At 42.1% G+C, this 229,937-nt stretch carries 235 protein-coding genes, 1 pseudogene and 3 riboswitches (2 of these 239 cut by a window edge); of the genes and pseudogenes, 66 read left to right on the forward strand and 170 right to left on the reverse strand.

Annotated features, from left to right (window positions below):
- The 4 genes from M3196_RS08260 to M3196_RS08275 all read right to left on the reverse strand — a co-directional run.
- Window positions 1–647, reverse strand: the 5' portion of a protein-coding gene (locus tag M3196_RS08260) for an ABC transporter permease (protein WP_251321808.1). 517 nt of this gene lie to the left of the window's left edge; only the first 647 of its 1,164 coding nucleotides appear in the window; the start codon lies at window positions 645–647; the stop codon falls past the left edge of the window.
- Window positions 617–1,846, reverse strand: coding sequence for an ABC transporter permease (locus M3196_RS08265; protein ID WP_251321809.1), 1,230 nt, complete (start codon window positions 1,844–1,846; stop codon window positions 617–619). The genes M3196_RS08260 and M3196_RS08265 overlap by 31 nt, the downstream gene beginning before the upstream one ends.
- A 413-nt stretch (window positions 1,847–2,259) precedes the next feature.
- Window positions 2,260–3,885 (reverse strand): DUF6583 family protein, encoded by a 1,626-nt coding sequence (locus M3196_RS08270; protein ID WP_251321810.1) that lies wholly within the window; start codon window positions 3,883–3,885, stop codon window positions 2,260–2,262.
- A 194-nt stretch (window positions 3,886–4,079) separates the two neighbouring features.
- Window positions 4,080–4,571 carry a sigma-70 family RNA polymerase sigma factor gene (locus M3196_RS08275; protein ID WP_251322153.1) on the reverse strand — a complete coding sequence of 164 codons (492 nt, stop codon included), beginning with the start codon at window positions 4,569–4,571 and terminating at the stop codon, window positions 4,080–4,082.
- A 360-nt stretch (window positions 4,572–4,931) separates the two neighbouring features.
- Here M3196_RS08275 and M3196_RS08280 point away from each other — a divergent pair, with 360 nt between their 5' ends.
- Complete coding sequence (locus tag M3196_RS08280) at window positions 4,932–5,150, forward strand: DUF1659 domain-containing protein (protein WP_251321811.1); 219 nt, start codon at window positions 4,932–4,934, stop codon at window positions 5,148–5,150.
- Between the two features lie 44 nt (window positions 5,151–5,194).
- Window positions 5,195–5,413, forward strand: a complete 219-nt coding sequence (locus tag M3196_RS08285; protein ID WP_251321812.1) for a DUF2922 domain-containing protein — start codon at window positions 5,195–5,197, stop codon at window positions 5,411–5,413.
- A 114-nt stretch (window positions 5,414–5,527) separates the two neighbouring features.
- Here the strand turns inward: M3196_RS08285 and M3196_RS08290 are convergent, their stop codons facing one another.
- Genes M3196_RS08290 through M3196_RS08310 form a run of 5 tightly spaced genes read right to left on the reverse strand, consistent with a single transcriptional unit; the run spans window position 5,528 to window position 9,500 of the window.
- A complete protein-coding gene (locus M3196_RS08290) occupies window positions 5,528–5,929 on the reverse strand; it encodes a MaoC family dehydratase (protein ID WP_251321813.1) in 402 nt (133 codons plus the stop codon).
- 2 nt (window positions 5,930–5,931) lie between these two features.
- The gene (locus M3196_RS08295; protein WP_251321814.1) at window positions 5,932–6,309 is read right to left on the reverse strand and encodes a MaoC family dehydratase; all 378 of its coding nucleotides are present in this window, start codon (window positions 6,307–6,309) and stop codon (window positions 5,932–5,934) included.
- Window positions 6,299–7,411: an acetyl-CoA C-acyltransferase gene (locus M3196_RS08300; RefSeq protein WP_251321815.1), complete on the reverse strand. Its 1,113-nt coding sequence runs from the start codon at window positions 7,409–7,411 to the stop codon at window positions 6,299–6,301. Before M3196_RS08300 ends, M3196_RS08295 begins: the two co-directional genes overlap by 11 nt.
- A complete protein-coding gene (locus M3196_RS08305) occupies window positions 7,408–8,886 on the reverse strand; it encodes an AMP-binding protein (RefSeq protein WP_251321816.1) in 1,479 nt (492 codons plus the stop codon). The genes M3196_RS08300 and M3196_RS08305 overlap by 4 nt, the downstream gene beginning before the upstream one ends.
- A 41-nt stretch (window positions 8,887–8,927) precedes the next feature.
- Window positions 8,928–9,500 carry a biotin transporter BioY gene (locus M3196_RS08310; RefSeq protein WP_251321817.1) on the reverse strand — a complete coding sequence of 191 codons (573 nt, stop codon included), beginning with the start codon at window positions 9,498–9,500 and terminating at the stop codon, window positions 8,928–8,930.
- 190 nt (window positions 9,501–9,690) lie between these two features.
- On the opposite strand from M3196_RS08310, the gene M3196_RS08315 reads away from it, so the two are divergent.
- Window positions 9,691–9,870, forward strand: a complete 180-nt coding sequence (locus M3196_RS08315) for a DUF2187 domain-containing protein (protein ID WP_251321818.1) — start codon at window positions 9,691–9,693, stop codon at window positions 9,868–9,870.
- 61 nt (window positions 9,871–9,931) lie between these two features.
- On the opposite strand, the gene M3196_RS08320 is transcribed toward M3196_RS08315, so the two are convergent.
- A complete protein-coding gene (locus M3196_RS08320; protein ID WP_251321819.1) occupies window positions 9,932–10,528 on the reverse strand; it encodes a hypothetical protein in 597 nt (198 codons plus the stop codon).
- A gap of 169 nt (window positions 10,529–10,697) precedes the next feature.
- Here M3196_RS08320 and M3196_RS08325 point away from each other — a divergent pair, with 169 nt between their 5' ends.
- Window positions 10,698–10,838: a YpzI family protein gene (locus M3196_RS08325; RefSeq protein ID WP_251321820.1), complete on the forward strand. Its 141-nt coding sequence runs from the start codon at window positions 10,698–10,700 to the stop codon at window positions 10,836–10,838.
- Between the two features lie 40 nt (window positions 10,839–10,878).
- Here the strand turns inward: M3196_RS08325 and M3196_RS08330 are convergent, their stop codons facing one another.
- The 3 genes from M3196_RS08330 to M3196_RS08340 form a co-directional block, all read right to left on the reverse strand.
- Window positions 10,879–11,379 carry a DUF1648 domain-containing protein gene (locus tag M3196_RS08330; RefSeq protein WP_251321821.1) on the reverse strand — a complete coding sequence of 167 codons (501 nt, stop codon included), beginning with the start codon at window positions 11,377–11,379 and terminating at the stop codon, window positions 10,879–10,881.
- Window positions 11,380–11,755: 376 nt separating this feature from the next.
- A complete protein-coding gene (locus M3196_RS08335) occupies window positions 11,756–12,013 on the reverse strand; it encodes a carboxymuconolactone decarboxylase family protein (protein WP_251321822.1) in 258 nt (85 codons plus the stop codon).
- Between the two features lie 6 nt (window positions 12,014–12,019).
- Complete coding sequence (locus M3196_RS08340; RefSeq protein WP_077360450.1) at window positions 12,020–12,199, reverse strand: hypothetical protein; 180 nt, start codon at window positions 12,197–12,199, stop codon at window positions 12,020–12,022.
- A gap of 326 nt (window positions 12,200–12,525) precedes the next feature.
- Here M3196_RS08340 and M3196_RS08345 point away from each other — a divergent pair, with 326 nt between their 5' ends.
- From M3196_RS08345 to M3196_RS08355, 3 genes are all read left to right on the forward strand, one after another.
- The gene (locus M3196_RS08345; RefSeq protein ID WP_251321823.1) at window positions 12,526–13,698 is read left to right on the forward strand and encodes a S8 family peptidase; all 1,173 of its coding nucleotides are present in this window, start codon (window positions 12,526–12,528) and stop codon (window positions 13,696–13,698) included.
- Window positions 13,699–13,790: 92 nt separating this feature from the next.
- The gene (locus M3196_RS08350; protein WP_251321824.1) at window positions 13,791–14,000 is read left to right on the forward strand and encodes a hypothetical protein; all 210 of its coding nucleotides are present in this window, start codon (window positions 13,791–13,793) and stop codon (window positions 13,998–14,000) included.
- Window positions 14,001–14,080: 80 nt separating this feature from the next.
- Window positions 14,081–14,184: riboswitch (SAM riboswitch) on the forward strand.
- Window positions 14,185–14,492: 308 nt separating this feature from the next.
- Window positions 14,493–15,161, forward strand: a complete 669-nt coding sequence (locus M3196_RS08355) for a sulfite oxidase-like oxidoreductase (protein WP_251321825.1) — start codon at window positions 14,493–14,495, stop codon at window positions 15,159–15,161.
- 33 nt (window positions 15,162–15,194) lie between these two features.
- Here M3196_RS08355 and M3196_RS08360 read toward each other — a convergent pair whose 3' ends face one another.
- A complete protein-coding gene (locus M3196_RS08360) occupies window positions 15,195–15,485 on the reverse strand; it encodes a hypothetical protein (RefSeq protein ID WP_251321826.1) in 291 nt (96 codons plus the stop codon).
- A gap of 178 nt (window positions 15,486–15,663) precedes the next feature.
- Here M3196_RS08360 and M3196_RS08365 point away from each other — a divergent pair, with 178 nt between their 5' ends.
- Window positions 15,664–15,855 carry a hypothetical protein gene (locus tag M3196_RS08365; protein WP_251321827.1) on the forward strand — a complete coding sequence of 64 codons (192 nt, stop codon included), beginning with the start codon at window positions 15,664–15,666 and terminating at the stop codon, window positions 15,853–15,855.
- 44 nt (window positions 15,856–15,899) lie between these two features.
- On the opposite strand, the gene M3196_RS08370 is transcribed toward M3196_RS08365, so the two are convergent.
- The 7 genes from M3196_RS08370 to M3196_RS08405 form a co-directional block, all read right to left on the reverse strand.
- Complete coding sequence (locus M3196_RS08370) at window positions 15,900–17,828, reverse strand: nitric oxide reductase activation protein NorD (RefSeq protein WP_251321828.1); 1,929 nt, start codon at window positions 17,826–17,828, stop codon at window positions 15,900–15,902.
- A gap of 65 nt (window positions 17,829–17,893) precedes the next feature.
- Window positions 17,894–18,778 (reverse strand): ATP-binding protein, encoded by an 885-nt coding sequence (locus M3196_RS08375; RefSeq protein ID WP_251321829.1) that lies wholly within the window; start codon window positions 18,776–18,778, stop codon window positions 17,894–17,896.
- Between the two features lie 339 nt (window positions 18,779–19,117).
- Window positions 19,118–19,852, reverse strand: a complete 735-nt coding sequence (locus M3196_RS08385) for a YdcF family protein (RefSeq protein WP_251321831.1) — start codon at window positions 19,850–19,852, stop codon at window positions 19,118–19,120.
- 83 nt (window positions 19,853–19,935) lie between these two features.
- Complete coding sequence (locus M3196_RS08390) at window positions 19,936–20,427, reverse strand: hypothetical protein (protein WP_251321832.1); 492 nt, start codon at window positions 20,425–20,427, stop codon at window positions 19,936–19,938.
- A gap of 34 nt (window positions 20,428–20,461) precedes the next feature.
- Window positions 20,462–20,544, reverse strand: a riboswitch (cyclic di-GMP riboswitch).
- A gap of 143 nt (window positions 20,545–20,687) precedes the next feature.
- Window positions 20,688–22,127, reverse strand: coding sequence for a sodium/pantothenate symporter (gene panF, locus M3196_RS08395; protein ID WP_251321833.1), 1,440 nt, complete (start codon window positions 22,125–22,127; stop codon window positions 20,688–20,690).
- Window positions 22,124–22,411 (reverse strand): YhdT family protein, encoded by a 288-nt coding sequence (locus tag M3196_RS08400; RefSeq protein ID WP_251321834.1) that lies wholly within the window; start codon window positions 22,409–22,411, stop codon window positions 22,124–22,126. The genes panF and M3196_RS08400 overlap by 4 nt, the downstream gene beginning before the upstream one ends.
- 188 nt (window positions 22,412–22,599) lie before the next feature.
- The gene (locus M3196_RS08405) at window positions 22,600–23,250 is read right to left on the reverse strand and encodes a spore coat protein (RefSeq protein WP_251322154.1); all 651 of its coding nucleotides are present in this window, start codon (window positions 23,248–23,250) and stop codon (window positions 22,600–22,602) included.
- 389 nt (window positions 23,251–23,639) lie between these two features.
- Between M3196_RS08405 and M3196_RS08410 the strand changes: the two genes are divergently transcribed.
- A complete protein-coding gene (locus M3196_RS08410) occupies window positions 23,640–24,146 on the forward strand; it encodes a transposase (RefSeq protein ID WP_251321835.1) in 507 nt (168 codons plus the stop codon).
- Between the two features lie 125 nt (window positions 24,147–24,271).
- Here the strand turns inward: M3196_RS08410 and M3196_RS08415 are convergent, their stop codons facing one another.
- Window positions 24,272–26,245, reverse strand: coding sequence for a methyl-accepting chemotaxis protein (locus tag M3196_RS08415; RefSeq protein ID WP_251321836.1), 1,974 nt, complete (start codon window positions 26,243–26,245; stop codon window positions 24,272–24,274).
- A 254-nt stretch (window positions 26,246–26,499) separates the two neighbouring features.
- On the opposite strand from M3196_RS08415, the gene M3196_RS08420 reads away from it, so the two are divergent.
- Window positions 26,500–26,670 carry an aspartyl-phosphate phosphatase Spo0E family protein gene (locus tag M3196_RS08420; RefSeq protein ID WP_251321837.1) on the forward strand — a complete coding sequence of 57 codons (171 nt, stop codon included), beginning with the start codon at window positions 26,500–26,502 and terminating at the stop codon, window positions 26,668–26,670.
- A gap of 99 nt (window positions 26,671–26,769) precedes the next feature.
- Here M3196_RS08420 and M3196_RS08425 read toward each other — a convergent pair whose 3' ends face one another.
- Together M3196_RS08425 and M3196_RS08430 are read right to left on the reverse strand one after the other, a co-directional pair.
- On the reverse strand, window positions 26,770–27,717 hold the full coding sequence (locus M3196_RS08425) for a nucleoside hydrolase (protein ID WP_251321838.1): 948 nt from the start codon (window positions 27,715–27,717) through the stop codon (window positions 26,770–26,772).
- 73 nt (window positions 27,718–27,790) lie between these two features.
- Window positions 27,791–28,207, reverse strand: coding sequence for a thiol-disulfide oxidoreductase DCC family protein (locus M3196_RS08430; protein ID WP_251321839.1), 417 nt, complete (start codon window positions 28,205–28,207; stop codon window positions 27,791–27,793).
- Window positions 28,208–28,361: 154 nt separating this feature from the next.
- Here M3196_RS08430 and M3196_RS08435 point away from each other — a divergent pair, with 154 nt between their 5' ends.
- The 3 genes from M3196_RS08435 to M3196_RS08445 all read left to right on the forward strand — a co-directional run bounded on the left by M3196_RS08435 (window position 28,362) and on the right by M3196_RS08445 (window position 31,534).
- Entirely contained in the window at window positions 28,362–29,030 is a 669-nt protein-coding gene (locus tag M3196_RS08435) for a DUF975 family protein (RefSeq protein WP_251321840.1), read from the forward strand.
- Between the two features lie 183 nt (window positions 29,031–29,213).
- Complete coding sequence (locus tag M3196_RS08440) at window positions 29,214–30,833, forward strand: hypothetical protein (RefSeq protein WP_251321841.1); 1,620 nt, start codon at window positions 29,214–29,216, stop codon at window positions 30,831–30,833.
- A gap of 5 nt (window positions 30,834–30,838) precedes the next feature.
- On the forward strand, window positions 30,839–31,534 hold the full coding sequence (locus M3196_RS08445) for an OmpA/MotB family protein (RefSeq protein WP_251321842.1): 696 nt from the start codon (window positions 30,839–30,841) through the stop codon (window positions 31,532–31,534).
- 50 nt (window positions 31,535–31,584) lie between these two features.
- Here the strand turns inward: M3196_RS08445 and M3196_RS08450 are convergent, their stop codons facing one another.
- The 12 genes from M3196_RS08450 to M3196_RS08505 form a co-directional block, all read right to left on the reverse strand.
- Window positions 31,585–32,454: an AraC family transcriptional regulator gene (locus M3196_RS08450; protein ID WP_251321843.1), complete on the reverse strand. Its 870-nt coding sequence runs from the start codon at window positions 32,452–32,454 to the stop codon at window positions 31,585–31,587.
- A gap of 191 nt (window positions 32,455–32,645) precedes the next feature.
- Window positions 32,646–33,608, reverse strand: coding sequence for a DMT family transporter (locus tag M3196_RS08455; RefSeq protein ID WP_251321844.1), 963 nt, complete (start codon window positions 33,606–33,608; stop codon window positions 32,646–32,648).
- Window positions 33,609–33,862: 254 nt separating this feature from the next.
- Window positions 33,863–34,342 carry a hypothetical protein gene (locus tag M3196_RS08460; protein ID WP_251321845.1) on the reverse strand — a complete coding sequence of 160 codons (480 nt, stop codon included), beginning with the start codon at window positions 34,340–34,342 and terminating at the stop codon, window positions 33,863–33,865.
- Between the two features lie 478 nt (window positions 34,343–34,820).
- Entirely contained in the window at window positions 34,821–35,351 is a 531-nt protein-coding gene (locus M3196_RS08465) for a chromate transporter (RefSeq protein ID WP_251321846.1), read from the reverse strand.
- Window positions 35,348–35,929: a chromate transporter gene (locus tag M3196_RS08470; protein WP_251321847.1), complete on the reverse strand. Its 582-nt coding sequence runs from the start codon at window positions 35,927–35,929 to the stop codon at window positions 35,348–35,350. The genes M3196_RS08465 and M3196_RS08470 overlap by 4 nt, the downstream gene beginning before the upstream one ends.
- 41 nt (window positions 35,930–35,970) lie before the next feature.
- Window positions 35,971–37,614 (reverse strand): gamma-glutamyltransferase family protein, encoded by a 1,644-nt coding sequence (locus M3196_RS08475; protein WP_251321848.1) that lies wholly within the window; start codon window positions 37,612–37,614, stop codon window positions 35,971–35,973.
- A 5-nt stretch (window positions 37,615–37,619) separates the two neighbouring features.
- Complete coding sequence (locus M3196_RS08480) at window positions 37,620–38,594, reverse strand: ABC transporter ATP-binding protein (RefSeq protein ID WP_251321849.1); 975 nt, start codon at window positions 38,592–38,594, stop codon at window positions 37,620–37,622.
- A complete protein-coding gene (locus M3196_RS08485) occupies window positions 38,566–39,570 on the reverse strand; it encodes an ABC transporter ATP-binding protein (protein WP_251321850.1) in 1,005 nt (334 codons plus the stop codon). Before M3196_RS08485 ends, M3196_RS08480 begins: the two co-directional genes overlap by 29 nt.
- Before the next feature lie 8 nt (window positions 39,571–39,578).
- The gene (locus M3196_RS08490) at window positions 39,579–41,108 is read right to left on the reverse strand and encodes a glutathione ABC transporter substrate-binding protein (RefSeq protein ID WP_251321851.1); all 1,530 of its coding nucleotides are present in this window, start codon (window positions 41,106–41,108) and stop codon (window positions 39,579–39,581) included.
- 16 nt (window positions 41,109–41,124) lie between these two features.
- Window positions 41,125–42,021, reverse strand: a complete 897-nt coding sequence (locus tag M3196_RS08495; protein WP_251321852.1) for an ABC transporter permease — start codon at window positions 42,019–42,021, stop codon at window positions 41,125–41,127.
- Between the two features lie 18 nt (window positions 42,022–42,039).
- Window positions 42,040–42,981: a nickel ABC transporter permease gene (nikB, locus tag M3196_RS08500; RefSeq protein WP_251321853.1), complete on the reverse strand. Its 942-nt coding sequence runs from the start codon at window positions 42,979–42,981 to the stop codon at window positions 42,040–42,042.
- 462 nt (window positions 42,982–43,443) lie between these two features.
- Window positions 43,444–43,893, reverse strand: a complete 450-nt coding sequence (locus M3196_RS08505) for an Lrp/AsnC family transcriptional regulator (protein ID WP_066293718.1) — start codon at window positions 43,891–43,893, stop codon at window positions 43,444–43,446.
- 277 nt (window positions 43,894–44,170) lie between these two features.
- On the opposite strand from M3196_RS08505, the gene yhfH reads away from it, so the two are divergent.
- The 3 genes from yhfH to aceA all read left to right on the forward strand — a co-directional run bounded on the left by yhfH (window position 44,171) and on the right by aceA (window position 47,472).
- The gene (gene yhfH / locus M3196_RS08510) at window positions 44,171–44,302 is read left to right on the forward strand and encodes a protein YhfH (protein WP_251321854.1); all 132 of its coding nucleotides are present in this window, start codon (window positions 44,171–44,173) and stop codon (window positions 44,300–44,302) included.
- A 72-nt stretch (window positions 44,303–44,374) separates the two neighbouring features.
- Window positions 44,375–45,976 carry a malate synthase A gene (gene aceB / locus M3196_RS08515; protein WP_251321855.1) on the forward strand — a complete coding sequence of 534 codons (1,602 nt, stop codon included), beginning with the start codon at window positions 44,375–44,377 and terminating at the stop codon, window positions 45,974–45,976.
- Between the two features lie 209 nt (window positions 45,977–46,185).
- Window positions 46,186–47,472 (forward strand): isocitrate lyase, encoded by a 1,287-nt coding sequence (gene aceA / locus M3196_RS08520; protein WP_251321856.1) that lies wholly within the window; start codon window positions 46,186–46,188, stop codon window positions 47,470–47,472.
- 287 nt (window positions 47,473–47,759) lie between these two features.
- On the opposite strand, the gene M3196_RS08525 is transcribed toward aceA, so the two are convergent.
- The 3 genes from M3196_RS08525 to M3196_RS08535 form a co-directional block, all read right to left on the reverse strand.
- On the reverse strand, window positions 47,760–48,719 hold the full coding sequence (locus tag M3196_RS08525) for an ABC transporter permease (protein WP_251321857.1): 960 nt from the start codon (window positions 48,717–48,719) through the stop codon (window positions 47,760–47,762).
- Window positions 48,691–49,641 carry an ABC transporter ATP-binding protein gene (locus M3196_RS08530; RefSeq protein ID WP_251321858.1) on the reverse strand — a complete coding sequence of 317 codons (951 nt, stop codon included), beginning with the start codon at window positions 49,639–49,641 and terminating at the stop codon, window positions 48,691–48,693. The genes M3196_RS08525 and M3196_RS08530 overlap by 29 nt, the downstream gene beginning before the upstream one ends.
- A gap of 139 nt (window positions 49,642–49,780) precedes the next feature.
- On the reverse strand, window positions 49,781–50,689 hold the full coding sequence (locus M3196_RS08535; protein ID WP_251321859.1) for a DMT family transporter: 909 nt from the start codon (window positions 50,687–50,689) through the stop codon (window positions 49,781–49,783).
- Between the two features lie 330 nt (window positions 50,690–51,019).
- Here M3196_RS08535 and M3196_RS08540 point away from each other — a divergent pair, with 330 nt between their 5' ends.
- Window positions 51,020–51,937, forward strand: coding sequence for a DMT family transporter (locus M3196_RS08540; protein ID WP_251321860.1), 918 nt, complete (start codon window positions 51,020–51,022; stop codon window positions 51,935–51,937).
- 20 nt (window positions 51,938–51,957) lie between these two features.
- On the opposite strand, the gene M3196_RS08545 is transcribed toward M3196_RS08540, so the two are convergent.
- The 6 genes from M3196_RS08545 to M3196_RS08570 form a co-directional block, all read right to left on the reverse strand.
- Complete coding sequence (locus M3196_RS08545; RefSeq protein ID WP_251321861.1) at window positions 51,958–52,974, reverse strand: MoeB/ThiF family adenylyltransferase; 1,017 nt, start codon at window positions 52,972–52,974, stop codon at window positions 51,958–51,960.
- Complete coding sequence (locus M3196_RS08550; protein ID WP_251321862.1) at window positions 52,971–53,738, reverse strand: thiazole synthase; 768 nt, start codon at window positions 53,736–53,738, stop codon at window positions 52,971–52,973. The genes M3196_RS08545 and M3196_RS08550 overlap by 4 nt, the downstream gene beginning before the upstream one ends.
- A gap of 1 nt (window position 53,739) precedes the next feature.
- Window positions 53,740–53,943, reverse strand: a complete 204-nt coding sequence (gene thiS / locus M3196_RS08555) for a sulfur carrier protein ThiS (RefSeq protein WP_251321863.1) — start codon at window positions 53,941–53,943, stop codon at window positions 53,740–53,742.
- Window positions 53,927–55,015 carry a glycine oxidase ThiO gene (thiO, locus tag M3196_RS08560; RefSeq protein ID WP_251321864.1) on the reverse strand — a complete coding sequence of 363 codons (1,089 nt, stop codon included), beginning with the start codon at window positions 55,013–55,015 and terminating at the stop codon, window positions 53,927–53,929. The genes thiS and thiO overlap by 17 nt, the downstream gene beginning before the upstream one ends.
- Entirely contained in the window at window positions 54,999–55,625 is a 627-nt protein-coding gene (locus tag M3196_RS08565; RefSeq protein ID WP_251321865.1) for a thiamine phosphate synthase, read from the reverse strand. The genes thiO and M3196_RS08565 overlap by 17 nt, the downstream gene beginning before the upstream one ends.
- A 65-nt stretch (window positions 55,626–55,690) precedes the next feature.
- Window positions 55,691–55,796, reverse strand: a riboswitch (TPP riboswitch).
- A 66-nt stretch (window positions 55,797–55,862) separates the two neighbouring features.
- On the reverse strand, window positions 55,863–57,119 hold the full coding sequence (locus M3196_RS08570; RefSeq protein ID WP_251321866.1) for a helix-turn-helix domain-containing protein: 1,257 nt from the start codon (window positions 57,117–57,119) through the stop codon (window positions 55,863–55,865).
- Between the two features lie 362 nt (window positions 57,120–57,481).
- Between M3196_RS08570 and M3196_RS08575 the strand changes: the two genes are divergently transcribed.
- The 3 genes from M3196_RS08575 to M3196_RS08585 are packed head-to-tail and all read left to right on the forward strand — an operon-like array spanning window position 57,482 to window position 60,906.
- Window positions 57,482–59,572, forward strand: coding sequence for a S8 family serine peptidase (locus M3196_RS08575; RefSeq protein WP_251321867.1), 2,091 nt, complete (start codon window positions 57,482–57,484; stop codon window positions 59,570–59,572).
- 16 nt (window positions 59,573–59,588) lie between these two features.
- Window positions 59,589–60,629: an Fn3-like domain-containing protein gene (locus M3196_RS08580; protein ID WP_251322155.1), complete on the forward strand. Its 1,041-nt coding sequence runs from the start codon at window positions 59,589–59,591 to the stop codon at window positions 60,627–60,629.
- Window positions 60,604–60,906 carry a hypothetical protein gene (locus M3196_RS08585; RefSeq protein WP_251321868.1) on the forward strand — a complete coding sequence of 101 codons (303 nt, stop codon included), beginning with the start codon at window positions 60,604–60,606 and terminating at the stop codon, window positions 60,904–60,906. Before M3196_RS08580 ends, M3196_RS08585 begins: the two co-directional genes overlap by 26 nt.
- A 557-nt stretch (window positions 60,907–61,463) precedes the next feature.
- Here M3196_RS08585 and M3196_RS08590 read toward each other — a convergent pair.
- A complete protein-coding gene (locus M3196_RS08590; protein ID WP_251321869.1) occupies window positions 61,464–62,765 on the reverse strand; it encodes a YjiH family protein in 1,302 nt (433 codons plus the stop codon).
- A gap of 205 nt (window positions 62,766–62,970) precedes the next feature.
- Between M3196_RS08590 and M3196_RS08595 the strand changes: the two genes are divergently transcribed.
- On the forward strand, window positions 62,971–63,240 hold the full coding sequence (locus M3196_RS08595; RefSeq protein ID WP_251321870.1) for a hypothetical protein: 270 nt from the start codon (window positions 62,971–62,973) through the stop codon (window positions 63,238–63,240).
- A gap of 30 nt (window positions 63,241–63,270) precedes the next feature.
- On the opposite strand, the gene M3196_RS08600 is transcribed toward M3196_RS08595, so the two are convergent.
- The 22 genes and pseudogenes from M3196_RS08600 to M3196_RS08705 form a co-directional block, all read right to left on the reverse strand.
- Window positions 63,271–64,560, reverse strand: coding sequence for a serine hydrolase (locus tag M3196_RS08600; protein ID WP_251321871.1), 1,290 nt, complete (start codon window positions 64,558–64,560; stop codon window positions 63,271–63,273).
- A 31-nt stretch (window positions 64,561–64,591) separates the two neighbouring features.
- Window positions 64,592–65,785 (reverse strand): phosphopentomutase, encoded by a 1,194-nt coding sequence (locus M3196_RS08605; protein ID WP_251321872.1) that lies wholly within the window; start codon window positions 65,783–65,785, stop codon window positions 64,592–64,594.
- A 3-nt stretch (window positions 65,786–65,788) separates the two neighbouring features.
- Window positions 65,789–66,952: a YhfX family PLP-dependent enzyme gene (locus tag M3196_RS08610; protein ID WP_251321873.1), complete on the reverse strand. Its 1,164-nt coding sequence runs from the start codon at window positions 66,950–66,952 to the stop codon at window positions 65,789–65,791.
- Window positions 66,953–66,959: 7 nt separating this feature from the next.
- On the reverse strand, window positions 66,960–68,072 hold the full coding sequence (locus tag M3196_RS08615; protein ID WP_251321874.1) for an aminotransferase class V-fold PLP-dependent enzyme: 1,113 nt from the start codon (window positions 68,070–68,072) through the stop codon (window positions 66,960–66,962).
- A gap of 7 nt (window positions 68,073–68,079) precedes the next feature.
- Window positions 68,080–69,000, reverse strand: coding sequence for a phosphotriesterase family protein (locus M3196_RS08620; RefSeq protein WP_251321875.1), 921 nt, complete (start codon window positions 68,998–69,000; stop codon window positions 68,080–68,082).
- A 12-nt stretch (window positions 69,001–69,012) separates the two neighbouring features.
- On the reverse strand, window positions 69,013–70,311 hold the full coding sequence (locus tag M3196_RS08625) for a YhfT family protein (RefSeq protein ID WP_251321876.1): 1,299 nt from the start codon (window positions 70,309–70,311) through the stop codon (window positions 69,013–69,015).
- Window positions 70,312–70,343: 32 nt separating this feature from the next.
- On the reverse strand, window positions 70,344–70,709 hold the full coding sequence (locus M3196_RS08630; RefSeq protein WP_251321877.1) for a DUF2620 domain-containing protein: 366 nt from the start codon (window positions 70,707–70,709) through the stop codon (window positions 70,344–70,346).
- Window positions 70,710–70,731: 22 nt separating this feature from the next.
- Window positions 70,732–71,076 (reverse strand): PRD domain-containing protein, encoded by a 345-nt coding sequence (locus M3196_RS08635; RefSeq protein WP_251321878.1) that lies wholly within the window; start codon window positions 71,074–71,076, stop codon window positions 70,732–70,734.
- A 53-nt stretch (window positions 71,077–71,129) separates the two neighbouring features.
- Window positions 71,130–72,056 carry a GntR family transcriptional regulator YhfZ gene (gene yhfZ / locus M3196_RS08640; RefSeq protein ID WP_251321879.1) on the reverse strand — a complete coding sequence of 309 codons (927 nt, stop codon included), beginning with the start codon at window positions 72,054–72,056 and terminating at the stop codon, window positions 71,130–71,132.
- A gap of 177 nt (window positions 72,057–72,233) precedes the next feature.
- Window positions 72,234–76,580 (reverse strand): alpha-amylase family glycosyl hydrolase, encoded by a 4,347-nt coding sequence (locus M3196_RS08645; RefSeq protein WP_251321880.1) that lies wholly within the window; start codon window positions 76,578–76,580, stop codon window positions 72,234–72,236.
- A 564-nt stretch (window positions 76,581–77,144) separates the two neighbouring features.
- Window positions 77,145–77,366 carry a hypothetical protein gene (locus M3196_RS08650; protein WP_251321881.1) on the reverse strand — a complete coding sequence of 74 codons (222 nt, stop codon included), beginning with the start codon at window positions 77,364–77,366 and terminating at the stop codon, window positions 77,145–77,147.
- A gap of 171 nt (window positions 77,367–77,537) precedes the next feature.
- On the reverse strand, window positions 77,538–78,833 hold the full coding sequence (locus M3196_RS08655) for an extracellular solute-binding protein (RefSeq protein ID WP_251321882.1): 1,296 nt from the start codon (window positions 78,831–78,833) through the stop codon (window positions 77,538–77,540).
- A gap of 22 nt (window positions 78,834–78,855) precedes the next feature.
- A complete protein-coding gene (locus M3196_RS08660; protein ID WP_251321883.1) occupies window positions 78,856–80,397 on the reverse strand; it encodes a response regulator transcription factor in 1,542 nt (513 codons plus the stop codon).
- Window positions 80,390–82,195 carry a sensor histidine kinase gene (locus M3196_RS08665; protein WP_251321884.1) on the reverse strand — a complete coding sequence of 602 codons (1,806 nt, stop codon included), beginning with the start codon at window positions 82,193–82,195 and terminating at the stop codon, window positions 80,390–80,392. The genes M3196_RS08660 and M3196_RS08665 overlap by 8 nt, the downstream gene beginning before the upstream one ends.
- A gap of 40 nt (window positions 82,196–82,235) precedes the next feature.
- Window positions 82,236–84,026 (reverse strand): annotated as a pseudogene (locus M3196_RS08670) (glycoside hydrolase family 66 protein).
- On the reverse strand, window positions 84,023–84,865 hold the full coding sequence (locus tag M3196_RS08675; RefSeq protein ID WP_251321885.1) for a carbohydrate ABC transporter permease: 843 nt from the start codon (window positions 84,863–84,865) through the stop codon (window positions 84,023–84,025). Before M3196_RS08675 ends, M3196_RS08670 begins: the two are co-directional and overlap by 4 nt.
- Before the next feature lie 151 nt (window positions 84,866–85,016).
- Window positions 85,017–85,994 carry a carbohydrate ABC transporter permease gene (locus tag M3196_RS08680; protein WP_066293782.1) on the reverse strand — a complete coding sequence of 326 codons (978 nt, stop codon included), beginning with the start codon at window positions 85,992–85,994 and terminating at the stop codon, window positions 85,017–85,019.
- A 71-nt stretch (window positions 85,995–86,065) separates the two neighbouring features.
- The gene (locus M3196_RS08685) at window positions 86,066–87,343 is read right to left on the reverse strand and encodes an extracellular solute-binding protein (protein ID WP_251321886.1); all 1,278 of its coding nucleotides are present in this window, start codon (window positions 87,341–87,343) and stop codon (window positions 86,066–86,068) included.
- A 174-nt stretch (window positions 87,344–87,517) separates the two neighbouring features.
- Window positions 87,518–88,573 (reverse strand): Gfo/Idh/MocA family protein, encoded by a 1,056-nt coding sequence (locus M3196_RS08690; RefSeq protein ID WP_251321887.1) that lies wholly within the window; start codon window positions 88,571–88,573, stop codon window positions 87,518–87,520.
- The gene (locus tag M3196_RS08695) at window positions 88,570–89,634 is read right to left on the reverse strand and encodes a Gfo/Idh/MocA family protein (RefSeq protein WP_251321888.1); all 1,065 of its coding nucleotides are present in this window, start codon (window positions 89,632–89,634) and stop codon (window positions 88,570–88,572) included. Before M3196_RS08695 ends, M3196_RS08690 begins: the two co-directional genes overlap by 4 nt.
- Before the next feature lie 117 nt (window positions 89,635–89,751).
- Entirely contained in the window at window positions 89,752–90,228 is a 477-nt protein-coding gene (locus M3196_RS08700) for a GNAT family N-acetyltransferase (protein ID WP_251321889.1), read from the reverse strand.
- A gap of 21 nt (window positions 90,229–90,249) precedes the next feature.
- Complete coding sequence (locus M3196_RS08705; protein ID WP_338082941.1) at window positions 90,250–90,726, reverse strand: SGNH/GDSL hydrolase family protein; 477 nt, start codon at window positions 90,724–90,726, stop codon at window positions 90,250–90,252.
- Window positions 90,727–90,887: 161 nt separating this feature from the next.
- Here M3196_RS08705 and M3196_RS08710 point away from each other — a divergent pair, with 161 nt between their 5' ends.
- Genes M3196_RS08710 through M3196_RS08725 form a run of 4 tightly spaced genes read left to right on the forward strand, consistent with a single transcriptional unit; the run spans window position 90,888 to window position 93,529 of the window.
- Complete coding sequence (locus tag M3196_RS08710; protein ID WP_251321890.1) at window positions 90,888–91,919, forward strand: class I SAM-dependent methyltransferase; 1,032 nt, start codon at window positions 90,888–90,890, stop codon at window positions 91,917–91,919.
- Window positions 91,920–91,944: 25 nt separating this feature from the next.
- A complete protein-coding gene (locus tag M3196_RS08715; RefSeq protein WP_251321891.1) occupies window positions 91,945–92,991 on the forward strand; it encodes a hypothetical protein in 1,047 nt (348 codons plus the stop codon).
- 26 nt (window positions 92,992–93,017) lie between these two features.
- Window positions 93,018–93,197 carry a hypothetical protein gene (locus tag M3196_RS08720; protein ID WP_251321892.1) on the forward strand — a complete coding sequence of 60 codons (180 nt, stop codon included), beginning with the start codon at window positions 93,018–93,020 and terminating at the stop codon, window positions 93,195–93,197.
- Window positions 93,185–93,529, forward strand: a complete 345-nt coding sequence (locus M3196_RS08725; RefSeq protein ID WP_251321893.1) for a GNAT family N-acetyltransferase — start codon at window positions 93,185–93,187, stop codon at window positions 93,527–93,529. The genes M3196_RS08720 and M3196_RS08725 overlap by 13 nt, the downstream gene beginning before the upstream one ends.
- Before the next feature lie 137 nt (window positions 93,530–93,666).
- Here the strand turns inward: M3196_RS08725 and fabZ are convergent, their stop codons facing one another.
- The 4 genes from fabZ to M3196_RS08745 form a co-directional block, all read right to left on the reverse strand.
- Complete coding sequence (fabZ, locus tag M3196_RS08730) at window positions 93,667–94,092, reverse strand: 3-hydroxyacyl-ACP dehydratase FabZ (RefSeq protein ID WP_066244840.1); 426 nt, start codon at window positions 94,090–94,092, stop codon at window positions 93,667–93,669.
- A gap of 131 nt (window positions 94,093–94,223) precedes the next feature.
- On the reverse strand, window positions 94,224–94,514 hold the full coding sequence (locus M3196_RS08735; protein ID WP_251321894.1) for a DNA-directed RNA polymerase subunit beta: 291 nt from the start codon (window positions 94,512–94,514) through the stop codon (window positions 94,224–94,226).
- Between the two features lie 16 nt (window positions 94,515–94,530).
- Entirely contained in the window at window positions 94,531–95,358 is an 828-nt protein-coding gene (locus M3196_RS08740; RefSeq protein WP_251321895.1) for a flagellar hook-basal body protein, read from the reverse strand.
- 11 nt (window positions 95,359–95,369) lie between these two features.
- Window positions 95,370–96,191 carry a flagellar hook-basal body protein gene (locus tag M3196_RS08745; protein ID WP_251321896.1) on the reverse strand — a complete coding sequence of 274 codons (822 nt, stop codon included), beginning with the start codon at window positions 96,189–96,191 and terminating at the stop codon, window positions 95,370–95,372.
- Window positions 96,192–96,575: 384 nt separating this feature from the next.
- Here M3196_RS08745 and M3196_RS08750 point away from each other — a divergent pair, with 384 nt between their 5' ends.
- Window positions 96,576–97,181: a hypothetical protein gene (locus tag M3196_RS08750; RefSeq protein WP_251321897.1), complete on the forward strand. Its 606-nt coding sequence runs from the start codon at window positions 96,576–96,578 to the stop codon at window positions 97,179–97,181.
- 34 nt (window positions 97,182–97,215) lie between these two features.
- On the opposite strand, the gene M3196_RS08755 is transcribed toward M3196_RS08750, so the two are convergent.
- The 4 genes from M3196_RS08755 to spoIID form a co-directional block, all read right to left on the reverse strand.
- A complete protein-coding gene (locus M3196_RS08755) occupies window positions 97,216–98,217 on the reverse strand; it encodes a rod shape-determining protein (protein WP_251321898.1) in 1,002 nt (333 codons plus the stop codon).
- A 194-nt stretch (window positions 98,218–98,411) separates the two neighbouring features.
- A complete protein-coding gene (gene spoIIID / locus M3196_RS08760) occupies window positions 98,412–98,678 on the reverse strand; it encodes a sporulation transcriptional regulator SpoIIID (RefSeq protein ID WP_007203593.1) in 267 nt (88 codons plus the stop codon).
- 574 nt (window positions 98,679–99,252) lie between these two features.
- Window positions 99,253–100,203 (reverse strand): M23 family metallopeptidase, encoded by a 951-nt coding sequence (locus M3196_RS08765; RefSeq protein ID WP_251321899.1) that lies wholly within the window; start codon window positions 100,201–100,203, stop codon window positions 99,253–99,255.
- Window positions 100,204–100,382: 179 nt separating this feature from the next.
- On the reverse strand, window positions 100,383–101,414 hold the full coding sequence (gene spoIID / locus M3196_RS08770) for a stage II sporulation protein D (protein WP_251321900.1): 1,032 nt from the start codon (window positions 101,412–101,414) through the stop codon (window positions 100,383–100,385).
- Window positions 101,415–101,609: 195 nt separating this feature from the next.
- Here spoIID and M3196_RS08775 point away from each other — a divergent pair, with 195 nt between their 5' ends.
- A complete protein-coding gene (locus tag M3196_RS08775) occupies window positions 101,610–101,837 on the forward strand; it encodes a hypothetical protein (RefSeq protein WP_251321901.1) in 228 nt (75 codons plus the stop codon).
- Window positions 101,838–101,884: 47 nt separating this feature from the next.
- Window positions 101,885–102,223, forward strand: a complete 339-nt coding sequence (locus M3196_RS08780) for an RsiV family protein (protein WP_251321902.1) — start codon at window positions 101,885–101,887, stop codon at window positions 102,221–102,223.
- Window positions 102,224–102,305: 82 nt separating this feature from the next.
- On the opposite strand, the gene M3196_RS08785 is transcribed toward M3196_RS08780, so the two are convergent.
- The 16 genes from M3196_RS08785 to M3196_RS08860 form a co-directional block, all read right to left on the reverse strand.
- The gene (locus M3196_RS08785) at window positions 102,306–103,976 is read right to left on the reverse strand and encodes a M4 family metallopeptidase (RefSeq protein ID WP_251321903.1); all 1,671 of its coding nucleotides are present in this window, start codon (window positions 103,974–103,976) and stop codon (window positions 102,306–102,308) included.
- A 273-nt stretch (window positions 103,977–104,249) separates the two neighbouring features.
- Complete coding sequence (locus M3196_RS08790) at window positions 104,250–104,396, reverse strand: lmo0937 family membrane protein (protein WP_251321904.1); 147 nt, start codon at window positions 104,394–104,396, stop codon at window positions 104,250–104,252.
- A 131-nt stretch (window positions 104,397–104,527) separates the two neighbouring features.
- A complete protein-coding gene (gene murA, locus M3196_RS08795; protein ID WP_251321905.1) occupies window positions 104,528–105,838 on the reverse strand; it encodes a UDP-N-acetylglucosamine 1-carboxyvinyltransferase in 1,311 nt (436 codons plus the stop codon).
- Window positions 105,839–105,868: 30 nt separating this feature from the next.
- Window positions 105,869–106,609 carry a YwmB family TATA-box binding protein gene (locus M3196_RS08800; RefSeq protein WP_251321906.1) on the reverse strand — a complete coding sequence of 247 codons (741 nt, stop codon included), beginning with the start codon at window positions 106,607–106,609 and terminating at the stop codon, window positions 105,869–105,871.
- Window positions 106,610–106,715: 106 nt separating this feature from the next.
- Window positions 106,716–106,949: a DUF1146 family protein gene (locus M3196_RS08805; RefSeq protein WP_251321907.1), complete on the reverse strand. Its 234-nt coding sequence runs from the start codon at window positions 106,947–106,949 to the stop codon at window positions 106,716–106,718.
- 486 nt (window positions 106,950–107,435) lie between these two features.
- Window positions 107,436–108,965 carry an NADH-quinone oxidoreductase subunit NuoN gene (gene nuoN / locus M3196_RS08810; protein WP_251321908.1) on the reverse strand — a complete coding sequence of 510 codons (1,530 nt, stop codon included), beginning with the start codon at window positions 108,963–108,965 and terminating at the stop codon, window positions 107,436–107,438.
- A gap of 3 nt (window positions 108,966–108,968) precedes the next feature.
- A complete protein-coding gene (locus M3196_RS08815; RefSeq protein ID WP_251321909.1) occupies window positions 108,969–110,486 on the reverse strand; it encodes a complex I subunit 4 family protein in 1,518 nt (505 codons plus the stop codon).
- Window positions 110,483–112,363 (reverse strand): NADH-quinone oxidoreductase subunit L, encoded by a 1,881-nt coding sequence (nuoL, locus tag M3196_RS08820; RefSeq protein ID WP_251321910.1) that lies wholly within the window; start codon window positions 112,361–112,363, stop codon window positions 110,483–110,485. The genes M3196_RS08815 and nuoL overlap by 4 nt, the downstream gene beginning before the upstream one ends.
- 20 nt (window positions 112,364–112,383) lie before the next feature.
- Window positions 112,384–112,698 (reverse strand): NADH-quinone oxidoreductase subunit NuoK, encoded by a 315-nt coding sequence (gene nuoK / locus M3196_RS08825; protein WP_251321911.1) that lies wholly within the window; start codon window positions 112,696–112,698, stop codon window positions 112,384–112,386.
- Window positions 112,695–113,207: an NADH-quinone oxidoreductase subunit J gene (locus M3196_RS08830; RefSeq protein WP_251321912.1), complete on the reverse strand. Its 513-nt coding sequence runs from the start codon at window positions 113,205–113,207 to the stop codon at window positions 112,695–112,697. The genes nuoK and M3196_RS08830 overlap by 4 nt, the downstream gene beginning before the upstream one ends.
- Complete coding sequence (gene nuoI, locus M3196_RS08835) at window positions 113,204–113,623, reverse strand: NADH-quinone oxidoreductase subunit NuoI (protein ID WP_077360573.1); 420 nt, start codon at window positions 113,621–113,623, stop codon at window positions 113,204–113,206. The genes M3196_RS08830 and nuoI overlap by 4 nt, the downstream gene beginning before the upstream one ends.
- 365 nt (window positions 113,624–113,988) lie before the next feature.
- The gene (nuoH, locus tag M3196_RS08840) at window positions 113,989–114,990 is read right to left on the reverse strand and encodes an NADH-quinone oxidoreductase subunit NuoH (RefSeq protein ID WP_251321913.1); all 1,002 of its coding nucleotides are present in this window, start codon (window positions 114,988–114,990) and stop codon (window positions 113,989–113,991) included.
- Window positions 114,990–116,090 carry an NADH-quinone oxidoreductase subunit D gene (locus M3196_RS08845; RefSeq protein ID WP_251321914.1) on the reverse strand — a complete coding sequence of 367 codons (1,101 nt, stop codon included), beginning with the start codon at window positions 116,088–116,090 and terminating at the stop codon, window positions 114,990–114,992. The genes nuoH and M3196_RS08845 overlap by 1 nt, the downstream gene beginning before the upstream one ends.
- A 3-nt stretch (window positions 116,091–116,093) precedes the next feature.
- Window positions 116,094–117,446: an NADH-quinone oxidoreductase subunit C gene (locus M3196_RS08850; RefSeq protein WP_251321915.1), complete on the reverse strand. Its 1,353-nt coding sequence runs from the start codon at window positions 117,444–117,446 to the stop codon at window positions 116,094–116,096.
- Window positions 117,443–117,958, reverse strand: coding sequence for a NuoB/complex I 20 kDa subunit family protein (locus tag M3196_RS08855; protein ID WP_066293864.1), 516 nt, complete (start codon window positions 117,956–117,958; stop codon window positions 117,443–117,445). Before M3196_RS08855 ends, M3196_RS08850 begins: the two co-directional genes overlap by 4 nt.
- Window positions 117,949–118,323: an NADH-quinone oxidoreductase subunit A gene (locus M3196_RS08860; protein ID WP_066293866.1), complete on the reverse strand. Its 375-nt coding sequence runs from the start codon at window positions 118,321–118,323 to the stop codon at window positions 117,949–117,951. Before M3196_RS08860 ends, M3196_RS08855 begins: the two co-directional genes overlap by 10 nt.
- Before the next feature lie 229 nt (window positions 118,324–118,552).
- Here M3196_RS08860 and M3196_RS08865 point away from each other — a divergent pair, with 229 nt between their 5' ends.
- Both M3196_RS08865 and M3196_RS08870 read left to right on the forward strand, forming a co-directional pair.
- Window positions 118,553–118,750 carry a hypothetical protein gene (locus tag M3196_RS08865; RefSeq protein WP_066293868.1) on the forward strand — a complete coding sequence of 66 codons (198 nt, stop codon included), beginning with the start codon at window positions 118,553–118,555 and terminating at the stop codon, window positions 118,748–118,750.
- A 21-nt stretch (window positions 118,751–118,771) separates the two neighbouring features.
- Window positions 118,772–119,170 carry a DUF1722 domain-containing protein gene (locus M3196_RS08870; protein WP_251321916.1) on the forward strand — a complete coding sequence of 133 codons (399 nt, stop codon included), beginning with the start codon at window positions 118,772–118,774 and terminating at the stop codon, window positions 119,168–119,170.
- Window positions 119,171–119,462: 292 nt separating this feature from the next.
- On the opposite strand, the gene M3196_RS08875 is transcribed toward M3196_RS08870, so the two are convergent.
- From M3196_RS08875 to M3196_RS08890, 4 genes are all read right to left on the reverse strand, one after another.
- Window positions 119,463–121,127 (reverse strand): glycerol-3-phosphate dehydrogenase/oxidase, encoded by a 1,665-nt coding sequence (locus M3196_RS08875; RefSeq protein WP_251321917.1) that lies wholly within the window; start codon window positions 121,125–121,127, stop codon window positions 119,463–119,465.
- A gap of 208 nt (window positions 121,128–121,335) precedes the next feature.
- Window positions 121,336–122,865, reverse strand: coding sequence for a glycerol kinase GlpK (glpK, locus tag M3196_RS08880; protein WP_251321918.1), 1,530 nt, complete (start codon window positions 122,863–122,865; stop codon window positions 121,336–121,338).
- Between the two features lie 21 nt (window positions 122,866–122,886).
- Window positions 122,887–123,714 carry an MIP/aquaporin family protein gene (locus M3196_RS08885; RefSeq protein ID WP_251321919.1) on the reverse strand — a complete coding sequence of 276 codons (828 nt, stop codon included), beginning with the start codon at window positions 123,712–123,714 and terminating at the stop codon, window positions 122,887–122,889.
- Window positions 123,715–123,926: 212 nt separating this feature from the next.
- Window positions 123,927–124,472 (reverse strand): glycerol-3-phosphate responsive antiterminator, encoded by a 546-nt coding sequence (locus M3196_RS08890; protein ID WP_251321920.1) that lies wholly within the window; start codon window positions 124,470–124,472, stop codon window positions 123,927–123,929.
- A gap of 177 nt (window positions 124,473–124,649) precedes the next feature.
- On the opposite strand from M3196_RS08890, the gene M3196_RS08895 reads away from it, so the two are divergent.
- Window positions 124,650–124,829, forward strand: coding sequence for a hypothetical protein (locus M3196_RS08895; RefSeq protein ID WP_251321921.1), 180 nt, complete (start codon window positions 124,650–124,652; stop codon window positions 124,827–124,829).
- 462 nt (window positions 124,830–125,291) lie between these two features.
- On the opposite strand, the gene M3196_RS08900 is transcribed toward M3196_RS08895, so the two are convergent.
- From M3196_RS08900 to M3196_RS08945, 10 genes are all read right to left on the reverse strand, one after another.
- A complete protein-coding gene (locus M3196_RS08900; RefSeq protein WP_251321922.1) occupies window positions 125,292–125,699 on the reverse strand; it encodes a F0F1 ATP synthase subunit epsilon in 408 nt (135 codons plus the stop codon).
- Window positions 125,700–125,721: 22 nt separating this feature from the next.
- Window positions 125,722–127,110 (reverse strand): F0F1 ATP synthase subunit beta, encoded by a 1,389-nt coding sequence (atpD, locus tag M3196_RS08905; RefSeq protein WP_251321923.1) that lies wholly within the window; start codon window positions 127,108–127,110, stop codon window positions 125,722–125,724.
- A gap of 58 nt (window positions 127,111–127,168) precedes the next feature.
- On the reverse strand, window positions 127,169–128,023 hold the full coding sequence (gene atpG / locus M3196_RS08910; protein WP_251321924.1) for an ATP synthase F1 subunit gamma: 855 nt from the start codon (window positions 128,021–128,023) through the stop codon (window positions 127,169–127,171).
- A gap of 355 nt (window positions 128,024–128,378) precedes the next feature.
- Window positions 128,379–129,878, reverse strand: a complete 1,500-nt coding sequence (atpA, locus tag M3196_RS08915; RefSeq protein ID WP_251321925.1) for a F0F1 ATP synthase subunit alpha — start codon at window positions 129,876–129,878, stop codon at window positions 128,379–128,381.
- A gap of 19 nt (window positions 129,879–129,897) precedes the next feature.
- Window positions 129,898–130,449 carry a F0F1 ATP synthase subunit delta gene (locus M3196_RS08920; protein ID WP_251321926.1) on the reverse strand — a complete coding sequence of 184 codons (552 nt, stop codon included), beginning with the start codon at window positions 130,447–130,449 and terminating at the stop codon, window positions 129,898–129,900.
- A complete protein-coding gene (gene atpF / locus M3196_RS08925) occupies window positions 130,446–130,961 on the reverse strand; it encodes a F0F1 ATP synthase subunit B (RefSeq protein WP_251321927.1) in 516 nt (171 codons plus the stop codon). Before atpF ends, M3196_RS08920 begins: the two co-directional genes overlap by 4 nt.
- A 109-nt stretch (window positions 130,962–131,070) precedes the next feature.
- Window positions 131,071–131,286 carry a F0F1 ATP synthase subunit C gene (atpE, locus tag M3196_RS08930; RefSeq protein ID WP_130293109.1) on the reverse strand — a complete coding sequence of 72 codons (216 nt, stop codon included), beginning with the start codon at window positions 131,284–131,286 and terminating at the stop codon, window positions 131,071–131,073.
- 83 nt (window positions 131,287–131,369) lie between these two features.
- Window positions 131,370–132,080: a F0F1 ATP synthase subunit A gene (gene atpB, locus M3196_RS08935; RefSeq protein ID WP_251321928.1), complete on the reverse strand. Its 711-nt coding sequence runs from the start codon at window positions 132,078–132,080 to the stop codon at window positions 131,370–131,372.
- A 6-nt stretch (window positions 132,081–132,086) separates the two neighbouring features.
- Complete coding sequence (locus M3196_RS08940) at window positions 132,087–132,473, reverse strand: ATP synthase subunit I (protein WP_251321929.1); 387 nt, start codon at window positions 132,471–132,473, stop codon at window positions 132,087–132,089.
- Complete coding sequence (locus M3196_RS08945) at window positions 132,470–132,694, reverse strand: AtpZ/AtpI family protein (protein ID WP_251321930.1); 225 nt, start codon at window positions 132,692–132,694, stop codon at window positions 132,470–132,472. The genes M3196_RS08940 and M3196_RS08945 overlap by 4 nt, the downstream gene beginning before the upstream one ends.
- Before the next feature lie 288 nt (window positions 132,695–132,982).
- On the opposite strand from M3196_RS08945, the gene M3196_RS08950 reads away from it, so the two are divergent.
- Window positions 132,983–133,390 carry a DUF3889 domain-containing protein gene (locus M3196_RS08950; RefSeq protein ID WP_251321931.1) on the forward strand — a complete coding sequence of 136 codons (408 nt, stop codon included), beginning with the start codon at window positions 132,983–132,985 and terminating at the stop codon, window positions 133,388–133,390.
- Between the two features lie 312 nt (window positions 133,391–133,702).
- On the opposite strand, the gene upp is transcribed toward M3196_RS08950, so the two are convergent.
- Both upp and glyA read right to left on the reverse strand, forming a co-directional pair.
- A complete protein-coding gene (gene upp / locus M3196_RS08955; protein ID WP_251321932.1) occupies window positions 133,703–134,332 on the reverse strand; it encodes a uracil phosphoribosyltransferase in 630 nt (209 codons plus the stop codon).
- A gap of 265 nt (window positions 134,333–134,597) precedes the next feature.
- Window positions 134,598–135,833 carry a serine hydroxymethyltransferase gene (glyA, locus tag M3196_RS08960; protein WP_276531311.1) on the reverse strand — a complete coding sequence of 412 codons (1,236 nt, stop codon included), beginning with the start codon at window positions 135,831–135,833 and terminating at the stop codon, window positions 134,598–134,600.
- Window positions 135,834–136,033: 200 nt separating this feature from the next.
- Here glyA and M3196_RS08965 point away from each other — a divergent pair, with 200 nt between their 5' ends.
- The gene (locus tag M3196_RS08965; RefSeq protein WP_251321933.1) at window positions 136,034–136,480 is read left to right on the forward strand and encodes a hypothetical protein; all 447 of its coding nucleotides are present in this window, start codon (window positions 136,034–136,036) and stop codon (window positions 136,478–136,480) included.
- A gap of 461 nt (window positions 136,481–136,941) precedes the next feature.
- On the opposite strand, the gene M3196_RS08970 is transcribed toward M3196_RS08965, so the two are convergent.
- Both M3196_RS08970 and M3196_RS08975 read right to left on the reverse strand, forming a co-directional pair.
- Window positions 136,942–138,465 (reverse strand): gluconokinase, encoded by a 1,524-nt coding sequence (locus M3196_RS08970; RefSeq protein WP_251321934.1) that lies wholly within the window; start codon window positions 138,463–138,465, stop codon window positions 136,942–136,944.
- Window positions 138,466–138,541: 76 nt separating this feature from the next.
- Entirely contained in the window at window positions 138,542–139,885 is a 1,344-nt protein-coding gene (locus M3196_RS08975) for a GntP family permease (RefSeq protein WP_251321935.1), read from the reverse strand.
- A 157-nt stretch (window positions 139,886–140,042) separates the two neighbouring features.
- Here M3196_RS08975 and M3196_RS08980 point away from each other — a divergent pair, with 157 nt between their 5' ends.
- Window positions 140,043–140,891: a MurR/RpiR family transcriptional regulator gene (locus M3196_RS08980; protein WP_251321936.1), complete on the forward strand. Its 849-nt coding sequence runs from the start codon at window positions 140,043–140,045 to the stop codon at window positions 140,889–140,891.
- Window positions 140,892–140,906: 15 nt separating this feature from the next.
- Window positions 140,907–141,374 (forward strand): GNAT family N-acetyltransferase, encoded by a 468-nt coding sequence (locus tag M3196_RS08985; protein WP_251321937.1) that lies wholly within the window; start codon window positions 140,907–140,909, stop codon window positions 141,372–141,374.
- 263 nt (window positions 141,375–141,637) lie between these two features.
- Here the strand turns inward: M3196_RS08985 and M3196_RS08990 are convergent, their stop codons facing one another.
- The 4 genes from M3196_RS08990 to M3196_RS09005 all read right to left on the reverse strand — a co-directional run bounded on the left by M3196_RS08990 (window position 141,638) and on the right by M3196_RS09005 (window position 144,171).
- On the reverse strand, window positions 141,638–142,210 hold the full coding sequence (locus M3196_RS08990) for a TIGR01440 family protein (RefSeq protein WP_251321938.1): 573 nt from the start codon (window positions 142,208–142,210) through the stop codon (window positions 141,638–141,640).
- A gap of 33 nt (window positions 142,211–142,243) precedes the next feature.
- Window positions 142,244–142,684 (reverse strand): ribose 5-phosphate isomerase B, encoded by a 441-nt coding sequence (rpiB, locus tag M3196_RS08995; RefSeq protein WP_251321939.1) that lies wholly within the window; start codon window positions 142,682–142,684, stop codon window positions 142,244–142,246.
- A 105-nt stretch (window positions 142,685–142,789) separates the two neighbouring features.
- A complete protein-coding gene (locus tag M3196_RS09000) occupies window positions 142,790–143,401 on the reverse strand; it encodes a low molecular weight protein arginine phosphatase (protein ID WP_251321940.1) in 612 nt (203 codons plus the stop codon).
- A 227-nt stretch (window positions 143,402–143,628) separates the two neighbouring features.
- Window positions 143,629–144,171, reverse strand: a complete 543-nt coding sequence (locus tag M3196_RS09005) for a manganese efflux pump MntP family protein (RefSeq protein ID WP_251322157.1) — start codon at window positions 144,169–144,171, stop codon at window positions 143,629–143,631.
- Between the two features lie 197 nt (window positions 144,172–144,368).
- Here M3196_RS09005 and M3196_RS09010 point away from each other — a divergent pair, with 197 nt between their 5' ends.
- Entirely contained in the window at window positions 144,369–146,591 is a 2,223-nt protein-coding gene (locus M3196_RS09010) for a PAS domain S-box protein (protein WP_251321941.1), read from the forward strand.
- A 17-nt stretch (window positions 146,592–146,608) separates the two neighbouring features.
- On the opposite strand, the gene M3196_RS09015 is transcribed toward M3196_RS09010, so the two are convergent.
- The 3 genes from M3196_RS09015 to spoIIR form a co-directional block, all read right to left on the reverse strand.
- On the reverse strand, window positions 146,609–147,664 hold the full coding sequence (locus tag M3196_RS09015) for an L-threonylcarbamoyladenylate synthase (protein WP_251321942.1): 1,056 nt from the start codon (window positions 147,662–147,664) through the stop codon (window positions 146,609–146,611).
- Window positions 147,665–147,787: 123 nt separating this feature from the next.
- Entirely contained in the window at window positions 147,788–148,228 is a 441-nt protein-coding gene (locus tag M3196_RS09020; RefSeq protein ID WP_251321943.1) for a hypothetical protein, read from the reverse strand.
- A gap of 500 nt (window positions 148,229–148,728) precedes the next feature.
- The gene (gene spoIIR / locus M3196_RS09025) at window positions 148,729–149,385 is read right to left on the reverse strand and encodes a stage II sporulation protein R (RefSeq protein WP_251321944.1); all 657 of its coding nucleotides are present in this window, start codon (window positions 149,383–149,385) and stop codon (window positions 148,729–148,731) included.
- 451 nt (window positions 149,386–149,836) lie between these two features.
- Between spoIIR and M3196_RS09030 the strand changes: the two genes are divergently transcribed.
- From M3196_RS09030 to rbsB, 6 genes are read left to right on the forward strand one after another with little or no spacing between them, the layout of a single operon-like run.
- On the forward strand, window positions 149,837–150,826 hold the full coding sequence (locus M3196_RS09030; protein ID WP_251321945.1) for a LacI family DNA-binding transcriptional regulator: 990 nt from the start codon (window positions 149,837–149,839) through the stop codon (window positions 150,824–150,826).
- A complete protein-coding gene (rbsK, locus tag M3196_RS09035; protein ID WP_251321946.1) occupies window positions 150,819–151,697 on the forward strand; it encodes a ribokinase in 879 nt (292 codons plus the stop codon). The genes M3196_RS09030 and rbsK overlap by 8 nt, the downstream gene beginning before the upstream one ends.
- The gene (gene rbsD, locus M3196_RS09040; RefSeq protein ID WP_251321947.1) at window positions 151,694–152,089 is read left to right on the forward strand and encodes a D-ribose pyranase; all 396 of its coding nucleotides are present in this window, start codon (window positions 151,694–151,696) and stop codon (window positions 152,087–152,089) included. Before rbsK ends, rbsD begins: the two co-directional genes overlap by 4 nt.
- A 15-nt stretch (window positions 152,090–152,104) precedes the next feature.
- Window positions 152,105–153,586: a sugar ABC transporter ATP-binding protein gene (locus M3196_RS09045; RefSeq protein WP_251321948.1), complete on the forward strand. Its 1,482-nt coding sequence runs from the start codon at window positions 152,105–152,107 to the stop codon at window positions 153,584–153,586.
- A gap of 1 nt (window position 153,587) precedes the next feature.
- Window positions 153,588–154,544: a ribose ABC transporter permease RbsC gene (gene rbsC / locus M3196_RS09050; RefSeq protein ID WP_251321949.1), complete on the forward strand. Its 957-nt coding sequence runs from the start codon at window positions 153,588–153,590 to the stop codon at window positions 154,542–154,544.
- Window positions 154,545–154,555: 11 nt separating this feature from the next.
- On the forward strand, window positions 154,556–155,473 hold the full coding sequence (gene rbsB, locus M3196_RS09055; RefSeq protein ID WP_251321950.1) for a ribose ABC transporter substrate-binding protein RbsB: 918 nt from the start codon (window positions 154,556–154,558) through the stop codon (window positions 155,471–155,473).
- A 155-nt stretch (window positions 155,474–155,628) separates the two neighbouring features.
- Here rbsB and prmC read toward each other — a convergent pair whose 3' ends face one another.
- From prmC to M3196_RS09070, 3 genes are all read right to left on the reverse strand, one after another.
- On the reverse strand, window positions 155,629–156,495 hold the full coding sequence (gene prmC, locus M3196_RS09060; protein ID WP_251321951.1) for a peptide chain release factor N(5)-glutamine methyltransferase: 867 nt from the start codon (window positions 156,493–156,495) through the stop codon (window positions 155,629–155,631).
- A gap of 1 nt (window position 156,496) precedes the next feature.
- Window positions 156,497–157,570, reverse strand: a complete 1,074-nt coding sequence (gene prfA / locus M3196_RS09065) for a peptide chain release factor 1 (RefSeq protein WP_251321952.1) — start codon at window positions 157,568–157,570, stop codon at window positions 156,497–156,499.
- 106 nt (window positions 157,571–157,676) lie between these two features.
- On the reverse strand, window positions 157,677–157,970 hold the full coding sequence (locus M3196_RS09070) for a winged helix-turn-helix transcriptional regulator (RefSeq protein WP_251322158.1): 294 nt from the start codon (window positions 157,968–157,970) through the stop codon (window positions 157,677–157,679).
- Between the two features lie 163 nt (window positions 157,971–158,133).
- Between M3196_RS09070 and M3196_RS09075 the strand changes: the two genes are divergently transcribed.
- Window positions 158,134–158,421: a hypothetical protein gene (locus M3196_RS09075; RefSeq protein WP_251321953.1), complete on the forward strand. Its 288-nt coding sequence runs from the start codon at window positions 158,134–158,136 to the stop codon at window positions 158,419–158,421.
- Between the two features lie 61 nt (window positions 158,422–158,482).
- Here M3196_RS09075 and M3196_RS09080 read toward each other — a convergent pair whose 3' ends face one another.
- From M3196_RS09080 to M3196_RS09090, 3 genes are all read right to left on the reverse strand, one after another.
- The gene (locus M3196_RS09080; RefSeq protein ID WP_251321954.1) at window positions 158,483–159,625 is read right to left on the reverse strand and encodes a S8 family peptidase; all 1,143 of its coding nucleotides are present in this window, start codon (window positions 159,623–159,625) and stop codon (window positions 158,483–158,485) included.
- Window positions 159,626–159,857: 232 nt separating this feature from the next.
- The gene (locus tag M3196_RS09085) at window positions 159,858–160,499 is read right to left on the reverse strand and encodes an MOSC domain-containing protein (RefSeq protein ID WP_251321955.1); all 642 of its coding nucleotides are present in this window, start codon (window positions 160,497–160,499) and stop codon (window positions 159,858–159,860) included.
- Between the two features lie 42 nt (window positions 160,500–160,541).
- Window positions 160,542–160,868 carry a hypothetical protein gene (locus M3196_RS09090; protein WP_251321956.1) on the reverse strand — a complete coding sequence of 109 codons (327 nt, stop codon included), beginning with the start codon at window positions 160,866–160,868 and terminating at the stop codon, window positions 160,542–160,544.
- Window positions 160,869–161,116: 248 nt separating this feature from the next.
- Here M3196_RS09090 and M3196_RS09095 point away from each other — a divergent pair, with 248 nt between their 5' ends.
- Window positions 161,117–162,448 carry an FAD-dependent oxidoreductase gene (locus tag M3196_RS09095; RefSeq protein ID WP_251321957.1) on the forward strand — a complete coding sequence of 444 codons (1,332 nt, stop codon included), beginning with the start codon at window positions 161,117–161,119 and terminating at the stop codon, window positions 162,446–162,448.
- A gap of 41 nt (window positions 162,449–162,489) precedes the next feature.
- Here the strand turns inward: M3196_RS09095 and M3196_RS09100 are convergent, their stop codons facing one another.
- The 10 genes from M3196_RS09100 to M3196_RS09145 form a co-directional block, all read right to left on the reverse strand.
- A complete protein-coding gene (locus M3196_RS09100) occupies window positions 162,490–162,621 on the reverse strand; it encodes a 3-methyladenine DNA glycosylase (RefSeq protein WP_251321958.1) in 132 nt (43 codons plus the stop codon).
- Between the two features lie 78 nt (window positions 162,622–162,699).
- Window positions 162,700–163,167: a hypothetical protein gene (locus M3196_RS09105; RefSeq protein WP_251321959.1), complete on the reverse strand. Its 468-nt coding sequence runs from the start codon at window positions 163,165–163,167 to the stop codon at window positions 162,700–162,702.
- 311 nt (window positions 163,168–163,478) lie between these two features.
- Window positions 163,479–164,105 carry a thymidine kinase gene (locus M3196_RS09110; protein ID WP_251321960.1) on the reverse strand — a complete coding sequence of 209 codons (627 nt, stop codon included), beginning with the start codon at window positions 164,103–164,105 and terminating at the stop codon, window positions 163,479–163,481.
- Window positions 164,106–164,329: 224 nt separating this feature from the next.
- The gene (locus tag M3196_RS09115; protein ID WP_188400680.1) at window positions 164,330–164,575 is read right to left on the reverse strand and encodes a type B 50S ribosomal protein L31; all 246 of its coding nucleotides are present in this window, start codon (window positions 164,573–164,575) and stop codon (window positions 164,330–164,332) included.
- Window positions 164,576–164,679: 104 nt separating this feature from the next.
- Window positions 164,680–165,966: a transcription termination factor Rho gene (gene rho, locus M3196_RS09120; RefSeq protein ID WP_251321961.1), complete on the reverse strand. Its 1,287-nt coding sequence runs from the start codon at window positions 165,964–165,966 to the stop codon at window positions 164,680–164,682.
- 633 nt (window positions 165,967–166,599) lie between these two features.
- Entirely contained in the window at window positions 166,600–167,568 is a 969-nt protein-coding gene (glpX, locus tag M3196_RS09125; RefSeq protein WP_251321962.1) for a class II fructose-bisphosphatase, read from the reverse strand.
- Between the two features lie 269 nt (window positions 167,569–167,837).
- On the reverse strand, window positions 167,838–169,130 hold the full coding sequence (locus M3196_RS09130; protein WP_251321963.1) for a UDP-N-acetylglucosamine 1-carboxyvinyltransferase: 1,293 nt from the start codon (window positions 169,128–169,130) through the stop codon (window positions 167,838–167,840).
- A 327-nt stretch (window positions 169,131–169,457) separates the two neighbouring features.
- Window positions 169,458–170,108 carry a fructose-6-phosphate aldolase gene (gene fsa, locus M3196_RS09135; RefSeq protein WP_251321964.1) on the reverse strand — a complete coding sequence of 217 codons (651 nt, stop codon included), beginning with the start codon at window positions 170,106–170,108 and terminating at the stop codon, window positions 169,458–169,460.
- Between the two features lie 339 nt (window positions 170,109–170,447).
- The gene (gene fba, locus M3196_RS09140) at window positions 170,448–171,311 is read right to left on the reverse strand and encodes a class II fructose-1,6-bisphosphate aldolase (RefSeq protein WP_251321965.1); all 864 of its coding nucleotides are present in this window, start codon (window positions 171,309–171,311) and stop codon (window positions 170,448–170,450) included.
- A 251-nt stretch (window positions 171,312–171,562) separates the two neighbouring features.
- Window positions 171,563–171,937, reverse strand: a complete 375-nt coding sequence (locus M3196_RS09145; RefSeq protein WP_066293985.1) for a response regulator — start codon at window positions 171,935–171,937, stop codon at window positions 171,563–171,565.
- A gap of 164 nt (window positions 171,938–172,101) precedes the next feature.
- On the opposite strand from M3196_RS09145, the gene M3196_RS09150 reads away from it, so the two are divergent.
- Window positions 172,102–172,632 carry a DUF2529 family protein gene (locus M3196_RS09150; RefSeq protein WP_251321966.1) on the forward strand — a complete coding sequence of 177 codons (531 nt, stop codon included), beginning with the start codon at window positions 172,102–172,104 and terminating at the stop codon, window positions 172,630–172,632.
- 261 nt (window positions 172,633–172,893) lie between these two features.
- On the opposite strand, the gene M3196_RS09155 is transcribed toward M3196_RS09150, so the two are convergent.
- The 15 genes from M3196_RS09155 to M3196_RS09225 all read right to left on the reverse strand — a co-directional run bounded on the left by M3196_RS09155 (window position 172,894) and on the right by M3196_RS09225 (window position 193,273).
- A complete protein-coding gene (locus tag M3196_RS09155; protein ID WP_251321967.1) occupies window positions 172,894–174,495 on the reverse strand; it encodes a CTP synthase in 1,602 nt (533 codons plus the stop codon).
- A gap of 302 nt (window positions 174,496–174,797) precedes the next feature.
- The gene (gene rpoE / locus M3196_RS09160; protein WP_251322159.1) at window positions 174,798–175,319 is read right to left on the reverse strand and encodes a DNA-directed RNA polymerase subunit delta; all 522 of its coding nucleotides are present in this window, start codon (window positions 175,317–175,319) and stop codon (window positions 174,798–174,800) included.
- A gap of 180 nt (window positions 175,320–175,499) precedes the next feature.
- A complete protein-coding gene (locus M3196_RS09165; protein WP_251321968.1) occupies window positions 175,500–176,009 on the reverse strand; it encodes a CBO0543 family protein in 510 nt (169 codons plus the stop codon).
- 215 nt (window positions 176,010–176,224) lie between these two features.
- Window positions 176,225–177,313, reverse strand: a complete 1,089-nt coding sequence (locus M3196_RS09170; RefSeq protein WP_251321969.1) for a Ger(x)C family spore germination protein — start codon at window positions 177,311–177,313, stop codon at window positions 176,225–176,227.
- Window positions 177,310–178,401 (reverse strand): GerAB/ArcD/ProY family transporter, encoded by a 1,092-nt coding sequence (locus M3196_RS09175; protein WP_251321970.1) that lies wholly within the window; start codon window positions 178,399–178,401, stop codon window positions 177,310–177,312. The genes M3196_RS09170 and M3196_RS09175 overlap by 4 nt, the downstream gene beginning before the upstream one ends.
- 23 nt (window positions 178,402–178,424) lie before the next feature.
- Complete coding sequence (locus M3196_RS09180) at window positions 178,425–179,909, reverse strand: spore germination protein (protein ID WP_251321971.1); 1,485 nt, start codon at window positions 179,907–179,909, stop codon at window positions 178,425–178,427.
- Window positions 179,910–180,071: 162 nt separating this feature from the next.
- Entirely contained in the window at window positions 180,072–180,584 is a 513-nt protein-coding gene (locus M3196_RS09185) for a hypothetical protein (protein WP_251321972.1), read from the reverse strand.
- A gap of 611 nt (window positions 180,585–181,195) precedes the next feature.
- A complete protein-coding gene (gene icmF / locus M3196_RS09190) occupies window positions 181,196–184,459 on the reverse strand; it encodes a fused isobutyryl-CoA mutase/GTPase IcmF (protein ID WP_251321973.1) in 3,264 nt (1,087 codons plus the stop codon).
- Window positions 184,460–184,475: 16 nt separating this feature from the next.
- A complete protein-coding gene (locus tag M3196_RS09195) occupies window positions 184,476–185,099 on the reverse strand; it encodes a TetR/AcrR family transcriptional regulator (protein WP_251321974.1) in 624 nt (207 codons plus the stop codon).
- 20 nt (window positions 185,100–185,119) lie between these two features.
- Window positions 185,120–186,076 carry a methylmalonyl Co-A mutase-associated GTPase MeaB gene (gene meaB, locus M3196_RS09200; protein WP_251321975.1) on the reverse strand — a complete coding sequence of 319 codons (957 nt, stop codon included), beginning with the start codon at window positions 186,074–186,076 and terminating at the stop codon, window positions 185,120–185,122.
- A 331-nt stretch (window positions 186,077–186,407) separates the two neighbouring features.
- Entirely contained in the window at window positions 186,408–187,550 is a 1,143-nt protein-coding gene (locus M3196_RS09205; RefSeq protein ID WP_251321976.1) for an acyl-CoA dehydrogenase, read from the reverse strand.
- A gap of 16 nt (window positions 187,551–187,566) precedes the next feature.
- Window positions 187,567–188,706, reverse strand: coding sequence for an acyl-CoA dehydrogenase (locus tag M3196_RS09210; protein WP_251321977.1), 1,140 nt, complete (start codon window positions 188,704–188,706; stop codon window positions 187,567–187,569).
- Window positions 188,707–188,949: 243 nt separating this feature from the next.
- On the reverse strand, window positions 188,950–189,801 hold the full coding sequence (locus M3196_RS09215; protein ID WP_251321979.1) for a 3-hydroxybutyryl-CoA dehydrogenase: 852 nt from the start codon (window positions 189,799–189,801) through the stop codon (window positions 188,950–188,952).
- A gap of 15 nt (window positions 189,802–189,816) precedes the next feature.
- Complete coding sequence (locus M3196_RS09220) at window positions 189,817–191,001, reverse strand: acetyl-CoA C-acetyltransferase (protein ID WP_251321980.1); 1,185 nt, start codon at window positions 190,999–191,001, stop codon at window positions 189,817–189,819.
- Window positions 191,002–191,140: 139 nt separating this feature from the next.
- Complete coding sequence (locus tag M3196_RS09225) at window positions 191,141–193,273, reverse strand: 4Fe-4S dicluster domain-containing protein (protein WP_251321981.1); 2,133 nt, start codon at window positions 193,271–193,273, stop codon at window positions 191,141–191,143.
- A gap of 202 nt (window positions 193,274–193,475) precedes the next feature.
- Between M3196_RS09225 and cls the strand changes: the two genes are divergently transcribed.
- Entirely contained in the window at window positions 193,476–194,660 is a 1,185-nt protein-coding gene (cls, locus tag M3196_RS09230; protein WP_251321983.1) for a cardiolipin synthase, read from the forward strand.
- Window positions 194,661–194,682: 22 nt separating this feature from the next.
- Window positions 194,683–195,636 (forward strand): UV DNA damage repair endonuclease UvsE, encoded by a 954-nt coding sequence (gene uvsE / locus M3196_RS09235; protein WP_251321984.1) that lies wholly within the window; start codon window positions 194,683–194,685, stop codon window positions 195,634–195,636.
- On the opposite strand, the gene M3196_RS09240 is transcribed toward uvsE, so the two are convergent.
- The 5 genes from M3196_RS09240 to M3196_RS09260 all read right to left on the reverse strand — a co-directional run bounded on the left by M3196_RS09240 (window position 195,629) and on the right by M3196_RS09260 (window position 199,305).
- Complete coding sequence (locus M3196_RS09240; RefSeq protein WP_251321985.1) at window positions 195,629–196,402, reverse strand: alpha/beta fold hydrolase; 774 nt, start codon at window positions 196,400–196,402, stop codon at window positions 195,629–195,631. The genes uvsE and M3196_RS09240 overlap by 8 nt on opposite strands.
- Window positions 196,403–196,409: 7 nt before the next feature.
- The gene (locus M3196_RS09245) at window positions 196,410–196,580 is read right to left on the reverse strand and encodes a XapX domain-containing protein (protein WP_066294023.1); all 171 of its coding nucleotides are present in this window, start codon (window positions 196,578–196,580) and stop codon (window positions 196,410–196,412) included.
- Between the two features lie 220 nt (window positions 196,581–196,800).
- Window positions 196,801–197,163 (reverse strand): hypothetical protein, encoded by a 363-nt coding sequence (locus M3196_RS09250; protein WP_251321986.1) that lies wholly within the window; start codon window positions 197,161–197,163, stop codon window positions 196,801–196,803.
- 34 nt (window positions 197,164–197,197) lie between these two features.
- On the reverse strand, window positions 197,198–198,868 hold the full coding sequence (gene argS / locus M3196_RS09255; RefSeq protein ID WP_251321987.1) for an arginine--tRNA ligase: 1,671 nt from the start codon (window positions 198,866–198,868) through the stop codon (window positions 197,198–197,200).
- Window positions 198,865–199,305 (reverse strand): DUF1934 domain-containing protein, encoded by a 441-nt coding sequence (locus tag M3196_RS09260; protein ID WP_066294028.1) that lies wholly within the window; start codon window positions 199,303–199,305, stop codon window positions 198,865–198,867. Before M3196_RS09260 ends, argS begins: the two co-directional genes overlap by 4 nt.
- A gap of 223 nt (window positions 199,306–199,528) precedes the next feature.
- On the opposite strand from M3196_RS09260, the gene M3196_RS09265 reads away from it, so the two are divergent.
- Window positions 199,529–200,545, forward strand: coding sequence for an NADP-dependent oxidoreductase (locus M3196_RS09265; protein ID WP_251322160.1), 1,017 nt, complete (start codon window positions 199,529–199,531; stop codon window positions 200,543–200,545).
- A 104-nt stretch (window positions 200,546–200,649) separates the two neighbouring features.
- On the opposite strand, the gene M3196_RS09270 is transcribed toward M3196_RS09265, so the two are convergent.
- Both M3196_RS09270 and M3196_RS09275 read right to left on the reverse strand, forming a co-directional pair.
- The gene (locus tag M3196_RS09270; protein ID WP_251321988.1) at window positions 200,650–201,504 is read right to left on the reverse strand and encodes a GAF domain-containing protein; all 855 of its coding nucleotides are present in this window, start codon (window positions 201,502–201,504) and stop codon (window positions 200,650–200,652) included.
- 111 nt (window positions 201,505–201,615) lie between these two features.
- Window positions 201,616–203,355: a PAS domain-containing sensor histidine kinase gene (locus tag M3196_RS09275; RefSeq protein WP_251321989.1), complete on the reverse strand. Its 1,740-nt coding sequence runs from the start codon at window positions 203,353–203,355 to the stop codon at window positions 201,616–201,618.
- 234 nt (window positions 203,356–203,589) lie between these two features.
- Between M3196_RS09275 and M3196_RS09280 the strand changes: the two genes are divergently transcribed.
- Window positions 203,590–204,210, forward strand: a complete 621-nt coding sequence (locus M3196_RS09280) for an AmiS/UreI family transporter (protein ID WP_251321990.1) — start codon at window positions 203,590–203,592, stop codon at window positions 204,208–204,210.
- A gap of 51 nt (window positions 204,211–204,261) precedes the next feature.
- Here M3196_RS09280 and speB read toward each other — a convergent pair whose 3' ends face one another.
- The 4 genes from speB to M3196_RS09300 all read right to left on the reverse strand — a co-directional run bounded on the left by speB (window position 204,262) and on the right by M3196_RS09300 (window position 208,287).
- On the reverse strand, window positions 204,262–205,134 hold the full coding sequence (speB, locus tag M3196_RS09285; RefSeq protein WP_251321991.1) for an agmatinase: 873 nt from the start codon (window positions 205,132–205,134) through the stop codon (window positions 204,262–204,264).
- Between the two features lie 61 nt (window positions 205,135–205,195).
- A complete protein-coding gene (gene speE / locus M3196_RS09290; RefSeq protein ID WP_251321992.1) occupies window positions 205,196–206,023 on the reverse strand; it encodes a polyamine aminopropyltransferase in 828 nt (275 codons plus the stop codon).
- Between the two features lie 319 nt (window positions 206,024–206,342).
- The gene (locus tag M3196_RS09295) at window positions 206,343–206,582 is read right to left on the reverse strand and encodes a hypothetical protein (RefSeq protein ID WP_251321993.1); all 240 of its coding nucleotides are present in this window, start codon (window positions 206,580–206,582) and stop codon (window positions 206,343–206,345) included.
- Between the two features lie 418 nt (window positions 206,583–207,000).
- Window positions 207,001–208,287 (reverse strand): amidohydrolase, encoded by a 1,287-nt coding sequence (locus tag M3196_RS09300; protein ID WP_251321994.1) that lies wholly within the window; start codon window positions 208,285–208,287, stop codon window positions 207,001–207,003.
- A 115-nt stretch (window positions 208,288–208,402) separates the two neighbouring features.
- On the opposite strand from M3196_RS09300, the gene M3196_RS09305 reads away from it, so the two are divergent.
- The gene (locus tag M3196_RS09305; RefSeq protein ID WP_251321995.1) at window positions 208,403–210,466 is read left to right on the forward strand and encodes a transglycosylase domain-containing protein; all 2,064 of its coding nucleotides are present in this window, start codon (window positions 208,403–208,405) and stop codon (window positions 210,464–210,466) included.
- A gap of 391 nt (window positions 210,467–210,857) precedes the next feature.
- Here the strand turns inward: M3196_RS09305 and M3196_RS09310 are convergent, their stop codons facing one another.
- A complete protein-coding gene (locus tag M3196_RS09310) occupies window positions 210,858–211,397 on the reverse strand; it encodes a YwhD family protein (RefSeq protein WP_251321996.1) in 540 nt (179 codons plus the stop codon).
- Window positions 211,398–211,561: 164 nt separating this feature from the next.
- Between M3196_RS09310 and M3196_RS09315 the strand changes: the two genes are divergently transcribed.
- The 4 genes from M3196_RS09315 to M3196_RS09330 all read left to right on the forward strand — a co-directional run bounded on the left by M3196_RS09315 (window position 211,562) and on the right by M3196_RS09330 (window position 214,144).
- Window positions 211,562–212,875, forward strand: coding sequence for an NCS2 family permease (locus tag M3196_RS09315; RefSeq protein WP_251321998.1), 1,314 nt, complete (start codon window positions 211,562–211,564; stop codon window positions 212,873–212,875).
- Window positions 212,876–212,977: 102 nt separating this feature from the next.
- Complete coding sequence (locus tag M3196_RS09320) at window positions 212,978–213,295, forward strand: ArsR/SmtB family transcription factor (protein WP_276531312.1); 318 nt, start codon at window positions 212,978–212,980, stop codon at window positions 213,293–213,295.
- The gene (locus tag M3196_RS09325; RefSeq protein WP_251322000.1) at window positions 213,285–213,734 is read left to right on the forward strand and encodes an SRPBCC family protein; all 450 of its coding nucleotides are present in this window, start codon (window positions 213,285–213,287) and stop codon (window positions 213,732–213,734) included. Before M3196_RS09320 ends, M3196_RS09325 begins: the two co-directional genes overlap by 11 nt.
- A 17-nt stretch (window positions 213,735–213,751) precedes the next feature.
- Window positions 213,752–214,144, forward strand: coding sequence for an SRPBCC domain-containing protein (locus tag M3196_RS09330; protein ID WP_251322001.1), 393 nt, complete (start codon window positions 213,752–213,754; stop codon window positions 214,142–214,144).
- Between the two features lie 52 nt (window positions 214,145–214,196).
- On the opposite strand, the gene M3196_RS09335 is transcribed toward M3196_RS09330, so the two are convergent.
- Entirely contained in the window at window positions 214,197–214,637 is a 441-nt protein-coding gene (locus tag M3196_RS09335) for an immunoglobulin-like domain-containing protein (RefSeq protein ID WP_251322002.1), read from the reverse strand.
- A gap of 211 nt (window positions 214,638–214,848) precedes the next feature.
- On the opposite strand from M3196_RS09335, the gene M3196_RS09340 reads away from it, so the two are divergent.
- A complete protein-coding gene (locus tag M3196_RS09340) occupies window positions 214,849–215,058 on the forward strand; it encodes a hypothetical protein (protein WP_251322003.1) in 210 nt (69 codons plus the stop codon).
- A gap of 53 nt (window positions 215,059–215,111) precedes the next feature.
- On the opposite strand, the gene M3196_RS09345 is transcribed toward M3196_RS09340, so the two are convergent.
- Both M3196_RS09345 and M3196_RS09350 read right to left on the reverse strand, forming a co-directional pair.
- Entirely contained in the window at window positions 215,112–215,615 is a 504-nt protein-coding gene (locus M3196_RS09345; RefSeq protein WP_251322005.1) for a YwgA family protein, read from the reverse strand.
- A gap of 30 nt (window positions 215,616–215,645) precedes the next feature.
- Entirely contained in the window at window positions 215,646–216,929 is a 1,284-nt protein-coding gene (locus M3196_RS09350) for an HD domain-containing protein (RefSeq protein ID WP_251322006.1), read from the reverse strand.
- 571 nt (window positions 216,930–217,500) lie between these two features.
- On the opposite strand from M3196_RS09350, the gene M3196_RS09355 reads away from it, so the two are divergent.
- Window positions 217,501–218,301 (forward strand): class I SAM-dependent methyltransferase, encoded by an 801-nt coding sequence (locus tag M3196_RS09355; RefSeq protein WP_251322007.1) that lies wholly within the window; start codon window positions 217,501–217,503, stop codon window positions 218,299–218,301.
- Entirely contained in the window at window positions 218,301–219,134 is an 834-nt protein-coding gene (locus M3196_RS09360) for a lipoate--protein ligase family protein (RefSeq protein ID WP_251322008.1), read from the forward strand. The genes M3196_RS09355 and M3196_RS09360 overlap by 1 nt, the downstream gene beginning before the upstream one ends.
- A 154-nt stretch (window positions 219,135–219,288) precedes the next feature.
- Here M3196_RS09360 and pta read toward each other — a convergent pair whose 3' ends face one another.
- Window positions 219,289–220,263: a phosphate acetyltransferase gene (pta, locus tag M3196_RS09365; RefSeq protein ID WP_251322009.1), complete on the reverse strand. Its 975-nt coding sequence runs from the start codon at window positions 220,261–220,263 to the stop codon at window positions 219,289–219,291.
- A gap of 224 nt (window positions 220,264–220,487) precedes the next feature.
- Between pta and M3196_RS09370 the strand changes: the two genes are divergently transcribed.
- From M3196_RS09370 to gerQ, 5 genes are all read left to right on the forward strand, one after another.
- A complete protein-coding gene (locus tag M3196_RS09370; protein ID WP_251322010.1) occupies window positions 220,488–220,814 on the forward strand; it encodes a four-helix bundle copper-binding protein in 327 nt (108 codons plus the stop codon).
- Between the two features lie 109 nt (window positions 220,815–220,923).
- Entirely contained in the window at window positions 220,924–221,700 is a 777-nt protein-coding gene (locus tag M3196_RS09375) for a sporulation protein (protein WP_251322011.1), read from the forward strand.
- 75 nt (window positions 221,701–221,775) lie between these two features.
- On the forward strand, window positions 221,776–222,519 hold the full coding sequence (gene hemQ / locus M3196_RS09380; protein WP_251322013.1) for a hydrogen peroxide-dependent heme synthase: 744 nt from the start codon (window positions 221,776–221,778) through the stop codon (window positions 222,517–222,519).
- A gap of 150 nt (window positions 222,520–222,669) precedes the next feature.
- Complete coding sequence (locus tag M3196_RS09385) at window positions 222,670–223,101, forward strand: cell wall hydrolase (RefSeq protein ID WP_251322014.1); 432 nt, start codon at window positions 222,670–222,672, stop codon at window positions 223,099–223,101.
- 12 nt (window positions 223,102–223,113) lie between these two features.
- Window positions 223,114–223,590, forward strand: coding sequence for a spore coat protein GerQ (gene gerQ / locus M3196_RS09390; protein ID WP_251322016.1), 477 nt, complete (start codon window positions 223,114–223,116; stop codon window positions 223,588–223,590).
- 66 nt (window positions 223,591–223,656) lie between these two features.
- On the opposite strand, the gene M3196_RS09395 is transcribed toward gerQ, so the two are convergent.
- Window positions 223,657–224,028, reverse strand: coding sequence for a DUF423 domain-containing protein (locus tag M3196_RS09395; RefSeq protein WP_251322017.1), 372 nt, complete (start codon window positions 224,026–224,028; stop codon window positions 223,657–223,659).
- Window positions 224,029–224,142: 114 nt separating this feature from the next.
- Window positions 224,143–224,370, reverse strand: a complete 228-nt coding sequence (locus M3196_RS09400) for a YvrJ family protein (protein WP_251322018.1) — start codon at window positions 224,368–224,370, stop codon at window positions 224,143–224,145.
- Between the two features lie 205 nt (window positions 224,371–224,575).
- Between M3196_RS09400 and M3196_RS09405 the strand changes: the two genes are divergently transcribed.
- On the forward strand, window positions 224,576–224,746 hold the full coding sequence (locus M3196_RS09405) for a hypothetical protein (protein ID WP_251322019.1): 171 nt from the start codon (window positions 224,576–224,578) through the stop codon (window positions 224,744–224,746).
- A 117-nt stretch (window positions 224,747–224,863) separates the two neighbouring features.
- Here M3196_RS09405 and M3196_RS09410 read toward each other — a convergent pair whose 3' ends face one another.
- Complete coding sequence (locus M3196_RS09410; protein WP_251322021.1) at window positions 224,864–225,187, reverse strand: YwdI family protein; 324 nt, start codon at window positions 225,185–225,187, stop codon at window positions 224,864–224,866.
- Between the two features lie 366 nt (window positions 225,188–225,553).
- Window positions 225,554–225,781, reverse strand: a complete 228-nt coding sequence (locus M3196_RS09415; protein WP_251322022.1) for a hypothetical protein — start codon at window positions 225,779–225,781, stop codon at window positions 225,554–225,556.
- Between the two features lie 355 nt (window positions 225,782–226,136).
- Between M3196_RS09415 and M3196_RS09420 the strand changes: the two genes are divergently transcribed.
- Window positions 226,137–226,694, forward strand: a complete 558-nt coding sequence (locus M3196_RS09420) for a beta-class carbonic anhydrase (protein ID WP_251322023.1) — start codon at window positions 226,137–226,139, stop codon at window positions 226,692–226,694.
- Between the two features lie 250 nt (window positions 226,695–226,944).
- Window positions 226,945–227,295 (forward strand): general stress protein, encoded by a 351-nt coding sequence (locus M3196_RS09425; RefSeq protein WP_251322024.1) that lies wholly within the window; start codon window positions 226,945–226,947, stop codon window positions 227,293–227,295.
- A 52-nt stretch (window positions 227,296–227,347) separates the two neighbouring features.
- On the opposite strand, the gene M3196_RS09430 is transcribed toward M3196_RS09425, so the two are convergent.
- A complete protein-coding gene (locus M3196_RS09430) occupies window positions 227,348–227,881 on the reverse strand; it encodes a hypothetical protein (RefSeq protein ID WP_251322025.1) in 534 nt (177 codons plus the stop codon).
- A gap of 101 nt (window positions 227,882–227,982) precedes the next feature.
- Between M3196_RS09430 and M3196_RS09435 the strand changes: the two genes are divergently transcribed.
- A complete protein-coding gene (locus tag M3196_RS09435) occupies window positions 227,983–229,197 on the forward strand; it encodes an NAD(P)/FAD-dependent oxidoreductase (protein ID WP_251322026.1) in 1,215 nt (404 codons plus the stop codon).
- Between the two features lie 235 nt (window positions 229,198–229,432).
- Here M3196_RS09435 and M3196_RS09440 read toward each other — a convergent pair whose 3' ends face one another.
- On the reverse strand, window positions 229,433–229,937 hold the 3' portion of the coding sequence (locus M3196_RS09440; protein ID WP_251322027.1) for an alpha/beta fold hydrolase. Its footprint extends 293 nt past the window's final position; the window shows 505 of its 798 coding nt (coding positions 294–798); its start codon lies off the right edge, out of view; the stop codon is at window positions 229,433–229,435.

Consider the following 229,937-nt stretch of genomic DNA (forward strand, 5'->3'; position numbering starts at 1 on the left):
AGGACAAGCATTCCAGGTACATAAATGGAAGCCGAGCTATCCTCACTAGCTACTGCTTTTTCTTTTGTAGCACCGACTTTGTAATCGACGGTCATGAGCGGCACCGGATTCCAGTGTTTGTCACTGTATGCCCAAGCATCTTTCCAAACGGCAGCCTGCTCTTTCCCGTCCAGCTTTTCACTTTTTCCATATGTTTTTAAAACGGTGTTCGCACCATAAGAATTACTCGATAAACGCTTCACTTCACTCGCAAAAATCTCGCGTACGAGCCCGTGTGACAAGGTACTGGTTGAAAGCCACATCGTAACGAGTTCGTCCTCATCATTTTCTTGAATGTGTTCCATAAATCCTTCTGGTATTAAAAATCCGATCGCTGCTTTTTGGGTCTCGATTTCGTTACGTGCCTTATCCTGATTAACGATTCTAACCGCAATCGCAGGATTCTTGCTTACTCTTTCGATAACCGTTTTTGAATACTCCGATGTATCTTCATCTACGATTACAACCGGGATTTTCGTTGCATTTGCTGTTTTTTCAACAGACAGATCTAAGAAGCCGAGCAATAGCACAGGAATCACAAGCCCTGCCCAGCTCCAAGGACTTTGAAGCAATAGTTTTATACGTGTAAAGGCGATTGTCCAGACCATAGCAACCTCTTCTTTATTGTGATAATAAGGATTCCGAGAATCCAAAAAGCTATAGAAAATCCGATTAATATGCCGGCGAGACGCCAAGAACCTGTTCCTGAAAAGAGAGCTTCAACCAAACCGGTATGAGTGTGATGCATGAAATTTAAAAAACTTACGCTGCGCCATATTTCCGGCAAATATGATAACGGCAGTACACTCCCGCTTGTTGCTGTCACACCGACCACCAGCAAGATCCCCGCTCCCCACTTAGCACCGTTACGCTCAAAAAGCTCCTGACAAAGAGCAAATAATGAAGAAACCGCTAAACAGTAGGTTAGTAGAATTCCTGTTGCGAGCAAACTCCACGTGTTCGTTACTCTATAAAAAAGCAGAATCAACAGTGCGCTTTGAATGACAAGCAAAACAAATACAGACAAGATGTTGCCAAAAAAGAATACAGACGATCGAACACCTTGCAACGAAAGCCGTTCCCTCAATACCGTTTGTTCTCCTCTCGCCGTTAAGCTCATACCAAATAAGCCGCCGATTAAAAGCAGAATCAGCACACCTGACAAGCTGTAAAACTCAACAGGTGTGATTCCGCTGAACGCACTCAACGTCTCTGTTTCATAGATCTTGTTCCGGTTTAGGGCCTGCAGTGTAAAATCAGTAATAATCGCGTCACGGTAAGTCGCGAATTCCTCTGAACTCAGTCCCATTTTACGAAGATAATGGAAAGCTGCGTTTGCTCCGCTTTGCGCCGCAGAAATCAAATTGGCGTTTGACACCATCACTTGCTGCAGCAGTTCAGCTTGAAATGGGCGTTCCGGATTACCGATAACGGTGACGGGGATGTTTTTGCCGCGACGAATGCCGTTCGTAAAACCTTCAGGAACGATCACCATTCCTGCAATTTCGTTATCCGCCAGCATCTCACTCGCTGTTTTCCCGTCTGTTTTTTGAAAAGTAAGGACAGCTTGCAGCTCTTCTGATTCTTCGTATTGTTTCATTAATAATTTCGTTTCGAAGGTGTTATCTTCATCCACGATTGCAACGGCAAAGGGCTCCACCCATTGTTTATCTTCAATCAGCGGTTTCAGTCCCAAATACGTGATGCCTAGCAGCAAAAGAGGAAAAAGCATCATGGCAAACAGCGGAACCGGCTGCTTCAGCCAGCATTTTACCGTTAGATGGGCAATGAGTAACGTTTGCCTCATAAAATAATTCCTTTCGCTTAAGAGGTTTTGAGTATTCGTGAAGATTTCCGCTCCAGGCTGCTCGCTTTCCGCGGGGTGTGCGGTGAGCCACACCGGCGCTTTGCGCCAACAGGTGTCTCACCTGTCACACTAATCCCGCTGGAGTCTCACACCTTACGCTCCAATCTTCTATTCAACGAAGCATACCCACTAAATGTTCGGGAATAACAATCTTTTAGAAATAATAGTTTTAAAAAAGGACAAAGATCAACTTTATCTTAAGTTATCTCTGTCCTTCTTATTATATATGTTCTTTCACTATGTTTACTATTACTTGTCAACTAGGTGCTTTTAGACGTAGTTGCCAATTTTAGGTCCATAGTATAGGTGCAACTAAGGCCGACATAACAAACCTGGTGTCAGCCAAGTTTTCTTTACATGCCTTGAAGGAATTGTGCGTTTTCACCGATAAATTGCTCGATGTTGCGCTGAATTTCGGACATCATGCCCATCATTTCAGCGTCGCTCATTTCTGCAACGTTAACCGCTTTTCCTTCTGATAACTCAGGGAACTTAAGCTTTTCACCAAATGTTGTTTTTGTCTTGATGTTTAATCCAACATTGATATCGCCAATTGCTGGGTCGTTTCCGATCAATGTTACTTTGTAGTCGTGGTTCGCGTAATCTTTATCAAGATTTTGATCACCTTTATGTTCAATTTCAATCGTCATATCTGGCAGTTCCATTGGTGCTTCACCTGCTGGAACAAGTTGTACTGTCCAGTTCGACTTTTTACTTGTGCCTTCACCTTTTACATGGAATCCGATACCTTCTGTCGTTCCATTTTCGTTCACTTCGAATTTCGCTTTAATGTCACGCTTCTTGCCATCGTCGCCTTTTGGCTCGCTTTCCATTTTCACATCAACTAGCAATGTTTCGCCTTCAGGGCCTGCGTTAAGAACCCATGATGAGTTTGATACATCACCCTTCGCCCAGCTTTCAGACTTGTAGTTCACTGGAACAGCGTCCTGCCCGTTAGCCCCAATTTTCATGGTAAGATCACGGCTTACTACTTTATCATCACCGTCAACAATCACGACTTGCTTCATGCCGCCAGGGATTTCTAAATCTTCGTTAATTGCCTTTTTACCATCAGCTAAAACTTTTTTTAATTCCTTTTTAACTTCTTCTTTTGAAGTTGCTGGTGCCATATTTGTTGTTGGGAATCCACCTTGCAATGCTACTTGCTCCGCGAATGCATCCATAATCTCTTCGTCTTTCTCGATTTTTTCAATAAAATGGATCAAAAGTGTTTTCGTTTCTTTTTCAGAAAGAGAAACCGTTAACTGACGAAGCTTCTCGCCTTTGAAATCAACGTCGTCTTTCAATGTTACGTTTTCATCTTTAATGCTGTCCGCGTAAACTTTCGCAAATTCTTGGAACGTTTCTTCACGCGCTTCTTCACTTAAGTCACCATCAACGGCTTTAAAGAAGTTTTGAAGTTTTTCCATGCCAACGTACGCTGGATCAAACTTGCGCATTACATCTCCAAACTTATTGTTCGGGAAGTATACATGCTTATCGTAAGCTGCAGGTACGCTTAATGCTGTCTCTTTATTGTTTTGATAAACTTCCGCCTTTACAAGATCTGTGTTGTTCAAAACGAGAGCGAAGTCAGCAGATCCTTCTCCTTTTTTAGGGTCTTGCTGTGTTGTCATTTTAATTTCGCTGTTCGATAGAACAGAGCCGATCATGGCCGCTTCCATTCCGCCCGCTCCCAGCATGGACGGATCCATTTCCACACCAACGCGTGCTTCGGACTTATATGCTTCATCCATTTGCTTTTCTGAAAGTGCTAGTGCATCTTCAAAGCTCTCTTCAAATGATTCGTTCATTGCTTTGAACGTGTTCATTTCTGATTTCAAATACAGTTCACGCGGTGATAGATCGATGAACATCGCATAAGCCGTTGCGCCGATCGCTAGGATCGCAATTACAGCAAGCCCAATGATCAACGGACGTTTCTTATTGCCTGTGCTCTGATTAACTTGAGTTTCCATCGTTTGGTTGTCCCCCTCTTAATAAATATATAAGCTTTGCCCTACCAACTTATTACACTGTTATTCTAAAAAAATATCAGATTATTTCTTTACTGGCAAAGTTGGTTAAATAAGGAATTAATTGCCCGCAGTTTTCTACTATACCCTAAATCTGTATTTAATTCCATCAAATCACGTAGTAAGAAAGGCTGATTTTAATTGGTAAATAAAACCGACCGAAGTCTCTTGATTGCTGATTTTCTCCACGATTTTACCGCATAGACGGTGACTCCAAACATCTCCGCTATTTCCGCTTCACTCCTCATATGGAAAACTTTTTGCGTCACCCACCTTTGTTGATTTTCTGTAAGGTGCATCAAATATAGATTCATTGTTTCATCCTCTAAAAGCGGGATGGTGTCTTCAAAGGAAAGCGTGCGGAATGCTTTTGATTCATGGGGATCATGGTTTTCTTCCTTTTGTTGTTTTCGCGCTTCTCCTCTTAGCTCCTGCAGAATTCGTCCTCTTACATGCAGAAAGGCATAGGAGGAGAACTGTCCTTTTTTGGGATCGAATGTTTCGTAAGCTTTCCAGAGTCCTAGTAAGCCAGCTTGATAGTATTGGTCAAAGTGTGTTGTTAAGTGGTAGAGCCTGATCTGGGATTTGATAAGCGGATCATACATGGAAGCAATTTGTTCAAAGGGCATTTCTTTCAAGGGAATACATCCTTTTGGAATGTGCGCACATTCGGAAATTCCGCGGTACCCTCACTATAAAATTTGGATTTGATATGAAGCAAAGCAGCGTTTTAAAAGAGTTATCCATTGGTAATGAGCAGAACAAAAAAATTATTGTGGGATCGTTTGAAAAGTTATCCACAGAATAAAGATCAGCTGACAAATTACGACATATTTTAGGCGTGATATTCTCGAAAACGGAAATTTAAATGCTGATTATTGAGTAAAACAGCATGGATTGTGGATAAATCAATAAGAAAAATTTTTTTAGGACACGTGGCTCTTTTCTCACCTTCACTGGAACTTATGAAGTGAAAGGAGGTGAGGCACATGGCAACAGCAGCTTTGATTGATTCCGCAATGCGTTTAGAGCTTGACGGCGGTTTAGACGCAGATAACAAGCCGGTGATGAAGTACAAAAACTTCGCACATGTAAAAACAACATCGACTCCTGACCAGCTAGAAGCAGTTGCGAATGCACTTGCAGGACTACAGGTGTACCCGCTCGTCATGATCAAACGAAATGATTCCTTCGCCATTCAGTCTTAATGAGTGAACAGTAAGGAAAATATAGAGGAAAGGAGGGAAATCGAATGGCCCGAGTGCTTGAATTGCAGTTTCTTAACCAGGAGAACAAAACGGTGACCATCCGTCTGGATGCACCTATCGAACCGGTTGATCCAGCTGCTGTTAACGCAGCTATGGACACGGTAATTGCCCAAAACATCTTCACTTCTTCAGGCGGAAATTATACGAGCAAAAAAGGTGCACGTATCGTTGACCGTGCAGTAAGTGACATCGATTTAGGTTAATCACATAAAAATAAGCGACTTTAGCGACCGTAAAAAAACCGTCTTTAGCCGATTGTGGCAAGAGACGGTTTATTTTTATTCTGTGGATAATGTTGATAATGTGGATAACTTTAGCTATTTATACACATGGAGCAGAATTCTACCTTTCGCTACTTGTGGATAAGTGGGGTTGGAAACGAGTAGATCGATTGTTACGGTGTCAGTTTCTAAAGCTAAAATTGTCCCTGTTATAGTGATCGTCTCCCCAACCAAAACGGGGGCACGAAACTTCATATCATACGTCTTAACCCAATAGTCTCGTTGTGTGAGGGGCTCCACAATGGTTGAAGCGATGGCCATGGATAGCATGCCATGAATGATTTTTCCCGGGAATCCTTTTTCTTGAGCAGCTGAATCGTCAAAATGAATCGGATTAAAATCTCCAGACACGTCCCCATATTTTTTTACCATTTGCTCTGTAACTTCTATATGTAAAGGATCTAGCACTGCACCTTCTTTGAATGTCTTCGGAAGCATCTTTATTCTGCCTCCTTCAAAAGAGTCGATTTTGCGGAAAAAACAATATCTTTATGTTTGTTTTTACCGATAAGCTCTTGGTTCAAAACGAGAAATCGACGTCTTTTTTCTACCGAAATTAAGGAAACGGTGCATTGAAGTGTTTCTCCGATCGAGATAGGATGTTCGTAATGAAACACTTGGTCTTTATGAGTAAAAGATTGCTCCTGAAACCACGGGACATTAATAGACTGATAAAAAATCATAGGCAGCGCTGGCGGAACTTGCTGTGAAGCTTTTTTGGAACTGCCAGAAGCTTCATAATAAGTATTCACGAGTTCTTCTGTAACCGTTATTGAAACGGGAAGTGTCTTTGCTCCTTCCCACTGTTTAAAGTTCATCTAGGTCACACCTTTCAAAGAGTGTGGCGATTCCAAGTCCTCCGCCAATGCCTAATGTAGCTATACCAAACCGGTCTTGACCAGTCATTTCCCTGAGAAGCGATGTAACTAAAATCGCTCCAGATGCACCATATGGATGACCGAACGCGATCGCACCGCCACCCTTATTGAGCTTGTCCCACGGTATACCAAGCTCTTGAGCGGACGCGACGACTTGAGACGAGAACGCTTCATTCAGCTCAAATAGATCAATATCGTTTATTGAAAGATTTGTTCGTTGAAATAGAGATTTTACAGCTGGAACAGGTCCGATTCCCGGCAAGTTAGGATCAACCCCTGCTGTTACAGCGTCGATGAACTTTAATTTTGGAACAAGCTGCAGCTCTTTAGCTTTTTCTTCACTCATGACGAGGACTATAGATGCCCCGTCGTTTAAGCCGCAGGAATTTGCTGCTGTAACGGTTCCGTCTACTTTGAATGCAGGTTTTGCTCTTTTAATGATTCTTTCGATACTAGAAAGCCTCTTGATTCCTTCGTCCACAAGAGGTACATCATTTAAGGGAACTAGTTCATTTTCAAAGCGGTTTTCTTCTGCCGATTCAACGGTTCGTTTGTAGCTTAGAAGTGCATATTCATCCTGCTGTTCACGGGAGATGTTATAAGCTTCAGCAACGTTCTCGGCGCCAACACCCATATCAGGATCACCGATAGCGTCAGGAGAAAAACGGGCTCTTTTTGGAAAGGTAGAAGTACTCACAGATTCCGCACCGCCTGCTAAATAAATGTCGCCGGCGCCCGATTGAACAAGACGGCAAGCCAGATTCACCGCTTCAAGCCCAGACCCACACTGACGATCGACTGTAAAACCTGGAACCGTCATCGGCAGACCTGCAGTTAACGCAGATAAACGTGCAAGGTTGCCGCCAGGACCTACTGTATTCCCTAAAATCACATCAGAGACCATTTCAGAAGGAACATTATTTTCTTTTAAGATGTTTTGAATCACGGCAGCTGCAAGTTTCTCAGCCTCAACATCTTTAAAATAACCGTCTTTTTTGCCGATCACCGTCCGTTTAGCGTCGATAATAACAGCTTTTCTCATGTGCTTGATACTCCTTGGCTGTAAATCTCTTTTACTTTTGCCCGTGCTATTTTTCCGCCCGAGGTATAGGTAAATTCATTCGCATAAATAATGTGTTTTGGTACTTTAAAGACCGATAAATGCTTCCTGCAATAACGCTGTACGTCACGGGCTGTTAGTTCAGCACCCTCTTGCAGAACAATAGCGGCTGTAACCGTCTCTCCCCAATAAGAATCTGGGGTCCCGAAAACAACGACTTCTTCAATGCCTTCCATAGAATTAAGGACATTTTCGATTTCTTCCGGATAGACGTTCTGCCCGCCTGAAATCATCATGTTGTTACTTCGTCCGATGATATACAGATCACCGTCTTCGTCCAGCTTTGCAAGATCTCCAACAGTCAGCCAGCCGTTCTCATCCCGTACTTCTTTATTTGCATCCGGACGGTTCAGATAATGCGAAAATAGCATCTCGCTTTTTACATAAAGCGTTCCGATCTCACCCGTTGTCACTTCCTCACCGTCTTTTCTTATCGACAGTTTTACATTATGAAAAGGACGGCCTACAGATAAAGGTTTCTGTTTTGTGGAGCGATGATTGATATAACTGACAAAGCTTAATTCAGAGGCACCATAAAACTCGAATAGCTCTGTTTTTGGAAATAATGAGTTAATATTGTCTTTTAGTCCCGGCTCCCACTTCGCCCCAGAGGATATAATTTTCTTTAAATCCTGCACATCATGTTGGGGTTTTATCTCTTTAGTCAGTGCTGCCAGCATAGTAGGTACAGCATATACAGCAGATACATGTTTTGACTCGATCTCTTTTAAAGTTTGTAAAGCTGAAAATTTAGGCAGCAGTTTAACCGTTCCACCTAAAAACAGCGTGCTCACAGCAGCAAACAAGAACAAAGAATGTACAAGCGGTCCTGGTACAAGAATTGTGTCGTCTTCAGATAATCCGAAGTCTTCCTTGTTGCAAGCAAAGCTTTTCACCCAAGATCGATGGTTACGCACAAAGCATTTAGGAACACCGGTTGAACCTGAAGTAAAGCCCATATAAAACAGGGATTTATCAGTGATTGGTGATGTAGATTCATTGTTAGCAGCAGATTCAGTCATAACTGAATCGACAATAACCTTATCGCTATACTGATCTAAGTGGTTCTGCAGCTTTTCGGTTGTAATAATTAAATCAGGATTACTTTGAGCTAGTCTCTCGTTCAGTTCACTTTCTTTCCATTTCAAATCAAGAGGAATGGAAATCCATCCTGCCGAGATGGCACCTAAGAAGTTTTGCAGAAGATCAATTCCGTTCGGCAAGTAGAGTGCAGCTTTTCCTTGAGATCCTTGAAATGGCATTTTCTTAAAATATGCAGCAGCCTGTTGAACGTTTTTATGAAGTTCTTGATAAGTAATTTTTTCTTCACCTAATTGAATCGCTGTTTTATCCGGATATTGCAGAGCACTTTCTTGAATAGTATCTGTGATGAGCACAACCATTCCTCCTAAAGAAAAAGACTGCCCGGGGGGCAATCTTATTGGCTGATCGTTCTGTTGCTTGTTAAAGCTGTTTGATTTTTAAATAGTCTTTGTCTTATTTTAACACCTAATGTAGCTGCGATGATAGCTTTTAGCAAGTCGCCTGGCAAGTAAGCTAATCCTGATACCGCTGCAGCTTCTAAACTGATATCCATAACAAAAGCAACTACTGGAATTCCACACAAGTAAACAAATACGATACCTGCTGCGAAATTATATATAAAGACTTTCCACACCTGAAGTGGCCGCTTTGATTTTTCAACTAATAGTCCGATCAAGAATGCTGATAATGGCCAGCTTAGAATATATCCAGCACTCGGTCCAACGAATACACTTGCACCACCGCGGCCTCCAGCAAGTCCTGGAACTCCGGCTGCGATAACTAATAGGAAAACAATCATACTTAAACCGCCAAGTCTGGCGCCAAGCACCACACCAGCAAGCATTACCCCTAAAGTTTGAGCGGTAATTGGCACTGGCGTAAATGGTAAAACAATCGGAGGAAGAAATCCTAATACAATCATAATTGCGGCAAATAATGCGACGTAAGTCATCTCTTTTGTTTTCATGTATAAACACCTCTGTTGTCATTATGTTAACTAATATATAATTTAAGTTAACATTAAAACCGCTTCAATAGCAATAATTAATTAGTTTCGCTATAATTGCTTAACAAACAGAAGTTTTTCATTAACAAAAGGAAATTCTATAACAATTATGGTAAAATAGGACAAACGAAAAGAAGCTGGAGGAAAAGGCATGGAATTTAAAATCGGTGATATCATTGAAACGTTCGACGGATTAAAAGGAGAAATCACATCCTTACTGACCAATACCGCTGTGGTGGACTTTTCCGCTACAGAGAACTACGAAGAACACTTTGAAGATGCTAAGCAAGTAGTTCGTCTTACTGATATTAGACAAGTAGTAAACAGCTAAATCTATATACATTCAAAAACAGCCTAAACTTAAATAGGCTGTTTTTATTTTATCTATTTACTTAGTAATTGTTCGTTTTATTCGACCCTGCCGAAACTGTGTCTTGTTTATTTTTTGAAGGAAAGCCTGTGTTGTAATTGCTTAAGTTGTCATTTTGTGATGAATGGCTTGTCTCCACAGGATTTTCCGCTAGTTCTGTTCCCGCTTCCTTTAATTTTGAGCTGATGTTACCAAGCTCTCCTCGGGCTTCTTTTGCGGTCGCAAAGGCTTCGTTTGAAATTTCTTTTAGTGTGTTCATGTTTCCGAATACGTCTTTATTCACACGCTGATAAAGTTCCTGCGCATCATTAATCGCTTCCTTCAAGGTGTTGGTAGCAGTCTTGAACTGGCTGATCATCTGATCTTTCACTTCACCTGGATTCTGCTTTACTTCAGTTAACATTTTGCTTGAAGAATCCTTCAAACCTACAGCCGTATTTTTTACTTTTGTTCTCGTATTATAATCAATCAGCGCCAGGGCTCCGCCGATCAACCCTCCAATTAATACGCCTTTTAAGAGCTTGCTGTTCTGGTCACCTTGATAGTAATCATTTTGGTTTACATCATTTTGATAAAAATCATCCTGATAGATGTTTTGGGAATCCACTTTTTGTACCATTTTGTTTCCTCCTCTGATTTTAGTTTCTTGTAACTACGATTTTCCCTTTTATATGAATGATAAACGTGTTAGTGGGTTAAAGAGCATAAGAACCATAGGCCTACTACATAATTTTCTTTAATTTTTCTCATACTATAGGAAAATTCGTGTAAGAAAGGAGATCTTTCAAATGGGAAAAGACAGACAGGAGAAAAAGCTTAGAGAGTCTGGCCGTGTAGAATCGGACCGCGATCAAAGCTTGAAGTATTCAGGTGCTGCGAAAATGGAAAGCCCTGATGAAGCTCGTGTACGTAATCATCAAGATCAATAAACAGCAAAACGCTTAGGAATCAGTTAATCCTAAGCGTTTTTTATTTAAGTTTTATGGATCTGACAATAAAAAAAGCAATGGTACCTGTAATTCCAATTATAAATATAGGTAAGTCCCACAAACTGAGGTTATTATTATGGCCATTTGCTATTTGCCCGCTTACCCAGCTCATATACACAAAGAAAATCAGGATTTCGTTTTTTAATATATTTATCATCATCCGAGCATTTTTATATTGTCTCTCTGCATTTTCATCAGTCAGATACAGATAGTTATAAATATGAGGAAACTTTTCGATGATCGTGAGAAGAACCCACGTTATGAGACCAACCACAAGCAGAATCCATAAATGATTCTTGCTTCCCCAGCCATCTGGCTCCCCTGCGGCATTAAAGTGAATCGGCACTGTATCAGGAATGGATGACCACTGAATGATGAGGTTCCCAGCACTAGCTATAAATAATATAATCCCTGCGAGATCCAGGACATTCTCAAGAAACGTTCTTGGAATTATCAGTTTCGGGCGATTTTCGTAAATCACGCACCATCCACCTCCTCAACTCTTCATACGTTTTTTTCCAGTTAAAGTTTCAGTTAAAAAAGTTCATTATTGGCGTGAAGTTGTCTGGTTTGGTGTCAGCTTTTTCGTTTTTTTAATCATCCGTATTTCTGAACACTTCCTCCTATGGTATTTTACGATCGAATTTCCTTTTTGGAGCAAAAATGCTAGGTCTTTGAGCGAAACTCAGCGTTGTTTGAGTGAAACTCAGCCTGGTCTGAGCGAAACGAGCAGTCGATTGAGCGAAAACTCACTATTATTGAGCGAACGTGTATTAAAATTAAAGAACACGTACCGTAAAAACCTCAACAAACAAAAAAAGAAGAGACCGACTTAATCAATCGGTCTCTCCTCTTCTTTATTTATTTTCAATCCCCATTGCGATAATAAACCAATTGGCTCCGTTCTTGCTTCCGATTTGGAAAAAGAGCGCAATGATTTCTTCACGTGTAAAATGTTCGGTTAATCTGTTGTACATTTCATCGGGCAGCTGTCCGTGATACGCCATGATGTGATCGGTTAGTTCCAGTGCTAGTTTGTGGCGTTCTGACAGTTTTGCTTCCCCTTGTTTCATTGCTGTTTGTCGCGAAGACTCATCCAGAGTCCCGTAGTCCATGCTTTGTCAGTAATCGCAGCCGTTGTTTGAAGCAGACCGCAACCGCAGCATTTCCATCAGTTCGGGTTCTAGGATGTTGTTTAGCGCTTTGTCCATTTGCTGAAATGCGTCAAGAATTTCAGGAGCATTGGCAAGTGCTTTTTTAAATGGTGTTCCTTCTACATTTACTTCAGGCAATCGTGCCATCGTACGACCTCCCTTTTAAATTTATTCTTCTTGTTTTTAGAATACGATACCTTCAGCATTTTTCCTATCATTCTGCTTTGTAAAAATAGTAGATCATCGTTTTCACATTTGTGTTATGTAATGTTTACTATCGTAACTCTATCTTAAGATAATAGTTAAGCCTTACATGCTACGCTTTATTCATAGTCATATAGACTTATCAATCACTGAGTCGTGGTAAATTATCATTATTTTCATATAACGTGAAAGGGTTTTGTTGAAAATTGTTGAATCCCTTTAGCACACCCAGCCAAGCTTGCTTGGTAATACATCAGAGGAGTGATTTTATGTTAAAGCGTTTTGTGGCAGGCGCCGCATCATTACCCCTTTTAATATCTTTAGTTCTCCCGGCATCGGCTGCTGAGTCAGAAGTGCAGGAGGCTTCATTTACATCTGCTGCAAAACAGCAGGCTGCACAGGAAATCATCGTTCATTATAAAGATTCTGTTTCTGCTGCTTCGTCTAAAAATGTCGCTTCAAAGTACGGTGAGGTCGTAGATTCTACTGAAGACTTTACTGTTATTAAAGTGAGCGGCAATGTAGCAGATGCGGTTAAAAAGTTTGAAAGTCTTGATTCTGTTGAGTACGCAGAGCCGAACATTACTTTACACGCGAGCTATGTACCAAACGATCCTGATTATAAAACAAAGCAATATGCTCCTCAAAAAGTTAGTGCCGAACAAGCTTGGGATACTACGCAAAGTGCATCCAACGTTAAAATTGCGGTAGTTGATACGGGAGTCGATTACTATCACCCTGATTTAGATGGTAAAGTCATCAAAGGTGCGGATTTTGTTGCTGACGACGATGATCCGATCGACGAGAACGATCATGGTACGCACGTTGCGGGTATCGCTGCTGCCAACACGAATAATGGTATAGGTATTGCGGGACTTGCTCCCAAAGCTTCTATTCTGGCTGTTCGTGTGCTTGATGCGGATGGCAGCGGAACGTTGGATGATGTCGCTCAAGGTATCCGATATGCCGCTGACCAGGGCGCGCAAGTGATCAACTTAAGTCTTGGCGGAAACCTCGGTTCAAAGACTCTTCAAGACGCCGTCAACTATGCATGGAACAAAGGTTCAGTCATCGTGGCGGCTGCAGGAAACACTGGCGTTGCTCTTCCAAGCTACCCGGCTTATTATTCAAATGCGATCGCGGTTGCTGCAACGGATCAAAACGACCAGAAAGCTTCTTTCTCCAACTTCGGTACATGGGTTGATATTGCTGCACCCGGCGTTGATATTTATTCTACGATAACAAATAATCAATACGCGAGCTACTCAGGAACTTCCATGGCTTCACCGGTTGTTGCAGGTGTTGCTGGACTGTTAGCCGCTCAAGGTAAAAATGCTTCTCAAATCCGCGCGGCACTTGAGGATACGGCGGATCCTGTTACAGGAACAGGGACGTTATTCCAAAATGGCCGTGTGAATGCGGCAAAAGCAGTTCAGCAATAAATAAATGGTTCATAGCCTCCGGAGTTACTTGTTCCGGAGGTTTGTTGTTTAAATTTCGCCGCTTATTGAAACACTTATAAAAAGGATAAAGTGTGAGCGGAGGGATTTTTATTTTTGGATTTGGAAAAAAGAAAAAACTCGAGCAAGGTAAGGAAGATGGAAATCAGGCTCAATCTACAAATGCTGAAAAAAGGCAGACGGAAAAGGAAGCTGAAGAAAAGATCGTGTATTTCTTTTTGATCAGCACCGCCCTCTTTGGGATTATTCTGCTGTATTTAGGAATTTCGAAGGAGATGACCTAAATCGCATTTGATTTTCCCTTGTGGTATGGCATAATGAATGTAACTTTTATATTACTTTACCGATTTTTTATTGAATCGGTCTCTTATTTCGAGCAGGCGGAGGGAATTAGCCCTATGAAGCCCGGCAACCACCTTTTAAAAGGCACGGTGCTACATCTAACAGTCTATGACTGAAAGATAAGAGGATATTGTTGAGTATGAACTCGTCCTCTTTTATCAAGAGGGCGTTTTTTATTTTAAGGCTGTTTTCGTAATCATTGTTGTTTTTGAAAGTAGTTGATCTCCGTTTCAGGATGCTCGCTTTCCGCGGGGCGTGCGGTGAGCCACCTAGCTGCGTTGCACCTTCTGTGTCTCACCTGTCACGCTGATCCCGCAGGAGTCTCGCACCTTACACTCCAATCAACCTGCCAATGGAGGCAAATTACAAACATTTCACTAGAAACCACAATCTTTTAGAAAACAGCCTATTTTAAAGAAAGGTGTGAATGGAAAATGGGATTAAATAAGGCAGATAGAATTAAAAAAATGCGCGTTCCTGAGGCAGGTGAAGGATTAGAAGGCCGATTGCCTCCAGGGCAAGTGGTAACAGAGCGTTTTCCGATTTTGCACGAGGGAGAAGTACCGGTTTATGACATGAAAAAATGGTCGTTATCTGTAGAAGGACTCGTGGGGAAACGCGTCGAATTTTCATTTGAAGACATCATGAAAATGCCGCAAACGACAGTGGTGCGCGACATTCATTGTGTAACAAGATGGTCCCGGTTCGACAATGCTTTTGAGGGAGTAAAGTTTACCGACTTTTTAAAGGAAATCGATGTGGACCCGAAAGCAAAGTATGTGATGGTGCATGGGGATTACGATTATACGACGAATGTTCCAATGGAAGATCTGCTGCGTGATGATGTTCTTTTAGCGCATTCGTTTGATGGCAAACCGCTGACAGAAAAGCACGGATTTCCTCTTCGCTTAGTGGTCCCCCACCTTTATTTTTGGAAAAGTGCCAAGTGGATTCGCAAGTTCGAGTTTTTGGCGGAGGATCAGCCTGGTTTTTGGGAACAGAACGGGTTTCATATGTATGGCGATCCGTTTAAGGAAGAACGGTTTTCTGAAGAAGGGTTCGAGATGCCTGAGGATGAGTGGAAAAAGAAAGATTTTGATTGATCATAAGAAACAAAATATGGGGAACAAAAGTAGTTACTTTTTTCCCCTTAGTGCTTTAATTTCTTTTTTTAGTGAGGTCAACTGGTCCTGAATGTCTTTCATCTGAGATTCCTGTTTTTCCTGATCTTTTTGTTCCTGGATCTGATCAATGTAAATTTGTCTCAGTGCAATGGCAGCACTTAATGTGGCAATTAAGTCTGCGGCAGTTGTAAGGGCTGATGCAAATAGCGCGAGCTCTGCAGCAAATGTAGTGGCATCTTTATTGTTTTCCAGGAATTCTTCTTCTGCTGTTGCCAAAACGACGTCTACCACACGTTGGTTCAAGCCATTCACTCCTTTACTCCTGCTTTTTAATACAATATGCGTTTGCCCTGGTTGCGGTGCTTTAGCCTATTCGTTTTTCAATTTGTTTTTGGCAGCAAAACTTTTGTTTTTTCGGCATTTCATCTTGAATCACTAGGCATATTGTCCGATATAAAAGTTAATAAGGGGAGGTTTGGCGATGGATCAGTGGCTGTCATTTCGGATTCCGTTCGATATTTTTTCTATCTATATCTTGCTCGCTGCTTTTATTGTTGTTGGAATTGTTGCAAGCCTGCTTCGGACAGCCTTACCAGAGTGGTCAGTGAAAATCTTTAGTTATGCGGGATTCCTAGGGGTTGTTTTTGCTTGGCTGAAGCTGTTGGAATATTAATCTTTACATAAAAAAACGCCAGCGGCCGCTTGGCGTTTTTTCGTTCAGATGGATTTAAAAAGCAGTTTTCGCAGAACGGGCATGAGGTAATCTACAAGCTCAGCTGCACTTGGCACGACAACGTTTTGCGGACCATAAATATTCTGCATGAGCTTCTCTTCTTCTTCCGTTATTTCCCCATTGGCGATGTACATGCCGATTATTTCGATTCCGAATTTTCTCGTGCGGGTAACCGCTTCATGCGTATCGAGTACTCCGTGAGTTTCATAGTCGAACGCAGCTGGTTCTCCGTCAGAGAAAACGAGCAGAATCTTTTGCTGCTCGGGGCGTTTTGCTAATTCTTCACCCATCCGGCGGATCGAGTAGCCATCGCGGTTATCTTCTTGCGGTTCGAGCTGCATGATAGACGCACCCGGCTGATGCAGCGAGTTTCTGTACGAGATCACTTCATGAAAATAGTTGGGCTGGTTGTTTGTTGTCGCGTCAGCCGCATCTTCCCAAAATCCGACGACTGAGTGCGGAATTCTCAGGGCTTTTAGTGTTTCATGAAAAAGAACAATTCCTTTTTGAGTCTCTTCCATCTTATTGAACATGGACGCTGAACAATCGACGAGAAGTGTGAACGTTGTGTCGAGTTCATGCTGAGACTCTTGTTTTTTGCGGAAAAGTCTTGGGTTCTTGTCTGTTACAAGTCTTGTAAGCTTCTTTCCGAGTCTTCCGAAATGCAGATCTTCACGCGGACTTGTTCGTTTATGTTCCATTGTTTTTAAGAAATTTTGTTTAAGCTGCGTGACAAATGGTGCTATTTCTTGTTCGAAGCGTTCATATTGAGCGAATTCTTCTGGTGTGGCCGGTTTTGCCGGCAGGAGATGCTCCGTTACATTTTTGTTCACTTCGCCGTAAGGATAGTGATTGGTTGAGTCGGAGCCAGATTGGTTGCTGTCGGTTTCAGCTCCGTGTTCGTTCTGGGTATTGAAGTCGTTGTTATCCGTCGATTGAGCGTTCGTCTGAACAGATCCAAAAACGGCGTCACCGCTTTCCGCTTCCCTCGCCGCTTCTCCTAACAGATCCGTATTCGTTCCTTGATCGAGATCCATTTGCAAAAAGGAATCCTGCGGGTCAGATGTTTCATCGTGCCACGATGAATGCGATTCCTTTTCTTGCTCGTCTTCTTTCTCTTCTTTATCTTCATCTTTCGTGATCGTTTTTTTCGTTTTTGTTTCGCTGTTGCGCGTTAGGTCGTCAAATGTTTGTTCTTCGTTTGTTGCATCCACTAGTTTTGGTCTATCGCTAAAACTGCGGTAGGCTGTTTTCATGTCCAGGAATTCCGGGTATCGCTTTGTGATGTCCGCCATTTGGAGGACGATGTTTGCGATATCCTGAGTGGATGTTGCTGTTATCAGCCGTGTGAGTAATGACCGCAGTTCCTGGTAGAGCGGTTGCGTTTGTTGAGGCACCGCGACAAAGCGTTTATTTGCTAAAAGAATAATATGGCAAAATAAAGCGTCGAGTTCACGCTTTTGCTGAATGTGCTTACGGTATTCACGGTTGTAGTGTACTTGGAACGTTTCTTTTCTGAGCTTGAACGCATGTGTCATCCCAGGACGGTTCGTTTTGCAGATTTCTTCTAAGCGGAAATCTTCTGAAAACAGGAGAACCTGCTTCAGGAATTCACGGTGCGGGTGAGATTTCAGCTTGTGGAGTGTGTTCCAAATCACGTCGTCATCGGTATAGAACTGTGTACCATAGCTTCGCAAATACACGTCGGATTTCCAGCCTTCTAGCTGAATTTCTCTTGGGAATGGATTCCAAAACTGACTGACATGAGTGACGCCACTCTGTCTTTCCAAGTAAGAATGGTACGAGAAAGAAACGTCCATCTTTTCTACTTTTGAAAGAGAACGCGAAAGGTCAATCAGCTGCATATGAACGAAAGAATCGATCTTTGTATCAGCAAAAACTAGGAATTTCATCTAGGCGAAACCTCCAAAATCATCGTGGGAAATAAATTGTATGGGGTCTGACCCCATTTCCCAGCTTACACAAACAGCGTCGCGGCCACGTTGGAAACGAGGGCGCGTTCGCGTGCGTCTTCGAGCTTGTCGGCGATTGCGCGTTGGATGGCGCGCTTCGCCGGCAAGTAGACGGAGAGGTCGGCCGCATCCAGCAGTGCACGGATGGATGCAGCGTCCTCGGAAAGATGGCCAGCTTTCGCTTGACCAATCAGGTCAGATGAAAGCTGGACAAACTTTGAGAGAACCTCATCGTCTTTTTGCTGAGACTGGCCTCTCAGCATTTCTTTTAACGTATCTCCTTGGATATAAGGCACCTCGATGACAACAAAGCGATTTTTCAACGCTTCGTTTAACGGTGCCGTTCCGATATATCCCTCATTTATGGCTGCAATAACGTTGAATCCAGGCTGAGCTTTTACTACTTCACCTGTAAATGGGTTTGCGATTGTTCGACGATAATCCAGCATTCCGTTTAGAATCGGCAGCGTTTCAGGCTTTGCGATGTTGATTTCATCGATGTACAAAAAGTGACCGTTGTTCGCAGCTTTTGTCACAGGTCCAGGGATAAACTCTATTTCTTGTTTGCCGTCTTTGTAGCTTAACGTTTTATGGCCTAATAATGCTTCAGCATCCAAATCAACAGAAGCATTGACTTGGTGCAGCGGCTGACCAAATAAATTCGATAATAACTCGGCAAGCTTTGTTTTACCAGACCCCGTCGGCCCTTTCAGCAGGACATTTTTACCTAACGCTAGTGCGGTTACAGCATCTTCTACAAGCGAAGCGTCTGGTGCTGTGTATCCAGGCTTACCAATCAATTCTTTATATATATCCGGCAAATTTTCTAACCGGCGAACCGCATCTTGTTGCAGCTTTTCTTTTATCTCAATTGGGATTTGAAGGTTCATTTTAAAAAATCCTTTCTCATCATCTATCAACAGTATTCCTGTAATCCGGTACATAAATCCTTACACACTGTATCATTGTAAGCTTTTACAAGGCAAGTCTGCAGAATTCATAAGTAAAAACGCTTAGATCTTTGCAATGACCTAAGCGTTCTCATCCTTTTCCATAAGCTTAATAACATGAGGTTTGGGCTCCCAGCAATTGAACTGGTAGTCAGGTTTTGTTTGAAACCCGAGTCGAGTACAAGAATAGTACATACCTTTGTCTGTTTTTTCTGGTTTGAAATTCACACATGTAGCACAGCAATGATATTTGTTCACTTTCACGAGTGTCACATCCTTTTATCGGTCTGTGAAATAGCTTTTGATGATCGCCATGTATTCTCGAACATGGGCCTGTGGAATAGACGAGATTCTAAGCGGAGAGCCTAGACCTTCCGCTTCCATTCCTACACGATTAGCAATCATCTTTGTCCGAAATAGATGAAAGTCACTTGTCACGATCAACACTTGATCATCCGGCTGGATCATTTCTTTTGTATATAAAAGATTTTCGTATGTACTTGTCGCTTTTTCTTCAATCTTTATTCGTTCAGGCTGAATTCCGTTTTCTACAAGGTAGTTTTTCATAATCGTACCTTCACTCGTTGTTTTGCCGAACCCGAGACCTCCGCTTACGATAAAAGTTACGTTAGGATGGTTGTCCGCGTATGCTAGAGCTTGATCGAGACGTCCTTTTAATACAGCCCCTGGCCGGTTGTTCTTCGTACCCCCTCCAAGAACGAGGATCGTATCCATTTTCCCAGGTACATTATCTGGATCTGTGTTGGCGGAAGTTAGAATAAGAGTTTCTAAGGTCGCCGCAAACAGAACAAAAGCTATCACAAGCGTCAGCGTAGTTTTCTTATACGTATTGTATAGGTGCATTGCGGCTTGGTACTTGTAAAACAAAACAAAAAAGATAGCACTTAAAAAGAAAAATACAGCAAGTCCCATGTCCATATTTGTTGTTTGAACGAGCATTGCAACTGCATAGACAAAAAAGATCATACTTAAGATAAGAAAAAGTTTTTTCATAGATTCGGCTCCGTTTTCGTTTCTAATTTCTAGTATATCTGAAAAAGAAAAAGAGCGGAGGTTTTAAGATTCCGCTCTTTAAACTACTTTTTATTAATATCGGCTTTTTTGATTTCTTGTTCAATTTCTTTTGTGATATCCGTCTTGATTGCTCCCGTTGTTTTTATTGCCTCTTGTTCCATTTCAGCTGTCTTTTTTTCTACAGCTTGTTCTTTTCGTTTTGTGATTTCTGCCATTTCATCATTGTAGTGTTTTTGCAGTTCTGCTTTCTTGTCATTAACAATCAGGTCTTTTTTATCATCTAGCTCTTGTTTTGTACTATTGATAATTTCGTTAACAGTTGTCCTTAAATTCTTCAATAGTGACTCTTTTTCCTTGTTAAGCTCGCTATCAATTTCTGTTTTAAAGGTATATTCGAGAATTTTTGCATATAAGGCATCAGCAAGCTCTGGTTTTGCTGCAAACACAGAAGTTGTCCCTACACTCATTGCAAACGTTGCTGCCAAAACTACTTTTGGCCACTTTTTTGTTGCCTTCTTGTTGGTACCAAACTTTTCTTTTCTTGAAATTTCCATAAAAAATACCCCTTCCTTTATCTATAGAACGAATAAAAGAAGCGGTCGGTTGCGCTACTAGCTCTGATCATTCCAAGCGCCCACATACAGAATGACCTTCAATGCTCCACACTTATTTAATTATATTCTGCTATTAAATTACCATCAGAATAATAGGTTGTAAATAGAGTTTATTAATTTTTACACAGATTACAAATTTTAGTGAAAACGCATCCTACAAAAGAAAGACGATATCGTCCACCTCAGATGGACAATATCGCCTATAATGTATTTGTCTGGGGTCTGTCCCCCTTTGTGAAACTCCCCACAATGTAAGCAAAGAACGAAAATACAATCGGCATCACAACGGTATGCATCCCCCAAAGATTTGGATAGTTAAGATGCAGCCACATGTACGAACCTACTCCGACGACAATGGATGCAATGGCGCCATTTGCATTTCCTCTCTTCCAATATAACCCCATGACAATCGGCCAGATAAAGGCTGCTTCTAATCCACCAAAGGCAAATAGATTTAACCAAATCAGCAGATCGGGCGGGTTGATTGCCATCGTAAATACACTCAAGCCAACCACAGCTGTAATACCAAAGCTTAATCTTTTAACAAAACGCTCTTCTGCATCAGGTTTTATATAATTGATATAAACATCTTTAATAATTGCCGAACTAACGAGTAGTAACACTGAGTCTACTGTAGACATAACTGCTGCAAGCGGAGCTGCAAGAACGATGCCGGCTAACCAGCCTGGGAGTACTTCAAGTGCCAAGAGCGGCATAACTTTATCCGGTATTTCAATACCAGGCAGAATCACTCTTCCAAAAACTCCTGTTAAATGCATTCCCAACATGATAAATCCAACCACAAACGTTCCGATGATCATCGCGCGGTGCATGGCTTTCGCATTTCGGTAGCTCATTGCCCGTATTGAAATTTGCGGCAAACCTACAACACCAACACCGACTAAAATCCAAAAAGAAGAAACAAAGAGTGGTGTGAGTGATTCATTTGAACCAAACGGAGTGATAAGATTCGGATTCTCAGCACGTAATTCACCCATAATATTTTCGATTCCGCCACCAGCTACAATGGTTCCAGCCAGAATGATTACGGTCCCAATCACCATAACTACACCTTGAATAGCATCAGTGATGACAACCGCTCTAAAACCACCTGCAACAACATAAATTAAAACAGAACCCGAAAAAATGAATAATGCCGTGGTATATGAAACACCAGTAAACGATTCGATGAGCCGTCCCCCACCAACCCACTGGGCAGCCATCGCTGAAAACAGGAAGATTACAATACTTAGAGCTGATAAGATAACCACCCACTTGCTTTCATAGCGTGCTTTAAGAAAATCGATAAGTGTAACTGCGTTGATCTTTCTTGCTACAATCGCAAACTTTTTCCCTAAAACAGCAAGTGTAAAATATCCAGTCACAAGCTGTGCCATAGCTAGCAGAACCCATCCGAGACCGAGCTGATAAGCAGCTCCAGGTCCTCCAATAAAACTCGAAGCACTTCCGTAAGTAGCCACCATCGTCATCGCGAGAACAAAACCGCCAAGTTCGCGTCCGGCTAAAAAGTAGTCTTGTAAAAAAGACGGACCGCTTTTAATATGACGCGATGTATAAATGCCCACTAGAAAAACGAGTACTAAAAAGAACGCTAGAGGAAGAATAACATCCCAATTCATCTAGATTCACTCTCCTCTTCAGCTTCATCCGTTTCAAAAGGGACTTCTTTAAAGAAGAACTTTACCATTACCCAAACTAAAAGTGTAAATACAATAAAACCGACAATGCAGCTATAAAAAAACCACGCCGGAAAACCTAGTATGTAAGTATATTCTTTAACCGGTCTGCCACCTAGTCCGTACGCAAACGCATACCACCAAATAAAGTTTAGAAGTGCAAGTACAGTACCCATGATTGCTTCTCTATTTGAGATCCGGTATCGCCAGTCGTTTCCTTTTTTCATTGTTTAACCCCCTGGACTTTCCGATAAATATGAATAAAAGCTCCCCCATAACTATGGCAAATTCACAAACTCTTGTCGAGTTCTTTCGACTAATTCATACACTTCTATAAGGTTGGATAGATTCCTTTTTTAAGTAGAAAAACATAAAAAAGACGAGTACCCTATTAGGACTCGTCATCTTACATTTTTTATTGAAGCGGTGGCTGGTTTTGTGCTTGTCCGTAAGCGTTCAGCATCCCAGTCATGTCTTGTTGGTTAAGTTGAGGAACCTGATAATAATGATTTTTGTTCTGCCAAATTGATAATTCATACGCCATTTCAATCCAGTTTGGAATGCCATCAGCAAAAACTCTTCGAAGAACTGGGTTTGTTACTTCTAAGGTAGCCATCCCTCTAATAGATGCATTCGACTTCAGTGTTCCCAAAATTAAAGAAGATATAGTTTCATCATTAAGTTCTGTAACATTTTGAATTGGTGTTTTTGGTTGAGAAGGCTTTAGTCCATAAATAAAATCATTATCTTGATTCATTTGGTAGGATTGGGTGCGCATCGCTGGATCTTTTCCGGTTTGGAAAGCCTGCACACAAGCATTATATTCGTTTGTAATATGTTGATAGTGACGTTCCATCATCGCTTTTAAATCTGGATCTTGAACGTGCCCTTTACAAATAGTGTATAAATTTAATGTGTTGATTGTTCCGCTGAGCATCTCATGGACATCAAACATTTCATGCCCTCCATGATTAAACTGAGCAGGCACTTCTCCTGTTTGCATGTTTTGATGGATAAATTCAGGACTATCTTCTAGTGGTTGCTGCTGATTTTGGTTTTGGTTCATGTTTGGCTGATTAGGGTTCATATTATTACCTCCGTTTGTGAAAAATACGGAGTTATTTTATGTAGATAGAAGTCATATATACATTAATAATGAAATAAACAAAAAAATTTCCGGGGAAATTTGATAGAAATATCGTTAAAAATACATTACTCGACAACAATTTCAAACGGCAATAGTAAATCCAACTTTTTAATATTATTAAGAGGATACGTTTAAAATTTCTTTTTCCCTATGGCGTTTTACTCAAAAACATAAAGGGAAATAAATTGTTTGGGGACAGTCCCCATTTCCCACATTGCTACTTCTCAGTGTAAAATAAGAATAACCGAAAGGAGGTGAAAGCCATTCCTAGAACGCGGCGCATTTGGTACCCCGATGCTGTTTACCATGTGACGACCCGTGGAAACCGAAGGGAACCTCTCTTTTACTCCCACTTAGATTTCCACCGATATCTAAAAATTTTAAGTCACTGTGTAAAGAAGTATTCTGTCCAGCTATTCTCTTATTGCCTCATGTCCAACCACACTCATCTACAAATTCAGTGCAGCATGTCCCCACCTAGTGATTTCATGAAAGAACTTAACGAAACATACGCTATGTACTTCAATAAGAAATACGAACTTACCGGTCATGTGTTTCAAGGTAGATATGGAGCTGAATTGATTGAAGACCCTTCCTATCTATTAGATACTAGCCGTTACATTCACCTGAATCCGGTTGCAGCAGATCTCGTCATGTTTCCTCTTGAATATCCATGGAGCAGCTACCGTTACTATGTTACCCAGGCTGTATGTCCCTTCGTGGAAACCTCAAAGATACTTGGATTATTCCAGAATTCAAAACCTCAATACCGTGAATTCGTAGAAAGCAGGACCTCACCGGTAGTAGAACATTAACTTCATTTTTAGATTCACATTTCTTTTTCATTCACTCTAAAGTCAATCATAGCAAGGAAAAGCCGGTTTTGTCCTCCTCACGAAGACAAAACCGGCTAAAATGTATTTGACTGGGGTCTGTCCCCCTAGATTTTAAACTTTCTCACATGGACGCGCATTTGTTCAGCATATTGTTCGAGCTGTTCTGCAAGTTGATTTAATTGCTCCATAGATGCTGATTGCTGCTCTGTAGATGCGGAAACTTCCTCTGTTCCAGCAGCTGTTTCCTGTGTGATCGCTAATATATGCGAAGCATTGTCTAACAGCACATCTTTTTGCTTTGCCATTTCTTCAACGGAAACAATAACATTTTTTAATTTTTCCGAGTTGCCTTGAACCGCATCTGAAATCGCTGAAAAGGATTGCTCCGTTTCTTCCACAGCTTCACCTTGAGATAGAATGAGCACTGCTGCTTCCTGGACTTGTCCGACTGTTGTTTGAGTGACCGACTGCATTTCAGAAATTAAATTGCTGATTTCTTTTAATGATCCTTCTGTCTGTTCAGCAAGTTTTCGAACTTCATCTGCGACAACAGCAAATCCTCTGCCAGATTCTCCAGCACGAGCTGCTTCAATCGCCGCGTTCAACGCCAACAAATTTGTTTGATTGGCTATCTCGCTAATCGTGTGTACAATCTCCTGAACACTGCCTGACGTTTCATCAAGCTTTTTTATCGATGTAATCATTTCTTTCGTCATTTCGGTTGTTAATAAAGACTTTTCTTTCAAGAAACTTACTTTTTCAACTCCCGTTACCGATGCTTGATTCATTTGTAGAGTTGCTTTTTCAATCGCTTCTCCCTTTTCTTGTACTTGAATGATACGATTTGCGAGAACGTTAGCAGCTTTTGCATTTCCCTCCATCAATTCTGCCTGATGTGATGATCCTGCTGCAATTTGCTGCATTGTCGTTGAAACTTCCTGTGCTGCCGCAGAATTTTCTTCTGCACTAGCTACTACAGTTTGAGAAGCATCTGTAACATGGTCAGTAATTTGTGCCATCTCACCGATTAACGCGCGCATTTGGCCTGACATTTCAATAAAACTATCAGACAATTGGCCGATCTCATCTACTCTATCTATGGAGACACTTGCTTGCAAGTTTCCATTTTTCATTTCATGCATAGCTTCTTGTAACTGTTTCACCGGCTTTGTGACTGTTCTAGATAAAAATATAGAGATAATTGCAGCCACTAATAGAGTAAGTAAAAGGGCAATCCCAATTGGCAGGAGAATGACAGAAGCCTTTTTCTCGAATTCACTTAAAGCAACTGTACCCGCAAGCTTCCAACCGGTCATTTCATTTTTTGTGTAGCTGATTACGCGGTCCTCACCATTTATTTCCGTAGTGATTACACCTTCGTTTTTTTCGATATTTTTATAATAGGGTTCGTTCGTTGCGCTTTTTCCCAGCTTTTTTGCATTAGGGTGTACCATATAGTTTCCTGAGTTATCAAGAAGGAGCGCATATCCAGTACTTCCGATTTTCACATTTTGCATCAGTGTCAGAATGTCATTAACAGCGATGTCAATTGCTGCAACCCCAATAATATCGCCGTTATATTCGACCGCTTTAACAGCCTTTACAACTGGACGGTCTGTAGAAGAATCAATAAAAGGGTCGGTCCAGATGACTTGCTTCGGATCTTTTGCAGCTTGCTTGTACCAAGCTGTAAGTGTAAGATCTCTCGCCTGTTCTGAAGGTGCCGGGTATATGATAGCTTCTTTTGTTTCCGAAATAAAATAACTGTTCATTATTGCTTCGTTTGAAAGATGATAGTCTTCAAATTTTGAAATAATAAAATCAGGGCTATCTCCTTTTTTAAAAAGCTTTATACCCATTGAATCTGAATAAGCTGAGACAAAATCAGCGTTATCTTCTAAAAAACGATTCAGTGATTCATTTAGATCGTGCATTCGGGCAGAGGTATCTTCAGACGAATTATCAACAGTTGACTTCATACTAAAAAAGTAGCTCACTCCGCTTACTACTAAACCTGTCATTATTATTAACAATAAAAAAGGCACTAAAATTTGCCTTTGCAGACTTTTCTTAATCATTTTCTTCCTCCATGTGTGTACTTTTTCTAGGCAGCAAAAAGTATATCGACAGGATGCAACAATTTATTTAACAAAAAAACCAAAAATGTCTTTTCCAAAACGACATTTTCGGCAAATTTGTATTTGACTGGGGTCTGTCCCCCTATATATGTAAAAAAACGATAGACTTAACACAAAATATGGTATATAATTATTGCAAGATTTACCGATATAAAGGTGCAGAAGTGGTTATTATATTTGAGGGGGAATGGACCATGAGCCGAAGTAATGCTCTTGTCTTAACTACAGAGATAGACGCCATTCGCACGACCATGTATGAGGTAAGCAAAAAGGTAAGCAGTCTGACTGACCCGTTACTTGTTCAGCTAAGTCAGATTCTTGATGAGAAGCTAAATAAACTTGATCAAATTAAAGATTGCGCGTAAAAAGATAAATAATTTAACCAACCATTTAACCGGGTCCATCTGCATTGATAGGAAGCCGGTTTTTTATTATATACTAGACTTAATCTATGCTCCTTAAATCTACTTAAACTCTTCCCCCGTCATCACACTCATAAAGTCATTAAAAAAATAGTGATAGTCAAAATCGAATGCGATCCGGTGCTTTTTTTCTTGTTCGCCAAACTGTATATACGGCCTGATATCTGCTATGCTTTGTCCTCTCGCAATCATTTCATCCCTAAGTACGATATGTACGGGCAGCGTTTTGAAAGTAAACATATCTTCACGAATACTTGCTATCAACGTAACCGCATCATGGACTGGACTTCCTTGAATGTTGGGGTTGTTATTTTTATAGAAGTTAAAATAGTAATCAAGCAAAGGCTTTATAAGCGGTGCTTTGCCTTTATAGTCAATATAATTTACCATTTCTGGTGTTACGATGGCCCGGTCCGTCACATTCAAAGGAATGATCGTAACGTTAGTAGCATACGTTAGAACCACTCTTACAGCAATCGGATCTCCATGAAAATTCGCCTCAGATACCGCAGTGACGTTCCCTGGTACCGAGAAAGCACCGCCCATAATATAGTAAGCTTTTACTTTTTTCATCAAGGATTGAAATAAAATAAACATCGTCGCAAGAGAAGTAAGTCTTCCAATATTTACGATGATCAGTTCATTTTCATATTTTTTAATCAAATTTACGATTTCAAAAAAATTTTCAATAACACCTTCGTATACACCTGGTTCAATGGGACCTAACCCGTATTCTCCATGTACTTCAGGATAAAAGGTGGGCTGCTCACCTGTCATCGGCACTTCAGCACCACCAATTATTTTTACTTCTTTAGGAAAGTTGAACATTTTAGCAATATAATGCACATTGGCAATCGTCTTCTCTCTGGAAACATTACCATAGTCTGAAACAACACCAACAATATCGATTTCATCGTTTAAATAAGCATAAGTCAACGCAATCGTGTCATCAATTCCAACATCCCCAAAGATCAAGACCTTTTGCCCCATAATAAATACCCCTTTTAGGTTTTTCTTTTATCCTATTAAGAGGCAGTTTGTCTTATGAAATTGTTAATAAAAACTATTCTAAAAATCTATTTTTTAGTTGTGGGGTCGGAATCATGCAGCTGTCTCTTTTCCCAAACCATCTGTAACGGTTTCTGGCTACTTTTTTATAAAAGAAATCTCGGATCGACTTAGGTACGACGAACAAGATTCTTCCTAAGCTGTAAGGAAAACTTAAAAACTGCGTTATTTTCAGTATCGCATCAGATTGGGTATAAACCTGACCACTTTTAATTAAAATTACGGAGTTGGTCTGGATCGGGTTAATATTATACTCTGCAAGCCGCCTCTTTCCTGCTTCCGACTGGATAGCGGCGAACGTAAGGTGCTGGTTCTTCTCATGTTTTAGTATAAATTGCACACTCGAATTACAGAGGTTGCATACTCCATCAAAAAGAAGAACAGCCTCATTGTTCTGACGATATTCTTGCATCTCCATCCCTCCAGTCTTTCTTTTTACAGCTAATACTATTTTACTTTTAATCTTCCCTTAAACAAAATAATAGATTTCTTGTTATCCAAAAAATTTACATTCCACCATAATATAGTAGTATAATCAACTGGTAGATAAGGAAAGGTGAAGATGAATGAAGAATAAAGCGTTGAAAAAAGAAGCAAGGCAGCAATTAAAAGGACAATGGGGCCGGGCAGCGTTATTTACCCTGCTTTTTGCTTCCATCTATTATTTAATCCCTATGATTATTGAAATCAATCTAAGCGGTGGTTTTGAAGCTTGGATTAACTCAACTGATACTGCTAATGGTGCAACAGCAAGTACGTTCGTCATCACACTCGTGCTGCTGCCTTTATATATCGGATATCTATGGACGTTCTTATCCGTAGTTCGGACAGGTGAACAAATTAAGTTTTCTGGCCTGGTTCAAGGATTCTCAGAGATCAGCATGTATCTAAAAATTCTTGGAACGTATCTCGTCATGATGGTTTATATGTTTTTGTGGTTCCTTCTTTTTATTATTCCAGGAATTATAAAGGCTTTCGCTTATTCGCAAACGTATTTTGTGTTAAAAGATAACCCAGGAATCGGAATTAATGCAGCCATCAAAAAAAGCCGTACGCTGATGCACGGGTATAAGTGGAAATTCTTTGTCCTTCAGCTGAGCTTTATCGGATGGGGATTCCTTAGTTTACTTACACTTGGTATCGGATTACTCTGGTTAGCTCCTTACATGAGCGCGTCATATGCTGCTTTTTATAACGAGTTAGTAAAGCAGCAGAAAACCGAAGAACTTGCTTAAAACTTAGCACGCTTTTGAAAGAAAACTACATGATGTGTGAAGACACCCCCGAAATTGTCCATTTGAGATGGACAATTTCGGGGTTTTTGTATTTGTTTGGGGTCAGACCCCATTTCCCTAAATATTTCCCACAGCTAGGACATATCTATCAGTATGAAGACAAGACATCTAAGGGGTGGCATTATGGATCAGCTTACGTTAATTGTCGTCGGGGTCATTGGGTTTCTCATTTTTCTTGGTATTGTTGGATATACACAAACGGCATACCATTTTCGAAAATGGAGCAAGGAGCTGCAGCAGCTTGAGACAAATACAGATCAGCAGCCCTACTCACACTGGATTCAGCGTGTTACAACAGACTACAAGCAATTTCATCTTGCTGGGGTTCCTCAGCTGAACACCCAGGCGCTCATTGAGAAACATCTTTATAACGAGCGGATTTCGCTCCTTGGCATTTTCCGGGTTCCGGTCGGGAACATTCAAAAACTGCTGAGCCAGCTTCCGTCTTTCACCATCATCCTTGGTGTACTCGGAACGTTCATTGGACTTACGCTTTCACTTTTAGCGATGCAAGATACGTTAATGACACTCGGAACCCAGCCGGCTGATTCGAACCTTACACTGAACTCCATCATCTCTTCACTTACTGCACCGTTCGAAGGTATGAGTGTTGCCTTTTTTACAAGTATCGCCGGGATTGGGGCTGCGCTTTTCCTCAACCTGATTCAGTCAGGCTTTTTTTCACAAGGTACTTCCCTATCCTATATGCAAAACAAGCTTTTAGCTGATTGTGAGGTCTACCTCGATCACAATATTAACAGTGTGCTTATTAACGATAAGCCTCAGGATTCCGTTGAACGGCTGCTTGACAGGCTTGCTTCGAGAGTTGAATCTTCATTCGATAAAACACTTGGAGAATTTGCTTCTCAGATGGTGAATTTTACAGCCGGTCTGCAAAAAGCGATGGAGGATGTGAACGGCATTTTTGAAGCGCAGCGACAGCATTCAGAGCGTTTTGCCGCTTCCACCACACAGCTCGATGAGTTCGGCCAGCGCTTTAACGAAACAACAAAAGAACTAGGCACGATTCAAAAAACAGTCGATACGAGCATTAACGCGCTTGCCAAGAACATTTCTTCATTTGAGCAACAGCTAAAAACAAGCAACGACCGCCATACGCAAGGTCAGCAAAAGTTTGAGCAGCTCATTCAGCGTTCCGATAAAATGCTGCAGGAAGCTCAGCGGCGATCTGAAGAACACGCACAACAGATGCTTCGCGGCATGCAGGAACAGCTTCAGCATTATCAAAATCAGCATGATGCTCTCGAGAACCGTCTTGCTCAAAAACAGGATGAATGGCATTATCGTTATGCTGAAAAACAAGGCGAATACGGCAGAGCATCAGCCGATTTCGCTTCGAGTGTTGGGCAGCTTGAGAAAAGTTTTTATTCTGCAGTTGAGCACATAAAAAGAGATTTTACCGATCAAGTCCGCAACATCATGGATAGCCAAAGCCGTCAGCTAGCGTCTATCCTAAATAACTCGCAAAACCAGAACAGCCGGGATGACGAAATGCGTGAACTCGCTCGTACCCTGGAAAACTTGCACCACGGATTAACTCGCAGCATCACGGACAACAACCGAACACTTTCTGACATGTACCACCTCATGCAGCGAATCTACCAAACTGCCATGAATCAATCAAACCAGGTTGTCTATGAAACTCGAAACCCTCGCCAGCCTGAATACGTTGATGATGAACGGATGCCTGAGATCTCATCGCCCAGTTTTAGGAGACGGTGACCGTTATGAAGGCGCGTAAATCCTACTACAACAGTGAAGATCAAGAAACAAAAGAAATTTTCTGGCCGAGTTTCACCGATATGATGGCCATGATGGTGCTTGTGATGGTTTTTATCGCTATCCTTGCCTATGTGCAGAGCATCTATAACGCGTACGACCAGGCTCAGATCAAGCGTGAACTCGGTCAAGTGGCAGAGGTAAAAAAACACATCTCCGACCTGATTCAAAAACAACTTGAAGAAAACGTCGGTAAAGATAAAATCATCCGGGGTCCGAACAACACGATTTCAGTTGAAGGAAACATCCTTTTTGAAACGGGAAGTGCTGAAATCTCGGAAAAAGGAAAGCAAGTTCTTGATCCGTTAGCCGATGCGCTTGCTGCAATTATCGAGGAAAAAGATATGAGCCAATATTTGTACATCATTTTAATAGAGGGCCACACCGACTCAGTTCCTTACGCTAACTGGTCACTATCTACACAGCGTGCGGTTGCCGTTGTCGATTATCTCGGAAAAGCGAATCCAAAGCTCGCGAAAAAAGAGTACGCCCAATACTTGGCAGCAACAGGCTACAGCGAGTATAAGCCGATTGCAGAAGGCAATTCCGCCGATGCACTCCAAAAAAACCGCCGTATTTCGTTTCAAATCATACTGGATGACGAAAAGTGGCAGAGCAAGCTGAAGGAAATTGTAGAGCAATAAATACAAAAAGCATCGGTTCAACGCCGATGCTTTCTTCTTTATTTCTTCTTTTATTTCTTTTTAAGGGGAATCCAAATCTCACTTTTAAACGTTGGTGAACTCGTATCTTTATGTTCATTCCACAACATTTCCGGTCCTTTCGTCTGTTCATAACTTGACGATGGAAACCACTCAGAGTAAATGCGTCCCCATATATTCTGCAGCGTATCTGGAAAAGGCCCAACCGCTTCAAAAACAGCCCACGTTGACGCTAACACATTAAGCTTCGCCAAGTGCTCCGGACACTCCTCCGTTGTCGCTACCCCAATATAATGATCCAGTTCACTGTTTTCAGCAAGCCTCTCCGAAAAGTTAGTAGACGCACTTATGAGTCCACTTGGCTCAACATTCGATAAACTTTTTAACTCGTTAATCAGATCCATATTTAAACTCTGCCACATAGCAGCAATCTCAGGGTTTACTCCTTCATAAATGAGCGGAACTCTTTTCTTAATCCCCACAATGTGAAATGCTTCTTTTTCGACGATCCGATAATTCATTTCACTTCCTCCTTTTATTGATAACTGGAAGGCCATGCGTGGATAAGCTTTTAATGATTGATCATTTTTCCTGGCTTCTGATGGTGTCACGCCATGCAAACTTTGAAAAGCTCTCGTAAAAGAGTCTGGTGAATTGTAGCCATACTTAACCGCAATATCGATAATCCGTAATTTACTATCTCTAAGGTCAAACGCGGCCAGCGTCAATCGTCTTCGGCGGATGTACTCGGAAAGCGGTACACCAGCTAAAAACGAGAACATCCGTTTAAAATGATACTCCGAGCAATAAACCCGTCTCGCCACTTCTGCAAAATCAATCTCATCAGTAAGATTTTCTTCAATATAGTTCAATGCGTCATTCATTCTTTCAAGCGAATCCATGTTCACAACCTCCCTTCATCAATAGAATAGCAAGGGTGTTTCGCAACCATCCGACTTTCTATGCACAAGTATGAAGGATTTTCTAACTTTACACAAAAAAACAACCGCTGCTACGGGCAGCGGCTGTTCAAAAGTTACTATATAAAAGGGGGGGTAGTAATACTATTCCCCCCTCACATTTTTTTTATTCATCATTTTGCAAGATTGATAGATTTTTTTTGAACAACTTCTGTTTTTCCGTAATAACTGTGCAAAAACATGCCCAGCATGATGACGAGCACACCAGATAATGAAAGCAGTGTTGGGGCTGTGATGGATAATAGCCACATCTCGCCTATCAGCACGAATATGATTTCGGCCGATTGCGTCGCTTCAACTCCTGCTAGTTTAACAGGGTTGTTCGAACAAAGATCGGTTGCCTGAAAAAAGAGCACCGTCGCGATGACACCCGATGAGATCGCGACTAAAAAGCTCTGCCACAGCTGGTCGCTAGTCGGAGCACCGCCTTGGAACCAGCCGACTGCCGCTAGAACAATCCACCATGGGAGTGACGCGATCGTCATCCCGAATGCCCGTTGAAACGCATCGAGCCGCTTGTTTGTAACAATCATCATTTTACGGTTGCCGAGCGGATACGCGATTGCTGCAATCAGAACAGGCAGTACGACATGCAGCCAGGCGGATTCGTTCACACCATCCGCTTCCTGAATTTGAACAAGTCCCACACCAGCTAAAATCAAAACCGAAAAGCCCAAGCCTTTAAACGGGATTTTTTGCCGTGATCTTTTGTCCTTACCTTCCCCTTCATAAAAAAACGGCACGAGAAGCGATCCCGCTACGATCGTGATCTGCCAGGTGGCGGCGACCAGCCATGCTTCTCCAAAACCAGCCGCATACGTGATCGGCGCATAAAACAGTACAAATCCGACAGAGCTCCATAGAAACCACACTCCAAATCGCGCCCTAAGTTCCTGAAATACGGGCTTTACGTTTCCACGCATCCATACGATGATCCACAGTAACGGAACCATGTAAAAAAAGCGAAGCGATGCACTCCAGTGCCAGCTTCCACCTGTTAAGTCCATCGACCGGTTCAATATGAATGTGACGCCAAAGAAAAAGGCGGCAGCAATACCAAGCAATATCGGTTTCATCCTGATGACCCCCACTTCACTAAAAAGTATTCACTTGTTTTGTCCATAATACCTGTTACAGACGTGCAACTTAAGTTGAAACAATTCTAACACAGTATACTTTAAAAATATTTATTTGAAAGACTAAAAAAAACTTGGCTGACTCCAAGCTTTTCCTAAACTTGTTTACTGCCTCATTTATCAATCAGTTAACAAGTCATGCTTTCTTAAAGTGAAAAAACGTCTGGAATTCTTTCTTCCAAACGTTTCCCTATTTAACCCAGCGGATTCTTCTCGATGGTCTTTTGTTTCATTACATCCAATGCCGCTTTCCCGTCTGTCGGATAGCCGTGGTGCTCGATCGGAATCAGCGAAAAGAATGCAAAGTAGAAGGAAAAATACACAAATTGATAAGTAAAGATGCTTGCTTTTAAGATTCCCATATGAATAAGACCGTTTACGATCAGCATGCTTAATATTGTAAAAAGCGGACCGCCCAGATAAACAGCGACCAAGTGCCTTCGTGTATGGTTTTTCAGATTTTCATATTCACACCAGCCATCCCAGAAATAAAGCTTTCGGATATGGCATGGACCTATCTTAAAGAGCCTGTTGCCGCTGCCGATATGGATGTGGACTTTCCCGCCCGTCACTTTGCCAAAAAAGAGATGACCTGCTTCGTGAATGAAGGTCACGATCGGTAATACAAGAAAAAAGGAAAAGAAAAACTTCCAAACATCCTCGAACCCAAACATGTACATCCCTCCTAATGCCTAGAATTTTCAAGTATACGGTATACTGTTTCCTATACGAGAAGCTTTCACACTAGGCTTTTGACCTGACTTTTTAACAGAAAAAGTAGGCAGAGGACAATAATTCCATGATCATTCCATTTTCTCTATGGCAATCGTTTTTTTATCCCGGGTAATCAAACTCCTAATAAGGGGGCGGGCTAATAAGTATTTAATGAGCCTCTGGTCTTTACGGTACGTTTTAATTACACGTTCGCTCAATAAGGGCGAGTTTTCGCTCAAACGATTGCTCGTTTCACTCAAACCTGGCCACGTTTCGCTCAAACGGCATAGAGTTCCACGCGAAAACCTCTCATTTTCGCTCAAAAAAGGAAATTCCTCCTGTAAATCACACATTAGAACCGTACAGATAAACAGAATTATAAAAGCTGACCGCAAAAGGGCATATTTCATGTCCTTGTGGGTCAGCCTCCTCTACAAATCAAGCTAAAAATACCGCTCCGTATCCAAGTGATCCGATAATCACAAATACTGGAGAAACCTTCACCTTCTCCATCAAGAAAAAACTTAACACTGCCAAGAACAGAGTATGCATCCAGCCAACACCTGTAAAGGACTCGAAAAAGAACTGGTACGCCATGATTCCGAGAAGTACGGCGATTGTTGGTTTTACATACGTGCTCATGTTCTTTACTCTTGGGGAATCTTTAAATTTATAAACGAGTCCGAGGAAGGCTACCATCAATAAAAGGGAGGGGGCAACGGTAGCAAAGACACCTACAAATGCTCCGATCCAGCCGCCTTCCTGAAACCCGATATAGCCTGCCATTTTCGTAGCGATCGGTCCCGGAAGAGCATTACCAAGTGCCAGTACTTCTGTAAATTCGCTCACAGAAAGCCACTCATACCGATCTACAACCTCATTCTCAATCAAAGGGATAGAAGCTGGACCGCCGCCATAGCCTAGGATGCCTGGTATAAAAAACGCGAGAAAGATGTGCCAGTATGTCATCCTGTTTTTTCTCCTTCCCGCACATGTACGATATTTTTCTTCTTTTCCTTAACCGGACCGAATAAAGCGTATGCGAGTAATAATCCGATCACGATGCCTGGATGCACGCCAAGAAACTGCAAAAGCAAGACACCGGCAAATATGTGGATAAGACTGATCTTTAGGCCGAGGCTCTTTTTCGAACTATCATAGAACTGCCATGTTAAAACGGCAAGCATCACGGCAACTACCGGTATAACCCCTTTTGTCATCCCTTGAACCCATGGCTGATCTTTAAATTCCCTTAACGACGTCAGCAATAGGATCATGAGAATAATCGTTGGGAGAATGGTAGCCAGAAGAGCGATCGCGAGTCCAAGATACCCAGCCACACGATAGCCGATATAGCCTGCCATCTTGGTTGCGATTGGTCCTGGGAGTGTGTTTCCGAGTGCCAAGACATCTCCGAACTCTTCATCGTTCATCCATTTGTACTTTCCGACTACTTCTTTATGGACTAAGGGAATAGAAGAAGGTCCTCCCCCATATCCAAGCATGCCCGACCGGAAAAAGGCAAGAAACAAATTGAGGTAAGTCATGTTATCAAGTCCTTTATTCTAGGTTGGTTTTGTTGGTCTTTTTACCAGGCAGCAATAGTGCCATCTGTTCTTCCTTCTGTTCCTCCCGCGAGCACGCCTGTTTCTGGATCTCTCCATATGATCTGTCCGCGGCCGAAGTTCCCCGAATCTAACGCAACCTGCACATCGTGCCCCCTTCTCGCCAATTCATCTGCAATATGAGCAGGTAATGAACGTTCAACCAGTACTTTTTTGTCTTCCATCCACTGCCAGCGCGGTGCATCCAGAGCAGATTGCGGATTTAGATGAAAATCAACCGTGTTCATCACGACCTGTACGTGGCCTTGAGGCTGCATATATCCACCCATCACACCAAACGGACCGACTGCTTCTCCGTCTTTTGTTAAGAACCCTGGAATGATCGTATGATACGTTTTTTTACCAGGTTCGAGTGCGTTATCGTGATCAGGGTCTAATGAAAAATCATGGCCTCTGTTCTGCAGTCCGATGCCAGTGCCAGGAACAACTACGCCTGATCCGAAGCCCATGTAATTGCTCTGAATAAATGAGACCATGTTTCCTTCGTCATCAGCTGTTGCTAAATAGACGGTTCCTCCGCTTGGCGGAATACCAGGTTCAGGCTGGAGTGCTTCCGCTTCGATCAGCTCTCTTCTTTTCTCTGCATACGCTTCAGACAATAATCCTTCTACCGTAACGCTCATTCTTGACCTGTCTGTTACATATTTTTTTGCATCCGCAAAGGCCAGTTTGATGGCTTCAATTTGTTTATGATACGTTTCGGCTGATTCTTTTTCAGTAAAATCAAAACCTTTTAACGTGTTCAGTGCCATGAGCGCTACGATCCCTTGCCCGTTCGGCGGAATTTCCCAAACATCATATCCCCTGTAGTTCACCTTGATCGGTTCTACCCACTCTGGATAAAACGAAGCTAGATCTTCACTTCGTAAAAAACCGCCTTGCGATTCTGAAGCTTCGCCAATCTTTTGTGCGAGCGCTCCTCTGTAAAATGACTCTGCATTTGTTTCTGCAATATCCCGCAATGTTTGGGCATGGTCAGGAGAACGCCAAACTTCACCAACCTCAGGAGCACGGCCGTCAGGCGCAAAGGTTTGGAACCAGCTCTCAAACGCTGTACCCTTTAACTCCCTCTTGTATGTTTCATAGGCTCTTTTCCAGTACTTTCCGAGAATGGGTGTCAGAGGGTAGCCATCCTCTGCATACGAGATCGCTGGCTGCAATACTTCTTTTAACGAAAGCTTGCCAAAACGGCTAGAGAGCTCTGCCCATGCTGCCGGAGCTCCGGGTACCGTAACAGGCAGCCAGCCAAATTTCGGCATCTTATCATGTCCAGCCTTCTTAACTTCCTCGATGGATATTCCTTTTGGGGCCGGACCGCTTGCATTCAATCCGTGGAGTTTACCTTTCGTCCAAACGAGCGCAAAAGCATCCCCCCCGATTCCGTTTGAAGTCGGTTCTACAACGGTCAGACAGGCCGCGGTCGCAATCGCTGCATCAACCGCGTTCCCGCCCTTTTTTAAAATATCGAGACCTGCTTGTGCTGCAAGCGGCTGGGAGGTTGCGACCATGCCTTTTTTGGCGTAAACGGTCATCCTCTGAGAAGAATACGGATTATTTAGTGCATTGTACGTTATACTCTGTTTTTTATGCGGTATCGTTTGATTCATCTTCTTCACCTCTCATGACAGGCGATAAAATGGCCGTCATCCATTTGACGCCACGCCGGTTTTTCTGTTGTGCAATGATCTTTCGCTATAGGACAACGCGTATGAAACGGACATCCTGTCGGCGGATTGGATGGACTCGGCAGATCTCCGGTTAAACGGATCCGTTCTCTTTTTCGGCCGACAGCTGGTCTTGGGATGGCAGATAATAAGGCTTCTGTGTAAGGATGGGTCGGATTTTCGTATAACTTGTTTACAGGCGCGAGTTCGACCATCTGTCCTAAATACATAACGAGCACTCGGTTACATAGGTGACGGACGACTCCTAAATCATGCGATACGAATAAATAGGTCAATGCGTGCTTTTCCTGAAGATCTTTTAATAGTTTAATAACCTGTGCTTGTACCGAAACATCAAGGGCTGAAACCGGTTCATCACATACGATAAATGACGGATTGATCGAGATCGCACGGGCGATACCGATCCGCTGGCGCTGACCGCCGCTGAACTCATGCGGATAACGCTCATAATGATCTTCTTTTAGACCTACTTCGTTTAAAAGCTTGATCACTTTCTCTCTTCTTTTCTCTGCCGGGAGATTTGTATGAATAATAAATGCTTCCTCTAAAGCATCGCCGATCCGCTGTTTTGGATTAAGAGAAGCATAAGGATCTTGAAAGATCATCTGCATCTCTTTTTTGAACGGTTTTAACTGGCGAGGTGAGTACTTACTGATGTTATTCCCGTTAAAGACAAGTTCTCCTTCTGTCAGAGATTCAAGTCCTAATATGGTTCTTCCTAATGTCGATTTTCCACACCCAGACTCACCGACGACACCAAGTGTTTCCCCTCTATAAATATCAAGGGTAATTCCATCAACTGCTTTCACATGGCTTTTTACCCGCTGAAGCATGCCGCCTTTTATGGGATAATGCTTCTTTACGTTTTTTACGCTATAGAGAACTTGCTCGTCTACCGCCATTCTGCTCTACCTCCTCCTGCAGCCAGCATCGTACGTTCTGTTTATCTGTTACTGAAAAAGTCTTCGGTGATTCACTGAAACATTTATCAAACGCATATGGACAACGCGGATGAAAACGGCACCCGCTGATCTTCTCATTCAACATCGGCATAGATCCCGCAATTGGTTTCAGTTCAAAATCAGGATCATCTACGTTTGGTACAGAAGATAAGAGTCCTTTTGTGTATGGATGCTGCGGATTTTCAAATATTTCCTCTACCCGTCCTTCTTCAATCACCTCTCCGGCATACATGACGATGACACGGTCGGCGATCTCAGCAACAACGCCCATGTCATGCGTGATCATGATCATGCTCATGTCTAATTGTTCTTTCAAATCGTTCAACAAATCGATTATCTGAGCCTGTATCGTTACATCGAGGGCGGTTGTTGGTTCGTCTGCAATTAACAGGGAAGGATTACAGGATAAAGCGATCGCGATCATCACCCGCTGTCTCATCCCGCCGCTTAACTCGTGAGGATACTGGTTCATCCGTTCTGCTGGCGACGGAATTCCTACCATCTTCAACAGCTCGATCCCTCTTGCATGTGCTTGTTTCTTTGATAGTTTCTGATGGATCAACAATGGTTCACGAATTTGAAAACCAATTGTAAATACTGGATTTAAGGCTGTCATGGGTTCCTGAAAAATCATAGAAACATCGTTTCCGCGCAGCTTCTGCATTTTTTTTGGAGACATGGAAGCTAGGTTCTGATCGTTGAACGTGATGGAGCCATCTGTTATCAATCCATTTGAAGGCAGAAGCCCCATGATGGAAAGGGCTGTGATACTTTTACCACAGCCTGATTCTCCAACGATGCAGAGCGTTTCTCCTTTTTTTACCGAAAAAGAGGCGCCGCGGACAGCCGGCAAAAGACCATCCGCTGACTTAAATTTTGTCACTAGATTTGTCACTTCTAAAACAGTATCTTTCATCGTTATCCCTACTCTCTATGAACGCCGTATAGTGACCACTGTCCTGTAGGTTCCATCTCAAAGCCCTTAACGGATTTATCGTAAGCAGCTGAAGCAATACCGTGATAGATCGGCAGTACTGGGAGCTGTGTCATCACATACTCATCCGCATTTGCTAGAATGTCCAGACGCTGTTCCTGATCAACAACCGATCGGGACTGATCGATCAGCTTGTCGAGTTCAGCATCCTTATAACGGCTTAAGTTTGTTGCATCAATGTTTGCCGAGTGAAGGCGCGGGAACAACAATTCACTTCCGTCACCTGTCACGTTCGACCAACCGGCAATGGTGATATCAAAGTCACCTGTTTTGGATACATCCAGATATGTGCCCCATTCAAGTGTTTCGATCTTGGCTGGGATACCGACTTCTTTTAATTGTGCTTGAATCACTTCTCCCATGTTCATGTATGATGCTGTATTTGCCACAAGCAGCTTGATTTCTTTTTTATCAAATCCGTTCGCCTTAACAAGTTCTTTTGCTTTTTCTTGATCAAATTTAGGTCCTTTATCGTCTTTCGGATGTCCAAATACTTCTGGACCAATGAATGAGTTGGAATAGACACCTAATCCGTTCAACTTTTTCAGATAGCCTTCTCGGTTGATGGCATGAGATACAGCTTGTCTGAACTTAAGGTCGTTCATTGGCGCTTTTTCCATGTTGAATGCCAGGTAATAAACCGGTGTTCCATCTACTTTTTGTGTTTCAACGTTCTTGATTTTTTCTAGTCGCGGCATAAGTTCAGGTGCTAACGCATCAATCAACTGAACCTTTCCCGTCTGAAGCATAGAGATGGCAGTTGATACTTCTGGAACAACTGTGAACGTAATCTTCTCCAGCTTAGCTGGCTTTTGCCAGTAATCTTCATTTTTTACAAGGACAATGTCATCACCATTCACTTTTTCTGAGAACTTAAATGGTCCTGTTCCAACAGGGTCCTTCATAAGATCTTGTTTTTTGTCGGCTGTCGGCGAAACGATGGCAGCATTTGAGTGCGTTAAAGCAGCAAGCATCGGACCATACGGCTTTTCTGTTTTTAAAACGACTGTATGCTCGTCCTGAACCTCAATGGATGAGACAGGTGCTAACAGCGATGCACGCGGTGCAGCTGTTGCAGGATCTTTTAGCTTATCAAACGTATATTTAACGGATTCTGCATGAAAAGGTGTTCCATCATGGAACTTTATATCTTTCTTTAATTTGATCACCCACGTATTTTCATCAGGATTTTCATAGGATTCTGCAAGGTGAGGAACAATTTCACCTTTGCTGTTGCGGACAAAGAGCGTTTCATAGATCTGTTCAATAACAGTGGATGATACAGAATCATTTGTGAGAATCGGAGAAAGTCCTACAACTTTCGAAGTTGTTGCATAGGTTAGCTCTTGTTTAGCATCACCAGAACTTCCACCTGATGAAGAATTGCTGCTGCAACCTGCTAAAGCCAAAGACAACACAAAAAGTACCGTTAGCAAACTAGTAAACCACTTTTTTTCCATTTGAAATCTCCCCCTTTTATTTATCCAAACTCATTCCTTGATCTAAAGCGTCGCGAAGAGCGTCGCCCACAACATTAAACGCAAATACAACGAGCATGATCGCTATACCCGGAACGACGATCATATGAGGCGATGTCCACATATACTCCTGACCTGCAGCGATCATTGCTCCCCATTCAGGAGTTGGCGGCTGTGCCCCTAATCCTAGGAAACTTAAAGAGGCGGTTGATAGGATCGCTGTTGCCATCCGCATTGTGGCAAAGACGATAATAGGCGCTGCACAGTTTGGCAGTACATGCTTGAACATGATTCGAAGATCGCTCGCTCCAAGAGATTTCATGGCCATGATGTACTCTTGTTTTTTGATTGAGAGTACACTTCCTCTTACGATCCTTGCGCAGGTTGGAATGGACCAAATACTGATCGCGATCACGACATTTACAAGGCTTGTTCCTAAAATGGCGATGATTAACATAGCTAATAGAATGCCAGGGAACGCAAACATTAAATCTACAAATCTCATAATGATACCGTCTAATCTTCTGTAATAACCAGATAGCAGACCAAGGATTACGCCGCCAACTAAACCTAGGCTGACCGCGCCTATCCCGACTAGCAACGAGATTCTTGCCCCGTATACGATTCTGCTCCAAATATCTCGTCCATAATTATCGGTCCCTAGTACATGGCCTTCTGTACCAATCGGCAGTTCACTTAGTTCCAGGTTCTGCTTGTTTGGATCAACTCCAACGATTATGGGCGCCGCAAGAGCCATAAATAGTTGTAAGGCGATGATCGTTAAGCCAACAATCGCCATTTTATTTCTGATCAATCGTTTCCATGTTTTTAACAGTGCAACTTCTTTCTTTTTCTTATGTGCAGGCAATTGCTGTGTAGCCACTTCTGCTGCCATGTTATCCCCCCTTCTCGTTTATTCGTAACTGATTCTTGGGTCGATAAACGCATATACGATATCAACAATAAGGTTTACTAAAACGAACAGTGTAGCGACAAGAAGAACCGAACCTTGTACCATCGGAAAGTCACGAGCGGCGATCGATTCAATCATGAGCCTCCCTACTCCATTAATGGCAAAAACAGATTCTGTAATGATTGTGCCTCCGAGCAGGAAACCAAAATTCAAGCCAATAACCGTAATGACTGGTATCATGGCGTTTCTCAAACAGTGCATCATAATGACTGATTTTTCACGAACGCCTTTTGCTCTGGCTGTTCTCACATAATCAGCCCGGATGACTTCGAGCATTGCGGACCGGCTCATTCGAGCGATCATCGCAGCTGATCCCGTACCAAGTGTGATGGCTGGGAGTGCAAGCTGTTTCATCCCTTCTATGGTCCAGAACGGTTCGGTAAGTCCACCTACAGGAAACCATTGAAGATTAACGCCGAAAATAAGGATCAATATAGCTCCCAGCCAAAAGTTAGGTATGGATATCCCTCCTAACGCGATGACAGTGCTCAATCCGTCAAACCACGTGTTATGTTTTAACGCAGATATAATTCCTGTTGTTACACCGATTACGATTGCAACCATAATACTTGCGATGGCTAGATTCAGTGTGTTTGGAAAACGATTGATGATTGCTTCTGACACAGCTTGTTTGGTTTGATAAGAGAATCCTAAGTCACCTGTAAAGATGCCTCTTAAGTAATCAAAATACTGGGTAAGCAATGGTTCGTTTAAACCAAGGTTTTCTCTTATTGCTTCTACATCTTCCTGGGTTGCGGTTGGTCCGCCTATAATACTTGCAGGATCTCCCGGTGCAATGTGCATGCTCATAAAAACGATAAATGAAATACCTATTAATAAAAGCACGAGCTGGAAAACGCGCCTTACAATTAAACCTGCCACTTCCTCTTCACCTCTCCCCTTTTATTAACTTTTCGATTATATAACGTTCATTTACACTCCGTTTGTTAACCGAAAATAAGTTTTAAATTAACAAACGGTTTTAATATTGTTTCTGATTATAAAATAAATTCAGACTATTTTCTACACAATTTGATAAACAAAATAAATTCAGTACTATATTCTTACATTTTTTGATATGAGGAGTGGAATTTGTCCTAGGCGGCTGATTGTGGTAGTTATTTTTTCTTATGAGAGAGGAAAAAGGTGTTGGAAACGAGATTGGTAGAGTTACAGAGGTGTTTTGAAAAGACGCAGGATTCTTTTTTAGGCCGTAATTTATTTTTATAGGCCGTAATTAGTAACTTATAGGCTTTTCGACAAAATGCGAAATTTTGGACAAATAAAAAGCAAGGCCACAGCCTGTTACCAGCTGCAGCCTCACTCTTTTTTTCTAATCTTCCATTATAACTTCAATCCTGATCTGCTCTTAAATCTTCTTAATAGAATATGTGATTCCACTCTGGAGATTCCTTTGATTCCATAAAGTTCATTGTTTATGAATTTCTCCAGTGACGGAAAGTCTTCTACTAATACGTGCATATGTAAGGTACTCGGACCTGTCATCTGATAACAGCTGGCCACACTTGGATTATTCACCAGCTTCTCAGCTACTTTTACGAGATATGCTGGTTCACAGTCTACTTCGAAAAACGCTGAGACTGTTTTACCTGCCGCTTCTGAATCAATGACGACGCTGAACTTTTCAATAACACCTGCTTTTCTCATCTGGTTCACACGCTCGCGAACGGAGACTCGTGAAAGGTTCAGTTCTTTTCCGATCTCTGCATACGACATTCTTCCGTCTTGTGTAAGCAGCTCCAGTATTTTTCGATCTGTATCATCTATTTTCAATAAAATCACCACACTTACTTTGAATGAATTCATTGTAAGCGTTATTTTCTAAAAATTCAAATAAGGCTAAGGTGGACAACTGTATTACAACAGATAATCGTCCTCTATGATAGGACAAAATGGTTATATACCTGTAAAAACCTATCAAATAGCTAGGACAGATGACTTAATTTAAGTAAAAAGCGAAAAATGTTATAAAACAGCTGTTGCAAAATTTAATCTGTTATAATACAATGCATTATAATCAAATCAAACAAAAAAACAGGAGGAATTTAAAATGAAAAATTATCTTGAGCTTCACCACAATATCCCTAAGAAGACTTGTATAGAGTGTGGATGTGTGATCGAGGAGCAGCATGAATCTTACCTTTACGAGTGCGAACGTTGTATCGGAAAACACGAAAGGTAAATTTTTTTAAACACACTGTTATACAACAATGGTTAACTGGTTCATCTGTTTGATAACATAAATCAGAAAGGAATGTCGCTAAAAGTGAAAATTGATACGTCCAGTCTTCATATAACAGGAAATACCCCGCCCGAATATAAAAAGATCTTAACGCCTGGTGCTATTCTCTTTTTAAAATCACTTCATCTACAATTCAATTCGACACGAAAAGAACTTCTGACAAAGCGCAAGATCAAGCAAAAAGAAATTGATTCTGGGGTATTCCCCACCTTTCTGAGTGAAACAGAGCATATCCGCAACAGCAATTGGACGATTGCTCCACTACCTCAGGATCTTCAAGACCGCCGGGTAGAAATTACAGGGCCTGTTGACCGGAAAATGATCATCAATGCCTTAATTTCCGGGGCTAAAGTATTTATGGCGGATCTTGAGGACTCTAATTCACCAACTTGGGAAAATACAATTGAGGGCCAGATTAACCTAAAGGATGCGGTCAACCGGACCATTTCTTTTGAGGGGCCAAACGGGAAAAAATATGAACTGAACGAAAACCCTGCTGTATTAATCGTTCGTCCCCGCGGCTGGCATTTAGAAGAAAAACATATTGTTGTAGATAACGAACCGATGTCTGGAAGTTTAGTAGATTTTGGACTCTATTTTTACCATAATGCAAAAACGCTGATTGAAAGCGGATCTGGTCCTTATTTTTATCTTCCTAAAATGGAAAGTCACTTAGAAGCGCGTCTCTGGAATGATGTGTTCATCTACGCGCAGGAACAGCTTGGAATTCCGAGGGGCACGATCAAAGCTACTGTACTCATCGAAACGATTGTAGCAGCTTTTGAGATGGATGAAATTTTATATGAACTGCGCGATCACTCGGCAGGCGTGAACTGCGGACGCTGGGATTATATCTTCAGCTATATAAAGAAGTTCCGCAACCAGCCACACGTGATTTTGCCCGACCGTTCACTAGTCACAATGACTGTGCCGTTCATGAGGTCGTATTCTTTGCTTGCGATTAAGACGTGCCACAAACGAAATGCCCCTGCAATCGGTGGAATGGCGGCACAAATTCCGATTAAAAATGATGAGGAAGCAAATGCGGCTGCTTTTGAAAAAGTAAGAGCTGATAAAGAACGCGAGGCGACTGACGGTCATGACGGCACATGGGTTGCCCATCCAGGACTGGTGCCCGTTGCTATGGAAGTATTTGACCGTATTATGCCGCAGCCGAACCAGATCGACAGAAAGAGAGAAAATGTAGTTGTAACGGCGGATGATTTAGTGGCTGTGCCAGAAGGCGAAATTACCGAAGAGGGCTTGCGCATCAACATAAGTGTTGGAATTCAATACATCGCTTCATGGCTGAGAGGAAAAGGTGCTGCGCCAATCAATCACCTTATGGAAGATGCAGCTACTGCTGAGATCTCGAGAGCCCAAGTATGGCAATGGATCCGCCACCCGAAAGGCATCCTGAACGATGGACGCAAAGTAACGTTTGAATTGGTAGAGCAGCTAAAACTGGAAGAAGTGCAAAAATTGAAGCAGCACATGAATGAGGAATCATTCAATAATGGTCGTTTTATGGAGGCTGTCGGGCTGTTTGACGGACTGATCCGTGAAGATGATTTCCAGGATTTCTTGACTAACAGAGGCTATGACATTTTATAAATGGATGGATTAGGATTATTTTTGTGATCCTTCATTGACAAGTTGATTGGAGCGCAAGGTGCGAGACTCCTGCGGAACGAGTGGGACAGGTGAGACTCCTGAGGGCGAAAAGCGCCAGGAGGCTCACCGCCCGCCCCGCGGAAAGCGAGCATCTCGAGCGGAAATCAACCACTTCTATAAAAAAATAAAAACTTTAAGGAGAGGGACTAATGAATAATTCACGTGTGGAGAAGCTAAAGGAAATGTGGCAAAATGAGGAGCGCTGGTCAGGGGTAAGCCGCCCTTATACAGCGGAAGAGGTTATTAAACTGCGCGGGTCGATCGACATTGAACATACCCTTGCAAAACACGGGGCTGAAAAGTTTTGGAACCTGCTTCAAAATGAAACATATGTAAACGCTTTAGGAGCTTTAACCGGCAATCAGGCGGTTCAGCAGGCAAAGGCAGGTCTGAAAGCCGTATACTTAAGCGGTTGGCAAGTTGCAGCAGACGCCAACCTTTCAGGAAACATGTATCCGGATCAAAGTTTGTACCCCGCGAACTCTGTACCACACGTGGTAAAACGGATTAATTCTGCTCTTCAGCGCGCGGATCAGATTCAGCATTTAGAAGGCGGAAACGAAGTGGATTACTTCTTGCCGATCGTCGCGGATGCTGAAGCAGGGTTTGGCGGACAGCTAAACGTGTTCGAATTAATGAAAGGCATGATCGAATCTGGCGCTTCCGCTGTTCACTTTGAAGATCAGCTGTCTTCTGAGAAAAAATGCGGACACCTTGGCGGAAAAGTTTTGCTGCCTACTCAAACGGCAGTTCGCAACTTGATCTCCGCTCGATTGGCAGCTGACGTGATGGGGGTTCCGACTGTGCTGATTGCGCGTACGGACGCTGATGCGGCTGATTTAATCACGAGCGACATCGATCCGGTTGACCAGGAGTTCATTATCGGTGAACGTACGGCTGAAGGATTTTATCGTACAAGAGCGGGCATCGAACAGGCGATTGCACGCGGTCTCGCTTATGCGCCATACGCTGATTTAATCTGGTGTGAAACGTCTGAACCAAACTTGGAGCAGGCACAGCGTTTTGCAGATGCCATTCATGAACAGTTCCCTGGCAAACTATTAGCATACAACTGCTCCCCTTCGTTCAACTGGAAAAAGAAATTGGATGATGCAACGATCGAGACGTTCCAGCAGCAGCTTGCGGCGATGGGCTACAAGTTCCAGTTTGTTACTTTGGCAGGGTTCCACGCGCTGAACCACAGTATGTTTGAACTGGCAAAAGGCTACAAAGCAAGAGGAATGGGCGCTTATTCGGAGCTTCAGCAAAGAGAGTTTGATAGTGAGATTGATGGATATACAGCAACACGCCACCAGCGTGAAGTAGGAACAGGCTACTTCGATGAAGTAACACAGCTCGTATCAGGTGGTACAGCTTCTACAACAGCATTGAAGGGATCGACAGAAGAAGATCAGTTCCAGTCGCAGAAAGCTTAATCGTTGAAACAGATAGAGTAAGTGGATAGGAGAAAAATAGAAAGGACAGGAGAATGGAGTCTCCTGTCCTTTGTTGGTGTTTTTTACGGTACGTGTTCTTATATTTGTTACACGTTTGCTCAGACTCATTGGGGTTTCGCTCAAAAACCTCGAGTTACGCTCAAGATCCTCTCGCTACGCTCAAACTACCTTTAGTTTCGCTCAAAATCTTCCTTTTTCGCTCAAAGTACCTTTTTCATCATAAAAAATGGGGACAGACCCGGGTCTGTCCCCTACAAATTGACCGATTAAGCTTTCACATCGCGCTTTTGGAAGACTGTGAACGTGATGGCTAGCATCACTGCAGTATAAATCGCAAGCATGCTAATGGAAAACGGCAGTGTCAAATCTTTGATCAGCTGGTTTTGCCCATCAATCAATGTACTGAGGTCCATGTTCGCAAACAGCGTGTAGATGATCCAATCTTTGTTCGCGAGCAGCATAACGATCGTGTTTCCTGCAAACATCGTGAACATCGCTACACCGATTGCCACAGAGTTACTCATGAAGAGTGTCGAGATCATGAACGACAATGCTACAAGTGCGGTCAATTCAATAAACTCTACACCGATGTTCGCAAAGACATATTCAACGACCATTCTTTCTTTTACGGTTTGGTCATCGGAAACGATTAAATATGATTGATCAATCCCGCCAAATCCATAGGCGAGACCGCCCACTAGCCATGTGGCTATAATTACAACGAGCCACATCACAAACGCAAAGCCGAGCGTCGCAAGGAACTTCGACAATAATATCTTCCACCTGCTGTAAGGGCGAATCAGCAGCATCTTGATCGTTCCTTTAGAAAACTCACTTGAAACGATATCACTCGCCACAACGATAACGAACAACCCGATCAAGGATGAGATCGGAGCCATGTCCTTCATGTACTGCCATGTTGTTTTCTCGTATGGCGAGATGTCATTTTTAATCATATATTCGTTCTGTTTGATGTTTGTCTCCAACATATCAATATAGAACTCATCGTCGTTGTTCTTTTTCGCTTCATCTAGCACTTTTTTATCTTCTTCCATCGTCTGCGTGAGCTCTTGCTTCCAGTTCTCGTTCACTTCAACATCGGTCGTCACTTTATCGTAAACAGCTACACCGATAATAATCAAAATAGGAATCGCGATAAAAATCCATGTTCTTATTCTGCTAAAAATCTTAATCCACTCATTCGTTAACAGGGACAGCCATTTCATTTAGATCGCCCCCTTTCTTCGTCATCTCTAAGAACCGCTCTTCCAGCGTTTTCGTTTTGCGCTGAATGCCCACAACGAGAATACCTGCTAGAACAAGCTGTTTATTTAATTCTGCGATTGATTTTACATCCGCCGTCTGAACAATAAGCTCATTCCCTGACTCCACTACATCCAACTCAGGATTGATCTCAGCAAGAACCTGCTTCGCCTGGTGTACATCGCCTTCGATCTGGAAATGAACTTTTACATCTGCTTCAACTTCCTTGCTCTGTATCTCATCGATCCGAACCATTTTCCCGTGCTGAATGATGGCAACACGGTCACACATCATCTGCATCTCTGCAAGCATATGAGAAGACACGATGACAGACGTGCCGTTGTTCGCAAGCAAACGCAAATAGTTTCTTAAATCATAGATTCCTTGAGGATCAAGTCCGTTCGTAGGTTCGTCTAGAATTAACACGTTCGGCTTATGTAAAAGCGCCTGAGCGACACCAAGACGCTGTCTCATCCCGAGTGAATACGTTTTTACCTTGTCATGAATGGCGTACTCTAAGTCTACGAGCTTAATCACTTCATCTATTCTTTCTTCTGTGACACCAGGCATGATTCTCGCGTACTGCATCAAGTTTTTGTAGCCCGACATAAACTCGTAAAGCTGAGGGTTTTCAACGATTGCACCCACTTGCTCCATCGCTTTTTCATAGTTTTCCCGAACGTTGATGCCATTAATCGAAACGTCACCGTCCGTAATCGAAATCAGCCCTACAATCATTCGGATCGTCGTTGTCTTACCCGCACCGTTCGGCCCGAGCAAGCCAAAGATCTCTCCTTCTCTGACAGAGAAAGATAAGTCATCGACAATCGTTTTACCCTTAATCTTTTTGGTCAAATTTTTAAGCTCCAGCGTATGTGTTGTCATAGTTCCTCCTATCCTATCTCTCTAACATATCCTGCATCTATAAATACGAATGAGAAAAGATAATAGTTTCATAAATTTGTAAAATAATCCATTTTAGTGGATAGGGGTGGGGGTAGGGGACAGACCCCTACCCCTACCCCTATGCGGTTTTTCTCCGCTGCTGTTCTATTTTTGTCAGGCGTGTTGAGATATAGACGCCGCAAATTACAAAAACACCGCCAGCCGCTTGGTACCAGGCAAGTTTTTCATCGATAAAAATCACAGCAAATATGGCGGCGAATACCGGAATCAAGTTAAGAAAAATCCCTGCTTTATTCGGACCAACTCGTTCTACAGCCGTGTTCCATGACATAAATGCAACAATAGACGCAAAAACACCTGTATAAAGAATCGTTAAAATCGATCCTGCCGACCACACGATTTCAGTCGTTCTCGCCTCTTGGATAAAGAATGGAAGTAAAATTACTATACCAAGAACCATCGATACTGCAAAGGTACTATATCCTGGTAATTTACCAGCATTTTGTTTCACTAATAAAGAATAGATGCTCCAGCAAATAACCGCTGCGATAACAATTAAATCCCCTGTGTTAAACGAAAACTTAAGCAATACATCGAGTGAACCTTGAGAGATAATAATAAGCAGCCCCGCCAATGACAGTATGGTTCCAATGATTTGATTTCGGTTCAATCGTTCCCCCAGCATGAAAAAGGACAGCATATAGATGATAATTGGTGTTGAAGTATTAACAAGGGATGCGTTGATGGAAGTCGTGTAATGAAGCGCAATGTACAAGAGCGTGTTGAATCCGGTCACCCCTGTAAATGCCATGAGCAGCACGATAGGCCATCTCTTTTTCACAGCCGGCCATTCTTTTTTCATTAATGGCCATACGAATGGCAAAAAAATGAGGAATGCTGTGCACCATCTCAAAAAAGATAATGAAACAGGCGGCAAACTACTCGTAATGGCCCGTCCGATCACGAAATTTCCTCCCCAAATTAACGTAGCCACAACAAGCAGTACATATGGATTCCATTTTTTCATCGTTGGTCTCACCGCTTTTCTGTAAATTAGGTCTGTTTGACGAGTAATTAAGTCTAAATGCGAATGGATTAAGTCTTCTCAGATCTGAATTAGGTCTAAATAATAATAAATAGGTCTTTCGACAAATCTATTATATTCCTCTCACTATATCAAGCTCTTTTTCCAGCAGAAATAGTTCTGCTTATCTCCAGTTAAATTAGTAATTTCGCCTCAATCTTATAATCTGAAGAATTTTCTCTTTAAAAATTTTTACAATGAGGTACAATTGAAACTAAAATCATTTTAATACTTTACTTCGTTAAGTAAAAGCAGAAGAAAGAAGATGACGTGATGAAGCCATACCGAACGTATTTGATACTATTTTTTGTTATGATCGCGTGGGGTTTGAACGTAACAGCGACGAAAATTCTCGTTACGAACTTTTTACCCGTTACCATAACGGGCATCCGTGTGTTAACGGCTGGATTAACGGTATTTTTGCTTCTTTTTTTTATAAAAAAGGTCCGATGGCTAACGAAAAAGGAATTCTGGTACGTATTTGTTGCCTCTATCTTTAATGTGGTGGCCCATCACTATTATTTGTCGATCGGACTAACCGGAACGACCGCGACGAACGGCGGATTAATCATGGGAATGTCACCGCTTCTGACAACGATTCTTGCTATTCTTTTTATTGGCGCACCATTAACACTGCTGCGTGCTGTTGGTTTGTTGTTAGGGTTTACAGGAGTTGCTTTCATCGTCCTTGAAGGCAGCGAAGTTACAGGTATCTCGTTTGGAGATGCCTACATTCTCTTATCGGTACTCACACAGGCGGTAAGTTTTATCTTAATTAAACGTGTAGCGCATACACTCGATCCTCGCTTGATGACAGGATATATGATGGTGATCGGTTCGCTTTTCTTAATCGTGATCGGGTTATTTGAAGAACCTGAAGGCTTTGCGGGAGTGGCTGAAAATTCAACCGTTGCGTTATGGCTGATATACTTCGCTTCTGCCTGTATTGCAACAGCGGTGGGGCACATGCTCTATAATGAGGCAATCGGAAAGATCGGTGCATCAGAAGCTTCCATCTTCATTAATTTGAATCCTTTCTTTGCTCTAGTCGGTGCATATTTATTCTTAAATGAAAAAATCGGATTTCAGCACATCTTCGGCTTTTTACTTATCATTTCAGGGGTTCTTTTAGGTTCAGGAGCCGTTGAGGAAATCCGGAATAAAAGATTGCGTAAAAAAGATGCCGCTTAAATGATAGCGGCATCTTACTTTTATCCAAGATATTTGTGGTAAAGGGACTTAGCTTCCGCCGTACTCTTTGTCCCGTGAATAAGAGCTCGTCCGTCTTTAAACAATACCATTCGCATCGGCCCGTTTTGAAAGGATAGCAGATAACCATTGCTATGCACATTCCCATGGTCGAATAGAGCTTTTTCCACGGATTTAAAATCAAGGTCTTTATTAGTAGCAGGCCTGATCTGTACCGTATCTCTTCCGCATAAAACGGCTGCCTTTAACTCTGACGACTTTTCTAAATACGGATAGGTTGCGTTCTCACCGCATGAAGGACAATCGGGCTTTTTCGCCTTTTCCATGTTAAGTGCCATCTGCTGGTTGTTCCAGAGGTCGAAGGTAACAATCCCCTTCCTTACAGATTTTAAATCTTCAACTAAAATTTTCAGGGCCTCCGTGGTTTGGAAAGCAGCGACCATCTGTACTGCCGGCGCGATGATCCCTGCTGTATCACAGGTCTGGCCATTCGCCGGTATCTTCTCCAAGAAACAGTTCAAGCATGGTCCTTCACCAGGGAGGATCGTGAAGCTGATCCCGTAACTTCCTACACATGCCCCGTATACCCAAGGAACCCTATGTTTTTGAGCGAGATCATTGATTAACAGACGGGTTTCAAAGTTATCCGTCGCATCCATAATTAAATCAATGCCTTTAACGAGTTCCTCTGCTTCCTCGATCCCCATATCCATAACATGTGCTTCTATCTCTACTTCAGAATTGATCTCTGTTAATCGTTTTTTTGCAGCGATCACTTTTGGGAGCTGATTCTCAGCATCTTTTTCACTGTATAACTGCTGCCTTTGCAGGTTCGTCCAATCCACGTAATCTCTGTCTACGATCACGAGCCTTTTTACCCCCGCACGGGTCAATGCTTCAGCACTCGCTGCACCAAGCGCACCGGCCCCTACGATCATAACGCTTTTTTGGCGTATTCTCGCTTGCCCCTCTTTACCTATCGGGCTAAATAATTCTTGTCTAGAATATCTTTCATTCAATTCACACTCAACCCTTCTAAAGGACTGCTCGCTGCTGCCGTTTCTTTTTTCGGTATTCTGCCTGCTTCATATCCTAATAAACCAGCTTCCACAGCTAGTTTCATCGCTTCGGCCATCTTTACAGGATCTTTTGCACCCGCTACAGCTGTGTTCAGCAGTACACCCTCTGCTCCTAATTCCATCGCGATCATCGCGTCAGAGGGTGAGCCGATACCCGCATCTACAATAACGGGGATAGTGGCTTGTTCGATAATAAACTTTAAATACAGCGGGTTGATGATTCCTTGGCCTGAACCGATCGGCGATGCAGCCGGCATGACAGCATGGGCACCTAAATCCTGCAAACGCCGAGCTAATACAACATCATCTGAGGTGTAAGGCAGAACGATGAATCCTTCTTTTAATAGTTCTTCTGTCGCTTTTAAGGTTTCAACCGGATCCGGAAGCAGCGTTTTGTCGCATCCGATCACTTCTACCTTTACCATATCACATAATCCCGACGCTTTTGCGAGTTTTGCGATCCGAACAGCTTCTTCAGCTGTTTTTGCTCCAGCCGTGTTGGGCAGCAGCGTATATTTTTTTAAATCCAATGTTTCTAAAAAGTTCGGCTGGCTGTCTACAAAGATGTTCAATCTGCGAACAGCAAACGTTAAAATTTCTGAGCATGAAGCTTCTACCGCTTTTTTCTGCGTCTCCAGATCGGGATACTTGCCTGTTCCTAAAAGAAGTCTTGATGAAAACGTATACGGTCCAATTTTTAACATATTATCCTCCTCCAACGAAACGCACGAGTTCAATGTTGTCATGCTTCTTAATCTCGGTTTCGCCTTGTTTATGGTTTGAAATAATTTCCTTGTTGATCTCTGCTATGATTACTTGATCCTGCAGCTGCAGGTGTATCAGTAAATCCTTTAAGGTTTGGATCTTTTCAGGTATTTCAACCTGCTCTCCATTAATTTGAAGCTTCATTCGCAAATGCCTGCCTTTCTTTTTGCATGATTTCCTCAGCCACCATGATACCTGTGATCGGCGAAAGTAAGATCCCGTTTCGGTAATGGCCTGCTGCGATAAAAAGCTGTTCATACTCTTTATGTTCACCGATATACGGCTCACCTTTTCTTAATTGAGGACGTATGCCTGTCCACGCTTTTTCAAATTGGTCATCCACCACACCCGGAACGATTTCCTTCGCCATCTCCATTAACTGAAACAATCCTCGGAAGGATACATTCTCGTCAAATCGGTCTGGAATCGAGGTTGCGCCAACTATGATCCGGTTACCCTTTTTAGGTACAAGATAACAATTTTTATACTTTACCGTCCCTTTTAGGATCGGTCTATTCGTTGTAAAAGACAGGCATTCCCCTTTTACAGGAACCATTTCAAGAGTGGGATCCAGCTCACTGCTCCAGACTCCCCCTGCTAAAATGGTGTTTCGTGCGAAGATCGCATCTCTTTTCGTATGGACACCTCTGACACAGTTATCATGCCTGATAAAAGAAACAACTTCCGAATACTCCCTCACTTCTGCACCAAGTGCTATTGCGGATTTTAGAAACGCTTCTGTCAGCTTTTTTGGTGAAACCTGTCCATCCCTTGGTAAATACAGCGCACCTTGTGCTTTTTTGGAAATAGCAGGCTCTCTTTCAAACAGCTCAGAAGCAGTCAGCCAGTAGGCGTCTTCCCCTGATTGCTGATCTTGTTCGCCCCGTCTTTGATGAAGTACGGCTTCATCCTCTGTAAAGGCTAGCTGATAGATTCCTTCTTCAATCAGCTCAATATCGATGCCGCTCAAACGGTATAGTTCTTCTGAAAGCGTTTGGAACAAATCTCTGCTTTTTATAGCGAGGGGATAGAGAGGATCGTTACACGTAAATTCCATCTGTGCCCCTAGCATTCCAGCTGCTGCTCCGGATGCTTTTCCTGCGACGCTTCCTTTTTCAAGCAAGATCACTTTTTTATTCTGTTTGGCAAGATGGTAGGCAATGGAACAGCCGATTACCCCGCCGCCGACGATGACCGCATCATATATACTGCTCATCCCACACCTCCAGATAATTTCTGTATTCAATAACCGACTGCAGTGGAGAAGGCGCTTCCAAAACACCAGACATCACTGCGATTCCAGAAGCGCCTGCAGCCATAACATCCGATACCTGCAACGGTCGTATACCACCGATAGCAATGACCGGCATTGTCGTTTGGCCAATTATTTTTTTTAGCTGCTCCAATCCTTTAGGCTCTTTGTCCGGTTTAGACTGCGTATGAAAGATGTGTCCATACAGGAGAAGATCTGCTCCATGCCGCTCAGCATATCTCGCTTCTTCCATAGAGTGGACGGAACAGCCAATCGTTAATTCAGAAAATGCAGGCCGGACAAAAGCCAGATCCAGGCTTTGAAACCCAAGCTGTACACCTCTTGTTTGACAGCACACCGCGACATCTACTCGATCATTTACGATTACTTTTGATAAGGGCACACCTGCCTGTGCGAGTTTCATAATTAAACTTACAAGCTCTTTCGCTGATTTTGATTTTTCACGGATATGAAGAGCGGTGATATACGGGTGGATGTCCTTCATGATCTCAATCAGTACGTTGTCAGATTGCCTTCCCGTTGACACAATATGCAGCTGTTTACGTATTTTCACAATAAAAAAACCACCTCCTTTAAAAGAAAGAGGCGGTTTTATGAAATCAGGATTTTAGCAGATTCTGATAAAACACACCACTTCCCTACGTTGGTTCTAACCAAATCAGGTTCTAAGGGTCTTAAAGTACACTCTAATCTCAGCCTTTAAAAGGCTCCCCTAGTGGTAACAACTATTTTTTTATGATTCTATTTTATCGTTAAAGAACTTTTATAACAACAGGTATACAAGAGAAGACTATTCATTGTTTTCTAAAACAGGCATTTCCACAAAACGTGAAGCTAGATCACTCGCTTTTTTATACTGAGAGGTTTCACGGTAATAGCGAAACAACTCTTTTTCATAAAGGGTGATAAGCGTATCGATTCCTACTTCCCGCAAGTGAGGAAGAAAGGTGTTCTCCAGATATTCATAGTAATCCATTTTGTCTTTCGTATGTAACAGTATATCCAACAAGCGAAAGACATTCTGAAAGGTTTCATTATGCATTTTCTTTGCTAAATCTATTCCAGCTGTAATATGTTTCTTTAGTTCTTCTTCACTATAAGACTTTAAAAGCAGAGAGTTATGAATATAACCTCTTCTAGCGCCTAGCTCCATATGTGGAAGTTGTGCATTTTTACACATTTCCAAGACTTTCATAAAGGCATCTTTTGCTTCTTCAAAATATCCCTTACTCGAATATTCTACACCAAGATTATGCCACAGATTCACTTCTTTTGCTTCTTCCTGGTAGGTCCTGCAGCTCTTAATCAACGAATGATATTTTTGAATGGTATCTTCAAAATGATAAATATCGTTATATCCCATTTGGATCAGCATAAGGTTTTCTGTATCAAGTATTTTCTTAAAATTATTTGTTTTTCTAAAATAGGATAATGCCAAGGTTCCATAATGATAAGCCTTAACTTTAGCACGAATGAGATGAGAAGCATGTGCGAGGTGATAATAAAACTCATGATTATTATATTCCATTGGATTAATATTTTTTAAGTGCTGGATGGCTTCTTTGCTCTTACTTATAGATAAGTAATAGATCCCCCACGTATGCTCTAATAAATGTTTCTCATATCGATCCAGATCATTCCAATCAGCTTGACAACTTAACAAGATACCCTTCCCTTTTTCAAGGTCACCTTTTGTAAGGTAGTAGCGTGCTAATAAGATTCGATAAGAGTGCTGGGCTTCTGAAATATGTATATAGGTGTTATCTTCAATTTCCTTCTTAAGATTCTCCAGCTCATCAGTTTGCTGTTTTACCATCGCTTCCAGCCACTGATGAAGTTTTTCTTCTAGCAGGTCATACTGCTTTAATTCTTTTTGCAGGTCGATTTGAAGGCGCTTACAAATAAGTTGTGTAATTTCTGTGGAGTACTCCGTTTTTCCCCGTTCGATTTTACTGACATGAGTGACAGAGCAAATGCCTTCTCCCAATTGGGATTGCGTTAAGCCAGCTCGCTCACGATACAATTTGATTATCAATCCTTCCTTCATGTATCCTCACCCCAATAATTCATTTTTCCTATAATAGCACGTTTTTCCGTGTATAAATAGAGAGCTCTAAATGGTTAGATGTCTGTATTTACCATTGATTTTAAACCCTATAATTCCAGAAGGAAAACTCGTATTTGGGGAAATGAAATAGTGTATTTTTTCTACTAAATCAATTTTTTACCTTTTTATAAGGTCTATTAAACTATACATTCATTAAATAATCTCTCTTAGTAGCTAAAAAGAACTATAAACTTCCACCCTGATCTATAAAAAATTATCCCAATTTACTTCCTTGCTGGGTACTTCTAAGATTAATGGTATGAATAGTCAGAATTTATAAATTTTATGAAAAGGGTGAAAGAATGAAGAATACCATGAAAAAGTCATTTTCTTATCTATTTATTTCTGCATTAATTGTTAGTAGTTTTGCATCATCTGCAAGTGCTGATTTTGTACAGACTAATGAAGTAGAACCAGATCCTATATCAATGAAAGCAGATCAGTCAAATGTTTTCTCGCAATTTGAAGGAAAGAAGAACGACACGTTATATGGGAACGAATTGTCTTCTTTTGATCCCAATGAAGAAGTAAGATTAATTGTTGAAGTAGACGTAAATAATCAGGCCAAAGCTCTTCCGGCTGTCCAAGTGGAACACGTAAAAAATACATTGATGAAGAAAAAAGATGCTTCTTCTCATGTAAGACATACATATACCTCGGGATTTTATGGGTTTAGTATGGATACGACTATTGGAGAAGCAGAAAAGATTCAGGACATGGCGGGTGTAAAAGATGTTCGCATCGCAAAAACCTATGAGCACACCGTCGTAAACAGCAAGAATCTAGTAGAAGCTATGAATGCATGGATCAAATATAATTACCGTGGAGAAGGAATGGTAGTAGCGATCGTCGACTCAGGTATTGATTATCGTCATGAAGCGATGCAGCTATCTGACAACGGCAAAAAGCAAGCGGATTTAAGAGAAGAAACCATTCAAGAAGACTTGAATGCAACATCAGTGAACGATGTTTGGTACACAGATAAAGTTCCCACTGGGTATGATTGGGCAGATAAAGATAATAATGTCATTCCGGCAAAAGATTCTCATGGGACACATGTTGCAGGAATCGTTGGTGCCAATGAAGAGTCTCAGAAAAAAGCGGTCGGCGTTGCACCAGATGTGCAGCTATTAGCTGAAAAAGTGTTCTCTGACTCTATCAGCTATGCTTATGACGATGATATTGTGGCAGGAATCTATCATGCTGTAGAGTTTGGAGCAGATGTCATTAACTTAAGCTTAGGATCAGAAGCAGGTATGGTAGATGCAAATGATCCACTTCAAAGGGCCATTCAATATGCAACAGAAAATGGCGTTTTAGTAGTAGCTGCTGCTGGTAATGCAGCTTACAGCACCAAGCAAAACCTTCTGCAACGTTCCACATTGCCATTAGCAAAAAATCCGGATATCGGACTTGTTGGTAATCCTGGTGTTACACCTTACGCACTCCAGGTTGCTTCTTCTGAAAACGACCTGATGAAAGTAGATGGACTTCGTTTAAGCGATGGAAGTAAACTAGGCTACCAGATTCAATACAGCTCTAAAAAATTCATAGACCACTTAGATAAAGATAAAGAATATGAGCTTGTCTTTGTAGGAGAAGGCAAATCAGCCGATGTGAAGGATTTAGACTTGCAAGGAAAAATTGCTATCGCCCAACCGTTACAACAATATGCGTTCTATTCGTATATACAAAATGAAGCAGGAAAAAAGGGCGCCGTTGCTGCGATCGTAATTCCGCCTAATGGAGTACCTGACTATTCCAACATGTCTTTCAGTCCTTACATGATTCCTGCCGTGACAACCGATCAAGAAAAAGCAAGCAAATTGGTGGAACTGTTGCAAAGCGGTGAAAAAGTGACTGCCCAATTGGAAGACGAAGGACTGTGGGTTCAAAATACAGCAACAGAACCAATGTCGACATTTTCTTCTTATGGCTCACCTACCGATTTAAGCTTTAAACCGGAAATTACAGCTCCTGGAGGAAAAATCAGTTCTACTGTCATCAATAATCAATATGAAACGATGAGCGGAACGTCTATGGCAAGTCCTCATGTTGCTGCAGGCGGAGCATTGATCCTTCAAAAATACTATGAAGATATGAAACTGCCAAAAAACATGGATACCGTATTAAAAGCAAAAAATGCATTGATGAACACATCTGAGAATTTAACGAATCCGAAACACGAAAATATGTCCTATTCACCTAGACGTCAAGGTTCAGGATTAATGAAAATTGAGCAAGCCTTAAAAACGCCTTATCTTCTTCAGCATGATGGTGTCCCTTTAGAAGAAGCAGCATCTGTTGCGTTAAAAGAAATTGATCGTACGTTTGATTTCACTTTAGAAGTAGAAGCATTAACGAAAAAGGCGGAAAAAGCACCACCAATATGAAGTTTATGTAGATGTAATCACAGATGAGACGGAAAAGAAAACATATGACGGAGTAGAAAGAGAGTATTTAACATTAAACTCCATATCAGTAAAAGATGCCGTCATAAAAATAAATGGAAAGCAGCAAAAGGGAAACAGCAAATTTCAATACAAGCCTCATCGCGATGATAAGGTTACCGTTTCCGTTACTCTTCCAAACGATCTAAGTGAAGGACGTTTTGTAGAAGGCTTCGTGCGTTTTGTACCAAAAGGAAGTTCTGTGAAGGAACTATCGACCTTAACGATTCCTTATATGGGCTTCTACGGAGAATGGGATGCCCTCGCAAATATTGACGAGAGTCCGGTAAACGGAGACCCTTTCCTAGGCTATACCGTTCTATGGAATGACATGCTGAATCTTCCAATAGGCTATGATTCAATGACTGGCACGTTTGATGCGGAGAAGATCGGAGTCTCTCATCGCTCGATCAGTTCTGGGGCTTATCCTTCTTTTACAGCATTTAGAAACTTAAAAGAGATGTCGTTAAGCATCCAAGATCAGAACGGAAATACCGTCCGTGAGATCGGAAACTTTAGTGAATTTACGGCTGATGGCACTCCGTATCCATTTAGAAAAAATATCATGAGCTATAGAGATTATTCTTATTCCTTTGACAGCATCACCTGGAATTCCATCGATCATAATGGAGACAATCTGCCAGACGGCCAATACTACTACGTCTATACAAGCACATTAAACTATGAGGGAGCGAAACCTCAGACAACAAAAATCCCGATTAAAGTGGACTCCATCGCACCAGTTGTAAAAGACGTAAAAGTAGAAGAACAGCAAGATGGAAAATACAAAATCAAATGGGATGTAGAAGAGAACGGCACAGGTTATTTAGGCAGTATGATTTGGGTTAATGGTTCGTATAAGAGCTTGCCAGATAATGCGAAAGAATACATCACTGCGGAGAAACCAGAAATTGCGATGATTTCGGCTGTGGATGAAGCTCGAAATGTAGGTCGGATATGCTGGAAACGAAGACTTGCTGCATGCAGATCCGTTTATTAACTATTTATCTGTATCTGGAACCAATATCAATCAAACAAAGCCTGCCTCGATTTTGGTATTTGGATATAAACGCTTGGATTGGCATTTTGTCATATCAGATGCTCAAGGGAATAAGCTCGAAGAAGCCAATATTGATAATGAGCATTCGATTTACGGCTTACAATGGTATCCAGACCCTGAATATCCAAACGGCGACTACTTTGTAACCGTGACGGCAACAGATGAAACAGGATTATCCTTAACATCAAAACCTTATAAAATGACTGTAAAACATTAATATCGTGCCAAGAACCATTACATGTGGTTCTTGGCATTTTCGTGCGTGTTTAAATAACTTATTCAAATTCCTGTTAAACTCAGGTTAACTCGCAGATTTTTGATTAAAAATAGAGGCTGTTTCGTAACCTTAGTTGCTCTTAGGAGTGGTTGATTTCCGTTTCAGGATGCTCGCTTTCCGCGGGGGGTAAGGTGAGCCCAGGCGAAAGATATATGAAGTGCTGCTCCTGCGGCTACAAGAAAATCCTGCCGAAGTAAGCTTCCTCGTCACATGCCTTGCAAGAAGAATACTCAGGTAGTCGGCACGCTGCTCCCGCAGGAGTCTCGCACCTTACACTCCAATCAACTTGTCAATGAAGACTCTTTCAAAAATGACCCAAAAGCAACAATCTTTTAAAAAAAGAGCCAAAATAAAAAACTGGCTTCCAGAGGGAATCTTTCACTCTGGAACCAGTTCATTAATTATCTAGCATCTTTAATAAGAATCTTAACTAGATTACTAATCTCCATAAAAGAGGTGCTGCTTAAACACTTAGCAGCACCTCTTATCATCTATTTTTATAGAAGTAAATACGCGAGTGGTGTTGCAAGAATCAAAGCCAGCACCGTACGTTGGAACCAGATGAACACAAGCTTAGGAAGGCTGATTGGAATATCCGTGGACAGCACACAAGGAATGCTTGCTGAGAAGAACAGGATCGATGCAACAGATACAACTCCGATTACAAACTTCGTAACAAGTGCCGCTTCTGCCACAAGCAGTGCCGGCAGGAACATTTCAGCCACTCCGATTGATGCTGCTTTTGCCGCAAGCATCGCATCCGGAAGCTGCAGCGCCCAAGTGAACGGATAGAACACATAGCCGATCCAGTCAAAAACCGGTGTGTACTCCGCTAACAGGAGTCCGATAAGACCAACACTCATAATCGAAGGCAAGATGCTCATCGCCATTACGAAGCCGTCTTTTAGGTTGGACCAGATGTTTGTTAGAAATGCAGGAGCGTTTTGTGATGAATCCATCGCGCTTCTCCATGCTGTTTGCAGATATTTCTCGTTTACAACTTCTTCCGGCTGACCTTCCCCGCCAGAATAGGAATCATCCATACTGCTTAACGGCCGGATTCGAACCGTAATCGCCGTAACTAAAAACGTCACGACAAGTGTCGTCCAGAAGTACGTGTTCCACATTTCCATCAGACCTAACGTATTCGCCACAACGATCATGAATGTCGCAGAGACCGTAGAGAAACCTGTTGCGATAATTGCAGCTTCTTTTACGGTATACTTTCCTTCTTTAAAGACGCGGTTTGTGATGAGAAGGCCGATGGAATAGCTGCCGACAAAAGAAGCGACTGCATCGACCGCAGATCTGCCCGGCGTTTTCCAGATCGGCCGCATTATTTTTTGTACGAGCACACCTATGAACTCCATCAGACCATAACCCACGATAAACGCTAAGAACACAGCTCCGATCGGAACGAGCAGCCCTACAGGAATGACTAGTTTTTCAAATAAAAACGGCCCCATGTTAGGATCACTTAACCAGCCCGGACCCCATTCAAAATAAAGAAGGACTGCCGCGATCAAACCAACAACTTTTAACAACGAGAACGTGGTTGTCACCCGGTCTCTGTTCCACGTTTTCGTGTAGAACGGATAAACAGCTCCGAGTAGAATAACGAGTAAAGCATATAGAGGGACGGCTTCACCCGCTGTAGCCCTTACCCACGTCACAAGGTGATCAAGCGGAATGGACGACTTCCCTTTGACCGTAATCGGAATAAAGAACATGAAAATACCAACTGCACTGAACAGAAGAAATTTTAAAGAATGAGACCAGGAACCTGCAGCGCTTTTCATCTCTTTCAACTCCCTTATCAGTGATAAGCCCGCCTTAACGGGCTCTCTCTACATCTTATCGGGACAAAGTTCGAAATATGCCGAGATCTGCTTGTACAATTTTCATATTACTCAAAGGTATTTTCCCTTTCTGGATCTTTTCATGTCTGATTATCGTCACTCTGGGGAATACCATTTACATAATCAAAAAACAGGAGTGTTCTAAATGCCATATTTTATCAACGTCAATAAAAGTGTGGAAGAAGAGTATGGAAAGATGTTTGTTTATGATCCAGGTCAAAACCGGGAAAACGAAGATGAGCTGGAAGTGATGAACAATCTGGATGAGCAGGATCAAGGAAAACCTTATATCTTTCCGAAGAGCTTTTTGTTGGAGGTTTCTGCTGAGGATTATGAGAGGTATGCTGAGGCGAAAAAGAGAGATCAAGATGTGGAGTCCGTTACGGAGTCGATTTTGCAAAAATATAAAAAGTAAAGAGCTGCCAATTATGGCAGCTCTTTTTTCTTAATCCTTTATTGATTTGTACACTATATTTGCAATCTCTTTAGAAAGCGAGCCGGTACTATGATAAGATCCATTTGGTTTTGGTCCATTATTTTGTTTGTTCGTTAATAAGATAATTTGCAAGTTGTGTTCAGGATCGAAAATAACCTGTGTACCTGTAAAGCCTGTGTGTCCAAAAGCTTTGTCTGAGTATAGATCACCCATGTACCAGTTCTTCTGCCTTTCCCAGCCGTAGCCTTGTCCAAAGGCCTGATCCGCAGCGAATTCTTCTAAAACTTCTTCATCATAAAGTTTTGTTTTACCGTACGAACCGCCGTTCAGCATGAGCTGTCCTAATTTAGCAAGGTCTTTAGCTGTTGAAAAAAGTCCAGCATGTCCTGCAACGCCTCCATTGCCATAAAAGCTATTGCCGTCATTCACTTCACCAATTAACGTATAGTCTCTCCATCCATCAAACATATCCGGATCTTCTTCTACATAATAACCGAAGTTTGGATCATCGATCATCTTGTATTCATATGGATTACCCCATGAAGTAGCTGCAATTTTCTTTTTGTTCATGTTATCTGGAGTAAACATCGTATGTTTCATTTTAAGAGGCTGATAGATTTCGGATTCCAGATACTTATCCAGCTTTTTGTTTGCTATTTTTTCGATAATAAATCCAAGCGTCATAAAGCTGAAATCACTGTACTTTCTTGCTGTACCCGTTTCGTATTCTAACGGCAGTTCATTAATATAATCGAGCACTCCTTCTGGTGTTTGGACAAAAAGATATGTGGGATACCAAGGTGTAAGACCGGACGTGTGCGTCAAAAGATCGGCAACTGTCACATGTTCTTTCCCGTTCGCTCCGAATTCAGGAATGTATTCTGTTACTTTATCGTCGACTGAAAGCTTGCCTTCACTTACGAGTTTCATAATCCCCTGTGTTGTTCCCATCACTTTTGTAACAGAGGCCAGGTCGAACATTGTGTCTTTTTTCATAGGATTAGGCTTGTCCAACAACTCTCCCATGTCATATTTTTGGGCAAATCCGTAGGCTTCTTCTTTTACTATTTTCCCGTCTTTCGCGATTAATAGAGTGGCTCCTGGGGTAATTCCGTCTGATATTGCTTTTTCCACAGCTTGATCTACTTCTGACAACTTCTCCCGGTCCATTCCGACAAGTTCAGGTGTTCCATAGGATAGTTTAGTAGCTTTTGTGTGTGCATGACTAATATTCATGTTTCCTAAAAAGGTTACTAAGCAAAGACTGATAAACATCATAATCGACAACGTTTTTTTCATCTTAAGCCCTCCCGTTTGTTATTGGAATCTACTAAGCTCTTAACATTTCCTTCAAAAAACTTGTGCCGAACTCAGGCTGAGGTACACCTGCTAGCTCTGCCATTGTCGCTGCAATATCTGCCATTGTACTTCTAACACCAAGGTCAACTGGTTTTAACTTTTTACCGATAACAAGGAGCGGTGTTTGTTCTCTTGTATGATTGGAATGTCCGATGGTCGGATCGTTTCCATGATCACCTGTTATAAAAAGAACATCGTCCTCACTCATCTCTTCAATAAACTTCTCAATAAACCGATCTGCTTCTTCCAGCACTTCTTTATACCAGTTCACATCTTGTTTGTGACCAGCTAAATCCGTCTCTTGAACATTCACTAAAAGAACTGCGTTGTTCTCGGCTTTTCTGTGATAATTTCGAAACGTGTTCAGAACATCTTTTGTTTCGACGACCGGATCCTTGAACCCGGATGCCTGAATAACATCAGCTGTTTTTCCGATACGATACACCGGAACGTGATTGTCTTCAGCAATATAAGGGAACTGTTTATGAAAATCTACACCATAGCCTAAATGCAGAACATGGTAGCCTTCTCCGTAAACATTCGTTTTCGGGCTGTCGACTCCCCACTGGCAACCATTCTTTTCGGTCACTGCTGAAAGAATGTCCGCTATATCTGATTTTTTATTGCCAAAGACAATCACCCTGCTCGTATCTACGCAGCTTCTCACAATTCGTCCGATCCTGCTTGCTTCTTCAAATGTAATCTGATTGAGATCACAAACAACGTTGATAATATTGCCTGGCGAGGACTCCAGATTATCTCCTATGACAATGCAGTCTTCGACGAGCAGTATACTCGCTTTTTCAATAGGATGTGAGACTTGATATCCTTTTTTTTGAAGACATTTTTTGATTTCCCCGCTAACATTCTTCATCAATCTTTTTTGAGGAATGCCGGGTCTGCTGCCCATCAGCTCTTGATGGCCCATGTATGTGTCAGCACCATGATGAGCAAGATTATTTCTCCCAAATGCCGCTTTCGGTTCTCCCTGATTATCGACTAATTTGCACAAACCCAACTCGTATAAAAAAGGAATCTTAAGTTTGGTTGCCTCTCTAAGGTGCTTATATGTGTTAGCATTCCTATCCTCGGGCTTTACTTCTGCACAATCATCCATGGCACCGATTCCAAATCCATCTAGTACAAGCAATGAAATTTTCCCCATGATTCACATCCCTCTTCTCTGAAAATAGACGACTTCCGGTGAACAGGAATCCACTCCTTTTACAAATGCAATATGGGCTCTTGTTACAAAAATTTGTGCACGGAATGCATAAATGATAGAGTCTCCAACTTTCATATCCTCTTTCCGTTCCACACAGCCGTAGTAATCTATATTTTCATTAGAGATCTTTTGAATAGGTGTACTTTTTCTGAAAATAGAACTCTCGTTATCTCCGTATAAAACGTTTTCCATATTAGACCTTGAATAATAGCCTCCAGCTATTGTGTAAGCATATTCTTCATCCATGTGAGAAATTTCGGATACATACACTATGGAAGGGACTTCTTTTTGCGTTTCATCATAAGCATGAAGAGGTGTAGTTCCTGTCATAGCGTGACCTGGTTCACCATGCGTAATTCCATGCTTTTTTAATAAAGGAATCGTGTGGCAGCTTGTGGAACTCGGAGCGTTTAATTGCTTGACTTCAATCCCCAAGTTTTCAAGAATGTCTTTGCCATCTAGAAGGGTATTTAAATTAGGTGAAAATTCATAGTCAGTCTTAGATGTATTTAACTGCATGGTTGGAAAGTTGGTTAAGCCAGTGATCTGGATTCCCGGCAACGTTTGGATTTCTTTTGCAGCAGCTTCTAATTCAGCAAGAGGAATACCGCCAAATTGCCCTGGGTAAATAAGATCGCTCTCACCAATCACTCGTAGAATCACATCTTGTTTAATACCAAATTTTTCTGCTTCACCAGATAACTGCAAGGCTTTTTCATAGGAAAAAAGAGTAATGACTTCTGGGCGTATTTCAGTTATGACCTTTTTCCACTGATGTTTTCCAGGCTGAACGAGATGACCGATGTTTCCAATTTTACATTGATGTTCAATTAGGTTATTTGCTTCATCAATGTCTACAGCTACAGCTCGATCAATGCCGTTTTGCTCGATGAATTTGCCGATAAAACCACTTCTGCCAATCTGCTTTGTCATATAATAAAGACTGATGTCATTCTCTTTTGCTGTTTCACTTAAGCTCTGAACATTTAAAGAGAGGCTGTCCAAATCTATGACATATGTGTTAGGCGGTATCACACCATCTTGATGTAATTTAACTGCTGAACGAATTAATCTCGGGTTTCGTTTTGCGGTCATCTGTAAAAACATGCTGTGCTCAACCCCTTATCTCTGTAAACACTTCTTTTAAAATTCGAATCACTGTATCTGCTGAAGACTTCATTGGATTAATGCGGATGCCATATTTTTTTAATTTCGGATCGCTCTCCATAAAGCCTCCTGATACACGATAGATCATCGGCAAAAGCTCATACTTAGACTCTGCTCCTACTGGATACGTAGCAGCTCCATATGCTGATGCTTTAGCGATTACATCTTGTGCGATCGGTTCTACTAATTCCAGGATCACGTTTTTCGATTGCGAATTTGTGATGTAAGCTTCCTTCACCATCGGAAGTTCATTTTGATTCAGCCTATTGCACAACAGCTCTACTTGCTCGTTTTGAATGGCAAGCATGACAGGTGCAAATACCATACTGCGCAATAGCTCATGTGCTTCATGACCTTGAACTTGGCCTCCGCCAGAGTAGTTTTGTTGATGGATTTGATCTACAAAACCACTGGAACCAAGAATGACTCCGATTCCTTCAGGTCCCATCAATTTAAATCCGGAAAAAGTCGAGACATCTGCTCCATATTCAACGCCGATTCCTTTCATCTTCATTGCGCAATAGTTGTCATCGACAATGATACAAAGATCAGGGCGGATTTTTTTCACAATTTCTATTACATGTTTTAATGAGTACGTATCTGTTGGCTGCTGTCTCGCATGCTGTATATAGAAGACTTTGGATTCACGGTCAGTTTTGAGTATTTTCTCGAGCTCCTGTTCGTCATTGAAATCTGCAGGGCTTTGCTTTAGCCCCATCAATCGAAAAGCACCTTTGGTTGTTGTATACATAGGTGCGGTATGTACGATGACTGAATCACCTGGTTCTACCACCATACTTAACGCAATCCGAATTGCACCTGTGCCGCTCCCCCTTACTAACGCACATGCTTCTGCGTTAAAAGTCGAAGCTAAAACTTGTTCCACTAAGGCTGTCGTTTTTGGACGGTGGTGCTCAGGGTGAAGTCCTACATCTCCCGTTTCAAAGAAAGAATTATGCTTAAACACTTTTGTGACATCATCAAGCAGCTTAAACTGCAGTTCTGTTGCTTCCTGTAGCGATAAATTCTGCAGTATGGAGTCTGCGTACTTTTGTGTCAATTTACATTCACCCTTTCGTTCGTATGCTAAAGGCTTTCTGTGGATTTTTGACCAGCAGTTTATTAATTACGGTTTCATTCATTCCCTTTTGTCTTAACGCTGGTATAAACGTGCGCAGCACAACATCATACCCCTGGCCTCCAAAAGCACTCAAATGAGATTTCCGGGTCAAGTCGCTCGAAAGCAGAATTTGATCCTCAAATCCATTCTCTATAAAAGTGATAAGAGATGCTAATCGATCTTCATCACTTCGATAGTTCGTTTTCCCGATCGTATCGAGTGCAACAAATGCTCCGCCTGCTAAAACTTCAAGAACAGTTTCATCAGATGTGTTTAAATCCTGATGGCCAATAATTACTTGATTTAGCGGCAGATTTTCTTTTTGAAACAACTCCACTTGTTCTAACGCACATGTTCCTAAAGTGGTATGTGTAGAGAGAGGAAGTCCCGATTGTTTAGCCGCTTCAACGGCACCATAAAACATCTCAATTTCGATAGGTTTAAATTCGTTTAAACTGCTTCCAATCTCCCCTATTACGCCAGGCTTGATCCCTGTATCTTCAATACCATCTTCTATTTCTGTGAGCATCCATTCTGCCAGCTGATCACGGTTCCACGTTAATTTTCCATCTGGTATAAATGGATCTTTATAACACCCTGTACTTGCCACGATATGCAAATCCAACTTTCTGCTGATCTCTTGCAGCTTCGTTACATCACGACCCATACCATCGTTTGTTACTTCAATGATCGATTTTCCTCCAAGCATTTTAAACAGCTGAAGATCATCGATCACAGTCTCTAAATCTTGCAGTCTCGTATCTTCATCTTTTTTTATTCGACTTAAATCAACATAAAGGTGTTCGTGACAAGCACAAACACCTAATTGGTCTGAAGGAATCTTTCCTAAAACGGTTTGAACATACATTTCACTTCTCCCCTAACCAGCTGGTGGTGTAAACAGTCCTAAAAGCACGAGGATATTCCCGATAATACCTACAGCTATTGCTCCTACAGGGCCAACTGCCATCCGAACAATCGGTCTGCCTGCTGCTTCATTGAGTAAATAGAAACCAGCGATTGCGAAGAAACCAAAGCCAGGTACGATGGCATTTGCCGCGTTTGCTCCACCAATTAAGAGCGCAACTTCTAACACGCGTGTCATCGCAGTACGAATATTCTCTCCGGAAGCCCGGATTCCAGGGTAGCGGTCTAATAGTTTAGCAAGCTGCGTTAACAGCATCACTTCAGCAAAGATGATTACTGCACCAAGAATCGCTGCGATAACTGGGTTTGGTGTGAAAATCCCTGCTGCAAATACAAAGGTAAAACCTACCGGACCATAAACTCCAGTTGCGATCGCCGTACTCGCAATTAAAGGAACAAAGCCGATCGCTTTAGCTAGTGAAGCAATTCCACCTTCAGAGATTTTTCCTTCGGCCAAAAGATTTAATGAGATTGGGTCACCAGCGATCAGCAATAGATTAGTAGCTGCTGCAACTAATGCTCCGCTTAGCATAAGAACCCAAACGTATTTTTTAATTTTTGCTACACGCTCGGTAAAAACGGTTGCAAGTGTTGATAGATTTTGTTCTTCTGATTTTTCACGGACAGCAAATGCGATTAAAAAGATCATACCTACAACTAGTGCAATTCCTTCAGGACTGAGTACAACTGGTGACCCGTCAATTTTGAGCAGCTGTTCTGTGTTTGAGAAAACGATGAGCTGACGGGCAATAGCTGCAGCCAGGAATGTGATGATCCCTTTTTTAATACCAAATTGAAGCGCAATGGCTATTGCCGGGAACACCATAAAAGCAACAACTACTGGCTCACCAACTTTATTGAATCCATCAACGAAATTCAGCGGAAGCATCTTGAATGCATCTACTACTGCTTGAAGTCCGAGGTAGATTCCGACTCCATAAAGCGCCCCTACAATACCAGCCAGAATGGCGTAAATCTTGCCTCTTTGAAAAGTTAGGCCGATAATATCTGTTCCAAGTAAAATACTGTGAATCAAGATAATACTTCCTGCAATCGAAATCGGAATGCCGAATCCGATAACGAGACCAAAACTCATTGCAAATGCCGTTACACCAAGCTCTTTACGGCTCATTCTGCCTTCCAAGTTCTCCGGAACAATAGGGCGCAGCCCATCATTAAAAACGGCTATTCCTAAGTTCGCCATCACAGCAGCCAATCCACCAATACAAGCCATTAGAATAATTTCTAACATTACAAAACCCTCCCCCTAAATGGTTAACCTAACTAAACCTGTTGTTTCAGTAATGCGTCCATTAAATATTCAACTGCTTTTTCTTTGTGGTCCCCTGTGAACCCAAATGCTTTAGCACCACTGCTCACGCTTTCTTCCACTTTTTCTTTTACTGGCGGCTTGCCTGGCATGGATATCGTTGCGCAATGCTGCTTCCCTAATAGAGCTATAGCCATAGCAAGCGCTCCTCCACCTCCTGTGTGACAAGCACCTACGTAATAATCAGCCCCTCCAGATTTAATGAGCATAGCGGCATCTAGATCGTTTTTTACCATGACTTCTACAGAATCACCCCCACACTTTTTAACAAGCTGTTCAATTTCTGCCTTATCTACCTGACCACCGACAACAATCTTCAAAATGAATTCCTCCTCTATGTTTTTAAGCGGATAATACAGTTACAAAATGCATCAGTAAAAATTCTCTTTCCTCTTTCGGTAATGAGCTGCCCATCTCTCGTTCAATCCATTTAACACGCTGATTAGCTTCCTCAATACAGGATGAAGAGTAGATTTCATTCATGATTTCTTCTGGCGGAGGATAAAGCTCCTCGCTTCTTTCCATCCGTGTAACAGCCATGGCTAGATGAGTGATGAGCATGGTATATTTTTTCTCGTTTTCTGGGGTGACGAATTTACTGATTGTCCTTTGACAGATTGATTCAGCTTGATGTGTAATACTGTCAGCCGATCTTAAGATTTGAAGCCTTGTCTGTAATGCATTCATTTCGTCCACCTTCAATGTACAGTTTTTTGTATTTTGATTTTATAAGGAAGCATTTAATATTTGGGAATATGCTTTCCTTCCTCTACTTTACGTTGAGTTTCTTTTACTTGGTTTATCGATAAAAGATTTAGCAGGTATTCTAATTTCTTATTACTTTTTCGGATGACACAAACTGCTTCAGTAATTTGCTCCTCTTTGTTTTTAGCAAGTTCAGAGGATAGTGGTGCCGTGTGATACATCTCAGAATCAATCTCATCCGTATTCCAGATCGCAGCATCGATAGATTTTGCTTTTAAGTGCTGCAGAAGATGCATATAGTTTAAATCGACGTATTCAACATCCAGATCCTTCGTTTCAGCCATCGTTAATGTTTTTTGATCTGTAGAAAAAGAATCGATTCCAATCTTCATTCCATTTTTAACTTTTTTATTTTTTGCATCAGCAAAAATCACGGCATGTTTGGATAGGTACGTATTTGTTCCAAACGCTAGCGCTATCTCTAGATCTTTATTTTCTTTAATAGCCTCCAGCGCAGAATACCTTGAAACGAGCGCGAAATCGTATCTTCCCTCTTTTACACCTTCAAGCCTCAGTTTTGCTCCCCTCATGAATGCAATATTAAGGTTTACATCTAATTTTTCAAATTCTGAGTTAAAGCCCGATGCCAGCCCTTCATATTTTTTGGAATAAGGCAAAGGCATGACACCTATAACCCTTGAGGTACCTGCATACTTCAAAAGACAAGGAACATCTTTTGCTCTTAAAAAAGTTCCCAGATGCCCTCTTGAATCTAATTTTATACAGGAGACTGATTCTAGATTTTTTAATGCCGTTTGGATTGTTCCCCTTCCGACTTGGTATTTCTCAGCTAATTCACCAATCTTAGGGATTCTTTCATTCACATTAACAAAAAGTAATTCTTCAGCCATTTTTTGAAGAATAAGTACTTTTTTTGAATACAGTGGTTCATAGATTTCCATATCATCACTCTTGTACAGTTTTTTGTATATTGCATCTCGTACATTATCACAATATGAAAGCGTTTTCAATAAAATGTTTGAAAATTCTATACTTTTTTCAACGAAGTTCGACAAAAGGTGCCTTCAAAAAAGATGCCACCGGGATTCTAACCCAGCAGCATCTCATCTTATCTTTTACTAGTTTTTATTAATCGTCATCGTAATATTTTTCGTGTTCTTTGCGATTGAACCGCCGTCGTTTTTAAAGATCTCTGATTTATTTTCTTCAGACGGTTCGATGTGGATGTTCAGCTTGTTCTCTCCATCCTGTAAGTTCACGGTATGAGAGAACGTCATGTCATCGTTGATCGTGACCGCTTCACCGTTAATCGTCATCACGCCTTCTTTAATCGCGTTCCCTTTTAGGGTGATCATGTCAGATGTTACACTTTGGCCGTCTGTATGTGATGTGACGACTACCGGCATGTCGATCCAGCGGAGGATCTTATCCTGAACGACCATCTCGTTGCCGCCTTGGTTCGTGACAACGAAGCTCAGGTCAGTTCCCGGAGCACCGTAGCCGTAGTAGCTCACGTCATCATCGTTTGGGTTAGCCGGCGTATGATCAGCAAGTCCTTCTTGATCCCACGAGCTGTTTTTCACGTACTTGTACGTGATCACTTCGCCTTCTTGCGCTTCAAACGTGTATTCATAATCGTTTGTTACGGCACCGCCGCGCGTCATCTTCCACGCACCGGTGTTCCAACCGTTCTTGCTGCCTGGCATCGTGATGTCCACGCCTTGCGGGGTATACGCCGGTGCGTTCACTTTCATCGTCACTTTTACCATAACAAGGTCAGGCGTTACGGTTACTGCGTTCGACTTCACACTGTTACCTGATTTGTCGTAGATATGCACTTCGTATGAATACGATTTGCCGTTTGTTACGTTCATGTCTTTGTATGTCGTTGCGTTCGTATCCAGAATTTGATCGATCACTTCTCCATCGCGGACGATCGTGAACAGGTAAGGCTCGTTTGCCCCTTCAACAGACCACTTCAGGTTCACTTGTCCAGACTCTTGTGCTGGTTGTTCCAGCGATACAGAATCTGCAGGTGCTGTTGTGTCGTCACCTTTTGTGAACGTTACGGATTTTGTATCACCCGTTACCCACGTTCTGCCTAGGTCTGTTGAGAATGCGTAACGGTATTCGTATAGTCCTTCTTTAAACGGCAGGAAGGTGCCGCTGAAACTGTTAAATTCACCGTTTTGCGATGTGTAGTTTGATTTGTGCGATGTCCACGTGTCTTTGCCTGGTTCCTTCACTTGAAGTTCGGCTTGGAGACCTTCGGCTACGTCAGTTTCTGTTTCACCTTTTATAAAAATATCAGCTGAAACGTTTTGTGATTTAGAAAGATCGATTACACCGTCTTGAAGCTCCGTTACGTTTGCAATCTCATAGTTTCCGTCTTTTAGCTCCACATGCGGAATTGCTGCTTTTGACTCTGTTTTCACAGATTCGTTGTTGTCTTTATCGATGGCAACAACCGCGAAATAGTACTTGCGGCCGTTATCTAAACCTTCAATTTTGATCGAGTTTTCTTTTGTTTCGGTTACCTTTTCATAAAAAGCACCAGAGATCGTTGTTTGGTAGACTGCATAACCTCTCGCGTCACCTTCCCATGTTAGAGATACAGAGTGGCTAGCTTCCGTTGCCCTCACGTTCGTTACCGCTTCAGGCTTCTTCAGGTTTTGCCCTTTGTCAGAAACAAGCATGCGTCCGCTCATCGCAGGAACCGTTACGGTCAGCTTTCCGTCTTTTACAGTTGCTTTGTATGTTTTATCGAGCTGATCTGTCAGCTTCACGTTGTTTACGATCAGCTTCTCCACATCAAATTCCACCGTTTTTTCTTCACTGCCGCGGTTCGTGATCACGACCGCTGCGTTCTTTTTGTCCGTACGTGTATATGCGAGCACATCTTTTTCAGCGTAAAGATGATTCAATTCGCCATAGCTGAACAGGTTATGATAGTCAGCACGCACTTTTCCGATCGCTTGATAATGCTTCACAAGGTCCTTATCTTCAGAACCCCATGGATACGTTCTGCGGTCATCCGGATCTTTAGAGCCTGTAACACCCGCTTCATCTCCGTAATAAACAGTCGGCGCACCGGCATAACCCATTTGTAAAATTGCCGCAAGCTTCAAACGTTTCACACCAAGCTCATGGTTATAATTCGGGTCCAGCTCAGCACGCTCGTAAGAATCGGTTCCGTTTCCAAGCACGAATGCTGCACGTGGCGTATCGTGTGACCCCATCAAGTTCATCAGCGTGTAGAATGCCTCTTCTGGATAGTCTTCAAATACAGCGTTCAGCTGGTTTTCAGCACTCTTTGCGTTTCCGTTCTTTAAGTAGTCGATCATCGCACCTCGGAAACGATAGTTCATTACAGAATCGTAAAGATCGCCAAGGAAGTATTCAGACGCATCATCCCAGATCTCGCCAAGAATCAGCGGATCGTCCTTCTTGCCTTCCTTCAATTCATCACGGAACTCTCTCCAGAACTCGGTATCTACTTCGTTCGCCACATCCAAGCGCCAGCCGGAGGCCCCTCTGTCCAGCCAAGATTTTGCCGCAGAATCCTCGTCATACATGATGTAGTCTGCGAATGGTTTGTTGTTTAACTCAGAATCATAGTCTACTGCTCCACCAGGAATCGATTTGATCTCCGGAAGTGAGTCGAATCCCCACCATGCCTGGTATTTATAGACACCGTTCACTTTGTCGTTCGCGATGTTAAACCAGTTGTGGAAGCCATAAGAACTGAATTTTTGTCCTTCAGCTGTAAATTTTTCTGCTGTTTGTTTCTTTGCTTCTTCTTCTGTTAAGCCTTTTTCGTTCATTAAGTCATAGATGCTAGCCCAATATTCGTATGCACCTACCGTATCGTATTTTCCGTAACGGTCAAAATAGATCGAATCGTCACCCACGTGGTTGAACACGCCGTCTAAGATCAGGTGCATCTTGCGTTTTTTAAGCTCTTTTGTAAAAGCCTTAAATTCTTCAGGTGTCCCAAACATCGGATCCATCGCTTTGTAGTCTGTCGCATCGTATTTGTGGTTGGATGCAGCATGTGCGATCGGATTAAGGTAGAGCGTGTTCACGCCAAGAGACTGGATATAGTCCAGCTTCTTTTGGATACCGGCAATGTCACCGCCAAAGAAGTCGTTCGACCAGATCTCGTCGCCTTCATAGTCTTCTGTTTCAGCTTGACGGGGGTTGTCCGGAAGCTCGCTCCACTCTTGATGTTCGATTGGTTCTGTACCGCGTGCAGTCGTTTTTGCGTCATCGTTCTTTTTGCTGCCATTGAAAAAACGATCAGGGAAAATCTGATAAACAACAGACTCCTTCATCCAGTCTGGTGTTTTATAAGATGGATCGTAAACGGTCATTTGAAAAAGGCCTGCGTTCGTGTCAGCAGCCGCTCCTTTTCCGCCTTCTTGCGTATCTTCACCATATTCTTTTACCGCATCTCCATCACGGGCTGTAAATTTGTAGCCGTAAACACCTTTTTCTTCAGGTGTAACAGTGGCTTCCCAAAGCTCGACCTCTTCACCGTTAACGGTTGTCCAACCCGCATTCTCCATATCTTTAACAGTTGTGCTGCCAGTGTTGTAGTTTCTAAGATATAGCTTTGCGCCAGTCAGGTCGCCTTTTTTCGTTTGAAGGCGAAGTGTTACGTCTTCACCCGCTTTGATCGCCCCAAACGGTGCTCGGAATGCTTCGTTCCACGTGTCGTGGAACAGCTTGTCCCCATTCACGCTGCCATCCGGCAATCCGGGATCGTAATTCGTGTAAACATCTTTTGTGTCATGGTTATAATAGAACGTAACCTCCGCGTCTTTTATAACATTTAGTACGAAATTGTTCCCTGGATATGCAGGTGCACTCCAGTTGTTGCCGAGTACAATTTTAAATTCGTGCTTTCCTTTTGGCACCTGTACAGTGTATGTGTAGATATTGTCTAAGTCTTCATCTTTTAAAAGTGCTGTCGATTCCCCTGGTGCCCATTCTCCGCCAGCTCCGATATCAGGCTGGATGTCACCAACGATGCGAGGTGTCTGCTCTTCCGGAAGCGGCTCAGGAATACTTACTTTGTGCGTCATGTCGTCATACACAAACGTCACCTCTTTTTCGGAATCGAGAGTCAGCTTATAGTTGTCACCACCAGCTTTTCCGTCAACACCATAGTTCTCATCCCAAGAACCATTGATGGCAATCTTGTATTCGTAAGTCCCTGCAGGCAATGTTCCTGTCAGCTTGTACTTTCCGTTTGGCTGCAGCTCCATCTTTGTTGCAGGATCGGAAGGATTCCACTCACTAGATCCACCAAGCTCGTCTTGGAGATTACCAACGAGTGTCACCGTTCTTTCTTCAGCTGTTGTTTTAGTTGGCTGTATAAGCAGCGCAGATGCAAACGTTTGCAAAATCATCGTAAATAATAAAAGCCATGAAACTGCGTGCCGCTTTTTTTTCTTCCCCACATCGTATCCCCCTTTTTAAAATATGTTGCAAATAAAGCGAAAGCGTTTGCACAAATACTTTTATGTTACCGCTTTCATTTAAATTATTATCCCATGTTTTCTTATTCTGGAAAATGCGCCATTCGGCTGATATGACTGTAAATAAATAGGTAAATATTCTTATTTTATATTAAAACTATCATAACAAGCAATCTAAAAGAGAAGAAGCTAAAAAAACGAAGAGCGCGGAAACAGTGATGATCATAAAGAAGAAAAAGACAATAATAATCGTAAAAATGACCGCGGAGACGACGAAAAAGGTAAAGATAACGGGAATAAAGGCAAAAACAAAGAGTAATCTTGGACCCTGCCAAACATTAGGCAGGGTTTTTACGAATAATCCCACGTTATTTTAAAAAATCCCACGTTAGCGGTATGGAATCCCACGTTAAATGGAATAATCCCACGTTATTTTAGAAATACACGATTTTCGACACAACACCTCATGTTTCGACAAACACATATCCTCTAAAAAATAAAAACCAGGTCCTCTCTGGAAGGTAGAGGCCTGGTCCTATTTTTATCTTATTCAGTTGACTCCTCAGTTGATTCCTCATCTGTTGAAGTTTCTTCAGTAGAACCTTCTTCTGTTGATGTTTCTTCCTCAGTTGATGTTTCTTCTTCTGGAGTTTCCGTTTCTTCTGTGTTTGTTTCTTCTTCCGTGTTGTCATCCTGGTTGTTACATGCAGTGATTAACATAATTGCCAAAAGAGATGCTCCGATTTTCGCCATAAACGTTTTGCTCATCTTAAATTGCTCCCTTCGGATTTTCATTATGATTTTTGCATGAGTATGGGATTTCTTTGTCCCTGCTCAGAATATATCACGAAAAAAACCCGAAAAGACGGAATTTACCAAGTCATAACGGAGACTTTACACTGTCTGCATAATGTTAACAGTCGCTTTACAAATCGTATTTTATTCACTTTTTAATAGCTGATCCATTCTTTTGGCAGCATCATTTATGGTTGTCTCGATGTCCCGGTCATGAAAGATAACAGCTTCCATCGCTTTCGTATAAATGTTTTCCATACGGGACCAGCTTTTTACTGGTGGACGCAGACGGGCGTTCTCCAGTCCCTCCACATACGCTTTCAAGTATGGTGTTTGCAGCATCGCTGAAGAATTAGCCGCTTCTTTATTTGCAGGTAGGATACCCGAATTAAACATACGCTGCTGAATCTCTTTACTTGTCATCCAGTTCATAAATGTCCATACCGCCTCTTTATGTTCTGTCCCTTTCATGATCACGAGATTCTCTCCCCCGAGAATCGATCCTTTTCCTTGCCGATCAACCGGAAAAGGAGCAGGAATCGTTACGTTCATGAGCTGATCCACTGTGTAGTATGAGGTGGAGAGCACACTGTAAAACCATGGGCCATCTTCCGCCATAAATGCCTGTCCCTGGAGGATAGAGTTCCATGTATCAACCGAACCTGATGTAAAGTTTGGTGCCAGCAACCCTTTTTCTTTCCAGCTTTTTATGGTTTTTATAGCCTGAATACTATCTTCACTGTTAAAATATCCGGATGCTTGTGTGTAATCACTGTTTGTTAACATGCCGCCAAGACCCCAGAAGAATGGCAGGCTGTCCCACGCATTGACTCCTTTCATCCCAATAAAAGCATTTCCCTGCTTTTTTTTAGCAAGCTTCAAGAAATCGTCCATTGTTTCAGGCGGTTTCTCCAAACCAGCCCTTTTCAGGGATAATTTGTTGTATATGGCTGCTTTGGTGGTGATGTTAACGGGAAGTCCATAATATAGCCCATTGTAAAAATTGGTTTCGAAAGCATTGGCATATAATGCTTTTTTCTTTTGATTAAAACCAGTAAAATGGTCCAACGGTTCAAGCAGTCCAAGCGAAGCAAATTCCGGAACCCAGGCAATATCAATCCTGACCACATCAGGAGCTTGTCCGGAAGATCCTTTTGAGATAAGGGCGGATTTTAAATGTTCATTATACGGCTGCCTGACTGATGTGATTTTTATCTTCGGGAACTTCTTTTGAAAAAGTGGAAGCAGCTCTTCCTCAAACACCCTCGTCTCTTCATCACTGTATGTGTGCCAGAAGACAAGCTCTTCCACCTTTTCTTTTTTGTGAAGTGATGGAACGGTGTCTTTGTTATTAATAATTTGATCAGAGCAGCCGTTTAAAAGTAAAGCTAAACAAAAATATAAAACCATTTGGAAAACGCATATTTTTTGTTTAACCATACTTATCCTCCTCTACTTTGTTTTATTGGTGCACTTTTTCCCGAAACTCAACTGGACTAAGACCTGTAAGCTTTTTGAACAGTTTGCTGAAGTACTTCACATCATTAAATCCGGACTTGTGTGCAACTTCATACACTTTTAAAGAAGTATTAGTCAGCAGGTCTTCTGCCTTTTTAATCCGTAATGAGATGACATAATCAATGAAATTTTGATCCATGTATTTTTTGAACAAAAGACTGAAATAATTTTTGCTGATATAACTGTAGTCCGCCATTTTTTGAAGTGTTAGATCAGATGTGTAATTTTGTTTGATATAATGCAGTGCTTTTTCCATAAGATGCTGATGGGAGGTTAGTGAATCAAATGAAATCGGGTGTTCTACTTCCCATTGTACGATTGTTGCATGAAGAAGTGCTTTAAGCTCTTCCAATGTTTCTGTATGAATGAGCTCATCCATTTTTTGAAGAAGAATCGGAATATCTATTTTTCTGTGAAAAAGGATGCTTAACATCTCTCCTGCTTCACGCTTAACTATATCAGGTGTTGCCGACCCTTTTTCCCATTCTTTGATCCATTCTTCTTTTACGAGTTCCGTCCTCATGTTGTCACTTTCGCTGACAGCTTCTTTTAACGAAGCCCGATAATCGTACGTCTTACTCTCGTCATCTGAAAAACCAGCCATATACGGATAGCATTCAGATGAAACATCATAAAAATGCCCGTCACACGCTTCTTTCGCTTTATAAAAACATGCACTAAACTGAGAGACATCTTCTCCTGTTTGATAACCGAAAAGTAAAGTGATCTGCGTTTCCTCTTCCAGCTTATTTTTCACATATTCCAGATCGCTTTCGAATCCCTTCGTTTGAGGTAAAACAAGAACAACGTCCGAGTTATAGAGAGAAAACATCGTCCCTTGATCAAAATACCGGTAAAAAAAGTCGACCACTTCTTCTACTTTAATTCCTGCAAAAAGATATCCGTATTTTTCTGCAAGTTCTTTTCTCTTATGGATTCTCCCGTATGCAACAACAAAGCCCGTTTGGAACACGGCGTTCCTTTTTACCGAACGCGCTGGATTTTCTTTTGAAGCAAGCATCTGCTTCAGTTCCTGTTCCAGTTCCTTACGGTGAAGCCCCTTTTGGGTCTCTCTATGCTCATCGAGATCATGCTGAACCTTTTGTTCCCGCTCAATGAGGAGTGTGCATTTTTCCAGCAGCTTAAGGAGATCTTCCGGCTCTAATGTTGGTTTTAGCAGATAATCGACTGCACCAAGCTTCAGACCTTCTCTTACATAATCAAAATCGCTGTAGCTGCTGACAAAAATGATCTTTAAAGAAGGATGGATGTCTAACGCATGTCTGGCCAACTCTAATCCATCCATAACAGGCATCTTTATATCCGTGATCAAAATATCAGGACAATGTTTCTTAAAATGATCCAGCGCTTCTTTTCCGTTTGCAAAAGCACCCGTTAGTTCATACATACCATTCTCTAAAGGTATCGATGCTTTTAATCCATAACGGATAACAGGTTCATCATCCACAATCATGACTTTATACATGGCCATCACCTTCCTTTAACGGATAGAGCAGCAGTGTAATCTGTGTTCCCGCTCCTTTCTGGCTTTCAACAAGCATCGTGGATTTTGGCGAGTAATAAAGCTGGATACTCTCGTAAACATGCGCCAGTCCAATTCCTACAAAACCATTTTGTATGGAGGATTCCATATCTTTGACTTGCTTTAATTTTGACGGTTCAAATCCATTGCCGTTATCCGTAATGGTAAATTTTATTGCGCCGTGTGCTTCTTCTTCTGCTTTTATTTGGATCAACCCTGCTGTATCCGTAGGAACGATCCCATGAAAGATCGCATTTTCCACAAAAGGCTGGAGCAGCATTCTGGGAATCCGAAAATCCAACAGTTTTTCATCGATCTCGACATCCATCTGGAATTCCCGGTCATACCGGATTTTCAGAATCACTAAATATTTTTCTAAAATATCCAGTTCTTCTTTAACGGTAATAAAGTTTCCTTTCTTGCCCATGTTGGCTTCAAGCAGTCGTGTTAACGCAGAGATGGCTTCATTGGCTTTTTCGTTCTGCTTAAATTGGATCAGCCATTTGATTGTGCTTAAGGTGTTAAATAGAAAATGAGGATTGATGCGGTTTTTGATCGCCCTTAGTTCGGCCTGCTGCTTTTTGCTGCGTTCTTCTTTAACACTCGACATTAAATCCTCTATTCGATCAATCATCGTATTGAACTGATTGCTCATCAGTCCGATTTCATCACCAGAAACAACGTTTGTACGCGCTTTCAAATTCCCTTTTTCAACACTTTTCATTTGTGTTGTCAGCTGCTTAATCGGGTCTGTAATTTTGCCAGCGATAAATAGTCCGATCAGAATCGCCGCGATGGTCAATCCGATTGAAGATACCAATATGAGCTGGTGCAGCTTCTCCATCTGTCCTGTTATCTCGTGAACCGGTACTGTCCCCACAATCATCCAACCATTGCTCAACGGCTGCTTAACACCATAATAATTCGTTTTGTTCTGTACATATTCAAACTCTGCTCTCTCATTACTTACGACTGAACGGTACAGGTCTCTATTCTTTAGCTTGCTCCCGACCAATGAAACATCCGGATGTATCATAATTTCTCCGTCTTCGTTCACGACAAAGAATTTTCCGGTCTTGCCGAGTTTCAGCTGATCGATCTTGGATAAGATGTTCTTTCCGTCCAGATTCACTAAAATATAGCCGATATTGTTCAACGTTTCAAAATCCTTCAGGACGCGGCCGACCGGCAGAACGAGCTCTGTGTTGTTTCCTCCACCGCTGTATCTGTCCTTTTGCAGACCCATCCAGACAAGCTTGCCGTCTTTTTCTTGTGCCTGCTTCAGCCATTTAAGCTCTGACTTTTGTTCATTGTTCCATTTATAAAAAGAGAAAGTACCACTTCCCCAGCTCTTATTTTCTTCTTGTAACACATAAATAATTTTTACGAAGGAGCTCGAGAAAACATAGTTATTCAGTTTGTCTGACAGGATCTTATTATTTTCTTGTTTTTCGATGTTTGCTGCAGCGGCATCTGTATCCACTTTGACGGTTTGCTGAACTGCCGGATCTCCGTATACCAATTCCGATGTATCACTGCCAACCGTAAAGATATACGAGAGTGTGTTTGCTGCTTGTTTTGTAATTTGAAGAGAGGATTCGCGGACATTCTTTTTAATGATTGAAGAGGAGGAATTGAAATAAAAAAAGCTTAAGAAGAAAGCTGGAATTAAAATCACGACCAAGAATGCTGCGATTAGCTTTACAGCAATACTTTGTTTTTGCCACATGTGTCGGATCATCTTTCCAGCCCCTCATTTGTAAGACTATCAGTTTATGATTTTATTTCTTGTATTCAACGACAAGCATATTCCAATATTTTAATGCTGGAATGGTTACAGTCATTTTACCATCTTTTTGCTTAAAATCTAGGGAAACCGGGGAACCCAAATAATGGTCAGGAGAAGCGATCCATACGTTCTCCACCTTTTTATTTGCACCGATCTCTAACTCTATGTCTTTTATTTCTTTCGGCTCCGTCTGCATACCCTCATTATCTCTCCACTCCATCGTAGATGCGTCTGTAAAATTAATAAGGTGAACGATATCCTGATTCCCTTTTTCATAGGATGAGTAGTATATCTCACCTTGATTAAATTCAGGAGAAACTTTGACTTTTTTCTGGGCCGCATTCACTTCGAGAGATCTTGGTTTAACACCGTCACGAAGGTAGTTCTGGTAACCTGTTAAAAAGTCTTAATACGAGATTAATTGACTCCCAAGCTGATCCGTTATCTCCAGGTTCTTATGAGGAAAGTATTCTTTGGAAAGCATGTTTTCCCCGAGCTCTAAATGAGAACCGCCTGAAGAAAAGATCACCGCATTTGTTAATAGAACGGCCGGTGTATTGAATTCGCCCGTACTGTCTGACAGATCATAATTCATGTAGGCAGCAAGGACCGTATTTTTTTGAAAACCGCTGTAATTATTGTTCTGCTCAATAATCTGCTTTAAATGACTAAAGTGATTGTAAGGCTCCCATATTTCGGTATAAAGAAAGTCAACCGGTGCTTCTTGAGCGATATTGATTTGCGCATACTGATTCACGGCGTTCATGACCAGAGGGACGTTCAACGCTTCTTTTGCCGCTTTTAAGAAGTCGATGTATGTCTTGTCAAGCGCTACGATATTTCCTTCATAATCCCAACGCATTCCCCGGTCACCGAGCTGGTCCACATGCCAGCCGTCAAATGGGAGCTTGCTGAATGCTTCTATTTCCTTTTTAAGTAAAAAGGATTGCCACTCTTTATTGGACGGATCAAGGAGCATAATATCACTCGCCCATGAATCGGGCAGCGGGTGAGAATCCTGTGTCTCATGAGCAGAGTCTTGAAACAGCCCCCACTCCCGCTTTACACCCTCTTTTTCTGATTCCTCATACGCACCGAACAATAAGTTATAATTCATAGCCATCATGTTGAGTTTATGGGACAAGTCTATATATTGCTTCACGGTTTGGTAAGAAACAGGTCTGTTCGCGATATCTGGCCATTCCTTCTCTAGTGGGCTGCCTTCCGGCGGAATCGGCTGATTATGTTTATACTGCCAATCGTAAAATTGAACACCATTGATATGATAGCGATTTAAACGTTTCATCACCTTTTGCTGCTCAGCTGCTTCCATCTGACCAAAATCGGCTAAATAACCGTAACGCGGGAACTTTGACCAATCCTCTGATACATCCACTGCAATGTTCAAATGGTCAACATACTCTTTTTCTTTCTTTAAAAGGACTTCTACCAAATATCCTTTTTCATTATCTTTCGGTGTTTTCCACTCCCAAATAAATGTTTCGTCTTGCTTTATTACTTTTTCCTCTTCTTTTACCGTTTCGTCACCATGACGATAACGAATGACGAGGGACTCTCCGTTCATTTTTTGTTTTAAGTTTAATGTAAAGTGAACCGTGTCACCTGGATTATACCGGGCTTTATCGGTTTCGACCGAATCCAGATAATCGGTCTTCTCTTCTTTTTCATCGATCTCTACGACAGTGCTTTTGGATGAGCATGCCGCAAGCAAAAGACACATGCAAACAAACATCGGTAGAATGATTGATGAATTTTTTCTCATCCTTTCATACTTCCTTCACTTAACCCGCTCTTCACAAAATGTTTTTGGAAGATGATATAGATCAAGACAACCGGCAGAAGTGCGATGATAGACGCCGCGAAGATCCATGCCCAGTTGCTGGCGTGCTGCCCTTGAAACATCATGAGTGCGATCGGCAGTGTACGGAGTGCTTCATCTTTTATAATGGTAAGTGCCACAAAGTACTCATCCCATGTTCCTGAGAACGAGAAGATCGCCATTGTTCCTAATGCCGGTTTTGATAATGGCAAGTAGATATTCCAGAAAATACGCCAGTCCCCACCGCCATCGATCCGGATGGAATCTTCGAGCTCCTTCGGAATCGTTTCAAAAAAGCCCCGAAGAAAGAATGTGGATCCGACTACTCCGCCGCCGATGTAGAGAAGCCATAATCCTGCGTACGTATTTACGAGTCCAAGATTACTGATAACCGTAAATTGAGGAACGATTGCAAGCACAACGGGAATCATCATCGTAAAAAGGAACATGCGAAACAGAAATTCTTTAAACGGAAAATGAAAACGTGCGAACGCATATGCGGTCAACGCACCTAAAAACAAGCTGCCGATCATCGAAACTCCCGCGATCAATAAGCTGTTTAAAAAATAACGGAAAAAGTTATTCCTGTTCCAAACCGTTTCATAGTTATCCAGATTCGGTGTGACGGAGAAAACCTCGCTCGGCCGGGGCAGCGTATACGCATTGTCTACGAACGTCGTTAAAAGCATATAGATAAACGGAACAATAAATATGGCTGCACCTGCTATCAGTACGGCATATACGACAAACTTCCAAAACAAACTCGTTTTTGTTGTATACACGCTTGTCCTCCTTTCTAAAGAAAACTTGGGCTGACGCCAAGCTTTTTAAGTCAGCCTTAGTTGCGCTTATACTTCACACTTAAACTTGTAACTGCGTCGATTATCAACATGTATACAAGTTATAATTTCTGAAAGTGTAAAAAAGACAAAATTAAAAGTATCTCTGGTTTCCTATCTTCTTTTGCTGTGTCCATGTTATGAAAAAGATCGTAAGTCCCATCATGACACCTAGTGCAGAAGAATAGCCAAAATTAAAATTGTTGAACGCTTCCTTATAGATCATGCTTTGTAAAACTTCGGTCTGGCCGATCGGGCCGCCATTCGTAATAAAGTACACTTGCGGGAAAATATTAAATGCGCCGATCACCAGGTTTATCAATACAAAGATCGTCACCGGACCTAACAATGGAATCGTAACATTCCGGAACAGGCGCAGTCCGTTTGCGCCGTCAATGCTTGCTGCTTCATACAGCTCTTTTGGAATTCCCTGCAGTGCTGCTAAATAGATAACAACCGTCCATCCGACTGTTTTCCAAATGTGAAATGTCCAGATTACAAACATGGCTGTCCATTGATTTTGCAGCCAGCTGATTGGTTCATCGATGATTCCAAGCTTCGTATGCAGCAAAAAGTTAATAAGGCCATTCTCTCCGTCAGCAAACAAATAGCGGAATAAAAAGGCAACCACGATCCAGGATGTGATGATGGGCAAATAATAAAGCGTCCTGAATGTAATTTTGTATTTTATAAAATGCATGTTGATCAAAACAGCAAATACCAGACCTAAAAACCAGTTGATCGGCACGGTAACCACTGTGTTTAAAAGTGTATTTCTGACCGCGTATTTGAATTGTTCATCACGAAACGCTTCTTTATAATTTTCAAGACCTACAAATGGACTCTCTGCCCCTGGAATGATGCTGTAGTCTTGAAAGCTCATAATAACCCCTTTAATTAAGGGATAAATAACAAAGACTACCGCTCCAATCAAACCAATCATGATAAAGGGGAACACTTCTCCCCATTGTTTGATTCCTTTTGTAATGGCGCTCTTCTTTCCTTCTGGTTTGGGATTTGGCTGCTGATTGTATTTTGGCGCATTGTTTAATGCTGGTTTTACAGATGCCATCTTTCTCCCCCCTTGCGATCTGATAGTGGAACAAATGCACTCCACTCAATGTGAAGTGCATCTGCTTTTTCCTATTTCTTAAGGATGGCTTCTCCTTGTTTAGCAGCATCATCCAGCGCTTCTTTTGCTGACATCTTGCCGCGGAGTGCTTTTTCAATGTTCAAGTTAAACACTTGTTCAAATTCAGACCATTGCGGAATTGGTGTCCTTGGTAATGCGGTTTCCAATTGATCGACATACTCCTTTACAAAAGGAACCTTTAAAAACTCAGGATCTTTTGCCGCGTTCATGTTTGTTGGGATCAGGCCTGTTTCGGACATCAATTTCTGAGGTTCTTCTGTCAGCATCCATTGTGCAAATGTCCAAGCTTCTTCTGGATGCTTTGAGTTTGCGAAGATGACGAGATCCTCTCCACCGATTACAGAACGGCTGCCACCCGGCCCTTCAGGTATCAGACTGCGAACGGTATACTCCAGCGGGTCTTCTTTTTTCTTCTCTTCATTCATCAAGACACTGTAGAACCAGGGTCCGTCATCAAGCATCATATATTCATGCTTCTTGATTCCATCCCAGGCACCTGGCTCACCGCCAAGGATGGTTGGGCTTAAGATTTTGTCTTTGTTCCACTGGATAAGCTGTTCTAATGCTTTTACGCTTTCAGGACTGTTTACAAAACCATCAATCTTTGTGTAATCCTCGTTGGTTAATTTTCCGCCTAAGCTCCAGAAATATGGAAGCACACCCCAAGCATTGGCTCCCCCGATCGTGATTCCGCCTTTAGCTCCAGCATCCTTTGCTTTTTTAGCTGCCGCCGCAAGCTCTTCCATCGTTTTTGGAACTTCTGTTACACCAGCTTTGTCTAATACTTTCTTGTCATAGATTGCTATTTTTGTGTTCGTATTCACTGGAACACCGTAGTATTTTCCATCAAAAATATTTGTAGCCATTGGACCTTCAAATACAGACGATTTTACATTATCGAAACCATCTAAGCTGCTGACTTCTTTTAAAGCACCCATTTTTGCAAACTCTGGCACCCAGATGATGTCCATACGCATGAGGTCTGGAGCTGCGTTTCCGGAGACACCAGCGATAACTTGCTGCTTTAGTCCTTCATAAGGCATACGTGTTAGTTTTAGCTTAATATGAGGATGTTCTTTTTCAAACATCGGTTTAATCTTTTCTTTTAATACTTTTTCTTCTTGATCACTGTAAGTATGCCAATATTCTATCGTCACTTTTCCATCTGAGCTCTTTTCCGATGAATGATCAGAGGATGAGCAAGCGCTTACAAAAAACAAAGCAATAATAGACAGGATCCCTAACACTTTAGAAAAAGGTGTTTTCATTTTTAAATCCCCCTTTGGTGGTGTTATTTCTATTATTAAAAATTGTCTGAATATTTGTAACCGCTTCCATTATCAGAATGGTGTATTATCTTCCACAAAGGGGCAAGCTGTTTTTTGTTTTAAATAAAAAAGGTGTACTAAATCTCTTTTGACAGAGAGATAATACACCTTATACTAGACCTGCTTTTTACTTTGATTCGAAGCCTGCTTAATAATCTGCTCCATTATAAGCTGAACTTGATGTCCATCGTTGAAATCGGGTTGCTGAATCGATGAATCTTGACTATATATCCGGTCTATCCACTTCCATATTTCATTTTCTGGCGTTAACCGCCACGGACGGAAATTCCATTCTCCGCTTTCTTCTGATTCTTTCCACTTAAAGATTTCGTTTCTTTCGTTCTGAACTGAAAGCTGAATACCAAACTCTGTTGACAGCATTTCCATTTTTCCTTTGTCACCATAAAGATTGATCTTAATGGTTTGTCCCATGCCTCCTTGATAACGTACCCAGCTTGTCTGAAAGTTTGCGAATGCGTCATTAGGCAGTCTCGCTGTAAAGAACACCGAATCGGGCGCATTCTTTTTTTCATTTGTATCTCGTATTAATGTCTGAGTGGAGGCTGACAGGGGTTGAATGGGTCCATCGAAAAGATAATGTGCCAAATCTATTAGATGGGAACCAAGATCAGCCAATACACCGCCTTCTCCACCGAGCTCGACATCTCCTCTCCAGCCTGGAGAGGAGAGAATTCCATAATCCCCTGTATATTCAAAATCTGCTTCAAGAACGTTTCCGATCCTATTTTTTAATAGCTCGCTCTTCATCTGTTTGATAGCAGGATTTTCCCGATAAGTAAAATTCACTGCATGAATAATAGACGTGCCTTGAACAGCCTCTGTAATTTTAACAGATTCCTCCGTATTAAGGGCTAGAGGCTTTTCACAAATAATATGCAAACCGCTTTTTGCTGCCGTTAAAACCATGGGAGCATGTGTAATATTGGGTGTTATAATACACACCCCGTCTAGATTCTCGTTATCTATCATTTGTACGTAAGAAGTATAACTTTTTGCAATGCCGTATTTTTTAGCCATCAAACGAGCGTTGTTTCCATTCTCACTGCAGATGGCGGTCAACTCAGCTTGAGGATGCATGTTAAGGACGGGTAAATACCATAGATCCGCAAACCAGCTGGCTCCGATTACACCTATTTTAATCGGTTTCATTTTATCACCTCATGCTCAGAGGTGATTCTCGTGTTTTCAAGAATTTGATGAAGTACCTTTTGATTTTCATAGCCATCATAAAAGGTTGGACAATCCTCTGGTGTAAGACCGTTAATCAAATCTATGAAATCTTCGAGCTGATTTCTTTTATAGGTGACAGGCACTTCTAAACTTGTTTTATCTCTTGTTTTCTGTTCGTGATTGAACCGGATCAAATGTATATCGTCAGGTCGCTCACAAGAAAGCTCCATCGTCCCTTCATCTCCAAAAAGAGTAACCTCTAGTGCGTTCGAAAAACCTACTGCATTCCTTGTTGTCATGAACTGGCCAACAATTTCATGATCAAGCACCGCGATAAACGCTGAATAATCATCAACATCTACTTCTTCAATCTGTTTGTTTGCGTCTAGTGATGCTCTTTCTTTTACAAAAGTCGTATTTAAACTCTTAATCTGCTGAAATTCTCCAGCAAAAAAACGAGCCGCATCGATCATGTGCGAACCAAGATCCCCAAGTGCGCCAGAACCGGAAAGCGCTTTCTTAAAACGCCAGGTTAAAGGAATTTGAACAGCGGGGATGCCCCAATCCTGTAGATAACGGATAGAGATATGCCGCAGCTTGCCGATCTTGTTCTGCTGAAGTAAATCTTTCGCATAGCGGAACGAAGCAACATAACGGTAAGAAAACCCAACCATGCATGGAATAGGCTGTTTTTCGTATTGCTTTTTAAGTTCTATAGCCTCTTCAAAGTTTAATGTAAATGGTTTCTCTGTCATAAGCGGTTTTTGATGCTGTATACAATTACTGATTATTTCAGCGTGTAGATAGTTAGGTACGATTGAAATGACAGCATCTACCTCTGAATCTTTGATCAGTTCCTCATAATCTTCATATCTCTTATTCTGAGGAATATCCAGCTTGTCTCCAATCACCTGAAGCTGCTCTTTATTCACATCTGATATAGCGCCCACCGAAACATTTTTTAATTGAGATAAAAGATAGATATGATGATTTGCCATGCCTCCTAAACCAATTAAGCCGATTGAAATATGATTTGTCATCTTCTTCATTCCTCCTTGTTTCGTTACACCCTCTATACAAGAAAAACTGAAAAATACCTTCTTATTTCTTCAACTTCGGAAATTATTACACGATTATTAGAAAATAATACGATAAGATTATATATCTAAATGCAGCACATATTGAGGTCCAACCGGTCCGTGTTTGATCTGACCACGGTCTTGAAAACCTGCCTTTTCATATAATTGTTTGGCAGGTTCGTTTTTAAAGTTAACCGCTAAGACAAGCTCGTTGATTTCAGGAAAGTGCTTTGAAACAAAGGAAGAAACCTGCATCATCGCGGCCTTAGCGTACCCTTTTCCCTGCTCGGTGTGATTGATAGACAGCGCACGGATTACCATAGCATTCGTGTTAGCTGTAAAATCTCGAATGTTCTCCCCTTTATGCAGAACGAAAAACCCGACTGTTTTTCCGTCTGCCTTAATCACGATCGGGTAGCGTTCTTCATCTTGCTTGCACAGTTCTAAAGCCTGTGACGGCAGCTGGGTGAATTTTTCCTGGTTCTCCGGCAAATAAAATGTGAGCAGCCCATCTTTATGTTTTTCTTCATAAAAAGATAAAAAAGTGTTCTCCATCTCTCATAACTCCAATTTTTATTATTTTGGTAAGATTTCTTTCGCTTCCTTCAGCCAAGCTTGTGCCATGAGTTCATTGCCTTTTCTTTTCATATGTACGCCGTCTGTTGTTAATGCAATCTCAGGGTGTTCTTTTAGATGTTTAACAAAAACGTCATGAGTGGGTACGAGTACAGCATTAAATTCCACTGCTAATTTCCGTACTGCTTCAACATAAGAAACGAGCTTTTGGTTCCCTTCAGATTCCGGGTTTTCCTCTATAATGGTTGGTTCCATAAGTACGAATCTTGTAGAACGACTAAGCTGCGACAATAAATCACGGTACACTTCCTCAAACTTTTGAACATCTACTTGATTGAGGTCTGGGCTATCGAGCTGCCTCCAAACATCGTTGATTCCGATCGAAACCGAAACAACTTCAGGCTCTAGATTTATAACATCCCGCTCCCATCTGAAAGCTAGGTCTGTTACTCCTTTCGGGATCTGTATTTTTGCCAGCGGCTGTAATGCTGTCGCCTATAAAAATGATTTTCATGATTGTTTCCCCCTCCGTTTTCTTTCTTTGATTTTACCATGCACGAGAAAAAAGGATGAATTAAAGGATTTTAAACAGTTCTTTGGAATTAGTATGTAAAATCCTTTTTTACAGGAGGAAGAGCATGATTGAAACTGCTGTTAATCGCCCGGTGGCACTAGGTCAGACGGAAAAGATGCCGTCCTATCGTATGGATTTGCGCCATTACAATTCAAAGGAATATGAGAAGTTTGTAAAAGTGAATACGGTGAGTGACTGGTCTACTGTTTCTTGGAAAGACATCGGCAAGCCGTATGAAGTGACTTCATTTTCAAAAGAGAAGTTGGAATGGGAAAAGCAGCATGGTGAAGCCCTTCCTGTTCATACGTCATGGACGATGTTTAACCAGTCCTTTCACGAGTGGTTTTCGAAGGACGTACCCGCTGAAATCCATGAAAAGAAAGGTGCCTTTTTTCATAGCTTAAAAAGCTTTAAGCCTTCAGAAGTTAAAGTAGCTCTCGGTGATTATTTGCGGATTCATCTATGGAATTACGTTCATCGGATTCAGGACGGCATTTGGGATCCGCGCGGAAAACGAGCGTTGTTTGAAGGTCTGGATGTTCAAAAACCTCGCATTCTTTTTCTTGGTGCAGCTGAGGGTTATGAGGCGATGCAGCTATCCGCGATGTATCCTGGCGGTGAAGTAGTGATGGTCGATTATGACGCGTTCTGCCGGGATGCGAGATTTGCAGAGTTCCCTGAATCCTATCCTTTTCTAGGGAGTAACCCTAGCACTGGCGGAGACAAAGTCTATTTTAAAGATGATTTTAATATTTCGTATGTGGTGGACGACATTCGCAATCTTGCCTTTGGAGCGGAGTTCGATATCGTGCTGAGTGTCGGTTTACTTGAACATTTCCCCGATTCTATGAAGGCTGAGATCGTGGAGTGGCACCGGAAATTCTTAAAGCCTGGCGGATATATTGTTATGACAACACCACGGGCTCAGCTTCGCTCTAAGCTGTACTACGAGATCATGGCTGATGTGATGAACCATACGTACCGGGAGCTCATGACGTTAGAGCAGATGGGGCTTTATCTGTATGAAAACGGACTTGATATTTTGAAGCATGGCTATATTAAAGTGCACAATGGGATTGTGGCGAAGGCTAAGTAAAGTAATTAAGTGAAGGGTGGCCGTTATGAAAGTTGGTACAGCACGAGCAATTGCTGCTGAATGGGTGATGCTGCATTTGAGCGGGGAGTCGTGGTTTCATGGAGCGTATTTCAGTGGTTCAACCATTATCCTAAATGAAAATGAAGATTTATCAGCAGTTTCTGATATGGATGTTGTGGTCGTTACAGCACATGATGAGCCGCCTCTGAAACTCGGAAAGTTTCTATATGAGGACGTTCTGATTGAGATTACGTACTTGTCATGGAGTCGGCTCCAATCGGCTGCAGATGTGCTGACAGACTACCATTTAGCAGGCAGCTTTCGAGTAGATACTATTATTACTGATCCAACCGGACATCTAAAAAAGTTACAAGAATATGTGAGTGGGCATTTTTCGGATGAAATGTGGGTACGTCGTCGATGTGAAAATGCAAGGCAAAGGATTGAGCATGGGTTGAAATCTATTAATCCCTCAGATCCCTGGCATGATCAGGTGACCTCGTGGCTGTTTCCGACAGGTGTGACTACTCATGTAATTTTAGTTGCAGCCCTAAAAAACCCTACAGTCAGGCTTCGATATTTGAAAGCACAGGTCGTCTTGAAGGAATACGGTCAAGATGAAGTTTATTCAGAGCTTCTGGATTTGTTAGGAACTGCTGATCTGTCTGCCGAACGTGTGGAATACCACCTTCAGGCACTTTCTCAAACATTCAATGCTGCTGCCGCTGTAGCGAAGACACCTTTCTTTTTCAGTAGTGATATTACTGAATCAGCACGGCCTATTTCGATCGACGGCAGCCGTGAACTTATCCGATCAGGATTCCATCGGGAAGCTGTATTTTGGATTGTTGCAACTTTTGCACGGTGCCATAAAATTTTAGCTGCAGATGCTAGCGAAGATTTTCAACAGGCCCACCTTCCAGCGTTTAATGCGGTTGTTGCAGACCTTGGTATCTCTTCTTCAGATGATCTTATTAAACGTGCTGAAAATGGCCTTCATTTTCTGCCTAGACTTTGGGGGACAACTGAGACGATAATATTTAAAAATCCTAACGTTATTCGAAAGACTTGAAAGGAAATTAATATTTAGGAGGATGATTGTTCCTGTTTATAATCGAAACTTCAAGACTTGGATTTATTCCGATGACAATGAAATCCCTTGAAGCGGCAGTAAAGGGAGAAAAGGAATTACAATTTTCACTTGGCCTAAGGGTTGTCGAAGGATTGATTGAGCCCATACATAAAGAACGAGTTTTCCAATCCGTTTGGAAAAGCTGAGAAAAAATCCTGAGATTTCAAAATGGTATGGCTTTGTTGTGGAAAAAGAATATAAAAATGTTATTGGAATGATGGGCTATAAATCACCTCCAGATAAAAATGGATTAATTAAAATCGGATACGGAATTCACTATCAATTTCAAGGAAAGGGTTATGCGAGTGAAATGGCTAAAGAGCTAAAAGAATGGGCTTTTCAGCAGGACGAGGTAAAAGGTATAACAGCAACTGACATACGTAATGATAATTTTGCCTCAATTAAAATTGTAAAAAAACTTGGTATGGTTCTCTTACAACAAAATAAAGATACGGTAAATTACATAGTTTACAAATGATTCTTCCCCTCATTTTTTGCACTGATAAAATAAAATAGTATAAAGCCAAAGCTTGAAATGGAGCAAACCAACTAGTGGAATGCTCCATTTCAAGCTTTTATGATAATTGTGTTGGGACTGGCCCCTCATGTGTTTATTTACTTTCCTAAAGCGAAGGTGATTTCAACTTCGCATGCCACTTGGCCGTCAACAGTCGCGATTCCTTTGCCTTTACCAATGGAACCGCGTACACGGGTCATCTCCACTTCCAGGCGCAGCTGGTCGCCAGGGACGACTTGCTTTTTGAAGCGGCAGTTGTCGATACCTGCAAAGAATGCAAGCTTCCCGCGGTTCTCTTCTTTTTTAAGCATCGCTACGGCACCTACTTGTGCTAGTGCTTCAACGATTAACACACCTGGCATTACTGGGTACTCAGGGAAGTGGCCGTTAAAGAATTCTTCATTCGCTGTTACATTCTTGATGCCGACTGCACGCTGACCTTCATCTACTTCTAAGATGCGGTCAATCAGCAAAAACGGATAACGGTGCGGAATGATCTCTTTAATTTCTTCAATGGTTAACATAGTCTACATCACCTTTCTTTTCATCGTAATTATTTATCTATTATTATACTTGGTATTGTTACCTGGTACTAATTTCTATCAAAAGAAAAACAATGACGCCTCAATCCTGCCATTGTTTTATTATTATAGCTTTACTGTTCTTTTTCTACAAGGTCGATAATGTGTGTCCATGTTTCTTTCTCAAAAACATTCATCGGTTTACCGTCACCGATAACACCATAACCCACCATCGTACCGATAGCAAAACAAACAACGATTCCGCAGATCAGCAGCAAAAGACGAAGCCAGATCGGAAAGCTTCTTTTCGTACCACGGTGCACTAGTTTCTTCTTTTCTTCCTTAGAAGCACTCTTTTTTTCTTGATATCGCTGTGTTTTTGGTTTTTTATTTAACTCTTGCTCATGCATTTCATTCGTTGTCATACAAACCTACCCCATTTTAGCGAAGCCCGTTTACCAACCCCATCATCTGGTCAGCAATTGTAAGAGAACGCGCGTTAAATTGATATGAACGTTGTGTCTGAATCAGTTCCGTCATTTCGGTGGAAATATTCACGTTGGAAGATTCCAATACGCCCTGCTGAATAAAATTACCCGCTCCAGCATCTATTTCCTCAATAACTTGATTTAACGGGATGCCTTGTGGCGCTTGAAAATTATGTCCGACTGCAAGCATCAGCTGCGGCCGAATGATGTTCGCCAATGCAAGCTGTCCTGATTCAACTACCGCTCCATTATTTAACGTTACCGAAACTTGGCCGTTTTGTCCAATGGTAATTTTATTATGGTCAGCCGGAATGATGATTGGGCCGTTCACACCCATCACTCGATTCCCTTCTGACGTAACGAGTTCCATCACTTCAGGATTTCCTGCAGACGGCGATAAATAAAACGCGCCATCTCTTGTATATTGGACAACTTCTCCGCCATTATTATCGATAGTCTCTATCTGAAAAAACAGTCCTGGCTCCGTAAGTGCTACATCCAGCAAACGGCCGGTTTGCTGCAGTGTACCTGATTCTAAACTAACCGCTGTTGATGAAACGCGCGCACCGCTTCCGAGTCGTATGCCGTTCGGTGTTAACCGGCCATCTTCTGTCGGATTTAGTGCTGTACTCTCCATCTGTTGAAAAAGCAGATCTGAAAACTGCACTTCACGGCGTTTATAGCCGTTAGTCGTACTGTTCGCCATGTTATTTGAAATGATATCGAGCTTTTGCTGAAGCTGTCCCATCGTCACTGCTGCTGAAATCATAGACTGGTTCATGTCGGGTCCCCCTAGCCGATTCGGCCAATTTCATTTGCGGCTTTTTCCATCGTACGATCATAGGCTTGAAGCACTTTTTGGTTCGCTTCAAATGCCCGGTATGCCGTCAGCATCTCGGTCATCGTCTGCTCTGTGTTTACGTTAGAGCGCTCGATAAAACCTTGCTGCAGGTTATATGTGATTGCTGGATTTCCGATTGCGCTCGCCGCAATTCCGTCTAGTCTAAAGAGGCCTGTCCCCTCTTTTACCAGATTGTTTGGGTTCTCTACATACGCAACATCGATCTGCCCTGCAACTGCACCGTTATCAACAACTGTACCGTCTTTATTTACTGTAAAATTGTCGCTTGTAACCGTGATTCGTTCTCCATCCGTTCCAAGAACATAATAGCCTTCAGGGGTTACTAAACTGCCTTCTGCATCAACCGAGAAATGACCATTTCGCGTAAAGCGCTCTTGTCCGTTTACGTTTAAACGGAAAAATAATCCCCCAGGAAGCCCTGTTTCAGGATCTGCAGGCACCTGGCCTTGTAAAAGAGCAACATCTGTTTGGATTCCTGTCTCGCGAAGATCACCTTGCAAAAAGTTGGGTGTTGTCTCTTGCACATAGACCCCTGTTGAAAGAATTCCCACCGGGTGGTTGTTCGGAATTTTATTACCGTTGATATTTGTCTCTCCCATATGCTGAAGAAGCATCGTAGGAAATGTACGCAGACTGGCATTGTCCGCCTTATATCCAGGTGTATTGGCATTCGCCATATTGTTCGTTAAAATTTCTTGTTTACGCTGCTGAGCAAGCATGCCGGCAGCCGCATTATAAAAGCCTCTTAACACGGAGTATTCCTCCTGCATTTGTAATATGGACACAAAATGTCTCATCGTTCATATCGACAGCTTTTTACATTTCTTAATAGGATTCTGCAAAAATTGACGGATTCCTTTTTAAAATGAGGAATTTGTACCAGAGAGTGGTTGATTTTTTAGAAGTGGAATTTGTCGAAAAGCCTATAAACCAAAGTTTACGGCCTATAAAATTTTATTACGGCCCATAAATGCATAATTACGGCCTATAAATTTGAATTACGGCCTGAAAATCCAAATTTAGGGCCTATAAATGATTTTCATCAGTCAAACGAAGTTATGTGTCGGCAGGAATTCCTTTCATAGCCCAGAAGGTAGTGGTAGGAAGAACGAAGCTTTAAAAAAGAGGTGTGTTTTATGCTTTTTCATTATCATTTTTGGACTCCCTATGTTGAAGAAACAGAAAAATTCTATGTCGATCATGGTTTTCGGATCTCTCAGCGAATAGGAAAATACAATGGAGAGTTTCAACCGTTTGATCCTCCGCTAACTTGGGATGATTTTAGAGAAAAAAAGATTCTTTTCCGCATTATAGAGGCAAGAAAAGGGGCAGTAAACATTACATTCGGTTTTGGAAAAAAAGTGATATTTGATCATATCGGCTTTTTCGTAAAAGAAGAAGAGCTTGATCAGATATGTGAAAACGCAAAGAAAATGAGCTGGGAAGTGAATATAGGAGAACGGCGAACTTTCATTTCTACTCCCTATTCATTTAGGATCGAACTTCAATCCCACACTGACGTGATGGATTCTAGGACTGATCAATTTCAAATCAATCGATTAACAATCGAGACAAAAAAGAATGGACTTGAACAGGATCTTTCCCTATTATTTGGTGTGCCCATTGAAACTGTAATCTGGAAAGCTGGCAATGAAGTCACGATTAAAGAAGCGATCATCAACGCATTTCCTTCACCAAACTCAGTTGACCCCAACGGTGTTAGAATACTCGACCAAACATAAAAAATGCCACCAACTAGGGCGGCATTTTCTTTAATTAAAACACTTTTCTTTTCGCAATCTTATCCATATGTTCAAGCATCAAGCCTGTTCCGTTCGCTACGGCTCTCATTGGTTCTTCTGCAATCAGCACTGGCACCTTCAACTCGTCGGCAAACAAGCGGTCGATTCCGTGCAGAAGCGCACCTCCGCCTGTCAGCATGATACCTTTGTCAATGATATCAGCGGAAAGCTCAGGCGGCGTCTTTTCAAGAACACTTTTTGCTGCCTGTACAATCACTCTCACAGGTTCCACCAATGCTCTTTGGATTTCTTTTGAGTGAACGGTAATCGTACGCGGAAGTCCGGATACCATGTCTCGGCCGCGGATCTCAAGCTCTTCTTCACGCGCGCCAGGGTAAACCGTCGCAACGTTCAGCTTAATGTTTTCAGCTGTACGCTCACCAATCAGCAGCTTGTACTCTTTCTTTATGTACTGAAGGATTTCCGTATCGAACTTGTCCCCAGCCATTTTAATAGAAGAGGAGGTGACAATATCGCCCATGCTCAAGACCGCAACGTCAGTTGTGCCACCACCGATGTCAACAACCATATTGCCGCTTGGCTGGAAGATATCCATCCCCGCCCCTATTGCAGCCACTTTCGGCTCTTCTTCAAGAAAAATATGCTTAGCACCGCATTTTTGCGCAGCTTCTCTAATAGCTTTTTGTTCAACTGACGTAATGTTCGTTGGTGTACAAATCAAGATTCTCGGCTTTGCAAACACGCCCTTCACTTTTATTTTATTAATAAAGTGTTTCAGCATTTGCTCGGTTACTTCAAAGTCAGCAATTACGCCGTCTTTCAGCGGACGAATCGCTACGATGTTTCCTGGTGTACGGCCTACCATGCGACGTGCTTCTTCTCCAACAGCGAGTGCTTTTCCGGTATTCGTGTCGATCGCAACAACGGATGGTTCGTCAAGCACAATCCCTTTTCCTTTTACATAGATCAATACATTAGCGGTACCAAGGTCAATTCCAACGTCCCTTGAAAACATGTTTTATCCTCCCTGTTAAACATCCATACGATATAATGACATTTTTAGTAAAAAATCGAAGTTCTATCCAATTTATCATTATATCACAAGTTTGTCGAACAAGGTTAAATATTGTCAAAAATTAATTATTTGACGTCAGACCAATGTGGCACATAATGATTTTGGTGTCATGCTGCATCCTTTCAATCGTAGATTTACTGAACAACTTCCTCTGTGCCTTTTTTGTATTTTACGCGCGTCGCTTCTCCACCCCGCAAGTGGCGGATGGACTTATGGTACTCGAGGATTTCTTTTACGTTATTTGCAAGATCCGGATTGATTTCAGGCAGCCGCTCGGTGAGGTCTTTATGCACCGTGCTTTTGGAAACCCCGAATTCTTTTGCGATCATGCGGACTGTTTTTCTTGTCTCCACGATATACCGTCCTATCTTGATGGTTCGCTCTTTGATGTAATCGTGCACACCACTCGCCTCCCTAAAATGGATGTGAGAGATGCGATAGAGACTTCTATGAACAAGCTACGTGACAAGTTCTGTTGTCATCTTCGGCTTATAAGTATTGCTTCCATTCCCCTTTTTCCACCGCAGCCATAGTACGATTTCTCACCGCTCACCCTCAATTGAATTATTGTAGGTTTTGTAACATCTTATTAACCAAGTTTTCGTTATATGCCTAAATCTCAACTGGGACAAGGGGAAATGTCCATTTTTGTGAAAAAACCTGCATAAATACTTGAAAAATACAGTTGTTGAAGGATGCCTGACTGAGGATTTCGGCTGGATTTTTTGTTTTTTACGGTACGTGTTCTTTTTTTCTGTTACACGTTCGCTCAAGATACACAGAGTTTCGCTCAAAATAATCGACCTACACTCAAAATCTTCATGCTACGCTCAAAACATCTATACTACCGCTCAAAAACACCAAGTACCGCTCAAACCTATTCAAATGTAGGGATTTTGCCCGGCAAAATCATCTTATTTTTCCGAACCAGCAAAAAAACTGCTCCGATATCCTCGGAGCAGCTTCCCTTTTACATTATTCGTTTGCACCTGAGTCATCTGCTGATGTTTCATCTGATTCTGCTGGAGCATCCGTATCTTCTGCAGATTCAGTCGATGATTCTTGTTCACGATTTTGGTCTTTGCCATCTTTCGTGCCTTTTGTATCTTTGCCGCCTTTATCGTCGGCTTTAGGTGCTGCTGGCTTTTGATCTTTACCAGGCTTTTGCTCTTCAACTGCTTTCTTTTCTTCAGCTGCTTTTTTCTCTTCTGCTTTCTTCATCTCTTTACGAGAATCTTCAACAGCGCTAGCAAGCTGTGCAACTGATTGATCCCATGCCATTACTGGATCCACTGCATCTCCATCTTTGCGGACTTCGAAGTGTGCGTGAATCTTAGCATCTTTATCATAAGCATTCTCGCCAGCTTGTCCAAGGACTGCACCTTGCTTTACTTGGTCGCCTTGCTTAACAGATACAGAGGCTAATGATGAGTAGTGCGTTACAACACCTTTGTCATGCTCAACTTCTACAATCCAGCCTAGCGCAGGGTCTTTTGCAACTTTTACAACGTTACCGCTTAATGCAGCTGTTACATCAAACGCTTTTCCATCGTTTGTTGCTAGATCGATACCGCGATTTTGGTAGTAGATATTGTTATAGAATACAAGTGCTGCTTCTTGCTCTTGGGCTGTCGCATCTGGACTAAAGAAATCCTTTACAACTTCAATGGCTTCAGGGTCAGCGACTGGCATTTGGAATACTTCTTTTGATAGTGATACGGGTACGGCTGTTCCATCGTCTTCTAATGCGCTGTCTGGAGTATTATTATTCTCCGTGTTCTTCGCATCGTTTTGATACCATAGAACAGATGTTAAAATGACTGCTGCAAAACTAAGATAAACTGCAGGATAAACCCAACGTTTCTTCATAGCATTCTTACCTTTCATCGGTACTGTTTTTTTAGTTTGTTTTTCTTCTTCTTTCATTTTTCATCACCTCAGCAACAAGTTTGAACAGAATTCTGAAAATATATACTTTAGTGCGAAAATTTTTTAAAAGTTTCTTTCGACAAAGCAAAAAACCGCACTATGCTTTATCGCACAATACGGTTCTTTATATCGAAGGGGTCTGTCCCGGGACAGACCCCCTACAATTTCCACACAATTTACTTTAAAGCTAATCCTTTGTCAGCGAGCGGCTTGTAATCTGTTATTTCGATCCCCTTATAATAATAGTTTACGATTTCCTTATATGATTTGCCTTCCTTCGCCATCCCGTTTGCACCGTACTGGCTGAGCCCCACCCCGTGCCCATAGCCTTTTGTGGTGATGGTGATCTGTTTGCCCTGTTTCTCCATTTGAAAATCGGTTGAGCGGAGTTCCAGCTTCTCTCGTATTTCTTTTCCGGTAAACTCTTTTTTCCCGATTGCGAACTTGCCTATCCGTTTCCCGCTCGTTGTTGCGACAACCTTACCAACCTTGCCGTCCTTTTTGATCGAAACACCCAGCTTTTCCTCAACGGTTCTAACTTGCAGCTTAATGGTCTGCACATACTTTGGCGACTTCTTATCCCAAGGGCTTTCTACACTTCTTAAGTACGGGTATTTATTTTTCCAATAGTCTTCTGAATTAACGGTAAACCCATTGCTCGTAGAGAAGAAGCTTGCTTGGATCGGCTCTCCTTCATACGTTAAGATCTGTCCTTTTGTCTCGGTAACGGCTTCAACGATCTTTGCGAGTTTTTCGTTAAAATCGTCACCCCAAAGTGCCTCTAGTTCATCGTTTCCTTTGTACACCTGATGCATGATCGTGTCCGTTACAACGGCTTCTTCTGGTAAACTATCATCTTTCCCAGGGTTAAGCATAGCTTTTACAATAAACGTTCTAGCGGTTAAGGCTTGTGCTTTCAGCGCTTCGAGCTCAAACTCTGCCGGCATCTCAGAGGCAACGACACCTGCTACATACTCTTCTAGCGGAATATTCTCGACTGTATCCTTGGATGTCCGGAATACAGGGACGACGATGTCCGAATGCGGAATTTCCAAAGCTAGCATTCTCTCAGATGGCCGGGCCTGATTCTCTTCTTTCCATTCAGGGGGCGCTGACGAAAATGGTAGCACGAGTATGGCGGGAAGCAGGACGATTATGGCTACAAAAATGGCTAGAATCCAGATCAGTGGCTTGATTTTCACATTCACGTTTCAATGCCCTCCTATTTTGTTTTCTACCATACAACTTATACAAAATGGAGAGCCTTTAGAACATGAAAACTAGTATTTTTTACAATTGAAATGTGCTCGTTATGTGCGGTTTACAAGTTTTGTTTTGAAGCCGTCTGCTACAAGCTGTTCAAGGCATAGATTATAGTGAGACCCAATGAAAGGGTGAGCAGCATGGATAATTTTCTGCCTCCAGTTCTCGTCAGGACACTTACGTATTCCCCTGGCCAAATAAGAATTTACTATCCGCAGATAGAAGGACGGATTAATCCTCGGATTCAGCAGCAAGTGAATCAGCAGATCATTCAGATCAACCAGCAGCTGCAGCAAATGCAAAATCCGGAAGCGCGGCCCGGCATGTATGGAGAGTTTGGTGTAAAAACAAATGAAAAAAACACCTGAGCATCGGTTTCTTAAACTATGGCTATACACCTATGGCGGCACACGGGATGACGTATATCAAATCGCAAACATGGGACCTGACAACAGGCAGAGCATATCCGTTGAAAGATTTGTTTAAACCAGGCAGCAATTATGTACAGGTTTTGAACCGAATCATAAAAGAACAAATGAAACAGCAGCAGATTGTCACACTGGAACCGTTTAAAAGCATCAGCCCCGATCAAGATTACTACATTGCCGATAAAGCGCTCGTCATCTATTTTCAGCTGTATGACCTTACAGCCTACGCGTTCGGCTTTCCGATGTTTGTTATCTCGGTTTTTGATATTCAGGAAATTATTGATGAGAACGGACCGCTTGGAAAGATGGCAGTGAATAGTTTGTAATCATGTAAACAGCTGTTTATCTCATGGAAGACCGCAAAAAAAAACCCTGACCTCAAGTTGAAGATCAGGGTTTATCAGTGATTTAGTTTACGCCAACTGCGTCGTATGACTTGTTAACAGCATTTACTTCTGCTGATGTTGCACCGTATAGATCAGCTGCAGCCTGAACGAGAGCCGCTCTTGCCTGGCTGAAGTTAGAAGAAGCCGTTAAGTAAACGGTGTTTGCTCTGTAGTAGATCGCTCCAACTTTATCGTTTCCGATCGCAGGAACTATTACACCATAATGCGTTCCACCAACTGCCAGCAAGTAGGCTGCCTTGTTGATGATACCGCTGTTGATGTGAACCCCGCCGTTGTCACCTGTTCCTGTGTAGCGAACAGAATAGTGGTCAGGATCATTGTATTTAGTCGGATCACTCATGGAACGAAGTGCATCGCCATCCGTTCCTGGCGTGTAGATGTCTTCACCGATCTCGTAATCCGGGTTGTTATTTTCGTGATGCTCAACAAGTGTTCCGAAAATATCAGACATCGCTTCATTTAGAGCACCTGACTCATTCTGATAGATAAGATCAGATGAGAAGTCTGTTACAGCATGTGTTAATTCATGCGCTACAACATCAAGTCCGCCAGATAGTGAGATGAAGGTTGACCCGTCACCATCTCCGTATACCATCTGCTGACCGTTCCAGAACGCGTTGTTGTAGTTTCTGCCGTAGTGAACGGATGACTTAAGCGCCGCACCTTTATTGTCATAAGAGTTTCGGTTAAATACTTCCTTATAATAATCATAAGTTGCTCCAGCATAGTAATGAGCATCTACAGCAGCTGCATCATAAGCGGCGTGGAATTGATTATCCGCATCTGCCCAAAGGCTGCCCGGAAGCTGCTGGCGATTCTTAGCATCGTACGTGAATACGCCGTTGCCTCTCGTATTATCCTGCAGGTAGTAAGTTCCGTTTGATAATAAAGTGTTAAGCGCCTTAGAATCCCCAAGTACACCCGTTCCTGAGCCTACAGCGTTAGTGCCGACCAGCGTACCGCCGCCTCCAGGAGGTGCTTTATGTCCGCCATTTGCTTCATCTAAGTCATTATAAGAGTTAAGAATCTTACCTGTTTGCGCATCAACAAAATAATTGTAGTTTCCTGGTTCAGGAGATAAGAAGTTCAAGTTAACGAGATATGCGTATACTGCCTCGCTGCCTTGTGTGTAAACTACCAAATCTGAAGTTGGATCTGCTTCATATTCTGGCGTGAAACCTAAGTCTGCTACAGCGACCTGGATCGCTTTAGATGCAGGAATCTTTTTGCTGAAAGCTAGTCCTTTTTTTTCTTGAAGATTTGGAGCCACTGTTCCAGAGAACACAAGAAGCTCTCCTTTATCGTTCACATGCGCTACTTGTGTAGATCCCCAAACTGGAACTCCTTTATATGTTTGCTGAAGGCGAACCATTTGGCGCCCCAGCTCATCTTTCGTAACAGATTTTACTGAAAATGCTTCTTCAGCTTTTTGGCTGCCCAATTTGAATGTCCGGGATTCTTTTTGAAGATAAGCAAGAACCACTTCTTTAGCAGATTTACTTGAAGCCTCAGATAATTTACCAGATACGAATGAAGGCGTACCCGTTAAACTGTTAAACTGCTTTGTTGATAAAACATTAAGTGGTGCTTCTGCTGACGCTTGTCCCCCTGCAAGCGGACTTACTGCTAACCCCAATGCTAAACCCCATACTGCTAATTTCTTATGATTCATCCCTTTTCAATCCCCTTTACTTATGTAATTTTTTTCAAGCCAGTGGATTTATATTACCATCAATTATTTTATTTTCAAACTATTTAAAAAATTTTGATTATAATGTACCAATTAAAAACTTATTTTCAAAAAAATAGGTTATTGGGACTAGGAAACCAAAAAAAATAAGCGTTCCATGACGAATCGCTTCCTAAAGTGGAGGTATGCACAATATAGCTAATCCAAGAATCCAATAAAAAAAGCTAGCCACACCGGCCAGCTTTTTTTCTTCAGCTATTTCATTTTTCTGCCTTTAAAAAAATTCAGTAGGAAAACGATCACAGCGATGACGAGTAGAATATGAATGATTCCGCCTGCGACGTCGAAAAGAAAACCTAATAACCAGAGTACTAATAATATAGCAACGATTGTCCAAAGCATGAGTTCGACATCCTTTCAAATTGTATTCGTACAATTAGTTATAGAATTCCCGAACCCCATTTTTTATAAACGACTTTTGCTTGAAATAATGAAAAGAACCCTCTCATTCAAGGGTTCTTGGATTAATGATATTATGCTAAATTACTTTTTAATGATTGCTCTTTCACTGGTGTGGTTTTTACATCTTCGTTTACACGCTCGATGTCAGCACCTAATGCAGCCAGTTTACTAGTAAAATCAACATATCCACGGTCGATATGCTTCAGCTCAGTAACACGGGTATAACCCTCTGCAACAAGCCCAGCAAGTACTAAAGCTGCACCTGCGCGAAGGTCAGTTGAAGCTACCTCAGCACCTTGCAGATTCACAGGTCCATTGATTACAGAAGAACGGCCTTCGATTTTAATATCACCATTCATACGGCGGAATTCTTCCACGTGCATGAAGCGGTTTTCAAATACTGTTTCCGTAATAACGCTTGTTCCGTTCGCACGAAGCAATAGCGCCATCATTTGCGATTGAAGATCAGTCGGGAATCCTGGGTGAGGCATAGTTTTGATATCAACAGGCTTTAATTCTTGAGGTCCGCGAACACGAAGTCCTTGGCCTTCTTCATGAATGTGAACACCCATTTCTTCCATTTTTGCGATTAAAGGACGCAAGTGTTCTGCAATCGCATTCTCAATTAACACGTCACCTTGTGTGATTGCTGCAGCTACCATATAGGTTCCAGCTTCAATACGGTCTGCAATGACAGCATGCTCAGCGCCATAAAGCTCTTCAACGCCGACAATGCGGATTGTGCCTGTACCTGCACCGATTACAGTCGCGCCCATCGCATTCAGGTAGTTAGCTAAACATACGATTTCTGGTTCTTTAGCAGCATTTTCAATAACAGTTGTTCCTTCTGCAAGTGTTGCAGCCATCATGATGTTCTCAGTTGCTCCTACACTCGGGAAGTCCAGATAAATTTTAGCTCCATGCAAGCGTCCATCTACTCTTGCTTCGATGAAGCCATTACCGATTTTAACGGTAGCACCCATTGCTTCGAAACCTTTAAGGTGCTGATCGATCGGACGTGATCCAATAGCGCATCCTCCAGGAAGTGCAATACGGGATAGTCCTACACGAGCAAGCAAAGGTCCCATTACAAGGAATGATGCTCTCATTTTACGAACATATTCAAATGGTGCTTCTGTTTTTAATTCATTTGTAGCATCTACTTGGATTTCCCCATTTTCGAAAGCTACATCAATATTTAAATAGCGTAATACTTCATTAATCGTAAACACATCAGCAAGGGTCGGCACTTCTTTAATAGTGCTCGTGCCTTTACTGGCTAAAATGGATGCTGCGATGACAGGAAGTACGGCATTCTTAGCTCCTTCAACTCGTACAGAGCCCTCTAACCGCCTACCACCACGGACAATGATTTTTTCCAACGATATTCCCCTCCGCGTCCAATTTGTATATTAATATTCAGACGTTATTATTGGTGTGCCAATTGTGACAGTAGTTTTACTGCCCAATCCTTCAGTTCTTAGTGCAACCTGAAGATTCATTTTATTTTGATGACCGGTATAAATCGCTTGTTCCCACTGCTCAGTATATGCAGATAGTGACACAAACGTCTCTTCCTTCAGTTCCTCTACAGGAACACCAGAAAAGGCTTGTACCAATTCATTTGCTTGTGAATACAAATCAACCACCATTTTATCACCGTATGTACCGGTAACACAAGAGAAAATTTTGGGATTCCCTCCAACAGAATCTTCAATACGGTCATCAATTAATGCCTGGATTTCCTTCCAGTTTTGATTTGTATTTACAAGTCCTTCAACCGCATAGATAAAATACGATGCTGATTGATTTTTTTGGGGGTATGTAATGACGGTCACCTTCTCAGTAACACCAAGATCATGCTGAAACTGCCCGGTCATTTTGTAATGGCCGTTATCATCTTTTCCTACCACCCAGCTAAATTCAGGATAATTTCGCTTAAGCGCTTCTGCTTGTTTTAAATACCCTAGTCCTTTAGGTGTAAAACCTAATTGTCCTCGAAAATACATCGTCCATTTGTCAGGTTTTGCACCATTTTCGTTTAAAACATTTATTATATGTGCAACTTCATTTGTTTTATCGTCTTTTGCATATCCAGATGTGATAAAAATAAGTAGCAAAATCGCTGTAATCGTCATTGTCCATTTTTTCATCCCCAACACATCCTCTCTATTTCTCATTGTTGCCAATGAGAGAAAGGATATCCGTGGAACTTGTAGTCATATTCCGACAATTCGGTAATGGAAATCCGTTACGTAATCATTCAAATAATTGACCGAGATTCGTGGAATACTGTAGATACTTTAGAAAGAAATCACTGGCTAAACTAGTGAGGCTGATTACCATTAAAATGTAAAGCACCCTCGCCTGCATGATTTTCCCTTTTTTGATCCATTTGTCAAAATGAACCGCCTGCATTGCCCACCAGGCAATAACAAGAAACAATAAATGTACGATTATATGTAATAAAGCTTGTTGTCCGATTGGAATCATAAAAAAACTTACCCCCTATTACATATTTCGACATCTTTAATCATAATTCTTTCTTCTCATTTAAAAAAGTTACTTTATCCCTACTTTTTTGTAATGAAAGCCCTTACTTATCAATCGTTCATAAAGTTGTAACGAATCGTGAACTAAATTTTCGCTACATCTAATATAGTCGTATAAAAATGGGCTGTGTTACGGTAGTTTCGGCTCATTTTTATCGGATTTTCGAGCTTCGAAATTGGGGTGTGCCTGTGAGTAAGATTTCAACGTGGTCTGTCCATTTTAAGCAAACGCTTAAACTGCTATATTAATTCTCTATAAGGAATCCCACGTTAATTTAAAAAAACCCACGTTAACCGGTCATAATCCACGTTATTTTCAATATATCGAATTTTCGACACCAGCCTGCATCTGCGCCTTCTAAATTGAACATAAAAAAGGACCCACCAAGGAAGAAAACCTCAGTGAGCCAGCTTACTATATAAATTTTTAGTGCGTATGTGTATCAACCGCTTCTATATTCATGAAAAATTCGTTGATATCGAAGTTCCCATAAAAGAAATCAAGTGCAAGATCCGGCATTACGCCTAAGACGATTGTCGAAACGGCACAAAAGGCTAAGATAGCTGCCATACCTGATGGAACGGAAACCTTCGCTCCTTCTCCGTCACGGAAAAACATGACCGCAATGACATTAAAGTAATACAGATAAGATACGAGGGTCGTTGCCATCATCACAGCTGCAAGCCAATAATGAGCAGGCTCAAGGCCTAAAGCACCCATAAAGATTCCGAACTTCCCAACGAATCCAGCTGTTACTGGAATTCCAGCGAGCGACAGCAGGAAGAACGTCATCGGTACAGCGAGCCACGGTGATCGTTTAAACAACCCTCTGAAAATACTAATGTCATTTGATTTCTCTTGAGCAGTCAGAATCTGAATAATGGTAAATGCACCGATATTCATGAACAAATAAGCTAAAAGATAAAACCAGATCAGTTCAAACAACAATGACGAATTTGATACGAACGGAACTAAAATGTAACCCGCTTGGGCAATGGAAGAATAAGCAAACATCCGCTTAATGTTTCTCTGTCTCAATGCCGTTACATTTCCAATAATCATGGTTGCCGCTGCCAGTGCCATTATATATGGCTGAACTTGCAGCAATATATTGTCACTGTTAATCCCAGGAGCTGCGATAAATGTGATAATGATGACCCGCAGTAAAATGACAAAGCCTGCTGTTTTGGATACAACGCTCAAAAACGCCGTAACAGGAACCGGCGCTCCCTCATACACATCTGGTGCCCACATATGGAGGGGTGCTGCCGCAATTTTAAACGTTAGACCGGCAAACATGATGATGAAAGCAAACATTAGCAAGAAACCGTGCTTCAATAATTCTGGTTCCTGCATATTCTGAGCGATCATGAACAAGTTCGTTTCACCTGTCAGGCCGAAAACATAACTTATCCCGAACAAGGTGATCGCCGTTGCAATTCCTCCAGAAACGACATATTTAAACGCTGATTCATTGCTCCGTTTATTTCGTCTTTCAAGTCCTGCCATGATATATGAAGACAAAGACAGAAGTTCGAGTCCGACGAACAAGGTGATCAAGTCTGCGCTTGAAGCCATCATCATCGCCCCTAATAAAGCAGAAAGGAGCAAATAATAAAATTCTCCTCGGTTCTCTTCAATATCTTCTTTTTTGTAGCTTGCTGCTAAAACCAAAACAAGCAGCGTTCCGAGCAGCAGCAAAATCTTAAATGCTTTTGAAAATGAATCCAATCTGTACGTATCGTAAAGAATAGACGTTACTTCTAAATCCAGCTGCATAAAGATCGCCACAAGTGCAGCGAGCACACCCGCTCCTGCAAGCCAGGCTAAAGGTTTCCGGCTGGATTCTTTTTTCATAAAAAGGTCGATCAGCGACAATAGCGTTGCTACGCCAAGAATGATAAACTCGGGAGCCATGACGCTCCATTTAAAGGATAATAACGTATCTAGATCCATCGATTAGCCCCCTAACCCTAGCAGTATGGCATCTAATGTTGGACGGAGCATATCGCTTAACCACGCTGGATAGATTCCGATAAATAAAATCGCTGCTAGTAGAACAAAAGCCGGAATCCGCTCTGACGAAGATAAATCGTCCGCTTTATGCAGGTCTTTTTCAGCGCCAAACGTGATGGCTAAAACGGCTCTTAATACATAAACCGCTGTTAAGATAAGTCCCAGCGTTCCGACAGCAGCTAAGACCGGCATTTTTTCAAATAAACCTAAAAACGCCATGAATTCGCTGATGAAGCCGGACATTCCCGGCAGACCCAGTGATGCGAGACCGCCAGCCAGAAAGATACCCGCCAGAATCGGCATCCTTTTCGCTACTCCGCCAAATGCGCTTAATTCCGAACTTCCAGCACGATCGTACAATGCGCCAACGAGGAAAAACAGCAATGCTGAGATCAATCCGTGAGAGACAACTTGAAAAACCGCTCCCGTCATACCTGATTCGTTGACAGCCGCAAGTCCGATCAGCACAATCCCCATGTGGGAAACGGAAGAATAAGCAAGCACACGCTTCACATCCGTTTGCGTTAAAGCTAAAAACGCTCCGTAAAGCAGGTTGATTACACCGAAGAGCCCAATGATAAACGCAAGTGACTTGAACTGCTCAGGGAACATGCCTGCTCCAAAGACGATGACTCCGTATGCTCCAATTTTTAAAAGAATGCCTGAGTGAATCATAACAATCGCTGGCGGTGCCTGAACGTGCACACGGACCATCCAGGAATGCAGCGGGAAAACCGGCAGCTTAACCGCAAATGCAATCAATAACGCAATCAGCATCCCCATTTTAAAGCCCTTCGTAATGAACAATTGATTCAGCTCCGCTTGCGGCAGAGAGAGCGTGTAAGCGAGCTGTTCAAAGTTCATCGTTCCTGTTTTCATAAACAGCGCAACGAACACGATAAGCAGAATAGCTGAACCGACACCGTTATAGATCAAAAAGCTGTAGGCTGCTTTTTCTCTTTCTAAGTAACCCCAGCGTCCGATTAAGAAGAACATCGGGATCAGCGTAATCTCAAAGAAAATAAAGAACAGAAACAGGTTTTGTGCGGCAAACACACCGAGCATCCCCATCTCCAGCAGGAAAAACAAAATGAAGTAGCTTTTCCAATTCTGCTTGATAGAGAACGAAGCGATCGCAGCGAGGACAGACACGACAGCCGTCAATAAAATCAGCACCATCGATAGCCCGTTTACCCCTACTTCATAAAAGATCGGGTACTTTACTTCACCCTTTGACTGGAAAACCTCATAGGAGATCCAGCTGAATCTTTCCGCCAGCTGCAGCCCTTCCTCAGCTATATTGAAGGCAGAGAGCACAACCAATGCAATCCCTAAAGGGAAAAGTGTTCCTAAAACACCGAGCCATTTTATCGATTTCTCGTCATGGGACGGTATAAACATAAGCACCAGCACACCTAACAAAGGGGAAAAGATCAAGATGGAAAGAAGCCATGTGTTCATGAGAAATACCCCCCTGTCAATGCCACAATAAGCAATAAAATAACAATTCCAAAGATGGCGGCTGTACCGTATGACTGCACTTGGCCGTTCTGCAGGCGGGAACCGATTCTACCAAGTCTTTGAACACCGGTTGTTACAGCTGTAACTAAGCCTTCAACCACATATCGGTCAAACAGGGCACCTAGCTTGCTCAACCCTGTTGTTCCTTTTACAACCGTCTGATCATAGCCTTCATCGATATACCACTTGTTGTAGATCACATCGCTGAGTCCCGGGAATGAACGAGTAATCCAGTCTCTTGAAAGCGTTCCTCTTTGATAGATCAGATAAGCAAGACCGATTCCTAAAAGGGAAGCCAGTGTTGCCACAAGCGGAATCCACACAGGTCCATGGTGGTCGCCGTGCGGAAGCTCAACGGGTCCTCGCGCTAAATAATCAGATAAAAATGTTCCAAACCATGTCGTGTTTAAATAACCAGCAACGACTGCTAACACTCCTAGCACGATCATTGGGAATGTCATCACACTTGGTGATTCGTGAACGTCTTTCTGTCCATCTTTCTTTTCTTGGCGTGCTTCCCCTGTAAACACTAGGAAAAACAGACGGAACATGTAGAACGCAGTCATGAATGCAGCGATGACAGCCAGCCAGAACAGACCGTACTTGCCGTCTGCATATGTGCTTGCCAAAATTTCATCTTTTGAGAAGAATCCTGATAATAGCGGAACGCCTGAGATCGCGAGTGCCCCGATTAAAAAAAGTGGCCCCGTCAACCGAAGCTTTTTCCAAAGTCCGCCCATTTCTTCGATGTTTTGTGTATGTACGGCATGAATCACACTTCCAGCCGCTAAGAACAGCAATGCTTTAAAGAAAGCATGAGTCGTCAGGTGGAAGATCCCTGCTACATAGCCAGATGCACCAAGTGCGAGCATCATGTACCCTAACTGGCTGACTGTGGAGTACGCTAGAACGCGTTTAATATCTTTTTGCATCAGACCGATCGATGCTGCAAAGATTGCGGTCAATCCGCCAACGACAGCAACAACGGTTAATGCTGCTTCTGACGCTTGAAAGAGCGGGTACATCGCTGCTACCAAGTACACCCCTGCTGCTACCATCGTTGCAGCGTGGATGAGAGCGGAAACCGGCGTCGGTCCTTCCATCGCATCAGGGAGCCACGTATGAAGCGGAAGCTGACCCGATTTTCCGACCGCTCCAACAAAAATACAAAGCGCCGTGAGCGTCAGCATCCCATCAGAGATATCGCCATTTTTTACAGTCGCAAAAATCTCGTCATATTCGAAACTGCCAACCTGCCAAAATAGCAAAACCATTCCGATAAATAAACCAACATCCCCGATACGGGTCATGACGAAGGCTTTTTTCGCAGCCGCCTTTGCTTCCGGCTTAAAATAATAGAATCCGATCAATAGAAAGGAACCCAGTCCAACCAGCTCCCAAAACATATACAGCTGTAATAGATTCGGAGAAAGAACCAGTCCGAGCATCGCGAAGGAAAACAACCCTAAATAGGCGAAGAATACCCCAAACCGTTCATCACCGTGCATGTACCCTTTTGAGTAAAGGTGTACTAAAAAACTTACGAGTGAAACGATTACGAGCATGAGAGCATTAAGAGGATTCACCTCAAAGCCCATCGTGATCGCCCGTTCTCCAATTTGAAACCACGTTCCCTCCGTCTTTATCCCCTCACCCTGCCAAACGGCAAGACATACGCCAACGGACATGACGAGCGAAAGTCCTGTTAAAAGCACCCCGATCCAAGCGGTGCTCTCACTTTTGGATTTTCTGAATAGCAGCAATAGAATGAAGGATAAAAGCGGAAATAATGGTATAAGCCAACTCATCTGCAACATCGTATCGTCCATCTCCTCTCTTATCGCTTCATCGTATCCATTTCATCCACATTTACCGTTTGTCTGTTGCGATAGAGCGCAATCAGAATCGCAAGTCCGACTGCCGCTTCTGCAGCCGCTACTGTAATGGTGAACAAGGAGAAAATTTGTCCGGTCATTCCCGGATTAATCGAGTATTTTGCAAAAGCTACTAAATTAATATTTACAGCGTTCAGCATCAATTCTATTGAAATCAATACAATGACTGCGTTTCGCTTTGTGAGTGCACCGAACAAACCGATGCAGAACAGAATCAAGGCAAGCATCAAGTAAGCTGCTAAAGGTACAGAGCTCATTTTTTTGCCTCCTTCTCATCATCTTCGCGCTTCGCAAGGATGATGGAGCCGATCAATGCGACCAACAACAATACAGATGTTAATTCAAACGGGATCACGTAATGGGAGTATAGCTCGACCCCGATTTTTTTCGTGTTATCAATATGCAGCCCCGCATCCTGCTGGCCAAAGTTCAAGTCTTTGATCTTTCCGTACATAATCAGAAAGAAAAGGCCGATCGCAAGACCTGTCAGCATCATTTTCAGCCGCGGTGCACGCTTTTCTTTTTCCTGATGCCTCGTCAGCATGATTCCAAACAGCATGATGATCGTAATGGCACCGGAATAGATAAGCACCTGGACGACTGCTACGAATTCAGCAGACAACGTAATGTAAATGCCTGCGATCGCAATAAACGTAAAAATAAGAGCGACAACCATGTGTACGACATTTGTCAGGTTAATAAGAAGAACACCGCCGGTAATCGCTGTCAGTGCTAGCAGAAAAAAAGCTATCATTTCACCGGTCATGCTTTGTTCTCCTTTCTGACGTTCTCATCGTTTTCATCCAGCCATTCCAGATTTTTAAACAAATCATCACGGCTGTATTCGGCGAGTTCAAACTGGTTTGTCATAACGATTGCTTCTGTTGGACACACTTCCGTACACAGATCGCACAAAATACATATTTCAAAGTTAATATCATACGTATCAATAATTTTTCCTTTTTTCGCTGGATCCGGATGCGGCTTACCCGTTAGCTGGATGCAGTCTGTCGGGCAAATCTGCGCGCACTGATTGCAAACGATGCACTTTTCCGGATAAAATTTTTGGATACCGCGGAAACGGTCAGGCATTTGGATCGGCACGTCGGGATAACTTGTCGTCACGTTCTGCTTCGTCAAGTTCTTAACGGTATAGCTTAAACCTTTCACAAGACCTTTCATCCTGAAATCACGCTCCTTATGCTTTGGTCTATCTCTTGAACTGACTGAGCTTGTTTTGTAGGAAATCTATTCGTCTATTAGCTCTGTTGGACTATTGCTGGTGATTTTCCCATTGAAGCTAGGAAATCCACTCCCTTTACGCTGATGAGCTTAAAAGAGGTTGATTTCCGCTCCAGGTTGCTCGCTTTCCGCGGGGCGTGCGGTGAGCCTCCTCTGCGCCTTGCGCCGTTAGGAGTCTCACCTGTCCCGCTGATCCCGCAGGAGTCTCGCACCTTGCGCTTCAATCAACTTTCAATGAAGTTATAACAAAAAACTTAATTGCAAGTAAATTTGTTAGCACAGTTAAGCAATCCCCAAGAGCTCTTTTACAAAAATAGTTCTTTCACTGCCGCACTCACAAAAATATTCAGCAGCGCGAGGGGAAGAAGTACTTTCCACGCAAAGCCCATCAGCTGATCAGCACGCAGACGAGGAAGTGTTCCGCGAATCCAGATCATGAAAAACACAACCAAACTGAATTTAACCCCAAACCAAAGTACCCCTGGGATGAAGCCTAAAAACGGGATTGGCATCCATCCGCCGAGGAACAAAACGGTGGTCAGCGATGCCATAGCAAACAGATACACGTACTCTGTCAGCATGAAGAACGCCCAGCGGAATCCTGAGTATTCCACATGATAACCGGCAACAAGCTCTGATTCTGCTTCTGGCAAGTCAAACGGTGTACGGTTCAGCTCAGCGATCGAGGAGATCAAAAAGACGATGAACCCGATCGGTGTTAAAAAGATGTATGCAATATTTTCCTGTCCTCTTACGATATCGTTCAAATTCAAACTACCAGTAAATAGGATAACGCCGATCACCGAAATAACGAGCGGAATCTCATACGAAATCATCTGTGCCGCTGCACGCATACCGCCTAAAAGTGAGTATTTGTTGTTCGAAGCCCATCCGCCCATAAGGATTCCGATCGTTGAAATCCCTGAGACGGCTACATAATAGAGCAATCCAACACCAAGATCGGCGAACTGCATGTTTTCAGAGAACGGTATCGTCGCAAGCACCATGAATGCTGGAGCAAACGCAATAACCGGAGCCAAAATAAAAAGTGGACGGTCTGCAAGCTTTGGAATGGTGTCTTCTTTTATCAAAAGCTTAAAAACGTCTGCGACGGTTTGCAGGAGACCGAATCTTCCCCCAACACGGTTCGGTCCTGTACGCATCTGCATGAAACCGAGCACCTTACGCTCAGCTAAGATCGCGTATGTTACGAAGCCGAGTACGGTAACCAGCAAGGCTGCACCGAGCGCGAAGAAGATGGCTACATGTGTCCAGCCTGGCTGTGCGTATAAAAGATCCTCCATCATCAGCCATCAACCTCCCCAAGCACAATGTCGATTCCGCCTAAAATCGTAATCAAGTTGGAAATATTCTCACCGACTAAAAGCTTCGGCAAGATCTGCAGGTTGTAAAATGACGGTCTGCGGAACTTTAAACGGTAAGGCTCTTTTTTTCCTTCTGATGCGATATAGCAGCCGATCTCCCCGCGCGGCGATTCGATTCTGACAAACGCTTCCCCTTTTGGCGGCTTAATGATACGCGGCACTTTTGCCATTACCGGACCTTCTTCAGGGAATTGTTCAACAGCTTGTTCTAAAATTTTTAACGATTCCTCAATTTCCTGCATGCGGCACTGGTAACGCGCCCATGCATCGCCTGTATGAAACACAGGGACATCAAATTCAAAGCGGTCATAGATCGAATAGGGCTCATCTTTTCTTAGATCCCAGCTCGTGCCGGTACATCTTAGATTTGCACCGCTTAATGAGTAGTTAAGAGCTTCTTCCTTCGAGTAATAGCCGATTCCTTTTACACGGTTCAAGAAGATTTCATTTCCTGTCACAAGATCGTGATAACCTGCAAGCTCTTCTCTCATATATGGAACAAAATCGCGAACCTTTTCGATCCATCCTTCTGGGGCATCCCATTTCACACCGCCGACACGCATGTAGTTAAACGTGAGGCGCGCCCCGCAAATCTCGTTCAGCATGTTAATGATCGCTTCTCTTTCACGGAAAGCATATAAGAATGGGCTCATTGCACCAATATCGAGTAAATATGTACCAAACCAAACGAGGTGACTCGCGATTCGTCCAAGCTCCATCACAATTACCCGTAAGTACTCGGCACGGTCAGGAATCTCAAGGTTCATCATCGTTTCAACAGCGTGACAGATGACATAGTTATTCGTCATCGCCGCCAAGTAATCCATGCGGTCTGTGTACGGGATAATCTGTGTGTACTGCAAGTTTTCTGCGAGTTTTTCAGTCCCGCGGTGCAGATAGCCGATAACAGGTGTAGCTTCTATAATCGTTTCACCGTCGATCTTTAGCACGATCCGGAAAACGCCATGAGTACTCGGATGCTGTGGTCCGACGTTGAGGAGCATCTCTTCTGTTCTGATCATTCTTTACACCTCCACGTCATGCGGTTCGTAATCTTTTCTCAGCGGATGTCCCACCCAGTCATCTGGAAGCATAATACGTGTTAAATTCGGATGACCTTCAAAATGGATTCCTAAAAGATCATACGTTTCACGCTCTGGCCAGTTTGCGCCTGCCCATAACGGGGTAATAGAGTGGGTAGTGGCACTCTCTCTGTCTATTTTTACTTTTAGTGCAACTGACTGGCGGTTTACATATGAATATAGGTGGTTATATACTTCAAAATGCGTTTCAAAGTCTGTCCCATGCATTTCGGACAGATAATCAAAACGAAGCTGATCGTTATGTTTTAAAAACTCAGCAATTTTATAATACATATCTGGTTTGGCGACTAATGTCGGCACGTCTTTTGAGAGTCTGTTAATATAGGCATCTTCTAAAGTCTCTTCCCCTAAGTGCTCTTTGATGACTTTTATGTAGGTATCGAGGATCGGCTGGTTTGGAGATGGTTTTTCTTCTTCTGCAGGTTCTGCTGCAGCACCTTTTGCGTTTGCGGCGGCACGCGCTTTTGCTGCGGCAGCAGCCTTTGCTTTAGCGGCTGCGATGGCCTTTGCTTTTTCGTCGTCACCTGCTGGAGCTTCTCCCCCAGCTTCTCTCGCTGCTTTTGCTTTTACGGCAGCGGCTGCCTTCGCTTTTGCGGCTGCTGCGGCCTTTGCTTTTGCTGCAGCTTTCGCCTTCTCATCGTCACCTGCAGGTTCGGTTGCTGCATCTCCGCTTGCTTCTCTTGCTAATTTTGCTTTCGCGGCTGCTGCGGCCTTTGCCTTTGCGGCAGCTCGTGCTTTTTCTTTTGCAAGATCATCTGCAGGCTCTGATGTTTCAGCGGTTTGTGCTTTTTCAGCCTGACGCTGCTTTGCGAGTTCGAGCGCTTTTGCCTTCGCTTCTGCCGCTGCTTTCTTTTTCAGTTCCTCTTTGCTTAACTCTGGTTCCGCTCCTGGCTTTTCCGCCGCTTTCGCCTTTTCCGCCTGGCGCTGCTTCGCGAGTTCGAGCGCCTTTGCCTTCGCTTCTGCGGCTGCTTTCTTTTTCAGTTCTTCTTTGCTTAATTCTGGTTCTGATGCTGGCTCTTCCGCTGGTTTCGCTTTTTCAGCCTGACGCTGTTTTGCAAGTTCGAGCGCCTTTGCCTTCGCCTCTGCGGCTGCTTTCTTTTTCAGTTCCTCCTTGCTTAACTCTTGTTCTTCTGCTGGCTCTTCCGCCGCTTTCGCCTTTTCCGCCTGGCGCTGCTTTGCGAGTTCGAGCGCCTTTGCCTTGGCTTCTGCGGCTGCTTTCTTCTTATGCCCTTCTATGGATAATCCTTCATTTGATTTATCATGCTCTTTTGTCATTCGCTCATCACCTTCTTGCCGGTCTTCGCTTCATAACGGATTTTTTCCTGAAGCTTGTTGATGCCGTAAATAAGCGCTGCTGGGTTCGGTGGGCAGCCTGGTATGTACACGTCTACAGGGACGATCTGATCGACCCCTTTTACAACGGCATATGATTTAATGTATGGACCTCCTGCTGTTGCACAAGATCCCATCGCGATAACCCATTTCGGCTCAGGCATTTGCTCATAAAGTCTTTTTAACACGGGTGCCATTTTTTTCGTAACTGTTCCTGAAACGATCATTACATCCGACTGACGCGGTGATGTCCGAAAAATGCTCCCAAAACGATCTAAGTCGTAATGCGAAGAACCCGTTCCCATCATCTCGATCGCACAGCATGCGAGTCCAAATGTCAGAGGCCAAAGTGAGTTGCTTCGTGCCCAAGCTTTTACTTGTTCCAGTGTTACCATAAAGACGTTGCGTTCTAATTCTGAACGTTCTTCAGCCGTAAGCTCCCATTTTATGTCCATTTAAGCACCTTCTTTTTCCAAGCGTATACGAGACCTAACGTTAAAAGAACAACGAAAATTCCCATTTCAATCAGGGCAAAAACCCCTAACTCTTCATAAGCTACTGCCCATGGATATAAAAAGACCGTTTCAACATCAAAAATAACGAACATTAGCGCAAATAGATAATAGCGGACATTATATTGAACCCAGCTTTGGTGAAAAGGTTCGATTCCGCTTTCGTACGTGGTGTATTTTTCTGCTGATGGTTTATAAGGTCGCAGCAATCGACCCGCTGTCAAAGCGACAACCGGCAACAAAATCCCTAAAAAGAGAAATACAGCCACAATGAGGTAATTGTTCTGATATAAATTGTAAAAATCCATTCTGACTACCCCCATAAAAACTCAGAATTTTTCAAATTATGTAACCGCTTCAATTATAACAAATTCCATTTTTTGTGTCGACGATGCCTTTTTGTCTTACCTACCTGTACTAAATAAATGTTCTATCCTTATTTTTCTATAGAAAAGTTCATAATCCTGTAAATTTTTTTGATGTGAATAATAGAAAGATAGCAGTATGATAGAAGTGTAAAGAGGAGGGAGATAGATTATGGATTTTTGGTGGATTGCTTATTTTTTAATTGTTGTCATTTCAATCGCTGGTTTAGTAGGAACGATTTTGATCTCCAGGACTCAGGATGAAAAATACGGAAGTTCAACAAAACAAAATCTCTTTCGTTTAACTGCGATTTACGCTGTGCTGATTCTTGTCTCATTAATAGCACTCGCGCTTTACGTTTTCATTTAAGAAAATGCCTAAAAAGAGGATGTGATCTCACTGAACAAAGAGACCGATCTGCTTTGGGCGAGTGAAAAATATACCGTGATGGCCAAAGGATATAACTTTTATAAAGATATTCAGGGGAAAATGAGAGAAGCACAATCCGCAGAAGATTATATGGAAATCGAAAAACGAATTGTAAGGCTTAAACAAAAACCGTTTGATAAAAAAGCACTTATTAATACACTTGAACATGTCTGGGGTTATTTTAAGAAAACGGCAGATGAATCGGATAAACAGCAATTTTTTTCGCTGCTGGATGAATTAAGGGATGCTGAGGATGAGCATTTTGATGAGATTCCTTATGAAATTCACCTGTACATGCACTACCTGCTGCAAAAATACCCATCTGACTATTTAAAACAATCTACATTTATAAAAAAATGAGGATGCAACCCAATTAAATCGGGGGCATCCTTTAGTTATGTTAAGATAAGGGAAGTTTTGGGCAACAAAACTGTTCTTTATCTATACCTTACTAGGTATATTAACAAGGAATCCCACGATAAATCAGATAATCCCACGTTAATTCGATTTATTCTCACGTTAATCGAAATAATCCCACATTATTTTGAAGATAACCACGAGTCGACACGCTGTGACAAATTTTGCAGTGGAAATACCCCTCTATCTTTTTTGTCATAAAAAAAGCTATCCCGCAGTACGGGATAGCCCTATGTTATTCATTAACCGGTTCAACTGAAAGGCGAAGCTGTTCTTCAAATTCCCCTGCGTGATCACGCTTTTGCTCTTCGCTCCAGCTGAATTTATCAGCCATGCAGGTAATGACGTTTTCCTTCCACTTGTACACCGTATCGATGTCAAAGTATAGCGCTGAGATTCTTCGGATCAAGAAGTCAGATGGAGTAGTGGCCATCTCGTATTCCAGTGCATAAAGAAGGGATGCATAAAGGCTTTTTGGCAGGTTGTAGTTCTTCGCTTCTTCACCGCGTTCTCTCATGAATCCATACACAAGGTCAATGTTTGTACCATATCGTTGAACGAGCTCTTTTGCCTTATCTTCATCAAGACCTAACGCTGCACCTTCTTGAACTTTCGTACGTAAAAAGGCTTCAAAGTTTTCGCTTCCCCCCATTTTACCGCCTGACAGTTCCAAATGCTGCGTTCTGCAATCCGGAAACTTCATGCCCTCTTCATCAGAAAGCTGATCACCAACGATATCTACTACTTTCTCCGCCATTTTACGGTAGCCTGTAAGTTTTCCGCCCGCGATCGTCAATAAGCCTGACGGAGAGTGGAAGACTTCATCTTTTCTTGAAATTTCAGAAGGTCCTTTTTTCGGCTCATGAATCAATGGACGAAGACCTGACCAAGAGGATTCCACAGCATCACGTGTGATTTTCACTTCCGGAAACATAAACGAAATCGTGTTCAGCACATATTCCAGATCTTCTTCCGTCATACCCGGATTTGCGAGGTCACCCTTATAATCCGTATCTGTTGTTCCTACATATGTTTTGCCCGCTCTCGGGATTGCAAACACCATGCGCCCGTCTTCTGTATCGTAATAAACAGCCTGTTTCAACGGAAACTTGGACTGATCGATCACGAGGTGGATGCCTTTTGTATGGTGAATCTCTTTGCCCGTTTTCGATCGGTCTTCCGCGCGGAGCTCATCTACCCATGGACCTGTTGCGTTTACAATTTTTCTGGCATAAATCTTATGAACTTCGCCAGTTAGCTGATCTTCCACTTTTACGCCGACTGCTTTTTTACCATCATAGATAAAACTTGTTACTTTTGCATAGTTAACAGCAGAAGCACCACGTGCCACGGCTTCTTTCATGATCTCAAGCGTCAGACGGGCGTCATCCGTTTTGTATTCAACGTAATATCCTCCGCCTTGAAGCCCGCTCTTTTTCAAAAGAGGCTCATGCTTTAACGTCTCTGAAGCGGAGAGCATTTTTCTGCGTTCGCTTCTTTTTACACCAGCCAGGAAGTCATACACTTTTAATCCGATCGAGGTTGAAAATTTACCGAACGTTCCATTTTTATAAATCGGCAGAAGCATCCATTCTGGCGTTGTAACATGCGGTGCGTTTTCGTAAACGATGGCGCGTTCTTTTCCGACCTCGGCAACGAGCTTCACTTCAAACTGTTTCAAATAACGCAATCCGCCGTGAACGAGTTTTGTAGATCGGCTGGACGTTCCCGCTGCAAAGTCCTGCATCTCTACCAAGCCCACTCTCATACCGCGCGTCTGGGCATCAAGCAGAATTCCTGCTCCTGTTACTCCTCCACCGATTACGAGTAGATCAAGCTTTTGATTTTTCATATTTTCAATGATTGCTTCTCTATTAAAGGTTGAAAATCTTGCTGTCATTTTCCTCTCACTCCTTTTTCTAGAACCGTCGGACACTTTTAGGCTATGGGTAGTTTTCCCGTATTTTTACGCTGCAACACACCGTTTTGGCCGATGAGTCATTTTTAAGCGCAAAAAAAGACCACAAGAACCCCGCATCTGTTTTACGAGGTTTTGTGGTCTCTCCTGATCTCCAACCGGTTCAATATCAACTTGTTTTTAGTATAGCTTAAACTTGAGCGGTTTTTAAAGTATTTTGCTTATTAATTTTATAAGCACGCGTTGCTTCAACGGCTTTTTTCCAGCCATCATATAGATTCGTACGTTCTTCTTCTTTCATATTTACGCCAAAATCCTTGTCCACTTTCCACTTCTCAGCGATTTCTTTGCGGTCTCCCCAGAAACCAACGGCCAAACCTGCAAGATAAGCCGCGCCGAGTGCTGTTGTTTCATTGATCTCTGGACGTTCAACCGGCACATTCAGGATATCGCTTTGGAACTGCATCAAGAAATTGTTCTTAACCGCTCCACCGTCAACACGCAGCTTTTTCAGCTCGATTCCAGAATCGGCTTCCATTGCCGTGAGTACGTCCTTTGTCTGATAAGCGAGCGACTCCAATGTTGCACGAATGAAGTGCTCTTTTTCTGTCCCGCGCGTTAACCCGAAGATCGCACCGCGCGCATCAGAATCCCAATATGGAGTACCCAATCCTACGAAAGCTGGCACAACATAAACGCCGTCGGTCGAAGAAACACGCTCCGCATATTGTTCACTATCCGCTGCATTCTTTAGCATACGCAGACCGTCACGAAGCCATTGAATAGCAGAGCCTGCTACAAAGATACTTCCTTCTAGCGCGTATTCTACTTTTCCGTCAATCCCCCATGCGATGGTAGTGAGAAGGCCATGTTTAGATGGGACGGCTTTTTCACCTGTGTTCATCAACATGAAGCAGCCTGTTCCATAAGTGTTCTTAGCCATGCCCTTTTCATAACATGCTTGTCCGAAAAGTGCCGCCTGCTGGTCACCCGCGATTCCTGCAATCGGAATGTTTTTACCGAAAAAGTGATAGTCGATCGTCTCGCCATAAACTTCTGAAGAGGACTTAACTTCTGGAAGCATCGATCTCGGTACACCTAGAATGTCTAGAAGTTCCTGATCCCACATGAGATCATAAATATTGTACATTAAAGTACGCGATGCATTTGAATAGTCTGTTACGTGTGACTTTCCGCCAGTCAGTTTCCAAACAAGCCAGGTATCGATCGTACCGAACAACAGGTCTCCGTTCTCAGCTTTTTCCCTCGCTCCATCCACGTTATCTAAAATCCATTTCACTTTAGTTCCTGAAAAATAGGCGTCGATCAGCAAGCCTGTTTTTTCTCGGAATTTGTCATTAAGCCCTTGCTCTTTTAATTCATCACAAATTTCTGCGGTCTGGCGGGATTGCCAAACGATTGCATTGTAGACAGGCTTTCCTGTGTTCTTGTCCCATACTACAGTAGTTTCACGCTGGTTTGTGATTCCAATCGAAGCAATTTCACCAGGGTCTGTATCTGTTTTTGAAAGAACTTCTGCAACAACAGCTAAAATAGAACCCCAAATCTCTTGAGCGTTATGCTCTACCCAGCCTGGTTTAGGAAAATGCTGTGTAAATTCCTTTTGAGCGATTTCGACTACTTCTCCAGCTTTGTTGAAAAGAATGGCTCGTGAACTTGTTGTTCCTTGGTCGAGTGCAATAATATACTTTTTCTCCATAAGAATACCTCCTAAAATAGTTTAGTTTTCGATTTTTTCTCCGTGTGGTATTGCATGTGTTCCTTTATTGCCTAAGAAAAATGTTAATCCTAAGAAACCTAGCGACACGATCGTCCAAATTAAAAATAGAGAGGTTACTTTACCAGTAAAAACGGCTTGATAAAATAATGCACCAAATACTCCGCCCAATATTGGTCCAACAATTGGAATCCATGAATAGGTCCAATTCGATCCACCCTTTCCTGGAATCGGAAGGATAAAGTGGGCAATTCTTGGTCCTAAATCACGGGCAGGATTGATCGCGTAGCCAGTAGTTCCCCCAAGTGATAAACCAATCGCTACAATCAAAAATCCAACGATTAAAGGATTTAGACCTTCTGTAAATTCATTCGCTCCGATTGATAATAATCCTACTAGTAAAACAGCCGTTCCGATAAATTCTGAAAGCAAATTTGAAAATGTGTGCGGAATCGCAGGATCCGTTGAAAACACGCCAAGTTTTACCGCTGGGTCATCAGTCGCCTCCCAGTGCGGAAGGAAGTGGAAATAAACAACGATTCCTCCTAGCATTCCGCCAATTACTTGAGCTATGATGTACGGCGGAACATCGCTCCATGGAAATTCACCAATTGCAGCAAGCCCAAGTGTAACAGCAGGATTGATATGTGCCCCGCTAAAAGTTCCGACGGCATAAACTGCAATTGCTACCGCTAGACCCCATGCAAGTGCGACTACAATCCATCCTCCGCCTTGCGCTTTGGATTTGTTCAAGGAAACGTTTGCAACTACTCCCCCACCAAAAATAATCAAAATCATCGTACCAATAAGTTCACCTAAAAATGTTGACATCGCATTTCCTCCTTTAATACTTAATAAGACAGAATCATCTATTAAGTTTTTCTTTTTCATAAGCTTAAAGATGCAAAAAGACCCAACAAAAGAGCCTTATAGTAGTTTTTTACCATAAGAAGCCTTTGTGGATCTCCATTATCTCCGTCACGTTTATGAACTTGTCTCCATTATATCAGTAATGGAAGCGCTGTCAATTTTTTTTTGCAATATTAGATCCATAGGTCCGGATTTGATGTAGTGACCGCCTCAGCACCTGCATCAAGTGCCTGGGTAACATTTTCAATATTACGAATGAGTCCCCCGGCAATAATAGGTATTCCAGCCTGTTGGCGGACCTCTTTTATTATTTCCGGCATGATACCCGGCAAAACTTCTAAATAGTCCGGCTGGGCACGTTCGATCACTTTATAGCTTGTTTCAAGCGCCAGTGAATCCAATAAAAAAAGACGCTGAACAGCAATCATGTGCTTCTTTTTTGCCCGGATAATACAGTTTGAACGCGTAGAAATAATCCCAGCAGGCTTCATTTCCTGTGCGAGAAAATCAACGGCGTATTCGTTCGCTTTCAGGCCATTGATCAGATCCAGATGAATCAAAACCTTCTTATTTCTTTCATTAGCCATGCTGATCATAAATTTCAGCTGACTGATATGCGTATCTAAACAAACAATGTATGTATACTTGCTGTTGAGCAGTTTCTCAAAATCCTTCATCTTCCTAGCCGCAGGTAAAACTTTTTGTCCATGAAAGCTCATCGTGCACACTCCTCATCTTTATTTAACATTTTCTTTTGATTCTGGTTTTACCGGCCAATCGTATAGCCTCTTTTTATATTATGTGATAATAACACATACCTTTTACGGTAGACGAGCATTTAATAAAGTATAGCTTCCATACAAGCTGTAACATTTTCTTTAAGGAGATGATTTTAGATGGTAAAGAAAAAAATAAAGCGTCAAATCTCTCCTTTTGGCCGTTTCCCACAACCATTTGGAAACGAAGTAGCAGAAATTGCTGAGAGAATGGAATCTTCAGCCGTTGCTGACGAAAACGGAGAACAGCACTGGTTAAGAAAAATAACAGATCTGCCGCCGGTTTTCGGAAGATCTTGAAGCTGTTTTGCTAAAATTAATCAATTCTTCATTTCAACCTCCCTCTCTGAAATGAACGTGATGTGAATATCCCTTCTGCAGCTTTAAGGTAGGAGGGATGTTTCATTTTTGTAGGTATAGAAAGAAGCTGAACACATTTAAAATGGGTTACGCCTTATTGCATGTGTGAAAATACATAGTAAAATACACAAATTAGGTGCAGTTTCGAGTTTCGAAACTGAGTAAGATGATACCCTTAGAGGTATAAAACTGCACTGATGCGAGTAAATCCAGAAAAAAGTAGTATCAATCCAGAAGTTTTGGTTGTTTATCCACGAGTTTTTACTGTCAATCCAAAAGTTTTTGCTCCTTATCCACAAGTCGACAATCCTGGTCAATTTTCGACACTGTGTATACCCCCACCCGTGATCATCTAAACAAAAAAGCCTCCCAGCTCCATGTTGAGCTGAAAGGCTTTTTAAATTAACGCTTTGCTGCTACGTCGATACGGTTGATCGCACGTTTAAGTGCATACTCCGCACGGATAGAGTCTACGTTATCTTGCTTGTTGCCTGCAAGACGCTTCTCGGCACGTTCCTTTGCTGCACGTGCGCGATCCACTTCGATGTCGTCAGCAACTTCAGCCGCTTCTGCTAAAATTGTGACTTTTTCAGGTCGCACTTCAATAAATCCACCGCTAACGGCCACGTATTGTGTTTTCCCATCAACGTCGTGAACACGCACGGCGCTGATCGTTAAAGGAGCTACAAGAGGGATATGGCCTGGAAGAACTCCAAGCTCCCCGCTTTTTGCTTTCGCGCTGACCATTTTCGCATTTCCTTCAAACACAGGACCATCAGGGGTTACTACGCTGACTTGAATGGTTTTCATCCAATCTTACCCCTTTCAGGCATTAGGCCAAAGTTTTTGCTTTTTCAATAGCATCCTCAATAGAGCCTACGAGATGGAACGCTGATTCCGGTAGATCATCGTATTTTCCTTCAAGGATTTCTTTGAATCCACGAACTGTTTCTTTAACAGGAACGTATGAACCTTTTTGTCCTGTAAATTGTTCTGCAACGTGGAAGTTTTGAGATAAGAAGAACTGGATACGACGCGCACGGTGTACAACTAGCTTGTCATCCTCAGAAAGCTCGTCCATACCAAGGATCGCGATAATATCTTGAAGTTCTTTGTAACGCTGTAAAGTCGCTTGTACTTTACGAGCTACTTCGTAATGCTCTTCTCCAACGATCTCAGGAGAAAGTGCACGTGAAGTTGAAGCTAGTGGATCTACCGCTGGATAGATACCCATAGCTGTTAGTTTACGCTCAAGGTTTGTTGTTGCATCTAAGTGAGCAAACGCTGTAGCTGGAGCCGGATCCGTATAGTCATCGGCAGGTACATAGATCGCTTGGATAGATGTTACAGAACCTTTTTTCGTAGATGTGATACGCTCTTGCAGTTGACCCATTTCAGTTGCAAGAGTTGGCTGGTAACCTACCGCTGATGGCATACGGCCAAGAAGGGCAGATACTTCAGAACCTGCTTGCGTGAAACGGAAAATGTTATCTACGAAGAAAAGAACGTCTTGTCCTTGCTCATCACGGAAGAATTCAGCCATTGTCAAACCAGAAAGAGCGATACGTGCACGTGCTCCAGGCGGCTCGTTCATTTGCCCGAATACCATTGCCGTTTTCTTGATAACGCCAGAGTCGCTCATCTCGTGGTAAAGGTCATTACCTTCACGAGTACGCTCACCAACACCTGCGAATACGGAGATACCGCCGTGCTCTTGTGCGATGTTGTTGATTAGCTCCTGGATAAGAACTGTTTTACCTACACCCGCACCACCGAAAAGACCGATTTTTCCACCTTTTACGTATGGAGCGATAAGGTCAACTACCTTGATTCCTGTTTCAAGAATCTCAGTTTTTGTTGTTAATTCTTCAAAAGAAGGTGCTGAACGGTGAATTGGGTCACGGCGAACATCTGCCGGTACTGCCTCACCAAGGTCAATGTGATCACCTGTAACGTTAAATACGCGTCCAAGTGTTGCTTCACCTACTGGTACAGAAATCGGTTTTCCGCTATCCGCGATCTCCATTCCACGAACAAGACCATCCGTTGAATCCATTGCGATTGTACGAACTACGTTATCACCAAGGTGAAGTGCTACTTCTAGTGTTAAATCAACACCCTCAGCGCTAACAGTTAAAGCGTTAAGCAATTCTGGAAGCTGGCCTTCAAACTTTACGTCAACGACCGGTCCAAGAATTTGAGTAATATAGCCTTTATTCATCGGTTTCCCTCCTATCTTACTTTGCACATGATGCACTTAAATCAACTTTTATAAAGTTCTATTCAAGTGCTGCTACACCGCCGACGATTTCCGTAATTTCCTGAGTGATAGCTGCTTGACGCTCACGGTTATAAGAAAGTGTCAATTGGCCGATCAGTTCATTAGCGTTATCGGTTGCATTTCTCATCGCAGTCATACGAGAAGCATGCTCAGCTGCTTTCGCATCAAGTAAAGCACCATAAATCAAGCTCTCTGCATATTGAGGCAGAAGCACTTCAAGGATCTCATCCTCTGAAGGTTCGTACTCATAAGAAGATTTTGATTTTGTTGCAGCGATGTCAGTTAACGGAAGAAGCTTCTTCTCCGTTAGATCGCTCTGAATGGCACTTACAAAATGGTTGTAATACATGTAAAGCTCATCAAACGTACCGTCTGCATAAAGGCTGACTGCCTTCGATGCGATCGCCTTAATTTCAGCAAAGGATGGCTGGTCTGCCACACCTGTGATGCTGTCCAATATAGACATCTTACGGCTTTTGAAAAAGTTTACACCGACTTTACCGATGACGATTAATGCGTACTCATCAGGTGACTTGTGACGCTGTTGAATCGTGCGGTAAACGTGACGCAAAATATTTGAGTTATAAGCCCCTGCCAATCCACGGTCAGCTGTAACGACGAAGTAACCCGTCTTCTTCACTGGACGTGTTAAAAGCATGGAGTGTTTAGAGTTGCTGCTTCCAGATGCAATGCTTCCTACCACTTCCTGGATCTTCTCCACGTAAGGGCCGAAAGATTTTGCATTTTGCTCAGCACGGTTTAGCTTTGCAGCTGAAACCATCTCCATCGCTTTCGTGATCTGCATGGTCTTTTTAGTAGAATCTATTCTAGCTTTGATATCTCTTAATGCCATTCATTTCACCACCTTTTAGTGGCAGTTTTAAAATTTCCATTTTAAAACATACCTTGTTAGTAAGCTGGTTGCAGGGGCACTACACCTGGCCGCACCTCTGCTTTTATCATTTATTCAGGCTGTTTTTCGCAAACTTTGCTGCTGGAAGATGTTGATTTCCGCTCCAGGTTGCTCGCTTTCCGCGGGGCGTGCGGTGAGCCCCCTAGGCTATTTAAGCCTGCCGGGGTCTCACCTGTCCCGCTAATCCCGCAGGAGTCTCGCATCTTCCGCTCCAATCAACTAGTCAATGAAGCATACTCCATAAAAACATGTTCTCAAGCAGCAATCTGTTAGGAACAAGCCTTTTATTTAAAAGTTACGCGAAAGTCTTCTTGAATGCTTTGATCGCTTCGTCTAGGCTGTCGTCGCCAGGAAGTTTTCCAGATGTCTTGATCGCATCAAGAACGTCTTTAGAGTTCGCTTCCATGTGTGCGTAAAGCGCTTCTTCAAAGCGGCTTACATCTTCAACAGCTACATCATCGATGTATCCGCGAGTCAATGCATATAGAATTGCAACTTGGTGTTCAACTTTTAGCGGCTTGTGAAGTCCTTGCTTAAGTACTTCAACAGTACGTGCACCACGGTTAAGTTTTGCTTGAGTTGCTTTATCAAGGTCAGAACCGAACTGAGCAAATGCTTCAAGCTCACGGTATGAAGCAAGATCCAGACGAAGTGTACCGGATACTTTACTCATTGCTTTAATCTGTGCTGCTCCCCCTACACGAGATACGGAGATACCTGCGTTGATCGCCGGACGAACACCGGAGAAGAACAAGTCAGATTGTAAGAAGATCTGTCCGTCTGTGATAGAGATAACGTTTGTCGGGATGTATGCAGATACATCAGATGCTTGCGTTTCGATGAACGGAAGCGCCGTGATAGAACCGCCACCCAACTCGTCGTTTAACTTCGCTGCACGCTCTAGAAGGCGTGAGTGAAGGTAGAAAACGTCCCCTGGATAAGCTTCGCGGCCTGGAGGACGGCGAAGTAGCAAGGAAAGTTCACGGTATGCAGCAGCTTGCTTAGAAAGATCATCATAGATAATCAATACATGCTTGCCAGCCCACATGAACTCTTCAGCCATAGATACCCCAGCATATGGAGCAAGGAACAACATTGGTGCAGGTTGAGAAGCTGATGCTGATACAACGATTGTGTAATCAAGCGCTCCGTGTGTACGAAGTGTTTCTACAACGCCCGCAACTGTTGATTCTTTTTGTCCGATCGCCACATAGATACAGATCATATCTTGATCTTTTTGGTTAAGGATCGTGTCGATCGCTACAGCCGTTTTACCTGTTTGACGGTCACCGATGATAAGCTCACGCTGTCCGCGTCCGATTGGCACAAGTGCGTCAATCGCTTTAATACCAGTTTGAAGCGGCTCATGTACTGACTTACGAGCCATTACGCCTGGTGCTTTTTGCTCGATTGGGCGAGTCTTTGTAGTAGCAATCGGACCTTTGCCGTCGATCGGCTGTCCAAGAGGGTTAACTACACGACCAAGAAGCTCTTCACCTACAGGAACTTCCATGATGCGTCCTGTACGTTTTACTTCGTCACCTTCACGAATTTCTTGGTATGGCCCAAGAATGATGATACCTACGTTGTTTTCCTCAAGGTTTTGGGCCATACCCATTACACCGTTAGAAAATTCTACAAGCTCACCAGCCATTACGTTATCTAATCCATGGGCACGGGCAATACCGTCACCGACCTGGATAACTGTACCCACATCATTTACTTCGATCTCAGATTGATAGTTTTCAATCTGTTTTTTTATTAAAGCACTGATTTCTTCAGCTTTAATGCTCATGAATTTCACCCCTATCCTTCTAGCTTCCGTTAGAAGCTAATTGACGTTCCATTCGATTCAACTTTCCGCTGATGCTTCCGTCAAAAATACGGTTGCCGATGCGGATCTTGATTCCACCAACTAGTGAAGAATCTACAATATTATTAATGCGCAACGCTTTTTTGCCGACTCGGGCAGCAAACGTCTGCTCCAGCTTCTGTACTTCTTCGTCTGATAAAGGACGAACCGAATATACATTTGCGTCAGCAATGCCTTGTGCCTCATTTGCTAATTCAATGAACTGCGCTGCCATTTCTTTGATGTATGTGTAACGATTGCGGTCTACCATTAGGTAAACGGTGTTCATTACAGCAGGAGTTAGGTCAGCTCCAACGCTCTCTTTGATCAATTCTTTCTTCTGATCTTTAGATACTTTTGGATGTGATAAAACTTTTTGAAGATCTTTGTTGATCTCCAGCACGTTTTTCACAAGACGCAATTCTGAAACTGTTTCTTCAAGTTTCGTAACACCAACTACTTCAAATAGAGCTAATGCATAACGTTTTGCTACGATTGCTTGATCTTTGCTCATCGAGACTCGCCTACCTCTTGAAGGTATTCGTTAATGAGCTTCTCCTGCGAGCTTTCGTCAAGTTCTTTTGCAATAACTTTAGAAGCGATCTTAACGGATAGAGCAGCAACTTCTTGACGAAGTGTAGCGACTGCTTTTTCTTTTTCAGAAGCGATCTCAGCCAATGCAGCTTCTTTCACACGCTCAGCTTCGTCACGGGATGCTTTAATAATCGCTTCACCTTGAGCTTCGCCTTGCTTTTTCGCATTGTCGATAATAGCTTTTGCTTCTTCGCGTGCTTTCTTCAACTCTTCAACTTGAGTTTCAAGATAAGCTTTAGCTTCTTGACGGGACTTTTCAGCCGCATCAATTTCGCTGTTGATATGTGACTGGCGCTCTTTCATGATTCCCATCAATGGGCCCCATGCGTATTTGCGCAACAATACTAATAGGATTAAAAATGATACTAACTGGAAAGCGATATCTCCAGTGTTTATTCCACCTGTAGCAGCACCTAGAATTAAGGATTGCACAGCATTTCCTCCCTTCAATCAATCATACATAAGGAATGGCGAAGGGTAGTCCCTATTCGGAAACTTGCTTCGCCATTATAAAAATCGTAATAAACAATGCTTGTTATGATTACTCAGCGCCAAGAGCGATGAACGCGATAACTACACCGATGATTGGAAGTGCTTCAACTAATGCAACCCCGATGAACATTGTTGTTTGAAGAGTACCACGTAGTTCTGGTTGACGAGCGATCCCCTCAACTGTACGTCCTACGATTAAACCGTTACCAATACCAGCACCAAGTGCCGCTAGACCTACCGCGATTGCAGCTGCAATAAGATTCATGATAAAATTTCTCCCTTCTGAATTCCCTTAAAATTTTTATGAAAATTGGCTCCTGTGTATAGAAGCTTGATTTTTCCCGAAAATTAGTGATCGTGGCTTACTTTATGTGCCAAGTAAACCATAGTCAGCATTGTAAAGATAAACGCTTGGATCGCACCGACAAAGATCGAGAACCCTTGCCATACCATCATCGGCAACAATGCAAATACTCCTTGGAAAATACCGCTTGTACCAAGTCCTGCTAATAAAGCGAGGAGCATCTCACCAGCGAAAATGTTTCCGTAAAGACGAAGACCAAGCGTCAGAGTGTTTGCAAACTCCTCAATAATCTTCAACGGGAACAAGAACTTCATTGGCTTGAAAAATTCTGCTCCATATTCTTTGAATCCCTTCATTCTCACACCGTAATAGTGTGAAAGCGCCACTACCATAACCGCTAGGGTCAATGTAATGGTCGGGTCTGCAGTAGGTGATTTCCACCATAAGTTATGGTCGACTACTACTGCAAAAGGTAATCCCAGCATGTTGGCTACAAAAATATACATGATAAGCGTAAGTCCTAAAGCAAGAAAACGTCCGCCAGTATGCCAGTCCATTGTGCTGCCTATGATTCCTTTTACGAAATCGACTACCCATTCAAGGAAGTTTTGCATTCCTCCTGGTCGCATTGACATGGATCGAGTAGCGAGTACCGCAATAAGGAAAACAATAACGGATGAAACTGTGATCATCAGTACGTTTGACAAGTTAAAAGTCAATCCGAGAAAATCTGCTGTAACTGCACCATGTTCCACCTATGTTCACCTCTTTTCCTTTGGAGTGCGTGTAGCTTGAATTAGTGAATCTATTAACATGATAATGTAGACCGACATTAATCCCACTACCACACTTAATAAATGAAAATGTTCCGGGTATTTCATTGCGATGAGCACCGCTAACCCTGCAAAGAGGAGTCTGGAAAGAGAACCGAGTGTTTTCACCCTTTTTTGCTGGATCACTGCTTGTCCCATTCTTTCAATCTTAGAATACATGCTCCAAAGATTGTAGAGACCGAAAACAGTTCCTAAAGCGAGTCCTAAAAAGATCGTTTTGTAGGGAGTGAAGGCATATCCGATAAATAGAAGCGAGAGAAGATATAATGTGTACTTTATGTATTTAAAAAACACCGATCGGTACTCATCCATCATTGCCCATCCCCTGAAAACCTCGATATTAAACGGATCATCCCATAAACACCAGCGCCAAGACCAAGAAACAACCCGACGATGAGGAAGATTGGAAATTCATTGCCGATGTACTCATCCAGCCATTTCCCTCCAAAAAGTCCAATCAAAATACAGCCAACAAGCTGAGAGAGAATGCCTGACATTAAAGCCATTGCTTTATAAGGCCGTTTCCCATTGCTCATAGATGTGGACCCCTTCCATATGGAAATAGGTAATTTTTTCTTAAAAAACCCTTGAAAAGACAAGAATGTAAACCTTACCATATTCCCTTTGTAAGAATACAATAGTGACATTTCTATGTCAACGACTTCCGGGACGGTTTATTAAATAAATTGTGGAAATTTTGTGGCTTGTTTCAATGGTTTATTATTCACATTGTGTACTATAATTGCCTACTTCTTCCATTCCCTGAATAATTCCACCCATTTGATAAATACTTACATTAAATATATGGAAGGAGCTTGGTCATAATGAAACAAAAACTCTTTATCTTATTTGCAGTAATTGCCGTTTTTGCTTCAGGCTGTATGAACAACGATAAAAAACCTGTGGAAGAGTCCCGCGACATGAGAAATAATGTCGAGCAGGATCGGAATAAACCGTTGAACGTCCAATATAATGATCAGACACCAACAAACATGACTGATGTCGATTATGCAAAATGGGGTAGGATGGCTTTAGCTGAAACGAAAAAGAAGTATCCGGACAGTAAAATAAGCGATTATCAATATGACACAAGAAGGGTAGCACCAGATGGTACGATTACAGATTTCTTTGATTTCACTGTTTATCAGGACAATACGAAGCGCCTGGTAAAAGTCGGCGTTATGCATGATGATAACAAGCTGATGGATATGAAGTTTGAGGAAATGAGTTAAATACTTTGGCGAGGGGGGCTGACGGCTGTCAGCCTTCTTTTTTTGATTTTACGGTACGTGTTCTTTTATTTATTACACGTTCGCGCAAAATGTATCGGTTTTCGCTCAAAAACCCTAAGATACACTCAAGAAAGTCTTCCTGCGCTCAGAATCGTAAAGTTACGCTCAAAACACTGCAACTTACGCTCAAAAACAATTTTGTTAGCCCTTTCTCAGCTTGAACAATAGCTTGAAATTGATGAAAAATAAAAAAACTGACTCGACTGGGACATTTTCACCTTTAAATCAAGTCAGTTTTTATCTTTTTTTTGCTTATTTTGTTCCGAATAAACGGTCTCCAGCGTCACCTAGACCTGGTACGATGTATCCGTGGTCGTTTAGCTTTTCATCAAGTGCTGCTAAGAAGATATCCACATCAGGGTGCTCTTCCTGAATCACTTTTACACCTTCTGGAGCAGCAACTAAGCACATAAGCTTAATGTTTTTTGCACCGCGGTTTTTGATAGAAGTGATCGCTGCAGAAGCAGATCCGCCTGTAGCCAGCATTGGATCGATTACGATAAAATCGCGTTCTTCTACATCAGAAGGAAGCTTAACATAATATTCAATAGGTGTCAGGGTTTCCGGATCACGGTAAAGACCAACGTGTCCTACTTTTGCCGCTGGAATCAGCTTCAGAATACCATCAACCATACCAAGACCTGCACGAAGGATAGGTACCAGCCCTAATTTTTTTCCGGCGATTGTTTTCATTGTCGCTTCAGCAACCGGCGTTTTTACCGTTACTTCCTGCAATGGAAGATCACGCGTAATTTCAAAAGCCATAAGTCCTGCCACTTCATCTACAAGCTCGCGAAATTCTTTTGTACCCGTACGTTCATCTCGAATGTATGTCAATTTATGCTGAATTAACGGATGATCAAGGACAAATACATTGCTCATGTTAAAGCACCTCTCCTTTTATGTAACTGTTATTGTTGTTCGAAAAAAGCATCTCTAGCATTGTACAGAAAAACATGGTGTACTTCAAGGAAAATCAGCGGTAATGTTGACGCAATTTTGACTCCAAATTTTTCATATCAGCCTCAACTGTTACTATTCCCCTTTTTCAGACGCGAAATCAATAAAAAAGAAGATGGATTATCTCCATCTTCAACATTCTTCTATTTAATGAACGTTTTGCAGAGGCAAACGCACATTTTCTTTTTTATTCGTACAACTTATATTTCCCTGCTAGCTTCTCAACGCGTGCTTCTGCATCTTTCAATACGTCAGCTTCTTCTACGTTCTTCAGTACTGAAGCCATGATTGATGCGATCTCATCCATATCTTCTTCCACAAATCCGCGGGAAGTTACCGCAGCTGTTCCGATACGGATTCCGCTTGTTACAAACGGACTTTCATTATCAAACGGAATCGTATTTTTGTTTACCGTGATTCCGATATCATCCAACGCTTTTTCAGCCACTTTTCCTGTAAGAGCAAGCTCACTCACGTTGATTAAGATCAAGTGGTTGTCTGTTCCGTCAGAAACAAGCGTCAGTTCTTCTTTTTTCAATGACTCTGCAAGGCGCTTCGCGTTCTTCACGATTTGCTCTGCATAGCTCTTGAACTCATCTGTTAATACTTCACCGAACGATACCGCTTTTGCAGCGATCACGTGCATTAAAGGACCGCCCTGGATACCTGGGAAGATAGACTTATCAATTTTTTTCGCATATTCTTCTTTACATAAAATCATTCCGCCACGCGGTCCGCGAAGCGTTTTGTGTGTAGTTGTCGTTACAAAATCAGCATAAGGAACCGGATTTTGGTGAAGACCTGCTGCTACAAGTCCAGCGATGTGGGCCATGTCGACCATAAGGTAAGCTTCCACTTCATCCGCGATTTCACGGAATTTCGCAAAATCGATCGCACGAGGATACGCACTCGCACCTGCTACGATCAGCTTCGGACGGTGTTCAAGTGCCTTTTGGCGAACATCTTCGTAATCGATGACGTTCTTTTCTTTATCAACACCATACTCGACAAAGTTATATTGAATCCCGGAAAAGTTAACGGCACTTCCATGAGTTAAGTGACCACCATGGGAAAGGTTCATCCCGAGCACAGTGTCACCTTGTTCTAAAATCGTGAAGTAAACGGCCATGTTTGCTTGTGCACCAGAGTGTGGTTGAACGTTAGCGTGTTCTGCGCCAAAAATTTTCTTCGCGCGGTCTCTCGCCAGGTTCTCCACAACATCAACGTGTTCACATCCACCATAATAGCGTCTTGACGGGTAGCCTTCTGCGTATTTATTCGTTAAAACGGAGCCTTGTGCTTCCATTACGGCTTGGCTTACAAAGTTTTCAGAAGCAATCAACTCTATTTTTGTACGCTGGCGGTGCAGTTCGTCCATGATGGATTGGTAGACTTCTTGATCAGCTGTTTTCAAATGGTTCAATTTCGCTTCCCCCTTACCTTATGTGAAAAGTATTTTGATTGTAACATACCCTTCTATCTTACACATTTATCCCTTCACTTGTAAGGGGAAATGCATATTCTTTCACAAAGTGTGAAAATTCATTTTATTTGATAGGTCTGAACATGGTATGATGATACTCATAGAGAGAGATAGTAGATTTAAAAGGGGTGTCATACAGCATGATGAAAAAGTGGTTTGGAGCGAGTCTTCTTGTACTTGTGCTTGCACTTGCTGGCTGCAGCGAAGAAAAAGCAAAGCCAGAAGAAAAACCAAAGACTGAACAAACGAAAGAGAAAACAGCTTCTGATGATATAGCCAATCAGCAGGCTAAAATTATTAAAAACATGCAGAAAAATGCAGTTGAACTAGATCCAAAAGCATTGGAATCCGACCCTAAAGCCTATGAGAAAAAAGTTATTAAAGCGGTTGGTACCGTTCATTCCGAAGTTGAAAATGGAATGGGCGGAAGCTTTGAACTTAAAGTAGGAGAAACAAATTTTAAGGTTATGAACTTTACAATGGGTAAAGTTGCACCTGGCTCTGACATCATCGTCTACGGAAATATTAAGACAGGTAAAGATGCGAAATCAGGTCTTCCGATGATCAATGCTACTTATATTGAATAGAAAAAGGGGCTGGTCCAAAAGTTAGTAAACATACTTTTGGCAGCCCTGTTTTTTTTAGAAAAAAATTAACAGCCTCTCTTTTTGGCCAATATCAGTTTGGCAGACGAGAATCGGAAGTATCGTTTCAAATCCAAACCCCTTCCCTAATTGATGCGATTTTACGGTACGTGTTCTTATATTTATTACACGTTCGCTCAGAATCACCGAGTTTCGCTCAAAAAAGCCGATCTACGCTCAAAATCCTTTTTCTTCGCTCAAACTGCCTTTCGTTTCGCTCAAAATCTCCTTTTTTCGCTCAAAGTAACTAAAAACGAAGAAAGAATTGGAGGGGGGCAACCGCACGTCCCGCAAAAAGCGAGCATAAATCCGGTATCGGAAATCAACTGCTTCCAAAAGCAATAAAGTCTGCTAAAACAGCCTTAGAAAAAGAGCCGGCTGCATCTGCCCGCTCTCTTTTTCATTTATTTTGAAACTCGATTCTGAAACTCATGAATCGCTTTGTATTGGGATTCCATCGTTTTTGACAGGCTTTGGTAGATTTCAAACAATTCTTCATAGGTCTCTTTATATTCAGGATTTGGCAGTACCTTCCCATATTGCTTCGTCTCTTCAGCCACTTCTTGTAAAACTTCTGATTCACCGATCGCAAATCTTCCAAGCTGAACTGCTCCAAGGCATGAGCTTTCGGTATGTTCAGGAATGCTTACTTCCTTCTGGAATACATCGGCTAAAATCTGCTTCCAAACCCGTGAATTTGTAAAGCCGCCAGTGGCTAGGATTTTTACCTCGGCTTGTTCTTGTGCTTGCGTTTTAACGAGGCTATAAACCTGATACAGATTGAAGATCGTTCCCTCTAGGACCGCGCGAACCATCTGATCTTTTTTATGGCGAAGCGTTAAACCGATAAATGAACCTTTTGCCTGGGCATCCCATAATGGTGCACGCTCACCCGTTAAATGCGGCAGGAACACCAATCCATCACTCCCAGGCAGCGCCGCCTCAGCCCGACGAGAAAGCTCTTCATATGAACCTTCGATTTCCTTTTCATGAAAAAGGTCATGAACCCACTGAAACGCGATTCCCCCGTTATTAACAGGACCGCCTGATACCCAATGATTTTCAGTCAGTGGATAACAAAACGTTCTTCCTTCAATGTCGAGTACAGGAGTCGTGGAAGTTGTACGTATCGCTCCGCTCGTTCCAATCGTTACGGCAACATCACCTGGCGAGATCGCTCCTACACCTAAATTGGATAATGGACCGTCAGTAGCGCCGATTACCACTTTTACAGACGGATCGAGTCCGCTTTCTTTTGCAAGAGTTTCAGAAAGCCCGTTCCAATAAAACGTTGTCGGCTGAATCGATGGCAGTCGAGCAGCCGTTACTTCCGCCATCTGCAGCGCTTCTTCATCCCACGTTAGAGTTTTCATATTCCATAGACCCATGGCAGCAGCCGACGCATAATCCGTTGCCCACTCACCGAACCAGCGATACAGTATGTAATCTTTTATGCCGACAAATTTATCGGCTTTTTGAAAAATCTCCGGATATTCATTCTTGAGCCATTGCAATTTAAACAATGGTGTCATCGGATGCAGAGGCACGCCTGTCCGTTTATAAAGGTCAATAGCTTCAGGGCTTGATTTTACCGCAAAAGCATACGATTCACTGCGTGTATCTGCCCATGTGATGCTGTTCGTTAGCGGTTTTCCGTCCGCATCCACCGCAATTAAAGAATGCATCGCTGTACTGAACGAGATAAAGCCGACTTTACCAGCCAGGTCCCCGCTCTTCCTCACCGTTTCCCTTAACGAATAGACGACAGCTTCAAAGATCTCATCCGGATTTTGTTCAGCCGCACCTGGTTCTTCAGCAAGCAGCGGGTAGCTTTTTGCATGATGAGCAACAGCTGCTCCTTTTTCGTCAAAAAGAACTACCTTCGTGCTCGTTGTTCCTATATCAATGCCGATCGCATAACTTTTCAATCGTATTTTCTCCTTTCAAACCGTTCACAAAAGGGAGCAGCATTAGTATGCCCTCCCTCAGCAATCCACTATCCTACTACTGTATAAAGAATCCTAATACAAACACAACTGCAAATCCAGTTAACGCAATAATGGTTTCCATCACTGTCCAAGAACGTAATGTATCTTTTACGTCTAATCCGAAGTAACGGTTAACAAGCCAGAACCCTGAGTCGTTAACGTGTGAAAGAATGGTCGCACCTGCAGCGATCGCGATAACAATCAAGCCTAGCACCGGTCCTTCTAAGCCTAGGGTGTCAATTAGCGGAGAGATCAATCCAGCCGCTGTAACCATTGCAACTGTTGCTGAACCTTGTGCTACACGAACGATCGATGCGATTAAGAATGCCAACAAGATTGGCGGCAATGCAGAACCTGCCATCATATCACCTAAGACTTCCCCAACACCTGAATCAATTAAGATCTGTTTGAATACTCCACCTGCACCAGTAACTAAGATGATAATCCCAGCTGGCTCCAGCGCTTTTGTTGCGATGCTCTGAATCTCGTCACCGCTGTAACCTCTTCTTACACCTAAGAAGTAGAATGCAAGCAATGTTGCGATGATCAACGCTACAAATGGATGGCCTAAGAATGTCAGAACAGCACGTACTGTATTTTTTTCTTCCAATAAAACCCCTGATACCGTGTTCGCTAAAATCAATACGAGGGGAATGAAGATTAAGCTTGCGATCATTGCAAAGCTCGGAAGCTCTTTGTCGTATTGCTTTTCTTCAAGCTGCATATAATCCGGAACTGAAACGTGAATCTTTTTCGCGATATATCTACCGAAAACAGGTCCCGCTAGAATCGCAGAAGGAATACCTGCTAAAACACCAAACAGTATAACCCAGCCAAGCTCAGCTCCTAAAAGATCAGCAACCGCGATTGGTCCTGGCGTTGGCGGTACAAAACTGTGTGTAACCGCAAGTCCTGCTAAAAGCGGAATTCCGTAATAAAGTAATGAACGGCCTGTCTTCTTCGCTAACCCATAAACGATCGGAACTAGAATAATGAAACCAACATCGAAGAATACAGGAATGGCAACGAGGAACCCTGTCAATGTTAACGCCCACTGCGCTTTATCCTGACCGAATTTTTTTACCAATGTTTGCGCAAGTCTTTCAGCACCGCCTGACACTTCAAGCATCTGTCCAAACATCGCACCAAGTCCAACAACTACTGCTACGAAACCGAGGGTCCCGCCCATTCCGTTCGTGATGGACTCTATGACTTTATTAAGCGGCATGCCAGCAGAAATACCTACCAGCAAGGAAACGAGCAGCAGCGCAACAAATGCATGCAGCTTCGTTCGGATAACTAAAAATAAAAGTGCAAAAACACCGAGTAAAGCAACGAGAATCAGTGTAGATCCTGACATATGTATCCATCCTTTATGTAATAAAATTTTTTTCATGTAAGGGTATCTTATAATAAAATTTTTTTATTGTAAACGTTTTCAAGAAAATTATTTTCAATCCTCTATTCTTAAGCTACACTGATTGTAATAACCTTTTCTTTATTTGAGGAGTCTGCCTATGAATCACTTATCATGTATTTTACGAATAAAATCGTCCTACTTTTCCTTTAGCGAAAAAGAAAAGCAAATTGCGGATTACGTGCTGAATGACCCTAAACAGATGGTTCACAAGAGCATCAATCAAGTGGCTGACGATCTTGATGTTGCCGATGCTACGGTGTTCCGTTTCTGTAAACGGTTGGGCTACAAAGGCTTTCAAGCTATGAAAATCGCTCTTGCTGCAGACATCGTGACCCCTATTAAAGATATCCATGAACAAATACATGAATCCGATGCCGAGATCGATATCGCGGCAAAAGTCGTAAAATCAAATATCCGCACGTTAGAAGAAACTTTGAACATTATGAACAGTGACGTCTTAGAGCAAGCTGTTTCAGTTTTGAATGCTGCACGAAAAATCGATTTTTACGGAAACGGGGGCTCAGGTGTAATCGCCATGGACGCTCACCATAAATTTATCCGTACCGGTAAAAATAGCTCCGCTTATAGTGATACGCATATGCAGCTTATGTCCGCGTCTCAGCTGACAGAAAAGGATGCGGCCGTCTTTATCACCCATTCCGGGACAAACAAGGATTTGCTGGATGTTCTTTCTGTAGCAAAAGAAAACGGCGCTGTTTGCATGGCGATCACAAACTACGCGACCACTCCCTTAAGCAAACAAGCTGATCTTGTTTTTTATACGGTCTCAGAAGAAACCGCTTACAGGTCTGAAGCGTTGTCGTCGCGAATTGCGCAGCTTACCATCGTTGATCTGTTATTCGTAAACTTTATGATGAAAAATAAAGACCGGGTGCAGGATTCCATTCAAAGAATGCGAAATGCTATTTCTATGAAAAAAATGTAGAAGGAGAAATGTGAGATGACCTCTTTTCAAATTCGTCCTGTTGTAAAAGAAGATATGGAGCAGCTGAAAAGTTTGATGCTTGCTTATATTGTTGATTTTTATAAAGGGAAAAAGCCTGAGGATACTCGATTGGAGAATCATATTTTGCACCTGCTGAACTCTGAGGAAGCAGGAACACAATTTGTGGTGGTTGCCGATGACGGCGAACTTGCCGGTTTCGCTACACTCTATTTCTCGTTCAGCACTACTCGTGTGCAGAAAATCGCTATTCTGAACGATCTTTTTGTAGATTCAGCGTATCGGGGATCAGGACTAGGCGAAAAATTGTTTCAGCATGTCTTGGAATATACAAAAAATGAAGGTTATGCGTACATGACCTGGCAGACCGCAGTCGATAATACGTCTGCACAAGCACTTTACAAGAAAATGGGCGGTAAAAACATCAATTCCGAGTGGATTCACTACGAGATCGAACATAATTAGGGGGCTTGGCGGGCGCCAAGCTACAGTTCATCGGTTTTGAGGGCACCAGAACTACCCGAAAGAAGCCTTGTTAACCGTAATCCCACGAAAAACACCTATGAATCCACGAGTTTTGGCCCTGAATCCAAAAATTTAGGTGCTGAATCCAAAAGTTTTGGCTGTTTATCCGCGAGTCTACAATTCTCGACACAGTTCGACAGCCACTCAACCATACCCACACCAAACTAAAAACAAAAAAGCCCTCACCAAGAGGGCTTTCCTAATTAAAAACAACGAATATCTTCCTTGGACGGATAGACTGCACGTTCGCCGCCGATCAGCTTCGGACGCGTTTTCGCCAGCGTCACATGAGCTTCGCCAACTTTTTTCACTTCGCTTCGAACCGGCACTGCGACATGCTTCAGGTGCATACCGATAAAGGTGTCACCGATGTCGATGCCTGCGTCGGCTTTTATATATTCAACGATCACGGGTTCATTCATATGGTGAAAGGCATGTGTTGCCAATGCACCTCCGGCAGATCGAGCCGGAACAACCCGAACTTCTTCATAGCCTCTTTTTTCTGCTTCTTCCCGCTCCATGACGAGGGCGCGATTCAAGTGTTCGCAACATTGGACTGCTAATGCCACGCCTGTTTCTTCTTGAAACGCTATGATACCGCGGTATAGCGCACCCGCTGTATCCATCGTGCCTGATGTGCCAATTCGTTCACCAATTACTTCGCTCGTACTTGCTCCTACCACTAATAATTGAGAAGATCTTAATTGTGCGTGCTTTTGCAGATCTTGCAAAACATTCAGGACTTGGTCTTGAATTTGTTGGAGCTCATCGCTCATTTGATGGTCTTCCTTTCGTTTATGGGTCTGTTGCTATTGGCCTTCGTATTGAGAGATTTTACCCACACGGCGTCCGTGGCGTCCGCCTTCATATTCGGTCGTCAGCCATACTTTTGCGATTTCCAATGCGAGACCTGGCCCAATGACACGTTCACCCATGGCAAGTACATTGCTGTCATTATGCTGTCTAGTTGCTTTTGCACTGAACAGATCATGAACAAGCGCACAGCGGATTCCTTTTACCTTGTTTGCTGCAATACTCATTCCGATTCCTGTACCGCAGATTAAGATTCCGCGATCCGCTTCGCCGTTTGCTACTTTCTCAGCTACAGGGATAGCATAGTCCGGGTAATCGACAGATGTCGTGCATTCACAGCCAACATCTTCTACTTCCATTCCCAGCTCTTGTATCATGGCTATAATTTCTTTTCGTAATTCTACTCCGGCGTGATCTGAACCGATTGCTACTTTCATGTTGTCTGCACCTGCTCTCTCATACTTTTTTCCATTATATTCTTAACCTGTACCCTATTCAATGTCACTTCACGCTTATTTAGGACGACCTAAGGCCGATAAGCGTCACTTTTTAGTCATATCGTCTTTTTTCACTAATTTTTCAATAAGCGCTTCAATTTCGTCCCTTGTTTCTTGATAAAGATGCAAAGGGCCGCCGAACGGATCGGTAATATCGAGTGACGGAACCTCGCTCTCAAGTTTCATCCTCTTTTCAACGAGCGGACGGACATCTTTCTCGAATTCCTTTTTCACATCTTCACTATTATGATCTTTGGACATATATTGCAGTTTTAACATCTCAATTTCGGTGTATAACTCATAAATTTCTTCTATTTTCTTCAGATCCTCGTCATCCATCACATATTCCTTCAGCGTATAGGTTTTATTGACTGCATCTGGCCATCTGCCGACAAGGGCATGCTTATGATTTTCTGTCATTGTTAAAATAAGATCTGCCCACTCGATCAAATAGTCGGAAACACCTTGTGATTGATGGTTCTCTTTAATTTTTCTTTCCGATAGAGCATGTGATGCATTCGAACTCATGACTGCTCCATTTCCAGCAAATACGCCAGCAGATTTCACGTTGAACTTTCCTTTTCCTTTTTCACGTAAGATCGCTTCAGCCATTGGACTGCGGCAAGTGTTTCCTGTACAAATAAATAACACGTTCATGGTGTGTTCACCTCATATTCTAGCTTTCCCCATTTTTTTGGAGAGTAACGTTTTTATTAGTATATCACCTGTATAATTAATAAAGAAAACTTACTGACGCTAGCGCCTTTTAAGTCAGCCTTAGTTGAACTTATACTCTGTTTCTAAACTTGTTTACTCGAGGTTTATCAAATAGTTAACAAGTTATACTTTATTTATAGTGGAAATAAATTCTCTCGTATGGCGATTTAAAAAGGAAATAGAATCTTTACGCCAAATGCGAGCAGGATGCAGCCTCCTAAGGCCTCGCTGTACGAACCAAGCCATTTCTGCACTTTCTTTCCCATCATCAACCCGCACCACGTAAGAAGCATGCTCATCATGCCGAACATAAAAATAGTCATCCATGTTTTTGCACCATAGATCCCTAAACTAAGGCCCACAGAAAAACTGTCTAAAGAAGCGCTTAACGCGAAAACCAAAAGACCAAAGCCAATCGGCCGCACAAAAGGTTCATCTTCTTTTGAAAACGAAGATCGAATCATCGTCAAACCTAGAATAACGAGCAGGATTCCACCCACAATGGCTGCGATGCCCCCAAAATGAACGGAAATCTCTTTGCCGATCGTCATTCCCCCAAGCGGCATTAGCATGTGAAAAAGACCGATCGTGATTCCTATTTTCATTATCTGCGTTAATCGAAGTGAAAGCATCCCCATCCCCAGCCCGATTGAAAAGGCGTCCATACCAAGTGCAATGGACATAAACCATAGTGTCATCCATTCCCCCATCGTTGCCAAATAGTTCCCACTCCTTTATCCATCATACTTTCAACCTATGCATGTCTACTTTTAAAAAGACTATAAAAATATACAAGCTCTCAAACGTGCAAAAATTGAACTCTTTACCGCGTCAGAGGAAGGGAAAACACAATTTATATCGTATATAAAAGAGATATAAACCTGTACGTAAAAAGGGAGGAACAAGCATGGTCCATAACGCACCGGCCATTCCGGCAGCAGGAGAAAACATGTGGCGGTTTTCTCCGTTTAAAACCGGTATTTCTCGCCAGAAAAGCATGACCTTTCGATTTATGAAGCAGAATGATGAGATCATTATGACAGAGAGCGAAGGAGAGCTTTTTGACTTGTTCGGTCTCAAACAGGAAAATGTACTGAAAAAAAGAATAGAGGACATCTTTCCAGCAGAAATGGCCGTTTTTAAAAAAGAAGTTTACGAGAGAGCGCTGAACGGTGAAAGTTTGACGTATGAGGCTATTCTTAACGGCATTCCTTTTTTAGCCGCAATCGGGCCGATTTATAAGGAAGGAGCTGTTGTAGAGGTTTACGGATTCTGTGTGGACCTGAGTGAAAGAGTTCGGGTCGAAACACAGCTTGCTGAAAGTGAACATCGCTTCCGATCGTTGATGGACCATAACATCGATGCCTTGTTCTCGCTTGATCTGGACGGGAAATTTACGACCGTCAATAAAGCCTGTACAGAATTAACGGGCTACAGCGAAACAGAACTTCTTAAGATGACGTTTGATCCTCTTATGATGCCTGAACGAAAATCAATCGCGATCGAACAATTTAATGATGCATTAAAAGGCAACTCCAAAATGCATGAAACACGCATTCGCCAAAAGAACGGAGAGATTCGCCAGATCACCTTTACCCTTACTCCTATCATCGTATTGAACAAAATACACGGTGTATTTGGAATCGCAAAAGATGTTACCGCTAAAAGAGAGGCAGAAAAAGAACTAAGGGAAACGAAAGACCTGCTTGAATCTGTGATCTATCATTCAAGTGATGCCATCTCAGTCGTCCACTTAACAAATTATTCGGTAAAAGTAAACCCTGCTTTCGAGATGATCTACGGATGGTCGCAAAATGAACTGAACAATGGCCTCACCTCACACATGCTGCCGATCGTTCCTGAAGACAAAGCCGCAGAATCTGAAAGGCTGATGACAATAGTTAAGCATGGAGGATATGTAAAAGGCGTCGAAACGATCAGGCTGACGAAAAGCGGCAAACGCCTTAATGTCAGTCTTTCACTAAGTCCGATTTATGGAGAAAACGGTGATGTAGTCGCGCTATCCGCGATTTCACGTGATATTACAGAAAAAAAACTTAAAGAAAAAGCATTGAAAGAAAGTGAAGAAAAATACAGGATTATTGCTGAAAATACAACAGATTTAATAGGAGTCGTAGACCTTGAAGGAAACGTGAAATACTTCTCCCCTTCAAACAGGCTGCTTCTCGGCTTTGATCCTTCTCTTTATGATGGGAAAAAAATTCAAGGCTTCTTCCATACAGATGACCGTCCAAAAGTGAAGATGGCGATCAACGAAATGATTCAAACCCAAAAGCCTGTAAAGTTTGAAGTGAGATGCAAACATGCACATGGTCACTGGGTAACCCTTGAAGCGAATGCAACACCGATCATCAATGATTCTGGTCAGCCTGAATCCTGTGTAGTCGTTGCACGTGATCTGACGGAACGGAAGAAAACCGAAGAAATGCTCCGGAAATCCGATAAGCTCTCCGTACTAGGACAGCTTGCTGCGGGTGTGGCACACGAGATTCGCAATCCACTTACGTCCATCCGCGGGTTTTTGCAGCTGCTCCAATCAAAAGCATCTGAAAACAAAGATTACTACGAGATCATGCTTTCAGAAATTGACCGGATCAACAGTATTGTTGGAGAGTTCATGCTGCTTGCTAAGCCGCAAGCGATGAATTTTACAAAGACTGACTTAAGAGATCTGCTCAGACATGTAATCTCCATTCTTGATACACAAGCCATTTTAACGAATGTGCAGATCTACTTTGAAAGTGATTCTGATCTGCCTGAAATCTGGTGTGTGGATAATCAGATCAAGCAAGTGTTTGTGAACATGCTGAAAAATGCAATTGAAGCTATGCCTACCGGCGGTTCAGTACATATTCACCTGCGCAAGCAAGAGAATTATGTGATTGCTTCCTTTACTGATCATGGCTGCGGGATTCCTGAAGAACGCCTCGCTACGCTTGGTGAACCTTTTTATACCACAAAAGAAAAAGGAACAGGCCTCGGGCTGATGATCTGTTATAAAATTGTGGAAAACCACCACGGCAAGATCCTAATCAATAGCAAAATAGACGAAGGCAGCACCTTTTCTATTATACTGCCTATCCATAAAAACAAGCCTGTGTCTCTATAAGACACAGGCTTTCTTTATTATTCTTTTATGATATTGCCGCCGGCAGACTTTTCGAGTCTGTTCATAATAGCGACGCCCACTCCTGTTTTCGGGAACACTTCGCCAAAAATTTGATCCACACCTGCTTCATTAAACGAACGCAATGCTTCATACAGATGCCGAGCAACGGTTTCAGGCTCTTCTCTTCTCCCAGCAGGTATAATGGTATCCGCTTTATAAAAATTCGCTCGTTCTTCCGTTGTAAGAATGCCGATCCTTTTTCCTGCAACTCTTTCGTTATCCACAAGCTTCTGCAGAAATTCAGGGCTTCCATCCACTAATACGAACGGAGCATCTGGTGCATAGTGCGTATATTTCATACCAGGTGACCGCGGCGCTAAATGTTCGTTCTGGATCCCTGGATCTATTGAAACACTTCCAGTACCCACGATTCGTTGTAGGTCCTCGAGTGTAACACCGCCTGGCCGTAAGATTGTCACTAGATCATCGGTGCACTCCACTACAGTCGATTCCACGCCTACTCCTGTTGCACCTCCGTCTACAATACCGGGTATCTTCCCTTTTAAATCTTCGTAAACGTGGTCAGCTGTTGTTGGACTTGGTTTACCTGAAAGGTTTGCACTAGGCGCAGCAAGCGGAACTCCTGACGCTTCAATCACGGCAAGAGCTACCTTGTGATCCGGCATTCTTACCGCAACTGTGGATAAACCAGCCGTCACTTTTTCACTTACCTCTTCACCCCTAGGCAGGACAATTGTTAGTGGTCCTGGCCAAAAGGCGTTCATCAGCTTTTCCGCATTTTCCGGAATGGAAGAAACAAGACCTTCTAATTGCTCTCGGTCTGAGATGTGGACAATTAGCGGATTGTCACTCGGTCTTCCTTTCGCTTCAAAAATGCGGGCTATCGCCTGGTCGCTTTGCGCGTTACCTGCCAGTCCATAAACCGTTTCGGTCGGCAATGCCACCACTTCATTTTGTTTTATCCACAAGGAAGCCTGAATAATATGTGGATGTTCAATTAAATTCTCTTCAAAGTTATCCACAGTCCAGCGTTCCGTTTGGAATGATTTCATCGTTTAAATCCCTTTCTATCACTCAGGTCAACCCCATTATTCGAAGTCGATACGCAAAACTTTTATATCCACAGAGTTATGCACAATTTGTCGGTAATTGTGGACAAGTTGTTAACACACTCTTTAGGAATCTAGCGCATAAGCTAAAAGTTCTGCTCCTGATGCTGCATTATTTTTAACATGATCGGCACTCTCAATATGCGGAGGCACTTTATCTTTCGGAACGACCTTAAAAGACAGCGCTTCAAACATATGCACGGCTTTTGTCAGTAAATAAAGTGTTTCGACTCCTTTATCTTTTGAGTATACCAAAATTTTATCGATGAGTTTAAGGAGAAGGGTTTCGGATGAATATTTCTGCTTCAGTACAAATGAACGCAGCAAACCGTCTTTTCCAATGCGTTCGAGGCCTACTGTTCCGATGGTCTCCCCCTCATCGTTCACAACGACCAGATAGTTTTCAATGCTGTCTTTGATTCCTTCTGATTGAAGCCCAGCTTTTCCCACGAGCTGCAGCAAATCTTTTGCTTCATGCTGCATCGCCTGTCTTAAAATAATCGTCATATTCAACTCTCCCTGTTTTTTATAATTAGATTCTTTTTTAAATTATTTTTTTTGAATCTTTTCCTTATCAAATTGATTGGAGTGCTAGGTGCGAAACTACGGCTACAATCAGTGGGACAGACGACAAGTGGAAGTGTCGTTTTTACCCCTTTTCTCCTTTGTAATTAGATTTTACGGTACGTGTTCTTATATTTATTACACGTTCGCTCAGATTCATTGAGTTTCGCTCAAAAACGGCGAGTTACGCTCAAGATTTTCTAGCTACGCTCAAACTGCCATTAGTTTCGCTCAAAATCTTACTTTCACGCTCAAATTTACTAAATACGAGGACAGACTTCGAGAGGCTCACCGCCCGCGCGAGGAAAACGGGCATCCTCCAGCGGAAATCAACCACTTCCAAAAGCAACATACTTGCTAGTAAAAAAAGAAGGCAGACCTTTTGAGGCATACCTTCTTCATTTTCTATAATCTATGAAAATAGGGAGGAACTTATGCACATTTTAAGAGAATAACGAGCCTACAGCACTTACAAGGCTATCAAACAATTCTACAACAAAGAATTTAGTCTGGATTTCTTCCGTTTCATCAGCTTCTTCCACAGAAGCTGCTTCAGCTTTACCTTCTTTGTCTTCTTTGTTTTCTTTTACAGCATCACCATTTTCAAAGTCGAGAAAACATAATGGGGGAAAAAGTACACACCACCAATTCTTCCCTTCCCCTTCTCCTAGTGTAATCAGCACTGCTTCGTATTGACCGGCCGGATAAATATAGTCTCCATACATTTTAGTAGGAAAAGCAACTTTGTTCAGCTCAACGGAAAATGTCTTTTCGATGCCCGCTTCGTTCAGTTTATTTTGTACGATCTTTTCGATCGCTGGCAGCTGTTTGCGGATAATATCACGCGCTTCGCTTAATGTTGATAACTCATCCACCCATGTTGTGATTTGAGCGTTTACTTCATCTCGAATTTCACGCTTCAGCTTTTGATCCGCTTCTGTGTTGCTGTTAGCCAAAATGCGAAGTCTGATGGATTCTTCAGGTATCTTAACAGAGGCATTCATTGTAGCGTTTGCCACTTTTGTTTGCGTTTCAAAGAATAAGAACATCACTGCTAAAGAAATTAAAATAAGTATAAATAAATGATTGCGTTTTTTCATCGTTTTTTCCTCCCCTTCGTCTCTAACCACAGTTTGGTCAGCATGAGAAAAAAACATACTAGCAATCTACTAAAATCTTTTCTGTCTGATTCGACAAAGCTTTCGTAAAAACTATAGCTTTGTGAATACATCATTGAAAAGTTGATTGGAACGGAAGGGTATGAGACTCCTACGGGATCAGCGTGCCAGCTACCTGAGCATACTTCTCGCAAGGCATGCGACGAGGAAGCACGCTACGGCAAAGATTCTCTTGTAGACGCAGGAACAGTATTTCATATAGGGGCTCACCGCTCGCCCCGCGGAAAGCGAGCACCCTGGAACTAAGTCAACTACTTCCTGTAGTATCTAATAGAAGCTTCAACGAAAGAAATAATTACCAGCTTGCTTTACGTCAAAAACCATGTTAATTTAAATGTGTAAACGGTTACATACAAGAAGGGAGGCGACGCTGTTGGCTACAATTCGAGACGTAGCAAAGGAAGCAGGAGTATCAGTTGCTACGGTTTCCCGTGTTCTGAATGAAACAGGATATGTTCACGCAGATACACGAAAACGCGTAACGGAAGCGATGAAAAATTTAAATTACAGTCCAAATGAAGTGGCCCGCTCCCTTTATAAGAAAAAATCAAAATTGATCGGTCTATTGCTGCCGGATATTACAAACCCCTTCTTCCCACAGCTTGCAAGAGGCGTGGAAGATGAATTGCAGAAAGACGGCTATCGGATTCTTTTCGGAAACAGTGATGAAAACGCAGAAAAAGAGCTGGATTACTTAAACACCTTTATTCAGAACAATGTTGTCGGTATCATTTCTGCGACCAATAATAAAAGCAAAACGAATTATGATGGCTTGTCCATTCCCGTCGTCTTTTTAGACCGGACATCGAGCGACTATCCATCCGTTTATGCGGACGGTAAAGAAGGCGGAAGGATCGCAGCAGAAGAAATTGTAAAGCGTGGAAGCAAACGCATCACCCTTTTAAAGGGACCTGCTCACATACAGCCGGCGCAAGATCGATTTCAAGGAGCACTAGAAGAGTTAAGCCGCTCGGATATTGATTTTCATGTCATGTCTACTACATCATTTGCATTTGAAGATGCAGTGAAATGGGCAAAAGAGCTTTTTTCCATGTATCCAGACACAGACGGAGTGCTCGCAAGCAACGACATCGTCGCAACTGCTATCCTGCATGAAGCTCTAAGGCTAGGAAAAGCGATTCCCAAAGACATTCAAATCATCGGGTTTGATGACATTCCGCAAAGCAGCTTGCTGTTCCCTTCCCTCTCAACCATACGCCAGCCGGCCTATGAGATGGGAAAAGAAGCGGCTCAGCTTTTAATTAAACTTATCAATAAACAATCCGTGCATCAGCAGCACATCCAAATGCCCGTTACTTTTATAGAAAGACATACAACAAGAAAGGTTGATACGAATGGTTAAGATTGCAGTAATCGGAAGTTCTTCGATGGATCTAGTCGTTACTTCTGACAAACGCCCTGGTGCGGGGGAAACGGTTTTAGGTACTTCATTTAAAACCGTACCAGGAGGAAAAGGTGCGAATCAAGCGGTAGCAGCCGCACGATTAGGTGCAGACGTATACATGATCGGCTGTGTCGGGGACGATCATTACGGGTTGGCTATTTTGGAGAACTTTAAACAAAATGGTGTAGATGTAACAAATGTGGAACCGGTTACAGATACAGAAAGCGGAACGGCTCACATCATTTTAGCTGAAGGCGACAACAGCATCATAGTTGTAAAAGGCGCAAACGACCATGTGACGCCTGATTATGTTGGTAAATCGTTAGCAATTATTGAGCAAGCAGACATGGTTCTCATCCAGCAAGAGATCCCTGAGGAAACGGTCGAATACGTTAGTGAACGCTGCAAAGAGTATGGGGTGCCTCTTTTATTGAATCCTGCCCCATCTAGGCCTATATCGAAAAAAGTGATCGAAAATGCCGCTTATATTACACCAAATGAGCATGAAGCGTCTGTACTGTTTGATGGCTTATCAACAATGGCAGCATTAAAACAATATCCAAACAAAGTATTTATTACGGAAGGGAAACAAGGCGTACGCTATTTTGATGGTGAAAAAGAAGTGCTTGTTCCCTCTTATGAAGTGAAGATAGTCGATACAACGGGAGCTGGAGATACATTTAATGCAGCATTGGCCGTAGCGTTAGCCGAAGGAAAAAGCATCACTGACAGCCTTCGATTTGCAAATCGGGCCGCTTCCCTTTCTGTCACAAAATTCGGTGCACAAGGCGGTATGCCATTCAGAAAAGAAGTGGAGGAAACGTTATGAAACGACATGGGATCCTAAACAGTCATATCTCAAAAGTCCTAACTGATCTTGGTCATACAGATTCAATCGTCATTGCTGATGCCGGGCTGCCGATTCCAGCTCATGTTCCCCGAATTGATTTAGCACTGACACTCGGTGTACCAAGCTTTAAAGACGTAGTAAAAGCCGTTTCCGATGACATGGTTGTTGAACACGTGATTTTGGCGAATGAGATTCAGGAAAAGAACGAAAAAACGCTTCAATATATGAATCAGACTTTTTCAGAAAGAGACATTGAATTTGTGTCACATGAACAATTTAAAGAACTGACAAAACACGCGAAAGCCGTAATTCGAACGGGCGAAGCAACTCCGTATGCCAACTGCATTTTAAAAGCAGGTGTAATCTTCTAGAAAGGAGTGATTGTGATGCACATCCAAATGAACGATATTTACAAAGCATTTGGGACGAACCAAGTATTATCCGGGGTGGATTTTGAACTCAAATATGGCGAAGTTCACGCCTTAATGGGTGAAAACGGTGCTGGTAAATCTACCATAATGAACATTTTAACGGGTCTTCATAATCGAGATTCAGGAACGATTCAGATAGATGGACAGGAAAAATATTTTGATAATCCTAAAGATGCAGAGAAACATGGGGTTGCGTTTATTCATCAAGAACTGAACGTTTGGCCGGAAATGACGGTGCTTGAAAACTTATTTATCGGCAAGGAGCTGCGCTCGAGATTCGGTCTTTTAAAAACAAAAGAAATGAAAGCGCTGGCAAAAAAGCAGTTCGAAAAGCTCGCTGTAAACATTCCTTTAGACAGAAATGCAGGGCTTTGTTCAGTAGGTCAGCAACAAATGATCGAAATCGCGAAAGCCCTTATGACAAACGCAAAAGTCATCATCATGGATGAACCGACCGCTGCCCTTACTGAACGTGAAATCGAAAAGCTGTTTGAAGTCATAAACGCTCTTCGTAAAAAAGGAGTTTCAATTGTTTACATCTCGCACCGGATGGAAGAGATCTTCGCCATCTGCAACCGTATTACCGTGATGCGTGACGGAAAAACAGTTGATACAAAAGTCATTTCAGAAACAAACTTTGATGATGTGGTTCGTAAAATGGTTGGCCGTGAACTGACGGATCGTTTTCCTGAAAGAAATCCGAGTGTCGGCAAAACGATGCTGGAAGTCAAAAACGCTACAAGAAACGGCGTGTTTGAGAATGTAAGTTTTTCAGTGAAATCTGGTGAGGTTGTCGGGGTGTCAGGTCTTATGGGAGCCGGCCGCACCGAAATCATGCGGGCACTGTTCGGACTCGATAAGCTGGATAGCGGTGAAATCTGGCTGGATGGCAAGAAAGCAGCAATCAAAAATCCTTATGAAGCTGTAAAATATGGCATTGGTTTTATTACGGAAGACCGGAAAACTGAGGGGCTTGTGCTCGATTTCTCTATTCGGGATAACATGGCACTTCCGAACTTAACGAGCTTTTCGAAAAAAGGATTCATTGATGATAAAACAGAGAATGAATTTGTTGACTTGTTGATTAAGCGGTTACAAATTAAAACGCAATCTGGCGAAACGAATGCGAAAGACCTTTCGGGCGGCAATCAGCAGAAAGTCGTTATCGCGAAATGGATTGGCATCGGACCAAAGGTTTTAATCTTAGATGAACCAACAAGAGGTGTTGACGTTGGTGCTAAGCGTGAAATCTATCAGTTGATGAACGAGCTTACCGATCGCGGTGTAGCGATTATCATGGTATCTTCTGAACTTCCTGAGGTGATCGGGATGAGTGACCGGATCCTCGTTGTTCATGAAGGTAAGATCAGCGGTGAGCTGGCAAAGAGCGAAGCAACGCAAGAAAAAATTATGACGTTTGCAACGGGAGGACAGTAATATGAAAACATCACCTGCAAAAGTTAATCATGTAGATAATATCACGCAGAAGCTGGGACCATTTTTAGGCTTAATCATCCTTGTCGTCATTGTATCGGTCCTGAATCCAAGTTTCTTAGAACCTCTGAATCTATTAAACCTGCTGCGGCAAGTGGCGATTAACGCACTTATTGCATTCGGTATGACATTCGTTATTTTAACGGGAGGCATTGATCTGTCGGTTGGATCGATACTTGCCCTCTCCAGTGCTTTAATGGCCGGAATGATCGTATCAGGCATGGATCCTATGCTTGCCATTTTAGTTGGCTGTTTGCTCGGCGCTGTTATGGGAGCGATCAACGGTCTTTTAATTACTAAAGGCAAGATGGCGCCATTTATCGCGACACTTGCAACAATGACCATTTTCCGCGGTCTGACACTCGTTTATACAGACGGAAATCCTATCACAGGTCTTGGCGAAAATTATTTATTCCAGCTTTTCGGACGCGGGTATTTCTTAGGCATTCCTGTACCAGCCGTTACGATGATGCTTACATTTGCAGCGTTCTGGGTGATTTTGCACAAAACTCCATTTGGACGCAAGACATACGCGATCGGCGGAAATGAGAAAGCAGCCATCATCTCTGGAATTAAGGTAACAAAAGTAAAAATAATGATCTACTCTCTCGCTGGACTTCTTGCAGCGCTGGCAGGAGCGATTTTAACATCTCGTTTGAACTCAGCACAGCCAACAGCAGGAACTTCGTATGAACTTGATGCAATCGCTGCGGTTGTATTAGGCGGGACAAGTCTATCAGGCGGAAGAGGTCTTATCATCGGTACGCTGATCGGTGCTTTGATCATCGGAACATTGAACAATGGTCTGAATCTACTAGGTGTCTCTTCCTTCTTCCAGATGGTTGTAAAAGGTGTCGTTATCTTGATCGCCGTATTAATTGATCGTAAAAAAGCAGCATAGGAGGGTTTCAGTTGAAAAAAGTTTTAATTGTAATTCTAACGTTGTCGGTGTTTCTTTTAGGAGCTTGTTCAATGGAACCTCCTTCATGGGCAAAACCTTCGAAAAAGGGTGAAGGAGAAAAGATAAAGATCGGTTTATCTGTTTCTACCTTAAACAATCCGTTCTTCGTTTCATTGAAAAACGGTGTTGTGAAAGAAGCAAAAAAGCAAGGTGCTGAAGTTGTAGTGGTCGACGCACAGAACGATTCTGCTAAGCAAGTAAATGACGTAGAGGATCTATTGCAGCAAGGTGTTGATGCCTTACTGATCAACCCAACCGATTCAGCAGCTATTTCTACAGCTGTTCAATCCGCCAACAGCATCGGAGTTCCTGTAGTAACGTTGGACCGTTCTACAGAAAAAGGCGATGTTGCATCGTTCGTCGCATCTGATAACGTAAAAGGCGGCCAAATGGCAGCCGATTATATTGTAGAACAAATTGGTGAAGGCGCAAAAGTCGCTGAGCTCGAAGGTGTGCCAGGAGCATCTGCTACACGTGAACGCGGAAAAGGATTCCATAACATTGCAGATAAAAAGTTAGATGTGACTGCTAAACAAACCGCTAACTTTGACCGTACAAAAGGGTTAAACGTTATGGAAAACCTGCTGCAAGGTAATCCAGACATCAAAGCCGTATTCGCTCATAACGATGAGATGGCATTAGGAGCACTCGAAGCAATCAACAGCTCCGGCCGTGATGTGATCGTCGTTGGCTTTGACGGAAACGAAGACGCCGTAAAAGCCGTAGAATCAGGAAAACTAGCTGCTACAGTAGCTCAGCAACCAGAACTCATCGGAAAACTGGCTGTCGAAGCAGCATCCGACGTATTGGCAGGCAAAAAAGTAGAAAAGAAAATATCCGCACCGCTTAAATTGATGGTGAAGGAATAAAAAAAGAGGCTGACTCTATAGCTTAATGCTTAAGAGTCAGCCCTTTTTTGTTGGAAAACCGCTCAGAAAAACAGTTATGATCCTTCAAACAAATTTATGAGCCCACACACAAAAACGAAAAGGGGACAGACCCGGGTCTGTCCCCTTTTCCCAAATTATTTTCCAACTACAGCAAATACCATACGATCCTTGCCGCTAATGTCGTGCTTTACATATACTTGTGCATTCGGAAAAGTTACCTTCAGCATGCTGGCTACAGTCGCACCTTGTCCTGCTCCCACTTCAAAGCCAACAAGAGCTCTTTCCTGCAAAACAAGCGGCAGTTCTTCCATAAACCTTCTGTAAAAGTCATATCCATCTTCCCCGCCGCTTAAAGCCCGCATCGGTTCTCTATCTTTTACGATCGTATCCAAAACAGCGATCTCATGATCAGGGATATAAGGAGGATTGGATACAACAACATCTAGCTTGATACCCTTTTTAATAAATGGCTGCAGCAGGTCTCCATGAAGAAACTCAACATCCGCGCCAAGCTTTCTCGCATTTCCACGTGCTACTTCGATCGATTCTTTTGCAATGTCCACTGTATATACGCGTAAATCCGTATTCTCGAGTGCCATCGTTACTGAAATGGCTCCACTTCCTGTCCCAACATCTGCAACCGTAACTTTTTTGCCTTCCGGAAAATGCTCCTCGATCAGATGCAGCATATGCTCGACTAATTCTTCTGTTTCGGGACGCGGAATCAGAACTTCTTCATTCACAGAAAACGTTCTGCCATAAAAATCTTCCTTGCCCGTAATGTATTGAACCGGCTCACCTTCAACATGCCGCCTAACTTCAGCTTTAAGCTCTTCATACTTCTCTTCACTCAATGGATCATGAAGACGCATCAGCATCTCCGTACGGCTTACACAGCCTAGTACATGTCTCATCAGGATCTCGGCAGCAAATGCTTCACGATCATGATCTGCTAAAAAAGAAGAAGCCCAGGCGAGGGCTTCATGAACTTTCGTACGCATATTAAGAGTCCACCTGTGCTCTCATCTTACTAGTTTGATCTTCTGTAATGAGTGCTTCTACAAACTCATCCATCTTACCAAGTAGGATCTGGTCAAGCTTTTGAATCGTCAGGCCGATACGGTGGTCGGTAACACGGTTTTGCGGGAAGTTGTACGTACGGATACGCTCAGAACGGTCACCTGATCCAACCGCACTCTTACGTGTCTCATCGTATTCTTTTTGCTTTTCTTGCTGAATCTTATCATAAACACGTGCACGAAGAACCTTCATCGCTTTTTCTTTGTTCTTAATCTGTGATTTTTCATCCTGACACGATACAACCGTGCCTGTTGGAATATGTGTTAAACGTACCGCAGATTGAGTCGTGTTTACAGACTGCCCCCCGGGACCAGAAGATGTAAACGTATCAACACGTACGTCTTTTTCATGAATTTCAACTTCAACCTCTTCCGCTTCAGGAAGAACCGCTACAGTAGCTGTGGATGTATGAATACGTCCGCCAGATTCAGTTGCAGGTACACGCTGAACGCGGTGTGCCCCATTCTCATACTTAAGCTTCGAATAAGCACCAGCGCCGTTGATCATAAAGATAATTTCCTTATAGCCGCCAAGCTCTGTGTATGAAGCTTCAATAACTTCGGACTTCCAACCTTGCATTTCCGCGTAACGGCTGTACATGCGGTAAAGATCACCTGCAAACAATGCTGCCTCGTCTCCACCTGCAGCACCGCGTACTTCAACGATTACGTTCTTGTCGTCGTTCGGATCTTTCGGAAGCAATAAAATTTTCAGCTTAGCCGTGAGCTCTTCAATCTGATCAGAAAGACCTGAGATCTCTTCTTTTACCATAGCTGTCATTTCGGCATCAAGCTTATCTTCAAGCATCAATTTCGCCTCGTCCAGCTGCTCTTTTGCCTCTTTATATTCACGGTAAACCGCTACTGTTTCTTGAAGAGAAGATTGCTCTTTAGAATACTCACGCAGTTTGTTTGTATCGTTAATAACTTCCGGATCACTTAATAATTCATTTAATTTATCATATCGTTGTTCGATCGTCTCTAAACGTTCTAACATGGTTATTCACCTCTGTTTTATATGCATAACATTATAATTATAGTCGTTATCAGTTAAACTCTCAATCTTTTTCAGTAAACTCTAGCTTCTTCATTGTAACTATATTTCACCCATTTAATTCCACTTTTTCTACATGACTTTTTCCCCATTCGCTCATATGGGTTAATGTGGCTTCTAAATCTTTACCGTATTCCGTTAAAGAATACTCTACTTTTGGAGGTACTTGGGGATATACTTGGCGATTGATCAGTCCATCAGCTTCTAATTCTCTTAGTTGCAGCGTCAGTGTTTTTTGTGACACTTTTGGAAGCAGTTTTTTTATTTCACCAAATCTTAAAACGTCGTTTTGCTGCAAATGGCATAGAATGACACCTTTCCATTTTCCGCACACCACATCCATCGTCACTTCAATTGGATGAGAATATTCTTTTCTCAATCGAAAACACCCCTTAGTATCATTTCGTTACCTTAGTTACAATATTGTACCTTCTTGCATTTGAGAACTAACTATTATTATAATAACTACCGTGGAAAATGACTATAAAAATATTGGGGACCTGCCGATGTCAAAAACGATACGAATCGTAAAGAACGGAGAAAAAAGGAAAGTACATCCAGAAGACTTGCCTTGGGTCATCCTTCAGCTTGAAAAAGGAAAGGACAAAGGACTGATTGAAGTTATTCAACATTCTTCAGCGATACGTGCTTTCAGAAAAAAAGATTATATTTTTGGATCAACCATCTTTAGCTGGAATCATAAAAATGAAGATCAGCTTTATTTTGATTACTACCAATTTAAAGTGTTTTGTGAGGATTTGGATGTAAAGGTTAGATATTCAGAAGGAAGGTAGAAGAATAACCAATGAAAAAAGAGGCTCCGAAAAGGAACCTCTTTTTTGTTTACTCTAAAAGTTATCTTGTTGCAGCATACACATCGATTACGCCATTTCCGTAATAGAATGCATCGCCAAGCGGAATAGCTGTATCGTTCAACTTTTGGCGGACTTGGACGTTCGTAAGTCCTGGATTTCCTGCCATAATAAGCGCTGCTGCTCCTGCTACGTGCGGAGAAGCCATTGATGTTCCATTGTAGCTGTCATAGCTGTTGCCTGGAACAGTACTTAGAACGTTTACCCCTGGTGCCATAACCTCCAGTTCCTCACCTACACTTGAGAAAGATGCACGGGTATTGCTAGAATCAACCGCTCCAACTGCCATTACAGAAGCATATTTTGCGGGATAGCCGATCGTATTGCGCTTTCCTTTTGTTCCTGAGTTCCCTGCTGCTGCCACTACCAGCACGCCAGAGTTGTATGCATTATCACAAGCTTGCTGAAGCGCTGTTGAACCAGAGCTTCCACCTAAGCTCATGTTGATGACATCCATATTGTTTGCTACAGCCCACTCAATTCCTTGAATAATGCCGCTGTATGTTCCGCTTCCAGAACTGTCTAATACTTTGACTGCGTAAATACTTGCAGTATGAGCGACACCAATAACACCGGTTGTATTATTTAACGCTGCAACTGTTCCTGCAACGTGGGTGCCGTGGCCGTTCCCGTCAGATAACGCATTTGGCTCAGCTGATACGAAGCTCGCTCCGCCACTCACGTTTAAATCTCCATGACTTGCGTCAATTCCCGTATCTAAAACAGCAACTTTAACGCCTGACCCTGTGTTTCCAGTTGCATGAACTTGATCTGCTTTAATATGTGTAATGCCCCATGGCGTTGTCTGAGCAGTTGCATACGCCATCTGGTCTTCTTCAACATAAGACACATTCGGGTTCTTCTTAAGTGCTTCTGCTGCCGGTTCTGGCATCGAAACAAGCATCGTATCCATAAATTTGTACTGATGCTTAACCTGTCCACCCATTTTTTTAATATCATTCACTTGAGCTGTTTGAATATCTGATTTAAAACCAACGAGGAAGTTTTTCGCTCCTTTGTCTACCGAAGCAGCTGATGCAGAGAAATGCAGGTTTCCTACCAACAGGGATAGGACAAACAACAAACTGAGCATAGCACTAAACGTGCGTAATACAGTTTTTTTCATTTCTTTTCCCCCAATCATGATTTTATAACAATCAAACCATGTGCTCTTGGTGGTCAGGTCCCGGGCCCGTTATGTATAATTCTGAATTGTTTGACTATTACTGGATAATTGTAACACGATTGGGGATTTCAAATATTGGGAAAAAAGTGTTCTTTTATATGAAATAAACAACCTAAATAAAGAACAATTTTCCCAAGTCTCTTTTATAGGGAAAACTGTTATAATAAAAGTTTTAAATCTTTTTTAATAAAGACTGTCTCAAATCTTCCGCCAATTCCTTCACTTCCATTAAACGCTGAATTTTTTCAGGGTCTTTCTCAAAACCATACTTCATCTGATTAGCTTCCGTTACAGAGATGCCAGCCCTGTGTTTTTCGATTCTGACCATCTCATCACCAGCTGTAACAGGGCCTTCCTTCAATACACGCAGATAGTATCCTGTACGGCCTGTATCCACGACTCTTTTAATCATGTCAGGACAATTCAGAATGGATGCTAATGTGTTACATGGCTGTCTCGGTTGTGTAATCTGCACAACGGCCTCCCCCATCTGAAAAACGTCTCCAATACACACATCGTCTTCTAAAAATCCGAGTGGTGTAATATTTTCGCCGAACGAAGGAACAACAAGGGGCGTATCCAACTGCAATTCAGAATTCCATTTCTTGTAGTACTCAAAAGGGTAAACACACACGGCTTGATCGAATCCGCCGTGATGAACCGTATCTCCAACACCGTCTCCTTCAAAATGAGTTTTATGTAAGAAAACAGGTTTCTGCTGCGGGATTTTATTGTATCCTGTAAAAAAGGATTTACCTGATGCCTGTATTTGTTCGGGAAGCTTTATATTTAAAGAAACGACTTTTCCATTCATTCCTCTCACCTCACAGAAAGCATAGCATAGGACAAAAGGAAATTAATAAGAAAAAATATTTTTGCGAAGCTGCTCATAATCCAGGCGTTCCTGATTCATACGGATCGCCTTTGTAAGCTCTTCAATAATTACTCTTTCATCGGTAATCACATTGAATACGTAAGGAATTGTTGCAAAGTGTCCTAAAAAATGAGTACAACCTACATAACGTAGATTCTCAACATGTTTTTCGCTTTTATATTTTATAATAAAGTTCCCCATTCCTTCATAAACAGGGTCTAAAGGTTTTTGATCAAGTTTTTTCAGCAAAGTATGAATAGGCTGAACGGGAGCATTCCAGTCTGTTCCATTTGATTTAATTTCAAGCACACAACCACCTCTTCCTACTATCATAGTTCGTATTGTGATGCGGCTTCTTGTACTTGGCTGACACCTTTTGTCAGCTTTAGCTGCACATGTATTTTATTCCTAAACTTGTTTACAGTCGCTTACCAATCATTTAACAAGTTATACTTGATTTAAGTGCAATAAGGTCACGGCTTTTAGCACGTAAAGTTACTTTTTTCACAACAATGGGAATACTATATTGTTAGATACATGGCAAGGGAGCTGATCAGATGAAATATTGCATTATTGGAGGAGACGCAGCTGGTATGAGTGCGGCGATGCAAATCGTACGAAACACTGAAAACGCCGATATTACGGTCCTTGAAAAAGGCGGTATCTATTCGTACGGACAATGCGGACTCCCCTATGTCGTTGGCCGCCTCATTCCTTCTACTGAAAAATTAATCGCAAGAAGTATCGAGACGTTCCGCGAAAAATATGGAATGGATGCACGTACTTTTCATGAAGTAAAAGCAGTAAATACAGCTTCTAAAACCGTTTCTGGTGTGCATACGAAGACGGGAGAACCGTTTGAAGTGAGCTATGATAAGCTGCTTATTGCAACTGGTGTCAGACCAATCACGCCTAAAGAATGGACGGGTGTTCATTTAAAAGGAATCTATCCGCTAAAAACAATACCTGATGCAGAAGAAATGATGGCAGGTCTTAAGGATGTTCACCATGTAACGATCATCGGCGGCGGATACATAGGACTCGAGATGGCTGAAAACGTAATAAGACTCGGGAAAAAAGTGCGTATCATTCAACGCAGTAATCAGCTTGGAGGCATCTTCGATGAAGATCTGGCGCCGCTAATTCATGAGGAAGCTGAGAAACATGGAATCGAACTTTGTCTCGGAGAGGAAGTGCTGGGCTTTAAAGGGGATGATCATGTTCAGTTTGTAAAAACAGCGAAAAAAGATTATCCGACTGACCTTGTAATTGCAGCTGTCGGCGTAAAGCCAAATACAGATTTTCTAAAAGATACAGAGATTTCTTTAAATAAGCAAGCCGTTATCACCGTAAATGAGCGGATGGAAACAAATGTAGAGGGTGTTTATGCTGCTGGTGACTGTGCGACGCATTATCATCGTATAAAAAAACGGGATGATCATATTCCATTAGGAACGACGGCAAATAAGCAAGGAAGAATCGCCGGTCTTAATATGGCTGGCATTGAAAAACCGTTTAAAGGAATCGTCGGTTCGTCCATTATTCAATTTATGGACCTGACGTTAGGCAAAACCGGACTTTCCAACAAAGAAGCTGAAAAACTGGAAATTCCATACGATGAAATCAGAATCACATCAAAAAACCATGCCGGCTATTACCCAAATGCTAAAAAACTTGAAGTGAAAATAACGTATCATAAAGAAACAAAAAAGCTATTAGGCGGACAGATTATCGGTGCTGAAGGAGTCGATAAACGAATCGATGTGCTGGCAACCGCACTTTATCATGAAATGGATGTTGAAGAGCTGACAGATCTCGATTTGTCTTATGCTCCACCATACAACGGTTCGTGGGACCCGATTCAACAGGCTGCAAGAAGACTAAAATAGGGTTTAAAAAAACCGGTCTTTAACAGGACCGGTTTTAATATTTAATTATCTTTTGAACCTTGGTTACCTGTGTGATCTGGCTTATCGGGATCACGTTGGGGTTCAACATCCTTATTCGACCGTTCCTTCTCCTTTTGTTCTGGAGAGTCCTCAGACTTTCTTTTTTCAACCATTACAATCCCTCCTCTCATCAGATACGTACTTAATTTCCCTATCAGATGAGATGGAAACATGTAAATGTTAATGGAAAGTTATTGATCGATTTTAAGGGAGAAGTTATACCGTGGGACCGCACGTTCAACTGCATTCATAATCTTTCGGTACAAAGCAGAGCGTTCGCTTTTTGTCATGTTGTCCGGTACGTTCACATGGATGTGTGCGTAATTCCCGTTGATGGTAACCATTTGCGGGTTGATGCCCGAAACATCTTTTACCGTTTGACGGATCAGATCCTGATCATCAGATAAATCGAAGCGCGTTTGATTCATACTTCTGTAATCACTCGGATTCATGTTCGTGTCGTAACTGTAATTGATGCGCGGTTCATTTTTAGTCAGGTGGTAATTTATAATTCCATGTCCAAACATGTTATCACGCACGTCACGAGGATTCTCGTAAGCTGCGGGCTCCGTTTTAGCTCCTTTCTCCTTATACGATTGCATTGGAGAACAAGCCGTAACCAAGAACACTAAAAAGGGCATATAAATAGTCTTTTTCATTATAAACACCTCCCATACCATTAGGATTTCCTGACCGGGAAGTGTTTATGAACAAATAGAACCAGTTTTATCAGGTAAAACTGGACATTGTTAAGGGCTGAAGTTATGTAAAAAGTGTGAATCCAAAAGTTTAGTGCTTCAATCCAAAAATTTTGGGTCTGAATCCAGAAATATTAACCTTGAATCCAAAAATTTTCACCTTTTATCCACGAGTCGACAGTCCTAGATATGGTTAACAGTCCGTTATTTGCTTAATGACCACAAAAAAACCCGGAAGCACTAAATCAGCTCCCGGGCTATACAAACACAATTTATTTCGAACGTCCTTCAAAGCCCTCTACGCCTGAAAGGAGGTTTCGTTTCTTTCCTGGTACTTCGTGACAATGGCGGCAGCGCGGCTCATAAGATTCTGAAGCGCCCACTAAAATAACCGGATCATCGTATGAAGCTGGTTTACCGTTGATCAAGCGCTGTGTACGGCTTGCAGGAGAACCGCAAGACATGCAGATCGCTTGAAGCTTCGTTACATGCTCAGCCAGTGCCATCATTTTAGGAACAGGTCCGAATGGCTCGCCTTTAAAATCCTGATCAAGACCTGCTACAATGACGCGCAATCCTTGATCAGCAAGCTCCTGAGCTACTGGGATGATATCTTCATCGAAAAATTGCACTTCATCGATTGCAACCACTTCGGTTTCAGGTAATACATTCTTTAAGATTTCAACAGATCGTCCTACAGGCTCAGCCATAACAGCTGTTCCGTTATGGGAAACAACCGATTCCTCGCTGTAGCGGTTATCAATAAGCGGCTTAAACACCTGTACTTTTTGTTTCGCATATGTAGCCCGTCTTACACGCCGGATTAATTCTTCTGACTTGCCAGAGAACATGCTTCCGCAAATCAATTCGATCCAGCCATTTTGCTTCATAACATACATGGCCTGCTCCCCCTTTCGCAACAATCTTTTCATTAGTATGTACGTAATTCATTCTTCCAAATAACGTTCTTTCCAGGAGTGTCTAACTCCTTTGACAGTACAAAATAAAGTTTTCTAGGCGAATAAAAAACCCGGCCCATCAACGGACAGCTGCCGAGTTTAAATGATCTCTCTATAAAGAAAAAAAGGGCAAGAAAGACTCCTGCCCTTTTACTTGCAACAAATTACTTAAGGTTGTATTTCTTCTTAAAGCGGTCAACACGTCCACCAACATCAGTAAACTTCTGACGTCCAGTGTAAAACGGGTGAGTGTCAGAACTTACATCCACTTTGATTACTGGATATTCGTTACCGTCTTCCCATTTCATTGTCTCGTTTGAAGACAAAGTTGAACCTGAAAGGAAGCTAAATCCGCTTTGCGCGTCAACAAAGATAACCTTTTTATAATTCGGATGAATTCCTTGTTTCATTCTAATTCCACTCCTTCTGCCCTGATTCCTATGCGGAAACAGAGTTATAAACACATAAAAACAGTATAACAGGGACAAATCCCATTTGCAACCATACTTTTTCGTTAGTTTGTTACGGTTTTAACGCGCTTTGGTGCGCCTTTTTTTTCCGACTCAAAAAGCTCAAAAAATTCTTCATTGTTTTCCGTTTTGCGCATGCGTTTCATGAACTTATCTACGAAATCAAACGAGTCATCCATCGTCTTACGGATAGACCATAACGCCTCAAGATGATCTTTGGCGATAAGCATTTCTTCTTTTCTTGTTCCAGAACGGCGGATATCGATAGCCGGGAATATACGGCGCTCAGCAAGCTTACGGTCTAAGTGAAGCTCCATGTTTCCTGTTCCTTTGAATTCCTCGTAGATTACGTCATCCATACGGGAACCTGTATCAACAAGAGCCGTTGCTAAAATCGTCAAGCTGCCGCCTTCTTCAATGTTACGAGCCGCTCCAAAGAATCGCTTCGGACGGTGGAACGCAGCTGGATCGATACCCCCTGATAATGTACGTCCGCTTGGAGGAATGACCAAGTTGTACGCACGAGCAAGACGTGTAATGCTATCGAGTAAGATAACAACATCTTTTTTATGTTCAACCAGTCGCATTGCACGTTCTAAAACAAGCTCAGCCACTTTAATGTGGTTTTCTGGCACTTCATCAAACGTTGAGCTTACTACATCGCCTTTTACAGAACGTTCGATGTCTGTTACTTCTTCTGGACGCTCATCGATCAGCAGGACGATCAATTCTACCTGAGGGTTGTTTGTCGTTACACTGTGTGCAATCTCTTTCAGCAAGCTTGTCTTACCCGCTTTTGGAGGAGCGACGATCAAGCCACGCTGACCGAATCCAACAGGCGCCATCATATCGATGATACGGGTTGAAATGTTATTGCTTGAAGTTTCCATAACCATTTTCTTTTCAGGATATAGGGCCGTTAATGCAGGGAAATGCACTCGTTCCTTTGCAGTTTCAGGATCTTCTCCATTAACCGCGTTAACTTGCAGCAGTCCGTAGTAACGCTCGTTCTCTTTTGGAGGACGCACTTTACCTGATACTTTGTCTCCGTTTCTAAGGTCGAACCTGCGGATTTGCGACGCAGATATGTAGATATCCTGTGAGCTCGGAGAATAGTTGATCGGACGTAAAAAGCCGAATCCTTCGTTTGGAATAATCTCCAAAACACCTTCCATGAATGAATAACCATCAAGTTCTGCTTGTGCTTTTAAAATAGAAAACATCAATTCACGCTTTGTTAGTTTTCCGTAATATTGAATATTAAATTGTTTGGCAAGCTCATAAAGCTCTTTTAATTTCTTTGTTTCTAATGTTGCTAAATCTATCCCCATAGTGACACCACGCTTTTTTAAAATTTACTATCCAGTTTTACTTTTCGTATTTGGGATATATATATGTTGGTTTAGTTTTGGTTTTTGGAAGGAGATCCTTGAAAGTTAAGGGTTAAGTGGGTTGAAGAATTTTTATTAAAATAAATCATACTTCTTATTTTAACCACAAAAATGGCCTTTAATCAAGTTGCAGGAATTTTGATCGTTACTTTCCATAACGTGAATTTACAATACATTTATATATTTTGCAACTCTACTTTACGCTCAACTTTAAAATCTCTTTATTTTAACCGAAGGCTGTTTTCACTTTCGCGAGGGGTAAGGTGAGCTTTGGTCGAAGATATATGAAGTACTGCTCCTGTGTCTACAAGAAAAACCTGCCGAGCGAGCTTCCTCGTCGCATGCCTTGCAAGAAGAATACTCAGGTAGCTCAAACGCTGATCCCGCAGGACAAGGAAGGCTTCGGCAGCTTTATATCGCACGAAGAAAATATGTAGTTCATTTTCGAGGAGTCTCGCATCTTGCACTCCAATTAACTTGCCAATGAAGAGAAAAAATATGACCCAAAAGCAACAATCTTTTAGAGAAGAGCCTACAGAAAGACCGGACGCAATGTCCGGCCTTTTTACCCCATTATGGTTTGATTACAAGGTCTGGTTTTTTCTTAAGGCTGTGTCTGCCGTCAATGAAACGAACTGTACCTGACTTGGCTCGCATAACTACAGATTGCGTAGTCCCATTGGAACCATCAAAACGTACTCCTTTTAGAAGCTCTCCATCTGTTACACCTGTTGCTGCAAAGATTGCATCGTCTCCTTTTACAAGGTCGTCCATATACAAGACGCGGTTTACGTCTTCGATGCCCATACGTTTACAGCGTTCTAGTTCCTCGTCGTTTTGAGGAAGAAGCTTTCCTTGAAGCTCCCCGCCAAGACACTTAAGTGCAACGGCTGCGATTACTCCTTCAGGTGCACCACCTGATCCGAATAAAATATCAACACCCGTATCATCAAATGCTGTATTGATCGCTGCTGCTACATCCCCATCAGAGATCAGCTTGATTCGGGCACCCGCTTCACGGATATCCTGGATGATCTGCTGATGGCGGGGACGGTCTAGAATAACGGCTACCAGGTCTTCAATGTTTTTATTTTTTGCTGCTGCAACTGCTTTTAAGTTATCAATAACCGGTGCATTGATATCGATCTTCCCTACACTTTCAGGGCCGACTGCAATCTTGTCCATGTACATGTCAGGCGCATGCAAAAGATTTCCGTGATCCGCGATCGCCAGAACTGCAAGCGCGTTCCAAGTTCCTGATGCCACGATGTTTGTCCCTTCAAGCGGGTCGACCGCAACGTCTACACGAGGACCATAACCTGTTCCTAGTTTTTCACCGATATAAAGCATAGGAGCTTCGTCCATTTCACCTTCACCGATCACAACCGTTCCTTTCATAGGAACCGTGTCAAAAACGTTTCTCATGGCAGTTGTTGCTGCGTCATCTGCTTCATCTTTTTTTCCTCTTCCCATCCATCGCGCTGATGCAAGAGCAGCTGCTTCTGTTACACGAACTAGCTCCATTGATAAACTTCTTTCCATAATGGTTCCCCTCCCCATACTTAAAACGCTTACATATTATTTCTGAAAATTGCTCTGTTAAAGTTAGCTGTTGATTTTCCATAGGAAGAATGGAATCCACTCCATTTCTTCGGACGAACAGCCAAGCCTCCTCGCTCGTTCCTCGACTTTAGGGGTCTCGGCAGCCCGTTTTTTCCGCAGGAGTGTCACGATTTCCTCCATACAACATCGATGTTAACAGAGCAATCCTTAAGAAAAATCACCGGTTGGGGTGATTTCTCTTTTTGCTTTTATGAGTTCTTCATTTCTTCCATTTCTTCTACACCCATATTTTCGCGCCATACTTTAGCACCAAGTCCTTTTAACTTATCCACTAAAGATTCATAGCCTCGGTCAATATGATCAAGACCAGAAATTTCAGTTACACCTTCAGCCATAAGGCCGGCAACTACAAGCGCTGCTCCAGCACGAAGGTCTGAAGCCTTAACTTTTGCCCCTTCAAGCTTGGCTGGCCCATTTATTATAGCAGAACGGCCTTCAACTTTCACATTCGCTCCCATGCGGCGAAGCTCGTCTATATGTTTAAAACGCGCACTGTAGATCGTGTCCGTGACGATGCTCGTTCCTTCTGAGCTTGTTAAAAGCGAAGTGAACGGCTGCTGAAGGTCTGTTGGGAATCCTGGATATACTAGAGTTTTAATATCTACACTCTTTAACGGATCTTTTCCGCGATAAATGAGTACTTGGTCGTCCTTCGTTTCAATAAATACGCCCATCTCTCTCAGTTTCGCGATCAAAGATTCTAAATGTAGCGGAATAACATTATCCAATAAAACCTGCTGACCCATTGACGCTGCTAAGATCATATACGTACCTGCTTCAATACGATCAGGAATAATAGAATGGCGGCACCCATGCATTTTTTCGACACCATCGATACGAATTACGTCCGTACCTGCACCTTTAATCTTTGCACCCATGCTCGTTAAAAGAGTAGCAACATCGATAATTTCAGGTTCTTTTGCCGCGTTTTCAATGATCGTTTGCCCTTTTGCTCTTACTGCTGCAAGCATGATATTGATCGTCGCCCCAACACTAACAACGTCCAGGTAGATACGTGCACCAACAAGCTCATCGGCACGCAAATAGATCGCGCCTTGCTCGTTCGTCACTTTTGCACCAAGCGCCTCAAATCCTTTGATGTGCTGGTCGATCGGACGCGGTCCAAGGTTGCATCCCCCAGGTAAGCCGATTACAGCTTTTTTAAAGCGCCCAAGCATCGCACCCATCAAATAGTAGGAAGCACGAAGTTTTTTAACCTTTCCGTTTGGAAGAGGCATCGCAATCATGTTTTCAGGGTTAACCGTAAGCGACTGATTTTCGTCAAGGTAAGCTTCTCCCCCGATTTCCTCTAACAAATCACGCAGAATACGGACATCTGATATGTTAGGTAAACCTTCAATGGTAACGGTAGATTCTGCTAGTATCGTAGCGGGTATTAACGCCACCGCACTATTCTTTGCTCCGCTTATATGGACCGTTCCTTCGAGAGGATAGCCCCCTTCAATCATCAGTTTTTCCATGGTAAACTCCTTTCAGTAAGAGTCACAAAGACAGTCGTAATTGTGAATGTATTACTTATTTCGTTAGTTTTATTATTTACCAAAATTTTCTTTTAATGTATTGTTCTATCCATTTTCCTCAAACCTTTGTTGCCTTTGAAAGTGGTTGATTTCCGTTACAGGTGCTCGCTTTCCGCGGGGCGCTCGGTGAGCCCCCTGCCGCTTTGCGCCTTAAGGGGTCTCACCTGACCACTCGTCCCGCAGGAGTCTCCCACCTTCCACTCCAATCAACTACTCAATGGAGAGAATGAACAGATCCAAAGGCAACAATCTTTTAGAGATGAGCCATTACTTTTTATTGGCTGCATCCCAATCAGCAAGGAATTTTTCGATGCCTTGATCAGTTAAAGGATGCTTCACAAGACCTTTAATAACGCCCGGAGGAATGGTTGCAATATGCGCACCGCGAAGAGCCGCTTCCGTTACGTGAACAGGGTGGCGGATGGAAGCTGCAATGATCTCAGTCGGAATCTCATGAATCGCAAAAATTTGCGCAACCTGTGAGATCAGCTCCAATCCATCCTGCCCGATATCATCTAAACGGCCTAAGAATGGTGATACATATGTCGCACCGGCACGTGCAGCTAGTAACGCCTGGTTGGCATTAAAAATGAGCGTTACGTTCGTCTTAATGTTTTCATCAGAAAATGTTTTAACGGCTTTCAATCCATCAAGCGTCATCGGAACTTTCACCGTAATATTTGGCGCGATCTTCGCTAATTCGCGGCCCTCTTCCACCATTTCCTCATAAGAAGTTCCGATCACCTCAGCACTAACAGAACCCGGTACAAGACTCGTGATTTCTTTTAAACGTTCGTGAAAATCAACGCCTTTCTCTTTTGCTACAAGAGACGGGTTTGTTGTTACTCCGGATAAAATGCCCAGGTCATAGGCTTCTTTTATATCATCCATGTTCGCTGTATCAATAAAGAATTTCAAAACAATCACTCCTGTTTTTTTAGGTTTCTCGTTCATTTATATTCTTTTATAACACACACTTCTTCATACACGTTAGTAGTGCGCTTACAATTTTTTATTCTGTACAAATGCTTGGAGCGGTTAATTTTCGCTTCAGGTTGCTCCAATTAACTTATCTCGGAGAATTTCACAAAAACAAATCAATACTACACGGTTTGTAAAGAGTCTTGTAAGTAGGGCACATTATTTGTCGACTGTATCGCTTGTCAGGTTACACACTATTATAGTGTAAATGAAACCGCCTATGATGTATAGGCGGTTTCAAAGAAAGGTGCATATTAGTATATTTTGACCAGAAAATTACGCTTTGTTGGAAGAACCAAACTCACGCATTTTTCCTGCAACTGTTGATTGAATAGCATCACGAGCAGCAGTCAAGTAACTACGTGGATCGTACTTATCAGGGTTAGCTCCGATGTATTCTTTAACAGCTTTATGTGAAGAAATTTGGTTTTCAGTGTTTACGTTGATCTTAGCAGTTCCTAGAGAAATTGCTTTTTGGATATCTTTTGTTGGAATACCAGTACCACCGTGAAGAACTAGAGGTACACCAGTTAGTTCCATAACTTCTTTCATGCGGTCGAATCCAAGGTTTGGCTCACCTTTGTATGGTCCGTGAACGGAACCAAGTGCAGGTGCAAAACAGTCAACTCCTGTTTCACGAACAAGCTGATCACACTCAGATGGTACCGCGTAAGCAGCTTCAGCATCGTCAACGATCAAATCGTCTTCTTGTCCACCAATACGGCCAAGTTCTGCTTCAACAGAAACACCGTGGATGTGAGCAAGCTCAACTACTTTTTTCGTTAAAGCGATGTTTTCTTCTAGTGGGTGGTGAGAACCGTCGATCATTACAGATGTGAAACCTGCATGAATCGCTTCAGCACACTTTTGGAAGCTTGAACCATGATCTAAGTGGATTGCTACAGGAACCGTTACGTTGTACTCTTCCATAAGAGCTTTAACCATAGCAACTGTAAGCTTAAATCCGCCCATATAACGAGCAGCACCTTCAGATACACCAAGAATTACTGGAGAATTCTCTTCTTGTGCAGCTTTAAGTATAGCTTGAGTGAACTCAAGGTTGTTCAAGTTGAATTGACCAACTGCATAATTTTCCGCTTTTGCTTTTTCAAGCATTTCCTTCATTGAAACTAAAGGCATGTTACATGTCCTCCTTCGGATATTGGCACGAGCAGACCAACTACATTTTATTGTATATTGCTGAAATGTCCATATACAGCAAAAAGAAGCCATTATAGTTTACCTTTCATGGCGTCTTGCTAAACATTTCATATTGCTCATATTTCATTCTAGTATAGCATACCAATATCACCTAAAAACCGCAACACATCAACGTTTTTGAGGTGTAAACGCTATCATTGGCGACACGTCTGGCTTTAAAAGATTTTTTCTTATGAAGGAGTATTTAATGGAAGTTCTTTCCTTACCGCCGCACGAATCTCGTCAATATCGAACGGTTTTGCAAAATGAGTAATGGCACCCAGTTTCATTGCTTCATGAATCATGTCCAGTTCGCCGTACGCTGTCATAATGATTACCTGAATCGTTTCGTCATGTTTTTTCACACGGCGAAGAATCTCAAGGCCATCCATACCAGGTATTTTCATATCTAAAATCACAAGATCAGGGCGGTCCTTTTCAACAATGGAAAGTGCCTGCACCCCGTTAGCAGCCTGATACGTCTTATAGCCTTCTTTCTGAAAAATTTCATTCAAAAGAATTCTAATCCCATATTGATCATCTACAATTAATATTTTCCCGCTCATTTATTGCTCACCTCATCTGAGTTCATTTGCAAAACAATTTGTCTGTATTAATTTCTATATATCCAAAGAATTTCCTGCTGTCCATTCATGAAAAGTAATGTTAAATTCAGTATACTAAATAAATGAACCATTTCCCGGTGATTTAAACATAAAGGAGTCATTTGATGCTTAAAATATTTTCAACGCAAGTTTCAGGATTATTAAAAGCCATTTCCGATAAAGAAGAACAATCCATTGAAGAAAGTTCCCGCTTGCTGGCACAGTCTGTTTTATCAGAAGGAACCGTTTATTTTAAGGGGTTTGACGAAATGGGAGCTATCGTGAGTGAAGCTCTTTATGGGGAGAATAAATTCCGGTGCGGTACCGAATTTACCAATGAAAGCTGGTCTGATTTGCTGCCGGTTGATAGTGTTGTCGTGGCAAGCAGGTTTTTAAATGATGAAAGTGCTGCGGCGTTTTGTAAAAAAATAAAAGAGACCGCAGATTGCCACGTCATTTTGATCGGCGGGCGTGAAAAAGACGTGGATGTGGATGTGCCCGCAGATATTATGATTGATACGAAGGCAGTTCGCGGTTTAGTGCCGTTGGATGACGGCTCAAGGTTAGGCTTCCCTTCAGGATTGACTGCATTATTCGCTTATTACGCCTTATTTTTAACGACGGAAGAAATTTTAGAAGAATATGATGAGGAATAAGGAGGAGTCTGGCTGTGTGCCAGGCTTTTTTCTATGTAAAGTAGTACTTTTGAAACTAAGAGGGCACTCGTAAAAACACAATCACATAAAAAACCCCATCAACCACATAAAAATGAACCCTCATCACATAAAACCCAGCTGCACCACACCACATAATTTACCTTTTTCTACCATTTAATGTCCGCCTCACACATACATCCCCCTCAAAAAAACCGGCAGCCCCTCACCAATAAGGGGACTGCCGGCATGGCAATCAACTATTTAGTTCTTCAACTGCGTTACCGCGCCGATAAAATCACGGAATAGCGCTTGTGGTCTTGTTGGTCTTGATGTGAATTCCGGGTGGAACTGGGAAGCAACAAACCAAGGGTGATCTTCAAGCTCAATGATTTCAACAAGTCTTCCATCAGGAGATGTTCCTGAGAAAATGAATCCTGCCTTCTCCATCTGCTCGCGGAACTCATTGTTGAACTCGTAACGGTGACGGTGTCTTTCGTAAACTACTTCGTCATTGTATGCATCGAACGCTTTTGTATCTTCTTTAATTTTACAAGGATAAAGTCCAAGACGAAGAGTTCCGCCTAAGTCTTCGATGTCCTTTTGCTCAGGAAGCAAGTCGATTACCGGGAACGGTGTCTCAGGCATAAGTTCTGCAGAGTGAGCACCTTCAAGTCCAAGAACATTACGTGCAAATTCAACGGACGCAAGCTGCATTCCTAAGCAGATTCCCAAGAAAGGAACTTTATTTTCACGAGCGAATTGAGTAGCTAAAATCTTTCCTTCTACCCCTCTGTCGCCAAATCCGCCAGGAACTAAAATACCATCAGCATCTTTTAGAAGTTCGTTTACATTTTCAGCTGTAACTGTTTCAGAATTGATCCAGTCGATCTCAATGTCACTATCAAAATGGTAGCCAGCATGTCGAAGCGCTTCAACAACAGAAATATAAGCATCTTGTAGAGCTACATATTTTCCGACTAATGCGATCTTCGCTTTTCCTTTCAGGTTTGTAACTCGGTTAATAAGTGCTTTCCATTCTGCCATGTCCGGCTCGTGCGTATCAAGTTTTAGATGCTTGCAAACCAGCTCGTCCATCTTTTGTTCTTGAAGATCGATCGGCACTTGGTACAATGTTTCAGCATCTCTTGCTTCGATTACCGCTTTTGGATCGATGTCACAGAACAGTCCGATTTTATCTTTCATTTCTTGAGGAACCGGCATTTCTGTACGAACAACGATAATGTTTGGCTGGATACCAAGGCTGCGAAGTTCTTTTACACTGTGCTGAGTAGGCTTTGTTTTAAGCTCACCTGCGGCACGAATGTAAGGAATCAACGTACAGTGGATGTACATGACATTTTCAGATCCTACATCGCTTTTAATCTGGCGAATCGCTTCCAAGAAAGGCAAGCTCTCGATGTCTCCAACTGTTCCGCCGATTTCTGTTATAACAACATCAGCATTTGTTTCGCGGCCAGCACGGAAAACGCGTTCCTTAATCTCGTTTGTGATGTGCGGAATAACCTGAACTGTTCCGCCAAGATACTCACCGCGGCGCTCTTTACGAAGAACCGTAGAATAAATTTTTCCTGTTGTTACAGAGCTGTATTTGTTTAAGTTGATATCGATAAAACGCTCGTAGTGGCCTAAGTCTAAGTCTGTTTCAGCACCATCATCAGTTACGAAAACTTCACCATGCTGATAAGGACTCATCGTTCCCGGGTCCACGTTGATGTACGGATCGAATTTTTGAGTCGTTACTTTCACTCCGCGATTTTTTAATAATCGGCCCAGTGAAGCCGCCGTAATCCCTTTTCCTAAAGAAGAAACAACCCCGCCTGTAACAAAAATATATTTTGCCATTTTTTCAATCCCCCTAAATTTTCTAAATTAAGTATGTGCTTTAAAACGTTTTTCTACTATCGGGAGAGGCTTGTCTTTTTGTACAAGCACCGTCCAATCCTTGAAAAAAATAAAAAGCAAAAGACACTTCCCCTATGGTTAGGGGGCACTTTTGCTTTGTAATCGTATAATATTAAGTCATCTTATTAAAAGATACAGGAATAGCCCAAAAAGAATAATACCTGACTCAAAAGCTCGTGTCAAGATGATAAGTCCATCTGAATAATAAAAAACCAGCACTTGAAAGCACCGGTTTTTACAAGTTAAAGATCTTCTTCCTCATCAGCGAGGTCTTCGTCTTCTTCGTCCTCATCTTCAAAATCTTCTTCTTCATCATCGAACTCTAATTCTTCATCATCATCATCGTCATCTTCATCTTCTGCAAGATCGTCTTCTTCTTCAACGAACTCATCTTCTACTTCTAATTCATCGAAATCTTCATCATCGAAGTCCTCTTCAAAATCATAATCGTCTGCAGAAGCTTTTTTACGTTTTGTCGGTTTGTTGGTAGCTCCTAGTTCCTCCTCAGAGCTCTCAACTGGGTACCATACTTTTAATCCCCATTTATTATCGCCTAATGAAACGAAACGTCCATCAATATTCATATCCGTGTAAAAATACGCAATTCGGTTTTCAACTGCAGTTTTAGACAACCCTTTAATTTCAGCGATCTGTTTAACTAAATCGTAGAATTGAATAGGCTGCTTCTCATTCTGCAAAATTTCAAATGCGATTTCGACCATAGACATTTCAACGACTTGTTCTTTCGTATACGTGTTCAACATAGCCACATCGGCACTTCCTTTCCTTCTCCACACTCATTTATATCAACACATTTTGCTCATTCTTTAGAAGAATCATACTCTTCATTATAAACAAATACTCTATAGATTTGCCAGTAGTAATCTATCTTTTTTCAAATCATCCTCTTTTAAACAGTGTCCATTATTAATAGACGATGACTATTATTTCATTTTATCGATAGGAACATCGAAAAATACCATTAAAAATATTACTACGAACACTGAAATAACCCATGCCAGCAATGGCTTTTTATAATGAATCCTTAACATGGTGAACATTACTAAATTAAATAAAATGGACCACCCTATGTTCCATCCGTTGTGATAAGTGAATAAATTAAATTTTGTCATCAGCCACTCTACAGAAACAAAAATAATCACCCAGCGTAGAACATATCCTATTTTTCGAGGTACATTCTTTTCCGGAAAACGCGGAAGAAAGATTAAAACAACCACAGGGAAAACAACAAAAGAGTGTACCATCTCAATTAATGTGTGATTTGGAAGAAATTTTTCTTCATAAAGCCACATAGGATAGTTGTATGTAAGAATATTATATAGAAAATTACCTACAATCATAAACAAGATTGTGGGGTAATACTTCTCCCAATTTCTCCAGTCCCCCCACTTCCATCCTAAGATTAACGCAATTCCTCCGATGATTACATTCATATGTTGTTTTCACCTCACTTTCTTTCTGCGTTACACAACTGTTCTTTACTATTCACAACATAATTACTGATCCTAATAGCAACCTTCTGATGAATGGCTAAATTATGATTTCATGTTTTTTTATCTTTCTCAAAATTACGGTCCGCCTGAAATTAAGAATCAGATGAATAAAGACCCTGCTTCTCGTTACGGCAGGGTCCTGGCCTTTGTCCTTATCAACTAAGCCCATTCACAACACCGATCTCCAAAATCATCACATCCACTTTTACATTCACTTTCATATTTTTGTATTGCTTATCCCATTTCTTTTCATCCCAATGTCTTGTCCTGCTTCTTGTTTGATCGCCAAATGACAGCGGATCAATATTGGATCTTTGAAAATCTTTAATCATGGATACAGCTTCTTTGTGTATTTTATCTTTCATTAGTTTTTCGGCTTTATCTGCTGTTTTTGCTGTTACTTTTTCTCCTGTATATTCCCTGATATAACCTTTAATTTTTAAGTGAAGCGTAATTTCGGGAGTGGTGTGTATGTTCTTAACATGAAACTTCTTTTTTGTTTGAAGGCCCTGGATTGAAATATATTCCGTCTTCCCTTTCTCCTTTGTTCTTAATTTATATCCTGCATTTTTTATATTTTCATATAGTGCTTTAAAAACAAACAGATATCGATAAGGCAGCGAATCAACCATCTGAGTTCCCTTAAATAATGCAAGTCCTTTAACATTGATCTTTTTATCTTTAAGCTCAATTATGGGTAACACCGGATCCATTCCTCTTGTGTAATAAGAAGATAAAAACAAATGAAAATTTGTTGTAGGGATTAATCCATTCTCTATGTTATTGTTTATTTGTCTTTGAATATATGTTCCTGTGTCGTATTCCTTAAAAGATTCTCCTAGCATCTTTTTTACATTCCCGTCCACAACTGCTAAAAGTAGCCGTGTACCGATACTAGGATCCCGATGAATATAATCTATATAATCCTGTAAACCCACCTCGGCAAGCTTTTTACTATAGAGAGCCACTTCTATCTTTCCGTTCACAACGGGCTTTGGCGATTTTTGGTTAAGATTAACTAGGGATTCCTTGCTTAAATTATCTATAGACGATATCGTCTTGTTCGACATATCTTTATCAGGATTGATAATAGGCACGACTGCAGTAGTTTCGATCTTGTTCTTGCCTTTATAGTCAAACCCCACTGCAGTAGCAACGTCCAATTCATCCAAAATCTCTTTATCAACCCTTCCGAAATATCCTACGATCACCATGACAATGACTGCTATAACAATCTTTTTCATACTTTTTTTCTCACTTTACTCATCAGGTAATGAATGAAGAACAATAATGGTATATATCCATAAATAAAATAAAGACCAACCTGGGAGACAATACTGTTTAAAAGGTCGATTTCAGTACGCTCTTTAAACAAAGGATTTACGATTAACGTAATCACTAATATCAATAAGAGCGCCTTCTTTTGTGTAACGTTAAACAAACGCTTTGCCATCCGGCTTGCAGCCCAAAAGGCCAAACAAACATTAGGAAGTATAACAACGGCCCAGGAGGCGATACCGATATATTCAAACCGTTCAACAAAAGGGAATCTTATGATTTTCCACATTGCTAATGTTGCCCATATCGTTCGTTTCAAATGATCGGGAGTATAGTAAACAAGTGTGATAAACATCAGATATAAATATAAAAAGACAGTAAAAAGATTTCCGTAATGAAACCATTTTTGCGAGGTTTCAGGATTTTTAAAAAAAGGATAATACACAAGAAGAAGTTCAAATCCTAAATAACTTAAAGTCATCGTTTTAAAGGATAAGGCGATCTCTTTTATGGAATGATCCCATACAGGCAGTAAATTACGTAAGTTCGCAAATTCCAGTGGTGCTAAAAATGTAAAGATCAGATAGAAGGGTACGACCACACCTAAAAAACATACACCAACTACAGAGCGGAATCCCCCTGCGATGATATAATAGACGGCGATTAAATACACGAGGGTGAATGTCCAAGTACTCAACAACGGGAACATCCAGACTTGGAGCACTTCTATAAAAGTCCGAAGTACGGTTATGCCCATTGCCATTAAATAAATCATGAAAAGGAAGGTGAAAATCCCACCGATCCATTTTCCAAATGTAGTCTCATGGATAGAGAGGATGTCTCCTTGCTCTTTATTCAGCATCTTATACATCATCCAAATAACAATATGAACCGCAGCTCCTCCTACCAATACCGTGATCCATGAATCCTGCTCCGTATAGATGGCTACATATCGCTGGAAACCCAACACGCCGACACCAATCTGCATACTGTGCACAACGAAAAAAGCTAGATAAGGGGATATCAGGAATTGTTCTTTAACCGATACTTTCATAAAATAACATCTCCATTAGAAATTTATTCATCAATATCCTTTTTCTGTTTCGCTGCTTTTCCTGAAAACTTGATCGTGTCCGGTGATTGGAGTTCAATCGGTCTTTTAGGCTGCATTTTAAAAGGAAGGCGCACAAATGCGTCCTTTAAATCTTCCAAACGCGGAGGGTAAATGGGCTCTAAATAAGGTCTGCCAAAAGACGTTAGACGAAGCAGGTGTCCCATTAAAAAGGAAAAAGCAATCGCTATGCCGACTAATCCCCATAATTCAGCGAAGATAAGAAATGGAAAACGAATCAGTCGAATGGCGTTACTCATCTTGTATACAGGCGTCGTAAATGAGGCCAGTGCCGCTAATGCCACAATAATCAGCAGTACGTTACTTGTTAATCCCGCTTCAACAGAGGCTGTTCCAATAACAATCCCGCCTACGATACCAATTGTTTGTCCTACTTTCGCAGGAAGCCTTGCCCCTGCTTCTCTTAAAAGTTCAATCGTCAGTTCTAAAACGAGTGCCTCTAAAAAAGGAGGCAAGGGGATGAAACTTCTGGAAGATACGAGAGTAGCCATCAAATCTTTTGGTATCAATTCATAGTGATAATTAAGTACGGCGACATATATAGGTGTAACTAAAATGGAAAACGATACGGCAAATAAACGGATAATCCTTAATACTGATGCTAACTGCCAATTAAGAAAATAATCTTCCAAGGCGGAAAAGAATTTCACAAGGGTAGTAGGACCAATTAGCGCGTGCGGCGAGCCATCTACTAATATGACGATACTTCCTTCTGCTAAAACACCGACTGCACGATCTGGCCGTTCTGTGTCGATCAGCTGAGGAAACGGAGAATTGTCATTGTCGGATATCATTTGAGCAATATAAGAACTGTCCAAGATCTGATGGAACTGTATATCCCCCACTCTCTGCAGAGCGGTATTGATGTTTTCCTCATTGGCTATTCCGGCTATATATATGACAGCCACTCTCGTCTGTGAAAGTGTTCCTATCACAAATTCTCTAATCTCTAATTGTGGTATAGGGAGCCGTTTTCTGACCAAATTTAAATTCGTTGTCAAAGATTCTACAAAGGCTTCCTTTGGACCCACAACACTGAATTCTTCTTCCGGAATGGTCACTTCACGCGCTTTATTCATCTCTGCTTTAACGAGTACTCCCTGACTGTCCTTCTCTTTGAATCGGATCAGCAGAGAACCCTTCAACATCAGTTTTTGAATAACCTCCAGATCGCTCGTAACCGTTACGTTTTCAATAGGCAAAGCAGCCTTAAGCTCATCCAGTTTTTTTATGGACGATTTATTTAAGAATGGCAGAATATCCCGATGTAAAATCTCTGCATCGATAAGTGAACCAAAGTACGAAATCCAATACGGTACTGGAGATTGGGGATTATGAAAATCAATAAAATCACCAGACTTCTTGAAATGCTGAATGACTTTGAAAAGTGAATGATCTTCTTTTTTGGATTCTTTCTTAAACCAATTCATGATGTCCTCCCCTTTCCTTTGTTTTTTACAAGCAGCTTCTTCTAAACGTTCCTTGTAGATATCCGTTTTATCTTTTACTAAAAAGCAAGCTAATATTTAATGAAACATAAAAAAGGCTGAGATACATAGGATCTCAAGCCTGATAAAGCCACCTTATTCAACTTATTCCTCAAGCAATTGCTCTGAAATAGTTCTTCTAGCTTTTTTAATCCAATAGAATACACAAACATTCACACAATAGATCAAAAAATAAGCGATAAAGGAATCGTAGTACGTCCACTCATTATGTTCATAAACATTAAACTGGTTAGCCAGCCATTCAAGCCCCGTTGTCATGAACGATGAAAAGAACACATAAAAAATAACCCGAAATCCTTTCTGCTTCCATAAATCCAAAAAATATAATAATAAATACCCTGAGAAAGGATATATAAACAAATAAATAATAAGATCAAACACTTCAAACTCTGGAACATCCATAATATCGTAAAAGTTATTTGGCGGACCTGCCAAAATGTGGTCTAGACTCGCACCTAAAAAGAAATTCAGCGTAAAAATAACCATAATCTGAGAATAATACATTCTTCGCTTTAAAACGGCAGTCAATACGATTAATAAAAGGCAAATGACTAGGATAAACCATTCATTGCTGTCGAAATGTTCAGGAAGCCTCACTTAAAAGACCTCCTCTTTTTTCAAAAGTAATCGGAAGGACCCCCAAACCCCAACCGTTAACAGCCAAAAAGCAAACCACTCCAAAAACGAAAAGTAAACATTCCATTGTTTAAATTGAATTAGACCCAAAAATTTATGGAAGAACTGTATTCCTATCAAAACCAAAAACCAAAAAATCGTGCACATTTGTTTATAGATTGGATTGATTGTTTTTGAAGAATAAACAAATAAGAGCCATAAAGTTAATCCTGGAATAATAAATAATCGATAAAATGTTAATGACCAAAAGACAGTTTTAGCATTTTCGACTTCGATCCATTTTTGATTTAGTTCTATAATATTAGACCATATGAATAACAAAGCGGAAGAAAACAGCCAGTTGGTCATCATTTCGAATGGATGCATATGCCTGCGGGTGTATTGAGAAGCGACTAATATGATGAGACTCAGGATGCTGGATATCAGTAAGTACTTCAACAAATATACCTCCACTCTTTTAGATAATTTAATAACACAGTTAGTATAGGTTTGCTTTTTTAATTTATTCCAAATGAAGGCATGCAACAAAAAAACATGGTACCCTTATCCAAGGGACACCATGTTTATTTGTTTTACATATTCCTTCTATACTTTCCGCCTACTTCGTAAAGCGCACTCGTGATCTGACCCAGACTCGCAAATTTTACGGTGTTCATCAGCTCTTCAAAGATATTGCCGCCGTTAAGCGCAACTGTCTTTAAGCGGTCTAACGCTTCACCAGCTTCACCCTTACTAGCCTCTTGGAAAGCTCTCAAGTTCGTAATCTGCTGTTCTTTTTCATCCTTCGTTGCACGTGCCAGCTGCATGTTAAACTCTTCTTCAGATGGCGGATTCGGGTTTAAGTACGTGTTAACCCCGATAATTGGAAGCGAGCCGTCATGTTTTTTCATCTCATAGTACATGGACTCTTCCTGAATTTTTCCGCGCTGATACTGAGTCTCCATCGCACCAAGTACGCCGCCTCTCGTATTCATACGCTCAAACTCTTGAAGAACCATCTCTTCTACCAGATCTGTTAACTCTTCGATAATGAAAGAACCTTGTAGCGAGTTCTCATTACGCGCAAGACCAAGTTCCTTTGTAATGATCATCTGAATCGCCATCGCACGTCGAACAGATTCTTCTGTTGGTGTTGTGATCGCCTCATCATAAGAGTTCGTGTGAAGCGAGTTACAGTTATCATACAGCGCCATCAATGCCTGAAGCGTTGTACGGATATCGTTAAAGTCGATCTCCTGTGCGTGAAGCGATCGTCCAGATGTCTGAATATGATATTTCAGCTTTTGGCTGCGCTCGTTCGCTTTGTATTTATCACGCATCACGGTTGCCCAAATTCTTCTTGCCACTCGGCCGATTACGCTGTATTCCGGATCAAGGCCGTTTGAGAAGAAGAACGATAGGTTCGGAGCAAACGCGTTAATATCCATCCCGCGGCTCAAATAGTATTCTACGTACGTAAAGCCGTTAGCAAGTGTAAACGCGAGCTGTGTGATCGGGTTCGCACCAGCTTCAGCAATGTGGTAACCAGAAATTGAAACCGAATAATAGTTACGCACTTGATGATCAATAAAGTACTGCTGAATGTCACCCATCATGCGAAGGGCAAATTCAGTAGAGAAGATACACGTATTCTGTCCTTGATCTTCTTTTAAAATATCTGCCTGAACCGTTCCGCGTACAGATGCTAAAGTCTTAGCCTTAATTTCTTCATATTCTGCTTCATTTGGCTGACGTCCATTAGTGTCCGCAAACAGCTTTACTTGCTGATCGATCGCCGTGTTCATGAACATCGCCAGGATGATCGGTGCCGGACCATTGATCGTCATAGAAACAGAAGTTGAAGGTGCGGTCAAGTCAAAACCATCATACAGCTTTTTCATATCATCAAGTGTACAGATGCTTACACCGCTCTCCCCGACTTTCCCGTAGATGTCCGGACGGTAATCCGGGTCTTCCCCGTATAATGTTACCGAGTCAAAAGCAGTACTTAAACGCTTTGCATCATCGTCTTTAGACAGGTAGTGGAAACGGCGGTTCGTTCTTTCAGGTGTTCCTTCTCCTGCAAACTGGCGCTTTGGATCTTCTCCTTTTCGTTTAAAAGGAAAAACGCCTGCTGTATACGGGAAAGAACCAGGAACGTTCTCTTTCATGATCCACTTTACGATATCTCCCCAGTCTTCAAACTTCGGAAGAGCGACTTTCGGAATATCAAGACCTGAAAGACTTTTGGTTGTAAGTTCTGTCACGATCTCTTTATCGCGAATCTTCGTAACAAACTCTTTTTTAGCGTACATTTCTTTAAGCGCAGGCCATTCTTTCAGCATCTTAGACGTTGTCGGAAGCATCTGCTCTTCTACTTTTTCAAGCGCTTTATTTAAGCTCACTTCCACTTCTTCACCAGCGGCGTCATACTCTCGAACCGTCTCGAGCGTTCCTTTGATCTGGAACGATTTACGTGCAAGCTTTGATTGTTCTTCAACCGTTTCATGGTACTTACGGACAGTCTGTGCAATTTCATTTAAATATTGAGCACGTTCTCCAGGGATGATAACGTTCTTCTTTGCCGTCATCGCTTCAGCTGCCGGCTGAATCCCCCAGTCCACACCAGACTTTTCTTCAATCACCTTCATCAAGTGATAAAACAATACGTTCGTTCCAGCGTCATTAAACTGACTCGCAATCGTACCGTATACCGGCATCTCATCTAAGTCTTTATCAAACCAGTTGCGAGAGCGCTGATATTGTTTCTTTACATCACGCAACGCATCTTCAGAACCTTTGCGCTCAAATTTATTGATCGCGATAATGTCTGCATAATCGATCATATCGATCTTCTCAAGCTGTGACGGCGCACCGAATTCACTTGTCATTACATATAACGAGGCATCCGAAATTTCAGAGATTCCGGCATCCCCTTGGCCGATCCCGCTCGTTTCCACAACGATCAGATCATAGCCAGCTGCTTTAGTTACAGCAATAGCATCTTTAATTGCATCAGAAAGCTCAGAACGTGATCCGCGCGTTGCTAACGAACGCATATAAACACGCGGATGATAAATCGCGTTCATGCGGATACGGTCGCCTAAAAGTGCTCCGCCTGTTTTTTGTTTCGTCGGGTCAATTGAAATAATAGCGATTGTTTTATCTTTACACTCATTTAAGAAACGCCGTACAAGTTCGTCCGTAAGTGAGCTTTTCCCCGCTCCCCCTGTACCAGTGATCCCTAAAACAGGTACTTGCTTTTGTAATCCCTTTAACTCGGATAGAGTCTGTTCTGCCGTTGCTGCAATCTCTTCTGTGGCCTGTTTCGCGTTTTCAGCAAGAGTGATCAGACGGGAAACAGAACGAACATCTTTTTCCTTCACCTTTTCGATCTCATCTGTTAACGAAGTAACCGTTGGAAAATCACACTCTTCTACCATTTGATTGATCATGCCTTGTAAACCTTGCAATCTTCCATCTTCTGGTGAGAAGATGCGTGTTACGCCATAAGCATGAAGCTCTTTAATTTCAGGCGGGATAATAACGCCTCCGCCTCCGCCAAAAACTTTAATGTGACCTGCATCGCGTTCTTTCAGCAGATCAATCATATATTTAAAATATTCAACGTGCCCGCCTTGATAAGACGAGATCGCGATACCTTGAACGTCTTCCTGGATTGCGGCACTAACGACTTCATCAACGGAACGGTTATGTCCAAGGTGGATGACTTCACAACCGTTTGACTGGATAATTCTTCGCATGATGTTAATTGAAGCATCATGTCCGTCAAAAAGACTGGAAGCGGTTACAAATCGAACCGGATTTTTCGGACGGTAAATGTCTGTTTGAGCCATTATTTTCATCCTTTCTTTAAGCTCCTTTTATACCATGAAGCAGCTGGTGGAGCTGTAATTGTGTGTATTCTTCAAGTGTATATATCTTTTGAAGCGCCCATCGTCTGAACGTCCACATCTGTCCGATGATTAAAATGTTATGGGCCGCTGCCTGTATCTCTTTTTCGGTTAAATGCAGTTCACCTTGACTTACGGACTGAGATAATAGCTTTTCGAAAATAGCCGTCATCTCAAGCTCTTTTTTTAGCACATACGGAAGGGCTTCGTCAGAAAGTGACTTTGCCTCTTGATACATGACAAGCACTTCGTCCTGCATATCGTCCATCACTTTAAAATAAGCCGTGATCGCCTTCTCGATACCTTTAATTCCGCTGTCGGCCGAGTTGATATCCTGCTGCAGCCTCAGCTTTACCCCATCATAGATGCTGTCGCAGACTAGATACAAAATATCCTCTTTAGACCGGATATACTCGTACAGCGTGCCGATACTGAAGCCTGAAGCTTTTGCGATCTCACGGGTCGTTGTGCGGTGAAAGCCATTTTTCTTGAATAAAGACACCGCAGCTTTTACCATCTCTTCGCGTCGCTTTTGAATGAGTTTCTCATCCTTTACGAGCGACGGCACTTCCTTCTTACTCAATGGTCTCCCTCATTTCTCACTCATTTCTCTCTCTTGTCTGCCGGCTGAATTCGTTGTAACAGGATCTGCTCTGCCGCTGTATAAGGGTCTGTTGTACCTTGCTCTAAGTCGGCAAGCCAGGAGAATCCATTTTCTTGTTCTTGTGCCCAAACTTGCTGAAAGATCTCGTGCTGAACGACTTCCATTACTTCACGTTTCAGATTGGAAAGCTTTCTTTTGCTACCCTCTCCGCTCTCTTTTAAATACTTCTTGTGAGCAAGAAGCGCTCCCCACAAATCTTGCAATCCTTTATTTTCAGTAGAAATGGTCTGAACAACAGGTGGACGGTACGGACTGTCGTGTTTTACAAGATCAAGCATCGCTTCAATCTCAGCCAAAAGCTTTGGAACGCCTGGCATATCCGCTTTATTCACAACAAACAGATCAGCGATTTCCATGATTCCTGCCTTAAATACCTGCACGACATCCCCGCTGCCCGGATTAAGAACCACTGCGACAGAGTCTGCCAGTTTCATAATATCGAGTTCAGACTGCCCGACCCCTACTGTTTCTATTAAAATCACATCAAAGCCATACGCATCCATCAGCCTTACTGTTTCTTTCGTTGACCGGGACAGCCCGCCAAGACTTCCGCGCGTACCCATGCTCCGAATAAACACACCAGGATCGGTAAAATGGTCTGCCATCCGTACACGGTCTCCGAGTATGGAACCGCCGCTAAAAGGACTCGTCGGATCCACTGCAACAACCGCTACCGTTAAATCCTTGTTTCGAAGAAAGGAGATAAGACGGTTGACGAGCGAGCTTTTTCCCGCGCCGGGTGAACCAGTGATCCCGATCCAATGCGCTCCTTTTTGCATCGGATAGATGCTCTTTAATAGCTCTAGTTTATCCGCTCCGTTGTTTTCGGCAAGTGTGATCGCTTTTGCAAGTGCCCGTTCTTCTTTTTGCTGGATGCGCTTGGCTAATGGATGCATGATTTCCTCCTAAAATGAACTCAAAATCTTATGAAAGTAGTTGATTTCCGCTCCAGGTGCACCCTTTCCGCGGGGTGTGCGGTGAGCCTCCTTGCGCTCTGCGCCTTTAGGAGTCTCACCTGTCCCACTGATCCCGCAGGAGTCTCGCACCTTCCTCTCCAATCAACTGCAAGGGTGGTACTTTGTAAGCAACACTCTGTTAAAAAACATCTCTGGTAAAAAGTAACTCCATTTCGCGGATGAACAGCCATGAGACTTCTCGATCGCATCTTGACTTTAGGAGGATCTGCGGGAAGTTTTTCTAGCCAGAGCGTCGCTAATTTCCTAATTCTTAATCTTTTAAAAGCATTTTAGAAATTACAAGTCGCTGAATTTCCTGCGTACCTTCGTAAATCTGCGTAATTTTTGCGTCACGCATATAACGTTCGACCGGATATTCCTTTGTGTACCCGTATCCGCCGAATACTTGAACCGCATCTGTCGTCACTTCCATCGCAATGTCGCCTGCAAAGAGCTTCGACATCGCTGATTCTTTTCCGTATGGAAGTCCTTCTGATTCTCTCCATGCTGCCTGATACGTTAAAAGTCTTGCTGCTTCTACTTTTGTCGCCATGTCAGCAAGCTTAAAGCCAATTCCTTGGTTCGCTCCAATCGGCTTACCGAACTGCTTGCGTTCTTTTGCGTAATTAACGGATGCATCCAGTGCACCTTGTGCGATACCAACTGCTTGAGCAGCGATTCCGTTTCGTCCGCCATCAAGTGTCATCATGGCGATTTTAAAGCCTTCTCCCTCTTTTCCAAGAAGGTTTTCAGCTGGTACTCGGCAGTCTTCGAAGATGATCTCTAACGTTGGAGATGAACGAATTCCAAGTTTCTTTTCTTTTTTACCAAAAGAAAACCCTGGTGTCCCTTTTTCTACGATGAACGCAGAAACTCCTCTTCTTCCTGCTTCAATATCAGTTCTAGCAAACACCACATAGATTTCTGCATCTCCAGCGTTTGTGATAAAAATTTTAGAGCCATTGATGATGTAGTGATCGCCATCTTTTTTAGCTGTCGTTTTCATGTTTCCGGCATCAGAACCAGATCCAGGCTCAGTTAAGCCGTAAGCTCCGATCTTCTTCCCTTCTGCCATCGGACGAAGGAACTTTTGCTTTTGCTCTTCATTACCAAACTTGAAGATCGGCCATCCGGCAAGTGATGTATGAGCAGAAAGAGTTACCCCTACTGACGCACAAACGCGGGAAAGCTCTTCAACCGCGATTACGTAGCCAAGATAGTCTCCGCCGATTCCGCCGTACTCTTCAGGCCAAGGGATACCGCAAAGTCCTAATTCGCCCATCTGATCAAAGATTGCACGGTCAAAACGCTCTTCTTCATCACGCTCAGCCGCTGTCGGTTCTACTTCGTTCTTTGCAAAATCACGCACCATCTTGCGGATCATTTCATGTTCTTCAGATAATAAAAATTGCATCTCTATTCTCTCCCTCTTACCCTAGTAGGTGTTTGCTGAGTACAATACGCTGAATTTCACTTGTTCCTTCGTAGATCTGACACACCTTTGCGTCCCGGAACAGTCTCTCAACAGGATATTCCTTTGTATAGCCATACCCGCCGAATACCTGGACCGCTTCGATTGCTGATTTCATCGCCGTTTCTGATGCGAAAAGCTTTGCCATCGACGCTTCTTTTCCGCATGGCAGGTTATTTGTCTTTAAGTCCGCTGCACGATACGTTAGTAGTTTTGCAGCTTCCACTTCTGTCGCCATGTCCGCCAGCTTGAATCCAAGGCCTTGGTTTGCCCCGATCGGCTTTCCGAACTGTTTTCTCTCTTTTGCATAATTGGTTGCATAGTCTAAAGCCGCTTCCGCGATACCCAGTGATTGCGCTGCAATTCCGATCCTGCCCACATCCAGGTTGCTCATGGCTATCTTAAATCCTTCACCTTCGTTGCCAAGCAGATTTTCAGCAGGAACACGCGCATCCTCGAACACGATCTCGCACGTATTAGAACCGTTCAACCCCATTTTTTTCTCTTTCTTCCCTACTGAAAAGCCCGGTGTATCTTTATCTACGATGAAGGCTGAGATTCCGTAGCTTCCTTTGTCTGGTTCAGTTGAAGCAAACACGATATATACATCTGCAACGCCAGCATTCGTGATAAAAATCTTTGAACCGTTCAAAACATAATGATCACCCTGTTTAACGGCTCTTGTTTTCAAGCTTGCTGCATCAGAACCTGAACTTGGCTCTGTTAGTCCGAACGCACCAAGGTACTCTCCACTCGCTAACTTAGGAATATATTTTTTCTTTTGTTCTTCATTCCCGAAATAAAGGATCGGATTCGTTCCGACACTCGTATGAACCGATAAAATAACACCGATCGTCGCACTCACTTTTGAAAGTTCGTTGATCGCGATGATGTACGATGTAAAATCCATCCCTGCTCCACCGTACTCTTCAGGAATCGGAATCCCCATCAACCCAAGCTCTGCCATCTTCTTAATCAGATGACGCGGAAACTCTTCCTTCTCTTCCATATGTTCGATGGCCGGCGCTATCTCTTTTTGCGCAAAATCCCGTACCATCTTTTGCATCATCTGCTGTTCTTCCGTAAACACGAGGTTCATGGTATCTCCCCATTTCCTTTTTGAAATGCTGAAATGACCGGTTTGCCCCGACAAGCACTTAACTCTTGACTAAAGACACGCTTTTTGTCACAAGGAAAGAGAAAAGACCTCGAGGGACTGGTCATTGAAGCTGGATCTTGAATCTATCTTCGCACCTATGGAACAAGCTTTTTTGCCGCTCCGTGATCTGTCTTTCTCATAAAGACAAAATAGCTGTTTTGTCTTTGTCTGGGGTCAGACCCCTTATGCGTAGGTGTAGAAGCCTTTGCCGGTTTTCTTGCCTAACCAGCCAGCCTTAACGTACTTTCTGAGAAGCGGGCATGGACGGTACTTATCGTCACCGAACCCTTCATGCAGCGTCTCCATAATGTACAAACATGTATCGAGTCCGATAAAGTCTGCTAGTGTTAACGGTCCCATCGGGTGGTTCATTCCGAGTTTCATAATCTCATCAACCGCTTCTGGTGTTGCTACGCCTTCATAGACCGCGAAGATCGCTTCGTTGATCATCGGCATTAAAATACGATTTGAGATGAACCCTGGGAAGTCATTTACTTCTACAGGTACCTTTTGCAGTTTTTTCGATACTGCTTCAATCGTTTCGTATACATCATCTGATGTTTGCAGCCCGCGGATAATTTCTACTAGTTTCATAACCGGTACCGGATTCATAAAGTGCATCCCGATCACTTTTTCAGGCCGGTTTGTAGCCGCGGCGATTTCTGTTATAGGAAGAGATGACGTGTTTGAAGCTAAAATCGCGTGCTCTGGTGCATACTGATCCAGCATCGTAAATAATTGTGTTTTCACTTCCATATTCTCAACAATCGCTTCAATCACAAGGTCTGCTTTTGATGCGTTCTCCATAGAGATTGATGAAGTTATGCGTGAAAGAATTGTTTCTTTTTCGCTTTCCTCCATACGCCCTTTTTCAACCTGGCGATTTAGGTTCTTCTGGATATTTCCGATTCCCTTATTCACGAATTCATCTTTAATATCATGTAAAATGACGTCGAAGCCTGCCATGGCACAAACTTGTGCGATCCCTGACCCCATTTGTCCTGCGCCAACCACCATAATTTGCTGAATGCTCACTGACTCTTCCTCCTTTTATGCTTTTACTTCTACTAAAATCGCGTCACCTTGACCGCCGCCTGAACAGATCGATGCGATTCCAAGTCCGCCGCCGCGTCTTTTTAGTTCATGGATCAGTGTAAGTACGATACGCGTACCGCTTGCCCCGATCGGATGCCCTAATGCTACTGCTCCGCCGTTTACGTTAACTTTTTCAAGATCTAATCCTGCAAGCTCTGCACTTGTTAAAGCAACAGCTGCAAAAGCTTCATTGATTTCAAAAAGATCAATTTCTTCCAATGACCTGCCTGTTTTCTTTAAAAGCTCTGTAATGACAAGCCCTGGCGTTTTCGGGAAATCTTTCGCTTCTACCGCGATAGCCGTGTGCCCTAAAATTGTCGCCATCACTTCTTTGCCTTCTTTTGCAGCACGTTCTTCACTCATCACAACAACTGCTGCAGCACCGTCGTTTACTCCAGGAGCGTTCCCCGCTGTTATCGTTCCATCCTGAGAAAAAACAGGTCTTAATTTTGCAAGTGATTCAACTGAAGAATCTTTTCGCGGTGACTCATCATGAGAAACTACGATTGGCTCCCCTTTACGCTGCGGGACTTCAACAGGAACGATTTCTTCCGCAAATACGTTGTTTTCAACCGCTTTAACAGCAAGGCTATGACTGCGGTACGCCCACTCATCCTGGCGCTCACGAGAGATCTCCATCTCTTTCGCCACGTCATTTCCGTAGATTCCCATGTGAACACCTGTAAACGTACACGTTAACCCGTCATGCACCATAAGATCTTTAACAGAACTGTCACCCATACGAAGACCCCAGCGTGCTTTCGGTAAAATGTAAGGAGCGTTGCTCATCGATTCCATGCCGCCAGCAACGATTACCTCTTCATCACCGGCACGGATGATTTGATCTGCCATCGTGATTGCGCGAAGACCTGAAGCACACACTTTGTTTATGGTTTCTGTCTTTGTTTCCCAAGGCAGCCCGGCTTTTTGAGCAGCCTGACGAGAAGGGATCTGTCCTTGCCCGCCTTGAAGAACACAGCCTAAGATCACTTCATCGACGGATTCAGGAGAAACACCTCCGCGCTGGAGCGCTTCTTTTATCGCGATTCCGCCTAAGTCTGATGCAGTCAAAGAGCTTAAACCACCGCCAAATTTCCCAACCGGAGTACGCGCCCCACTGACGATCACTGATTTAGTCATACAAAAACCTCCCGTATTTAATAAATCTTTTAGTAAACGCTTTCAAAAATAAGTCAAGCCGAGCGAACGCTCAGTCACTCAAAACCCAAGCATGAAGCTGCCGGCACTAAACCAGGCAGCTCCTACTTATAAAATTTAGTTACTGCAGAACTTCTTGTTTTTGTGATCCGAACATGGATTTCTCCAAAATTTCTACAACATCTAACGTTTGAACTTGATCTTCCACTTCTTTCGCTTTCGTCCCATCACTTAACATCGTTAAGCAGTATGGACATCCGCTTCCGATCATGGTTGGACTAACCTCAAGTGCCTGCTCCGTACGAGCGACGTTCACACGCGACCCTGCCTTTTCTTCCATCCACATCATTCCGCCGCCCGCTCCGCAGCACATACCGTTTTGGCGGTTGCGGTCCATCTCGACTACCTTCACGCCTGGAATCGCTTTTAAAATATCACGAGGCGGTTCGTATACTTCGTTATAGCGGCCGAGGTAGCATGAATCATGATACGTGATCGTTTCATTCACTTCATACTTAGGTTTAATTCTTCCTTCTTTGATCCACTCAGCCAGAAGTTCAGTATGATGATACACTTCTGCTTTCAGACCAAACTCAGGATACTCATTTTTAAATGTGTTATAAGCATGCGGATCAATAGTAATGATCTTCTTCACATCATGTTTATCAAATAAGGCGATGTTCGCGTTCGCCATCTCCTGGAACAAGAACTCATTTCCAAGACGGCGTGCTGTATCACCAGAGTTCTTCTCTTTGTTTCCGAGAATCGCAAATGTGATGCCAGCTTCGTTCATGATCTTCGCAAGTGAAAGCGCGATTTTTTGGGAGCGGTTATCATAAGCACCCATGGAACTTACCCAGAACAGGTACTCGAATTCCTCACCTGCTTTTTCCTTTTCTTTTACAGTAGGAATCACGATATCTTCTTTCAGCTCACGCCAGTTTTCGCGTTCCTTTTTCGAGATGCCCCATGGATTTCCTTGCTTTTCAATATTTTTAATCGCACGCTGCGCTTCTGGGTCCATCTTACCTTCAGTCAGTACAAGGTAACGGCGCATATCGATAATCTTATCAACGTGCTCGTTCATTACCGGACACTGATCTTCACAGTTTCGGCAAGTTGTACATGCCCAGATTTCCTCTTCTGTCATAATTTCTCCGATCATCTCTACATCATATGAAAGTGCAGATGATCCGTCAGTTGCTGCAGCTGTTTCTTGTGCTCCCTTTCCTCTTGCTTCAAAAGCAATCTGGTTGCCCTTTGTGTTGGTGAACGCAAATGCAGGCATCCAAGGCGTACGGGAAGTTACCGCCGCGCCCTTCTCTGTTAAGTGATCACGCAGCTTAACGATCATATCCATCGGTGAAAGCATCTTCCCTGTTCCAGTTGCCGGACAAACATTTGTACAGCGTCCACACTCTACGCAGGCATAAAGGTCAACAAGCTGTTTCTGGTTGAAGTCTTCAATCTTATTAACACCGAAAACTTCCTGTGTTTCGTCTTCAAAATTAATAGATGATAACTTACCGATCTTTTCTTTACGGCCAAGCCAAACGTTTAGCGGCCCGGCGATCAAATGCGCATGCTTAGATTGTGGAACATACACAAGGAAGGTTAATAAAAACAGCAAGTGGATCCACCAGGAGATGAAGAAAACAACAGCAGCTCCGGTTTTCCCTAAAAAGCCAAGACCCATTGCAATTCCTGATGCGATTGGCGCCGTCCATTCGAAGGCGAGGTCATGCCAGATGATTTCAGCTGCATTTCCTACTAAAACGGAAAGCATTAAACCGCCAATGAACAATAGGACTAAACCAGATTTAAAGCCTCGCTTCAAACGGACAAGCTTCTCAACATACCTTCTATGAAAAGCCCAAACGACTGCGACCAAGATCATCGCCGTTACAATTTCCTGAAAAAATGTAAATCCAGGATAAAGTGGACCTAAAGGCAGATGGGAGCCAGGCGCAAGTCCTTTCCAAATAAAATCTATCGCTCCAAACTGGACTAAGATAAATCCATAAAAGAACATAACGTGAATAATACCGCTTTTTTTATCTTTTAAAAGCTTCTTTTGTCCGAAGACATTGACTAAAACTGCTTTAATTCTTTCTTGTACGGTATGATCAAACTCTACTTTTTTTCCGAGCTTTATAAATTCATACCTTGTTTTAACCACGTATGCGAATAAAAACAGTGCGTAAGCGGTTACAAAAAGAAACGCAAGCCAGTTTGCTACCATTAAGCCATCCATCACTTTCTCTCCCTTCCAATGCTGCTATTCCCTATTTCTTTCTCTTTCAACTATTCTAATAAAAAATAATTTTCTGACATCATTATATCATAAAAAATAAATGAATGAGCATTCAGTCGCCACACTTCAAAAAAAAATTTTTAGTGGTTTTACTCTTACAGGGCATACTATACGAAAGTTTTGCAGAAGGAGGAGATTTCGAATGTGGATCATTCTTTTACTAGCAATCCTATGCATCTTAGCAGGGATTGATTTTTATTTTGGACATAAGAAACAAGTCAGCCTGGAATTGCCTCCCTCAAAGGCTAGAGGAGAAATGCAATTTATATCAACTGGCTATCATTTTTTTGATGCGCTGTTTCGTGATATTAGTGAAGCCGCTATACATATCCACATCCAGTTTTATATTCTGCGTGATGACGAGCTGGGTCAGGAGCTTTGTGACCTTTTAATCCGAAAAGCTAAAGAAGGCGTTAAAGTGAGATTGCTTCTCGATTTTCTTGGCAGTCATGGTGTAAAAAAAGAAACCATTCAATCATTAAAACAAGCCGGAATTCATTTTCAATATACCAATAAACCAGGTTTTCCATATTTCCTGTACCGGGTCAATAACCGCAATCACCGAAAAGTAGCCATTATTGATGGAAAGATCGGTTACATCGGCGGCTATAACGTCGGCAATGAGTATATCGGTAAGGATACAAAACTTGGTGATTGGCGGGATTATCACCTAAAGGTAAACGGACCAATAAATGATGTACTTCAACAATCATTTGTTGCAGATTGGAATATCGCTTCAGGAGAAAACCTAGAAGCTCCCCTGATTGATAATCCGCAAGAAGCCGCACAAAAGGAATTCATGCTCATCCATTCAAACGGCGATGCTGTTTACCGTTTCTTTTATAAAAAGATCCAGCGGGCCAAAAAAAGCATACTAATTGGTTCACCTTACTTCATTCCGGGTAAAAAGATGAACAGAGCTCTTTTGCGCGCATTAAAAAGAGGCGTAAAACTTACACTTCTTATTCCGATGAAACCTGACCATATTCTCGTCCAAGAAGCTTCTTTTCTTTATTTAAAACCGCTTTTAGAATCCGGGGCTGAAATCTATCAATTTCACGAAGGCTTTTATCATTCAAAAGTACTTATGTTTGACGAAGAGATCTGTGATATTGGAACAGCTAATTTTGATTTCCGCAGCTTCTTCTTTAACGATGAAATCAATTGCATCTTTACAGAAAAAGCTTATATTCAAGAAGTTAAAAAGGTTATAGAATCGGATCTGGCACGTTCTGAAAAACTGACTTTGCAACACTTGAAAAAGATTCGCACATTAAAAGTTCGTTTAAAAGAAGCAGCAGGGTTTATTATTTCGCCATTTTTATAAAGAGTACTTAAGGGGGCCAAGAATGATAACATCTTTTGGTTTTGTTTCGACGGCTCTCAACCTGTATGAAGCCTCACCTGCAAAAACAATGACATTTGCTACTTATCAAAAGAGAGACAAGAAAGAACGCGAAGCCCAGCTGCTCGCGATTACGAAAAACAATCTGGAACGTACGCTTCGTGTTCTGCATTATTGCATCGCGCACGAACTGCCTTTGTACCGAATGTCTTCTTCTATCGTCCCGCTTGCTACCCATCCGGAGGCAGCATGGGATTATTTAAAAAAGATAAAACAAGAATGCAAAGAAATTGAAAAACTCGTTAAAAAATATAATCTTCGGACAAGCATGCACCCCAATCCGTTTACTTTTTTTACGAGTCCGCGCCCTGAAGTGACCGTAAATGCCGTAAAAGACATGCACTATCACTTTGACCTTTTAAAAGGAATGGGAATTGAGGACCGCAGCTATATCAATATTCATGTTGGCGGGGCTTATGGAGATAAAAAGTCAGCATTAGAACGATTTTATGAAAATATTAAAACGCTGCCGTCAGACGTAAAAAGCCGGATGACACTCGAGAACGATGATAAGACGTTTACCACAGAAGAGACATTGGAAGTGTGTGAAAAAGAAGGTGTTCCGCTTATGTTTGATTACCATCATTACAAAGCAAACCCTGGAACAACTCCTCTTGAAGAGCTTCTGCCCCGGTTTGTGCAGACATGGATAAACACCGGCAGACCGCCTAAAGTTCATCTTTCATCACCTAAAGATGATAAAGCATACAGAAGTCACCATGACTATGTCAGCCTTGACTATGTTCTGCCTTTCTTCAAAATGGTTTCGGAGTTTACCGAAGAACTGGATGTAATGATCGAGGCAAAACAAAAAGACCGCGCAGCTCTCCAACTGATTAACGAACTAGAGAAGGTACGCGGATTTAAAAGAATGAATGGTGGAACGATTCTTATGTAAGGCTGGTAACAAAACGTTTAACCTCTGCATTAAAGCTCTCAAAATGTTTAATCGGGAGCTGATGAAGAGCCTTTGTCAGCATGACGAACTGAGCTCTTTGATGAACATGGCGCTGGTACATGTTTCTATAAAAATGCATATATTTGGCCTGGTCCCCGTAAAGAAACAGAAGCGGAAAGTCCCAGGTCTTTATTTTATCTGTACAGTTAAACGACATACTTTCCTGGTAATAGCGGACCCATGTTGTACAGTCCGTTTGCTTGTGATAATCAAACATCTCTTTCTTTTCATGGTCCGTTACAGAATGAGTATTCGCAAGGAGTTGGTTTAATAGGGCTGGTGTACTTTTAGCCAGTCTTATTCCAGATTGAAACTGTTTTTTTAATAAAAATGTGGAGACTTCTGAAAAACCTCCGCTTAAAACAAGCCCCTTTGTTCGCTCTGGATATTTAAGAACAAAAGCTTGAGCGATGGATCCTCCTGAAGAATACCCGCAAATAACCGCTTGATCGATCAGCAGATGATCCAGAAGACTTGCAAGATCATCAGCAAGATCATACAGTGTGAATGTATTTGGGTCTTTAACAGATGATCGGCCATGTCCTCTTATGTCTGGAAAAATCGTCTGACATGTTAAAGAAAGACTTTTTTGATAGGTAAACACGAGATGACTCATTCCCGGAGGATGCAAGAAAACAATCGGTGTTCCTGTTCCTAGCTTTTCATAATAGATTTGAAACTCAGTTGTCAGTCCAGCTAAAGCCATAATGCACTCACTTCAAAAAGGTGGCAGCTACCCATCCATATAGCTGAAAACCGAGATAGATACCAACAATCCCCATAATTCCAGGAAGCGCTGGCGGTGCTGGTATCGGAAGTTTGAACATCGCAAAAACAAACCCTACAACAGCGCCCGTGATTATCGATAAAAGAATTAATTTCATATGTATGTACCTCCTAAATCAAGTCGAGTTACCAAACCTATCTCTTATTAATATGGCGATTTCACCTAACAATATCCCCTTTTTCAAGTGCTCCTGCTATTTTTGTGACAGCTCATAATATTTTTTGATGATTCGCATTTGACCCCGATGGCGTAGTTCATCTTCAAACAGGAGTCGGCTCATACAGCCATGAATTTGGCAGTGCTCTGATTCGATATCGCTAATCAAAAATGGACTTTTGCTCGATGTAGTCATATTTATTTACTCCTAGCCTGTAAGTTGCTTTTTTAGAATTCAAGAAAAGAAGATAAATTCCTTTTTTGCTAGCAGCTGAAGCTTTTACGGTACGTGTTCTTTTATTTATTACACGTTCGCTCAATAACTGCTGCTTTTCGCTCAAACTACCCTTAGTTTCACTCCATCCACCGCTAGTTTCGCTCAATGACCCGACAGTTTCGCTCAAACCACGTTCAGTTTCGCTCAAACCGGTCCAAGTTTCACCCCAAATGCCTGTCGTTTCGCCCGGTGAACTCGAATTGACCTCTAAAAAAACAAAAAGCTGACTACCAAAAACACAATTCATGTCTTTTGGGTCAGCCTTTTCGTCATTTATTCACTTACATACGCTCTGGAGCTTCAACTCCGACGATGTTCAATGCGTTCTCAATTGTTACTTGTGTTGCTTTCATCAATGCAAAACGCGCTTCTGATTTTGTTTTGTTCTCCGGGTCCAGAACACGCTCTGCGTTATAGAAGCTATGAAGAGCAGAAGCCAGCTCAAACACATAATTCGTTACGCGATGAGTCAATAGCTTTTCAGCTGCTTCATTAATAACTGCAGGGAATTCCCCGATTTTCTTCAAAAGCTCAAACTCTTTTTCAGAATCGATCTGAGATAGATCCAAGTCTCCGTCATAAGAAAGACCCATTTCTTCCCCTTGGCGAAGCATGCTGCATACTCGGGCATGTGCATACTGCACGTAGAACACTGGGTTTTCATTTGATTTCGAGACAGCTAAATCCATATCAAAATCAAGATGGGTATCATTTGAACGCATCGCGAAGAAATAACGAGTCGCATCGATGCCCACTTCTTCCATTAATTCACGAAGCGTAACAGCTTTACCTGTACGCTTACTCATACGAACTTTCTCTCCGTTTTGGAAAAGAGACACAAGCTGGATGATCATGACATCAAGCTGTTCTTTTTCATAGCCAAGCGCTTGAATCGCTGCTTTCATACGAGGAATATAGCCGTGATGGTCCGCTCCCCAAATGTTGATCAGCTTTTCAAAACCGCGCTCAAACTTATCGTTGTGATAAGCGATATCCGGTGTTAAATAAGTAAACGAACCATCATTTTTGATTAGTACACGGTCTTTATCATCACCGTAATCTGTCGTACGGAACCAAGTTGCCCCTTCTTCCTCATAAACAACGCCCTTAGCTTTTAACTTCTCTAACGCTGCTTCAATCTTCCCATTTTTATAAAGAGACGTTTCAGAGAACCACACATCAAAATCCACGCGGAATTCAGCTAGATCTTCCTTAAGCTTTTCTAGTTCACGTTTAAGACCATATTCACGGAAAAAGCTTACACGTTCACTTTCTTCTTTATCCAGCCAAGAATCGCCGTATTCCGCAGCAAGATCTTTACCGAACTCAATAATATCTGCACCGTGGTAGCCGTCCTCAGGCATTTCTTTTTCTTTGCCAAGCGCCTGGATGTAGCGGGCTTCAATCGATGTTGCCAGATTATTGATCTGGTTTCCAGCATCATTGATGTAGAACTCACGTGAAACATCATATCCAGCGTGGTCTAGAATGTTGCAGATCGTATCACCAACAGCTGCTCCGCGGGCATGCCCTAAGTGAAGCGTACCAGTCGGGTTCGCTGATACGAACTCAACCTGAACCTTCTTGCCGCCGCCATGTTCAGTGCGTCCGTAATCTTTGCCTGCCTTTATAACAGTCGGCACAAGCTCTGTTAAATAAGAGTTATCCATGTAGAAGTTAATGAAACCAGGACCTGCAATTTCAACTTTCGCGATAGACGCTTTACTTTTATCAAAGTTTGCTACAAGCTCGTCCGCGATCAAGCGCGGTGCTTTCTTTGCGATCCGCGCAAGCTGCATCGCCATGTTCGTCGCAAAATCTCCATGAGCTTTATCTTTTGGTACTTCAAGAACCACTTCTGGCAGTTCTTCTTTTTTAGCAAGTCCTGCTTTAACGACTGCTTCTTCAATCTCTTCTTTTAACAGGTGCTTGACCTGGTCAAGGATATTCATGCTTTTGCCTCCTGAAAATTAATCTTGATCCGATGTGTTCCTGTATGTTCACCCTGCAGAACCAGTTCGTATGCGAGTTTTAGATCCCCTGTTTGATTTTGCTGATTCCACCGGAAATTCATTTCATGTGTAGTGGTTTCCATCCAAAGCTGGCCATAAGGGCTATCATACATCCCTTTTGTTGTCTGGCCGATTAAATATTTCTGTTTCATAGATACACTGCCTGAGCGTATGATCAGAATTCCAGCGTGTGTAATTTTAATCACATTATTGACAGAACCCGCACCTTCTATCTCTTCTTTATATTGAAGATATGTCACGTCCCCTCTTTTATAGAGCTTTCCGTCTGTCTCGGTGTAATGCTTTTCTTTTTCACCGCTAAAATGGACTTCCGAACTTATTGCAAGCGCAACAGACAATTCCGTATCTTGATCCATGCGAACAACACTTCCTTTTTTGGTGTAACCTTACCTTTAACTTACCTATTATAAAAGATTTTACCGCTTCCGTTCAACCATATGGGTGTACTTTAAGAAAATCATTTCACTTTAGGGGGTACATTTATCCTCGAAAAACAAAAATGAGCGTTTGTTTTGGAATGAGTTGCATTTTGCGGGTATGATGACAACGAGAAGATGAATTATAGATTAGAGGAGGATGATGATGAAAAACGAGAGAATTTTACTTGTGAACCGTCCAAAGGGAGCTCCAGAAAAAAGTGATTTCCGTTTTGAAGAAACAGCATTACCAGAGCCTGAAAATGATCAGGTACTTGTAAAAACAATCTATCTTTCTGTAGATCCCTATATGAGGGGACGCATGAACGACCAAAAATCGTATGTGCCGCCTTTTGAATTAAACGAAGTCATTTCAGGAGGAGTTGTTGGCCAGGTGATTCAAACTCGTTCAGCTGAACTGGCTGAAGGCGATTTTGTGATCGGCAACCTCAGCTGGCAAAAATACAATGCAGTAAGTGATGCTTCCGTACGAAAGCTTGATCCTTCCATTGCTCCGCTTACCGCAAATCTAGGTGTTCTTAGAATGACGGGCTTGACTGCTTATTTCGGTTTGCTTGATATCGGTAATCCCCAAGAAGGAGAAACAGTCGTAGTCAGCGGTGCTGCAGGTGCAGTCGGAACGATCGTCGGTCAGATCGCAAAGATTAAAGGTGCACGTGTTGTAGGTATTGCTGGTTCTGATGAGAAAATTTCGTATTTGAAGAATGAATTAGGCTTTGATGCGGCTATCAACTATAAATCAGACAATGTATATGAAGGGCTGAAGGCTGCATGTCCAAATGGTGTGGATGTATATTTTGATAACGTCGGCGGCGAAATTTCTGATCATGTTCTTCGTCAGATCAATAAAGGCGCGCGTATTGCCATCTGCGGCCAGATCGCTCTTTATAATTTAGAAAAAATGGATGTAGGTCCGCGTATTCAGAGTCAGCTGCTTATCAACAGTGCACTTATGAAAGGATTTATTGTGAGTGATTATGCGGCTCATTTTGAGGAAGGTGCTGTTCAGCTCGCAAAATGGCTGAAAGAAGGCAAGCTTTCTTACAGTGAAAATATCGTAGACGGCTTTGAAAATACGATAGATGCTTTCTTAGGACTGTTTTCTGGGGAAAATACAGGAAAACAGCTTGTGAAAGTAGCTGAACCTGAGAATGTATAAAATAATTAGACATAACTTTTTAGTCAGTATTTAATCCCGTGAAAAAACCAATCTCCTGGCGGATTGGTTTTTTTATACGATTTAATGGCGAGAGAGTTGAAGTATTACTTTTCGACTAGTGAATATCCAATGTATTCAAGAGCAGATTCAATGTCATTGACAAATTTAGTATTTAAGTTATTTAAATCTCTATTGTTCACTTGTTCCTTGGCAAACTCGGGAGTGACAGCTGTAATGATCGTGTCAACACCCATTAGATTTAAAGCCTCAGTCATATGAAAAAGAACGTCAGGGAACTCGTTTCTTTCATTAAGAAGCTTAGATAAATCAATAATAAAATAACTAATTTCATGTTCTGCAGCAGCTTGCAGTACTTCCCTTATGATCTGTTCCGAACGTTTGTCATCTACAATACCCTGTAAAGAAAGAATAGATATACCATTTGTGATTGGGATGATCGGAACACTTAGAAATCCGATATTGTATTTTGTCTGATCCAGCTCAATCATGTGAGATAATATATCAGCTATTGATTTTAGATAGTTGATATCTTCTTCGGAAAAATTTCTTTCTTCTCTGTCCATCACACATAACGTACCGAACACATTTCCATTTAAGTCTTTTAACGTCACACCTAAGAAACCTTTGACGTTTAATTGACCAGTAACTTCTAACTCTCTTGTAATAGCATCTTTCATTAAGTTTGTGGTATGCATGACGTCACCTTCATTCATGATGATTAAACGACAATACGTTCCACCGTACTCTACACTGTAACCTTCTGGTATAATCTCTTCTTCTTCATTATAGGAACTGAGGACAGTCATCGCTGTTTCTCCTCTTTTGGTTACGTAGGTAGTTTTCACGTTTAATTGTTTACTGATCAATTTAAACATCTTTTGGGAAACAGACTTTAACGAATAGTAATTAGACATCATATTTTTCTGATTAACAGTCACTTTATCCCCCCTGAAAAACTTTTAATGTATCTTAATGGCCATAGTATATCACTAAAGCTTTGATTAGATGAAACAAAGGCTGACTCATGATTACGAGTCAGCCTTCACTATTCAAACAGGAAAAATCATACTAACCGTCGTCCCTTTCCCTTCGACACTATGAAACTTAAGCTCTCCTTTATGCTCTTTCATAATTCTTGAACTTACCATCAAGCCGAGACCGGTCCCTTTTTCTTTTGTTGTATAAAAAGGTTCCCCGATTCTTTCTAGGCTGTCAGCCGGGATGCCGCATCCTTGATCTGTAACGTTCAGATGAATTCGGTCATCTATCATTCTTCCTTCAATGGAGATGATTCCGCCTTCTGCCATAGAGTCCATAGCATTTTTAACCACATTGATCAGAACCTGCTTCAATTCATTCTCTTCGGCGGTAATAAAGGGCAACTTTTCACATAAATCACTTTGAATTTGAACGTTTTGAACGAGTGCCTCTGGCTGAAGCAATTTTTCAACAAAATCAACCAGCTCCTGAAGTGACGTTTTTTTGTATGACTTCATTTGTGGTTTCGCCAGCAATAACAACTGTCCCATAATTTGATCAATACGGTTTAATTCTTTATGCATGATATTGTAATATTTCGTTGCATCGAGCTGTTCACTTTCCTGAAAAAGCTGAATGAACCCTTTTAGTGAGGTTAAAGGATTTCTGATCTCATGTGCGACAGATGCTGCAAGCTGGCCTACGATTGAAAGTTTATCGGATTGGCGAAGCATCTCTTCCGACTTTTTACGTTCGGATATATCACGTGTGACTCCGATGAGCTCGACCACTTTTCCCTTTTCATCCGTAATGCTTTTACAAGACGTCTCGAGCCAGACGTAATGACCTTTCTTATGCTGCAGTCTGAATTGAACAGTTGCAGTGGAAGGCCCATTCATCAATTGTTCATGTCCTTTACGTAAGGCAGCTTCATCATCGGGATGCAAGATGCCATATCCGGTCTGCCCGATCAACTCCTCTGGCATTCGTCCAAGAAGCGTTTCCGAAGCAGGAGACACATACGTATATGTACCATCAAGCGTATGTGTTGTGATCATATCCATCGCGTTTTCAGCAAGCAGCCTGTATCTCGCTTCACTCTCTTCAAGCAATATACGAGATTCAATCTTATCCGTTACTTCCCGTCCAAAAACGAGCAGATTTTTACGTGAGCCATCAGGGTTAAAGACTGGGATTTTATATACATCAAAAAAACGGGTGCTTCCATCTCTTGCAGGCACAAACTCTTCGCACCGAACAATTTCTTTTGACTGCCAGACTTGTTCATCCGTTTCAATGCAGTATTGGAAAACTTCACGGAAGAAGGGTTTAATCTCTGCAAGGTCAGCATCTGTCTTCCCGGTAAAATCAAATCCTGACAGCTCGAAAAGCTTGCTCACAAATTTATTTGCGAATACGAAACGCCCGTTGCCATCTTTTATACCAATAAAATCTGGAACGATGTTCATTAATGTTTTTAACAATGGTTCTTGGCAGGAGTGAACGATCGAAGGCTGCTCTTTCAATATAAAATACCGGTAGAATTCTTCTTTAACTGGCAGCAAGCCTTCAGAAATCTTTACACTAACAAAGCCTTTTGCTGTTAAAAGGGTTCCTTCTTCTCCATCTTTATGACGCAAAACGACTTCCTCAAATAACTTGTCTTTTGTAAAGGTTTCTTCTTCTGTCAGTTGAAGAAAGTGTTTATTTACTGCAGTAATTTTCATGCTTGGTGCAACTAGCAAAACCGCTTCTGATAGCTGGTCAATAAATTCCTGTAAATATTTTATATCTTTTGTAACCGCTTCCATTATGACCATTCCCCTCCTTTTCCCTGTTAGTTTCTCTATTTTTAACTATAGCAAAAACGACTGAAATGTTTAACAAATTTCGACATTTTCTGATAAAATCTGTTGAAATTTTTACATAACCCTCTTTTTTCTTTAAGTTCCCATTGATTTACTTTATTTCTTTATATATATTTAGTGAATGTAGGAGGTCAGACCTCTAAAGAATAATGAAATTAAAAGTGATGAGGGAATTCTATGGGTGCTATTGGATTATTATTTTCTGGGGCAGCATTGTTTTTGAACAGTTTGATGCTGCTCGGTAAAGCAGAAGAAAAAAGTGTAGCCTTTTTTAATATATTGGTTGGGGTATTGCAGGTCATTACTCCGATTTATTTAATGATTACATCTGATCAATCGAACTGGTCAATGTTCAACAATGGAGCTGTCTTTTTATTTGGATTCACCTATCTCTATTTAGGTGCAACGATTTTGAAAGGGTTCGACTCCAGTGGTCTTGGCTGGTATTCACTATGGGTGGCGATGATGGCCCTCGTTTATGCGATTGTATTTTACATTCAGGAAAACGATGTATTGAACGCACTTATATGGGTGATGTGGGCATTTCTATGGTTCTTATTCTATTTATCGTCAGCTCTTAAAAAGCCATATGAGGCTTTTATCGGAAAAGTTGCCTTTGTTCAATCATGGATAACGTTAACGTTTCCCTCTTTGTTCATGCTGCTTGATATGTGGCAGTCTGCAAAGCTTCAGCAAATTTGGATGATTGTATGTGTCATATCTTCATTCTATTTTGCAGTGGAAGCTATAAAATTTTTTAAAGTGAAAAAGAAGCAGCTTCACGAAGTTACACAATAAAGAAATCCCGGCTTAAGCCTAAACACTTAAGTACCGGGATTTTTCTACTTTTTATTTCACCCAGCCAAGCAGGATTTCACGAAGGAATTTGCTTGCTGCGATTGGTGTTTGTTCTGATGAATCATAAATGGGAGCTACTTCTACCAAATCTGCTCCAATGATATTGATGTCTGCTTTTGCAATTAACTGAATGGCTTCAAGAAGCTCTTTAGAAGTGATTCCGCCAGCTTCTGCCGTTCCTGTTCCTGGAGCTGCAGATGGATCAAGCACATCGATGTCGATTGTTACATAAACGTTGCGCCCATTTAATGTAGGAAGTACTTCTTTTAATGGCTCTGCTACGTCGAACTTATACATATGCATGCCGCTTGTTCTTGCAAACTCAAACTCTTCGCGCATACCAGAACGGATTCCGAAAGAATACACGTTTTCTGCACCAACAAGATCGCAAACTTTGCGGATCGGTGTAGAGTGAGAAAGAACCTCACCTTCATATTGCTCGCGCAGGTCAGCATGTGCATCAATATGGATGACCACGTAATCATCATACTTTTGCTTAAGTGCCTTAAAAATAGGCCAAGTCACAAGATGCTCTCCACCCATTCCGAGCGGGAACTTATTGTCGTTTAACAGGGTTGATACATACTCCTCGATCATATCCAGTGAACGCTGTGCGTTACCGAAAGGAAGAGGGATATCTCCTGCATCAAAGTAGTTCACTTCTTCAAGATGCTTGTCCATGTAGGGGCTATACTCTTCAAGTCCTAAAGAAGCCTCACGAATTCTAGCAGGACCGAAACGGCTTCCCGGGCGGAACGAAACCGTCCAATCCATCGGCATTCCGTAAAGAACTGCATCAGCACTTTTATAATCAGGTTTACTTAAAATAAACACATTTCCAGAATAAGCTTCATCAAAACGCATTGTTTTTACACTCCTTATATGTAAAATACGGGGAGCTCTTATAAAAGCTCCCCTCAATTTTTTATTTCAATAGGTCACTCACGAACTTCGGCAACGCGAAAGCAGCTGTGTGAAGCTGTGGTGTCCAATATTTAGTTTCGATCTCATGGAAACGATCAGCTGGCACTTCTAACGGATCGTGTTTCTTTGAACCGATTGTGAATGTCCAAAGACCGCTTGGGTATGTTGGGATGTTTGCTGTGTAAAGACGAGTGATCGGGAAGATCTCGCTGACATCTTTGAACACTTGAGAGATCAACTCAGGCGTGAACCATGGGTTGTCCGTTTGTGCAACAAAGATTCCGTCTTCTTTTAGCGCTTTAGAGATTCCTTCATAGAAACCTTTTTCAAAAAGCTTAGCAGCAGGTCCGACAGGCTCAGTTGAATCTACCATGATTACATCATACTCGTTCTCGCTAGTTGCGATGTGCATGAAGCCGTCGTCTACTTTTACTTCAACACGCGGATTCTCTAGTTCACCAGCAATTTCAGGTAAGTACTTCTTAGAGTACTCGATAACTTTTCCGTCAATCTCAACAAGCACTGCTTTTTCAACAGATGGGTGCTTTAAAACTTCACGGATTACTCCGCCGTCTCCGCCGCCAACTACTAAAACGTGCTTAGGGTTTGGATGTGTGAAAAGAGGTACGTGTGCAACCATCTCGTGGTATACGAACTCGTCCTTTTGCGTTGTCATAACCATGCCGTCAAGGATCAGCATGTTTCCGAACTCTTCAGTCTCAACCATATCCAGCTTTTGGAATTCTGTTTGCTCAGATACATATGTTTTGTTAATCTTCATCGTAATTCCGAAATTTTCTGTTTGTTTTTCTGTAAACCAAATACTCATGTTGGTCTCACTCCTACTATATATTTTGAAATGCCAGGCATCGAAAGTTTCAATCTTTTACAAACAAAATGATTATAGCATTCCAAGACCCAAGATTCCAATTCAATTTTAATAAGAATTTAAGCCAATTTTGACCGGCTTCTTCTTAACTGTACTACAATAATGTTTCCCTAATCTTCTTCCCTTAAAAATAGGACAATCACCCTGTTTCTTTCGGCTGACTTTTCACCCCTTATAAAGTGGTATAATGAAGACAGCGTACAGAAGGACAGACGGCCGGCGCATTCCCTTTTATAAACTGGAGCTGGACATCTCGCTGTTAACGCAGCTTACAGTTAAGGGGGGTGATGCCTCTGACGATCTTTGAGGCGTTGATGTTTGCGGTCGCTTTTAGCTCGCTTATCGTTACTGTCCTTACGTCTAAAAATAAATAGGCCTCTGTCACACGTGTAAAGGCATCCGGGTTTCCGTAAGATAAGCCCGGCTTCGCTTTTCCGGCTCGTGTGTCCCTTCTGGCGCCCCATTCGTCCGTGTTTCTTGCACGGGCGTTTTTAATCAACTTAGTGGCACTCGCTCTATTAGGCAGAATTGCGTTTAGAGTACTGCGCCATTATCTCGAACAGCGAAAGCGAGGAAAAGACCCGGTCTTCTATGCGGATAGCATCCCTACTTTGGGCAAACTAGAAGGATGGGAAAAGGCACCTGAAGAAGAACAAAGAGTTTCATAAGGTAAAAGAAGAGGGGTCTCTTAATAAGACGCCCTCTTCGTATGTGTAAGTTACGTTTGGTGCATAGATCAGCCTATTTAGTGCATAGAAGCTCAATTTCGGTGCATAGAAAAACCATTGGTGCATAGGTCATTCTGTTTGACGCATAGAAGGACTGGTTTGGTGCATAGAATTTCTTTTTTGGCTCATAGGATGATGATTTGAGCGCATAGACATTTCAAAACCTCTTTAAGTCATCCTCTTCTTCTTTTACAGCCTTCCTAACAGCTGTTTCGTGCGCTCTTTTGCGTTTGCCATCACTTTTTCTTCGTCTATTGTCTTTAACTCCCGGCCGCGCATCACGACTTCTCCATCGATGATCACCGTATCCACATCTTGTCCGGTCGCTGCATAAACGAGAAGATTCGCTGTTTCATGGCCAGGGGTTAAATGAAGTTTGTTCATATCCATTAAAATGAGATCAGCTTTTTTCCCGGCTGTTAAGGAACCTATTTCCTCTCCGACCCCTAAAATATCCGCTCCATTTTGCGTGGCCATCGTCAACACGTCATGTGCACTTAACACTGCAGCATCTTCATACTTTAACTTTTGGAACCAGCTCGCTGCTTTCATTTCAAAAAATAGGTCAAGCGAACTCGCGCTAGCCGGTCCATCTGTACCAAGTCCCACTTTAATCCCTGAATCTAATAGTTTCTTAACATCGCTTATTCCACATCCAAGTTTCGCATTGCTGACCGGATTGTGGATAATACCGCCTTTTATGGACTCTAAAATTTTATAATCGTCGTCATTGAAATGAACACCATGAGCGAGCAGAACCGGCCGCTCGAAAACACCTGCCTGCTGCAAGTATTGAACAGGGCGCATTTTATATTTTTCTTGAATCATACGCTCTTCATCTTTCGTCTCTGCCAGATGAATGTGCAGCGGGACGTTCTTCTCTTTAGAAAGACCAACTGCAGCTTTCAAAAAGTCAGGAGGACACATATACGGAGAATGCGGAGCGATCATGGTTGTCACTCTCCCATTTCCTTTCCCGTGCCATCGATCCACGACTTCAGATGCTTCTCGTAAACGTCCTTCATAGTTAGCATCCATCGCGATAAGCCCGCGTGCAATGACCGCACGAATACCCGATTCAACAGCCGCTTCAGCGATCGTGTCCATTCCGATATACATATCCGCATATGCCGTCGTACCGCCCTTGATCATCTCAGCCATGGATAAAAGAGCACCCCAATACCGGTCTTCGTCATTCATCTTCATCTCAAGAGGCAGCATCTTTTCGTTCAGCCAAGTCATCAAGGGCACATCGTCACTATAGCAGCGCAGTAATGACATCGGCGTATGCTGATGCCCGTTCACTAATCCAGGCAACGCAAGCATGCCTTTCCCGTCTAATTTTTCAATTGATTCCTCATATGTAAAGTTTCCTATTTTCGCAATCTGGTTGTTCTTTATCAGGATATCACCGGTATCTACGCTCCACTTTCCGTCTTCGGATACCTTCATATATCGAATGTTTTCTATCAGCATTTCCCGTACCTCCTTCATCTTCTGTCATTATAGCATTTCATTTTTTTTTACGTTTAAGAGGAGCACTTTTTCACCATACTAGATAAGAAAAAGTGGATGTTAAGGAGGGCGGATTATGAAGTTTTGGCAGATTTATAAAGAAGCTACGAAGCAGCAGAAAATACGCTGGATCAAAAAATGGGGTCTTATTGCCTCAGGAAGTCTTGTTCTATCATTAATCGGACTTTTGCTGCTTGCTAAACTCATGGGTCCGCCTGCCCTTTTAGTGCCACAAACGACGATTATGTACGCAGCAGATGGCTCCAAGATGGGAGAAATCAACAACGGCGGGCAGAACCGATATTGGGTGCCTCTTGAAAAAATAGATAAAGATTTGATATCAGCCACACTCTCGATTGAAGATAAAAATTTCCGTAAACATAATGGTTTTGATTTTAAGAGAATAGCCGGCGCTCTTTTAGCGGATATAAAAGCCGGTGCTAAAGTTCAGGGAGCAAGTACGATCTCACAGCAATATGCCAGGAACCTCTTTTTAACACATGAAAAAACGTGGCGAAGGAAATTCCAGGAAGCCTTTTACACATTGCGCCTGGAAATGAGCTATTCCAAGGATGAGATTTTAGAAGGTTACTTGAACACGATCTATTATGGCCACGGTTCTTATGGCATCCAGTCTGCTTCCCGTTATTATTTTGGTAAAAATGCCGAAGAACTGACACTTAGTGAATCGAGTATGCTCGCAGGCATCCCGAAAGGGCCGAGCTACTACTCTCCAATTCTGCATGAAGAGAACGCTAAAAAGAGACAGGAAATAATCCTCTCCAGCATGGCTGAGGATGGTTCGATAAAAAAAGAAAGTGTTAAACGTGCTGCTTCCGAAAAATTAACTTATGTTCAAGAGGAAGATGAAGAAGTCGCGACGGTTGCCCCCTATTTTCAGGATGCTGTGATGCGAACGCTGAAAAAGGAACTCAACATTAATACAAATTCTATCCAATTCGGCGGCCTTCGCATCTACACAACACTAGATCCTCACATGCAAGAAGTCGCAGAACACACGATTGAAAACCGGATCATCGATAACAGCAACATTCAAACAGCCCTCGTGGCGATGGATCCACGCAGTGGTGATGTAAAAGCACTCGTTGGTGGACGTGATTTTGAAAAAAGTTCATTTAACCGTGCCCTGCAAGCCAGAAGAGCTCCCGGCTCAACCTTTAAGCCGTTCCTTTATTACACCGCGCTAGAGAACGGCTATACAGCCTCCACTCCAATCAAATCGGAGCCCACAACATTTGCCATGGGAGACGGAGTCACAGATTACAAACCAAAGAATTTTAAGAACCGCTACGCGAACGACTTTATCACGATGGCACAGGCATTAGCATTATCTGACAACATTTATGCGGTAAAAACAAATCTTTTTTTAGGACCTGATAAGCTTGTGAAAACTGCGAAGAAATTCGGTATTAAGAGCGAACTTGCGGGTATTCCTTCCCTTGCACTTGGTTCTAAAGCAGTCGGCGTTTTAGAGCTGACGAATGCATACGGAGTATTTGCAAACGGCGGAAAGAAAGCAGATCCCGTTTTTATCACCAAAATTACAGACTCAAAAGGTGATGTACTGTATGAGCATAAATATGAAAGTGAACAAGTCATCGATGAGAACAAAGCCTTTGTGATGACAGACCTTTTGGCAGGAACATTTGATGAAAAGCTGAACGATTATACAAGTGTAACAGGATCAAGCATCAATCATTATTTAACGCGGCCGATGGCAGGAAAATCAGGTTCAACACCAAACGACAGCTGGATGGTCGGATATGCACCTCAGCTCGTGACAGGTGTCTGGGTTGGTTATGATCATAATGAAGAGCTGCATGATGTAAACGATACAGGATACTCGAAGCGAATCTGGGCGTATTTTATGGAAGGTGCATTGAAAAACAAACAGATTTTGTCCTTTGAGCAGCCAGAAGGCGTCACCGCAGTCACAATCAATCCTCAAAACGGCAAGCTTGCTACAGAAAGCTGCCCCGTAACACGCATCTCTTATTATGAAAAAGGAACAGAGCCCGTTGAATTTTGTGATGAGCACGGTGTATCTAAAGAAATAAAAGAAAAACTGGAGAAAAAAGAGAAGGAAAAAGGCTTTTTTAAGCGGATATTTTCTTGGTGATTAGTGGAGTTGATAGCTGCGGCGTACTGTAGGGCTTTTTAGTATGGTGGACATGGCGGCGTGAACGGGTTAATTCAAAAGTTTTAGCTATGAATCCAAAAATTTCGGGGATTAATCCAGAATTTTTGGCCTTCAATCCAGAAATTCAGGGGGTGAATCCACGAGTTTTGCCCCCTTATCCACGAGTCGACACTCGCCGACAATTCCCGACTTGCCCTGCTCTCTCATCTAAAAAGCAAAATAAAATGCCCGCGGCTAAACGAATAGCCCCGGGCACTTTATTGTCCTAGAAACATTGTGTGTACAATGCTAACTACTAGTTTAATGGAAGTGCTTTCTTGTCACAAGTTTTTTAAAAAATGTTCAAAAAAGGTTCATAACTTTGCCATTTTTATTCCACTAACGACTTAATTTCGTCACTGGAACGTTTAAACATTTCTTCATCATGTTCTTTTAAAAAGTTTCCGAGCACTCTTCGGGCGTTCTCGTCCATCTCAGCAACCATTACTTTGCCTTTCATGGACTTATCCATGCGGTTCACGTGTTCTGGCAAACTCTTATATCCTCTGCGAGCTTCAACGTCTACTTGCATCTCGCAAGCCGTTAATCCGAAATAATATGGACCTTCTGGACCGCGGTTGATCGTTACCCAAACAAGCCAATACAACCTTGGGTTCGGTGTATCTTCACGATTTGGAGTGAACTTAATGCGTTTTTCTACATCACTCCTCGCATGCATAGCGCCCATATCGATATACGCTACGGCGTCTTCCACATCTACAATTACAGGAGTAACATGATCCAGCGTCAAGCTTCCAACGCCGTATCCGCCATGACCGTCAGTTGAATCACCTGAGATAATGGTGAACCCCATTCCTTTTTTCTTTTTATCGCCGTCTTTGGCGTTATTGGAATTGAAAAAATCTTTCATGCTTCCAGCTCCTCTAAACATTCATTGTTACCACGTATTGTATCACAAAAAAGGACAAAAACTCTTAGAAAGAAACTTCTCATAAATAGGTTGAACAATTACCTAAAAACGAATATTATATATCATGTACTTATAAATCGTTCGTATTTTGGAGGTTTAAACACATGCTTTCTTCCTTTTTTAAGCTAAAAGAACTTGGTACAACAGTCAAAACTGAAATTTTAGCCGGCATTACAACCTTTTTAACAATGGTCTATATTGTGGTCGTTAATCCGATTATTCTTCATTCAGCTGGCGTGCCTTTTGATACAGTATTTATGGCAACCATTATTTCTACTGTAATCGGGACATTATGGATGGCTCTTTTCGCTAATTATCCGATCGCCATTGCACCCGGTATGGGATTAAACGCGTATTTTGCATTCTCAGTAGTTGGGAACCATACAAACATTGATTATCGAGTAGCTTTCGGTGCTGTCTTTGTAGCTGGTATCCTATTTGTTATTTTATCGCTGACACCTTTCCGTTCAAAACTGATCGAAGCCATTCCTGCTAACTTAAAGCACGGGATTACTGCTGGTATCGGACTTTTCATCGCCTTTATCGGTATGCGTTTAACAGGAATTATCGTTGCACATCCTGAAAACTTAGTAGGACTTGGCAACTTGCATTCGCCTTCAGTATTGCTTGCTCTTGGCGGGCTTGCGATCACACTGATTTTAATGGCACTTAATGTAAACGGCGCATTGTTCTTTGGAATGATCATCACGGGGGCTATAGCCTACTTTACAAAACAACTAAAGTTTGATGGGTTTGTAGCTGCACCAAACCTTCCAACAGAATTATTTATTTTTGGTGACCCGATCACAGCATTTGCCGATGTGTTCCAATACGGATTATATGCGGTCGTATTTTCTTTCTTGCTCGTAACGATTTTTGACACAACAGGAACAATGGTCGGTGTTGCTGAGCAAGCCGGACTCATGAAAGGCAGCAAAATGCCTCGAGCACGCCAGGCACTTCTAGCCGATTCTGTTGCCACTACTGTTGGTGCAGCTTTCGGAACAAGCCCGACAAGTGCTTACATCGAGTCCTCATCAGGTGTTGCAGCTGGTGGGCGTTCTGGATTAACATCAGTTGTCGTGGCATTGCTATTTATTGTTGCCGCCTTTTTCGCACCGCTTGTAAGTGCGATCTCAGGTCTTGCAGCCATCACGGCACCGACATTGATTATCGTGGGAAGCTTGATGCTTGGTTCACTTAGCAAAATCAACTGGAATGAGCTTGACGAAGCGTTCCCAGCGTTCTTAATCATCTTAACGATGCCGCTGACATCCAGCATTGCAACTGGAATAGCACTAGGATTTATTTCTTACCCCATTTTAAAAATAGTTAAAGGCAAATATCGCGAAGTACCTTTCTTGGTTTACTTGTTTGCTGTGCTGTTCTTTTATCAGCTTGCGTTTTTGCCTCACTAAAAATACAAAGTCATCCAAAGCACTAATTGCCTAGGATGACTTTTTTTATCTTCATTTTTAAATTAAGTTGACACTTAATTAAGTGAATGCTAAATTATAGTCATGATAGAAAAAGTGATCGCTTCATTATCAGTCCCTAGTCGAAGGGAAATCTTATATTTATTGCGTGATGGAGAATTAACATCTACCGCTATCGCGGAACATTTCGAAATCTCTGCACCCGCTATCTCGCAGCATCTTAAGGTTCTTCAGCATTCCGGGCTTGTCGCTGTGAGGAAATCAGGAACAAAGCGTTATTACCGAATCAGAAAGGAAGGTTTCAAAGATTTAAAAGCATTCATAGATCAATTTTGGGATGACAGCTTAATTCGATTAAAGGAGGCTGCAGAAGAGGAAGAAAGGAGAAACAATGAACCATAACACACCCATTCTTACCAAACGCATTTTTATTGAGTGTTCACCAAAAACGTTGTTCTCATTCTTTGTCGACCCAGATAAAATGGTCCGCTGGATCGGGCAGCACGTATTATTAGAACCCAAAATTGGCGGTAAATACAGAATCGATATAAATGGGGAAAATATTGCATTAGGGGAATACAAAGAAATTACACCTTATGAAAAAGTTGTACTGACTTGGGGATGGGAAGGTTTAGAAATCATGCCTCCAGGGTCAAGCACAGTAGAATTTGTGCTGACCCCCCATGACAGCGGCACACTTCTCACATTAAATCATTTTGATTTACCGATTGAAAAAATGACGTCAAATGACCAGGGCTGGACTCATTACATGACGAGACTTCAACGATTGGCAGAAGGTCAAAATATTGGACCTGACCCTTGGGCTACAGATAAAAAGTAATTTAGGAGGAATAAAAAATGTCAGCAAATATACATCATGAAGTCGTTTTCCAATCACGTCCAAACCGTGTGTATGAAGCTTTACTAAATGAACAGCAGTTTAGTGAAGTAACAGGTGGTGCACCAACAAACATAGTAAATGAAGCTGGTGGCAGTTTTTCTTTATTCGGCGGCATGATTGAAGGCCGAACAATTGAACTCGTTGCTAACGAGCGTATTGTACAGGCTTGGCGTGCATCAAACTGGGAGCCTGGTTTATATTCCGTTGCAAAGTTTGATATAGAAACAAAGGGTGATGGGACATTGCTTGTCTTTACTCATTCAGGTTTTCCAGAAGAGCAAAAAACACACCTTGAAGCTGGTTGGCATGAAAATTATTGGCTGCCCCTTCAAAAATATTTATCTAAATAAAATGCGGTAAAAAGACCGGTCAGCCTACGATAGGGCTGAAACCGGTCTATCTTTATTTTTTTTCAATTAAAGCCGATACTATATGCTTTTTTTCATCTTTAAAGAATTCCTTTGTAATCCGGTACGTTCCTGCCTTCTGATCCTTGAGTGCAATTTTTTGATCATAGGATTCACCTGCTTTAATCATGATCATTTGCTCAGTGAACATCATACCTGGATCTACCTTTACCCAATCTCCGTCTTCCCACTTCTCCAGGGCATAAGCAACCCCTGTACCAATTTCTTTATCCGAACTGTTTTTCAGTGTGAAATTAGCTTCTTCACCTTCGTCTTCAAGTTTCACTTCTGCTTTTACACCAGCTTCTTCTGCTGGAATATCATTCTCTACTTTAGTTGCCCCGCTCTTTTTGTCCTCTTCCGGTACAGGTTTACTGCCGCAAGCGGCAAGGAGAACGAGCAGACATGCCATAAAAATAAGCTTCATGTTTTTCATCACTAAGCCCTCCTTTTCCTGTTAGTCGCAGTTATCTATTAAAAAGTTTCATACTAACTGTCGTTTAGAGTCGGAACGAGCTGGATATGCTTATATAGAAAACTTGGCTGACGCTAAGCCATCAAAGTCAGCCTTAGTTGAACTTATCCTATAAACCTAAACTGGTTTACTTCGTCGTTTTTCGTTCACATAGTGAAAAAGGGGTGCAATCATGAAACTAACGCTGATTAGTGCTGTTTTATTGTTACTGTCTATAGCGCTGGGAATTGGTTATTACGGCACTCGTTTATATGAAAAAAATATATTTCTAGGTTTCGTTACAACCCTGCTAGGGATAATCATTCCTTTTTTTCTGTTTTTAGGATTTATTTATTTCCTCGGATTGTATAATAACGGTCATCCTCTTCAATTTAAGTGGTAAATAAAAAAACCTGTTCTTAGGCGTAACAGAAAAGCCCTCAGACAGGTTTATTTCTATTGTATCTGATTTTTTAATGCTGAAATATAAGCAAATGCTTCATCCATTTCTTCCTCTGTATACTTTTGCTTCGCTTTTACCGTTTGAACCTTCTCTTTGATCTCATCTGTATCAAACTTATCAAAATACATAATAGTTGATACCAGCTCTAAAAAGCGCGACGATTGCTCATTCATGGAACGAACGCATTCTCCAAGTCTTTCGATCTCAGCCCCATATGTGGAAAGGACCTTCTGACCTTCTTCATTCACCGCATACCGATATTGCGAATAGCCGCTTACCTTTTCTTTCACTTCATGTATGTATCCCATGTTGCAAAGCTCTTCCATTTTTAGCGTCAGTTCTTCAGAGTACGGTCCGTAAAAGTGAAACTGGTATTTTTCTTGAAAAGGAAAGTTTAACTTCTTCGCAATATATACCATTTTTTGAAGCTTCTTTCGGCCTATCACTTCCCCGGCTTCCTGAATCAGAGTGACAACCTTTAAATGATCCTCAAACACAGTACTTTCCCCCTAACATCCTTTTTCGTTCTATTTATTTAAGATCTCTTTTATCTTGTTTTTCAGCGATTCGTCTTTAATGTTTTCGATCAAATCTAACGGAAAATACAGCTTATGATCGGTGCGGCGTTTTCCCGAAATCGCCTCAACCACATCAGACTCTCTTGAAAGCTCTCTGATCTCACCGTTTGGCTTCAATAAGTTTATCGGCAGACGTTCTTCTTTTTCACCAGGACGGTAAAAATCGTATGGCAGATCAGACGATGAATCGACAACCAAATAATATTTCGGGTTGATGCCCGCTTCCTGAAAATAGGCCGACAGCAAATGTCCGTCCGTAAACGAAACCATTTCTGTATACTTAAAAAGCTTTCTGTCGATAAAACGAATGCAAAGATCACTTAAAATGGGATCCTCTTCATCCGTCCAGCCTTGAAAATAGTAATGAATAATGCCTTCGTCGAGTGATATATAATCGACTAACGACACATTTCCTTCAAATAGCGTTATAAAATGAGACAGCTCTCTTTTGAATGTATACCCTGTTTCATAAAGTTCCTTCGCCCGATGCAGAATTTTACTTAAAATAACTTCAGCACTGCGTGTAACAGGGTGGAAATATACCTGCCAATACATTTGATAGCGGCTCATAATATAGTCCTCTACCGCATGCATGCCGCTGGACTTAATGACAACGCCATCCTCGGTCGGACGCATAACGCGCAAAATACGTTCTATATCAAAGTTTCCGTAGCTAACTCCAGTGAAGTAGGCATCACGCAGCAAATAATCCATTCTATCAGCATCAATCTGACTCGAGATCAGACTGACAATCAGCTTGTCAGGATGTGTTTTCGCGATCACTTCTGCTACCTGCTTCGGGAAATCCTCTCCCATTTGCAAAAGGACTTTATTCACTTCTGTATCCCCTAAAATAATGTCCCGGCTGAATTCCTCATGGTCCACCCCGAACACTTTTTCAAAGGAATGAGAAAACGGACCGTGTCCCACATCGTGCAAAAGCGCTGCGGATAAGACGAGAAGACGCTGCTCTGGATCCCACGTTTGTTTTTCCTGAAAAATATCAATGATTCGCCTTGTAATCTCGTAAACACCAAGAGAATGGCTAAAACGGCTGTGCTCTGCTCCATGAAACGTTAAATACGTCGTGCCGAGCTGCCTAATTCTGCGCAGTCTTTGAAACTCGCGTGTACCGATCAGACGCCAGACCAATTCATCACGAACGTGAATATAGCGGTGAACCGGGTCTTTAAACACTTTCTCTTCGTGCAGCTTTCCTAGTGGTTTCGCCATTGAATTTTTTCCTGCTCCTTCTTACAGCATTTATAGGTAAGAGTTCTCTTAAAAAAGAAAAATCCCTTCCTCAATAATCATGTTGAGAAGGTATTTTCTGATCAAAAAGTGTGATTTATTTAATAGAATATACCCTATTGTATCGTGTTACTAACTTTCAAAACAACCACTATTTTTTTCTATATCCGCTTCTCTAATATCGGTAAAAGGTATCATAAATCCACCATTTTATTCCCCTTTCCATATGAGTTATACTAGATAAAGCTTATAACGGAAATGATAGTTTTATATGGCTGTATTCGTAACATTGTTGCTATTAGAAGATGTTGATTTCCGCTCCAGGATACTCGCATTCCGCGGGAAGATGGATAAAGGCTCATATTCAAGGATGCATGTGCTCCTGTGTCTGCAAGCAAATCCTACCGAAGCGAGCTTCCTCGTCGCATGCCTTACGAGAAGAACACTCAGGTAGCTGGCACGCTAATCCCGCCGGAGTCTCGCACCTTACGCTCCAATCAACTTGTCAAAGAAGCGTACTCAACTTTTATTTAGATTGCAGGAGGAACCATTTATGGATCAAGAACGAAGATTAAAAAATGGACAAGCATGGAGCAATAGTTCTTATCAGGCTTGGGTCAACCGTTTTGGCGCACCTGAAAAAGCGGTGACACGCATACTGAAAGATCCAAAACGCCGGCTTCAGCCACTGGATCAATATATCGGTGATGTTTCAGGTAAAAAGGTCGTTAACCTTTTAGGTTCACACGGCAGTAAAGCGGTTGCTTTGTCGCTCCTTGGAGCTGATGCTACAGTTATCGATATTTCAGAGTCAAACGCTGCATACGCACGAGAACTGGCTGAAGCCGCTGACGTAAATATCCGGTATGTGGTTGAAGACATTTTAAATCTGCCAGAATCTGAACTGACAGGCGATTATGACATGGCCTTTATGGAAAATGGAATTTTGCACTACTTTACCGATTTAAATGCCTACTTTGAAGTAGTCGCCGGTCTGTTAAAAAAAGGCGGAAAACTTATTCTACAAGACTTCCACCCTGTTTCTACAAAACTGATAGAATCTCAAGGCAAAAGCCAGGCAGTAAGAAAGCACAAAGTCACCGGCGATTACTTTAGTGAAGAGCTTGTTAAAATGGATGTCGCATACTCCAAGTTCCTGCCTGAACTGCAATATGCAACTTCTGAAGAACGTGTGCCATTCCAGGTTCAGATCCGCCAGTGGACACTTGGTGAGATCGTAACGGCAATCGGCAGCCAGAGACTTTGGATTAAACAGCTTGTTGAAGAACCTCATCCGGATGAACTTGACCGCGGCATTCCGAAATCATTCATAATCGTTGCGGAGAAACTATAATGAAAAATCATCTGTTAGAGCAGCCCGTTTGGCGGCTGATCGACCAGTCAACACTTGGTCCTGGATTTGATGCGAGGCAATCTTTTGCAACCGACGATACTCTATGCACATCGATCGGAAGCGGGTACTCCCCTGCCACGGCACGCACGTGGGTACACCACAATACGATTGTCCTCGGCATTCAGGATACACGCTTACCGCATCTAAAGGATGGAATCGATTATTTGGAGGCTAGCGGATACCGGGTGATCGTACGGAATTCCGGCGGTCTTGCCGTTGTACTGGATGAAGGCGTATTGAATATCTCGCTCATCCTTCCTGAGAAAGAAGGCACGATCGACATCAATCAAGGCTATGACACGATGACCGCTCTTGTGGAGCAGCTGATCGAACCTTATGGCGCCTCATTTGATGCGTATGAGATCGTCGGCTCTTATTGCCCGGGAAGCTATGATTTAAGCATCGGCGGAAAAAAGTTCGCCGGGATTTCTCAACGGCGCATGCGCGGCGGTGTTGCGGTACAGATATATCTTTGTGTGGACGGAAGCGGTTCAGATCGTGCAGCGGTGATCGGCGAGTTTTACAAGCGCGGTTTAAAAGGTGAAGAAACAAAATTTCAATATCCTGAAATTCAGCCTGGGGTTATGGCCAGTTTGGCGGAGCTGCTTGGGCACTCGCTGACGGTTGCAGATATTCATGCTGGTTTATTAAATGTGCTTCATAAAAACAGCGAACTCTTTTACAGCGGTCAGCTTTCAGAAGAAGAAAGCGAGTTGCTACCAGGGAATATACAGCGAATGTGGGACCGAAATGAAAAGGCACTATCACTATAGAATATAGTGTCTTTTTTAGACAGACAACAGCTTCCTTAAAATGGAAAATTATGTGATGAAGAAACATTTTTATGTGATCGTGTTTTTCTAATCAGAAAAGTACACTTAAATCAGAAAAAAGCCAGCTCAACAACGAGCTGGCTTTCCTTATTAATTAATCTAGTGACTGCATTGCAGTGATCAATGCTAATTTATAAACGTCTTCTGCATTACAGCCGCGGGAAAGATCGTTTACAGGCATGTTCAAGCCTTGCAAGATCGGTCCGATTGCTTCAAAACCGCCAAGACGCTGAACCATCTTATAGCCGATGTTCCCCGTTTCAAGGCTAGGGAAGATAAAAACGTTCGCTTCCCCTTTAAGAGGTGAATAAGGTGCTTTTTTCGCTGCAACAGACGGCACGAACGCTGCATCGAATTGAAGTTCTCCATCATACGTAAAGTTCGGGTCCATCCCCTTAAGAACTTCCAATGCTTCAACCACTTTTTCAGTCTCAGGTGAAACCGCAGAACCTTTCGTTGAGAAAGATAGCAAAGCTACTTTCGGATCAATTCCGAAAACGCGTGCAGTTTCAGCACTTACCACCGCAGATTCAGCCAAGTCCTGGCTGGACGGTGCAATGTTGATCGCGCAGTCTGCGAATACATATTTTTCATCACCGCGAACCATGATGAACGCACCAGAAGTTTTCTTAACGCCTTCTTTAGTTTTGATAATCTGAAGAGCTGGGCGAACCGTATCAGCTGTTGAATGAGCAGCCCCGCTTACAAGTCCTTGAGCTTTACCCGTGTAAACGAGCATCGTTCCAAAATAGTTTTCGTCGAGCAAGATTTTACGTGCCTGCTCTTCGGTTGTTTTCCCTTTACGGCGCTCAACTAATGCATGTACTAATGCATCAAACTCTGCATATTCAGATGGGTTTATAATCTCTACTCCATCAAGTAAAAATCCTGCCGCTTCTGCTTTTGCAGTAACATCTGCTTGGGCTCCTACTAAAATAGGCTGCAAAACTTTTTCAGAAGCAAGACGGCTCGCTGCTTCTAGAATTCTTTCATCCGTACCTTCAGGAAAAACAATGACCGGATTCGCTGCTTGAACTTTGTTCTTTAAATCTATAAAAAGATCACTCATGATTTAACAAACCTCCTCATTTCGGTTTCTTACTCTGCAATTTGCATTCCCTATTAGGTTACTCCTTTTTTTATACCTTTTAAACCTATGCAAACAGTTGTAAGCGCTTGATAGAAGAAGTTCTTTTATTTTGAATTTTTAAACGTCTATTGTTCGTTCGTTTAAAAATTATTACTTGGGGAAACATTTAATTGGAAACTATTATATAGGAGGCGTTTTTAGGGATGCATCAAACTTACCAAGAATGTATCGACGAATGCCTGCGGTGCATGCAGGCCTGCAACCATTGCTATGATGCGTGTTTGCAAGAAGAGGACGTAAAGATGATGGCGAACTGCATCAGGCTGGACCGTGAATGCTCTGATATTTGCAGCTTTGCCGCAGAGCTGATGGCGCGAAACAGTCCATTCATCAATGAAATCTGTGAGCTTTGTGCAAAGGTATGTGAAGCATGTGGGAAAGAATGTGAGAAGCATGACTACGAGCACTGCCAGGAGTGTGCGAAAGCTTGCTTCAGATGTGCAGAGGTATGCAGAAAGATGCTTGCTTAAACTACTAAAACTTTCTTCCGGATCGGGAGAAAGTTTTTTTCATCTTACAATGAATCTTTTTCCTTTTCCTCCCGTAAAATTGAGAGATAAATTTGGAGGAGGAATCAGCATGTCATTTGTTAACCGTATGTTGGCTAGTGTTGGAATTGGAGCAGCGAAGGTAGATACGATTTTAGATAAAGATACTTACTCACCTGGCGAAACGATTACAGGTACGATTAAAATTGAAGGCGGAAAAGTGGATCAGAACATCGACCACATTACACTTTTCGTTATGACGGAGTTTTACCGTGAAGTCGATGATAAAAAAGTGCGTGATACAGCAGCGATTGAAAACACTACGGTTAGCACAAGCCTTGTTGTAAAAGCAGGAAGTTCAGAGGAGATTCCTTTTTCTCTTAAACTTCCATATGATACCCCTTATACGCTTGGACACACTCCGGTTTGGATCAAGACTGGTCTTGATATCCAGATGGCAATTGATCCGACTGACAACGACCAGATCAGTGTTCTCCCTGATGCGGAAACTTCAGCCATTTTTGATGCTATTGAGCAGCTAGGATTCAGACTTCGCAAAGCTTACTGCGGATCAGCTCCTCGTTACATGCGCCGCAGACTTCCGTTTCTTCAAGAATTTGAGTACGTTCCAACATCAGGTGCTTATGCCGGAAGACTGGATGAACTTGAAGTCATCTTAGTGCCGCAAAGTGACAGCATCGAGCTTTTCATGGAGATCGACAAACGCGGAAAAGGCTTGTTCGGTATGCTTGAAGAAGCCATGGATCTTGATGAAACAAAAGTGCGCATGACCCTTTCACGCATTGAGCTTCAAAACCCATCTTATGTAAAAAGTAAAATCGAGCAAACCCTTCGTCAATTCAGCTAACCCTTTTTGGATTCGTCCCTACTTATGGTATATTTGTAGGGACGTGTTTATTTTTAGCAGGGAGTGAATGATACGATGAGTGAAGCAGCTATTACACTAGAAGGCTGGTATTGCCTTCATGATTTTCGTACGATGGACTGGGCAGCTTGGAAAACGCTTACGAGTGACCAGAGAGAATACGCGATAAATGAATTTTTAACGTTCCTTGAGAAATGGGAAAACGTTGAAGCAAATAAAACAGGCAGCCACGCGCTTTACAGCATCATGGGGCAAAAAGCTGATTTTATGATGATGCTTCTGCGCCCGACGATGGAAGAACTGAACGAGATTGAAAATGCTTTTAATAAAACAGCTTTTGCTCAATATACGATCAAAGCGTATTCTTACGTCTCTGTTGTAGAGCTAAGCACATACAATCCACAAAACGAGAGCGGCGAAATGGATCCAATGATAAAAGCCCGCCTGTTCCCAGAGCTGCCAAAATGGAATCATGTTTGTTTCTATCCAATGGACAAGCGCCGTGATGGTGATGACAACTGGTATATGCTTTCCATGGAAGAGCGCAAGAAGATGATGTACTCCCATGGCATGATCGGCCGCGGATATGCAGGAAAAGTAAAGCAGATTATTACAGGATCTGTCGGCTTAGATGATTGGGAATGGGGCGTAACGCTGTTCTCAAACGACATGCTGCAGTTTAAAAAATTAGTATACGAAATGCGCTTTGATGAAGTAAGTGCACGTTTTGGCGAATTCGGATCTTTCTATGTTGGAAATATCCTTACGAAAGAAGCTGTACCTTCCTTCTTGCAAGTGTAAATATAGGAACCGATCAACCTTTGTCTGTTTAACAGGCAAAGGTTTTTTATTGTGACAGGTCTAGTTTTTCAAAACAGCTCATACACATATATCGAATGTTCTATTTCCCTGCTTGTACTAAATTGACTTACATCCAGAGGGGGAAGGAAATTGGCAGTTATAAAAGCAACAAGCAAAGATATAGACCTGCTTGCCCGTTTAATTCGTGCAGAAGCTGAAGGTGAAGGTGACCAGGGTATGCTGCTCGTTGGTAATACTGGTGTTAATCGGATTCGTTCAAACTGCCTTGATTTTAAAAATATCCGAACGATGCAGCAAATGGTGTTTCAAAGACCAGGCGGATTTGAAGCAACGATCAAAGGATACTTTTATCAAGGTGCACGCGAGAACGAAAAAAGGTTAGCAAGAAGAGTAATTAACGGCCAGCGTTTTCATCCAGCCAAAAATGCATTATGGTTTTTCGATCCAAGTGGGGCTTGTCCGCCTACATGGTACAATCAGCCACATTCAGGCAGCTTCAAGGCTCACTGTTTTTATCAACCGCAACAAAGTGATTGTCCGAACGTTTTTAACACCTTTTAGGGAGGTTTGTTGATGAACAATTTTAATCCGTATAACCGGCAGCAAAACGGGATGAATGGTATGGGCGGCATGAATGGTATGGGGGGCATGATGGGGGGCATGGCAGGAATGGGGGTGCCGCAGGATATGGCACAAAGCCAGCAGGCACCAGGAGTGGGAGGCGGTCCTATGATGGATTTGGCAGCACCAGGACAGCTTCCGCTTGAGCAATCGTACATTGAAAACATTCTTCGTTTAAACAAAGGCAAAGTGGCAACCGTCTATATGACGTTTGAGAACAATGAAAAATGGAACGCAAAAGTTTTTAAAGGAATCATTGAGGCAGCTGGCCGCGATCACATTATTTTAAGTGATCCGCAAACCGGCAAACGCTATTTATTATTGATGGTGTTCGTAAACTATATTACGTTTGATGAAGAAATTAATTACTTCTATCCATATGGAACCCAGCAGCAAACCGGACAGCTTACACAATACAGCCCGCGTTGATAGAATAATACCGGTTGTCTGGTCAAGACAGATTAGAAAAGGCGCCCCTGAGAGGACGCCTTTTTATTATGCTTTTACAGCCGCGATGATAAGCAGGATCCAGCCAACGATAAACGCAAGCCCTCCAAGTGGTGTGATCGGACCAAAAAACTTCATCCCTGTGTTCGAAAGGGCATACAAGCTGCCCGAGAAAAACAGAATCCCGATGAAAAATGACCACCCTGCTCCATTCAATAATGCGGATGCAGGCCACTTGCCGAGCAAAATACCGACAGCAATTAACGCCAAAGCATGATACATATGATATTGAACGCCTGTCTGATACACGTTCAGCATGTTGCGTTCTGTTAATTTAGCTTCCAGTGCATGTGCACCAAATGCTCCCAGCATAACTGCAAGCATGGCATTAACCGCTCCTAATATAAGAAAAAGCTTCATAGTTCCACCCCTGTTTTTCTTTTATCTTACCACTGTAACCTGCTGAATCAAAAGTTTGCCACAGGATTGTAAAGATTTTGGCGGACAGCTTGTCCATGATAAAAAAGACGAACGCTAACGTTGTTTGGTTTGGCGTTCGGTGTCAAGCATTCGGACATATTGATCAATCTTTCGTTCTAGCTCCTCTTTTTCTACTAACTCTGAATGCAATTCTTTTATGATTCCTTCCAGACTTTGAATCCGCTTTTCAAATTGAAAGAGCAAGTATCCTGCAATGACAATAGGAAAGCCTACATTACCGAGGAGATTTACTAGGTTAAGCCATTCATTTGCTTGATTCATTATGTTTCACCCCTCATTTTTTATCGAACACTTATCGAACATATGTTCGTAAATTAAGTATAAAACGAAGGAGGAAAATTTACCATCATTCCTTTTTCATATTTAAATTTTGATTCCTTTGGCCTATACAACAAAAAAGGTTTAAATAATTTTTATAGTGGAATAAAGATACTAAGACGGAAACAAACAAAGGAGGAACAACAAAGTGGAACTTATTATTACGATGATATATACAATTTTAGGACTTGCCGCTCTAAGTTTAATTGCAACCGCTGCTGCAGTTTACTTTTCTAATAAAAAGATTAACGAGAAGATTGAAATCGCAAAACGTAAAGATGAAAGAATGGAAAATCAACATACGTACGTATCGATCTAACAGCGTTTAAATAGACGCTGTTTTTTTTTGCGTTTTTTTCTGTTCCAATTATAACTTGCCCCCTACCATAAGAATAAAAAACCTGTTTCACATGAACAGGTTTTCATCAAAATCCTATTAAAAATCAAAAATAGAGTCTCCATTTCCATCGTTATCATCACTATCGTTATCATCATAATCCATGTCATAGTCCATCAACGATTTTTTGTGTGGCTTAGCGGGAGGAGCAGTCACCATGCTTACCGGTTTTTGCACGGGATGTGACGGAACCCACTCTTTTACCGAAAGCTGATCGTCTTCTCCTGCTTCCATCATCAATTCACAGAGTGTATGGATGGCTGTGACATGTTCACGGAGCTTAGGAGAGTTTTCCCCTAATTGCTTGATTTCTGCTAGATGTTTCTCTATTTTTTTCGCAAACTGGCTTACTGGTATATTCATCTTTTCACCACAACTATCTTTTTTTCTTATTCTACCAAACGATGTAATAGAATAAAATGACGTAAAGTAAACTAGGCTGACGAAGGCGTTTCGTCAGCCTTAGTTGCCCTTATACTTTAAACTTTAACATGTTTCTACGTCGTTTATCATCTTGTTAACAAGTTATTCCTTTCTTAACGTGCAGAAAAAGGCAGCTCTAAACAAGCTGCCCAATTGCTCCATTCCGCCCAATAACCCTCATTAACAAGCATACGTACGGTGATCCAGGCCGTAAGCATACGAGTGAATGCAAAAAAATAAATTTTATCTATTATTTTGAAATAGGACTCCCCCTTTTCTGTTAAATTTTTTTACACCAAACGATTGTTATGACGTATCTACCCAGCTGAACGCCTGCTTATTTAAAGTGCTGTTTACTTGCTGAGAATCAACGGCAATCACATTTTCCGATTCATCATCCAGCAGTAATCTGCCCGATCCTTCCACCGCAGGGAGAGCTTGTCCTGTTTTCGGTACTGAAGCAGCTACCATATAATTTTTCATAACAGACCCCATTAAAAGCAGAACCCAAAGGATGTACGTCATAACTTCCATGTTCCCTTCCCCTTTCAAAAAATAGAATAATAAGTTCCGATCTATTTAAACCCGTACTGGCAAGTTATCCTTTTTTCTTCCTCCCTTCGAACTTACCAATTTATGTGGTGTTATTTGCGATTATACGTACTTTCAACTAAAATGTTTGTCATAATGTGTTTTTGTTTAAAAGTTTCTATCAACAAAAAAACTGCTTCACATACAAAAAAGAGCAGATTGAGCACGTATTTTTGTATAATAGTCATTATAAGCTTGAATAAGTTAGCGAGTTCAGGCTGATTATGATAGAAAAAGACGCAGACTTTACGATTATTTAATAGGAGAACTATTTTCTGTAGAAACGGGGAGGAAAATCATGTCCATACTTAACGAAATCTTAACGTTTAATCACAAATTTGTTGAAAACAAAGAATATGAACCTTTTCAAACTACTAAATTTCCTGATAAAGGACTTGTCATCGTATCTTGCATGGATACACGTCTGACTGAACTAATGCCAAGTGCGATGAATCTTAAAAACGGTGATGTAAAAATTATTAAATCAGCAGGAGCGGTTATCTCGCATCCATTCGGCTCTATTATGAGAAGTATACTTGTCGCAATTTATGAGCTGAAAGCCGAGGAAGTGATGGTCATCGGTCACTATGACTGCGGGATGAGCAATGTGAACGCCGATGGATTAATAGCTAAAATGAAAGATCGTGGAATTGAAGACACAACGTTTGATACTTTAAAATATTCCGGACTCGACTTAAAGAAATGGGTAAGAGGATTTGAAAGTGTAGAGGATTCGGTAAGAAACAGTGTAGAATTAGTAAGGAACCACCCGCTGCTTCCTGAAGGCATAAAAGTCCACGGACTTGTCATCGATCCTTCAACTGGAAAATTAGATATTGTAGACCGTGAAGAATAGTTTGATACCGAAAAAAACAAATCACAATCAGCTTTGTTTTTTTATTTTTCTAAAATACTTGTATCTAATCCTAAAAAGTATAAAAACCTTATTTAAACCAACATGACAAGCAGGGGAATATTTTTATATCAACATGAAACTTTTCAAGAATAGTAAAATCCTCCTGCTGCAATACAGCTTTTAGATGTTTAGAATCTCCTGAATCCGTGAATACACACTATAACTTCGTTTTAAAGGAGAGGATATTAAAATGATTAAACCAATTGTTCATGAATTTAACTCACAACAAGAATTAATTGCTGCTGCAAGTGATTTAAAAGCAAAAGGTATTCATGAAGACAATCTCTATGTCCTGTCACACGAAAAAAGCGACACCCGGGATCTTGCGGATAACGCGGATCTCAATACAATCGGATTAAAAGAAGAAGGATTAGGCACAGCGTTTAGCAATGTGTTCGAGTCCAGAGGGGATGAGCTGCGCAATAAGATGACTGAAATAGGGTTATCTGACGTAGAAGCTGATCAATACGAAAAAAGACTAGACATGGGTAAAATTTTACTCATTGTAAAAGATGAAGACAAAGTAACGAACTTGCCATAAGAAAAATAAAGAGTCGCTGAACCCAACCAGGGTATAGCGGCTCTTTTTATGATTATGCAGATTGCTTTATCTCTTCTAATTGGCGCTCATATATCGTTTTGAGCCTTAAAAGAGCCATCTTCATTTCTTGCTTCATCTTCCATTTATAGAAAAAAGTCATATAACGTTCAAATGGATTCTTCTTGGAGGTGCTTTCACACACCCATGTTAGTTTTGTTGATCCAAGATCTTCAGAAAAGAAAATAGCAAACCTTAAATTGGTTTCTCCTTTATTAATCTGTATCTGATAATGAATACTTTTCCCAGGATCGCACCGGTCAATTCTTAAACTAGCCGGCACGCCATCCGTTTCCCAATATTGCGATGCTCCTTCTCCCTTATCGGGACCCACATACATAAAGGGAATGGTTTCATTTTCGTCCATTTGCCATTTCGGCCAACGTTTCACATGCAATAAAGATTCGTACAATTCATCTAAAGAAGTTTTCAAATGAAGCATTTCTTTGACTCTCCACCCGATTGGGACAAAAAAAGAAAACAAAATAAAAAAAGTAATCACAATGCCTGTAATCATCAAAACCACCATGAACATCCCTCCTGATATCAATTATATTGAAAAATTTTCCCTTTCATGCAGTTTCCATTCTAGGTTTCCGGGGAATGAAAAGAGGACGAGGAGGAGTAAAAATGAATTTACACAACGGTCAGTTGTTTTGGCCTTCCACATATACTGATGAAATACAATATCAATCACTTGAAGAAAACATTTCTTGCGACGTGCTGATTGTCGGAGGCGGCATGTCTGGAGCTCTTTGTGGTTATACGCTAGGGAAAGAGACGGAACTGGACGTAGTTATCATCGACAGGAGAAAACCGGGTTATGGCAGTTCGTCTGCAACAACCGGACTTTTTCAGTTCTCTTGCGACAAGATGCTTCATGAACTTATTGAACAAAAAGGAGAGCAAGATGCTGTTTATTTTTATCAACTCTGCCAAAACGCTTTAGAGAACTTAAAAAAGATTGCTGAAAACTTATCAGATGATCCAGAGTTCAGGGAACAAAAAAGCCTTTATTATGCAAGCACGGCTGAAGATGCAGATAAACTTGTCCGTGAATACGAAGCTTTGAAAAAATACGATTTCCCTGTAGAGTATCTTGAACCCCAAGAGATTGCCTCCCGTTTTCCTTTTTCAAAACCCGCTGCTCTTGTAACGAGCGGAGCCGCTGATGTTAATCCTTATAAATTTGTTCAGTTCCTGTTAAAAGACGCAAAAGATGCTGGTGTAAGAATGTATGAGGAAACCCCTCTTTTGCGAAAAACAAAGACTGTTCATGGGTTTACTTGTGAATCTGAAAACGGAACGATTCAAGCAAGGTATATCATTTTTGCAACTGGCTATGAAAATGATTTTCTGGTCCAGCAGCTAGGAGCTGAACTAAAACGTTCTTATGCTATTGCAACCGAACCCCTGCCATCCTTAAAGACGTGTTACAAAGAATGGATGATTTGGGAAACAAAGCGACCGTATTTGTATATGAGAACAACGAAAGATGGAAGAATTATTGCTGGAGGATTAGACGAAGATCAACCAGAAGCTCCATTAAATGATGGCATTATCGAGGAACGCGGAGAACGGATCGTTCAAAAAATTATGGAACACCTTCCTGATCTGTCACCCGTTACTTCCCATTCTTGGTGTGCAACGTTTGGTGAGTCGCATGACGGACTGCCTTATATCGGTGAACATCCGAACCGGCTTGGTGAATATTATTGTTTAGGTTTTGGCGGAAACGGCACTGTTTATAGCATGCTGGGTGCTGAAGTCATTAAAGATCTGATTACAAAAGGGTTTCATCCTGCATCAAGATTATTTACGATTGCACGCGCTGTAAGCTTGTAAATCAATATTTTAAAGACACTGCTCCCGGTTTTTTTGGGGGTGTTTTTTTCACGTGTACAGGAACTCCTATAAAATGGATAATGATGTGATAATAGTCATTTTTATATGATGAAGGACATTTTTTATGTGATGTTTGCCCTTTTTTATGTGATGATTACTTATTATTTTTATGTGATGATGTCTTGTTGATTCTCATTAAAAAAAAGCCAGCTGAATGTAGCTGGCTCCCCCTAAATTATGAAGCAGTCGGTGCTGCTGCAATCTGCTTTTTGATAAAATCAATCGACTTTTTATTAAAGATTTCAGGCTGATCGACATTGCAAACATGTCCACAATCTTTTATCGTTAAAAGCTTTGAATGCTTTTTCTTATCGATGAATGCCTGAATCGGCGGCAAAAACATATAATCTTCCTCACCCATAATATAAAGTGTCGGGATTGGCATTTCTTTTCTTGTTAATTTTTGCAAAAACGGATTAATTTTAAGCGTTAATTTAAACCAGCGCTTAAATTCTTTTTGACATAGCTTTTTCGCCTCTCCAATAAACAATGAGCGAGATGCTTCATGTCTTTTTTTCGGCATGATCACCCATGCAAATAAGCTGTACAGCCACATATAGGGGATGAAAGATTTGCATAAATTTCCGACAGCAATCAAAAACTGGGAACGGAAATTCATTTTCGTTACTGCTCCGCCAAGTGTCATGGAAGCTACCCGTTCTGGATACAGTTCAGCGATT

Source organism: Fictibacillus nanhaiensis (assembly GCF_023715445.1).
Taxonomy (GTDB): Bacteria; Bacillota; Bacilli; order Bacillales; family Fictibacillaceae; genus Fictibacillus; species Fictibacillus nanhaiensis_D.

What these genes read in the sequence shown, in the direction of transcription:
- M3196_RS08265 (WP_251321809.1), bottom strand. Translation starts at nt 1,846, where the DNA reads ATGAGGCAAACGTTACTCATTGCCCATCTAACGGTAAAATGCTGGCTG.
- M3196_RS08270 (WP_251321810.1), bottom strand. Translation starts at nt 3,885, where the DNA reads ATGGAAACTCAAGTTAATCAGAGCACAGGCAATAAGAAACGTCCGTTG.
- M3196_RS08275 (WP_251322153.1), bottom strand. Translation starts at nt 4,571, where the DNA reads ATGCCCTTTGAACAAATTGCTTCCATGTATGATCCGCTTATCAAATCC.
- M3196_RS08280 (WP_251321811.1), top strand. Translation starts at nt 4,932, where the DNA reads ATGGCAACAGCAGCTTTGATTGATTCCGCAATGCGTTTAGAGCTTGAC.
- M3196_RS08285 (WP_251321812.1), top strand. Translation starts at nt 5,195, where the DNA reads ATGGCCCGAGTGCTTGAATTGCAGTTTCTTAACCAGGAGAACAAAACG.
- M3196_RS08290 (WP_251321813.1), bottom strand. Translation starts at nt 5,929, where the DNA reads ATGCTTCCGAAGACATTCAAAGAAGGTGCAGTGCTAGATCCTTTACAT.
- M3196_RS08295 (WP_251321814.1), bottom strand. Translation starts at nt 6,309, where the DNA reads ATGAACTTTAAACAGTGGGAAGGAGCAAAGACACTTCCCGTTTCAATA.
- M3196_RS08300 (WP_251321815.1), bottom strand. Translation starts at nt 7,411, where the DNA reads ATGAGAAAAGCTGTTATTATCGACGCTAAACGGACGGTGATCGGCAAA.
- M3196_RS08310 (WP_251321817.1), bottom strand. Translation starts at nt 9,500, where the DNA reads ATGAAAACAAAAGAGATGACTTACGTCGCATTATTTGCCGCAATTATG.
- M3196_RS08315 (WP_251321818.1), top strand. Translation starts at nt 9,691, where the DNA reads ATGGAATTTAAAATCGGTGATATCATTGAAACGTTCGACGGATTAAAA.
- M3196_RS08320 (WP_251321819.1), bottom strand. Translation starts at nt 10,528, where the DNA reads ATGGTACAAAAAGTGGATTCCCAAAACATCTATCAGGATGATTTTTAT.
- M3196_RS08325 (WP_251321820.1), top strand. Translation starts at nt 10,698, where the DNA reads ATGGGAAAAGACAGACAGGAGAAAAAGCTTAGAGAGTCTGGCCGTGTA.
- M3196_RS08335 (WP_251321822.1), bottom strand. Translation starts at nt 12,013, where the DNA reads ATGGACTACGGGACTCTGGATGAGTCTTCGCGACAAACAGCAATGAAA.
- M3196_RS08340 (WP_077360450.1), bottom strand. Translation starts at nt 12,199, where the DNA reads ATGGCACGATTGCCTGAAGTAAATGTAGAAGGAACACCATTTAAAAAA.
- M3196_RS08345 (WP_251321823.1), top strand. Translation starts at nt 12,526, where the DNA reads ATGTTAAAGCGTTTTGTGGCAGGCGCCGCATCATTACCCCTTTTAATA.
- M3196_RS08355 (WP_251321825.1), top strand. Translation starts at nt 14,493, where the DNA reads ATGGGATTAAATAAGGCAGATAGAATTAAAAAAATGCGCGTTCCTGAG.
- M3196_RS08365 (WP_251321827.1), top strand. Translation starts at nt 15,664, where the DNA reads ATGGATCAGTGGCTGTCATTTCGGATTCCGTTCGATATTTTTTCTATC.
- M3196_RS08370 (WP_251321828.1), bottom strand. Translation starts at nt 17,828, where the DNA reads ATGAAATTCCTAGTTTTTGCTGATACAAAGATCGATTCTTTCGTTCAT.
- M3196_RS08375 (WP_251321829.1), bottom strand. Translation starts at nt 18,778, where the DNA reads ATGAACCTTCAAATCCCAATTGAGATAAAAGAAAAGCTGCAACAAGAT.
- M3196_RS08385 (WP_251321831.1), bottom strand. Translation starts at nt 19,852, where the DNA reads ATGAAAAAACTTTTTCTTATCTTAAGTATGATCTTTTTTGTCTATGCA.
- M3196_RS08390 (WP_251321832.1), bottom strand. Translation starts at nt 20,427, where the DNA reads ATGGAAATTTCAAGAAAAGAAAAGTTTGGTACCAACAAGAAGGCAACA.
- panF (WP_251321833.1), bottom strand. Translation starts at nt 22,127, where the DNA reads ATGAATTGGGATGTTATTCTTCCTCTAGCGTTCTTTTTAGTACTCGTT.
- M3196_RS08400 (WP_251321834.1), bottom strand. Translation starts at nt 22,411, where the DNA reads ATGAAAAAAGGAAACGACTGGCGATACCGGATCTCAAATAGAGAAGCA.
- M3196_RS08405 (WP_251322154.1), bottom strand. Translation starts at nt 23,250, where the DNA reads ATGAACCAAAACCAAAATCAGCAGCAACCACTAGAAGATAGTCCTGAA.
- M3196_RS08415 (WP_251321836.1), bottom strand. Translation starts at nt 26,245, where the DNA reads ATGATTAAGAAAAGTCTGCAAAGGCAAATTTTAGTGCCTTTTTTATTG.
- M3196_RS08420 (WP_251321837.1), top strand. Translation starts at nt 26,500, where the DNA reads ATGAGCCGAAGTAATGCTCTTGTCTTAACTACAGAGATAGACGCCATT.
- M3196_RS08425 (WP_251321838.1), bottom strand. Translation starts at nt 27,717, where the DNA reads ATGGGGCAAAAGGTCTTGATCTTTGGGGATGTTGGAATTGATGACACG.
- M3196_RS08430 (WP_251321839.1), bottom strand. Translation starts at nt 28,207, where the DNA reads ATGCAAGAATATCGTCAGAACAATGAGGCTGTTCTTCTTTTTGATGGA.
- M3196_RS08435 (WP_251321840.1), top strand. Translation starts at nt 28,362, where the DNA reads ATGAAGAATAAAGCGTTGAAAAAAGAAGCAAGGCAGCAATTAAAAGGA.
- M3196_RS08440 (WP_251321841.1), top strand. Translation starts at nt 29,214, where the DNA reads ATGGATCAGCTTACGTTAATTGTCGTCGGGGTCATTGGGTTTCTCATT.
- M3196_RS08445 (WP_251321842.1), top strand. Translation starts at nt 30,839, where the DNA reads ATGAAGGCGCGTAAATCCTACTACAACAGTGAAGATCAAGAAACAAAA.
- M3196_RS08450 (WP_251321843.1), bottom strand. Translation starts at nt 32,454, where the DNA reads ATGGATTCGCTTGAAAGAATGAATGACGCATTGAACTATATTGAAGAA.
- M3196_RS08455 (WP_251321844.1), bottom strand. Translation starts at nt 33,608, where the DNA reads ATGAAACCGATATTGCTTGGTATTGCTGCCGCCTTTTTCTTTGGCGTC.
- M3196_RS08460 (WP_251321845.1), bottom strand. Translation starts at nt 34,342, where the DNA reads ATGTTTGGGTTCGAGGATGTTTGGAAGTTTTTCTTTTCCTTTTTTCTT.
- M3196_RS08465 (WP_251321846.1), bottom strand. Translation starts at nt 35,351, where the DNA reads ATGACATACTGGCACATCTTTCTCGCGTTTTTTATACCAGGCATCCTA.
- M3196_RS08470 (WP_251321847.1), bottom strand. Translation starts at nt 35,929, where the DNA reads ATGACTTACCTCAATTTGTTTCTTGCCTTTTTCCGGTCGGGCATGCTT.
- M3196_RS08475 (WP_251321848.1), bottom strand. Translation starts at nt 37,614, where the DNA reads ATGAATCAAACGATACCGCATAAAAAACAGAGTATAACGTACAATGCA.
- M3196_RS08480 (WP_251321849.1), bottom strand. Translation starts at nt 38,594, where the DNA reads ATGGCGGTAGACGAGCAAGTTCTCTATAGCGTAAAAAACGTAAAGAAG.
- M3196_RS08485 (WP_251321850.1), bottom strand. Translation starts at nt 39,570, where the DNA reads ATGAAAGATACTGTTTTAGAAGTGACAAATCTAGTGACAAAATTTAAG.
- M3196_RS08490 (WP_251321851.1), bottom strand. Translation starts at nt 41,108, where the DNA reads ATGGAAAAAAAGTGGTTTACTAGTTTGCTAACGGTACTTTTTGTGTTG.
- M3196_RS08495 (WP_251321852.1), bottom strand. Translation starts at nt 42,021, where the DNA reads ATGGCAGCAGAAGTGGCTACACAGCAATTGCCTGCACATAAGAAAAAG.
- yhfH (WP_251321854.1), top strand. Translation starts at nt 44,171, where the DNA reads ATGAAAAATTATCTTGAGCTTCACCACAATATCCCTAAGAAGACTTGT.
- aceB (WP_251321855.1), top strand. Translation starts at nt 44,375, where the DNA reads ATGTCGCTAAAAGTGAAAATTGATACGTCCAGTCTTCATATAACAGGA.
- aceA (WP_251321856.1), top strand. Translation starts at nt 46,186, where the DNA reads ATGAATAATTCACGTGTGGAGAAGCTAAAGGAAATGTGGCAAAATGAG.
- M3196_RS08525 (WP_251321857.1), bottom strand. Translation starts at nt 48,719, where the DNA reads ATGAAATGGCTGTCCCTGTTAACGAATGAGTGGATTAAGATTTTTAGC.
- M3196_RS08530 (WP_251321858.1), bottom strand. Translation starts at nt 49,641, where the DNA reads ATGACAACACATACGCTGGAGCTTAAAAATTTGACCAAAAAGATTAAG.
- M3196_RS08535 (WP_251321859.1), bottom strand. Translation starts at nt 50,689, where the DNA reads ATGAAAAAATGGAATCCATATGTACTGCTTGTTGTGGCTACGTTAATT.
- M3196_RS08540 (WP_251321860.1), top strand. Translation starts at nt 51,020, where the DNA reads ATGAAGCCATACCGAACGTATTTGATACTATTTTTTGTTATGATCGCG.
- M3196_RS08550 (WP_251321862.1), bottom strand. Translation starts at nt 53,738, where the DNA reads ATGTTAAAAATTGGACCGTATACGTTTTCATCAAGACTTCTTTTAGGA.
- thiS (WP_251321863.1), bottom strand. Translation starts at nt 53,943, where the DNA reads ATGAAGCTTCAAATTAATGGAGAGCAGGTTGAAATACCTGAAAAGATC.
- thiO (WP_251321864.1), bottom strand. Translation starts at nt 55,015, where the DNA reads ATGAGCAGTATATATGATGCGGTCATCGTCGGCGGCGGGGTAATCGGC.
- M3196_RS08570 (WP_251321866.1), bottom strand. Translation starts at nt 57,119, where the DNA reads ATGAAGGAAGGATTGATAATCAAATTGTATCGTGAGCGAGCTGGCTTA.
- M3196_RS08575 (WP_251321867.1), top strand. Translation starts at nt 57,482, where the DNA reads ATGAAGAATACCATGAAAAAGTCATTTTCTTATCTATTTATTTCTGCA.
- M3196_RS08590 (WP_251321869.1), bottom strand. Translation starts at nt 62,765, where the DNA reads ATGAAAAGCGCTGCAGGTTCCTGGTCTCATTCTTTAAAATTTCTTCTG.
- M3196_RS08595 (WP_251321870.1), top strand. Translation starts at nt 62,971, where the DNA reads ATGCCATATTTTATCAACGTCAATAAAAGTGTGGAAGAAGAGTATGGA.
- M3196_RS08600 (WP_251321871.1), bottom strand. Translation starts at nt 64,560, where the DNA reads ATGAAAAAAACGTTGTCGATTATGATGTTTATCAGTCTTTGCTTAGTA.
- M3196_RS08605 (WP_251321872.1), bottom strand. Translation starts at nt 65,785, where the DNA reads ATGGGGAAAATTTCATTGCTTGTACTAGATGGATTTGGAATCGGTGCC.
- M3196_RS08610 (WP_251321873.1), bottom strand. Translation starts at nt 66,952, where the DNA reads ATGTTTTTACAGATGACCGCAAAACGAAACCCGAGATTAATTCGTTCA.
- M3196_RS08620 (WP_251321875.1), bottom strand. Translation starts at nt 69,000, where the DNA reads ATGTATGTTCAAACCGTTTTAGGAAAGATTCCTTCAGACCAATTAGGT.
- M3196_RS08625 (WP_251321876.1), bottom strand. Translation starts at nt 70,311, where the DNA reads ATGTTAGAAATTATTCTAATGGCTTGTATTGGTGGATTGGCTGCTGTG.
- M3196_RS08635 (WP_251321878.1), bottom strand. Translation starts at nt 71,076, where the DNA reads ATGAATGCATTACAGACAAGGCTTCAAATCTTAAGATCGGCTGACAGT.
- yhfZ (WP_251321879.1), bottom strand. Translation starts at nt 72,056, where the DNA reads ATGGAAATCTATGAACCACTGTATTCAAAAAAAGTACTTATTCTTCAA.
- M3196_RS08650 (WP_251321881.1), bottom strand. Translation starts at nt 77,366, where the DNA reads ATGAGCAAAACGTTTATGGCGAAAATCGGAGCATCTCTTTTGGCAATT.
- M3196_RS08655 (WP_251321882.1), bottom strand. Translation starts at nt 78,833, where the DNA reads ATGGTTAAACAAAAAATATGCGTTTTCCAAATGGTTTTATATTTTTGT.
- M3196_RS08660 (WP_251321883.1), bottom strand. Translation starts at nt 80,397, where the DNA reads ATGTATAAAGTCATGATTGTGGATGATGAACCTGTTATCCGTTATGGA.
- M3196_RS08665 (WP_251321884.1), bottom strand. Translation starts at nt 82,195, where the DNA reads ATGATCCGACACATGTGGCAAAAACAAAGTATTGCTGTAAAGCTAATC.
- M3196_RS08680 (WP_066293782.1), bottom strand. Translation starts at nt 85,994, where the DNA reads ATGGCATCTGTAAAACCAGCATTAAACAATGCGCCAAAATACAATCAG.
- M3196_RS08685 (WP_251321886.1), bottom strand. Translation starts at nt 87,343, where the DNA reads ATGAAAACACCTTTTTCTAAAGTGTTAGGGATCCTGTCTATTATTGCT.
- M3196_RS08690 (WP_251321887.1), bottom strand. Translation starts at nt 88,573, where the DNA reads ATGAAACCGATTAAAATAGGTGTAATCGGAGCCAGCTGGTTTGCGGAT.
- M3196_RS08695 (WP_251321888.1), bottom strand. Translation starts at nt 89,634, where the DNA reads ATGACAAATCATATTTCAATCGGCTTAATTGGTTTAGGAGGCATGGCA.
- M3196_RS08700 (WP_251321889.1), bottom strand. Translation starts at nt 90,228, where the DNA reads ATGGAGAACACTTTTTTATCTTTTTATGAAGAAAAACATAAAGATGGG.
- M3196_RS08710 (WP_251321890.1), top strand. Translation starts at nt 90,888, where the DNA reads ATGATTGAAACTGCTGTTAATCGCCCGGTGGCACTAGGTCAGACGGAA.
- M3196_RS08715 (WP_251321891.1), top strand. Translation starts at nt 91,945, where the DNA reads ATGAAAGTTGGTACAGCACGAGCAATTGCTGCTGAATGGGTGATGCTG.
- fabZ (WP_066244840.1), bottom strand. Translation starts at nt 94,092, where the DNA reads ATGTTAACCATTGAAGAAATTAAAGAGATCATTCCGCACCGTTATCCG.
- M3196_RS08735 (WP_251321894.1), bottom strand. Translation starts at nt 94,514, where the DNA reads ATGACAACGAATGAAATGCATGAGCAAGAGTTAAATAAAAAACCAAAA.
- M3196_RS08740 (WP_251321895.1), bottom strand. Translation starts at nt 95,358, where the DNA reads ATGAACCAGTCTATGATTTCAGCAGCAGTGACGATGGGACAGCTTCAG.
- M3196_RS08750 (WP_251321897.1), top strand. Translation starts at nt 96,576, where the DNA reads ATGCTTTTTCATTATCATTTTTGGACTCCCTATGTTGAAGAAACAGAA.
- M3196_RS08755 (WP_251321898.1), bottom strand. Translation starts at nt 98,217, where the DNA reads ATGTTTTCAAGGGACGTTGGAATTGACCTTGGTACCGCTAATGTATTG.
- M3196_RS08765 (WP_251321899.1), bottom strand. Translation starts at nt 100,203, where the DNA reads ATGAAAGAAGAAGAAAAACAAACTAAAAAAACAGTACCGATGAAAGGT.
- M3196_RS08775 (WP_251321901.1), top strand. Translation starts at nt 101,610, where the DNA reads ATGGATAATTTTCTGCCTCCAGTTCTCGTCAGGACACTTACGTATTCC.
- M3196_RS08780 (WP_251321902.1), top strand. Translation starts at nt 101,885, where the DNA reads ATGACGTATATCAAATCGCAAACATGGGACCTGACAACAGGCAGAGCA.
- M3196_RS08785 (WP_251321903.1), bottom strand. Translation starts at nt 103,976, where the DNA reads ATGAATCATAAGAAATTAGCAGTATGGGGTTTAGCATTGGGGTTAGCA.
- M3196_RS08790 (WP_251321904.1), bottom strand. Translation starts at nt 104,396, where the DNA reads ATGCTTTGGACAATCGTTGCTATATTATTAGTACTCTGGTTATTAGGT.
- M3196_RS08800 (WP_251321906.1), bottom strand. Translation starts at nt 106,609, where the DNA reads ATGAAAAAATGGACAATGACGATTACAGCGATTTTGCTACTTATTTTT.
- M3196_RS08805 (WP_251321907.1), bottom strand. Translation starts at nt 106,949, where the DNA reads ATGATTCCAATCGGACAACAAGCTTTATTACATATAATCGTACATTTA.
- nuoN (WP_251321908.1), bottom strand. Translation starts at nt 108,965, where the DNA reads ATGGATCTAGATACGTTATTATCCTTTAAATGGAGCGTCATGGCTCCC.
- M3196_RS08815 (WP_251321909.1), bottom strand. Translation starts at nt 110,486, where the DNA reads ATGAACACATGGCTTCTTTCCATCTTGATCTTTTCCCCTTTGTTAGGT.
- nuoL (WP_251321910.1), bottom strand. Translation starts at nt 112,363, where the DNA reads ATGTTGCAGATGAGTTGGCTTATACCATTATTTCCGCTTTTATCCTTC.
- nuoK (WP_251321911.1), bottom strand. Translation starts at nt 112,698, where the DNA reads ATGAGCTCTGTACCTTTAGCAGCTTACTTGATGCTTGCCTTGATTCTG.
- M3196_RS08830 (WP_251321912.1), bottom strand. Translation starts at nt 113,207, where the DNA reads ATGACCGGTGAAATGATAGCTTTTTTTCTGCTAGCACTGACAGCGATT.
- nuoI (WP_077360573.1), bottom strand. Translation starts at nt 113,623, where the DNA reads ATGAAAGGTCTTGTGAAAGGTTTAAGCTATACCGTTAAGAACTTGACG.
- nuoH (WP_251321913.1), bottom strand. Translation starts at nt 114,990, where the DNA reads ATGATGGAGGATCTTTTATACGCACAGCCAGGCTGGACACATGTAGCC.
- M3196_RS08845 (WP_251321914.1), bottom strand. Translation starts at nt 116,090, where the DNA reads ATGATCAGAACAGAAGAGATGCTCCTCAACGTCGGACCACAGCATCCG.
- M3196_RS08850 (WP_251321915.1), bottom strand. Translation starts at nt 117,446, where the DNA reads ATGACAAAAGAGCATGATAAATCAAATGAAGGATTATCCATAGAAGGG.
- M3196_RS08855 (WP_066293864.1), bottom strand. Translation starts at nt 117,958, where the DNA reads ATGGACATAAAATGGGAGCTTACGGCTGAAGAACGTTCAGAATTAGAA.
- M3196_RS08860 (WP_066293866.1), bottom strand. Translation starts at nt 118,323, where the DNA reads ATGGATTTTTACAATTTATATCAGAACAATTACCTCATTGTGGCTGTA.
- M3196_RS08865 (WP_066293868.1), top strand. Translation starts at nt 118,553, where the DNA reads ATGGATTTTTGGTGGATTGCTTATTTTTTAATTGTTGTCATTTCAATC.
- M3196_RS08875 (WP_251321917.1), bottom strand. Translation starts at nt 121,127, where the DNA reads ATGACAGCAAGATTTTCAACCTTTAATAGAGAAGCAATCATTGAAAAT.
- glpK (WP_251321918.1), bottom strand. Translation starts at nt 122,865, where the DNA reads ATGGAGAAAAAGTATATTATTGCACTCGACCAAGGAACAACAAGTTCA.
- M3196_RS08885 (WP_251321919.1), bottom strand. Translation starts at nt 123,714, where the DNA reads ATGTCAACATTTTTAGGTGAACTTATTGGTACGATGATTTTGATTATT.
- M3196_RS08890 (WP_251321920.1), bottom strand. Translation starts at nt 124,472, where the DNA reads ATGAGCTTTCATGGACAAAAAGTTTTACCTGCGGCTAGGAAGATGAAG.
- M3196_RS08895 (WP_251321921.1), top strand. Translation starts at nt 124,650, where the DNA reads ATGGTAAAGAAAAAAATAAAGCGTCAAATCTCTCCTTTTGGCCGTTTC.
- M3196_RS08900 (WP_251321922.1), bottom strand. Translation starts at nt 125,699, where the DNA reads ATGAAAACCATTCAAGTCAGCGTAGTAACCCCTGATGGTCCTGTGTTT.
- atpD (WP_251321923.1), bottom strand. Translation starts at nt 127,110, where the DNA reads ATGAATAAAGGCTATATTACTCAAATTCTTGGACCGGTCGTTGACGTA.
- atpG (WP_251321924.1), bottom strand. Translation starts at nt 128,023, where the DNA reads ATGGCATTAAGAGATATCAAAGCTAGAATAGATTCTACTAAAAAGACC.
- atpA (WP_251321925.1), bottom strand. Translation starts at nt 129,878, where the DNA reads ATGAGCATTAAAGCTGAAGAAATCAGTGCTTTAATAAAAAAACAGATT.
- M3196_RS08920 (WP_251321926.1), bottom strand. Translation starts at nt 130,449, where the DNA reads ATGAGCAAAGATCAAGCAATCGTAGCAAAACGTTATGCATTAGCTCTA.
- atpE (WP_130293109.1), bottom strand. Translation starts at nt 131,286, where the DNA reads ATGAATCTTATTGCAGCTGCAATCGCGGTAGGTCTAGCGGCACTTGGT.
- M3196_RS08940 (WP_251321929.1), bottom strand. Translation starts at nt 132,473, where the DNA reads ATGATGGATGAGTACCGATCGGTGTTTTTTAAATACATAAAGTACACA.
- M3196_RS08945 (WP_251321930.1), bottom strand. Translation starts at nt 132,694, where the DNA reads ATGAGCAATGGGAAACGGCCTTATAAAGCAATGGCTTTAATGTCAGGC.
- M3196_RS08950 (WP_251321931.1), top strand. Translation starts at nt 132,983, where the DNA reads ATGAAACAAAAACTCTTTATCTTATTTGCAGTAATTGCCGTTTTTGCT.
- upp (WP_251321932.1), bottom strand. Translation starts at nt 134,332, where the DNA reads ATGAGCAATGTATTTGTCCTTGATCATCCGTTAATTCAGCATAAATTG.
- M3196_RS08965 (WP_251321933.1), top strand. Translation starts at nt 136,034, where the DNA reads ATGATGAAAAAGTGGTTTGGAGCGAGTCTTCTTGTACTTGTGCTTGCA.
- M3196_RS08975 (WP_251321935.1), bottom strand. Translation starts at nt 139,885, where the DNA reads ATGTCAGGATCTACACTGATTCTCGTTGCTTTACTCGGTGTTTTTGCA.
- M3196_RS08980 (WP_251321936.1), top strand. Translation starts at nt 140,043, where the DNA reads ATGAATCACTTATCATGTATTTTACGAATAAAATCGTCCTACTTTTCC.
- M3196_RS08985 (WP_251321937.1), top strand. Translation starts at nt 140,907, where the DNA reads ATGACCTCTTTTCAAATTCGTCCTGTTGTAAAAGAAGATATGGAGCAG.
- M3196_RS08990 (WP_251321938.1), bottom strand. Translation starts at nt 142,210, where the DNA reads ATGAGCGATGAGCTCCAACAAATTCAAGACCAAGTCCTGAATGTTTTG.
- rpiB (WP_251321939.1), bottom strand. Translation starts at nt 142,684, where the DNA reads ATGAAAGTAGCAATCGGTTCAGATCACGCCGGAGTAGAATTACGAAAA.
- M3196_RS09000 (WP_251321940.1), bottom strand. Translation starts at nt 143,401, where the DNA reads ATGAACGTGTTATTTATTTGTACAGGAAACACTTGCCGCAGTCCAATG.
- M3196_RS09005 (WP_251322157.1), bottom strand. Translation starts at nt 144,171, where the DNA reads ATGGGGGAATGGATGACACTATGGTTTATGTCCATTGCACTTGGTATG.
- M3196_RS09010 (WP_251321941.1), top strand. Translation starts at nt 144,369, where the DNA reads ATGGTCCATAACGCACCGGCCATTCCGGCAGCAGGAGAAAACATGTGG.
- M3196_RS09015 (WP_251321942.1), bottom strand. Translation starts at nt 147,664, where the DNA reads ATGAAATCATTCCAAACGGAACGCTGGACTGTGGATAACTTTGAAGAG.
- M3196_RS09020 (WP_251321943.1), bottom strand. Translation starts at nt 148,228, where the DNA reads ATGACGATTATTTTAAGACAGGCGATGCAGCATGAAGCAAAAGATTTG.
- spoIIR (WP_251321944.1), bottom strand. Translation starts at nt 149,385, where the DNA reads ATGAAAAAACGCAATCATTTATTTATACTTATTTTAATTTCTTTAGCA.
- rbsK (WP_251321946.1), top strand. Translation starts at nt 150,819, where the DNA reads ATGGTTAAGATTGCAGTAATCGGAAGTTCTTCGATGGATCTAGTCGTT.
- rbsD (WP_251321947.1), top strand. Translation starts at nt 151,694, where the DNA reads ATGAAACGACATGGGATCCTAAACAGTCATATCTCAAAAGTCCTAACT.
- M3196_RS09045 (WP_251321948.1), top strand. Translation starts at nt 152,105, where the DNA reads ATGCACATCCAAATGAACGATATTTACAAAGCATTTGGGACGAACCAA.
- rbsC (WP_251321949.1), top strand. Translation starts at nt 153,588, where the DNA reads ATGAAAACATCACCTGCAAAAGTTAATCATGTAGATAATATCACGCAG.
- prmC (WP_251321951.1), bottom strand. Translation starts at nt 156,495, where the DNA reads ATGCGTACGAAAGTTCATGAAGCCCTCGCCTGGGCTTCTTCTTTTTTA.
- prfA (WP_251321952.1), bottom strand. Translation starts at nt 157,570, where the DNA reads ATGTTAGAACGTTTAGAGACGATCGAACAACGATATGATAAATTAAAT.
- M3196_RS09070 (WP_251322158.1), bottom strand. Translation starts at nt 157,970, where the DNA reads ATGGATGTGGTGTGCGGAAAATGGAAAGGTGTCATTCTATGCCATTTG.
- M3196_RS09075 (WP_251321953.1), top strand. Translation starts at nt 158,134, where the DNA reads ATGTCAAAAACGATACGAATCGTAAAGAACGGAGAAAAAAGGAAAGTA.
- M3196_RS09080 (WP_251321954.1), bottom strand. Translation starts at nt 159,625, where the DNA reads ATGAAAAAAACTGTATTACGCACGTTTAGTGCTATGCTCAGTTTGTTG.
- M3196_RS09085 (WP_251321955.1), bottom strand. Translation starts at nt 160,499, where the DNA reads ATGAATGGAAAAGTCGTTTCTTTAAATATAAAGCTTCCCGAACAAATA.
- M3196_RS09095 (WP_251321957.1), top strand. Translation starts at nt 161,117, where the DNA reads ATGAAATATTGCATTATTGGAGGAGACGCAGCTGGTATGAGTGCGGCG.
- M3196_RS09100 (WP_251321958.1), bottom strand. Translation starts at nt 162,621, where the DNA reads ATGGTTGAAAAAAGAAAGTCTGAGGACTCTCCAGAACAAAAGGAGAAG.
- M3196_RS09105 (WP_251321959.1), bottom strand. Translation starts at nt 163,167, where the DNA reads ATGAAAAAGACTATTTATATGCCCTTTTTAGTGTTCTTGGTTACGGCT.
- M3196_RS09110 (WP_251321960.1), bottom strand. Translation starts at nt 164,105, where the DNA reads ATGTATGTTATGAAGCAAAATGGCTGGATCGAATTGATTTGCGGAAGC.
- M3196_RS09115 (WP_188400680.1), bottom strand. Translation starts at nt 164,575, where the DNA reads ATGAAACAAGGAATTCATCCGAATTATAAAAAGGTTATCTTTGTTGAC.
- rho (WP_251321961.1), bottom strand. Translation starts at nt 165,966, where the DNA reads ATGGGGATAGATTTAGCAACATTAGAAACAAAGAAATTAAAAGAGCTT.
- glpX (WP_251321962.1), bottom strand. Translation starts at nt 167,568, where the DNA reads ATGGAAAGAAGTTTATCAATGGAGCTAGTTCGTGTAACAGAAGCAGCT.
- M3196_RS09130 (WP_251321963.1), bottom strand. Translation starts at nt 169,130, where the DNA reads ATGGAAAAACTGATGATTGAAGGGGGCTATCCTCTCGAAGGAACGGTC.
- fba (WP_251321965.1), bottom strand. Translation starts at nt 171,311, where the DNA reads ATGCCTTTAGTTTCAATGAAGGAAATGCTTGAAAAAGCAAAAGCGGAA.
- M3196_RS09145 (WP_066293985.1), bottom strand. Translation starts at nt 171,937, where the DNA reads ATGAGCGGGAAAATATTAATTGTAGATGATCAATATGGGATTAGAATT.
- M3196_RS09150 (WP_251321966.1), top strand. Translation starts at nt 172,102, where the DNA reads ATGCTTAAAATATTTTCAACGCAAGTTTCAGGATTATTAAAAGCCATT.
- M3196_RS09155 (WP_251321967.1), bottom strand. Translation starts at nt 174,495, where the DNA reads ATGGCAAAATATATTTTTGTTACAGGCGGGGTTGTTTCTTCTTTAGGA.
- rpoE (WP_251322159.1), bottom strand. Translation starts at nt 175,319, where the DNA reads ATGTTGAACACGTATACGAAAGAACAAGTCGTTGAAATGTCTATGGTC.
- M3196_RS09165 (WP_251321968.1), bottom strand. Translation starts at nt 176,009, where the DNA reads ATGAATGTAATCATCGGAGGAATTGCGTTAATCTTAGGATGGAAGTGG.
- M3196_RS09170 (WP_251321969.1), bottom strand. Translation starts at nt 177,313, where the DNA reads ATGAAAAAGATTGTTATAGCAGTCATTGTCATGGTGATCGTAGGATAT.
- M3196_RS09175 (WP_251321970.1), bottom strand. Translation starts at nt 178,401, where the DNA reads ATGAAAGTATCGGTTAAAGAACAATTCCTGATATCCCCTTATCTAGCT.
- M3196_RS09180 (WP_251321971.1), bottom strand. Translation starts at nt 179,909, where the DNA reads ATGAATTGGTTTAAGAAAGAATCCAAAAAAGAAGATCATTCACTTTTC.
- icmF (WP_251321973.1), bottom strand. Translation starts at nt 184,459, where the DNA reads ATGGCTCAAACAGACATTTACCGTCCGAAAAATCCGGTTCGATTTGTA.
- meaB (WP_251321975.1), bottom strand. Translation starts at nt 186,076, where the DNA reads ATGCATCCATTAGCCAAGCGCATCCAGCAAAAAGAAGAACGGGCACTT.
- M3196_RS09205 (WP_251321976.1), bottom strand. Translation starts at nt 187,550, where the DNA reads ATGCAATTTTTATTATCTGAAGAACATGAAATGATCCGCAAGATGGTG.
- M3196_RS09210 (WP_251321977.1), bottom strand. Translation starts at nt 188,706, where the DNA reads ATGAACCTCGTGTTTACGGAAGAACAGCAGATGATGCAAAAGATGGTA.
- M3196_RS09220 (WP_251321980.1), bottom strand. Translation starts at nt 191,001, where the DNA reads ATGACTAAATCAGTGATCGTCAGTGGGGCGCGTACTCCGGTTGGGAAA.
- M3196_RS09225 (WP_251321981.1), bottom strand. Translation starts at nt 193,273, where the DNA reads ATGGATGGCTTAATGGTAGCAAACTGGCTTGCGTTTCTTTTTGTAACC.
- cls (WP_251321983.1), top strand. Translation starts at nt 193,476, where the DNA reads ATGTGGATCATTCTTTTACTAGCAATCCTATGCATCTTAGCAGGGATT.
- uvsE (WP_251321984.1), top strand. Translation starts at nt 194,683, where the DNA reads ATGATAACATCTTTTGGTTTTGTTTCGACGGCTCTCAACCTGTATGAA.
- M3196_RS09240 (WP_251321985.1), bottom strand. Translation starts at nt 196,402, where the DNA reads ATGGCTTTAGCTGGACTGACAACTGAGTTTCAAATCTATTATGAAAAG.
- M3196_RS09245 (WP_066294023.1), bottom strand. Translation starts at nt 196,580, where the DNA reads ATGAAATTAATTCTTTTATCGATAATCACGGGCGCTGTTGTAGGGTTT.
- M3196_RS09250 (WP_251321986.1), bottom strand. Translation starts at nt 197,163, where the DNA reads ATGAATTGTGTTTTTGGTAGTCAGCTTTTTGTTTTTTTAGAGGTCAAT.
- argS (WP_251321987.1), bottom strand. Translation starts at nt 198,868, where the DNA reads ATGAATATCCTTGACCAGGTCAAGCACCTGTTAAAAGAAGAGATTGAA.
- M3196_RS09260 (WP_066294028.1), bottom strand. Translation starts at nt 199,305, where the DNA reads ATGGATCAAGATACGGAATTGTCTGTTGCGCTTGCAATAAGTTCGGAA.
- M3196_RS09265 (WP_251322160.1), top strand. Translation starts at nt 199,529, where the DNA reads ATGATGAAAAACGAGAGAATTTTACTTGTGAACCGTCCAAAGGGAGCT.
- M3196_RS09275 (WP_251321989.1), bottom strand. Translation starts at nt 203,355, where the DNA reads ATGGAAGCGGTTACAAAAGATATAAAATATTTACAGGAATTTATTGAC.
- M3196_RS09280 (WP_251321990.1), top strand. Translation starts at nt 203,590, where the DNA reads ATGGGTGCTATTGGATTATTATTTTCTGGGGCAGCATTGTTTTTGAAC.
- speB (WP_251321991.1), bottom strand. Translation starts at nt 205,134, where the DNA reads ATGCGTTTTGATGAAGCTTATTCTGGAAATGTGTTTATTTTAAGTAAA.
- speE (WP_251321992.1), bottom strand. Translation starts at nt 206,023, where the DNA reads ATGAGTATTTGGTTTACAGAAAAACAAACAGAAAATTTCGGAATTACG.
- M3196_RS09300 (WP_251321994.1), bottom strand. Translation starts at nt 208,287, where the DNA reads ATGCTGATAGAAAACATTCGATATATGAAGGTATCCGAAGACGGAAAG.
- M3196_RS09305 (WP_251321995.1), top strand. Translation starts at nt 208,403, where the DNA reads ATGAAGTTTTGGCAGATTTATAAAGAAGCTACGAAGCAGCAGAAAATA.
- M3196_RS09310 (WP_251321996.1), bottom strand. Translation starts at nt 211,397, where the DNA reads ATGAAAGATTTTTTCAATTCCAATAACGCCAAAGACGGCGATAAAAAG.
- M3196_RS09315 (WP_251321998.1), top strand. Translation starts at nt 211,562, where the DNA reads ATGCTTTCTTCCTTTTTTAAGCTAAAAGAACTTGGTACAACAGTCAAA.
- M3196_RS09320 (WP_276531312.1), top strand. Translation starts at nt 212,978, where the DNA reads ATGATAGAAAAAGTGATCGCTTCATTATCAGTCCCTAGTCGAAGGGAA.
- M3196_RS09325 (WP_251322000.1), top strand. Translation starts at nt 213,285, where the DNA reads ATGAACCATAACACACCCATTCTTACCAAACGCATTTTTATTGAGTGT.
- M3196_RS09330 (WP_251322001.1), top strand. Translation starts at nt 213,752, where the DNA reads ATGTCAGCAAATATACATCATGAAGTCGTTTTCCAATCACGTCCAAAC.
- M3196_RS09335 (WP_251322002.1), bottom strand. Translation starts at nt 214,637, where the DNA reads ATGAAAAACATGAAGCTTATTTTTATGGCATGTCTGCTCGTTCTCCTT.
- M3196_RS09340 (WP_251322003.1), top strand. Translation starts at nt 214,849, where the DNA reads ATGAAACTAACGCTGATTAGTGCTGTTTTATTGTTACTGTCTATAGCG.
- M3196_RS09350 (WP_251322006.1), bottom strand. Translation starts at nt 216,929, where the DNA reads ATGGCGAAACCACTAGGAAAGCTGCACGAAGAGAAAGTGTTTAAAGAC.
- M3196_RS09355 (WP_251322007.1), top strand. Translation starts at nt 217,501, where the DNA reads ATGGATCAAGAACGAAGATTAAAAAATGGACAAGCATGGAGCAATAGT.
- M3196_RS09360 (WP_251322008.1), top strand. Translation starts at nt 218,301, where the DNA reads ATGAAAAATCATCTGTTAGAGCAGCCCGTTTGGCGGCTGATCGACCAG.
- pta (WP_251322009.1), bottom strand. Translation starts at nt 220,263, where the DNA reads ATGAGTGATCTTTTTATAGATTTAAAGAACAAAGTTCAAGCAGCGAAT.
- M3196_RS09370 (WP_251322010.1), top strand. Translation starts at nt 220,488, where the DNA reads ATGCATCAAACTTACCAAGAATGTATCGACGAATGCCTGCGGTGCATG.
- M3196_RS09375 (WP_251322011.1), top strand. Translation starts at nt 220,924, where the DNA reads ATGTCATTTGTTAACCGTATGTTGGCTAGTGTTGGAATTGGAGCAGCG.
- hemQ (WP_251322013.1), top strand. Translation starts at nt 221,776, where the DNA reads ATGAGTGAAGCAGCTATTACACTAGAAGGCTGGTATTGCCTTCATGAT.
- gerQ (WP_251322016.1), top strand. Translation starts at nt 223,114, where the DNA reads ATGAACAATTTTAATCCGTATAACCGGCAGCAAAACGGGATGAATGGT.
- M3196_RS09395 (WP_251322017.1), bottom strand. Translation starts at nt 224,028, where the DNA reads ATGAAGCTTTTTCTTATATTAGGAGCGGTTAATGCCATGCTTGCAGTT.
- M3196_RS09400 (WP_251322018.1), bottom strand. Translation starts at nt 224,370, where the DNA reads ATGAATCAAGCAAATGAATGGCTTAACCTAGTAAATCTCCTCGGTAAT.
- M3196_RS09410 (WP_251322021.1), bottom strand. Translation starts at nt 225,187, where the DNA reads ATGAATATACCAGTAAGCCAGTTTGCGAAAAAAATAGAGAAACATCTA.
- M3196_RS09415 (WP_251322022.1), bottom strand. Translation starts at nt 225,781, where the DNA reads ATGGAAGTTATGACGTACATCCTTTGGGTTCTGCTTTTAATGGGGTCT.
- M3196_RS09420 (WP_251322023.1), top strand. Translation starts at nt 226,137, where the DNA reads ATGTCCATACTTAACGAAATCTTAACGTTTAATCACAAATTTGTTGAA.
- M3196_RS09425 (WP_251322024.1), top strand. Translation starts at nt 226,945, where the DNA reads ATGATTAAACCAATTGTTCATGAATTTAACTCACAACAAGAATTAATT.
- M3196_RS09430 (WP_251322025.1), bottom strand. Translation starts at nt 227,881, where the DNA reads ATGGTGGTTTTGATGATTACAGGCATTGTGATTACTTTTTTTATTTTG.
- M3196_RS09435 (WP_251322026.1), top strand. Translation starts at nt 227,983, where the DNA reads ATGAATTTACACAACGGTCAGTTGTTTTGGCCTTCCACATATACTGAT.